The organism is Eubacterium aggregans (assembly GCF_900107815.1).
GTDB lineage: Bacteria > Bacillota > Clostridia > Eubacteriales > Eubacteriaceae > Eubacterium_O > Eubacterium_O aggregans.
The window spans coordinates 1-218,685 of sequence record NZ_FNRK01000001.1 but is presented as its reverse complement, the minus strand read 5'-3'; the positions used below and the strand labels follow the sequence as shown (position 1 = coordinate 218,685).

The window sequence follows — 218,685 nt, the reverse complement described above, 5'->3', positions numbered from 1 at the left end:
TTCCCGAAGTCTACGCCTTAGTTGATTGTTTTCATCGGCCAGGGCGACCGTACCACCTTTTTTCTGGATTAAGGCATCAACTTCGCTTTGATGATGCTTCGCCTTGCTAATCCAGGTATACATTGTATCAAGATTGATGTTGAGGCGTTCAGATGCTGGCCGTGCGCCAATTTCTTGAGATAGCTTGACAGCCTCTGCTCTGAATTCGGGTGTGTATTTTTTTGCCATTTGGGTGTACAGTCCTCTCTGTTTTCTTTATTTTATCATTTCCTTGTCGTTTTGACTGTACTTTTATGATAACACTCCAGAAGCTATTCCTGATCGGTAATCCCTTTACCCGACAAGGCTTCAATATCCTGGGTCTGTCCTTCTCCAAGGGCTTCAGCGACGGCCATTTTTTCATCCTGGGCGCCGATACCCTTTCCAGTCAGTCCGTATTCACCGGCTGCTTCCTGTCTGGCAACCACTTCCCGTTCGACCATTTTTTCTTCCCGGCGTTCGTGACGATCTTCCCGGCGTTCTTCTCTGCTTTCCTTCGAACTCATCTCACATTCTCCTTCGCTATACTTAATTTGCGAAGGGGTGGCTGCAGTCCATCCCTTTGCTTTTATTTGCAGTATATACGCCTTAAGGTCAATTATCCTTAAAGCATCATCCAACTCCAAGGGAGCATTAAGAAAATACTTTTCCCTTGACAACACCGCATATTGTATATATTATATATACACAATATGCAAATGGAGGCAGTCGTGAATATTTTCATCACCAACTCGGGTGGCAAGCCCATCTACGATCAGATTTACACCCAGATTAAGGAAAAAATTATCGCCGGTGAATTAAAAGAGGGTGACGCCCTTCCTTCCATGCGCCTTTTGGCCAAAGAGCTCCGCATCAGCGTCATCACCACCAAGCGGGCCTATGAAGAGCTGGAACGGGATGGATTTATTACCTCCTTTACCGGAAAGGGAAGCTACGTCGCTGGGCAAAATCTTGAATTTATCCGGGAGGAGCAACTCCGAAAAATTGAGAACCACATCCAGGAAATCCTCGATTTATCCCGGGGAATTGGTCTTTCCTTAGACGATTTAATTCAAATGCTTTCGATTATTTATGAGGAGGAATCACAATGAATTATGCCATTGAAATACAGAATCTCAGTAAACACTACCCGAATTTCACCCTGGACAACCTCAGCCTGGCCCTGCCTTCGGGGAGTATTATGGGCTTCATTGGTGAAAATGGGGCGGGGAAGAGTACCACCATCAAGCTGATCCTGGATTTAATCCACCGGGATTCGGGTGAAATTCAAGTGATGGGTCAGGATTTACGGACCTGTGAAGATTTAAAGGAGCACATCGGTGTGGTGATGGATGAAAGCAGCTTTCCGGATAACCTCCGGCCACGAGAGATTAATACCATTATGGCCAATTGCTATAAAACCTGGGATAGTGCCCGCTTTAACGCCTACCTTTCTACCTTTTCCCTGCCTTCTAACCAACCCGTAAAGGAATTTTCCAGGGGGATGGGGATGAAGCTTTCCATTGCCGTTGCCCTGTCCCATGACAGCAAGCTCCTTATTTTGGATGAACCTACCAGCGGCCTGGACCCCATCGTCCGGAATGAACTTTTGGATCTCTTCCTGGATTTTATACAGGATGAATCCCACAGTATTTTCCTGTCCTCCCACATTTTAAGTGACCTGGAGAAAATCTGTGATTATATCGCCTTTATCCATGGGGGAAAGCTGCTTTTTTGCGAACCTAAAGATGTCCTTCTGGACCGGTACCGCCTGGTGAAATGCTCGGAGGATGACCTTCAGGCCATTGATTCAGCCTTTGTGGCTGGAAAACGAAGGAGTGCCTTCGGTACAGAAGCCCTAGTACTTAAAGAGGCAGTCCCAGGGGGACTGGTTACCGATAGGCCCACCATTGAGGATATCATGCTTTATTGTGTCAAGGAGGAGGACTAAGGCGATGAAAGGATTATTATTAAAGGATTTGCTGAATTTAAAACAGCAGCTGCGGACCATGCTCTTTATCCTGGGAATCTGGCTGTTCATCGCCATCGTCAGCCGGGACGGAAGCTTTTTCTCTGGGGTTATGATGATTTTTATCCTCATTTTACCCATGAACACGATGGCCTATGATGAAAAGGCCCATTGGGAGCGCTTTGCCTTGACCATGCCTGTCAGCCGATGGGATATTGTCCTGTCCAAATATCTGCTGTCCCTTATCTGTGCGGTCTGTGGGGCTGTTTTGTCCATCATCGTCTCCTTACTTTTAGGCACCCCTGTCACAGAAGCCCTGTTGACGGTCCTGATCCTTCTGGGCGGTGGGTTTATCATCACAGCGATCATCTATCCGGTGTTGTTTAAACTCGGAGTGGAAAAGGGGCGCCTTTTGATGATGCTGGTCATCTTAATCCCTGTGGGCTTAACCTTTCTCCTAGGGTACCTGGGTGTGCATCTTCCCATGGGTGCCAGCCTGGATGACCTGGTCTATATCCTTCCCGTCGTCATTTTCCTTTTATTCATGGGGTCCATACTCCTGTCCAAAAGGATTCTGAACCAGCGGGAGTTTTAATCACAGATTTAAAAAAACCTCCCATACCAGGGGCCATAGGCCAAGGATAGGGAGGTTTTCTATATTCCGATGAATGGATTGTGGTGTTATTGTGCCGCCTGAACCGTTACATCCACAGCTTTAACCGCATTGCCATGTTTATAGGTAATACTGATGGTATCCCCTGGGTTAAGGGCGTAAAGAATGGATTTCATGCCCAGCATGGAGTTGACATTCTGCCCCTCCAGACTGATGATGATATCCCCCTTGGCCAGTCCTGCTTGTTCTGCACCACTGCCAGATTCCACCGCATTGACATAAATGCCTGAATCAAACTGCTCCGTATTGGAAAAATAAGCCGCCTGTTGGGAATCATAGCCTGAAATCCCAATAACGATGGGTGTGAAGGAGCCATTGGCCACGATTTTAGAAATAATGGGACGCAGAATATTGACGGGAAGAGCAAAGCCCATTCCCTCTGCCTGGTAATTCTTATAGGTATTAATCCCAATGACGTCACCCTTTCCATTGCACAGGGGACCGCCGCTATTTCCAGCATTAATGGTGGCATCGGTTTGGATGAGGTCCTCAGCCACCAGGTTACTGTCCACCATCAGGCTTCGGTTCAGAGCAGAAACAATGCCAGCCGTTACACTGCGTTCATAGTTTAGGCCCATGGGATTGCCAATGGCAATGACCGTTTCCCCAACCTTCACAGCATTGGAATCTCCCAGCGTAACCACCGGAAGATCCGTTTTCTCTATTTTAACCACTGCCAAATCCAGGTTACTGTCAGACCAAATCAGCTTACCGGGATAAGTCCCTCCATCATCCAGAGAAATGGTAATGCTGGTACTGTCTGCCACCACATGCTGGTTGGTGACAATGTAGCCATCAGTGGTGACGATGAATCCTGATCCGACACTTTGACCCTCAGTGGTTCCCATTAGACTCTGCTGGATAACTGCCGCAGTGACCCCAACCACGGACTGGGGAACAACCTGAGCCACGGCTTCCACCTGGGTAGACGCCTCCAAATCATTGACCACCACCTTTTGCCCGGCGATGGTCTCCGTTCTTTTGCCACCAATGGTTCCTGTGGCATAAAGAACCCCTAAGATGATCATCCCAACCACTAAACCACCGATCAGGGCTCCCATTAAGCCAATTTTAAAGCCATCCCCCAATCCCTTTTCTTTCTCAAATCTGTCCATTGTTCATTTGTTCCTCGCATCTTAAAATCGTCAATACCCGTTACCACTCATAAATCTCACTGCGCTGACTGCGGCCGGCAACCTCCAGGGTCAGATCCTTTCCCGGCACTTTTCCGCAGGCCGTTAAGGCCAATTCCGTTGCCTGATAAGCCAAAACCGGATAATTGTTTTCCTGGCTCAAATGGGCCAGAACAATATGGGGTACCCCGCTGTCCACCAGCTCACAAACCGTTTCTCCAGCTACCGCATTGGAAAGATGCCCATAATCTCCCCGAATACGCTGTTTTAGGGGAAAGGGGTAGGGGCCAGTTTCTAACATAGCAGGATCATGGTTGGACTCCAACACCACTAGATGGTGCCCCTTTAGGGATTCTACCATGGCGGCTGTGGTACAGCCGGTATCTGTAGCCACTGCCATGGTCCCATGGCCACCATCTAAGATAAAGCCCACAGATTCTGCGGCATCATGGCTGGTGGGAAAGGCTGTAATCTGTACATCTCCAATGGAAAAGGGCACATCGGTAGCAAAAAGGCAGATGTTGGAATCCTTCATTTTACCTAAATCCCCAGCCATGCCCTGCCAGGTCTGGGCATTGGCATAAACCGGCAGGCCATATCGCCTGGAAAGTACCCCCACACCGTGAATATGATCCCGATGCTCATGGGTGACAAGAATACCTGATAAGGTAGCAGGCAGCTCATCGATTTTCATCATGGCCTGCTCGATTTTTTTCCCGCTTAAGCCAGCATCAATTAAAAGGCGGGTAGCCCCTTGGGCCACAAAAAGGCTATTTCCAGAGCTCCCGCTGTATAAACTGCAAAATTTCATATCGTATCCTTTGGAATCCGTGATTCCTTCAATGGGATGGTTTCTTTAACCATCTTATCGTCTCTTACTTAAATCAATCCATTTATTTTCTTCTGACCCAGAAACTCTAAAGCTCCAGCTGCCTGGGATAGGTAAAATCCTTTTCCATGGGCAGGAAGGTATAGCCCTCGCTTTTAAGCTGATTGATGATGACGGGCAGAGCTTGACGGGTATTTTCCTTAACCTCGGCATGGCACAGCACTACACTGACATCGTGATTATGCACCCCGCCGACGACAGCTGAAACGATTTGGTCCACCGATGGCGGCGTTGGCGCAGCATCTCCCGTGGAGACGTTCCAATCTGCATAATTGTAACCCCGATCCAAAATCCCCTTAATGCAGGTTTTATTGGCATTGAGGGAACCCCCTGGAAAGCGGAAAAGCATACTGGGCTCCGTGGCTGTGAGCTTCTTCTGATAGTCCTCTAAGAGCTTAACATCGGCATAAAATTCTTCCGGGCGCTTATACAGGTCGTAGGAATGGTTATAAGTATGGTTTCCCAAAGTATGCCCCTCCGCTACGATACGCTTGTAGGCAGCTTCAGCCGTGGCACCCTCCCGTCCTCTTGTAAAAAAAGTTCCTTTGATCCCACTGGTTTTCAGAATATCCAATACGGTATTGGTATTTTCACTGGGGCCATCGTCAAAGGTAAAAAACACCACCTTAATCCCCGCCGTATCTCCGGCACGTAATCGGGCTTTAATCGCCTCCTGCTTTTTATCCTCTTCGCTTTGTATTTTTTCTGTTCCATTTTGTGAAACAGAAACCAGATTTTGCTGAAGGGTCTGGGCAGTATCTGCCAATTGCTTGATTTCTTGCTTCGGATTATATGTATTGAAAAAATAGTATGCCACCACCATACTAGCCATGATGATGAGGGCACCAACAATAACGGAGAAAAGCATCCATTGATTTGATTTTTCAGATAATGGGCCTCTTCTCTTCATGTCTATTCCTCCTTATTTTCAACGGTCACCCGGCGGATTTTCCCGCCAAGGGAGCGGATGTTTTCCTCCAAATTTTCATAGCCACGCTCAATGTAATGAATGTCACTGATCTGGGTTTCGCCATTGGCAATGAGGCCAGCCAAAACCATGGCTGCACCTGCCCGAAGGTCTGTCGCCGCAATACGGGTGCCGGAAAGCTCCGAGACACCAGTAATACTGGCCACTCGACCATTCACCGTGATATTCGCCCCCATTTTTCGGAGCTCATCCACATATTTAAACCGGCTTTCAAAAATACTTTCATTAATGATACTGTTTCCCTGGGCAATGGACATCAGCACCGCCATGGGCTGCTGAAGATCCGTTGGAAAACCAGGGTAGGGCAGGGTCTTCACCCGTACCGCCTTTAAGGTATCGCATCCCCGTACCCGGAGACCATCCCCTTCTTCATCCACAGTAGCTCCCATCTCCCGGAGCTTAGCACTGACAGCCTCCATATGCTTGGGAATAACGCCCTTGACCAGAACATCACCCTGGGTGGCAACAGCAGCCATCATATAGGTTCCCGCCGTAATCTGATCTGGAACCGTGGAATAATCACAGCTGTGAAGACTTTCTACCCCTTTAATCCGAATGGTATCGGTCCCAGCGCCCTTAACATCGGCACCCATCAGGTTTAAGAAATTGGCAACATCCACCACATGGGGCTCTTTAGCTACATTTTCAATGACAGTGGTCCCGTCGGCCAAAACGGCAGCCAGCATAATATTGATGGTGGCCCCGACACTGACCACATCCAGGTAAATATTAGCCCCCACTAAACGGTCTGCTGTCATTTTAACCTGGCCATGCTCGATGGTAACCGTGGCACCCAGGGCTTCAAATCCCTTGATATGCTGGTCAATGGGGCGGTCCCCAATATTACATCCCCCGGGCAGAGGGACGATGGCCTTACGATAACGGCCCAGTAAAGCCCCCAGGAGATAATAGGAAGCCCGCATTTTCCCGGTTTCCTCATGGAAGTCCGAGCAATCGTAGGAAATAGGACCACTGGTATCAATACTCAGAGTTCCAGATTTTAATTCAATATCAGCCCCTAATTTTTTAAGGATGGCGATGATTTTATGTACATCCCGAATATCGGGAACATTATCAATGGTGCTTTTGCATCCACAGAGTATGGCAGCAGGGATCAGACCTAACACTGCGTTTTTAGCGCCGGAGATCTTGACCTCTCCCTTCAACGGAAAACCGCCTTCAATTATGAGATTATCCATTAAGATATATCCTTTCACAAACAAAATTCCAAACTAAATTATAACATAAGTTGGATGCTCTGCAATGGAAACCCCCATCATTTACGATTTGACAGCAGAATCGTTACATTTTAAACACAATTATTTAGGGGGTTATTCCTTCTCCGGCTATGCTATAATGGATAATAAAATGGGATGGAATGCTCCATCCGGGCGGAGGAAAGCCATGGAAAACCAATACACCTTTTATCTGGGTGACGATAATCTCGCCACCACCACCATCGACAATATCTTCATCAATGAATACATGCCCCGGGCCAGGGGGGACTACGTGAAGGTCTATCTCTATGGCCTCAAGCAGGCCCGCAGTCAGAGCCATGCCCCCATTGACAATGTCGCCCTAAGCCAGCTTTTCAACATCACCGAGGGGGATGTAATCAGCGCCTGGGATTATTGGAAAAAGCAGGGGATCATCGACCTGACCTACGAAGGGACAAAGGTGGCCCATATCACCTTCTACCACATTCCTTCGGTGCTCCTAAAAGCACAAAACGAAGGCGCACCAAAGGCCGTTTCGGTCTCCCCACCAGCGGATGATGATGGTATGGAGGCCCGCACTGCTGAAATGTTTAACCGCATCCAGCGCATGTACGGCAGCCGGGCTTTACCTAAAAAAGATATGCTGGCCTATAAAAAATGGCTGAGTGAATATGGATTTGAACCCGAGGCCGTGGTCATTCTGGTGGAGTATGCCCTCAACCTCATCAATAGCAAATCAGAAACCTTTACCCCAGCCCAGATTTTAAGTTATATGGAAACCATCGCCGAATCCTGGCGACGCCAAGGCATCCATACCTTCACCGAGGCCGATGCCTATATTGTGGAAAGCCGAAACCGTCAGCGACGACACTATGGGATCTTCAAATACCTTGGCCTCCGCCGGGCTCCCATGGAATCCGAGCGGACCATGATGGACACCTGGAGTGGGGAATGGGGATTTTCCGACGAAATCATCAAGGTGGCCCTAGGCCGTACCAGCAAACCCAACCTAAAATACATCAATGGTATCCTGGAAAAATGGCACCAGGCCGGCATTAAAAGCCTCGCCGATATCGAGGCTCAGGATGCGGCCCATCGCTCTACAAGCTTTAAGGGTGCCCCCAAAGTTGTGGATGAAGAAACGGCCAAAAGGCTGGCTGTTTATGATGAAATGGATGCCGAGGATGCGAATTGGTTCAAGAAAATAGGTGAAAATAGTGGAAAATAAACCCAAGAGCAATAAAGAAATCATCGACGATTTTTTAGCCCGTCATGATCGGGAACGCTTCGCCCTCAAAAAAAAGAAGGCAGATCTCTACGCCCGTATCCCAGCCCTGGCCGATCTTGATGCCGAAATCGATTTGGCTGGCGTGGCTTATACCAAGGCAAAAATCTCAGGAGACCCCCAGGCTAAAGCGATTTTCGACGCCACTGTGGCTGAGCTGGATTGTCAAAAAAAAGCGATTCTAATGGATAACGGCATCCCCGGGGATTACCTCACCCCACACTATCATTGTAAGCAGTGTCAGGATACCGGCTATGTGGATGGCCGGATGTGTAGCTGCCTCCACCGCCTCCTCTCAGAGGCCAGCTTCTCCCGCTACGATTTAAAGCCCCAGGCCCGCCACGAGAATTTTGATACCTTTTCCCTGGCGGTTTACCCGGAGGCCTATACCGACCATTATCGAGGGATTCATCAGGTTTTTAAAGACTACTGTTCGGACTTTAAGGCTGTCTCAGAAAATTATCTGTTCACCGGAAAGCCCGGACTCGGCAAAACCTTCTTATCCAACTGCATTGTCAATGCCCTCATCCAGCAGGATTATGATATTATTTACATCACCGCCGGGCACTTGGTTAAACTGGTCCAGGAAAATATGCACGACCCCACCGTCTCTGTCCAGGAGTTGTACCAGGCTCTTCTGGCCTGTGATCTCATCATTATTGATGATCTCGGTGCCGAATACGCCACAGCCTTTAGTGGGTCTCAGCTCTTTGATATCATCAATACCCGCATTTTAGGAGGGGGACCCATGATTATCTCCACCAATCTGACCCCGAAGCAAATCTTTACTCAGTACGATGAACGTCTGTCCTCCCGAATCCGGGGAAACTTTAAAACCGTCCCTTTTTATGGGGATGATATCCGCCTCATTAAAAAAAGACAGCAAAGTTAAAGAAATCCGTTAAAAACTCCTTGACATCACCTTAAAGAACAGTTAAAATAACCATTGTTCTTTAAGTGCCTAGGGGTATCGCCAAGCGGTAAGGCAATGGACTCTGACTCCATCACGCGCAGGTTCGAATCCTGCTACCCCCGCCATTTTGAATATCATTAAACCCCCTGGCCATGCGGCTTTGGGGGTTTTTTAGTGGGTTGGAATAGGGGTGTTTACCCTTTAATTTACCCTTTACAGATTCGGTAATTGAGCTTTTCCGCTATCAATAATCCGTTTCACGGTACCATGGCAGTAGGCCATTCGCTGGGCTATATCCTCCATGATCAGCCCATCCAGGTAGTAGAGGGACAGCGCTTCCCGGTGGCGTTCATCGGGCACCGCATCATCTGCCATCTTTATAAGAAATTCATAGGTCTACGATCCAGCATGGGGGCCTCCTCAATAATGGTATTTCTCAAATTTTTACGTACGTACGCAAGGGCTATTAAATGTATACATCTTTTTACGTACACTTTTTTTGATTTAAAAAGAAAAAAAGCCCTATGCCCCCGAGAGTCAGAACCGCCAGGGGGAGGGTATACACCCCCGTTCGCTTTGTGCTTCCAATTCGGGAAAAAAAGTCCCCATCAGCGCGGAGCATGACAGGGACCATGAATGCTTAAGACTTAGTTACTATTACTTCATATACTTTTGAGCGAGTTCCTTCTTTTACAGTGATGGTTACAGGATTAGGGCCAGATGCCCAGGTGGCCGCACTTCCACTTGACACAACGGTGCTGCCGTTCTTAATGGTTACTGTTGCACCTTCATATTCTGCATTAGCTGTAATAACATTCGTTGCGTCTGTTGTATCCGCTGTATAATTCGTCACACCTCCATCAAATGTCGGTGTTAAAGCCAGACTCCCAATGGTCAGGGTCTTAAGGCTTAAGTCCGGCTGTTCTTGGTAGTAGATAGCCTTAACCTTGTTATCAAGTACAAAGGCATCATAGCACACCCTACCTTCTACGAGGTCACCGCTAATCCCTGGGGGGTCTGCGTGAATCTTATAATCCCTGAGTTTCAGCGGGGCAACAGTAGCAACTGGGTGGGTGATCATAAAACCGAAATTCTTAGGGAGCTGGCTTTCTGGGACCTTAATTACTTGGCATCCATCTATATTTGCAATAACGCCTTTGTCCCTTTTCTCTTGTGCAATGTCGGTACTCATCATAATATCAGCTGATTTCTTCAAGAGAACATACACTTTGGGTGGTACGATAAGTACACGATTTTTGCTAGGAACCTGAGCATCATCTAAGATAGCGTTCGCTTCGATAATCTCATCGTAAATATTTTCTTTCGTCAACGCTTTAGGAGCCGGCTTATTGCCTGCACCTTCTGCCACAACATTATACAGGTATTTTTCGACCTCTGGAAACACCACGAGCCCTATCTGTCTTGCTAATGCCGTTGCTGCCTGCATGGCCTGCTGTGTTTCGTCTCGATCCAGCTTATCTATGGCAAAGGTAAAAGATCGATCATTTTTCAATGTCATTATTTCCGTTGTCGCATCCAGTCCGTCAATGTGTCCATATCGGCTTGCCCTTGACTCTGCACCGGATCGATCATAATCGCTCATTGGCGAAGTTGTTACTTTATACACTCGCACAGAATGCGCACCGTCCCAACTCATGTCTTGATTCGAAATCAATGTCAAATCACTGTGCTTCACGAAAGTTTCATCTACGCAGTTTGTATACTGATCTGTTAAATCCACAACTCTTGATGGCAAGTTGTTACCAATAACTTCATTACTCATTTTTTGTTTTCCGCTAATAATAGCAGATTCCTTTCTTATCTTGGTTTTTAATATGTGTTTTTCCCAGGGTATACCTGTATTTTGCCTAGTTTTTTGCCTTAGTAGGCATTTTTTACAACCGGGTTTATACCCGTAAAAGGAGAACTCCGAAGGGGGGCGACTATTTGTACCCCCCTAGCGGGAAGTGGACGTTCCCGCGCCAAACAAAAAGCACGGGTCGGGGCTTACACGTCATGTGCGCCCGTTCCCGTGCCGTGTGTCCTTGGCTTCCAGCGCGTCCGCTGGGGTACTTGTTGGTAACATGATATCACATATGTGGGTAATTTGTCAAGCCATATCCCCTATTTATGCGGGTTCGGCGTTTTTTTAGGCCTTAAAATCACTTGATGAAACCGCCTATCAGTGCGCCCTTTTTTAGGTTTATGGTCTGGTAAAACAGGTTCCAGAGCATCCAATATGGGGCGGACCTCCTGGGGGTCACTGAATGAAATTTTGATAATCACGCTCATGCGTTCCTCCTTCGTTGGTTAATCAGGCAGCCCCGACAGAAGTTTACAGCCATCCACCGGAGTGGTAGACCTGCCTATATTCGGGCGGATAACCCGCCGCCCGGGCCGGGGGATAAGGGCATATTGTGCGATAGGGTTGGCAGCGGAAAACTCCGCCACCAGGTGACATGTCAAGCCGTCTTTGCTGGATCAGAAGCAATATTGCGAACCATACTAACCGCAATCCCAATGATTGAGGAATGGCCCATATCAACCCGCCGGTGGTTCATATCCGTGATGGTATAAACATCCCCCAGAAAAGTAATAATACCTAATTCTGCATGCTCCGAACCATCACGGGAGAATATAACAAACCCGCCATTCTTTGCTCTAGCAATGTCAAAGGTAATGCCATAAATACTATCTCCCTTTTTGATTCCATGAAGAATTGCGCTATCGTCCAGAACCAGCATTTCAAAATCTGCAATTTTATGCATGACAAGCCGCCTTCCGTTGTTCCAAAACATCCATGAGTATTTCTATAGCGATACTCGTTCCCGTTTCAAAACCCAGATTAAAGGCTTCTCGCTCCTGTGCTCCTTGGGGAACTGTCACCCGGTGGGCTTCCATGTAATCACCGCAAATTTGCTTTGATCTATCTTCCATTGCTCATTCCTCCTAAAGCATGATCCAGGGAATCACGCAGAACATCATGACGGTAAAACCGCCGGCCAGTAGGGTTAAGAAGTCGCTCATTGGGCGGCCTCTATGGTTTCTTTCATTTCAACCATAATTAATCGATAGGGCAATATCCAGTTTGGATTAGCCTTGTAATCGTCGGTATAATAGCAGTTGTGTAAAATTTCATTGGCCTGGTCAATAGCTGACTGTTTATTATCAGCGTATACCGTAAAGCATGCCTCTGTCACTTCTGAGGTGTTATCATCAATTGCGTAATTAATTTTAAATTTTTTCATTATTCGTTATCCTTTCAATCTTTACTCTAAACACGGGTTGCGACAACTTCAAGCGTATCAGCGATTCGGTCTAACCCGCTATTATAGCTATCTCTTCCCAGTAAATCCTCCAACGTCTCCTTAAGCATCACGGCCTTGGCCACCTCGATGGCTTCTACCCGTGTGATGTCGTAATCCTCCATGATGGCAATAGCCAAATTCATGAAGTAGCTGGCTTCTATTATCCGTTCTTCTTCCATGTTTTATCCTTTCATGATGCGGCTTACTAGAGGGGCTACCGTGTGAAGTGAGAAAACCACTCTACATGAACGCAAACGGCTTAGTTATGCGGTTTATTCATGTAGAGTACCCCACTCTAGGTGAAACTTTCATATAGAGGTTTTTCTTTCATGTAGAGCGGGGTACTCTACATGAAAAACATTAGTATTTATAAGGCTTTAGCTTCATATAGAGTGGTTTTTAACATCCCCTAGGGGCCTAAAATATTTCAGGGCCTCCCCCTCTAGGTGAATAAGCTGGTTTGTGCCTTTTCCTTTTCCGAGGCTTTCGGTTCTGTATGCTATAAGTTTTTCCTTCTTCAATTCTGCCTTTGCCTTTTTTAAAGCGGTGGGGCTGTGCCCTTGGGCTTTTCCCATCCCGTCCAGGTCGTTAACTTCCTTTTCCCCATCCCTCAGATAGTCCAGGATAAAGGCCCGTGCTTCATCCTTTGCCGGGGCAATCTTTTCAGTGTAATTGTTATCCTGGATAAAATCCCGATCCCGCTTATCGGTAAAGCCTTTAAATACTGGTACTCCATCTTCAATAGAGAAAAGCACCGTATTTTGAAGCGGGCCATAATTGTTTTTTTCCTGGGTCATGTACCGAATTCCCTTCTCGTTGGTCTCCCCGGTCATTAGAACCGATCGGCTAATATCCCAGATGTCGGCGCTGTCGGCGATTCGGTTCCTGCCATATGCCCCCGCTCGCTTGTTGGCATGAACCACAACGATTGTGGTTACCCCGTATTTCTCACCCATGGCGATTAGAGGGGCTAAACACTGGCGCATGGCATTCCTGTATCCCATATTCATTTCAGGCGGGATAAAGGCTTGAATCGGGTCAAATATCAGCAGCTCCGGGCGGTGTTCCTCCACAAGGGATTCCAGAAGTGGGGAGTTAAACTTAATATCTTTAAAATGCTCATCGGCTATATCAACCGTGATGATATTTTCCATATTCGCCCCGCATTGCCGAAGCTTCTTTTTTAGCGTATGCTGTACTGAATCCTCAGCCGAAAAGAATAATACCTTTTGGGGCTTTCTGTCGGTTTCTCCACTGGCAAAGAAGGGGGAATAGCCGTTACTCACAGAAGCAGCAATCGAACACCATAAAGACGTTTTACCGCTTCCGCCGTCCCCGGCTAATGTTGTAGCCTGCCCCTTCGGTACATAGCCGTTAATAAACCATTCAGCTTCTTCTTCTGTAACGTCGGTGAGTTTAAGCACTTTCAAGCGATTTTCGTTCAAATTCTCATCTGAATATGGTATACTTTCAGTGAAAAGAGCTTCGATAATGACGTTATAACCAAAGGTTCCGAGATCATTGTGATCCTGGCTGTCCCAGTGTTCGGGGCAGCATTTTGCACCCTTGAAAATTGTATTAATTAACGAAATGTCGCTGTCTCCCATCACCGAAGCGATCCCCCGGCACACCGTGCAAAAGTATTCCCGGGAATCGCTTTTTTTCGTGCCTTTCGGCAACCCGTTGCGGTAAAGCTGTAAAAGCTTCTCATGGCCTCCAGCTTTCGCTTTTTCTATGAATTCCTCCCGATACTTTAAGGGATTAGGCAACATCATTAAAGTGGTATCCCCGGCGATTTCTTCCGCTATTTCTTGATAGCTTTGTTCTTTCATCCATTCCACGCTTACCCTTCCTGCCACTGCTGGGCTTCTCTCATGGCCTCGTCAGAAATCCACTGTTCAAACTCCTTGATCGGAATCACAATCTTTGTCCCCAGTCGAATCTTAGGGAAGTCCTGCCGGTTAGCGATGGTGTACATAGAGGCTTTGGAAATTCCCACCACCATGGCCGCCTCCGGCACTGAATAGGTCAGGCGTTCCGGCTTATCTGGGGTCCGCATCGTCTGAATGGCCTCTACACGTTCCAGGCTGGCCTGTACGGCCCGTTTTTCCTCTTCCAGTACATAACAATCCAATTGCCCTTTAAGGGCCTCTATGGCCTCAATCTTAAAATCCTGGGCCGATTTAATCCGTGGCGTTGCCATTTTCTAATCCTCCTTGATAATTTCCGCCGGATCTATGCCCATGGCTTTGGCAATCTTGCCGACAGTTTCGGGCCTTACGTTATTACAACGAATAGCCGAGCAATAAGTCCCGCTTGGGATATTAGCCTTCTCAATCAATTGGGCAGTAGACAAGCAAGTTCGTGCCTTAGCTAAATCTAATTTTTTCCGATCTAATTTCATAAATTCCTCCTGCAAAACTTGATGGCACATATTTTAATGTGTTTCTATATATTAGCACGTTCATTAATGTGCGTCAAGTGTTTAATCATTCTGCACATTATTTTTTGCGCTTTTTTAACTAAAAGGCTTCTCTATTCTGTCTCTTCGTGCTACAATAAGAATATTAAACAGTTGCTTAAGAAAGGATTAATAATAATGTCATATTTCAGCGAAAAGCTCAAGAGCGAGAGACAGAGTAGAAAATTTTCGCAAGAATATTTAGCGAAAAAATCTGGACTTGGTAGGCGAACCATTCAGGATTACGAAGCCGACAAAATTGCTCCGACGGTTAAATCTTTCGAAAAAATCGTTAAAGGTTTAGGTACTACACCAGCTGATTTTTTAAATTCTATAAATAAATTACCATCTTCTTCGATACTCAAGGAAAAAAACGGATGGGATTCACTTACTGACGATGAAAAGAAAAAAGTATTAGAGTATTATACATCTATCTCTGTTGAGTCTCTTTCTCATGTTCTTAGATTTGATTCATCAAACTCCTTAGCACAAATATTTACAAAAAAAATAGTCGAAAATGGTACTAATTTTATAGGAAATAATCTTCAAAAGTTTAGAAATGAAGCAAACCTAAGCAGAGAGGAATTCTCAAAAAAATGTGGAATCCCAACAGATGAAATTAACAAGTACGAATTGAACAAAAAAGCACCGACATGCGAATTATTGGGAAAAATAGCTAAAGCGTTGAACGTTGATGAAATTGAACTTATTGATGGTGCGATAGATTCATCAAAAGCCAGAACAATTTCTTCCGAAGAAGAATATAACCTTTCAAAACTAAAAACATATTTCTATAGCGCGTCGGATGAAGGTCAAGAAAAAATAGTCACCTACGCTGAGGATCTACTCAAGGTCCCCGAGTACCAACGTGCCCCAGACCAGGAAGAGAAATAAGCCACTTAACGCATTTTTGCGTTGAGTGAAGCAATACGGCCAGATAGGCATTTTAAGCCCTTAACTCCTCTAAGGGTACTTGGATAAGGGTGAGGCTAAAAAGATTCTCAAAACACCTGTACAGACATAGAAAATGACGAAAAAAAGTGATTCTGAGAATGGGTTATGGTAGAGGAATAGTTAACCCGTCAAATCGACGGGGCAGGTTTCCAGAAAATTAAATGGCAGCGGAAAAAACCGCCAACCTCACAGCCGAATTTTCGGCCGCCAAACTACAACCCCGGATAGAGGGGGTGAGTGAAAACCGCACCCCCCTAACCCGTCAAATCAACGGGTCAGGTATCCCTAAACTGGGGATACCCCCTAATGTCCGTTAAACGGACTTTTCAAAAGGGGCAAATCACCGCCATAGAAAAACCCCCGGCAACCTTAAACAGGTCCCAGGGGCTTGATAATTCCTTCATATCGTTGTATAATGTGGGTAGAAAAGAGTGGCCCGCCTTTGGCGGTCTGCCTCTAGTTTACATGATAAAGCTACCCAACCTTATCAGGGGAGAGGGTAGCTTTTTTTAATGCCTTTAATTATCGTCTTTATGAAACGATAGAAGTAATACCACGAAGCCACCAAAGGTAAGCATCAGCATTAAACCTTCGTACACTGTCATAGTATCACCCCCAATCTTAACCCGATTGAGGCAGAAAAGCCCGCTACCCGGCGAACCACTCGTAGAGGTATTATATCAGGTGGTGGGCAAAAAAAAAAGCCCTGGGCATATCCAGGGGAAAGGAAGGCACACCATGCCACGGAAAAAGGAAGGAAGAGCAGCCCAGGGCGCCGGCACCATCAGGCAACGGGCCAATGGATCATGGGAAGCACGGTATACCCTGGGCAGAGACCCCGCCACGGGAAAGCAGATTCAGAAGTCTGTTTATGGCAAATCCCAGGCCGAAGTGCGGCGCAAATTGGCCCAAATTACCGTTGAGATTGACGGGGGAACCTATCAGGACCCTTCACGGCTAAAGGTTGGGGAATGGCTTGATATCTGGCAATCTGATTATTTAGGCGGCGTGAAGGACTCCACTAAACATGAATATGCCCAGGTGCTGCGCTCCCATATCATCCCGGCCCTGGGTGGTGCCCAGTTATCAAAAATCCAGCCCCACCATGTCCAGAAGCTCTATAACCAGCTTTGTGAGAAACTGACCGCCAAAACCGTGAAGAACATCCATGGGGTATTCCACAAGGCCATGGCTCAGGCGGTGACCCTGGGGTACATTAAAAGCAATCCCACGGACCTTTGCACCCTGCCGAAGGTGGAACGCTTCGAGATAAGCCCACTGGATAAAGAGCAAATCCCCGCATTTATTGCGGCCTGCCCCTTGGATCGGTACGGCCAACTCATTAAATTGGTGCTGTTCACGGGCTTTAGGCTGTCGGAGGTCATCGGCTTAACCTGGGATTGTGTGGACTTTGAAAAGGGCACGATTCGGGCTTATAGGCAGTTTCAGCGCTTCGAAGGTGCCTACACCTGGGGCAGTCTGAAAAATGGCAAGCCCCGCATGATTACCGCCTCTAATTATGTGATGGCCATACTAAAAGACGTTCGCACGAACCAGTTAGAGGAACGCCTGGCCGCTGGCAGTGCCTGGCAGAACCCCGATGATTTCATATTTACCCACGCCGATGGGCGCCATTTATCCCACAGTGTGGTAAGGAGACATTTCAAGGACGTGGCCCAGGCTATCGGGATGCCTGCCCTTCGCTTCCATGACCTGCGCCATTCCTTCGCCGTGGTCAGCTTACAGGCGGGGGATGATATCAAGACCGTTCAGGAGAACCTTGGCCACCACAGCGCCGCCTTTACCCTGGACACCTACGCCCATGTGACAGAAGCCATGAAAAAGGAAAGTGCAAAGCGTATGGATGCCTTTATCCAGGATACCCTTTGATTTACCCTTTAGCGTACCCTTTACAGACACGAACAAAGGGTAAAACCAATGTATAATATAAACAAACGTTACCCGGAAATGGCTAAAAATAGCGGTTCTCAAAAATTATAGACTGGCAAAAAATACACCGGTCGGAATTCGAATCCTGCTACCCCCGCCATTTTGAATATTATAACCCCCCTGTCCATTAGGATGTGGGGGTTTTTATTTGTTGATTTTTTATTTCTATAAATTTAAACCGGTTTTAATAAAAAAAGTGTATACTTAAACCATTAGAACAAAGGAGGACGGAATCATGGCAAATTTCGATTTTGGCGATGAATTAAAGAAAGTCATGTTGGCTGGTGTGGGTGCCGCCGCAGAAACCTCAGAAAAAGCAGGGGCACTACTGGATCACCTGGTTAAAAAAGGTGAAATTACCGTGGAGCAGGGAAAGGCCATTAATGAAGAGCTGAAACGCAACATTAAGGATTGCGTCTCCCAAAATGCAGAAGTCCTTAAAACCAAGGTGGTTCCCACTGTAGATGGTGTCATGGAGAATATCAAGGAAATGTCCAAGGATGAAATTCAGGCCCTCAAGGAAAAGCTGGCCGCTTTGGACCCATCATCCGATGACCATGACGGTGACAAGTAGTCTGGAAACGGTGAAGGTGGACAAGCGGACCGAAAAATCTTACAGGCGGAGGCGCCTGCGGGAAATTATGGGAATCCTCCATAGGTACGAGATTGCCAAGGGGGTTACCCCCGTTAAAATCAGACACATCATTGAGGACCTGGGACCCACCTTTGTCAAGCTGGGCCAGGTCCTTTCCATGCGGCAGGATATCCTGCCCCCGGAGTATTGCCACGAGCTGGCCAAGCTTCAGACCAATGTCGCCCCCTTACCCTTTTCCACCATTAAAACCGTCATGGAATCCGAATATGGCCGTAAGATAAAGGATGTTTTTAAAAGCATCGACGAAAAACCCCTGGGCTCTGCCTCCATCGCCCAGGTCCATCAAGGCATTCTCTTAGACGGCACCGAGGTCGTTGTCAAGGTCCAGCGCCCCGGCATTTACGAAACCATGTCCATGGATATCGCCCTTTTATACCGGGCCACCGATCTTTTAAAATTGGCCGGTGCCACCGCCGGGGGCACCATTGACTTCCGCATGATTTTAGATGAAATGTGGGTGACGGCCAAGCAGGAGATGGATTTTCTCATTGAAGCGAAAAATGCCGATACCTTCGCCGCCAATAATAAGGATGTGATCTATGTCGAATGCCCGGTAATCTACCACCACTATACTACCCCAAAGGTCCTCGTAATGAGTTATATCCCCGGTGTCGATATCAATGAGGTGGAAGTCCTTGAAGACCTGGGCTACGATTTAAGGGACATCGCCGCTAAGCTTTGTGAGAATTACATTAAGCAAATTGTGGATGATGGTTTCTTTCAGGCGGATCCCCATCCGGGGAATATCCGTATCGATGGGGGAAAGATTGCCTGGATCGACCTTGGGATGATGGGGACCTTATCCCATCGAGAGATGAAGCTTTATCGGGAAGCCATATCAGCCCTGGCCAGCAAGAATGTGGAGCAGCTGAAAGCCATCATTCTGGCCATTGGAGTCCACCATGGTCATATTAACCATGCCCGTCTATATGCTGACATTGACGACATGGTGACGGAATATGGGGATCTGGATCTGGGGAATATCAATTTAGGGACCATTATGGAAGAAACCCTTCAAATTGCAGGTTACCATCATATTGCCATGCCCAAGGGGATGACCATGCTGGCCCGGGGAGTGATGACCTTTGAAGGGGTTATCGGTCAGCTGGACCCGGACACCAACATTATCCAAATTTTAGCGGCACACTTGGAAAATGAATCCCTGGGCCATATTGATGTTCGAAAAAAGACCCTGGAATTACTCCACAATGCTTACAGTGCCCAATCCAATATTTTAGATATCCCTCGATATACGGTGGATGCTTTAAAAATGGCCCTTCGTGGCCAGGCAAAAGTGAATTTAGAAATTACCGGCTCTGAGGAGCCCTTAAACCGCATCGAGCAGATGATTAATCGAATTGTCACGGCCTTAATTGCGGCAGCTCTCCTCATCGGGTCCAGCTTTATCAGTACCACCGCCATGACTCCCCGGCTTTTGGGCATTCCCGCTTTAGGTGCCCTGGGGTATTTTGTGGCTGTCATCCTGGGGCTTTACCTTGTCTTTGATATCTATCACACAAAATGGAAAAACCACCGCCGCAGGCGGTAGGGTTCAAAAAAAAGACTGCTTTCACAGTCTTTTTTTAATTCCAGCCTTACACGACACTTTCCATCTGCAACAGCTGCTTCTTCAGCTCGATACCTCCGGCGTAACCGGTGAGGCGGCCATTGGACCCGATGACCCGGTGACAGGGAACGATAATGGCCACGGGGTTCCGGTTGTTGGCCATACCCACGGCACGGCTGGCATTGGAATTTCCAATGGCATCCGCTACCTGTTGATAGGTCCAGGTTTCGCCATAGGGAATTTGTCTTAAAACCTGCCACACCTTTTTCTGGAAGGCGGTTCCCCGCAACCGAAGGGGAAGATCAAAGGTTTTTCGACTGCCGCCAAAATACTCCATGAGCTGGTTGAAGGCCCTTTTAATCAGCTCGGTTTCTTGGTTTTCGCCTTTTTTGTCTTTTTCTTCCACATCCCAGTGGACCCGTGCAATGCCAATACCATCATCCTGGATGGTTAAGGTACCCAGTGGGGTCTCATAGGAATAGTGGCTCCATTCATCAAACATGTTTAATCCTACTACTAGCTTTCTATCTCTAAAATTTCTTCAATTATTCTACCACAACCGTGGCAATGATTTCATTGAATTTTGCAACATTTTCTGTCATATCCCCATTAAAGAGACAGGAGCCAGAAACAACAGTGTCTGCCCCAGCTTCCACAACAGCTTCCAGGGTATCAAAATTGACCCCGCCATCGACCTCCAGGCGGATATCCCGGCTGCCAATCATGGCACGGATGTCCCGGAGGCGCTTTGTACTTTCTGGAATATAGGATTGTCCCCCAAAGCCTGGGTACACACTCATCACCAGTACCATGGAAACCGCATCCAGATAGGGAGCAATGGCCGAGGTGGGGGTGTCCGGTGAAAGGACAATACCGGCTTTTTTTCCACATTCTTTAATTAATGCCAGACATTCTGCCGTGTCGTCCTCGGACTCGACATGAACGGTGATGATATCCGCTCCGGCCTTGGCAAATTTAGGGATGTACTTTAACGGCTCTGAAATCATCAGGTGTACATCGAAAGGCAGATCAATACACTTCCGAATACAGGCTACCTGATCGGGTCCAATGGTAATGTTCGGGACAAAATGACCGTCCATTACATCCACGTGGAGCCACTGTGCTCCACTCGCTGCCACTGCCTTCAAATCACGCTCCAGGTTGGCAAAATCTGCACTGAGCATGGATGGTGAAATAATAACATTCATGTAAGTAACCTCCATCTTGAATTATTCGTCCAAAAGGGTCATTTGAGCATCGTCATCGGCTGGGGTTTCTTCATCATCTTCAGGATCTTCCTTATATACCTTTGAAATTGTCGCGATGCGTTCATTTTCCTTCAGCTTCATCAGTCTGACACCCTGGGTGTTCCGACCAACCTTGGAAATACCATCGCCTTCTAACTTAATGACCACACCCTGGTTATTGATCATCATGATCTCACCACCGGCAGACAACACGCAGAAGCCCACCAGCTCCCCAGTTTTATTGGTCACTTTATAGGTCTGTACACCCTTACCACCGCGGTTCTGGGCACGGTATTCATTGCCTTGGGTCAGCTTGCCATAGCCCTTTTCAGAGACACACAGCACGCAGTCCTCATCTGAAACAATATCCATACCAACCACCACGTCGCCAGCGCGCAGATCGATGCCCCGCACCCCAATGGAGGTCCGACCCATGGACCGAGCATCTTCAGACTTAAAGCGGATAGCATAGCCCTTTTGGGTCCCCATGACAATATCCTCTGTATTATGGACAATACGTACATTGATGAGTTCATCATCATCCCGAAGGTTGATGCCGATAATCCCATTTTTCCGGGAAGAATCGTATTCGGACAGGGGGGTTTTCTTGATAATCCCATATCGGGTGGCCATCACTAAGAACTGATCCTCTGTAAATTCCTTAATGGGAATCATGGTCGTAATCTTTTCATCCGGTTCAAGTTGCAGCAAATTGACAATGGCTGTTCCCTTGGCCGTCCGTCCCGCTTCTGGAATTTCGAAGCCCTTTAGGCGCAGCACCTTTCCCTTGTTGGTAAAGAAGAGCAGATAATGATGGGTCGTCGTGGTAAAGAGGTGCTCCACAAAGTCATTATCCCGGGTGGACAGGGCGGTAATCCCTTTGCCCCCCCGTTTCTGGGAGCGGTAGGTATCCGTGGAAATCCGTTTAACATACCCAATATGGGTCATGGTGATAACCACTTCCTCTTCCTCGATGAGGTCTTCCACGTCAAAGTCCTCGACGTCGATATCGAAGGAGGTCCGGCGGGCATCATTGTACTTCCGTTTGATCTCCGTCAGTTCTTCCTTAATGATATTCAGGACCAGCTGTTCATCCGCCAGGATTGCCCGGAGCTCCGCAATGAGCTTCATGAGCTCGGCGTATTCATTTTCGATTTTTTCCCGTTCCAGACCGGTCAGGCGCTGGAGACGCATATCGAGAATGGCCTGGGCCTGGATTTCAGTCAGGGCGAAGCGTTCCACCAACTGGATTTTCGCTTCCTTGCCATCTGCCGCTGCACGGATCAGGGCAATCACCTCATCGATGTGGTCTAAGGCGATGCGCAGGCCTTCTAAAATATGGGCCCGGGCTTCGGCCTTTTTAAGGTCGAACTTCGTCCGTCGTACGATGATTTCCTTTTGATGCTCGATGTAGTGGTAAAGGACCTGCTTTAAGTTTAAAACCTTTGGCTGCCCATCCACCAGGGCCAGCATGATAATCCCAAAGGTATCCTGGAGCTGGGTATGCTTGTACAGCTGGTTTAAAATAATGGTTTCATTGGCATCCTTCTTTAAATCGATGACGATGTTGATGCCTTTTTTCAGGTCCGATTCATCCCGGATGTCTGAGATACCTTCCACCCGTTTATCCTTAACCAGTTCCGCAATTTTTTCAATAAGCTTGGCCTTATTGACCATATAGGGGATTTCCGAAACCACAATCTGCTTCCGGCCCCGCTTATTTTCCATAATTTCGACCTTAGAGCGGATTTTTACCCGTCCCCGACCTGTGCGGTAGGCTTCTTTAATTCCAGCCTTTCCCAGGAGGATACCGGCTGTTGGAAAGTCTGGCCCCTTGATGTGGGTCATCAGCTCTTCAATGGTGATATCTGGATTGTCAATGAAGGCTACGGTGCCGTCGATGACTTCCCCCAGGTTATGGGGTGGGATATTGGTGGCCATCCCAACGGCAATCCCCGAGGACCCATTGACCAACAATTGGGGGAATCGGGCAGGAAGAACCTCTGGCTCTTCTTCGGAACCATCAAAGTTCGGAATAAAGTCCACGGTATCCTTATTGATATCCCGGAGCATCTCCATGGCGATTTTGCCCAAACGGGCTTCGGTATAACGCATGGCTGCCGCGCCATCCCCATCCACAGAGCCAAAGTTCCCCTGGCCCTGGATGGTCATATAACGGGTAGAGAAATCCTGGGCCATCCGGACCATGGCATCATAAACAGAGGAGTCCCCATGGGGATGGTATTTCCCTAAAACTTCCCCGACGATACGGGCAGATTTTCTAAAGGGCTTGTCCGGTGTCATGCCGAGCTCGCTCATGGCGAAGAGGATCCGTCGATGGACCGGCTTCAAGCCATCCCGAACGTCCGGCAATGCCCGTCCGATGATGACGCTCATGGCGTAGTCGATATAACAATTCTTCATTTCGTCCTCAATATTGACGGGACGGATATTGCCCATAGGCATCATTTCATTTTCGTCCATTACTTACCTTTCTCTCTTCTATATGTCTAGGTTCTTAACCTTTTTCGCATTCCGTTCGATAAATTCCTTACGGGGCTGCACCTTATCCCCCATGAGGATGGTAAAGATTTCATCGGCGTAGGCCGCATCCTCCACATTGACCTGGAGCATGGTCCGGGTACTGGGGTCCATGGTGGTTTCCCACAACTGGCTGGCATCCATTTCCCCAAGGCCTTTGTACCGTTGGAGGGTCACCTTGGAACGGTCCTCTTCCTCTGCCAAACGCTTTTCAAGGTCCGCATCGGTATAGGCATATTCCACATGCTTGCCCCGGGTAATCTTAAAGAGGGGCGGCTGGGCGATGTACACATAGCCATGCTCGATCAGGCCGCGCATATAGCGGTAGAAGAAGGTCAAAAGCAGGGTCCGGATATGGGCGCCATCCACATCAGCATCCGTCATAATGATGATTTTATGATACCGGGATTTTGTCACATCGAAATCCTCACCCACGCTGGTCCCAAAGGCGGTAATCATGGATTTCAGAGAATCCGTGGTTAAAATACGGTCCAGACGGGCCTTTTCCACATTGAGGATTTTCCCACGGAGGGGGAGGATGGCCTGGATTTTTGAATCTCGTCCGCTTTTGGCAGAACCGCCAGCGGAGTCCCCTTCTACGATGAAGATTTCAGAGAGGGCAGGGTCCTTTTCCCGGCAGTCCGCTAATTTCCCGGGCAATGATGTGCTGTCTAAAGCACTCTTACGGCGGGTCAGCTCCCGGGCTTTCTTCGCGGCTTCCCGGGCTCGGGATGCGGATAAGGTCTTTTCGATGATGGTTTTGGCAATGGTTGGATTTTCCTCTAAAAAGGCGGAAAGCTCTTCGTTGACAATGGTTTCCACAATCCCCTTAACCTCAGGATTCCCCAGCTTGGTTTTGGTCTGTCCTTCAAATTGGGGATCCAGAAGCTTAATGCTGATAATGGCCGTCAGGCCTTCCCGCACATCTTCACCGGAGAGGTTTTTTTCGTTGGATTTAATATAGTTGTTTTTTTTGGCGTAATTGTTCACCGTCCGGGTGAGGGCGCTTTTAAACCCGTTTAAGTGGGTTCCGCCTTCCGGGGTGAAAATATTATTGGCATAGCTAAAGATATTTTCGGTATAGCCCGTGGTGTATTGAAAGGCGATTTCAAGGCTATAATTATCCATTTCCTTTTCATAATAGGCAATGTCTTCATAAAGGGCATCCTTATTGCGATTCATGTATTCAATATAGGATCGAATCCCACCTTCGTAGCAATAGGTTTCCTTTTGCTCCATCCCCGGACGTTCGTCCTTTAAGGTAATGGAAACCCCTTTATTTAAGAAAGCCAGCTCCCGGAGACGATGCTCGAGGACATCATAATCGTAGATCAGCTCGTCAAAGATTTCCGGGTCCGGTTTAAAATAAACCTTTGTCCCGGTCCGGTTGGTATTCCCAATAACTTCCAGCTCAGAGGTCTTTTTCCCCCGGGCAAAGGACTGGGTGAAAATCTGCTTGTTTTGCTTAATTTCAACCACCAGCTCCATAGACAGGGCGTTAACCACAGAAACCCCAACACCGTGGAGCCCCCCGGATACCTTATACCCTCCGCCGCCAAATTTCCCGCCGGCATGAAGAACAGTCAGGGCCAATTCCACCCCGGTTTTTTTCTTTTTATGGTTCATCCCCGTTGGAATCCCACGGCCATCATCTGTCACGGTGACAGCATTGTCAGAATCCACCACCACGGTAATATTCCGGCAATAGCCTGCCAGGGCCTCATCGATGGAGTTATCCACCACCTCGTATACCAGATGATGGAGTCCCTGTTTACCCGTACTTCCGATGTACATCCCCGGGCGTTTTCGAACTGCCTCCAGGCCTTCTAAGACCTGGATCTGGTCTGCGCCATATTCTTGATTGGTCGTTAAATTATCTGCCATATTTTCCTCCATCTAACACATTGGTTCAACGCTCTGATACGTTAACCAATTTTTGAATTTTTCCATCCAAAACCTGGAATTGATTCAGTTCATTATGATCGTACCGGCGGGCAAAGCTCGCATCGGTACAGGTAATAAAAGCCTGGGTCCGACCCAAAAGGGATAAAATCCGCTCCTGCCGGGTTTCGTCCAGCTCCGATAAAATATCATCCAAAAGGACGATGGGGTAGTCCCCGGTACTTTCTTTATAGATATCAATCTGGGAAAGCTTCAGGGAAATAGCCGCTGTGCGCTGCTGCCCCTGGGAGCCGTATTTACGTGCCTCCATCCCATTAATGTGGATAATCAGATCATCCACATGGGGCCCATAGGTAGTGGAACCCCGATCGATGTCCCCCTGTCGGCTTTCCAGAACACGCTGTCTGAAGATCTGCTCCAGGGAATCCTGCTCCTTTAAATCCGCTAAAATATTATTTTGGTAGTACAGGGATAAAACCTCAGCCCCGGAGCTCATTAAATGATGGAGCTTTCGGGCATTTTTGTTGAGCTGTTTTAAATAATCCACCCGATATCCCATGAGTGCCGTACCATACTCAATCAGCTGGGCATCCCAGGGCTCCAGGGTGGCGGTCAGGCTTGGGGTGTAGCGTATCTCCTTTAACAGGGCATTGCGCTGGTGAAGGACTTTTTTGTACTGCTTGAGCACATGGCCATACCCTGGCATAAAGCCGCTGATTTCCTCGTCCATAAAGCGTCTGCGCTTCTCTGGTCCCGCCTTCACGATCCGCAAATCCTCGGGTTCAAAAAGAATGGTGGACATAATCCGGGAGGCGGCCTCCTGTTTACCCTCTTTTTTACCATTGACCTTCAAAATCTTTTTTTTATGGTCCATGGCCATACTGATGCGATGGTGGATTCCCTGACGCTGTATCTCACCACCAATAAAGAAGGCCTCCTGACCAAAGGATGCCAATTCAGAAAGACTCACCGCCCGGTGGGAGTACCCCCGGGACAAAAAAAAGATTCCCTCCAGCAAGTTCGTCTTGCCCTGGGCATTCGGTCCGACGATAACATTAATATGGTCCGAAAAGGTGAGGGATGTACTTTCATAGTTTCTAAATTGGCCAAGTTTTAAGGATTTAAGGATCATTGTACCCGATCGCCGTTAGAAATAATGTGATATTCACCGGCATCTTCCACGGTCACCACATCTCCAGGGCGGACTTTTTTACCGCGCATGGTGCAGACATCCCCGTTAAAGGTAACGAGTCCATCGGCAATGAGCATCTTGGCATCACTGCCGGATCCCACAATTCCAATGAATTTAAGCAGCTGATCCAGCTTGATGTATTCCGTAGTGATTTCTATTTTTTCCATCTCATAACCCTTTTAATTGTTTTAATAGATATTTCATCTATTTTGCGAAAACTCCTTTAAAATCATGGAATAAATCGTGATTTTAGATATAAATAGTCTCTATCTGGATTATTATACCATAAAAAAGGACTTGCACAAGACAAGTCCTTAAAAGTTTATGTGAAGTTTTCCCTAAAAAGGAAAAATAAAGAGAAAATGATCATTAATCATCAGAGATTCGAACGGGGAGGATCAGATAGGTATAAGCACCATCCTCTTTCGCGGATTGGATGACCGCTGGCCCCACGGAGGTGGTCATATCGATTTTGATTTGATCGTCACCAATCACCCGGAGAGCCTCGATGACAAACTTGGAGTTAAAGGCAATTTTTATATCCTCACCTTTTTTATCGATGGGGATGATTTCATGAACATCACCAATATCGGCACTGGAGGTAACCGCCATTTGATCAATGCCGAATTCCATCTTGATGAGGTTATTTTTACCTTCCCGGGCCAGTAGCGCTGCCCGCTCACAGCTTTCTAAAAGCAGTTTTCGTTCAACCACCACTTCAGTACTCTTTTCATTGGGGATAATATGCTTATAATTAATAAACTCACCCTCAAGTAGGCGTGAAGTAAATTGAGTGTTTTCAATTTCAAAGAAAATCTGTGTCTGGGAGAATCGCACGATGATGTCTCCGTTTTTTCCGGAAAGCAGTTTATCTAATTCGTTCATACTTTTACCTGGAACGATAACAGAGATACCGCCTTCGACACCATTTTCCAGCTCTCCTTTACAAAGGGAGAGGCGATAGCCATCTAAGGCAATAACCGTCAGGGACTTTCCTTCGATTTCCATCTTCAGCCCTGTGAGCACGGGAATATTTTCACTAATGGCAACTGAAAAAAGGCTGCCGTGAATCAACGCCTTGAGTTGTCCGGCATTAATGGTGAAATCATAATCTTCTATAATCTTAGGGAAGGTCGGGAATTCTTCTGTGGACATCCCTCGAATGGTAAAGGAAGACAGGAGGCACTCGACCTTCATTTGGAGGTTATCGGTCCGTTCAAAGAAAACCGTATCCCCGGACAGCTTTCGAATGAGTTCTAATATAAAGCTTGAGGAAAGAATGATTTCCCCTTCACTTTCAATATTGGCCGCAATGGAGGTTTTAACACTGATTTCCATATTGGTAGCGGTGAGAAAGAGACGGTTTTCGTAGGCTTGAAATAAAATGCCCTCCAGCACTGGCATAGTGCTTTTGCTGGCGACTCCCCGGCTGACAATGGCGAGGGCTTGGGTTAATTCATCTTTAGCACAATCAAATTTCATGGGTAACCTCGTTTCGCGTATTTTGCATGGTTATGTATAGTTATACATATTATAAAAATAGTAGTAATAGTAGTAGGGCCTGTTGAAGCTGTGGATAACTGCAAATACCCTGTTTTCATGGGTGAATCGACGTTTTTAAACGGTGGATAACCTGTGGAGAAAGACAAGGGGTTTATGTGGGTAATTAAGAGTTATCCACTGTGGATTATTTCAGTCTCCCTTGATTTCATTCTGAATTCGGATAATCAGGTTTTTAAAGTCTGTGTTACTGTCCATTTCCTCTGAAATCTTCTGGCAGCCGTGAATGATGGTGGAATGATCCCGACCCCCAAATTCTTCTCCGATGCGGGGAAGGGAGAGCTCTGTCATTTCTCGGGTGAGGTACATTGCCACCTGACGGGGAGTGGAAATGGCCTTGGTGCGCTTTTTAGAATCCATCTCCTCCACGGTGATATTGAAGTATTTCGCGGTCGTTTCTTTAATATAAGCGGCATCGATGACGATATTGGCCTTGTCCTTGAATAAATCCTTCAAAGCATCCCGGGCAAAATTGAGGGATATCTTTTGTCCATGGAGCTTGGAATAGGCGACAACCGTCGTTAAAGCCCCCTCAAGTTCCCGGATATTTGAATGGATGTTGTCTGCAATAAAGTTCAGGACATCATCGGGGATATCTTCTGCGTAGGATTCCGCTTTTTTCCTCAGGATGGCAATTCGCGTTTCAAAATTAGGGGTAGAAATATCCGTAATCAAGCCCATTTCGAAGCGACTTCGCAATCTTTCGGCTAGATTTGGAATCTCCCGGGGCGGACGGTCAGAGCTGATGACAATTTGTTTATTTTCCTCGTGGAGGGTATTAAAGGTATGGAAAAATTCTTCCTGGGTTCCCTCCTTCTTGGCTAAGAATTGAATATCATCAATTAAAAGAATATCGACGTTTCGATATTTATTCCGAAAGGTTTCGCTATTCTGATTCTTGATGGAATCAATAAATTCATTGGTGAAGGTTTCACAGGAGACATAGACGACCCGATTGTTGGAGTATTCGCTGATGAAGTTGCCAATGGCCTGCATTAAGTGGGTCTTACCCAAACCGACACCCCCGTAAATAAAGAGGGGATTATACCGTTCAGAGGGGAATTCCGAGACGGCAACGCAGGCGGCATGGGCAAAACGGTTATTTTCACCAATGACAAATTTATCAAAGGTATATTTTGAATTGAGGTTACTGGAGGATTTAATCCTTCGGTTTCCGGATTGATTTGAGGAAGGTTCTTTTGAAGGAGTGGCTTCCATAACAAGCGTTTTCCCCCGGGGGATCTCAGAATCCTCTAAAATAAATTTAACCTGGATATTTTCACCAAGGACGTTTGAAACCGCATTATTGGTTAGGGTCAGGTAGCGGGTATCTAATACTGATTTGCAGAATTTGGCATTGCTCGTCGCGACTTTAACATAAAAATCGTGGCTAATAAATTCCATAGGGATAAGTTCGGTAAACCAGGTGTTAAAGCTAACCTCAGGCATGTCTTCACTAATCATGTCGAGGGCTTTTTGCCAGATGGTATCGATTGAATGCTCCAATAGTTCCTCCAAGTATTCACATTTTTTCAACAAGCCACCCACAGAGACTGTGCATGGATTCAAAGAATTGAGTTTATCCACATCCTGTTTATAAGTTATCAAGATGGCGGAATGTGGAAAAAAGTGCGTTTTATTAACAGTTATCCACAGTTTATTCAGATTCTATCAACAAAAAGTGGAAAATTGTGGACAAAAGTAAGTTATCCACAGAGGTTTTCTGTTATTATATCAGATGATGGCGGCGGCATCAACAAAGGAGTGCGAACCTTTTAAAACTTTTGGCTATTTTCCCTTGACATTCGACTTTACAAACTATATACTTCTAAGGTAAAAGCCAAAAATGCTTAATTTTTAAATAAAATATAGGACAGGGGGTACCGCGAAATGAAGAGAACCTTTCAGCCCAAAGTAAGACAGCGCAAAAAAGAACACGGCTTCAGAAAAAGAATGTCTACTCGATCTGGTCGTCTTATTTTGAAAAAAAGAAGACACAAAGGCAGAGAAAAATTATCTGCATAATAAAAGGGCCGTTTTCCAAACGGTCTTTTTTTCTATGAATCTGTAAGGGAAAGTGCATGTCAATGGGCTTTCTAAATGTATACAATGAAATTGGAGTTCTTTTATGAAGAGTGTATCTTTGCGGAATCAAAAGGACTTTGATGGGGTTTTTAACGAAAAAAATGTCTTTGGAAATCGCCATTTTACCTTGTTTTATAAAAAAAATGGAGAATCCTTCAATCGTATTGGCATCATCGTGAGTAAAAAGATCTCTAAAAAAGCAGTTTGCCGGAATCGGATAAGACGGCAGATTAAAGAATCCTTTCGACAACGTCAGGTTGGTGTGAAAACTGGTTATGATCTCATCATCATCGCGAAGGCACGATGCCTCAATGATGCTTTTTCGGATTTAGATCGGTCTTTAGATCATTTGTTTTATAAGACAAAGCTGAAAAAGTGAGGGCGAAATGATTAAAGGATTTTTTTTATCGATCATCCGGGGATATCAAAAATTTATCTCACCCTGTTTGCCAAATAGCTGTCGGTTTACCCCGACGTGTTCAACTTACTGTTATCAGGCGATTGAAAAGTATGGCGTAATCAAAGGGCTTTATTTAGGCATTCGGCGCATTATCAAATGCCATCCCTTCCATCCGGGAGGATATGATCCGTTGCCGTAAAAAAGAATACTTAATTTAGGAGTGTGTGAATGGATTTTTTATACCAAGCATTCGGTTGGGTGCTCCTTCAGATTTTTAATTTGGTGGGGAACTACGGGATTGCAATTATTCTTTTTACCATTTTGGCAAAATTAATCTTGCTCCCTTTAAACCTGAAGCAGACGCGTTCAATGAAGGAGATGCAGGCCATTCAGCCTGAGCTCCAAAAATTACAGAAGAAATACAAAAATAATCCTGAAAAGCTAAACCAGGAAACCATGAAGCTGTATAAGCTTTATAAGGTTAGCCCCATGGCTGGCTGTTTGCCCCTTTTACTCCAACTTCCCATTATTTATGGATTGTTTGGTGCCCTCAGAAACCCTGATCAATGGGTTTCTGCCGGTGTGGGGGAAGCAGGATTTTTATGGCTGCCAAGCCTGAGTGCTCCAGACCCCTGGTATATTCTACCAATTTTGTGTGTGCTGCTGACCTTCATCACCCAGAAATTTATGATGAGTTTTCAGCAGGGGGGGGATCCCACCATGCAGCAGTCCCAGAAGATGATGCTTTACATCATGCCCTTGTTTATTGGCTTTGCAGCCATTAGCATGCCGGCTGGGGTTGCACTCTACTGGGTGGTTCAGAATATCTTTACCTTCATCCAACAGTTCTTCTCCATGCGTAAACCTGTGGATCTGGTTAGTCCGGAAGAAGCAGAGCGCCGTTTAGAAGAAGCAAAACGTCAGGAAAAGAAGGATAAGAAGAATGTTCGGCAACAACAAAGTGAAATGCGGGAACAGGCCATGATGGCCCAGCAGGGGAAAGCACCTAAAAAAGAGAGCAATGTCACCCGTCCTAAGACGAAGCCAGCCAGTAAAAAGGTGGTGCGTCAGACGATTACCAAGATTCCGGAACGACGGGACGACGAAAAGCGCTAGTTTTTTTAAAAAATGGAGAGGCGTATGAATGATAAAGTAATTGGAAAAGGAAAAACGGTTGAAGAAGCAATTAATAACGCTTTACTCGAACTGGGAAAGACCTTGGATGAAGTAGAAACCAATGTTCTGGAATTTCCGGATAATGGGGTATTCGGTTTATTTGGAAAAAAACAGGCAGTGGTAGAGGTCATTCCAAAGGATGACCCTGAAAAGCGGGCAGTGGATTTTTTAACGGATATGATGTCTGCAATGAAAATTCCCTGCAGCATTACCACCAGCCTAAAAAATGATGTTTTATCCGTGGAGCTGGCGGGAGATAATATGGGCGTGCTTATTGGCCGTCGGGGTCAGACCTTGGATTCCATCCAATATCTGACAAGCCTGGTGGTCAATCGAAAGGGCAGCCAATACGTCCGGGTCGTTATCGATACTGAGAATTACAGAAGTAAGCGGGAACAGACCTTAGAAGCTCTGGCCCGGAAGATGGCCGGGAAAGTGGTTCGTTACAATAAACGAATGTCATTGGAACCCATGAATCCATCGGAACGGCGGATCATCCATGCTGCACTGCAAAACCATTCCGATGTTTATACCTTCAGCGAAGGTGACGAGCCCTATCGTTACGTTGTGATCGACTTGAAGGATCATCAATAAATTTAAAATTTGGGGCTGTCGCATTCTGCGGCAGCCTTTTTATAATTTTGGAAGGATATATAAAATGCATCTATTTGATGATGATATCATTGCTGCCGTAGCAACCCCCATGGGAAGTGGCGGTATTGGGATTGTTCGGGTCAGTGGACCGGGATCAATCCCATTGGTAGAAAATCTCTTTAAGAGTAAAAGTAAAAAGAATTTGGCGGATTTAATCAGCCACTCCATGACCTATGGGGATATCATTGACGATGGGGGAGCACCCATCGATGAGGTTCTGGTAACCGTTATGGCAGGACCCCATACTTATACGACCCAGGATGTGGTGGAAATCAATTGTCATGGCGGGATGGTGGCTACTCGTGCCGTTTTGGATCAGGTATTAAGCCATGGGGCAAGATTAGCAGAACCTGGTGAATTTACTAAAAGAGCATTTTTAGGCGGTCGTATCGACCTTTCCCAGGCCGAGGCTGTTATGGATGTGATTTCAGCAAAAACCCGACGGAGCCTGGAGCTTTCAGTGGGCCAATTATCCGGGGATTTATCCAAAGCTGTGACAGAGATCGATACGACCTTAATCGCCCTATTATCCGATATGGAAGCCAATATTGATTATCCGGAATATGATATTGAAGATGTATCCTATCATCATACTGAAGAGATCTTAAAAGACTGTATTGTAAAACTGAAGCAATTAGTGGAAGCAACCTCTAAGGGGAAAATATATCGAGAGGGTTTACCCACAGCGATTATTGGAGCCCCCAATGTGGGGAAATCATCATTACTTAATTATCTAATTCAAGAGGAGAAGGCCATTGTTACAGATATTCCGGGGACAACCAGGGATATTATTGAGGAGTATATTAATATTGATAATATTCCCTTTAAGATTATTGACACAGCCGGAATTCGGGATACAGAGGATGTGGTGGAACGAATTGGTGTCAACCGTTCCCGGCAAATGATGGAAGAAGCTGAGCTGGTATTGTTTATGCTAGATGTTTCACGTGAAACATCTAGGGATGAACAAATACTTTTGGAAGAAGTAAAGAAAAAGAAGCATATTATTATAGCAAATAAAATAGATTTAGAAAAAAAAGCTTTTCCAGAGGAAATGAATGTCCAAGCCATTTCCATTCGAGAAAATGAAGGTCTGGAGCAATTAAAAAAGAAAATGGTGGAAATCGCTACTGGCGAGAAGAATGCAGAAAATGTCCAGGCAATTATTGTGAATGCCCGGCAAGAGGGGTTATTGAAACAAGCGATGAAGCAGCTCCAAGCTGCCATGGACGCCCTTCAAGGAGGTATACCCATGGAGTTATTAACCATTGACATCAAAGGTGCCTTAGAATCCATCCGCTTTATCACAGGTGAATCCATTGGATCAGACATCATTGATGAAATTTTTTCAAAGTTTTGTTTAGGAAAGTAGGGACAGATGAATTATAAAAGTGGTGACTATGATGTTATTGTTATTGGAGCTGGACACGCGGGATGTGAAGCCGCTTTGGCTTCTGCCCGGTTGGGTTGGTCAACCCTCCTACTGACCATCAATTTAGATTCTGTGGCTATGATGCCCTGCAATCCATCCATTGGTGGAACAGGCAAAGGACATCTGGTACGGGAAATCGATGCCCTTGGGGGAGAAATGGGAAAAAATATTGATGCAACCATGATCCAGTGTCGGATGCTCAATACCGCCAAGGGGCCAGCGGTCCATTCCCTTCGGGCCCAGGCGGATAAAAAGGCCTATCAATTCCGGATGAAGGAAGTGATTGAAAATCAGGAGAACTTAGTTCTGCGCCAGCAAGAAGCAACTGAAATTATGGTGGAAAAGGGAAAGATTACTGCTGTGGTCGTACAGACTGGGGCAACCTATGGGTGTCGTGCCTGTATCATTTCAACGGGGACTTATCTAAAGGGTCGGGTATTTATTGGGGATGTACAATATGACAGTGGTCCCAATGGCTTATTTCCGGCTATGGCTCTCTCCGATAGTCTAACGAAAGAAGGAATCGCCCTCCAGCGCTTTAAAACAGGGACCCCCGCACGGGTGGATGGAAAAACTCTGGATTATTCCAAAATGGAAATACAGGAAGGAGATGAACGCATCGTTCCTTTTTCCTTTGAAACAGAAGCCATTGATATCGAGCAGGTACCCTGTTATTTAACCTATACGAACGCCGAAACCCATGGCATCATCAATGCCAATTTGGAACGATCCCCCTTAGTAACCGGGGATGTGGTGGGTATCGGTCCAAGGTACTGCCCTTCCATTGAAACAAAGGTCATGCGCTTTGCAGATAAGGAGCGGCATCAAATCTTTATGGAACCAGAGGGCCTGCATACCCGGGAAGTCTATGTCCAGGGAATGTCCTCCTGTTTACCGGAGGATGTACAAATTGCCCTTTACCGTACAGTTCCAGGAATGGAAGGGGTGGAGTTCATGCGCTCGGCCTACGCCATTGAGTATGACTGCATCCATCCCACCCGGCTTAAGGGATCTTTGGAATCCAAGGACATTGATGGACTGTTCTTTGCGGGCCAAATCAATGGGACCTCGGGCTATGAAGAAGCCGGGGCTCAGGGCCTGATGGCGGGAATTAATGCCAGCCAATATTTAAAGGAGGAAGAGCCAGTCGTTTTGGATCGTTCGGAAGCCTATATTGGGGTTTTGATTGATGATATTATTAATGAAGATGCCCAGGAACCCTATCGGATGATGACCTCACGGGCAGAATATCGTCTGCTTTTGCGTCAGGATAATGCGGATTTACGGCTGACACCCATTGGTAAGCGAATTGGTTTAATCTCAGATGAACGATACGCCTGTTTTGAAGAAAAGAAAAAGGCAGTGGAAGATGAAAAGGAACGGTTAAAAACAGTCATTGTCAAGCCTAGTGCCGAAAATAATCTTCTGTTAAAGGAAATGGGAACCTCACCACTTTCCTCTGGTATTTCCATTGCCGATTTGATGAAACGTCCGGAAATAACCTATGAACGTACCGCTGCCTTTGACCCTGAACGTCCTGTCCTGGCAAGATCAGTGTGGGAGCAGGTAGAGGTCCAACTAAAATACGATGGCTATATTCGGAAGCAAATCGAACAGGTTGAAAAGTTTAAACGACTGGAAAGTTTAAAACTGCCCCAGGGCATTGTTTATGATCGGATTTCCGGATTGCGAAATGAAGCGAAGGAAAAACTTGAAGCCATTCGTCCAGCATCCCTGGGTCAGGCCAGCCGAATTTCCGGTGTGTCACCGGCGGATATTTCAGTGTTACATGTTTACCTCGAGCAGGAAAGGCGGCGTAAAGTATGAGTGTAGAAGAATTTGTGAAATATTGTAAGGAATATGGCATCATTCTGGATTTAAACCAGGCTGAACAGCTTTTGGCCTTTATGGATGAAGTACGTCTGATGAATGACCAAATTAATTTAACGGCCATTACAGAGGAAATCCCCTTTATTGATAAACATCTTGTGGATTCGTTGCTTTGTGATTTGGACAACCTGCCGGCCGGTGCACAAATTTTAGATGTCGGAACAGGGGGCGGCTTTCCTGGCGTTCCTCTGGCCATTAAATATCCAGAGCTGGACTTTTTCCTTTTAGACAGCACCGCCAAGAAACTCAAAGCAGTCGAGGAAATCACAACCCATTTGGGATTAACCAATGTATATTTTCTAGTTGGGCGAGCAGAAGAATACGCCCAAGAATCTGCCCATCGGGAAAAGTACCAGGGGGTCACCTCCCGGGGAGTTGCCGGGTATCCCTTACTTTTAGAACTTTGCATGCCCTTCCTTAAAAATGGGGGAAGCTTTTATTCCTGGAAAGGAAAAAAATACCAGGAAGAAATAAAGGATTCTCAAAACGCCTTAAAAATCTTAAATGGTGAAATATCAGACATAAAAAAGCATTTATTACTGAAAAGTGATGAGGTTCATGTTATAATTCAATGTAGAAAAAGTGGAACAATCCCTGAAAAATATCCAAGAAATTATGGGACAATAAAAAAAAGACCATTATAAATCACAGATGTTTCACGTGAAACAACCATGGAGACTGGAATGAAAAAAACCTTAAATACAGTTAATGATATAGAAATTGAGAAGATTCTGCCGAATCCGAATCAACCCCGTAAAATCTTTAACGAATCGGCGATTAATGAATTGGCTGAGTCCATCAAGACCTTTGGGGTTATTCAACCCATTTGTGTCCGACGGATTGACAAAGACATCTATGAGCTGGTTTCAGGGGAACGGCGGCTGAGGGCATCTAAAATTGCCGGGATGAGTACAATCCCTGCAGTTGAGGTGACTATTTCAGACCAGGATTCGGCGGTTATCGCCATTGTCGAAAATATTCAACGGGAAGATTTGAATTTTTTTGAAGAGGCGGAAAGCTACCGTCAGCTCATGGCGTTCTATAATTTGACCCAGGAAAAGGTGGCTGAGTTGCTGGGAAAATCCCAATCCTTTGTGGCCAATAAAATCAGGCTCCTTAAGCTTGACCATGAGGTCATCCGGGAGGTGAAGGATAATGGATTGTCCGAACGCCATGCCCGGGCACTGCTCCGTATTCCCGATCCGGAAATTCAGAGAGACGTGATACAAAAAATTGTAAAACGGGGGATGACCGTTAAAAGTACAGAGGATTTAGTTGAAAAAATTCGGGATAATGTACTAACAAATAATTACGATGAACAGATAACCCCAGAGAAAAAAGCTCGGGTTAAATCTTTTATTAATGCCCAAATTTATGTTAACACCATTAAGTCTGCCTTCAAAGTAGTGAAAGACAGTAAAAATAACGCAGAATATAAAGAGAAGATGAAGGATGATTGTATTGAGATTACCATCCGGATTCCAAGATAATGGACAAGAAAGGGTGACGAATGAGTAAAATCATTGCGGTTTTTAATCAAAAGGGAGGGGTTGGAAAAACGACCACCAACATCAACCTAACCACCGCCGTAAGCATGGAAGGAAAACGCGTATTGACGGTGGACATCGATCCCCAGGGAAACACAACCAGTGGCTTTGGCATTGATAAAAATGATCTGGAGGTTTCCGTATACGATGCCCTGGTGGATACCATGGACCCTCGAAAAATTATTTTAACCACAGGTTATGAAAATCTAAATATCCTCCCCTCGAATATTGAGCTGGCAGGCTCTGAAATTGAGTTGGCAGGAATGCGTAAGCGGGAATCCCGACTCAAGGAAAGCCTGGGGAAGATCGATGGGTATTACGACTATGTTTTTATTGATTGTCCACCCTCCTTGGGACTGCTGACCATTAATGCGTTGGTGGCTGCTGATACAGTGCTCATTCCCATTCAATGTGAGTACTATGCCCTGGAAGGGGTTGGCCAGTTGATGAGCACCATTAGTTTGGTGAAACGCGGCCTTAATCCAAGCCTGGAAATCGAAGGGGTACTCATGACCATGTTTGATGGTCGGACCAACCTTTCCGTTCAGGTGATGGATGAAGTTAGGGAATATTTTAAGTCTAAAGTTTATACTACGTATATTCCCCGAAACATTCGCCTGGCCGAGGCCCCTAGCTTTGGGCAGACTATCTTTGAATATGCAGCAAGTTCCAAAGGTTCCCAGGCCTATCAGGATTTTGCCAAGGAATTCATTGAAAGGCAGGTGTAAAATGGCAAAAGCAAAGGGATTAGGGAAGGGTCTGAAAGCCCTGATTAGTGAAGAAATCAATTTTGATGAGGAAGTTGCCAAAGTTGAAGAAAAGGAACCCCTTATCTTTGAATTGGAAATCAATAAAATAAGGCCAAACAGTGACCAGCCCCGAAAGAATTTTGCCCGGATCGCACTGGAAGAGCTGGCGGCATCCATTGCTGAGCATGGGATCCTTCAACCCCTGGTGGTTAAACCGGAGGGGAAGGGGTATACGATTGTTGCTGGTGAACGGCGTTTTCGTGCGGCAAGTATTGCAGGGCTGAAAGTGGTTCCGGTTATCATCCGGGATCTATCAGCCAAGGATGTTATGGAAATTGCCCTCATTGAAAATGTCCAGCGGGAGGATTTAAATGCCATTGAAGAAGCCATGGCCTATGGTAAATTGATGGATGCCTACAATCTAACCCAGGGGGAAATTGGTATTCGCATAGGGAAAAGCCGGGCGACAGTGGCGAATACCATGCGTCTCCTCAATTTACCCAAGGAACTTCAAAACCAGGTCCTTGATGAAAAAATATCTTCGGGCCATGCCAGAGCATTACTCGCCTTAGAGGAGCCTGGGCAAATGATTGCCCTGGGCAAGGAAATCGAAGAAAAGCACTTAAGTGTCAGAGAGGTGGAAAAACGGGTGAAAGCCATCAAAAATCCCCGAAAGGAGAAGGAACTTCCATCTGCGAATCCTTTTTTAGTGGATTTGGAAGACCAACTCACCCATCGTTATGCCACAGCCGTCCATATTAAAGGGACGGATCAAAAGGGAAAGATCGAATTAGAGTATTTTTCAACTGAGGAGCTGAATCGGCTTCTGGAACTCATGAATATCACCGGGAGGGACTATGAAACAAGAAAATTATCGTAATCGACGAAAGATTAATGCCATTAACACGGCTTTAGCCGCAAACTTTTCATATATCGTCATTGTATTGATCTTCAAAGGAATCTTTGATGCCCTGGGGCTTGGTAATGCCGGAAGTTATAATCTGATCTTTGGAGGCATTGAATTTGTGGTAGTCTCAGTATTTTTAATTGCTTTCAATTGGGTGAGCTTTAAGGATGCCAGTTTAGAAAGTAATGGGACCTATGGGCGCTTTCTGCTGTTAGAGATGATTCCCATTGGTATGATGACCCTTGCGACCATTGTTTTAACCTATGTGGGAACCAATGGCTCCTTTAATGCCGATTGGAATGTGGCGACCTTTATTGTTGCGCCGACACTTTTTTGGTATTTGCCCTTTGGCATTATCTTTAATTTTGCATCCATGATTCCACTGGCTGCTTTCATGGCTATTTGCCTGGTTTATATGGTTGGCCTCCAATTTATTGGATTTGCCATTGGCGGAAAGAGCCGGGCCTTTGCCAAGGAACGGGAACAAAAACGATTAGTTCAGGAACGTCAGATTATGCAGCGTCAGAATGAAATGGCCCGTCAGGCAGCCTATAATACCGGAGCAATTTCTACCCAAGCAGTGCGGGAAGGCTTACAGTCCCAGGGCGGGCGTCGTCGGCCCCAGACTCGAGCTATGGCACTGGATCCCCGGGACCCTTTAGGGGATGTGGATCAGCCAGCCATCATCCAAACCGAAGCTTTTTCGTCCATTACGGATGAAATGATTGAAGAAGCCGTCAGAAACCAGAAGATTAAATCGGCTCAGCAGAAATCTGCTGAACGTCGTGCAGCAACCCAGGGTCAGCCGACCGTTTCCCAGCGGAAAAAGAATGTCTCCATCAGCCGACAGCGTAAACAGCAGACCACGGATTTAGCCAAGGAGCTGGAAGATATCCGTCGAAAAATGGAGAAGAAGGACGAACAATAAACCATGCATTTCTATTTGTTTGACTATATCAGTATGGGCATTATGCTCATACTGGCCCTTAACGGGTATCGAAAAGGTGCAATAAGCTCCCTCCTTAATTTAATGGGACTTATTGCTTCTTTTATAATTTCATGGATTGCGGCCCCGGCCGTTTCTGCCTATTTAATGACTATCCCTAAAATCCAGGAGATGATGTTGGGGTGGATTGTGCCACTTTTACAGCGTAGTGGAATGGAAACACTCCAGTCGGTAGGGGCGGGGATGCTTTCAGGGTCCGGCCTAACCAATGAGAGTCTCAACAGCCTGATTCAAAGTGGGAGTATCCAGGTCACCGAGGCCTTAAATCAAACCGCACTGATGTTGGGAGAACGGCTTCTTTCCATTATCGCTTTTTTTGTTTTGCTTCTTTTGCTCAATATCGTTATTGGGGCCATCAAGCACTTCTTCAATAAAGTTAACCGCGTACCCGTCCTTGGGACCCTCAATCGAATCATCGGCTTGGGACTGGGAGGCGCCATTGGTGTTCTGGTTTCTGCGGTGGTGATTTTTATTGCATTGACCTGGGCGACGGTCAGTGGTGATGCCACCCTGATCAGTCAATTGACAGGCGGTGGGGTGACGGCGGCCATTACCCGTCTTTTTTGACCGTAGGAGGTGTTTATGGAATACAATAATATCATCGATTTGTACAATAGTGTTTTGCAGACCATTAAAAGTGTCAATATGACCGAGAAGGCCATTTCCATCGTCATCACCCTCATTCTTCTTCTGATCTCCCTGCGGGTGACGGATGTTATTCTAAAACGATTGTTCGATGAAAAAAAAGAGGGACTGACCAATTCAGAGATTAAGCGCATCATTACCCTTAAAAAAGTATCGCGGACCTTTATTCGCGGTGCTTTTTATATCATTACCATTCTCATCCTCATTTCTTATTTTGTGGATGTGGGAGCCATTCTTGCGGTTGCCGGGGTAGGGACCATTGCCATTGGTCTTGGTGCCCGGGCCCTGGTGGAGGATTTAATGAGTGGCTTTGTCATTGTCTTTGAAAATCAATTTTGTGTGGGGGATTATGTCACCCTGGACAATGATCATTATGGAATTGTAGAATCCATTGGGATTCGGACCACCGCGATCCGGCAATTGGACGGCTCCTTGTTCATCATCCATAACGGACAGATTAACGAGCTGGTGAACTATTCCAAAGGGACCATAAAAGCCATTGTGGATGTGGGGGTTGCCTATGAGGAAAATATTGACAATGTCATGGCTGTCCTTAAGGAAGTGTGTGATGACGTTTATGATGCTGATAACGCCTTATTTATCGGTCGACCAGAGGTATTGGGGGTCACTCGAATGGACCCTTCATCCATGAATATCCGGATCATGGCGGATGAGGATGCGGCGCGGAAGGTCAAGGCGGAAACCGCCTTGCGTAAACGGATCAAGGAAGTCTTTGATGAACGGCAAATCGAAATTCCCTATAATAAATACGTGGTGTATTCTGATGAGCTGGAAAAAGAAAATGCACGGAGGAGGCGCGTCATCAGTGGATAGAATTATCTATGAATTAGGGGATATTGTTGAAATGAAAAAGCAGCATCCCTGTGGCAGTAAGCTGTGGAAAATCATTCGGATGGGAGCCGATATTAAAATAAAATGTCAGGGCTGCGATCATATTGTGATGCTTTCCCGGAGTAAGTTTAACAAGATGGTAAAAAAAGTCATTAAAGAGTGAAGATGTGCTTGCAAAGCGAAGTAATCTTTGATAAACTAACAGAGTTATCCTTGCATATCTTTATGAGGATATGCCAGAGTCCATAAGGAGGTGAAAAGTATGAAAGCATACGAAACAGTATTCGTTCTTCAACCAGGAATGGAAGAGGAAGCCCGGAACACCGTTATTGAAAAGGTGAAGGCCACCATCGAAGGCGCAGGTACCATTACCGAGGTCGACGAATGGGGCATGCGTAAATTGGCTTATGAAATTGAGAAGAAGTATACCGAAGGGTATTATGTCTTAATCAAATTCCAGTCTGAAAAAACCGTGCTCGATGCCCTGAACCATTTATATCGAATTACCGACGCTTTTATCCGCGATATTATCGTCTGTCTCGATAAATAGGGGAAACCGTCATGAACAAGGTAATGCTCGTTGGTCGATTGGCCCGGGATCCGGAACTACGCACCACCGGAACCGGAAAATCAGTTTGCAGCTTTTCCGTGGCTGTGGATCGGAGATTTAAGCAGGAGGGCCAGCCCACTGCCGATTTCTTTACGGTTACCGCATGGGGAAGACAAGCTGAAATCATCAACCAATATCTCGGAAAGGGCCGTCAAATCGCTCTATCCGGTCGGCTGCAGTCCCGCTCTTACGATGCCAAAGACGGCAGTAAGCGGTATGTGACCGAAGTGGTCCTGGAAGAATTTGATTTCATCGGAGGCCGTTCTGAACAAGGCGGCGGTGCCAGTGATGGCGGATACGGCGGAAATGCCGGATTTAGTGGCGGCGGTTATAATAATGCCCCAGCCCAGCCAGCCAGCAATATGCCCCTGGATATGGATGATGATTTCCATCTCCTGGCCGATGATGAAGACGTTCCATTTTAGGTAAAGGAGGAATACAACTATGGCAAAGCCATTTAAAAGAAGAAGAAAAGTTTGCGAATTCTGCGAACGCAAAGAAGATTTTGTCGATTATAAAGACGTGGCAACTTTAAATAAATATATCTCTGAAAGAGGTAAAATCTTACCCCGCAGAGCAACCGGCACCTGTGCAAAGCACCAACGTGCGGTAACTGAAGCCGTTAAACGTGCCCGTAATATCGCATTGTTGCCTTATACTACGAATCAGTAAGAGCGTTGGCGAACAGCCGTGCGCAAAAAAGCAAATAAAATGCCGGTGGAAGAGTAAACTCTCCCATCGGTATTTTATTGCTTTTTTGCATAGGGCACAGCCTGTACTTGAGCGTAGGGCCAAAGGCCCGGAGCGAAGGAGCACGGCGATCAGAGCATCAATACCGCACCTTAAATCCGGTCTCACCATCCACGATTCCAATCCTCTTAACCGAATAATCATCAATGCATATAAACCGCCCGCACTCCGTCTTAATCTCCCGCAGAAACCGGTCCAAGGCCCCCGTGTTTCCTTGAAGCTCCGCATCCACCATGCCACTCTCCAAATTGCGCACCCATCCCGTCAGCCCTAAAGACACGGCTAAATGCTGAGCGGTGTAGCGGAACCCCACACCCTGGACCCGTCCTTCAAAAATAATATAGTAGCGTTTCATGGTACCTCCCTTAAATTGAGTCGCCCCCCAGGACCAAATCCCAATAAAAAATTCAAATTTGCATGGGTTATGATATAATATACTATCAAGTGTAATATAACATAAAAAAGTGAGGAATTCGATTGAAACCTAAGGCATTGACCGAAGGGGCGCTATTATGCGGACTTTCCGTTATCTTGGCATTATTGTGTTACTATGTGCCCTTTATGATTATTTTCTATATTTTTATACCGGCACCCATTGTAGTGCTCTGCCGGCGCCAGGGATTTGGTGTTTCCATCATCTCCAGCGCTGCAGCGACTCTGATTCTGTTCTTTTTGGTGGATGTCCTATCGGCGGCAACCTTTGGGATGTATCTTATTTTAGTGGGGTGCGGATTAGGCTACGCTTATTTTAAGGAAAAAAGCGGCTTTATCAAAATGATGGCGGCTTACCTTTGTGTGCTGATTACCCTGTTGGGGATGCTGGCCATTGCCCAGTTAGTTACGGGACAGAATTTTATTGAAATGTTGAGTACGGAGCTTACCGCGGTGGGGACCCAGGTGATGGATACCTATCGGAGCATTGGGCTGTTATCCGGGGATCAGTTGTCTCAAATGCAAACATTACTAGACCAGATGCTGACATCCATCAAGATGACCATACCCCTAGCCTTTTTAATGATGCCTTTTTTCATTGCATGGGCCAACGTTGTGGTGTGTGATACCCTGCTGAAGCGGTTAAAGGTTCCGGTTACAGCCATGCCCTCCCTTAGTCAATGGCGGGTACCCCGGTCTTTAAAAACCTTCCTTCTCATCATCATTGTGTTTTTGTTAGTTGTTGAGATTGGGGGATTGACTATGATTCCCGAGATTTATACCTATACCCTGATGCAAATTGTGTATTATGTGTACATTCTCATGGGGATAGGATTTCTGTTTTGGCTGGTCAACCGTAAAAGGAAAAAGGAAAGTATGGGGCTAAAGGTTCTCATTGTTGCCATCTGCCTGTTGGTGCCCTTTACAAGTTATATCATCTCCATGCTGGGAGTTGCAGACATTTATATGAATGTCCGTCAATTAATTGAAATGAAGGATGGGATGAAAAAATGAAACATTTCGTTTTTAAAAACGGGGTATTATATGCCCTTGTCATCGTCATGAGTTTGACCTTTATGATGTATAATCAAGCCCTGGGTATTTTGGGGTTTTTGCTATGCCTGGTATCCTTTTTTGTGGATCAAACCCTGGTAAAGGAGGAATCCCGCCGGATTCAACGGGAAATTGCTCTCATTAATCAGGAGGTAGAGGATATTAATCGGGATAAGCTTTATGAGCTTCCGATGCCCATGGCCCTGACCAATACCTACGGGATGATCTTAATGGCCAATAAATGTTTCGAGGATTGCTTTAAAAAAGGGGAGGAACGGATTAAAGGGCGGTATATCCACGATGTTGTGGGGATTAATATTGCAGACCTTAAGGAAGGCAAGCCCTACAACTTTAGTCGGGAAGATCAAAGCTTTGCCGTTATTGACACTCAATTCAAGGAAAAGGCACGGCCCCTGCACCTCCTGCACTTTGTGGATATGGGCTTTAAAAAAGAACTGGAAGGGGCCAAGGGCCCCAATGAAACCACCTTTTGCTATATCCTTATCGATAACTACGATGAAATTATCGAACAGCTTCCGGCCACGGAGCGTTCTGCGGTTCTTAGCCGAATCGCCATTTCACTTACGGATTGGGCCAATCGATTGGATGCCTTTTTGCTGGAGTATGAAAGTGATCATTATGTCATGGTATTTGATCGGGATAAGCTTCCAGCCATGGAGGAGGATCGGTTTAAAATCTTAGATGAAATTCGCGAGATGGACGAGAGTATCCGGGTTACCCTGAGTATGGGGATTGGCGTATCGGAGCAGCATCTTTCCGTGATGGAGCTGGACGCTTTATCCCACGGGGCCTTAGACTTTGCCCTGGCCCGGGGGGGGGACCAATGTGTGGTCCGAAATGATGAAAAACTTTCCTTCTACGGAGGGAAAACCGAAGCGACGGAAAAACGGACCAAGGTGAAGGCCCGGGTGAAGGCTCATGCCCTCCAGGATTTAATCCATAATGCGGCTAATGTACTGATTATGGGCCATCAGACCCCGGATATGGATTGCTTAGGGGCAGCCGTGGGCCTCATGGGAGCCTGCCGAAGTCTTCATAAGGATTGTCGGTTTGTGCTAAAGGAAATGAACTACAGCATCAGTGCTTTACTGGACTATTTAAGTACGGATGAGCAGTTTAGCCATGCCTTTATTACGCCGTCGGAATCCTCGGAGTATATCACCGAGGGGACCTTGCTCATTGTTGTCGATACTCAAAGTACTGGTTATGTAGAGATGCCGGAGTTGATAGAGAGTATGAAAAATATCGTCGTTATCGACCATCATCGCCGCTCGGGTCAGGGGATTGGTGAGACGGTTTTCGATTATATCGAAACCTATGCCTCGTCAACCTGTGAGCTGGTAACGGAGCTATTACAATACTTTGATAATAAGGATAATTTGGGGAAGGTGGAAGCCAATACTCTCCTGGCCGGTATGTGCATGGATACCAAGATGTTTACTGTAAAGACCGGGGTACGGACCTTTGAAGCGGCCGCATACCTAAAGCGTAAGGGGGCGGATACGGTCATTGCCAAAACCCTGCTTCAAAATGATTTAGAAACCTACGCCGCTAAATCCGATGCTGTGCGTCGGGCCCGAATTTACGAGGGAACCATTGCCATATCCGCCTTTGAAGATCATTCAGCCAATGCGAAAATCGTTGCCGCCCAGGCGGCCGATGAGTTGTTAAATATTCGGGGGATTATGGCCTCCTTTATTATTTTAAAAAGTGACGACCAAATCCTCATTAGTGGAAGATCCATGGGAGATGTCAATGTTCAGCTCATTCTGGAAAAGCTGGGGGGCGGCGGCCATTTGGCCATTGCCGGTGCTCAGCTCAAGGATGTGGAAGATTTAAAGGTGGCTGAAGAGATGCTCATTGAGGCCATCGATCAGTATAAAAAAGAAAGGGAATCATAAGATGAAAGTTGTATTAATTGAAAATGTAAAAGGTTTGGGGAATGCTGGAGATATTGTTGAGGTGAAGGATGGCTACGGCCGGAATTTCATTATTAAAAATAAAAAGGGCTTACCCGGAACCAAGGAAAATATTGAGATGGCATTGGAAAAGCAGGCTGAACGTGCTAAGGTCCTGGCAGAGGAAAAACAAGCAGCGGTGGAATTGGCAGCCAAACTGTCCAAGACGACCATTACCATTGCGGAACGGTCTGGGGAGGATGGTCAGCTCTTTGGTTCTGTTACGTCCAAGGATATTGCCCAGGCTTTAAAGGATCAGGAAGGGATCGATATTGATAAACGTAAAATCACCCTGGCTGAACCTATCCGCCATATTGGGAAGATGGATGTCAAGGTAAAGACCTATGCTGGCGTTGAAGGTGAGCTAACGGTAGCGGTTGTCGCTGAATAGGCTGTTGGGTCAGATGACCAGTCATTGACACGCCTGTTATCCCACCGGATTATTCCGGGAGCGGGTGTGTCAATGGAAGCGTTCAATTTAAAAAGGGGAGTACGATGATTAATCCCAATAAACCGCCCCATAACCTTGACGCTGAGGCCTCCGTCCTCGGGGCCATACTAATGGATGAGAGCCGGTTGTCCAAGGCGGAGGAACACCTCCATGGGGAGGATTTTTTTTCCAAAAAAAACCAATTAATTTTTGAGAACATGTTGGCCCTCCGGGAAAACCACATGGCCATTGATGTGGTGACCCTGGCAGAGCGCCTCCAAAATCAGGGGGTGTTCAATGAGATTGGGGGGTACGCTTATCTGTCAGAGCTGGTGGATCGGGTCCCCATGCTCAGCAATTATGAGGGGTACTGTAAAATCGTCCAGGACCAGGCCCTGCTGCGCCGTTTGGTGGATACCACCATGGAGATTTTGGACGGCTGTTACGGGGAGTACGAACGCGTATCCGACGTGGTGGAGCTGGCGGAACAAAAGATCTTTAAGGTCGGCCAGGGCCATGTCAAGGGGGATTTTGAGGATGCCAAGAGCGTCGTCATGGCGACCCTGAACCATATTGAAGAAATCCGAAAAAATAGAGGGAAGCTCACGGGCCTGCCCACGGGCTTTACGGAGCTGGATTATTACACCTCGGGGCTTCAGCCCTCGGACTTGATTTACATTGCGGCCCGTCCCTCCATGGGAAAGACGGCCTTTGCTCTGAATCTGGCCCAGCACGCTGCTCTGAAAGAAAATGCGGTGGTGGCCATTTTTAGCCTGGAAATGTCCAAAACCCAGCTCATGCAGCGTATGATTTGCTCCCAGGGAATGATTGATTTGAGCAAGCTGCGCAGCGGGGATTTATCCGAAGAGGACTGGCAGCTTTTGGGGGATGCCTCCGCCCGCCTGTACGGCACAGAGATTAAAATAGACGATAGTGCCGGCCTGACCCTGGGGGATATCCGTTCCAAGAGCCGGCGCCTCAAGGCCGAGCAGGGACTGGATATGATTCTCATTGACTACCTTCAGCTGATGAGCAGCCGGGGACGGTCTGAAAACCGTCAGAATGAGATTTCAGAAATCTCCCGCGGACTTAAGGCCCTGGCCCGGGAGCTCCATTGCCCCATCGTCTGCCTGTCCCAACTTAGCCGTGCCCCGGACGGTAGACCGGATCACCACCCCATGCTGGCGGACCTTCGTGAATCTGGCTCCATCGAGCAGGATGCGGATGTGGTCATGTTCCTCTATCGGGAGTATTATTACGATAAGGAAAATGCCAATCCCAACATGGCGGAATGTATTGTGGCGAAACAGCGTAATGGCCCCACGGGGAAAATTGATTTGACCTGGCGTCCGGAATTTACGAAATTTATGGATTTTGCGGATGATTCCCGCTATCCTGATCCTGGACCAGGTTTTTAAAACCGAAAGAAGTAAGAGAGAGTATTATGGAATATCATGTCATTATTGTGGGGGCCGGGCCCTCGGGGATTTTTGCAGCCTTGGAGCTTAAAAAGCAGAATCCGGATTTAAAGATCCTCATGTTGGAAAAGGGAAACCCCATTGAAAAACGCATTTGTCCCAAGCGTAAAACGGGCCGTTGTGTCGGCTGTACACCCTGTAATATTACTACAGGTTTTGCCGGGGCCGGGGCCTTTTCCGATGGAAAGCTATCCTTATCCCCGGAGGTAGGGGGAGATCTGCCGGAATACATCGGCACGGACATCACCCAGGACCTCATCCATTATGTGGATGCCACCTATTTAAGCTATGGTGCAGACCAGCGCGTTTACGGGGTGGATGTCCCGGAGAAAATCGGACAGATTCGTAAAAAAGCCATTGAGAATAATCTAAAGCTGGTGGAATGCCCGGTGCGCCATATGGGTACTGAGGTAGGCTACGCCATTTATGGAAAGATCCAGCAGGATCTCATGGACAAGTATAAGGTGGACATCCGCTTTCGAACACCCGTCACCGATTTAATCATCGAGGATGGGGTGGTCACCGGGGTTAAAACCCAATCCGGGGATTTCTACAGCTCCAAGGTACTGATGTGTGTGGGGCGGGAGGGCTCAGCCTGGCTGTCCACCCTTTGTCAGGACCATGGCATCCGCACCACCGTGGGGAAGGTGGACATCGGGGTTCGGGTAGAGACCCGGAACGAAGTCATGGAGGAAATCAACAATTGTTTGTACGAGGGGAAGCTGAAGTACTATACCCCCACCTTTGACGATGCCGTCCGAACCTTCTGTTCCAACCCCGGGGGTGTGGTGGCCGCCGAATACTACGACGATGGCCTGGCCGTGGTCAATGGCCATAGCTACAAGGCAGATGCCCTTAAAACGGATAATACCAATTTTGCCCTGCTGGTTTCCAAGGGCTTTACCCAACCCTTTAATTCACCCATCACCTACGGAAAGCACATCGCCGAGCTGGCCAATATGCTCACCGGCAATAAAATTTTAGTCCAGCGCTACGGTGATTTTGTCCGGGGCCGCCGGACCACCGCAGAGCGTCTGGACCGCAGTAATATCATCCCAACCCTAAAGGATGCGGTTCCCGGGGATCTAGGCCTGGTGCTGCCCTACCGGATTTTAAAGGATATTGATGAGATGATCATCGCCCTGGATAAGGTTTCCCCGGGGCTGGCCAGTGAAGAGACCCTCCTCTATGGGGTGGAGGTGAAGTTCTATTCCAACCGCGTTGAGGTGGATGAGGATTTCCAAACCAACCTGAAAAACCTGTACGTCATGGGGGACGGCGCAGGGATTACCCGAGGGCTAATGCAGGCTTCGGTCAATGGGGTCTACGTGGCCCGGAGAATTACCAATGGATGAGATGGGTACCCTCTATCTTGTGGGGACCCCCATTGGGAATTTAGAGGATATCACCCTCCGGGCCATCCGCATCCTGGGGGAGGTGGACCTTATTGCGGCGGAGGATACCCGCCAGTCCATTAAGCTCCTCAACCATTTGGATATCCACACCAAGATGATGGCCTATCACAAGCACAATGAGCATGAAGCCAGCGCCAAGCTCCGGGCGCTTCTTCGGGAAGGTCAGAATATCGCCCTGATCTCCGATGCGGGGATGCCCGTAATTTCCGATCCGGGCTATCAGCTGGTGGCGGACTGCCGCCAGGAGGATATCCCCGTTACCGTGGTCCCCGGGCCCAATGCCGGGCTCTGCGGGGTGGTGCTTTCAGGTATGGACTGTCGCCACTTCACCTTTATGGGCTTTATCGGGAAGCAGAACAAGGAGCTCCGGGAGGGCATTGCCGCCATTGCGGAGGCCACTTGTCCGGTGGTTCTTTACGAATCCCCCCACCGCCTGGGGAAGTTTCTGACCCAATTGGCGGCGGTTATCCCCGAAAGACGGATGGCTATTTCCCGGGAAATTACCAAGCGCTATGAAGAAACCAAACGGGGCACTGTGGCAGAGCTGCGGGATTGGGCCCTGGAAGCTAGCCCCAAGGGCGAATTCGTCCTGATTATTGATGGTGGCGACGGCAGGGATGCCCCCCAGACCGATGCCCTTTCCGAGGGGAGCTTAGATGCTCATTTAACCCATTATCGGGATCAGGGAATGACCGAAAAAGAAGCCATGAAGCAAGTGGCTGTGGACCGCGGTATTTCCCGGCGGGATGTGTATGCTGCGGTGAAGGTAAAATAAAAAGGGATGAATCATATTAAAACGACCAGAATGCTGAGTGACACGCTAAGCGGAGGACAGCCCATGGTCGTTTTTTTAATATAAAAGAATAAAAGATGTCACAAAGTATCAAAATCTTTGTCTAATTATATAGAAGGTAAAAATTTTTAAGATCAAAGGGAGAAAGATTTAAAATGGATTATGAGAATGAAAAGATGTTAATTGGAAATGCGGCATTGGGTGATAAAAAGGCCTTAGAGACCATTCTCTATGAGGTGCAGGACATGGTCTTTAATTTATCCCTGCGGATGCTAGGGCACATCCCCGATGCCGAGGATGCTGCACAGGAAATTTTGATCAAGGTAATGACACGGATATCCTCCTTTAAGCAGGAGAGTAGTCTGTCCACCTGGGTATTTCGTATTGCGGTAAACCGTTTAAAAAACTATCAAAAGGGATTATTTGCCAATCGTCCCCTCAGCTTTGAGACCTATGGTGAGGATATTGCCTCGGGACGGGAGCGGGATGTGCCGGATATGAGCGGAGGAGTAGACCAGGCCTTGTTAGAACGGGAATTAAAGCTGTCCTGTTCCAATGTTATGCTCCAATGCCTGGACAAAGAAAGCCGAGCTATCTATATTCTGGGGACGATGTTTCGCCTGGATAGTCGCATTGCCGCAGAAATTATGGAAATCACCCCAGAGGCCTACCGAAAGCGGCTTTCCCGTATCCGTCAAAAAATGGGAGACTTTTTAAAGGCGTATTGCGGGCTATCAGGAACGGGAATCTGTTCCTGTAAACGGCGGATTCATTATGCTATTTTAACCCACCGCATCCATCCCGATCATCTTGACTTTGGGGCCATGGAGGTGTGTGCCTACAAGGATATTGTCGCCTACACCGATGCCATGGAGCAGCTGGATGATTTATCCCAAATCTTTGCCGATTTTCCGGCCTATCACGCTTCGGAGCAGGCGACAGCTTGGATTCAAAAGCTGATGGCAGGGAAGGATTTCTCTGTGGTCATGCAGGGATAAGGTGGGGAATAGAAAGAATGGAGATGAAGTTAGTTTTAGATTATCTCAGAGATTTAGCAGCACATAATAATAGGGAGTGGTATCAGGGGACCAGGAAAAGACGTATGGAGGCCTGTCAGGCCTTTGAAGCCTTGATTTCGGAATTGATGGTAGTCCTTCGAAAAACCCATGGGAATATCCCATCCATCGAGCCTAAAAAGCTGACTTTTAAGATGGTGCGGGACATACGCTTTAGTCATGACAAGTTACCCTATAATCCAGTGTTTCGGGCCCATATCGGTCCCATGGGTAAGCAGCCTATCCCCGTTGGCTATTTTCTGATGATCTCTCCGGAGAACCAATCCTTCCTTGGGGGTGGCCTTTTTTCGGATATATTTAAGGATGCTACGGCAATGGTACGGGATGCTATTTCCAGTCAGGGCAGGGAGTGGGAAGAAATCATCATGGCCCCGGATTTTAAAACACATTTCACAGTGATGGGAAAGGCACTGAAACGGGTACCCCTGGGCTACGATAAAGACCACCCCCAAGGGGAGTATTTAAAAAACAAAAGCTGGTATCTGGAATATCCAGTGCCCGATACCCAGATTTTAAAGGGGGATTTTATTGAGATGGCTACGGATATTTTTGTGAAAATGCGGGATTTCAATGACTTTCTCAATCGGGCATTGGAGGGCTTTGAAATGCCGACATGTTAAAAATAAACTTGCATTTTATGCACAATCCGGTATAATAAAACCATATGTAAAAGTGATGATGGGAAGAGTAGGTACGACAGAACCCTAAAGAGAGCCGTGGTTGGTGGAATGCGGCGGTGGATGTCGGGCTGAAGATGGTCCCTGAGCAGTGTGGGTGAGGTACGGCTAAGCCCATGCCGTTGGCGGCGTTAACGCATGAGAGGAAGGGAAGCATTGACTGGCATCCCTTCGAATTAAGGTGGTACCACGAGATCTTCGTCCTTTTGGATTGAAGGTCTCTTCTTTTTCGCGTTAGCTAACAGAAGTACGGATTTTAAGATGGATAGTCCAGTTAAAAGCTTGTTTTTATAAAGGATTATTCAGTTTAAAAGACGCACGGCGCAGCCGTGAACGAGTGCAGCGAAGCGGAACGAGTTACTTCTGTCACAACCAACCAATAAAACAACATTCTTTAATTAATCAATAGGAGGAACGATGAAAGAACAAAAAACATTTTATGTGACCACGCCGATTTACTATCCCAGCGGGGATTTACATATCGGTCATACCTATACCACGGTGGCGGCGGATACCATCACCCGGTTTAAAAAGCAGCTGGGCTACGATGCCTATATGCTCACAGGCACTGATGAGCATGGTCAGAAGATCCAGGATAAGGCCGAAGAAGCTGGCATCACCCCCCAGGCCTATGTGGATGATGTCGTGGGGCGGATTAAGGAGCTGTGGACGCTGATGAACATCGACTACGATCAATTCATTCGTACGACAGACCCTGAGCATGAAAAGACCATCCAAAGGATTTTCAAGCAACTGTACGATCAGGGGGATATTTATAAGGGCAAGTACGAGGGCTGGTATTGTACCCCCTGCGAGTCCTTCTGGACAGAGAGCCAACTGGTGGATGGCAACTGCCCGGACTGTGGCCGTCCGGTTCAGAAGGCCTCTGAGGAAGCCTACTTCTTTAAAATGAGCAAGTATGCGGATCGGCTGTTAGAGTACATTGAAAGCCATCCCGACTTTATCCAGCCGGAATCCCGGAAAAATGAAATGATCAATAATTTCATCAAGCCCGGCCTCCAGGATCTGTGCGTCTCCCGGACCTCCTTCTTCTGGGGAGTACCCGTCACCTTTGACCCGGGCCATGTGGTGTATGTTTGGATTGATGCCCTACCCAACTATATCTCCGCCCTGGGCTATTTAAATGATAAGCCCCAGCTCATGGAAAAATATTGGCCGGCGGATGTCCATTTGGTGGGGAAGGATATTATCCGCTTCCATACCATTTACTGGCCCATCATTCTTATGGCCCTGGATCTGCCCCTGCCGCACCAGGTCTATGGCCACGGCTGGATTCTCCTTAAGGGAGGGAAGATGTCCAAATCCGTGGGGAATGTAGTGGACCCCGTGGAGTTAGCTAAAAAATACGGTGTGGATGCCCTGCGCTACCACGTCCTCCGGGAAATGACCTATGGTTCCGATGGGATTTATAATGAAGACCTCCTGGTAAGCCATATCAATTCCGATTTGGCCAATGATCTGGGGAATTTACTCTCCCGGACCGTGGCCATGACTGTCAAATATTTCGGGGGGACCCTTCCGGAAGAACGGCAGTCCGGGGAATACGACGGGGAGCTCATCGCCCTGGCAGAAGCCACCCCTGGAGAGGTTGAGGCCCTCATGGACAAGCTGGACTTCAGCAAGGCCCTGGAGGCCATCTGGAAGCTGGTTTCCCGGACCAATAAATATATCGATGAAACCCAGCCCTGGGTGCTGTGCAAGGACGAAGCCACCAAGGCCCGCTTGGCCGCAGTGATGTATAACCTTACTGAATCCCTTCGGATTATCACGGTTTTAATCTCTGCCTTCATGCCCGATACCGGTGCCCGGATGGCCGAGGAATTAAAGATACCAGAGTCCGCCTTAACCTGGGAGAGCATCAAGGACTTTGGGGGCTATCCTTCGGGGATGACCGTGGAACGCTGTGAACCCCTCTTCCCACGGATTGAGGTGGAGAAGGCAAAGCCAGCCCCAGAAAAGAAACAGCAGCAAAAGAAGCCGGCTGCCCCAAAAGCCGATGATGCCAATGCCGAAGGCACAGGCCTCATTACCATCGATGATTTTGCAAAGGTGGAAATGCGGGTTGCCGAGGTGCTGGCCTGTGAAAAGCATCCTGATGCGGATAAGCTGCTGGTTTTCCAGTTGGATTTTGGGAATGAAAAACGTCAGATTATTTCGGGAATCGCCAAATACTACGAGCCGGAAGCCCTGGTTGGGAAAAAAGTCATTGCCTGTACGAATTTGAAGCCGGTGATGCTTAGAGGACTGGAATCCAACGGGATGATCCTTTCTGCGGTCAAGGGAAAGAAACTGACGTTATTGACCATCGAAGACCCTGACTTTAAAGTAGGAGCAACGGTCGGTTGATGCGACGGGAACGGCGGCCACGGCCCCGTCATTGGAAAACACGGCCGACAGCCATGACAATTTGGGCAGCCCGCCACAGGCAGCCGGACCTTCGGCAGCCCTTTAATCTGGAGCTGCACACCAGCTGGGCACGGGTGTTTTTGGCCTTTGTCACAGGGGTGACCCTGCTTAGCCTTTTTGGACAGTGGACGACGATTTTTGATATCAATCCGGCATTCCATCCCTTTTGCTATTTTGCCATTGCCATCATCACCGTAGGGTTATTCGTTGAGGTAGACACCCGGGGGACGATGAAGGTACTTTGGAATCTTGGGGTGGTTTGGCTTTGCGGTATTTTTATCTGGATGATGGACCAGGCCCTTTTTAATGGGATTATTACTGCAGGGGTTGGGCAAGATGCCCTGTCCATTGCCATCGCCATCTTCACCATTGCGGTTATTTTTGCAGCTTCCGGGCGTTTGCAGCTATCCATTATTCTTGCCAGTGTCCTCTGGTATCTTTTAGGGGCAGCTAATTTCCTGGTCTATACATTCCGGGGGGACCCGCTATTCTTTGGGGACCTGCTGGCCCTTCGGACAGCTTTAGATGTATCCGATGGCTACCGCATTGAGTTCACTGGAAACTTTGTGGCGGGAACCCTTATGCTAGGGGCTTTGATGGTGCTGGCCCTTTGGACCCAGAGGGATTTGTCCGGCTTGGGGGTCCGAAGAAAAAGAATCCTCCAGGGCTCTGTTTTAACGGCCTGTGTTGTGGCTGTGGCCTGCTTTATGGGGGGGAATACAGAAGCTTATTACTACTCCTGGGATGCCCAGAGCAATGATTATCTCTATAGCTTCGGGGTCAATATTAAAATGCTGAATATCAAAAGGCCCGAGGGATATGACAAGAAGACGGTAGAAAGCATCACCCAGGGTGCCAAGGCCGAAGCGGAAGGAATAAATCAGAGGGCAACCGGGAAAAAGCCCACGGTTATCGCCGTCATGAACGAAAGCTTTAGCGATTTAAAGGCCGTGGCTGATTTTAAAACAGATGTGGATTATATGCCCTTCTATCACAGCTTACAGGAAAATACCATTAAGGGTAATCTCTATGTGGATGTTCTGGGGGGTGGAACCTGTGACAGTGAGTATACCTTCCTCAGCGGCAATACCACGGCCTTTGTGCCCGATAATGCCAGGCCTTATCAGCTATATGTTAAGGAGAACACACCGACGCTGGTCAGTACCCTTAATGACCAGGGTTATACCAGCCATGCCATCCATCCAGGGGCCCCCAACGCCTGGAACCGGGATAGCGTATATCCGGATTTTGGGTTTACCGATTTTTACACAGGGGACGATTTTTATTTAAATGAAAATGAGAGCTTCACCCGAAGCCTGATTAGTGATCAGGCCACCTATGACCAGGTTGTCCGCTTATATGAAAACAGGGGAACCGAAACGCCCTTTATTTTTGATGTGACCATTGCAAACCATGGCGGCTACGAAGTGATGACCGAGGATTTGGAGCCGGTGCATTTGATGAATATGAAGGGCAGTTACCCCATGGCAGAGGTTTACCTTTCCCTGATTAAAAAGGCGGATGCGGAGATCCAGAATCTGGTGACCTACTTTAGTAACCAATCTGAGCCGGTGGTCCTTGTTTTCTTTGGGGATCATCAGCCCACCATCGAGCCGGCGTTTTATGAGGAAATCATGGGAAAACCCATGTCGGAGTGGACCGAAGAAGAGCTTCAGAAACGTTTTGTGACCCCCTTCTTTATCTGGGCGAACTACGATATTCCAGAGGCTGAGGTGGGGGATCTAAGTGTCAATTATTTATCCAGCCTGTTACTGAGGACCGCAGGTTTGAAGGAGACCGCCTACAATGCCTACTCCTTGGATATGGCGAAGACCCTTCCAGTAATCTCTAAAAAAGGTGTGAAGGATACCCAGGGAAATTACTACGCCCTGGGGGATGCGGAAAAACAGCTTGACGCCCTGGGGGATTATCATATGGTAATGTATAACAACCTCTTCGATGCCAAACATCGCTGTCAGGATGTATTCCATCTGGATCAGGGAATGACTGATTTAAGTGAGGAGAAAAAATAATGAAAATAGAAACCCAATGTCTTCATGAAGGTTATTCACCGGGGAATAGTGAACCCCGGGTGATGCCCATTGTACAAAGCACCACCTATGTGTATGATTCCACGGATGATGTAGCCGCTGTCTTTGATGACCCCACCAAGGGCCTGATCTATTCCCGCTTTGCCAATCCCACCACTGATGTGGTGGAGAAAAAGATTGCCGCCCTGGAGGGTGGGGTAGCTGCCATGGCCACCTCTAGCGGTCAGGCCGCCACCCTATGTGCCATCCTGAACCTGTGCTCTGCCGGAGACAGCTTTATTGCCAGCACCTCTATCTACGGGGGAACTTTGAATCTCTTTGCCATCACCCTTAAAAAGTTGGGGATTGAGTGTATCTTTGTGGAAGCCGACGCCGAGGAAGAGACCATCCAGAAGGCCTTTAAGGCCAATACCAAGGCGGTTTTTGGGGAGACCATCGCCAATCCAGCCTTGACGGTGCTGGATATTGAAAAATTTGCCAGGATTGCCCATCAAAATGGGGTTCCGCTCATTATCGACAATACCTTTGCCACCCCGGTTCTTTGCCGGCCCTTTGAGTGGGGGGCGGATATCGTCATTCATTCCACCAGTAAGTATATGGATGGCCATGCCGTACAGGTTGGGGGGATTATCGTCGATGGCGGTTCCTTCGATTATACAAATGGGAAATTCCCGGATTTTACCGAGCCGGATGAAAGCTACCACGGCATCGTCTATACCCGGGATTACCCCGACTGTCCCTATATCATAAAGGCACGGATGCAGCTTATGCGGGACTTTGGCTGCTATCCAGCGGCCCATTCCTCCTTCCTCCTGAATCTGGGGTTAGAAACCCTGGCGGTGCGGATGAAGCAATATTGTGAAAATGCCCTTGGGGTGGCGGCGTTCCTTTCGGCTTCCGATTGGGTAGAAAGTGTGGCTTACCCTGGGCTTTCCGGGGATGCCTATCACGATTTGGCCAAAAAATATCTGCCCCTGGGAACCTCCGGGGTCATCTCCTTCACCATCAAGGGGGGACGGGATACCGCTGTCCGTTTTATGGACAGCCTGTCCTTAGCCTCCAATGAGGTCCATGTGGCGGATATAAGAACCTGTATCCTCCATCCGGCATCCGCTACCCATAGGCAGCTAAATGATGAGCAGCTGGCAGCCGCGGGGATTGATGGCGGCATGATTCGCCTGTCCGTCGGACTGGAAAATGTGGACGACATCATTGCGGACTTGGAAAAGGGATTTACCGCATTATCGTAAATTTACATTCAAGGGATTGAAAACAAATCAAACGAAACAGTACTATTTTTAATTAATTAAAAATAGTACTGTTTTTTTTATGAAATATACGGGCATTTAGGGAAATTTTGACAAAAAGTATTGAATTATGTAAAAGAACGACAAAGAATGAGTTGACTTTTTTCCTGGACATTCTATAATTAAATGTATAAGAAATAGATTTCTAACCTGAAAAGAAGTGAATGAGATGGGAGGCACATATGAAAAAAGTCGTTGATGACGAACGGTTAATGGTAAAAATCTGTGATATGTACTATAACCAGGATATGAATCAGAAGGCCATTTCCCAACAGCTTGGCTTGTCCCGGCCGACGGTCTCCCGAATCATCAGTAATGGGAAGGAACGGGGCATTGTAAAAATCATTATTAAAAATCTTGAAGGAACAGACTACGTGGATTTGGAACGCACGATTGAGAATATCTACGGCCTTCGAGAAGTCATCATTGTCGATGCTAAAAAAGATCCCTTGGACCAGCGGGAGGAAGTTGGCCGTGTGGCGGCCGGCTATCTGGAACGTATTATTAAGGACAACAATGTGGTGGGGATTTCCATGGGAAATACCCTGAACCGGGTGGTGGACCATGTGGAAAATACTGGAGCTAAGAATGTATGCTTCGTCCCCTTAATCGGGGGAATGGGGCATCTCAAGATGGAGCTTCACTCCAATTCCCTGGTGGAGGCCATGGCCCACACCTATAATGGTGAGTTCATTCCCATGCATGCCCCAGCCCGGGTATCCAATCGGATGATTCGGGACGAGCTGATGAAGGAGGGGAGCATCGCCAAGGTAGTTAAGATGTGCGATGCCCTGGATGTGGCCTTAGTGGGGATTGGTTATCCCAACCAAACTTCTGCCATTATGGCAACTGGCTACTATGACCGAGAGGAAATGGAACGGATGAAGGCCCGCCACGTGGCCGGGGATATCTGTATGCAGTTTTATGATGCCTCAGGGAACACGGCGCCCTTTAAGCCGGATAATAATGTGGTTGGAATTGAAATAAAAAAACTCCGGAAGGTTCCCCATTCCATTGGGGTGGCCTGTGGGGTGGATAAGGTTTCCGCTATTAAAGGTGCCATCAACGGGCGCTATATTAATACATTGGTTACAGACGCAGAATGTGCCGCAAAGCTGGCAGAAAATAATTAAGAAAGAAGCGTGAAGAGAATGAATGAGATTTTGAATTTGGCCCTGAATGATATGGCTAAAACTGAATTTGACTGCTCCTGTGGAAGACACCATAATTTTTCCATCCAGGACATTGCCATCGGCAAGGGAGCACTTACCGAGCTACCCCGGGTGGCAGCACCCTTTAAAGAAGGAAAAGTCCTTCTGATTTACGATAACCACACCTACGAAGCCGCTGGTAAACGGGCATTGGCCCTGCTCCAGGAGGCTGGTTTTAAGAATATTAAAGAGCTTCTCTTTGATACTGGAGACGATGTCCTCATCCCCGACGAAAAGACCCTGGGCCGGATTTTAATGGAACAGGATCTGGACTGTGATGTGATGATCGCCGTGGGCAGCGGTGTGCTGAACGATTCAACCAAGTTTGTTTCCTCCCGCACCCATGTGCCCTATATCATCTGCTGCACCGCCCCCTCCATGGATGGGTACGTGGCCGATGGAGCACCCATCATCAAAGCAGGGGTTAAGCTCTCACCCCTGGCCACCCTGGCCTATGGTGTCGTGGGGGATACGGACATTATGAAAGACGCCCCTATGGATCTGATCCACGCCGGCTTTGGCGATGTGGTGGGTAAAATCACCGCCTTAGCCGACTGGGATCTGTCTGTGAAGATCAATGACGAATACCGCTGCGACACCTGCGTGGAGCTGGTTCGCCGCGCCCTGGATAAATGCTTCAGTAAATCCACAGAATTAAAGGAACGTAACGAAGAAGCCATTCTCTACCTCATCGAAGCCTTAACCCTAACCGGTGTGGCCATGGGTCTGGTAAACATCTCCCGTCCTGCCTCCGGTGCAGAGCATATGCTCTCCCACTACTGGGAAATGGACTTCATCGCCCGGGGACTGACCCCCAACCACCATGGCACCCAGGTGGGGGTGGCTACCCCCATCATTGCCGAGTTCTTTGAAGAACTGGCAGATATCCTGCCTGAAGGCACCGGGGAAATGTGCCCCCCCAGAACAGAAATTGAAGAGCTCCTGCGCAGCGCTGGCTGCCCGGTATCACCCGTAGAGCTCAATATTAATCGGGAGCTGTTCTACAATAGCTTAATTAATGGCTACAAGGTTCGTCCACGGTTCTCCATTATGGAATTTGCCAAGAATAATGGCCGCCTGGAAGCCATTGCCCAGAAAATTACAAACCGTATTTACGGGGAAGCCTAGAGGAGGGACCGAGTTTTATGATGTTAGAGAAGAACACAGCACTTAAGGATGTCAAACTTTTTGTACTGGATATGGACGGCACCGTCTATTTAGGGGATAATCTTATTGACGGGGCCCTGGATTTCATCCACAAGGTGGTGGAATCCGGCCGGGATTATATCTTCTTCACCAACAATGCCTCCAAGGTGCCCGCCATCTATGTGGAAAAACTGGCGCGCATGGGCCTGACGGTGGACGAGAGCAAGGTGGTCACCGCCGGGGATGTGTGCGCAGAGTACATCAAGGAATTTTATCCCAATGCACGGGTCTATTTAAATGGGACCCCGCTCCTCACCGACAACTGGCAGACCAAGGGCATCAACCTGGTGGCGGACGACCCCGAGGTGGCCGTCCAGAGCTTCGATACCACGTTGACCTACGATAAGTTAGATAAAATCTGCCGCTATGTGAGAAACGGTGTGCCCTTTATCGCCACCCATATGGATACCAATTGCCCCACCGAGGACGGCTTCATGCCGGACTGCGGTGCCATGTGCAAGCTCATTGAGGAGTCTACCGGTGTGGCTCCCCGGTTCCTGGGCAAGCCCTGGAAGGAAACCGTGGATATGGTCATGGAAATTACTGGCTATGCCCGGGAGGCCATGGCCTTCGTGGGGGACCGCCTCTATACGGATGTGGCCACCGGGGTAAACAATGGCGCCAAGGGATTCCTGGTCCTCACCGGGGAAGCAGATATGCAGACCGTGGCCGAGTCCGATGTGGAACCCACCTGTATTTACGAATCCCTCAAAGAAATGGCGTTGTATCTATAGTTGAAAAAGTGCTGAAACGTAAGGGAGGGACAACCATTATAATACGTGAACGAAGAGATCCCCTGCGGGCAGTGCATTTCAATTTGATGATAATGGAAATGTAAGCCGGGCAACAACCATATCAAACCCGAAGGGTTTGCGCATTGACGAGTGAGGGTTAGGAATTCACACGTCAGCGCCTGGGGTCCGTAGTGAATCTTTATAATGGTTGTCCTGACCGTCCCAAAGGAGAGATGATGAACAAAGGCTTGATTTACCTGGCCGTCTTCGCCCTGGCGATGATGGTCTTCCAGAATATCATGACCTATTTGCAATATAAGGCCTTCCAGAAGAACGGTAAGGCTATGCAGAAAACGGGCCGAATCATCGGTGTGGGTGTCCGCAAGGGAGGCTTTAATCCCGGCGGCGGTGCCATCGTTATTTTGGCCTGGAACCCGGCAACGGACCGGGTGGTAGAGTGTCGGCGTCTAAAAGGTATTGCTTTTTGGAATACCTTTAAAACCGTCACCAATTATGATGGCATGACCCTAGATGACGTGCGTAGACAGGGGATCGAAGAGGATCGTGTTGTGAACAAACGGCTGCGGGAAAAAGAACCCTACAGTCCGAAGCTAGCTGATAAGCACCGTAAAAAAGGTGCACTCATACAGGCTGTCGAGGCCATCGATATGCGTCTGGCCAAAGAATCGTCAGATTCATCTGCTGCGGGGGAGCGGACAACCATCGATGAGGAAGGACGTGCGCGTATCGAGGCTCGGAAGCGTGAGATCAGAAATCGGGAAAAGGCTGAATAAGCTGGACCCAGAACATATTTAAAGGAGAGCGTATATGGAAGCATTAAACACTTTCGGTGAGGCCTTTTACGGGCTTTTCCAAAACGGCGCGACTTATTTTATCAGTTTGTACGTGCTGAACCTGCTGCCCTGGATTATTATTATGATCGCATTTATGCATATTTTATTCAAACTCATCGGTCTGGATCGGATCGAGCGGTTTTGTAACCTTTTGGGTAAAAATGCCATCACCCGCTGGATCTTAATGCCAGTGGTGTGTATGATGTTTTCCGGAAATCCCATGACTTACCCCTATGCCCGTTTTCTTCCCCAGAACCAGCGGGTGGCATTCTTTGATGCCGGGATTTCCTTCTGTCATCCGGTAACCGGTCTGTTCCCCCATTCCAATCCCGGTGAAGTTTTCGTTTGGTTAGGCATCGCCAGTGGGGTGTTCTATTACACCACCACGATGGGCATTGGCGGCATTGAAGTCCTCGGCGGACTGGCTGTCCAGTACTTCCTGTTGGGGGTTGTCATGTGCCTGCTGCGCAGTGTGGTCACCCAGGTGATTTACAATGCCAAATATAAGAAAAAATACGGCCATGCCCAGGGCACCGAGAAAGCGGAGGCATAGACATGTACAAAGCAGTTAAAATCGAAAAAGGCAATGGCGGTTGGGGCGGACCATTAGTGATCGAACCCACCGAAACCAAGAATAAAGTGGTCTCCATTACCGGTGGGGGTATTGCTCCGGTAGCCCGTAAAATCGCAGAACTTACGGGTGCAGAAGCCGTTGATGGTTTTTCCAATGGCGTCGCTGACGAAGAAATGGCCTGTGTGGTCATTAACTGTGGCGGGACCCTGCGTTGTGGCGTCTATCCGAAAAAAGGTGTCATGACCGTTAATCTGACCCCTGTTGGCCAGTCTGGCCCTTTAGCTCAGTTCATTAAAGAAGATATTTATGTCTCAGGGGTTACCCCCGATGGGATTACCATGGCTGATGGCTCCGAAGCGCCAATAGTGGCAACCGAAACTGTTGTTGAAGAAGAAAAACCAGAAGAAGCCGCACCGGCAGCGGATGCCCCCAAGGAAAACTGGGTAGCCCGGGGCGGGAAGGCTTTGGCGGGCTTTGCGACCACCTGTGTCCAGGGTGCCAAGGAAGCCGTGGATATCTCCATTAAGGACATCATCCCCTTTATGGCCTTCTACTCCCTGGTACTGGGACTCATTAACTTTACCGGACTGGGTGGCCTGATGGGCACCTACGTTTACCCCTATTTAGGGACACTGCCGGGCTTATTGGTTCTGGCCATCATCTGCGGCTTGCCCATTCTATCACCCCTGGTGGGATCTGGCGCCCTCATCGGACAGCTGCTGTCCGTCATTATTGGATATGGTATTATGACCGGAACCTTCCCGGTAATCCTGGCACTGCCTGCTTTCTTTGCAGTGGATGTTCAGGTTGGATGTGATTTTATTCCCGTGGGTCTTTCCATGGGGGATGCGGCCAACGATACCGTGGATATCGGCGTTCCTTCTGTTCTGCTGTCCCGGATCATTACTGGCCCAATAATGGTCATATTGGCATTTTGTGTTGCAACTATGCTATAATTGACATAGAATGATAGGAGAGTTCAAATGGGATATAAAGCAACGATAACGGAAATTGGTCCGATGGTACAAGATTTCATCGGCGAAAACATGATCATCATCTTCGATAACAATGCGCCGGATGCCTTAAGGGATATGGCTGTTCTTCATTCCATCGAGGAATGGGAGCGGGATATCACCATCGGGGATGAGCTCGTTGTTTGTGAGAAAAGGTATAAAGTGACAGCTATAGGAAATGAAGCCAACGAAACCCTAAAAACCATGGGACATTGCACCTTGATGTTTAATGGTGCCGATACCGCCCAGTTGCCAGGTCATATTGAGCTTTCCGGCGATGGGTTGCCAGACTTATCCGTCGGTATGTCCATTGAAATCATTTATTCTTAACAAGAGAGGTCAATTTTATGTACGCAAAGGAAACCATCATCATTAATAAGACCGGTCTGCACGCGCGGCCGGCATCGGAATTCACCAAGCAAGCCACAGGATTCCAGTCCGACATCACCATCGTCAACCTGGATTCCGGTAAGGAGGGCAATGCCAAATCCATCATCGCCGTGATGGCCATGGCATTATCCAAGGACACCAAGATTCAAATTCGCGCAGAGGGGGAAGATGAAGAAGCAGCGGTAGAAGCCCTGATTACCCTCATTGATGGTGGGTTTGGCGAAGTGTAATAAAAAAAGAACGAATGTAGAAAACCCCGGATCAGGACGATTCGGGGTTTTCTACATTAATTTGCGGCGTTAATCTTCACTTTTATGGTTACTCATCAGTACAATCCCTGCACTTGTTACACCGATACCAAGAAGTAAAACCGCTTCTGTTGTTTGGATTGCATTCAGGATAGACAGAGTGATAACTGCCACACCCATTGCAATAGGCATTGCTTTAAGGATTGTGCCGATGATTTCTTTAATTGACTTATTTGATGTGGTGTTAATTTTATTTTTCAAAAGTATTCTCCTCTATGAATTTAAAAAGCTAAATATAGAACCATTTTTTCTGTCCAAATAGCGAAAGACCTGCTTATATGCTTCGTCGAAAAGGTCATAATGCTTACACCTTCTGTTTTGCCCGCGGCACCGGCGTACCATCCGGCACGATCAGCGTCAGTCTTTGGCAGGGATAGCCGAGGGCCTCGGTCAGCTCGCCCTCGGCAAAACCGAGGTGCTTGTACAGCGCCCGGGCCGCCGTGCCCTGGGGATCGCCCTCCCGATAGGTGGTGACGGAAAGTGCTGTCCCCACAGGAAACTGCGCCGCCGCTGTTTCCACCAACCTCGCCGCCAAACCGTGACGACAATCGTCCGGTGATACGGCGAGAAAATCAATTTCCTGCCGCTCCTTGGAGAAAAGGAGGGCCGCGACAACGGTGTTGCCATCCCGGTACACCCAGGCCTCATTACCCTGGATATAGGCGGCCAGCTGTGCTTTGTATTCTCCTTCATTCAGACCGGGGAAATGCTCTTTGACCCTGGAGACAAGGACCATCCAGCTGGGGATATCCTCGGCTGTTGCCGGGTAGGGAATACGCAGTTCCTGATCGTCGGTGGGCATCCCCATCAGCAGGCTGACGCCCCTTTTTATTTCTGTTCGATCCTTCAGATAGGTGGTGCTGTCCTCGTGGAGAATGGCACTGCCCACACCGTGGGTCAGGTACAGCGCGGCAACTTCCGGTGCAAGGGCAGGCGCTATTCTGTAATAGTCGCTTTGAATGTCCACCACCTGCCGCAGATATGGCTCGATGATGGTCAGCGTGTGTTCCCGTATGGCCCAGCGTACGGTCCGGTGCAGATTGCCGGCGTATTGGGCTCGAAATCTGGTGGTTTCCCGCTCCATATACTCAAAAAAGTCCTGCATAACCCGGCAGGGATTGCGCCTTCCATGGGCAACAATCGCTGAAAAGTCAGCGTCATAACGGGCAAAAAACAAATCCAACACCGCATCAAAAACCTTGTCTTTGTTTTTAAAGTAGTAGTAAAATAGTCCGACCTCGCCACCCGCCTGATTCATAATGGAACGTACCGAGGTGCCGTCATAGCCATTTTCCAAAAATAACTGAAGTGCTGCCCCCACAATTTCATCCCGTTTTCCGCCATCACCGACCGTTTTTCTTGACATTATTCACCCTCCACATTGTATTGAATATCGTTCAATTTATTTTAGTATAGTCCTCGTTTTTTTACTTGTCAATCCTTATTTGAATATTGCTCAATTCGTTGAATTTACAGTGTAAATCGGGTTTTTTATAAAAATTCTTGACAATTGTTCAAAAAAGGCGTAAACTCATAAACAAGTTAAGCAGTGATTTAACGTATTAAAGTACAAACGGAAATAACAAACCGTTGAAGCGGAGATAACGGGGATGATGCTCCCACAGAGAACCCAGGGTGCTGAGAGCTGGGTGGAAAACAAATCGTCAAATGGACCGCTGAGGGCACAGTGAAAGGCATAGGCTAAGTATTCTGTGACGTGGGGGCATACGTCAGTTGCCGGGGGTATGTTGGTACCCTGCAAAGCGCACGGCTTTTTTGTCGTGAACCAAGGTGGCACCGCGGAAATTTTTCGTCCTTGGCAGATTATTTTAATCTGTCGAGGACGTTTTTATTTTTTGGAACCATCACTTAGGAGGACACACCATGCAAATCATCCATACACTCACCCCACAGAAAATCACCCAGCTTTTAGAGGCGGGGTATAAAACCTACCCCCTGGCGGTGGAAATGCTGTCGGACAGCCACACCCCCATTACGGTGCTGCGGATTCTAAAGGGGACATCCCGCCATTGCTACCTGCTGGAATCCGTGGCCGGAAGTGAGCGCTGGGGGCGATACACCTTTCTAGGCTACGACCCTAAGCTGGAGATCACCTGTCGGGATGGGGCGATGAAGGTGGGGGAGGAATCCTTTGAAACCCAGGACCCCGCCGGGGCCATCCGTCAGGTTTTAGCGGATTACAAAAGCCCAAGGGTTCCGGGGCTGCCCACCTTTACCGGGGGCCTTGTGGGATACTTTTCCTACGATTACCTCCACTACGCTGAGCCCACCCTGGATTTCAGCAGCCAGGCGGGAGAGGGCTTTCGGGATGTGGACCTCATGCTTTTTGACAAGGTCATCGCCTTCGACCATTTTAAGCAAAAGATCATCCTTATGGCCAATGCGGCCTTAAAGGATGGGGAAGCGGGTTGTCAGAAGGCTGAGACGGAGCTTGCGGCCATGCGGGAACTGATTCTGGGGGGAACCCCTTGTACGGCGGACCCGGGGCAGATGACCACCCCCATCACCCCCCTTTTTGATGAAGGGGAGTATTGCCGGATGGTGGCGACGGCCAAGGACCACATCCGGGAGGGGGATATCTTTCAGGTGGTGCTGTCCAACCGGCTCTCCGCCGGGTACACCGGAAGCCTGCTCAACACCTACCGGGTCCTGCGGACCACCAACCCTTCCCCCTATATGTTTTACTTCTCCTCCGAGGATATTGAGGTGGCCGGGGCATCCCCGGAAACCCTGGTGAAGCTGGAGGATGGTGTGCTCCACACCTTTCCCCTGGCGGGAACCAGACCCCGGGGAAAGGATGAAGCCGAGGATATCCAGCTGGAGAGGGCGCTTTTAAAGGACGAAAAGGAGCTGGCGGAGCACGATATGCTAGTGGACCTGGGACGTAACGACCTGGGCCGGGTAAGCCGCTTTGGCAGTGTGGCTGTGGAGACCTACCGCCAGGTGGAGCATTTTTCCCATGTGATGCACATCGGCTCCACGGTCCGGGGGGAGCTGGCCCCGGGAAAGGATGCCCTGGATGCGGTGGCGGCGGTGCTGCCGGCGGGGACCCTTTCCGGTGCCCCCAAGCTCCGGGCCGCCCAGATCATCGGGGAGCTGGAGGGCAACCGCCGGGGAATTTACGGCGGGGCCATTGGCTATATTGATTTTACAGGGAACATGGACACCTGCATTGCCATCCGCATCGCCTACAAAAAGGACGGGGTGGTCTATATCCGAAGCGGTGCCGGCATCGTGGCGGATTCAGTTCCCCAAAGGGAATATCAGGAATGTATTCAGAAGGCGGCAGCAGTGGTGGATGCCCTGAAGGCCGCCCAGGAGGTGGAATGATGATTTTACTCATCGACAACTACGACAGCTTTTCCTACAATCTGTACCAGCTGATGGGTACCATCAATCCGGACATTCAGGTGGTTCGCAACGATGCCCTGGGGGTGGAGGATATCCGGGCTCTGGCCCCGGAGGCCATTGTGTTATCCCCTGGTCCGGGGCGGCCCGAGGATGCGGGCATCTGTGTGGCAGTGGTGAAGGAATTGGGGGCGGAGATCCCCATTTTGGGAGTATGCCTGGGGCATCAGGCCATCTGCCAGGCCCTTGGCGGGTCCATCGGCTATGCTAAAACCCTGGTCCACGGCAAGGCCCATGCCATCCAGATGGCACCGGAGCATCCCCTGTTTAAGGGCTGTGGTGAAACCACCACCGTGGGGCGCTACCACTCCCTGGCCCTTTTGGAGGACACCCTGCCCGAAAGCCTAGGGGTCATTGCCAGGAGTGCCGACGGGGAGGTCATGGCTGTGGCCCACAGTACATACCCCATCATCGGCCTGCAATTCCATCCCGAATCCATCCTCACCCCCCAGGGACCGAGGATGGTCGCTAATTTTTTAAAGAACCGGACACCCTCAGTGAGATAAGAAAGGACATCATATCATGATTAAAGAAGCCATCGAAAAAATCGTCAATAAAGAGGATTTAAGCTATCAGGAAGCCTACATTGTTATGAATGAAATTATGGCAGGGGAGACCTCCCAGACCCAAAACGCCGCCTTCCTGGCGGCTCTGACCACCGAGAGTACCAAGGCGGAGACCATTGATGAAATTGCCGGCTGTGCCGCAGCCATGCGGGACCACGCCACCAAGGTGGAGCACAATTTGTCTGTTATGGATATTGTGGGAACCGGGGGAGACGGCGCCAAAAGCTTTAATATCTCCACCACTGCGGCCTTTGTGCTGGCGGCTGGGGGCATTAAGGTGGCTAAGCACGGCAACCGGGCGGCTTCCTCCAAATCCGGCACCGCCGATTGCCTGGAGGCCCTGGGGATTAACATCGTCCAGGAGCCAGAGCGCTGTGCCGAGCTTTTAAAGGAGGTGGGGCTGTGCTTCCTCTTCGCCCAGAAATACCATACCTCCATGAAATACGTGGGGCCTATCCGCAGGGAGCTGGGAATTCGCACGGTATTTAACATCCTGGGGCCCCTGACCAACCCCGCCGCCCCCACCATGCAGCTGCTGGGCGTGTACGATGAATCCCTAGTGGAGCCATTGGCCAAGGTCATGGCCAGCCTGGGGGTCAGACGGGGTCTGGTGGCCTACGGTCAGGATAAGCTGGATGAAATCTCCCTGTCCGCACCCACCACCCTCTGTGAGGTGAAGGAGGGCTACTACAAAAGCTTCACCATCACCCCCGAGGAATTTGGATTCACCCGGTGTGCTAAATCCGATTTAGTGGGGGGAACCCCGGAAGAAAATGCGGCCATTACCCGGGAAATTCTCTCGGGAGGGGCTGGACCTAAGCGCAGTACCGTGCTGATGAACGCTGGAGCCGGGCTGTACATCGGGGAGAAGGCAGAATCCATTGCAGCGGGCATTCGCCTGGCTGAAAGCCTGATCGACAGCGGTGCCGCCCTGGCCAAGCTGGAAGAGCTGAAGGGGGCGGTGGCTTAAATGGCAGATATCCTCCATACCATTGCCGACCATGCCCGCACCCGGGTGGAGCAGGCCAAGGCCAGTGTCCCCACCACGGTGCTGGCTGCTGAGGTCCAGGCCCTGCCCCCCTTAGAGGGTTTTCCCTTTGAGGCGGCTCTCTCCAGGGAGGACATGGCCTTTATCTGTGAGTGTAAGCAGGCCTCCCCCTCCAAGGGACTCATCGCCCCGGACTTTCCCTATCTGGATATTGCCCGGGACTATGAGGCCGCCGGGGCCTCGGCCATTTCTGTCCTCACTGAGCCCCAGTGGTTTTTAGGGAAGGACAGCTACCTGTCGGAGATTTCCCGGTTGGTGACCATCCCCACTCTCCGCAAGGATTTCGTCATTGACGACTATATGATCTGTGAGGCTCGGCTTCTGGGAGCATCGGCGGTGCTGCTCATTGTGGCGCTGCTGGATGGGGACACCCTCACCCGGTATATTAACCTCTGCGATAAGCTGGGGCTCTCTGCCCTGGTGGAGGCCCACGATGCCGAAGAAATTAAGATTGCCCTGGCCGCTGGTGCCCGGATTATCGGGGTGAACAATCGGAACCTCAAGGATTTTACGGTAGACTTCGACAATAGCCGCCGTCTGAGGGACCGAGTACCGGGGGATGTCCGCTTTGTGGCGGAATCCGGCATTCGCAGTGCCGGGGACATTCAGGTGCTTCGGGAGGCTGGGGTGGATGCCGTTCTCATTGGCGAAACCCTGATGCGGGCAGGGGATAAAAAAGCGGCTCTGGATGCCTTAAAGGGAGATGTCCCATGTCTGTAAAAATCAAGCTCTGCGGCATGATGCGCCCTGAGGATATCCAGACGGCTAACGCCCTCATGCCCGATTACGTGGGATTTATCTTTGCCCCGGGAAGCCGCCGGGCAGTAAGCCATGGGATGGCCAAAGCCCTGTCTGCTGCCCTGGACCTCGGCATCACACCGGTGGGGGTCTTTGTGGATGCTCCGCTGAAGGAAATGGTATCCCTGGTGAACAAAGGAATTATCCGGGCCATCCAGCTCCATGGGAAGGAGGACGAGGCCACCATCTGCGCTTTGAAGGAAGTTGTTTCGGTCCCCATTATCAAGGCCTTTTCCATGACAAAGCCCGGGGACGGAGCCCGGGCCCGGGCCTCCAGTGCGGATTTGGTCTTATTGGACAACGGCCCCGGGGGCACCGGTGCGGTATTTGACTGGGCCCTCATCCAGGAGATGGACAGACCTTATCTCCTGGCTGGAGGACTCACCCCGGACAACGTGGGGATGGCCATCCAGGGCCACGCTCCCTGGGGGGTGGATGCCAGCTCCGGCATTGAGACCCAGGGGAAGAAAGACCCAGAGAAAATGCAGCACTTTGTGGCTGCGGTTCGGAAAACCAATAAAAAGGAGAAACCATGACTGAAAAAAAAGGACGCTTCGGCATCCATGGCGGCCAATACATTCCAGAAACCCTGATGAATGCCGTCATTGAGCTGGAAGCCGCCTACAACCACTATAAGGATGATCCGGCCTTCAATGCCGAGCTCACCGACCTGTTAAATAACTACGCTGGGCGCCCCAGCCGCCTGTACTACGCCGAAAAAATGACCCGGGATCTGGGCGGGGCCAAGATTTACTTAAAACGGGAGGACTTAAACCACACCGGCTCCCATAAAATCAACAATGTATTGGGTCAGGCCCTTTTGGCCAAGAAAATGGGCAAGACCCGACTCATCGCCGAAACCGGGGCAGGCCAGCACGGGGTAGCCGCCGCAACCGCCGCCGCCCTTATGGATATGGAGTGCGTGGTGTATATGGGGGAGGAGGATACCATTCGTCAGGCCCTTAATGTGTACCGCATGCGTCTGCTGGGGGCCACGGTCATCCCCGTCACCGCCGGCACCGCCACCTTAAAGGATGCGGTTTCTGAAGCCATGCGGGAATGGACCAGCCGTATTGAGGATACCCACTACCTCCTGGGATCCGTCATGGGGCCCCATCCCTTTCCCACCATGGTCCGGGATTTCCAGGCCGTCATTTCCCGGGAAGCCCGGGCCCAGATTTTAGAGGCCGAGGGACGATTGCCCGATGCCGTACTGGCCTGTGTGGGGGGCGGGAGCAATGCCATTGGCTCCTTCTACCATTTCATCCCCGATGAGGGGGTTGCCCTCATTGGCTGTGAGGCCGCCGGCCGGGGTATTGGCACCTTTGAAACCGCCGCCACCATGAATGTGGGTCGGGTGGGGATCTTCCACGGGATGAAATCCTACTTCTGCCAGGATGAATACGGGCAGATCGCCCCGGTGTATTCCATCTCTGCGGGGCTGGATTACCCCGGGGTGGGGCCGGAGCATGCCCACCTCCACGATCTGGGCCGGGGGCAGTACGTCCCCGTCACCGACGATGCGGCCGTAGAGGCCTTTGAATACCTCTCCCGCACCGAGGGCATCATCCCCGCCATTGAATCCGCCCATGCCGTGGCCTACGCCCGGGAGCTGGCCCCCACCATGGGGAAGGATCAGATCATCATCATCACCCTTTCGGGCCGGGGGGATAAGGATTGCGCCGCTGTTGCCCGTTACAGAGGGGAGGACCTCATCGATGAGTAAGATAGCTGACGCCTTTAAAAACCATAAAGCCTTTATTCCCTTTATTACCTGCGGAGACCCGGACTTAGAAACCACGGAAAAAATTGTCCGGGCCGCTGTGGATAATGGTGCTGATTTAGTGGAGCTGGGGATTCCCTTCTCCGACCCCACCGCCGAGGGTCCGGTGATCCAGGGAGCCAATATAAGAGCTTTGGCCGCCGGTACCACCACCGACAAGATCTTTGACATGGTCCGCCGGCTGCGGGTGGACATCACCATTCCCATGGTCTTTATGACTTACGCCAACGTGGTCTTTTCCTACGGGGCAGAGCGCTTTATCAAAACCTGTGCGGACATCGGCATGGACGGCCTTATCCTTCCGGATTTACCCTTTGAGGAGAAGGGCGAATTCGAACCCCTGTGTATGGCCCATGGCTTGGATCTTATTTCCCTCATCGCCCCCACCTCTGAGGACCGCATCGCCACCATTGCCCGGGAGGCCAAGGGCTTTATCTACATCGTCTCCTCCCTGGGGGTCACCGGGGTGCGCTCGGCCATCACCACGGACATCGGCGCCATGGTGGACCTCATCCGGGCCAATACCGATACCCCCTGTGCCGTGGGCTTCGGCATCTCCACCCCGGACCAGGCCCGGGCCATGGCCGATCGCTCCGACGGGGCTATCATTGGCTCTGCTATTATTAAAATTATGGCGGAGTATGGTAAGGAAGCCCCACAGAAGGTGGGGGAATACGTTGCTGGGATTCGGGCTGGGATGGATTGTCATTAAAGGACTTGTATTCTCTTTGTTTAAAATGTATACTAAAATAGAAAATAAGTTTACGTAAAGAAGGAACCCTCATGCAAAAAATCGAAACCCGAACCTTGACCCGCATCGCCATTATTACCGCTTTACTCTGTATTATTGGACCCCTGTCCCTGCCTATTCCCATCAGCCCGGTACCCATTTCCCTTACGCAGCTGGGCGTTTATGCCGCGGTGTATACGTTAGGGAAGAAACAGGGTACCCTGGCCGTATTTCTCTATCTCATCATTGGGACCATCGGTGTACCGGTTTTTTCTGGATTTGCCGGGGGCATCGGCAAGCTGGCAGGCCCCACCGGGGGCTATCTGTTGGGCTTTGCCATGATGGCCTGGGTCCTTGGCACCTTTGTGGAGCGCTGGCCGGAGAGCCGGTGGTTCCAGGCTTTGGGGATGCTTTTGGGCAATCTGCTGGTCTATGTCGTTGGGACGGTCTGGCTGATGGTCCAGGCCCATCTTGGTCTGGGCGCTGCCCTGATGGCCGGGGTTATTCCTTACATCGCCTTCGATATTATTAAGGCCGCCATCGCCCTGGGTGCTGGGCCGACGCTGATGAAGAAGGTCGGGAATCAGTAAGACAAGATCCATTAATTGTGATATAATGCGGGAAATCCCGCGTTTTTTTATATTAGGAGGACCCCATGACCTTACAGCAACTCAAATACGCCATTGCCGTGGCTGATAGCGGCTCCATGAACCAGGCGGCCGCCAGGCTTTTTATCACCCAGCCCAGTTTATCCGCCACCATTAAAGAATTAGAGGAAGAAATTGGCGTGTTGCTGTTTCTTCGTTCCAACCGGGGAATTACGGTTACCGCCGAGGGGGAGGAGTTTTTAGGCTATGCCCGCCAGGTGGTGGATCAATACAGCCTATTGACGGAGAAATACACCCTGGGTCAGCGGAAGGAGAAGTTCAGCGTCTCCATGCAGCACTATTCCTTTGCGGTGAAGGCCTTTGTGGAGCTAGTTAAGAGGGTAGGGATGGAGGCCTATGAATTTGCCATCCACGAAACCAAGACCTTCGAGGTGATCCAGAATGTCAAGCATTTTCGAAGTGAGCTGGGGGTGCTCTACCTCAGCGATTTTAACGAAGCGGTGATGATGAAGATCCTCCGGGAAAATGGCCTGTCCTTTACACCGCTCTTTACCTGTGGGACCTATGTGTACCTTTGGCGGGAGCATCCTCTGGCGTCCCAGTCGGTTATTACCATGGCGGAGCTGGAGCCCTATCCTTGTCTGGTTTTTGAACAAGGTCAGCAGAATTCCTTTTATTTGGCCGAGGAAATGAAAAGCACCACGGACCATGCCCGGACCATCAAGGCCGACGATCGGGCGACCATGCTCAACCTGATGGTTGGGCTTAACGGCTACACCCTGTGCTCGGGTTTCGTCAGTGAGGAGCTCAATGGAGACACCTGTATCGCCGTACCCCTGGCCGAAAGTGAGGAAATGCGCATCGGCATTATCAGCCATCCCGGGGCACCCATCAGCCGTTTGGGGAAGCTTTTCATCGAGGAGCTTCAACAATATGCAGCTACCTGGCTATAGGCCAAACCTATAGCCAGTCATGGATTTCATGTATTAACACTTTTCGTATTATTACAGGTATAATAAGACTTACAAAATATATATTGAATGAAAGGGAAGCATCATGAAATCACTTAAAAAAATCATTGTACTCGGTTTGGTAGCCGGTTTAGTCGCTACCGTTTTGGCAGGCTGTGGCGGAGGCAGCACCGGTTCGGATGATAAAACCATCACCGTGGGGGCGTCACCCACACCCCATGCCGAAATTCTAAAGGTGGCGGAACCCGTACTCAAGGAGGCAGGCTACACCCTGGTTATTAAAGAATTTACGGATTATGTTCAGCCCAACCAGGCCCTGTCCAATAAGGAGCTGGATGCCAACTACTTCCAGCATCAGCCCTATCTGACGGACTATAACGAAAAGAATGGCACCGACCTGGTGTCTGCAGGCTCTATCCACTACGAACCCCTGGGGATTTATGCCGGTAAAACCAAGGCCATTGCCGATTTGGCAGATGGTGCCACTATTGCCGTTCCCAACGATACCACCAATGAAGCTCGGGCATTACTCCTTCTGGAAGCCCAGGGACTCATTAAGATTAAGGAAGGGGCTGGACTGGCCGCTACACCGAAGGATATTGTGGAAAATACCAAAAACCTGAAAATCCAGGAGCTGGAAGCCGCTCAGCTGGCCCGATCCCTTGGGGATGTCGACCTGGCCGTCATCAATGGGAATTACGCCCTGGATGCCGATCTTAAGGTAACCGATGCCCTGGCCAAGGAAGAAAAGAATTCTGAAGCCGCCCAGACCTACGCCAACATCGTGGCCGTTCGTAAGGGTGAGGAAAGTAGTGCTAAGACCAAGGCCCTCATCGAAGCCCTGAAAAGCGATGCGGTGAAGGATTATATCACCCAGAATTACAGCGGTGCGGTGGTTAGCATCGATTAGAAAAAGTTTTTATAAAAACAACCGGATGAGCGGTGCTCTCCGGTTGTTTTCTTTCAAAGATGATTTTTTTAATATTCGCTGGTCATTGAAATGGTGTGGCCATCACTCACCACCGTTACAGCCCCCAGAACATCTGTACGGTAGAGATCGTAGGTCTCTCCCCGGGCGAGCATGCGGTCTCCCGGCAGGCCGTAGTCATTATCCTTTCCCACGGAAATGAGAATGGTCGTAAGCTCTGGGCCGCAGGCAGACAGCCAGGCATCGGTGGTGGAGGTGTTGGAGCCATGGTGGGCGGCTTTGAGGACATCGCAGTGGATATCAGCACCGGATTCCAGGATTTCCCGTTCCTCCAGGGCTTCCATATCCCCGGTGAAGAGGAAGGCCTTTTCCCCGTGGGTCATGCGGAGGACAATGGAAGAGTTATTGATATCACTGTATTTGTCCTGGGCAGGCCCCAGGCAGGTGAGCTGGGCATCTCCCAGGGTGAAGGTCTCACCGACGGCGGGGTGCTTGGTGGGGATGTTTTTGGCCTGGAGGGCCTTTAGGGTATTGGTATACACCTTGGAGGTGGCAGCTTGGGGGCTGATGAGGACCTCCTTGATGGGGAAGGCCTCGATAACGGCCTGGGCCCCGCCGATATGGTCGGCGTGGGCGTGGGTGAGGACTAAATAATCCAGCTGGGTGACCCCCAGGGCCTTAAGATCCGTGATGAGCTGGGCCTTGGTAGCGGTATCCCCGGTATCAATGAGCATGGTGCTGCCATCACCGGTTTGGATGCAGATGGCATCGCCCTGGCCCACATCCAGTACCGTTACCCGGACCTCACCGGTGGCCGGTGGAGCAGAAGGTGTTCCCCCATCGAAAAGAGAGCAGCCCCAAAGGGGAAAGCATAGGGTTAGCAAAAGGCCGATTAGGAGTAAAAAGGTTCTGGAGTGGCTGTTTCTACCGGCCATGGGTCACGCTTTCCAGTAAGGCCTGGGCTTCGGCTAAGGCCTGGGCAGTTTTTTCAGGGTTCACGGTAAAGGTCTGGCCATCGGTGGTCAGCACATCCCCTTCCGCAGCTTCTGGGGGGAGTTGGCTTCTCGGAATGAGGAGCTGTTTGCCTCCGGTTTCAAAATCCAGGAGAGTGGCGGTTTCGCCTTCAAAACGGTCTATGGTATAATCGGTCAAATGAATGGCCCCCTTTCGAATGATGTGTGACTATTATAACGGAAAGGGGACGGTTGGGATAGCTTTTTTTAGAATGTGTGGAAACTGTGGACAATTTCTGTGGATAATGTGGATAAAATTAAAAAAACTAAGGAAAATTCTTGGTTATTCCGTTGTTTTGCCTGTGTATAAGTCAAAGATTTTTTGTTTTTTGTGGATAAAGGGGACTCAGGGTATCCGAGACGGAATACTTTATGATATCCTAAGGATTAAAGGAGGTCGGTTAAATGAAAAATACAAAACGGATGGCCCTGGAGGCCGCCTTTCCCCATACCCTGCCAATTATGGCTGGTTTTTTATTTCTGGGTATGGCTTATGGCATTTATGCCCACTCCCTGGGGTTCTCCTTTGTCTATCCCATGGTGATGGCCCTGACCATCTTTGCAGGGTCCATGGAATTTGTGGCCATGGATTTGCTTTTGGGGGCCTTTAATCCATTGGGGGCCTTTTTACTGGCCCTGATGGTCAATGCGAGACATTTATTTTACGGTATCGCCATGCTGGATAAATATCGGAATACGGGGAAGAAGGAGGGATATCTGATCTTTGGGATGTGCGATGAATCCTTCTCCATTAATTGTACGGCGGCCATTCCAGAGGGGGTGGATGCCGGGTGGTTTATGTTCTTCGTCACCCTCCTCAACCAAATCTATTGGGTGTTGGGGGCCACCCTGGGAGGCCTGATGGGGAACATCATTCCCTTTAATACCCAGGGCCTGGATTTTGTGATGACGGCCTTGTTTATTGTGCTTTTCCTGGAGCAGTGGTTTAAGGAGAAGAATCACGCCAGTGCCCTCATTGGCATTGTGGTGTCGGTGGCTGCCCTCATTCTGTTAGGGGGAAGCGCCTTTATCATCCCGGCCATGATTGTCATTTTAGCTTTGCTCATCCTCCTTCGGAGTCGGCTGGATCAGGAGGTGGTGAAGTGACGATTACAGAGCAGATGATTACTGTGGCTATGGTGGTTCTGGGGACCTTACTCACTCGGTTTCTGCCCTTTATCCTTTTTCCCGCAGGGAAGAAAACCCCGAAGTGTATTGAGTATTTAGGGCGGGTGCTCCCCGGAGCGGCCCTGGGGCTGCTGGTGGTTTATAGCTACAAGGGGGTTGCCTTTATGGATGTTTCCCAGGGATTGCCGGTGATTATCGCCTCTGGGGTGGTGGTGCTCCTGCATTTGTGGAAGCGTCAGATGCTCTTATCCATTGCGGCGGGCACCGTGGTGTACATGGTGCTGGTCCAGCTGGTTTTTTAAAGGGCCCGTTTAGACCATTATGGTAAGATAGAAAAAAATTCCCGGAGAATATGCCGGGCGAATAGGAGAATTAAAGCGATAACATGCTGAAAACAATTGGACCAGAGGATTTTGATGCCGTATATGCCATTATGGAGGAGGCCTTTCCCGTCTCAGAGCGGCGGCCTTACCACGGCCAGCGAAAACTCCTTGAGGAGGAGGCCTACACCCTTTATGGCTATGAGAAGGGCGGGGAGCTGGCGGCCTTTATGGCCTTGTGGGAGCTGGAGCCCTTCATCTTTACCGAGCATTTTGCCGTTTCCCCGGCTTTCCGGAACCAGGGCATGGGGGAAACCATCCTGGGGGAAACGTTCAAGGTTTTGCACAAGCCCTTGATTTTAGAGGTGGAGGAGCCAGAAGTATCCGAAATGGCCAGACGGCGCGTCGGGTTTTATGAGCGCAACGGCTTCCACCTCACCGAGGTGGCCTATGACCAGCCGGTCTTAACCCCCGGCGGAGAGATTGTCCCCCTCCGGGTAATGAGCTGGCCAGAGCCCCTGTCCGTAGCGGATTTTCAGGCCGCCCGAAAGGAATTTTTCCAGAGGGTTTACGGACAGAAAAAATAAGGTGAAGGGTAAGCTGTTCGACGCTCCTCTACAAATTACTTTGGCTGCGGTTGCTGGATTTTCGGAGGTAATTGCCGATATTGGTGACGCACATGAGGGTGAGGACCAGGAAAAAGCCGGGGATCAGGATGATCCACCAGGAATTGGTCAGCAGTGCCTTTTCAGATAAAGAGAGCATACTCCCCCAGGAAATAATCTCCAGGGGAAGGCCCAGACCCATAAAGCTAAGGGTGGATTCCGCCACGATGGCGCTTCGGATATTCATCACCACCATAAACATAATGGAAGAAATGAAATTAGGGGTGAGGTGATGCCAGAGGATATGGAAAAACCCGCCCCCCATGCAGCGGGACGCCAGGACATACTCACTATTTCGGATTTGCTGAACCTCGGTGCGGACCACCTTGGCGATGCTGGTCCAACTGGTCAGTCCAATGACGATGGAGATGGTCAACACATTGGCCTGACCGAGGATGGCCAGGATCAGGATGGTCAGGAGCAGTCCGGGAATACTGAGGATAATATCCGTCAGGCGCATGAGCAGGGTATCCAGCCATGGAGGGGCACAGCCGCTGACAGCCCCAAAGACAATGGCGATGGCCGTGGAAATAGCCGTGGAAAAAAAGCCGATAAAGAGGGATATCCGACCGCCGTACCAAATCATGGAGAAAATATCCCGGCCCATGGTATCCGTTCCAAAAAGATAGGTGCCATTGGGGGCCTGGTTATAATCCATGAGATTCATATAGGTGGGGTCCTTGGTCATAATAAGCTGGCAGAACAGACATCCCAGCACAATAAGGCCCAACAGAACCATGGAGAGGATGGGCTTCCCCTGATACCACTTCGGCCGGAGGACCGGTGCGGCGGGCAGCTCCTGGATACCGACGATTTTAAAGGGATCATTCATGATTTTGCACCTCCGATTTTTCAGTCTGGACGGTGGCCTTGATCCGAGGATCGATATGCTCGTTAACGGTCTGGGCAATGAGGTTGCACAGAATCACAATGACCCCGGAGAAGAGGCAGAGGAGCATGAGCAGGTTGTAGTCCTTATACCGGGCGCTTTCGTAGGAGAGCAGGCCAATGCCCGGATAAGAAAACACCGTTTCCACAATAAAAGTCCCCATGAGCACATGGGGAACCGCAATGGCCATAATGCTCAAATAGGCGGGGAGAACCCCCTGGAGGCAGTGCCGAAAGAGGATTTGCCCCTTGCTCAGGCCCTTGGACTTAGCCAGAAGCACATAATCCGCCCGGACCTCCTCGAGGATTTTATTGCGAATCATATAGGCGTAGTACCAGAGATGCCCCATCACCACCACGGTCATGGGGAGGATGAGGTGGGCCAGGCGATCGCCTATATCCCCCTGGTGGCCGATGGTATAGGCCCCGCTGCTGGGGAGGAGCCGGAGCTCCACAGAACAGATGAGGATCAGGACCAGGGCAAACCAGAATTCAGGAATACAGCTGGTGATGGTGCCGATCTTGCAAATGAGGCGGTCCACCAGGCCGTCCTCCTTCCAGGCGCAGAGCATCCCCAGGAGTAAGGCAAGGATAAAAATGAGGATAAAGCCGATCCCCCCCAGAATCAGGGTATTGGTCAGCCGGCCCGCCATCACCTGGACCACATCCTGCTTATACTTGTAGGAAATGCCAAAATCCCCCTGGGCGGCGGATTCCAGCCACCGAAGGTACTGGACGTGGATGGGGGCGGTCAGGCCCAGCTTCTCCTCGGCCCACTGGTGCTCTGCCGGGGTCATTTTCTCCACCCGATCCCCGTAGTAGGAAACCAGGGGGTCCCCGGGAGCCAGCCGGGCAATATAAAATACCATAACCGAGAGGACAAAGATACTCAGCAGGAAGACGAGAACCTTTTTTCCATAGTAAATGACGGCATTGCGCTTGGGCATCCCTTGGCCCCCCTTTCTGTTAAAATATAGTGATCCGGTCCGACGGCTTCCATCACCCCCTGGGAGTAAAAACCCGGGGGAGAGAAAACCCCTATCTGCCGGGCCCGCTCCCGGATGGGGTCGGGCTTAGGAATGGCGGAAAGCAGGGCCTGGGTGTAGGGGTGCATGGGGTTGTTAAACAGCACCGCCGTGGGCGCAATCTCCACCAGCTTCCCTGAGACCATCACACCCACTCGGTCGCAGAGGTATTCCACCATGGCCAAATCGTGGGCGATGAACAAAAAGGTAAAGCCGTGCTCCTCCTGGAGATGTTTAAAAAGATTGACGATTTGGGCCTGAATGGAAACATCCAGTGAGGCGATGGGCTCGTCGGCAACCAGCAGCTCCGGGTTCATGGAGAGGGCCCGGGCAATGGCCACCCGTTGGCGCTGGCCCCCGGAAAGCTCCGAGGGGTAAAGGTCCAGGGTCCCCCCATCCAGGCCCACGGCCCGGAGCTGGAATTCGGCCTCAGCTCGAGCAGAGCCCCGGGGAAAGGGGATGTGATTAATCTTCATGGGCTCGGTGAGAATATCCGCCACCCGCATCCGTTGGTTGAGGCTGGAGTTAGAATCCTGAAAAATAAGCTGTCGCTTAGTATTCAGGATTTTTTTGTGCTGCCGAAGGGCTTTGGGATCGCCAAGGTCGATACCCTTGAAACAGATTTGCCCCGGGGCGGGGCGATAGAGATTCATAATACACCGGGCAACCGTAGATTTACCGGAACCAGATTCCCCCACCAATCCAAAAATTTCCCCCCGGGGAATGGTGAAGGAAAGGTTATCCACCGCCGGAATAACCTGTTTTTTAGTCAGGGGGAAGGTATGGGTGAGGCCGTTGATTTCTAAAATGGATTCAGTGGTCATGGGGTGCACCTCCAATGGGGGGCGTAATCTTGGGTGCCCGGGGGTCTAAAAGCCAGGTGGCCGCGTAGTGGGTATCGGTTATTTTAAAAAGGGGCGGTTCCTCCACATAATCGATGGCCAGAGCGTATTCGTTCCGGGGGGCGAAGGCATCCCCTGGAGGCGGGTTGATTAGGGATGGAGGCATACCGGGGATGGTGTAAAGTCGGTCGTCTCCCCGGCACAGGGCCGGAAGGGAGCGCATCAGCCCCCAGGTATAGGGGTGTCGGGGATTGGAGTACACCTCTTCCGCCCGTCCGATTTCAACAATCTTTCCGGCGTACATCACCGCCACCCGATTGGCCACCCGGGCCACAACCCCTAAATCGTGGGAGACCAGGATAGTGGCGGTGCCCAGCCGGGTCTGTATATCTAAAAGCAGATCTAAAATCTGGGCCTGGATGGTGACATCCAGGGCTGTGGTGGGCTCGTCCGCCAGTAGGATTTCCGGATTTCCGGCCAGGGCGATGGCCATGACACTGCGCTGGCGCATCCCCCCGGAAAAATTGTAGGGGTAGAGGGCCATACGCTCCCGGGGACGGTCAATGCCCACCAGCGTCATCAGGGCGATGATCTGATGCTCCAGGGCCTCCCGGGTCAAGTTAGGTGAATGGATAAGAATGGCCTCAGCAATCTGTTTTCCAATGGTCATGGTGGGGTTCAGGGCCGTCATGGGGTCCTGGAAGACCATGGCCAGCTGATCTCCCCGGAGCTTCTGCATCTCCCGTTCCCTTAGGTGGGTCATGTCCTGGCCCTTTAGGCGGATACTGCCGGATTTTACGGCAGCAGTATCCGGCAGCAGCCCCATGAGGGTTTTGCACATCACGCTTTTGCCGCAGCCGGATTCCCCCACCACCGCCAGAATCTCACCCGGGGCGAGGTCGAAGTTGATGCCCCGGAGGGCCTGGACCTCACCCTGGGGGGTGTGAAAGCTGACCGACAGGTTATGGACCTGTAATAATGGCGGCATGGATTTATTCCGCCAGGGTCCAGTCGGCAATGTTCCAGAAAATGCCGACGCCATGGTGCCCCATGACCGTGTCCGGAGAAATGCCCTGGACGGTATTGTTGGCCACGTAATTGGCATCGATGTAGCAGATAAAGGTATAGGCCGGATCACTGGCCAGGGCCGTCTGGAAGGCATCGTAGGCGGCCTTACGGGCCATGGGGTCGTCGGATTGGCGGGCCTCAACCAGATACTGGTCTACCAGGGGGTTGGAATAGCTGGAGTAATTGGCCCCCTTATCCGTCCCAAAGATTTTGTAGGTATGGTCATCGGCATCGAAGGGACTGCCCCAGCCGATAAGATAGGCCATCTGTCCGTCCCAGTCCACCTTCTCAGGAATGTCCACTGTCACATCAATCCCGATTTCCTTGAGCTGCTGGGCAGCGGCCTGGGCGATATCCACCCGGACCTGATCCCCGGCACCAACGCTGATGACAAAGCCCAGCTTTTCATTGTTCCGGTAATAAAACCCGTCATCCCCCTTCTTGCAGCCAGCCGCCTCAAGGAGGGCCTTGGCCTTTTCCGGGCTGTAGTCGTAATGCTCCACGCTGGGGTTATTGTAGATATTGCGCTGGAGGGGGCCGTAGGCCGTCATGCCCTGGCCTAGGAGCACGGCATCGATAATAGCCTGGCGATCAATCCCGTAGTTAATGGCCGGGATGATATCCTTGTTCTTCTGCCAATAGGAATTGGCAAAATTGTACATAATCCCCCGATAATCCGCGGTTTTAAGATCGTAAACGGTAAAGCCCTCCTTGCCCTGGAAGGCTTTTGCATCCTTGGGAGTCAGCAGGGCTAAATCCAGCTCCCCGGATTCCATCTGGATGGCCTTGGCATTATCATCATCGACAATCTTGAAGATCACCTTGCCGATGTGGGGGGTCCCCTTGAAATAATCTGTGTTTTTCACCAGGGTGATGGCTTGGCCCTCGGTCCAGTTTTCAATTTTATAGGGACCAGTTCCCACGGGATTTCTAAAGAAATCCGACTCCTGCATATCCTGGCCCTCTAAAAGATGCTTGGGTAAAATGGCCATGGTCATATAATCTAAAAAGGCCACATTGGGGGCATCCAACTGGAAGGTAATGGTGTTTTGATCCACCACCGTGATTTTTTGCACATCCTCATAGTTCGGGGCATTTTCTGAAGCATTTTCAGGGTCCATGATGGCTTCGATGGTAAATTTAACATCCTCGGCGGTAAAGGGTTCACCATCCTGCCATTTCACCCCTTCCTCCAGGTGGAAGGTGTAGGTATTGGAGGCCGTGTCGAATTCCCAGCTTTTAGCCAAGCTGGGGACCACCTTATTTTCACCGTTGTGGGCGGTGAGACCATTAAAAATTAATGCATTAATTTCCCCGTGCTCGTCCATGGCCGGATTAATCCGGGTATAGTCCCTACTGCCATAGACCAGGGTATCCGGCTCGGTATTGAGGTTTGTGCTTTTGCCGCAGGCCCCAAAGCCCAGGACCATGGCGAGCACCAACAGGATTGCTAAAATTCGTTTCATAAATTCCTCCTCTGTTACATATTTAACGTTCATTTGAAGTATAACAGAGGATAGGACGTTTACAAGCCCCGGGCGGGGTGATTTTTTTAGGATGGCTAACTTTATTGGAGGTGGGACGGGGCGTGAAGGGTGAAATGGTTGCGGCGGACCGTAATGAGCCCTTCCTTACTCATACGGGACAGCTCCGCCGACAGGGCACTGCGGTCCACCGCTAAATAGTCCGCCAGCCCCTGGCGATTGTAGGGGATGGTGAAGGTGGGGCTGCCAACATGGGTGGCCTGGGCCGAGAGGTAGGACAGCACCTTCAGACGGATGGTCCGTTTGGAGGAATGCTCAATCTTCCGGGTGAGCCCCAGGGTTTTTCGGGAGAGAACAGCAATGAGGTTCCGGCTTAAAAAGGGCTGCCAGGTACAATGTCTGGTATCGTCCAACAGGCAGTCCACCCTCAGGAATAAAATGAGGGAATCCTCCACCGCTGTGGCGGTCACATCCATGGGCTCGTCGGGGAGGCAGGCGTAGACCTCACCCACAATCTGTCCCGGGCCGGACTGCCCCAGGAGAATCCGGTTACCCCAGTAATCCTCCTTGGAGAGCTCCACCCCGCCGGAGAGGACAAAGCCCAGCTCCACCGAGGGGACCCCCACCTCAAAGAGACGGCTGCCCTTGGGGCAGGCCTTCACCCGGGCACCCAGGCAGGAAAGGGCCTGGGATAAACGGTCCGGGGGAATACTGCGAAATAAAGGGGAGTGGGTTAATAATTCAAATTGATCAGAGGTGAGAGTGGTCATGGAAAGGCCTCCTGGTTTTAGAATGTGGGATCTAAGCCATGTGGGATAGGGGAACGATGGGAAGGGGTGGATTTTGGGCCGCCGCTAAGGGCCGCTCCAGCCAGCACACATCCTCCCAGCGGCCGTGCTTGTAGCCACAGCCCGAAAAACGGCCGGCCATTGTGTAGCCAAAGGCTTCATGGAAGGCGATGCTCCCGGTGTTGCTCCCGGTGATGCAGGCGTAGGCCCGGGTAAAATTCTGGGTGGTCAGAAGCCCGAGGAGTTCGTGGTATAGTGCCCGGCCAATGCCTTGGCCACAGGCGTTTTGACTCAGATAGATGGTGGTTTCCACCGCCCAATCGTAGGCCGGCCGGCCTCGAAGGGCCGCCCCGTAGGCATAACCCACAGGCTGTCCATCCACCTCGGCCACCAGATAGGGGTAGGTCTCTAAGGTGTGGCAAATCCGCTCCCTGAAGACAGCTAGATCCGGAACCTCGGTTTCAAAGGAGGCCGAGGACGCAGTGATATAGGGGCGGTATATGTTGAGAAGGGCTTCGGCATCCCCGGGGGCTGCCATTCGTAAATTTAATGGATTATTCATCTTAAGACTCCTGTAATGTTGTAAAAACAACCGATTGATGCCCTTAAGTTTAGTATAATACAATCATAAAATCAAGTACGAAGAGGAGGACTTAATATGATCCGAAGAATTATACACATCGATGAAGAAAAATGCAATGGCTGTGGGGCCTGTGCCGATGCCTGCCACGAAGGAGCCATCGGCATGGTCGACGGCGTCGCCAAGCTGCTGCGGGATGACTATTGTGACGGGCTGGGGGATTGCCTGCCCACCTGTCCTACCGGTGCCATTACCTTTGTGGAGCGGGAAGCCGATGCCTACGATGAAGCCGCTGTCCAGGCCAATATGGAGGCCAAGAAGGAAAAACCTAAAGCCCCCTTCAACGTCCAGGGAGAAGCGCTGCCCTGTGGCTGCCCCGGCAGCCAGTCCCGGGCCATTCACCGGGAAAATGCCCCAGCTGAACCGACTGCTCCAGTCGCCCCGGTCGCGGTAGGTCCGGCCCCTGCGGAGTTAGGGAACTGGCCGGTTCAGATTAAGCTGGCCCCCGTCAATGCCCCCTACTTTGACGGTGCCAAACTCCTGGTGGCTGCGGATTGTACCGCCTATGCCTACGGCAATTTCCACCGGGATTTCATTAAAGACAAGGTGACCCTCATCGGCTGTCCTAAGCTGGATATGGTGGACTATGCTGAAAAGCTCACCGCCATCATCGCCCAAAATGATATCAAAAGCTTGACCGTAGTGCGGATGGAAGTCCCCTGCTGCGGTGGGATTGAGAATGCGGTGAAGCAGGCGCTCATGGATAGTGGGAAGATGATCCCCTGGCAGGTGGTGGTTGTGGGGACAGATGGGCGGATTGTGGAAGGGTAGAGGAAAGCGGTTCGTCCGCTGGCTTTACGTTAACAGAAGATTCCTATCGCCAAATAACTTCTTGTGAAAAGCCTTAGTGATAGGGCTTTTTTCTATTTCAGCTTCTTTTTATCGTTTAAAAAAAGTGGTATAATAAAAGCGACTTTCAATAAAATAGGGGGGAGTATGAAGTGAAAAAGCAAGGAACGTTGCACAAGCAAATTGTTTTTCCGCAATATTATTTCGTTTTTCAAAATAAAACCTATGAAAGAGAACGACATGGCGGTTATCTTTGGGCACCTCAGGCAACAGCAGAGGGAAGAACAAATGCGGCATGGACACGGATGACCCATGTTCGAAAAGGTGATGTTATTTTTCATAGCGTTAAACAATCTATCGTAGCGTTGAGTATTGCGGTATCGGACTGTTATCCAGCAATACAGCCAGAAGCCATTCAGCGAGAAAAATTATGGGAAGATCAAGGTTGGCGCGTGGATACTCAGTATATTGTTGTGCAGAATCCAGTCCGAACAAAGCCTTTAGGAGAACAGTGTTATAAACTTCAGCCTTTAAAATATGGACCCTTTAACCGTTTGGGGAGGGGGAATACTGGCTATCTTTTTCAGGGAAACCGTGAATTAGCCCAATTTCTCTTTTCAGAGGTGTTAAAAATAAATCCGGATTTATGTCATTATAGTGATGTCTTAGGCTTTGATACGAAAGAATAAGCTTCAAGGAATTAGTTAGTATATCAATTAGAAAAGAGGTAAAGCTCATGTCAACCTGCGATAACACCCGTCCCTGCCCCTGCACCGCCAATTGTAAGCGTCACGGCAAATGCTGTGACTGTGTCGCCCACCATCGGGACAAGGGACAGCTGCCCGGATGCTTCTTCAGCACAGAGGGGGAAGCCCTCCATGACCGGAACCTTTCGGTATTTTTGAAGGACCGGGGAATAACCGAATAAAGCTTGCGGCAGAAAAAGAAAAAGAAAAAAGGTGAGAGAATGCGATTAGTCACACGTTCAGATTTTGATGGCTTGGCCTGTGGTGCCCTTTTAAAGGAAGCGGGCATCATCGACCATTAGAAGTTTGCCCATCCCAAGGATTTACAGGATGGCTTGGTACCCGTTGATGCAGACGATTGTCTGGCCAACGTACCCTATGTTCCAGGGGGTGGCCTGTGGTTCGACCATCATTCCAGCGAGTACGAGCGCCTGGAGCTGGCGGGAAAATACAAGGGGGAAAGCCGAATCGCACCTTCCTGTGCCCGGATCATTTACGACTATTATGGTGGAGAGGAACGCTTCCCTCAGTTTACGGAAATGATGGCGGCGGTGGATAAAGTGGATTCCGCCAACCTGACCATTGATGAAATCCAGAACCCCACGGAATGGATTTTAATTGGTTATCTGATGGACCCCCGGACCGGACTGGGACGTTGGCGGGATTTTACCATCTCCAATTACCAGCTCATGGAAAAGCTCATCGATGCCTGCCGGACCATGAGCACCGAGGAAATCCTGGCCCTGCCCGATGTGATTGAACGCATTGCGCTGTACCGGGAGCAGACGGAAAAATTTGTGGCCATGGTCAAGGACCATAACCGGACTGAGGGGAAGGTAATCATCTCCAATCTCCGGGGAGTGGACCCCATTTACTCTGGGAACCGCTTTATGATTTACAGCATGTACCCGGAGCAGAATATCTCAGCCTGGATTGCCAGTGGCCGTGGCGGGCAGGGCTGCAGTGCAGCTGTGGGCTACAGTGTTTTAAAGGACACCGCTACCCTCAACGTGGGGAGCCTGATGTTAAAATATCAAGGGGGTGGCCACGGGCGGGTGGGCACCTGCCAATTTTCGGATGAAACCATGGACGCGGGCCTGCCGGCGATGCTGGACGAGCTGTGTGCCTTGGCCAACGCTTAAGGGATTCCGGATAATCAGGCATTCAAAAAGCACCCATTATGGGGTGCTTTTTGTCATGATGGGGGTTTACGATTCGACCACCATCACCGGGGTTTCCCCTGCGATGGCGGTGCCGTCTTCCTCAATGCGCACCGCTTTCCCATTGGGTTCGGCGACGACGCAGATGACGACGTCGGAGTGGCCGGCCTTGGCGATGGCTTCGGAGCTGAATCGGATGAGGGGGGTACCGGTGGTGACGGTATCGCCCACGGAGACGAGCTCTTCAAAGCCTTCGCCCTGCATGTTGACGGTATCGACGCCGATGTGGACGAGGAGGTCGATGCCGCAGGCCAGGCTGAGGCCGCAGGCGTGGCCGCTGCCTTCCATCAGGACGGTCACCGTACCCTCCGCCGGCGCAAGAACCACCTCGTCGGTGGGCGCGATGGCGAAGCCATCCCCTAATATCTTCTGGGAGAAGACTTCGTCCGGTACTTCGCTCAAGGGGAGGATCCGGCCGCTCACCATGGCGTAGACGATTGGATCAACCGCTTTCTTTTTCCTGTTAAATAATCCCATAATACTCTCCTATCCCAAACTGTATTGATTGCATTGATTCGATTATACTAAAAGATGACTGGAAATGATGAAGAAGACAAATATTTATCCTTGTCTTTAAAGGATGGCGGCTTTTGCCCAAAAATGATATAATGCCTTCAAATCGAATGGGGAGAAAAGCATGAACATTTCAGACATTGCACGGCTGGCGGGAGTATCGCCGGCCACTGTATCCCGCTACCTTAACAACGGCTATGTGAGTGCAGAAAAAAAAGCGATTATTAAAAAGGTCATCGACGAAACGGGCTATTCGCCCCTGGCGTCGGCTCAGAGCCTTAGGCAGCGGCGAAACCGGGTTATCGGGGTTATCGTGCCGAAGCTCAGCTCAGAATCCATCAGTCGGGTGGTGGAGGGCATCAGCCTGGGGCTTTCCGACAGCGGCTACCATCTCTTTTTGGGAAACACCGGAAATGATGTGGCATCGGAGCTGGATTACCTGGCCTTATTCCAGAATAATTTTGTGGATGGGGTCATCTTCATCGCCACGGAGATTACGCCTAGACACCGACGTTTATTCAATCAATACACCAAGCCCCTGGTGGTGGTGGGCCAGTTGGCCGAGGGGATGCCCAGCGTCTACCACGATGATGAGGGGGCGGCCTATGCGGTGGTGGATCATATGATCGCCCAGGGCTCAAGGCGGATTGCCTTCCTGGGGGTCAAGTCCGGTGATGCGGCTGCCGGTCTGGGCCGCCACGAGGGATACCGAAGAGCCCTGCTGGACCACGGCCTGGAGCCGGAGCCTACCCTGTATCAGGAGGTGGAATTTTCCATTGCCGATGGGTATCGGGGGGCGCTGCGCCTCCTCGACGGGGGGCAATCCTTTGACGGCCTTTTCTGTGCCACGGATAATATCGCCATCGGCGCCATGAATTGCCTGCATTACAGCAAGCTGTCTGTCCCCGGGGATGTCCGGGTCGCTGGGGTGGGGGATTCCATGGTGTCCAAGGCCCTGCTGCCCGCCCTGACGTCTGTGCATCTGTACTATCAGACCAGTGGTCAGGAGGCGGCGCAAATGGTCATGGGCCATTTGGAACGGGGACAATCCGTCAATAAGCAGCTGCGATTAGGCTTTGAATTGTGTGAAAGAGAAAGCACAATGTGATATTAATTTCACATAAAATTACAGAAGAGCACCGGATGGATGGTGCTTTTTATTTGGATTTTTTTGAATTTATATATTGACAATACCGGGGATAGGGGAGTATAATGCAATCAAATAAGAAATCAGTTCCATATTTCGTTTCATAAAGAGGAACTGATGGAAAAAGCCGAGAATGGTATGGAACTAATTTCATAGGAGGGTAAGATGGATTATCAAAAGGTTGCGACGGAGCTTTTAAAGGGTGTGGGCGGTCAGGAGAATGTGGCTTCTGCGGCGCATTGTGCGACGCGTCTCCGGCTGGTCCTGGTGGATGATGCCAAATTGGACCGGGAGGGCATTGAGAATACCGATGGGGTGAAGGGCGTCTTCGTGGCCCAGGGTCAGGTGCAAATCATCCTGGGTACGGGTGTGGTCAATAAGGTGTACGATGCCTTTACCGCCAGCGGCGGCCTTGAGGAGGCCAGCAAGGCGGAGGTCAAGGAAGCGGCGGCTCAAAAGATCAGTCCCTTTAAGCGGCTGATCAAAACCGTTGGGGATATCTTCGTTCCCATCATCCCGGCCATTGTGGCCAGCGGTCTGCTCATGGGTCTTCTGGAGGGGCTGGCAGCGGCATTCCCCATGCTGGCGGATAACGGCACCTACCAGCTCATCCATTTGTTCTCCAATGCGGCCTTCGTCTTTCTCCCCATTCTCATCGCCATCAGTGCGGCGAAGACCTTTGGGGGCAATACCTTCTTAGGCGCCGTCATCGGGATGATCATGATTCACCCGGATCTGCTGAATGCCTGGTCTGTGGGCTCCATGGCTCCCTCGGAAATCGCTAACGTACCGGTTTGGTTTGGTCTGTACCATATCAACCTGGTGGGCTATCAGGGCCATGTCATCCCTGTGATTATCGCCGTGTGGCTGATGTCCTTCATTGAAAGACGCCTGCACAAGATGGTTCCGGAAATGATCGATCTCTTTGTCACGCCTCTGGTGACGGTGCTGGTCACTGGTTATCTGACCATGACGGTCATCGGACCGGTCTTCTCCACGTTGGAAAGCTACGCCCTCAACGGGGTACAGATGCTCATCGCCATTCCCTTCGGCATTGGTGCCTTCCTGATGGGCGGCCTGTACGCTCCTACGGTGGTGACTGGGATTCACCACATGTACAATGTCATCGAGGCGGGGATGCTGTCCGCTGGCGGGGTGAACACCTGGATGCCCATCGCATCGGCCGCCAACGTGGCCCAGGGGGCAGCTGCCCTGGCCTTTGGTTTGAAGACGAAGAATGCCAAGTTGAAGGAGCTGGCCCTGCCCGCATCCCTGTCTGCCTTCCTGGGGATTACGGAACCGGCCATCTTCGGGGTCAATCTCCGATTCATGAAACCCTTCATCGCCGGATGTATTGGTGGGGCCTGCGGGGCCATGGTTTCATCCATCCTTCATGTGGGGGCCACCGCCTACGGCATCACGGGCCTCTTCGGATTTCTCATCACCACCCAGAGTGCCTTCGGTTATCTGCTGACCATCGTGGTGGCCGCCGTCATTGCCTTCGCCGTAACCTGGTTCCTCAAGATTGATGAAAGCCTGTGAGGCGATAATGATTAACCAACAGGATTTATTGGCCAAGGCATTGTCCGCAGAAAAGCGGGGGATGCCTTGGCTTTCCCGGCCGATGCACGTCCATCTGCTTCCTCCGGTGGGCTGGATGAACGATCCCAATGGCCTCTGCCAATGGAAGGGGGAGGTGCACCTTTTCTTCCAATACAATCCCTTGGATACGGCGCCGGGTGCCACCAATTACTGGGGACATTACACCACCCGGGATTACATCCACTACGACTACCACATCCCGGCGCTCTGCGGCGATACCCCCTGGGATCAGAATGGGGTGTATTCTGGATCAGCCTGGGCGGACGGGGATCGGATGACCCTGTACTACACCGGGAATGTCAAGGCCGCTGGGGATCACGACTATATCCATACCGGGCGGGAGCACAATACCCTGATGGCGCAAAGCGCCGACGGCATCCACTTTTCCAACAAGCGCCTGCTTCTGAGCAATGCCGATTACCCCAAGGATTTGACCCTGCATGTGCGGGACCCCAAGGTGGTGGCAAGCGATGGCAAGCGCCAGATGCTCTTAGGTGCCCGGAGTAATAGGGATGTGGGGGAGGTATTGGTGTACGAGGAGGATGGACCCGAAAAATGGCGGTTAACAAATCGCCTGTCCACGGCGACGCCTCTGGGCTACATGTGGGAATGCCCGGATTATTTTGAACTGGGGGGGAAGGGATTCTTATCCATCTCACCCCAGGGTGTGCCGGCCCGCGGCGATTGCTGCCAGAATATTTATCAAAGTGGGGTCCTGGAAATGGCCGGGACGCTGGCTGAGGGACAGCCCATAGATGATTTTGTGGAGTATGATCGGGGCTTCGACTTTTACGCCCCCCAGACCTTTGCGGATGAGAAGGGCCGTCGGATTCTGGTGGCTTGGATGGGTCTGCCGGATGCCCCCTACACAACCCCCACGGTTTCCGAGGGTTGGATCCATGCCCTGACCCTGCCCCGGGAGCTGTCGGTTCAGGATGGGCGGTTGTGCCAGAGGCCCCTTCCAGAGCTGAAAGCCCTGCGTCAGGGGCATTGCGAGGTTGGGGTCATCCGGGAGGGTGTCACCCTTCCGCTGCCCCGATGCTTTGAAGCGATCTTCCACAACGATGATCCAGCGGCACCCTTTCGCCTCACGCTCTTCGACGGGTGCGCGCTGACCTACGAGGGGGGGATGCTGTCCCTGTCCTTTGAACCAAAATGCGGCCAGGGCCGGACCCTGCGTCGGGTGCGCCTGGATCAGGTCCGCCGACTGCATTTCTTTGTGGATGAGACCGCCCTGGAAATCTTTGTGGATGGGGGGCATACGGTCCTCACCTCGCGGTTTTTCCCTGAGGCCGGGGCAGACACCCTAAAAATCTACAGTGGTGCTGCCCGTTTTGAGTATTGGCCGCTTTCATCCTTTCAGTATGAGGATTGCAGCGGGAAGGAGTTTGAACATGTATGATATCAGCGCCATCGGCGAAGTATTGATCGACTTTACCCCCATGGAAACCGAGGCGGGAATGGGTCCAAGCTTTTCGGCTAATCCTGGAGGTGCCCCGGCCAACGTATTGGTCCAGGGGGCTCGGCTGGGGAGTAAGACTGCCTTCCTGGGAAAGGTGGGACAGGATGCCTTTGGCCATTTTCTGAAGCAGAATCTGGAGGACAACGGCGTGGACTGCCAGGGACTGGTGATGACCGAGACGGCACCCACCACCCTGGCCTTCGTCCATCTGGATGATCGGGGGGACCGATCCTTCAGCTTCTATCGCCGACAATGTGCGGATACCCTTCTGACCAAGGGCGAAATCGCCATGTCCGTCATCAAAAATAGCCGGGTATTCCATTTTGGATCGGTCTCCCTGACCGACGAACCCACCCGGTCCACGACGCTGACGGCGGTGGCCCTCGCCCGGTACAGTGGTGCCATGATCAGTTACGATCCCAACTATCGGCCCCTGCTCTGGGCCAATGAGCAGCAGGCGGTGAAGGCGATGCGAGACGGTCTTGCCTATGCGGATATCCTCAAGGTATCCGAGGAGGAGGCCCGATTGCTGACAGGGGAAGCGGATTTGGAGCGGGCAGCAGCGGCCCTCTATGAAGCCGGTCCCACCCTGGTGTGCGTCACTCTGGGACATCAAGGGGCTTATTTCTTCAATGGGTCCGCCAAGGGGTACGTTCCGGCGTTTTCTCTGGCTGCGGTAGACACCACCGGCGCTGGCGATGCCTTCTTTGGAGCCCTCCTGCATCAGCTCAGCCCTATGTGCGTGGAGGACCTCCCCTACCTCAAGGAAAAGGAACTGATGGCATTCTTTCGCCGGGCCAATGCCGCCGGTGGTTTGACTACAACGGGGTATGGGGCCATCCCATCGATGCCCGGTCCGGAGGCCATTGAGGCATTGTGTCGCAAAAAAACAACATCTTGTCCCCGATAAATGCTATAATCCAAAGGGGTGAAAGCCTGGAGAAATCATTTGTTAGAGCGCCGTCACTGGCGCTTTTTTTCGCATCAGCGAAAAAAATGAGACGTGTATCAACAAGGAGGAACCAAGGATGAATAGCACATTTCGAAACGCTGTGCGGGCGGATGTCCCGCTGATTTTAACCTTCATCAAGGAGCTGGCGGCCTATGAGAAAATGACCGACGAGGTAGTGGCCACGGAGGCGCTGCTGGAGGAATGGCTCTTCGAGCAAAAGAAGGCCGAGGTCATCTTCGCCTTAGAGGGCGATTGTGAGGTGGGCTTCGCCCTCTTCTTCCACAATTTCTCCACCTTCCTGGGCCGGGCGGGCCTGTATCTGGAGGATCTCTACGTCAGGCCGGAGTACCAGGGCCGGGGATACGGCAAGGCTATTTTATCGCGCCTGGCGCAGATTGCCGTGGAGCGGAAATGCGGCCGCCTGGAGTGGTGGTGCCTGGACTGGAACCAGAGCAGCATCGATTTTTATCGGGGGATGGGGGCGGAGCCCATGTCGGACTGGACGGTCTACCGCATCGCCGGGGAGACACTAACGCAGCTGGGTGCCCCCACGGCGGAGGAATAATGGTCACCGCCAGGGACCACCTGTATTTTTTTCATTTTATCGACAGGAATCTTGTGATATAATACTAGCAAAGCAAAGATTGGATACAGAATACATAATGGTTCAAGGGGCCCGCTGGCGACCTGAAAAGGGACGAGCGTGGCCGTCGATGGACGTGCATATTGACGAAACAGGAGGAAGACGATGGTTAAATTATACGACGGCGGTGTCTATCTAGTGAAGGGCACCGAGATTTTTGAGGATGCCCAGGGGGTGAAGGCCGCCACCGGCCAGGCGGTGAATGCCGCCGATGCCAGCAAGGGCACCATGGCCTATAGCATTTTAGAAGCCCATAATACCTCGGGGAACATGGACGCACTGAAGGTGAAATTCGACGCCATGGCCTCCCACGATATTACCTTCGTGGGGATCGTCCAGACGGCTAAGGCCTCGGGGATGGAAAAATTCCCCATTCCCTACGTGCTCACCAACTGCCACAACTCTCTGTGCGCCGTGGGGGGGACCATCAATGAGGACGACCACGTCTTCGGTCTCTCCGCTGCCAAGAAATACGGCGGGATTTATGTTCCCCCCCATCAAGCCGTGATTCATCAGTATATGCGGGAAACCATGGCCGGCTGCGGCAAGATGATTCTAGGCTCCGACAGCCACACCCGCTACGGTGCCCTGGGCACCATGGCCATTGGCGAAGGGGGCGGGGAGCTGGTTAAGCAGCTCCTGTGCGATACCTATGATATTAATTACCCTGGGGTAGTGGCGGTGTATCTGGATGGCGCACCCCAGCCCGGGGTGGGACCCCAGGATATTGCCCTGGCCATCATCGGGGCGGTCTTTAAAAACGGCTATGTGAAGAATAAGGTCATGGAATTCGTGGGGCCGGGGATTGCATCCATGGAGACAGACTACCGTAACGGTGTGGATGTTATGACCACGGAAACCACCTGCCTCACCTCCATCTGGCAGACGGATGAGGATACCCGAGCCTTCCTGGCACAGCACGGCCGGGCAGACGCCTACAAGAAGCTGAAGCCTGAAGAGGTGGCCTACTATGACGGCATGGTCTACGTGGACTTAAGCACGGTTAAGCCCATGATCGCCCTGCCCTTCCACCCCAGCAATACCTACGAAATCGACGTGCTCAACGCCAACCTGGCCGATATCCTCCATAAGGTGGAAACCGAGGCCCTGGAATTTACGAAAGGGACGGATGTGCAGTTCTCCCTGACCGATAAAATTGTGGATGGGAAGCTGACTGTCCAGCAGGGGATTATTGCGGGGTGTGCCGGGGGGACCTATTCCAATATTATGGAAGCCGCCCACATCCTAAAGAACGCTGGTATCGGCAACGACGAATTTACCCTGGCGGTTTACCCCTCCTCCCAGCCCGTTTTCCTGGATCTGGTGAAGAAGGGGGCCATTGCCGACCTGATGGCGGCAGGGGCTACCATTAAAACCGCCTTCTGCGGGCCTTGCTTTGGGGCAGGGGATACCCCGGCCAACAATGCCCTGTCCATCCGCCACACCACCCGTAACTTCCCCAACCGGGAAGGTTCTAAGCCTGGGGTGGGTCAGCTTTCCGCTGTGGCACTCATGGATGCCCGGTCCATTGCCGCCTCTGCGGCAAACGGTGGGGTACTGACTTCTGCCACGGCCTACGCGGACGATTATGTGGCACCGGAATACCATTATGACGATGCGCCTTATAAGGTCCGGGTGTACCAGGGCTTTGAAAAGGCGGAAACCAAAGATAACCTGGTGTACGGCCCCAATATTAAGGATTGGCCGGAAATGAGTCCATTGGCGGACAACATCCTGTTGAAGGTATGTTCCAAAATCATGGATGAGGTTACCACCACCGATGAGCTGATCCCCTCTGGGGAAACCTCCTCCTACCGTTCCAATCCTTTGGGACTGGCAGAATTCACCCTCTCCCGGCGGGACCCGGAATACGTGGGCCGGAGCAAGGTAGTGGATGCCATTGAAAAGGCTCGGGTGGCCGGAGAAAATCCGGTGGACACGGCCCAGGAGCTGGCACCCATTTATGCCCAGATTGCAGAAATCAGCCCGGAAGCCCCGGCCCAGGAGATTGAGATTGGCAGCATGATCTACTGCGTCAAGCCTGGGGATGGTTCTGCCCGGGAACAGGCCGCCAGTTGCCAGCGGGTCATTGGGGGCCTGGCCAACATCGCCAAGGAATACGCCACTAAGCGTTATCGCTCCAATGTAATGAACTGGGGGATGCTGCCCTTCCAAATGGCAGCGGAGCCGGACTTCGAGGTGGGGGATTATATCTACATCCCCGGGGTCAGAGCGGCGCTGGATGGAGATATGAAAGAAATAAAGGCCTATGTGCTGGGGGATATCGTTAGAGCGATCACCCTTTACATCGCCCCCATGACCGAGGATGAAAAGAAAATCGTCAAGGCCGGCTGCCTGATTAATTACAACCGAAACCGGTAGATTGGGGTCATCACTCCTAGATTAACCGAAGTATAAAACAAAAAATAAGGCGTTCTATTAAAAGCTTGCTTTTATATGGAATGCCTTATTTTTGATTTCCACCGCATAACAGAATCTGTTGTATTAAGAAGAATACCCCCCTAAAAGGAAGGAATGTGCAAAAAAGGCACAAAATTGCGTAGAATTTGTAAGGGCATTTATATTTTTTGATGCGATGATCCCACGGATTATATTATACTAATACATAAGGGAAAGCCACCCTAGGTGCTTACCGTGGATGAATGAAGTGTAAAGAGGTGAGGATGATGCGAATAGCTGTCTGCGACGATAATATAGAGGATTTAAAATGGATGTGCCAGACGGTAAGGACGGCCCAGGAGTCTCTAAAAATTCGGCCGGCCGGGCTCAGTGTTTTTGAAGGGGGTGGGGCCTTGATGGAAAAGCTTCAGGAGGGACAGACCTTTGATTTGTATTTCCTGGATTTACTCATGCCGGATATCCATGGCATTGACCTGGGGCAGCAGATTCGCCTGGGGGATGAAAGGGCGGATATCGCCTATACCACCAGCTCCCCGGAATTCGCCTTGGATGCCTACAGTGTCCATGCCCTGGACTATTTAATCAAGCCCGTGGAGCAGGAAAAGGTAGTCTATGTCCTTAAACGGGTGGCTAAACGCCTTGCCCAGGACGAAAAGAAGTTTTGTCTCCATATCCGGGGGGATAAGCTGGAGGTCCCCATGAACCAAATCTGTTATGCAGAAAACGTGTCCCGCTGTGTGAATCTCGTTCTGGCGGGCGGCAACCGGCTGGTGGGGGTTACCAATCGGAGCAGCTTTGAAACCTCGGTAGCCAGTCTGTTGGAAGCCCCGGGCTTTGTACAATGCCATAAATCCTTTGTGGTGAATCTGCTCTATGTCAATGATTTTATGGGGGACAGCTTGTTTTTAGACAATGGGCAGCGGATTCCCGTGAGCCGCAGCCAGGTGACCCCTGTGCGACGGGTCTGGCTTGCCTATGCCGCCGCCCGGGGAATGGGTGATGGATGATGATGACCCTTATGGAACCAAAATTTTGGCAGTATCTTTTTTCCCTACTGGTTATGCTGGCCTTTACCATTTACTTTTCAGAGCGCCGCTACAGCCTTAGTAAAACCTGTGCCATTGCGGGGATTTGTTTTGTCCTCATTGGTGTGGGGAATTGGATCATGCTTTTTGGTGGGGTGAGTGAAGGGACCATGATCCTCATTACCATCCTGACCATTCTGGTAACCCAGGGAACGGTCCTTTGGATTAATCAATATCGGGATTTTAGAGGGCTCTTCACAGGGATTACCGGGGCCGCCTATGTTTTGGTGGGAAGTGTCTGCTGGTCTTTAATCCATATCTTCACTGGAAATGACCGATTGGCACTATTCGTTCAGGCCGGGGCATATGTCGTTCTTTTCTTTACCCTTGGGAAGTTCCTGCGCCAGCATTATTTTGAAGAATTGCGGCACCGAAAAACGGGATGGGGGAGCCTGTGTCTGGTACCGGCATTATTCTATGCGGCGGTCTACACCATGGTGGTTTGGGCGACCAATATCTACACCGTTCCCACCAATGGCCTGGGAACCCTGATGGTCCTGCTCATTCTTTTTATTGACTACGCCTTGATTTTTCAGATCCTGAGTCAAAACCGAAAGGAGCTGTCTTTACTTCGGGCCAATGACTACCTCCAAAGTTACACCAAACATTTGGAGCGGGAAAGTGGGAATATCCGAAAGGGGGAAGAGGCAACCGCCATTCTACGCCATGATATGCGTCATCGGGTACGGATTATTGACAGTTACCTCAAAATGGGCCAGGTAGAGCAGGCCCGGGATGTTCTAAGGGCAGTGGAAGAAAGTCTGGATGCTGTTCGGGTAGAGCGCTACTGTGAGAACAGTGCCATTAACGGGGTTGTCAGTTATTTGGCCGTCATGGCCGCTGAATCTAACATCACCCTGACCACGGCCCTGGACATTCCGGAGGATTTGGCTGTACCAGAATTCGAACTGGCCACGGTTATTTCCAATCTCTTAGAGAATGCCGTAGAGGGAGCTGCCCAGGTGATGGGGGACCGCTGGGTCAGAATCACGGCCAATCGTTTTAAAGGGCGATTGGTTTTTGAAATTCGAAATACCTGTAGCAGTCAAATGAGTACCGATGGCGCCGCGCTGCCGCCGACTTCCAAGGGTGATGGCCACGGCTTGGGTCTCCAAAGCGTCTTGGCCTTTACGAAACGGTACGATGCCGCCTTTGACTACACCGTGGAATCCGGGGTATTCATCGTGCGGTTGATGGTGTGAACGATGCAAAAATGGTAAAAATCTGCGATAAATTCGGACTTGTGATTTGGGTGTGCGATCGGTATACTTAAACCTAAGTAAGAAAGAGAATGTCGGAATGCTACATAGCCTAAAGTCGCATGGGGTAGCCCCATGTGCCAACAAAAAAACAGAACAGTTCGCTGATTCTGTTTTTTTGTTGGCGAAAGAAAGGGATTGCCGGAACTAAGCCTTTGACATATAATCAGGAACCAGAGCGGTGCGTCGGTAATCGAGGAGTAAAGAGGTCGTAATAATCAGGGTGGCCAAGAATTCTGAAATTGGGATGCTGTAGCTTAGGGCGTACATTCCAAAGAGTGTGGGTATGAGGGTAACGCATAATCCCGGAAGAATAATACCCTGGAGGAGGCTTAGCAGGAGGGCTTTCCCCGGACGAAGGATGCATTGATAGTAATAAATCACATAAATATTGTAGAAGGTAAAAATAAAGGCCAGGGATAACTGCCTGAAAATAACTGGAATCATGGCATCCATCTCAGGATGGGTGCTTTGGATAAATAAATTAGTAACCTCCTTGGGGAAAAAGCAGAGAGTGGCAGCGACGATACCGCAGATCACAAAGCAGATAGCAATGGTTCGACGGTTTAAAGCGGATACCCGGGTCCTTAGCCCCGCACCGTAGTTTTTAGCCAACAAGGGGGTGGTGGCGCGGCCAATGGCGAAGGCGTAGGAACGCATTACCGTTAAAATATTCCAGATAAAGCTGGAAATGGGAATGGCGTAGTAATAGGCCTCGGGGAGGGTGCCCTTGGCCTTGGAGACGATAATGAGCAAGGCGACAAGGGTCCCAAAGGAGCAATAGCTGATGAAGGTGGGGGCCCCTGTTTTTATAATATTCCACAGCTTGTGCCCAAAATGGGTCATATCCACAAGGTGGATGGTGCAACGGGAGGAAAAAAAGTGGAGCATCAGAATAATGAGGCCGATGATTTGGGAGAGGGTGGTGGAAAGGCCAATACCCACGATGCCCAATTCCAGAACAAAGGTGAAAAAATAGTCTCCAAAGATATTAAAGACCGAGGCAACGACTGTGGCCAAGACAACCCAGTAGGGGGAATTGTCATATCGTACGAAACAGGCGGTCGTAATAAAAAGAATATAGACCGGAAAGCCTAGCCGCATATAAAAGGTATAAAGGCGAATGAGCTGAAGAATGGCAAGGTCCCCACCACTTAAAAAGGATAAAATGGAGTCTTGAAAGAAATTAAAGCTAAACCACAGAGTGACCGAGAGAATCACCGCTGCAATCATGGTGACCATGAAGTATTGGTTGGCCTCATTGTCATCTCCTCGGCCAGCGGCTACCGCCGTTAAAATAGAGCCGCCAATACCAAAGAGGTAGCCAAAGCCGTTGATAATCATCCAAAGTGGGATTGTCCGGCTGAGGATGATCCCTGCAATGGAACCTTCAATTATAGAAATAAAAATAATATCGATAAAGCTGTAAAGCGAAATCATCAGGGCGCCAATTAATGAAGCAGTGATAAACTTAAAGAGTAATGACTTAGGCTTTTCATTTAAAAGAGGCATCGCATCCACCCGATTTCCTTAGAATTTAAGAAGAACTTACTGAATTGAAGCTATTATAGCACCTTCAAATGGATTTAATCTTTAAGAAAAAGAAGAATTTCAAAGGAGAGGTATAGATTTTTAATCGATTGAGATATTTTTTTGATAAAATTTGATAAAATAGGAAAATAAAGAGAAGGGAGTGCAGTATGGAGGTGAGAGAGGACCAAGGGCATCATCAGCAAATTCGGGCGTTCCTGATTATTATTCTGGGTTTAGTGATCGCCACCGCTTTGGGATTTTGGTTGCGGAGCATGGGTATTTCTGAAACAAATATGGTGGTTGTTTACATTTTGTCTGTAATCCTCATCTCCCGATTGACTCCGGGGTATCTCTGGGGCATTATTGCTGCCGTTTTGGCAACCGCCGCTTTTAACTATTTTTTTACCAGTCCCTTCCATTCCTTTTCGGTGGATGACCCCACCTACTGGATTACCTTTTTTATTATGACGGCAACAGCAATTATCATATCGGCCATGAATGTCCGGCTTCAGGAGAGTATCCAGGTGGAAGCGGAGGCGAAGCGCGAGCATTATCGGAATCAGCTGCTGCGATCCATCTCCCATGATCTGCGTACCCCTCTGACGGGGATTAAAGGAACCTCAGAAATGATTTTGCAAATGACCGAAAGGACAGATCCCCGTTATGCCATGGCAGAGGGAATCCATCAGGACGCCAACTGGCTCCAGGAGATGGTGGAAAATGTACTGAGCCTGACCCGGCTCCAGGATGACGGCGCTACCTTGATCCGAACCCCGGAGGTGGCGGAGGAAATCATTGGAAGTGCCGTGGTTTTGGCGGCAGCCCGGGCACCGGACCACATTATCCAGACGGAAATGCCCGAAGAGATTCTTTTTGTGCCCATGGATGCCCGGCTGATGGAGCAGGTGCTTTTAAACCTTTTGGGCAATGCCGTCTACAAATACTGTTTTAGTCATTGAAGACAACATTGTTAATCGCAAGGTCCTTTATAAAATATTAGAAGATGAATACAACGTGCTCGAGGCCCAGAATGGGGAAGAGGGTTTGGCCATGTTACAGGCGAATCCCCAGACCGCAGCCGTTATCTTAGACCTTGTCATGCCAGTCATGGATGGCTTTGCCTTCATGTCCAAAATCAAAGAGATCCCGGAATTTAAAGATACTCCGATTATCGTATCCACTGGGAGCAATAATCAAGAGGATGAAAAGCATGCACTCAGCTTAGGGGCATGGGATTTTGTGTTTAAGCCCTACATTCCAGAGATTTTAAAGTTTCGTTTGCGCCACGTTATTGAGCGGAGCCAAATGGCCGCTTTTGAGCGTTTGAAGTATCTGGCGGAATACGATACGCTGACGGATATCTACAATAAATCAAAATTTTCCACAGCGACCCGGGAGCTTTTGGAGGCCAACCCGGAGTATCCCTTTGCCTTTATTCGTTTCGATATCGACCGGTTCCAGCTGTTCAATGCTTTTTATGGGGATGAGGCAGGGGATGCATTCCTCAAATATCTGGCTGAACAGCTTAAAAAGCTGATGAAAGATTATCCTTTAGGCGTCTATGGGCGGATGGAGGCTGATATTTTTGCCGTTTGTGTGGCTTATACAGCAAAAGATGGGCTAGAGCAGATGATCGGTCGGTTTGTTGAGTTCTTCGGGGCTTATCAAAGTGACTTTAATATCATTCCCTCCTTTGGGATTTATTATTTGGACGACTATACTTTACCTGTTGGGATTATGCTGGACCGGGCCACTTTGGCCGCTCGGACCTGTAAAGGCAATTATATGAACCACATTGCCGTCTACTAACCTGCCATGAGTCATGAGTTGGAGTTGGAGCAGGAAATGGTCAATGAGATGCTGTCAGCCCTTGAGGGCGGGCAATTTTGTGTTTATTTCCAACCAAAATACAATCTGATGACGGGAAACTTAAGTGGAGCAGAAGCCCTGGTACGTTGGAATCATCCCCAAAAGGGAATGATTTCTCCCGGGGATTTTATTCCGGTCTTCGAGGCCAACGGTTTTATTGCCCGGCTAGATTATTATGTTTGGGAAAAAACCTGTGGATTCCTGGCCAAATGGCTTAGCGAGGGGTGTCAGCCTGTTCCTGTCTCAGTGAATGTTTCCCAGGTTAATTTCTACAATCCGAATCTGGTGGAAAACCTCTGTAAGCTGGTGGATACGTACCATATACCAGCGGGTTTTTTACAGCTAGAACTAACGGAATCCGCTTATATGGAAAACCCTCAGATCATGCAGGACGTAATCCATCGCCTTCGGGCGAAAGGGTTTCCCATTCATATGGATGATTTTGGGTCTGGATATTCCTCCCTGAATATGTTGAAAAACATTGAGATCGATATTCTGAAAATTGACTTGGGGTTTTTAAGGGATGCCGATCATTCCGGTCGGGCAGAAAACATCATTGCTTCGATTGTCCGCATGGCCAAATGGCTGGGAATACCCACTGTTGCCGAAGGGGTAGAGGATGGGCATCAGGCCGAATTCTTGCGAAGCATTGGCTGTGAATATGCACAGGGTTACCATTATGGTCGCCCCATGCCTGTTGTTGATTATGAAGCGCTCTTGGCAAAGGAAGATAATGCAGTAGTTTCCGTGGATGCTCCAGTTTTTGAAGCAGATGCGTTGTGGGCATCCAACCCGCAAATGGAGATTTTATTTTTTAATGCCATCCAGGCCTCCTGTATTTGTGAGTTTGATAATGGTCATATTGATATTCTCCGGGTGAACAAAGCCTTTGATCAGCTTTTTGAAGCGGACCATGCGATGAGTCGGCGCAATCCCCTTAAGCTGGTTTCGTCGGGACATCAGGCGGCAGTCATGACATCATTTGAGACGGCCATTCATACCCAGGATTATGGTGAATGTGAATTTTGCTTAAAAACAGAAGATCACCCCCCGCGATGGGTGGACTTCAAACTAAAGTACATCAGCTCCCTGGGAAATAAACATATCCTGATGGGGACATTGGCCGATATTACAGGTCAAAAGAAAATTGAAGCCGAGCTGAAGAAATACAAAAAATCAGCGGAGAGTGGGGGAAATCAGACCCATCAGGTTTTAATTGTCGATGATGAAGAATCCAGCCGGATAATCTTGCGGACGCTGATTGATCCATATTTTACCGTTTTTGAAGCATCCAACGGAAAAGAGGCCCTAGAGGTCCTATCCGAAAAGCAGAATACCATCGACTTGATCCTGCTGGATATTATGATGCCCCAAATGGATGGCTTAGCGTTCATGGAATATCGGAGCACGCATGAAGTACTGATGGATATTCCTGTGATTATGATTACGGCAGATGATTCTGTGGAGCAACAAATTCATACCATAGCCATCGGGGCCAACGATTGTATCACTAAGCCCTTCATTCCCGAGGTAGCATTGCGCCGGGTACTCAATGTGATGGAAGCCAAGCAGCGCATCCAGGAAATCGCCCGGGTTTATGAAAACACTGCGGTCCAAGCCCAGCTGGATCCCTTTACCCGGCTATATAACCGTCAGGCCATTGTAGAAAAAATCAGCCATGTCCTCACTGAGGGGGGAGCGTCTCTTAAAACCCTCGTCATGCTTGAACTGGAAAACTTCAAAGAGATTAACGATGGGCTGGGGCATCATTATGGCGACCAGGCGATCCTTAAGCTTTCGGAGGCCCTCAAACGCTTTTTCAGGAAGGTTGATTTCATCGGACGCTATGGTGGTGAGGAATTTTGTATCTTTTTAGAGGATATGCCCTCGGAAGACTTTATCCTCAAAAAATGTCAGGATTTGTGTCATACCATAGCCCGTATTTTTTTGGGTGAATCCGGGGTCCATTTGGTCTGTTCCCTTGGGATTGCCATTAGCCAGGGGCAGAGGGAATCCTTTGAGGATCTTTATCAAAAAGCAGAAGCGGCACTGGCTAATTCCAAATATCAGGGAGAAAACATTGCCACCCTTTACGGCGAATACCTTATGGTGAATGCTCCAGAGCCAATTTTTAACCGGGAATGGCTCATTGATGTGCTGGATAATGCAGTATCCATCTTTAGTGAAGAGACGGACGAGGTTCTCTATATGAGCCGTGCGGCCATGGCTTTATTTGAGACGGCTGATTATCATGGGAAAAAATGTTATGAAGTGATCCAAAAACGCCAGTCGCCTTGTCCCTTTTGTATTCGGGATAAACTTTCAGAGAATGACTTTTACCGTTGGACCTGTGAGCATCCGATTCTCAAACGGCCATTTTTGTTGAAGGATAAACGGATTAACTATTATGGCCAAAAAGCCCGTATTCAGATGGTGTTCGATCTAACCGATTTTGTTTCGGATTCACCAATCTCTAGGGAGGTAAACACTCAGTATGAATAAAAAGAAAACAGGGGGGAAGCGGTTCTCCCATGAATCAGCGGCAACCAAAAACTTTGACGCCAACCAGATCCAGCTACAAAATATTATTAATGCCATTCCCGGGGGAGTGGCAATCTATCGGGTGACGGATATTTTCGAGACGGTTTACTTCTCGGATGGGGTTCCGGCGCTTACGGGCTATACGGTAGAAGAGTATCGTGAGCGTATTAAGGGGGATGCCGCAGTGATGACCCACCCAGAGGATACGGCCAGGGTAGTCAAAGAGCTTAATCGGGCATTAGAGGATGGTACCGTAGCGGATTTTGATTTTCGGAAGACCCATCGGGATGGCAGTATTGTATGGGTACATCTTCAGGGATGTCGCATTGGAGAAGAGGACGGCGCACCCCTTCTCCAATGCGTCTTCCACAATATTACAAGGCAAAAGGCCATTGAACAAAAGCTTCGGGAAAAGGAAGCGATCTACGATATTGCCATGGATAATACGGATGTCAATATTTGGCGATACGATATTTATTCGGATTGTCTCACCCAATTTCCCCAGTCCGTCAAGGCCCATGCCGGTTTTCCCCAAAAGATTGAAAACTTTATCCAGACCGTTTTAGATTCAGGGTTTGTCAAACCGGAGAGTCGCCAGGATTTCAGGCAGTTGTATGAGCGTGTCAGTCAAGGGGAAGATAACGTTAGCGAAGATATCTGGTTTGCAACAGAGGATGGCAAGGGATGGTGGTGTGAGCGGATTCGTCACAGCATTATTCGGGATGATACCGGAAGACCCCTCTATGCCATTGGTGTTGGGCGGAATATCACCCAGGAAATGAAGGCCCTGGTAGAAAAGCAGCAGATGGAGCTGGCGATTTCCTCCACCAGTATTTCCATGTGGACCTATGATATTCAAACAGGGGTTTACCAATCCAACAATCAGGGTGAATCCAACAATCAGGGTGCAGAGAACATCGGCTTTTTTGCTTCCTCACCCGGTGGATACACCCGAATTATAGAACTGGGGTATGTTGCACCAGAAAGTGAATTGGATTTTATCAAGCTCCATCACTCTTTAGAACAGGGACAACCTTCAGCCACCGCCATCATCCGCTACAACACCTTAAAAACACCCGTGGAATGGCAGCGGATCACGTATTCGACGATCTTTTCCAATGCAGGTGAACCGGTTATCGGTGTCGCTGTGGGGGAAGATATTACAGAATTTATGAATGCGAAGAAGCGCTTTTCCGATGAGCTTCATTTCCAAGAACAGGATATCACCGGCAATGTTTTGGTGAAAGTGCGGAGTAATCTTACCCAGGACCGGGTTGAGCGTTATATGGCTCGGGATACTGTGGGGATATCCCACGATGGGATGACCTACACTGTTGGCGTTCAGGCTTTAGCAGCCACTGGGTATACTCAAAAAGAACAGGATCACATCCGATATATGCTTAATGCCCAGCGGGTAATGAAGGCCTTTGAAAAGGGTGATACCAGCTACTCTCTGGATTACCAGAGGAAAAGCCATGATGGGCGGGTGATCTGGGTCAATACCATGGTACGGACCTTCCAGGACCCTGAAAGCGGCGATATCAAATCATTTATGTACACCTATGATATTGATCAGGAGCGAACAACCCAGTTATTGATCAATCGTTTGATCGATATCGATTTTGAGTTTTTAGGGATCATCGATACCGCTCAGGAAACCCTGTACTGTATGCGGCATAACATGGTTGGCCATCGCTATGGTACTGGTATTTTGGTGGATTATGAAGAAGCAACGGGAAACACCATCGACAAGTATATCGTTTCGGATCAGCGGGAAATGATCCGAGAAGCCTTTGCGCTCTCCACCATTAAACAACGCTTGGAAAAAGATGATGCTTATTCCTGTACCTTTAGCGTGGAAATAGAGGGAGAAGAATATCGGAAACGGTGGAAGTATACTTACTTAGATGAAAGTCGGACCCGTATTGTCATGATTCGTTCCGATGTCACCGAGCTGTTTTTCCAACAAGAGCGCCAGCAAGGGATTCTTCGGGAAGCTTTAAAGCAGGCGGAGCAGGCCAGTGTGGCTAAAACCGAGTTTTTATCCCGAATGAGTCACGAAATTCGGACCCCGATGAACGCCATTATCGGGATGTCTGCCTTGGCAGCTCAAAATGTGGAGGATCGCAAGCAGGTGACAGACTACCTCTCAAAGGTCGGCATTTCCGCCCGGTTCCTCCTGTCCCTGATTAATGATATTTTAGATATGTCCCGTATTGAAAGTGGCAAGATTACCATCAAAGAGGAGGAAATCCCCTTTGAAGAATTTATTGCGGACATTAATGCCATTGGTTATGAGTTGGCCAGCGGCAAAGAGGTGGACTACGACTGTATGATCACCAGCTTTGTGGAACAGAGTTATCTCGGCGATGCCATGAAGCTCCAGCAGATTATCATCAACCTGATTTCTAATGCGGTGAAATTCACACCAGCCGGGGGCAAGGTGCAATTTATAGTCCATCAAAGCGGGGTGAACGATGGCAAAGCCCATTTGCGCTTTACCGTGAACGATACGGGCATTGGCATCAGCGAATCCTTTATGCCCAGGATTTTTGATCCCTTTGAGCAGCAGCATAGCGGCTCCACCAGTCCCTATGGCGGGACAGGGCTAGGGTTGGCGATTTGCAAAAATCTGGTAGAACTGATGGGTGGAACAATCGCCGTTAACAGCATCGAAGGGGTAGGGACTGAATTTACGGTTGACATTACCCTGGGAATCAATGCCGATAAAAAGCATCTCTACCAACTGAAAAGCCAAATTAATTGGAACAGCCTCTCTATCCTCATCGTGGATGATGAGGTGGGAATCTGCCGTCAGACCCAAAGGATTTTCCAGGAAATGGGGGCGGTGGCAGAGTGGGTGGAAAGTGGCCAGAAAGCCCTGGATAAAGTTGAAAAACGCCAATTGCGACAACAGTCCTACGATGTGATCCTCATTGATTGGAAAATGCCGGAAATGGATGGGATTGAAACCACCAGACGGATTCGGCAACTGGTTGGCCCGGATGTCACCATCATCATTATGACGGCCTATGACTGGGCCAGCATTGAGACCGAAGCGAAGATGGCCGGGGTCAATTTTCTCATGACCAAACCTCTCTTTAAGGCCTCCCTTTGCTCCACCTTTGAAAAAATCTACAATCAAAAGGAAAGGGAAATTGAGGCCATCAAACCGAGGAGCTATGACTTTAAAGGCAAGCGTGTTTTGTTGGTCGAAGACCATATCCTCAATGTGGAGGTTGCCCGGCGTTTGTTGGAAGTCAAAGGAATTACGGTAGAGGTAGCAGAAAACGGGCTGCGGGCCATTGAGATGTTTACTCTGGCACCGGTGGGCTATTACGATATGATCCTGATGGATATCCGCATGCCGGTGATGGATGGCCTTACGGCGACAAAGACCATCCGCCAGCTGCAAAAAGAAACGGCCAAGACCATCCCCATAGTGGCTATGAGTGCTAACGCTTTTGAGGAGGACATGGAAAAATCCAGGTATGCCGGGATGAATTACCACTTAGCGAAACCCATTGCCCCTCAGATGCTCTATGACACCTTGGAAAGAATCTGGTCCGAGGCCAAGAAATAGAACATCATTGGTTAAAAAAGGCCACCAAGGCATCCCGGAGGAAGGTAGCCCCTCCGGGGACGATGGCATCGTAATAAGCGGCAAAGCGTTCGTCAGTGACATAGCCCTGGGCCAGGGCAATATGGGCTGCGGGGGTGTACATCCCCGGAGTCCAATAGCATTTTAACCACTGGCTGTGAAGACCGCATAATTTCCGGGCTTCCTCCCCGGTGGTATTCCCTGTAGCTGCGGCACATTTGAGGGCCTGGGCAACATCCTTTTCCAGGGCCTGGGCCCTCTGCCATGTTTTCTCACTCATACCCTGGATTCGGGCATTCACCCCATCCACCGTGGCATCGCCGTAACGGCTGCGGATTTCTGCGCCGTAGCGGTCTTCATTTTTTGCGATAATTTCGGCTTTAAAGCCTTCAAATTTTTCAGTATCCTTCATGATTAAATCTCCTTTTAAGGCATCCAGGGTCCGTGTCGCCGTGGCGATGAGGGTCTCGATGCGTTTTTGACGTGCCTTTAAAGCTTCCAGCTGCTCCGAAAGAGCGGATTCCCGGGCGTAGTCCGGTGCCGTCAGAATGGATCGAATCCGGTTTAAGGGAAATTCCAATTCCCGGTAAAAGAGGATCTGCTGGAGGGTATCCACCTGATCCGGCCCATAAATGCGGTAACCGTTACTCCGGATGGCAGCGGGCTTTAGAAGTCCGATTGCATCATAATACCGCAGGGTCCGGGTGGTCACACCGGACAGTGCGGCCATTTCTGAAGTGGTGTATTCCATGGATTGCACCTTCTTTCATGTTGAATCGCTATGTCATGATTTATCATAAAGGATGACGCCGCGTCAAGGTCAAGGGGAAAATAAAAATAAATGAAATAGAGTCCGTCCTTTAAGAGTCTTGACAATTTTAAGAGATAGCAGTATACTGGTTATAGCTAGTCATACTCACATAAGATGGCTAAGATTAAAGCATTGATTTTTTATGGATTTATAGGACAAAGGAGAGAAATCAGATGGCATATGTTAATTTAGAAAGAATATTAAAAGAGGCCCGTCAGGGTGGTTATGCCGTCGGGGCATTTAATATCGTTGGTGACCTTACGGCCCGAGCTGCCATCCAGGCGGCAGAAGCATTGGGTCAGAATATTATTCTTCAAACTTCGGTAAAGACGGTGAAATCCTTTGGAATCACTGAAATGATGGCCTTTTTACGCCCCCTGGCTGAACATGCCGCCGTGGATGTGGCCATTCACTTAGACCATTCCACGGATGTGGCCTTTACCAAAGCCTGTATCGATGCGGGCTGGTCCTCGGTGATGTACGATGGTTCTAAGCTTCCCCTGGGTCAGAATATTGCAAATACCCGGGATATTGTGGAATATGCCCATGCCAAGGGGGTAACCGTTGAGGGTGAGCTGGGTGCCATTGTCGGGGTAGAGGACGATATTTTTGTAGAGGAGGGGGCAGGGGCCCATGCCAAGCCCACGGATTGCCGCACTTTTTTAGATGCTACAGGGGTGGATGCCTTTGCTCCGGCCGTAGGGACGGCCCATGGGGTGTATCAAGGAGAAATCGATATTGATTACGATTTGTTCCAGGAAATTAATGGCTTTTCACCCTGCCCTCTGGTCCTCCATGGGGGAACCGGGCTGACGGATGAAATGTTTTACCGCCTCATTGATCTGGGGGCGGCCAAGGTCAATATTTCCACGGCCATTAAAATTGCCTATTGCCAGGGAATGAAGGATTATATGGCGGAGAACCCCACCCAGAACGATCCCCTGAAGCTGGATGCCTATGTGGCAGACCGGGTGCGCCAAGTGGTCACAGAGCACATCCGCTTCTTTAGCCTCATAGACCGCAATGTAGCACCCTTTGAGGTGGATCTCCATTGCCATTCCACCCGCTCTGACGGTGGCGATACCCCCAAGGAACTCATTTGCAATGCGGTGGAGCGTGGCGTGAAGGTATTGGCCATCACCGATCACGATGTGCTGCCCCCTGAAAAAATCGAGGTCAGTGGGGTGATGGTCGATCCTGTGGCCTATGCTGCCAAAAAAGGCCTTACCTTTATTCCGGGCATTGAATTTTCCTGTGAAACTCAGGTGGAGGATGTCCATATCGTGGTCCTGGGGTGTGATTTTAAGGATCCCCGGCTATTGGAGATGAATCGCAAGATTGTGAAAAGCAAAATTGATTCCTACAAACGTCTGACGGAGCTTCTCACCGAAAAGGGCTTCCCCGTGGATTGGGAAGAGGTGCTGAATTACGATGACATCCCCAGAAAGCCCGAGGATGTCCAGAAAAAACTCATCTTCAACCTGATGGCGGAGAAGGGTTATACCAAGACTTGGAGCGAGGCCAAGCTTTTGTGTCGGAATAATCCGGAATTCTCGGTCAAACGGGAAAAGCCCGATGCCGCAGAAATTATCCGATTGGCACATGAAACCGGGGGAATCGCCATTTTGGCCCATCCCTACCTCATTGATGAGTGGGTGGTAACCAAGGATGCAGAAATGGAGCGGGCCGTATTCATCGAATCCCTCATTGATGCGGGGTTAGACGGCATCGAAGGGGCCTATACCTACGATAAAACCACCTATAGTGGACCCATGACCAAGGATGAAATCATCACCAAAGTTACGTCGGATTACACCGGTCGGGTTGCTATTATTTCCGGTGGCTCAGACTACCATGCGGACTATAAAAAAACCGATAAAAACCTGCGGGATATTGGGGAGTGCGGCATTACCTTAGAATATTTCAATGCGAACCCCCTGCTGTCTGCTTTAAGGAGAAGCTGATGATTGCCAATTGTGAACCGCGTTCGTACAGCCATCTTATCTTCGATTTGGATGGGACCTTGGTGGATACCTGTCCGGATATTGTGGCGACGGTACAACACCTCATCACGGAGTATGGTTTCGAAAAAAGAACGGATGCCTTTATCCGCAGCTGCATTGGTGGTGGCGCCCGTAATGTACTGCTGAAATGCCTGGGAGAGCATGAGGCTGACCGCATTGATGGGGAAATCCTGCCAAAATTTGTGGCGTACTACACTGTCAATTGTGCGGTGCATTCCAAGCTGTATCCCGGCGTCCGGGAAGTGCTGGATCAGTACAAAGCGGCAGGCAAAAAACTGTCCGTGGCGACCTTTAAAATACGAAGTGCCACCCTGGGTATCTTTGAAGTCTTTGGGCTCATGGATTATTTTGACATCATCGTCACTGCCGATGATGTGGTGAATCCTAAGCCAGCCCCGGACTGTGTCAATGCCATCGTCGATTTTTATGGATGCCCCCGGGGGGAGGCGATCCTGATTGGGGATACCCGGACGGATTACCTCACTGGGACCAATGCGGGGATTGCCGTGTGTGGGGTGACCTATGGCTATAACACCCCAGAGCAGGTCCGGGCCCTGGATCCGTCTTATGTGATTGATACGCTGGCGGAATTACCGTCAGTTGTGTTGTAAATATTTAATCAAAGAGGAGCGTTTATTATGGTAGATTTATCAAAATTGGACAAATGGCAACTGGGGAAATGCTTTGACCATTCGGTACTGCCCAAGAATACCACGGAGGAGGATATTCGAAAGGGTTGTCGGGAGGCAGTGGCCTATAATTGTGCAGCCTTTTACTCAGCATCACCCTATTGGACACCGGTCGTGGTAGAGGAGCTTGCCGGGAGTGATGTCCATGTGGCCTGTGGACTGGACTTTCCCTTTGGTGTGTCCTCAGCCCGAATGAAGGGATTGGAAACCGAAGAGGCGGTAAAGGCAGGATGTACCGCCTTGGATATTGTGATGAATATCGGGGCTCTGAAGGATAAAAATTATAAAGAGGTGAAGGCTGGACTCGATGCCTTTGTCACGGCAGCCCAGGGCAATATTACTAAATGCATCATGGATGTCAATTTCTTAACGGATGAGGAAATCGCCACGGCCTGTAAGCTCATTGCAGAAGCCGGAATCGATTATGCCAAAACCTCCACCGGACAATTTGAAGGACCCAGTATGGATCAATTTTTGATTATGAAGGAAACCTTAAAGGATACGGATATTAAGCTGAAGGTTGCTGGGGTTAAATTCCCTCGACCCCAGAATGCTTATGCCTTTTTGATGGCAGGTGCAGACCTCATCGGGACCCGTGCTGCCATTGCCATTATCGATGCCCTGGACCAGATGCGTGAGATTGGAATCGTGCCAGCGTATCAAGGTTGAGTTTGAATTTTATTGGGGCCTGGCTTTCCAAATGGATGGGTTTGTGTTAGGATATTAACAAAATAACAAACGTCAGGAAAAGTTTGGAAACTGATGGAGGAGCTGTTATGGAAAAGATAAGAAGAGAAAATCCCAAACCATTATATGTCCAATTAGAGGAGCTGATCCGCAATAAAATAGAAGAAGGAGAATGGAAGGCCCAGACCGCTATTCCTTCTGAAAGCGAGTTGAACCGCATGTTTGGTGTCAGTCGGATGACGATTCGATCAGCCTGCTCTCAGCTGGTGCAGGAGGGTCTGCTTTACCGGGTACCTGGAAAGGGAACCTTCGTGTCCGATGCCAAGATTGAGACGGAATCTTTAGCATACATGGGTTTTCGGGAGCAGCTTGAGCGCATGGGTTACGAAATTTCAACCCAGGTATTGGGAATTCAAACGGTGGAGGCCCGGGGGAAAATCAGCCGTCGGCTGGCTTGCCCGGAAGGGGCCCCCATTGTCGAGATTCGTCGCTTACGCTTTGTGAAGGGTGAACCCATTAGTCTGCATTACTCCTATATTCCCGAAGCCCTGTGTGCGGGCATCCGAGAGGATTTACTCGAAAAGGAACAGCTTTGTGTGCTTTTAGAGCACCAGCGGGGTCTCAAGCCCACCCGGGTGGTGGAAACCCTCGAATCCGCTACAGCAACGGAAAAGGAAAGTCCCATCTTTGGTGTTAACCCAGGGTACTCCCTGCTGATTTTAGAGGATGTTCTGTATGACCAGTTGGATCATCCCTACGAATATTCAAAAGTTGTCTTCCGCGGGGATAAAATCAAGCTGCGGTATGAGTATAAAAACAACTGAAAACCGATTTACAAAATAAAACATCGCATATCGATCGTCTCGATTTTCGGTGTTTTATTTTTTTGCCCAAAAACCTTTTTTAAGATGAAAACAATTTACTTGACATACTAGTCATATCTAGTTATAATACAGACATAATACCGGTTATGACCAGTATATGCCTGCCGCTGGGGTAGGTAAGGGAAGATCAAAAAAGGAGGGTAATATGATTGATTTCACAAAGATGACGAAATGGGACATGGGAAAGTGTTTTGACTATGCGATCCTGCCAAAGGATACCACAGAAGAAACCATCCGGAAGGAATGTAAGGTGGCCATTCAGTACAACTGCAAGGCCTTTTGCTTTTCCTCATCCTATTGGACGAAGGTAGTGGCAGAAGAACTGAAGGGAACGGATTTACTGGTGGGGGCCGGTATCGGATTTCCCTTTGGACAGCAAAGCAGTGCCGTGAAGGCCTTTGAAACCGAAGAAGCGGTTCGGATGGGGGCGACGGTTCTGGATAATTGCATGAATGTGGGAGCACTGAAGGATAAGAAGTACGACGAAATTCTTCAGGAGTTCAAGGATTATAAAAAAGCCGCTGGGCCGGCCATGACCAAAATGATCATTGAAGCCGAAATGCTGACGGATGAAGAAATCGCCACGGCCTGCAAGCTCATTGCAGAAGCGGAAATTGATTGGGCGAAATCTTCCTCGGGGCAGTACAACGGGATGTCCTTAGAGCAGGTACGGGTTATGGTTGAAACCCTGAAGGATTCGGACACCAAGGTCAAGGTATCCGGGGTTAAATTCCCGCGGCCTCAAAATGCTTATGCTTTCTTGTTAGCCGGGGCAGAGCTCATCGGTTCCCGGTCAGCACCGGAAATCATCGAGGCACTGGATACCATGCGTGCCATTAAGATGCTTCCGGAATATGAAGGCTGAGGATAATAAAAATCTTAGGGGGTAAGAGAAAATGGTGGATTTGTCAAAAATGACGAAACGGGATATGGGAAAGCTCTTCGATTATTCGGTGCTGCCGAAAAACACCACAGAAGAACAGATCCGGCAGGGCTGTCGGGATGCCATTAAGTATAATGCCAAGGCATTCTGCTTTTCCTCATCCTATTGGACACCGGTGGTGGTTGAAGAACTCCAGGGAACGGATTTGCTGGTGGGGGCCGGCATTGGATTTCCCTTTGGACAGCAAACCAGTGCTGTAAAAGCCTTTGAAACCGAAGAAGCCGTTCGTCTGGGCGCAACGGTTTTGGATAATTGCATGAACGTGGGGGCGCTCAAGGACAAGAAGTACGATGAAGTCCTGCAAGAATTCAAGGACTATAAAAAAGCTGCGGGGCCAGTGATGACAAAGATGATCATCGAAACCTGTATGCTGACCAAGGAAGAAATCGCCACGGCCTGTAAGCTGGTGGCAGAAGCCGGAATTGATTGGGCAAAAACATCTACCGGCCAATACGCCGGACCATCTGTGTCCGATGTCATGCTCATGGTGGACACACTAAAAGGGACAAAGACGAAGGTCAAGGTGGCGGGGGTTAAGGCGCCACGGCCACAAAATGCCTTTGCTTTCTTCGCTGCGGGGGCCGAGCTTATTGGGACCCAGGGGGCAGCGGAAATATTAGATGCGGTGGACGATATGCGCAGATGCGGATTGTGTCCGGAGTATGTGGGGGAATAAGTATAAAATTAATACAAGGAGAGAGTCATGGGTAAATATTTAGTAGGTATGGACGCCGGGACGACGGGCTGTAAGGTGTGTGTGTTTGACTTGGAAGGGAATCTGATGGGGAGCAACTATCGGGAATATCCCTGTTATTATCCCAAGGAAGGTTGGGTTGAACAGATTCCGGAGGATATGACCCCGGCGCTGTATGAAACCTGTAAGGCCGCCATTGAAAAATCAGGGGTAGACCCTACGGACATTCTGGCCATCGGGTTATCCTCCCAGGGTTCCGTCATTGGGCTGTTGGATGAAGAGGGCAAATTGATTCGCCCCTTTGTAGGATGGCAGGATCTGCGGGGTGGTGCCAAGGAAATTGGATGGATTCAGGAGCATATTGCCAGAAATGAACATTATGAAATTACCGGGGACCCCCTGGGGATGTGTTTCAGTATTGCCAAACTGGTTTGGCTTAAAGAAAATGAACCGGAAAACTGGGAGAAAACAGCCCTATTCTCAACCCATCAGGATTATTTCCTGAAAGAATTAGGGGCAGACGGTTATTATACGGATTTCTCCTCGGCCAGCCGTGAGGGGATGATGGACATCAATAGTAAGGAATGGTCCAAGAAGCACCATGATATGTTGGGCATTCCCCTGAGCAAACGTGCGGAAATTATTGCTGAACCAGGCAAGGTGGTGGGGCATATCCCTGCAGATATTGCGGAACTGACCGGTTTGGCAGAAGGAACACCCATTTGCATTGGTGCCCATGACCAAAACTGTAATACCTTTGGATCTGGGGCTGTGGATGACGGAACCGCCGTCATGGTTATGGGAACCTTTGGCTCCTGCTTTATTGCTTCGGACGAATCCATTCGCGATCCTAAAGGTCGTTTAGTGGTTAAGGGGAACCATGGTGTGGGCAACTTCACGATAGAAGCTTTTTCGAATACCTCAGCTTCCAGCTATCGCTGGTATCGGGATACCTTTGCAGATTTAGAAAAAATTGCCGGGGAAGTCTCCGGCGTGGATCCCTACGATATCATCAATGAACAAATTGCCGGTGTACCCATCGGGGCCAATGGCATTACCTTCTTGCCCTACCTTCAAGGGGTTTCCGGAGCGAAGCTGAACGATCAGGCCCGGGCGACCTTCATTGGAATGAGCCTGGGAACGACCAAGGCCGACATGGCCCGTGCCGTCATGGAAGGCATTTGCTATGAAATGTACGATATTATTAACGCAGAGTTAGAAGCTGGCATCCGTATCAATGGCATTCGCCTTACGGGTGGTGCGGCCAAATCTCCATTGTGGAGCCAAATGCTGGCAGATATCTGCAAGCAGCCCATTCACCTCTTAGCCGCTAGTGAAAGTGGTTGCTTGGGTGCTGCCCTTTATGCTGGTATCGGTGTGGGAGAATACAAGGATGCCCACGAAGCCGCGGACCGTGCGGTCAAGATTACCCAAACCTATTATCCTAACCCTGATAATTATGAAGCCTATGATAAGGCCTATCGACGCTTCAATGATGTATACGATGCATTGAATGGAAAGATTTTTTAATGATGGAGGAATGGAAAGTCAAAGGAGTGGATATTTATAAAAAGCACGCCTTTGACTGCCGCTGTGGACGGCACCATACCATGCCAGTGGGAAAGGTGGTTATCGGGCCCGATGTGGCCCGAACCCTTCCGACACAGTTAGAAGCCTTGGGAATGACAGGCAAGGGCATGCTGGTAACGGATGCCGTTGTTTATCAGGTGCTGGGAGAAGCACTGTTAGCCCAGTGGCAAGAAGAAGATCTCGCAGTTTCCGTTTATACTCTGCCCGAGGGCAGCCGCTCAGATGAAAGGGCCCTTGGAAATATCCTTTGCCATTTGTCCGAGGATACAGGGTTTCTGATTTCTCTGGGCGGTGGTATGGTGACAGATACCGTGCGGTACCTGGCTTCACGGATGGGCCTGCCCTGTGTGGCCATTCCATCGGCCATGACCATGGATGGGTTCTTTACCAATATGTCCGTCATCATCATCGATGATCTTCAAAAGACCCACTATCTGGATTATCCGACCCTTATTTTAGCGGATACCGCCATTATTGCCAGTGCACCGCCGCGAATGAATGCGGCTGGAATTGGTGAAGTGGTCTCGAAAATCAGCGCCGCCATCGATTGGTATTCTGGGAAGATGGTGAAAGACCTCTACTATTGTGAGGCGGTTGAAGCCATGATGGCATCCTGTATTGAGAAGGGCGCTTCACAGGAAACGGCAGAGGGCATTGCAGTGGGGAATCCGGTGGCGGTGGGGCGCTTGACGGATGCCCTGTACCGCAGTGCTGTGGCCATGGCCTGGTATGGTTCCTCTCCTTGTGGTTCTGGGGCGGAGCACCAATTAAACCACTACTGGGTCATGTGCCAGGAAAATCGCGGGATACCCCAATCCATGCACGGTCAGATGGTTGGCGTCGGCGCAGTGGTTAATTTGAAACTATGGCAGTATATTTTGGCTCTGGATGAGGGAACCTTTGATATCCAGAAAGCCCTTGATTCTATGTGGGGGGAAAGAAAATGGCAGGAGGGGATTCGTAGGGTTTATGGTACCGGTGCAGAAGAAATTTTCGATGTTCAGCGGGATAATCATTCCTTCGACCCCGTTGTCAGACAGCAGGAAATTCACCGAATTTTGGAAGCCCTGCCAGCCCTTCGGGAAAAGGCAGCTGCCCTGCCCAATGCCGATACCATTGCTCGGTGGCTGGCAATTGCCGGTGCCCCCAGAACACCCAAAGAATTAGGAATTACCGAAGAAGAATTGATGGATAGCTTATATTATGCCAAAGAATCCCGTGCTGGGCGGTATAATGCCCTTTGGATCATTGAGGCTTTGGGGCTGCTGCCCGAAGTGTCAGCACGGCTTTGCCGGGAAATGGGCTATAGAGAGTGAGGGAATTATAATGGTTGATTTATCCATAATGGATGAAAAAAGCTTGGGGAAGCTGTTTGATTATGCCATCCTTCCCAAGGATACTACCCAACAGAAGGTGCTGGATGGAGCAGCGGAGGCCAAGAAATGGAATTGTGCCGCCATGTACGTTTCCAGCCCCTACTGGATGCCGGTGTTGGTGGATGCCCTGGCGGACTCCGATGTACTGCCGGCCTGCGGCATTAATTTTGCCTGGGGCAGCAGCACGCCGGCGGTGAAGGAAATGGAAGCTCTGGAAGCGGTGCGCTTCGGTGCTAAATCCATTGATATGTGTTTGAACCTTGGGGCCCTGAAAGATGGGGATCTGAATGTGGTTCGGGATGAACTAAAGCGCTTCAAGGGTGCGGCAGGAGATGCAGTCCTCACTAAGGGGATTCTGGATATGGCTTTTTTGACGGATGATGAAATCAAAAGAGCCTGTGATTTATTAATTGAATGCCAAATCGATTATATGAAGACCGCCACGGGTCAATTTGAAGGGCCAAGCATGGAACAATTTTTGGTAGCAAAGAAAGCGTGTGAAGGCTCTGATGTAAAGCTTAAAGTTTCCGGGGTTAAATTCCCCCGGCCACAAAATGCCTACGCCTTTATTATGGCAGGTGCCGACTTGATCGGTACAAGGGCAGCCCCCGAAATCATTTCGGCACTGTCCACCATGCGTGAGATCGGCATCGTACCGAAATACGCCGAATAATTCATGTGTTAAAACCCCTTTGCATGCGGAGTGGCGAATCCGTTACTCCCATGCATTTTTTTTAACTAAAGTAGTACTAACTGGTCATGATGACGGGGGAGTGCAAGAATATTGACAGAAGATTGGAGAGAGAAGATGAAGATTAATTGGACGTTAAAGGATTTAAATTTACCGGTCGTCAGCGGAGAAGAAGCCCTGGTTGCACGCGTTCAGGATTTGCCGCTGACAGCAGCAGAATTTGATCACCTGAATGGTCGGGCTGATCGCATTGGCGTGACCCCGGAATTTAAAAAGGTCATTGAAACCTACCAGGTTCCGGAGTGGGAAACCCCGGCAGGCTTCAAGGCGGCGTTAGGTTTTGTGGGGCGGGTACTGCGAGTGGATCTGGTCCGGGACATCAGTTATGATAAAAATAGTGTAAAGCGTCCCACCAATGTGCTTTTTTCGGCAGATAGTGCCAATCCCTATGAAGTTGCCCCCATTGCCGACTATATTGCCAATTTAACCTGTAATCCGGGAATTATTTATGACCTCTTTATCAATAATCCCAAGGCCAATGTGGGTGGGCAGTTTAAAACCCGGGATGAAGTCATGGCGGAAATCGGACGCATTCTGGGGCCTGGTGCAGACATCAGTGTGGAACTCAACGATCCCTTTGGTAAAAGTGACGCTGAAATTTTAGAGGAAGCCGCTAAGTTTAAAGAAATGCTCGGTGAACACCGGGTGGTCATTAAGGTGCCCCATACTGGCCCGGTCAATGCAAATAACGTGGGGAGCTTACTCACTGGGGATAAACGTCTGGCCACCGCCCATAACGCCCCTTCTACGGCCGATGCCTTCCGGGGACACCACCTGGCCCTGATGCTCCACGAGCACGGCTATCGGGTGAACTTTACCCTGATGTTCGAGCCCTGGCAGACTGCCCTGGCCCTCCAGGCCCGGCCTTACTTCATCAATAGCTTCATCCGCCATCGCTTGCTGCAATCCACGACGATGGAAGAATACCTGGGCCTGTACCGGGATACCAAGGATGTCAAATATCTGGAACAGCTCAGAAGTTTTATGATCGATAAAGATTATTTCTGTGCGGGAGATTTGGATATTGACCTGAATCTGGTTCGGAAGGAAGCGGAAAACATGCTGAAACACCGCGCCTTTGATTGTGCTGAAGGCCGGGATGGCTTAGACGGTGTCCGACAGAATTTAAGACTCCTGCGCCAGAGTAATTTACCGGATACCCGGCTTATTATTTGCAGTATGGAAGGGCCGGATAATTACCCGGATATCGATCGGCTGTTATCTTCGGATGAATATGGCGATATGGCCGGGCGGGTGGTTATCACGGCAGAACCCAATTATCTGGCACGATTCACCAGTGCCAATCAGGTGGTGTCCTACCAGCGTCGTTTTATGAATGCCGCCAACGGGATGTCCTAGGGGGATGACTAAAGGGATGATGTGAGGAAACAATTAGGGGAGAATGGTATGAACGAACGGATTTTAAAACTCAAGCTGACCGCGGAGCAGTGCCGCCTGAACGTGCTGCGCATGCTCCGGGCCAGCGGCCACGGCCATGTGGGTGGGGCACTGTCGGCAATCGATATGGTGACGGCCTTATACTTCGATACGATGGCTGTGGACCCCAAAAGGCCGGGCTGGCTGGATCGGGATCGCTTCCTGCTGTCGGCGGGGCATAAATGTCTGGCTCAGTACGCTGTCCTGGCGGAGAAGGGTTATTTTGATAAGACGGTGCTGGATACCTACGGCAGCCTCCATGCCAAGATACCGGGACATCCGGATATGCATAAGCTGCCCGGAATCGAGGCCAATACCGGCGCGTTGGGCCATGGCTTATCCATCGCCTGCGGCATGGCTGCCGCAGCCAAGCTCCAGGGGCGCAGCTATCGGACCGTCGTTATTATGGGAGATGGTGAGTTGCCCGAGGGCTCCAATTGGGAAGCAGCTGCAGCGGCGCCCAAATTTGGACTGGATAACCTGGTCTTATTGCTGGACGACAATGGCCTGCAAATCAGCGGCCCGGTGAATACCATTATGGATATGGAACCCATTGCGGATAAATTTTCGGCCTTTGGATGGCACGTGCTGACCATGGACGGAAACGATATGGAACAGATTGTGGATACCCTGGATTTGGTGGCTGAAGGAACGGGGAAACCCACTGTTATCATTGCAAAGACCACCAAAGCCAAGGGCTTAAACGAAGGCGAGGGGGATGTGGCTTACCACTTCTGGGCACCGACATCCGAAGCCCTGGATCAGGCGGAGGCCGATACCAAGCGCTTAATTGCAGCCATCGAAAGAGAACTGGAGGCTGTATCATGAAAATTGGAGAAACCTACGATCCCCGGAAAGAATTTGGGAAAGCCGTCACAGAAATTGCCATGGAGAATGATGCCGTCGTTCTGCTTTCTGCGGATAGTGGCAAAAGCTCGGGCTTCGGCACTTTTATGGAGGCCTGCCCCCAGCGTTACTTTGAGTGTGGCATCATGGAGCAGTACGCCATCGGAATGGCATCGGGGATGGCCACCGCGGGGAATATTCCGGTATTCTGTGCCATCGCCCCCTTTGTCACCTGCCGACCCTACGAGATGTTTCGCAATGACCTGGGGTATATGCGCCAGAATGTCAAGGTAGTGGGACGTAACAGCGGCATTACTTATTCGGATCTGGGGGCGACCCATCAGAGTCTGGAGGACTTCGCCATCATCCGGATGATTCCCGGTGTGGTGGTGCTGGCACCCCAGGACCCAGCGGAGATTCGAGCTGCGGTGAAAGCCATGATTGACTACGAGGGTCCGGTGTACATGCGCATCGGCAACCCCAAGATTCCCGTGCTCTTTGAGGAAAAGCCGTTTACCATCGGAAAGGGGCAGCAGCTCAACGCGGGGACAGACATCACCCTCATCTCCACGGGCAGCATGACCGGTCCTGCCTTGGAAGCTGTCAAACAGTTGGAGGCCCAGGGCATTTCAGTGGATCATCTGGGGATGCCCACGGTTTGTCCTTTGGATACTGAGCTGGTCCGGGCATCAGCGGCTAAAACCCATAAGGTATACACCGTGGAAGAGCATTATGTGGACGGCGGACTGGGGACCTTGGTTACCGAATGTCTGAGCGATATGGCGGATACCACCGTCCACCGCATGGGTATTCCCAAAGGCTATGCCACTTCCGGGGAGTACCAGGAGATTCTGTCTTACTATGGGTTGGATGCTGAGGGGATCACCCGACGAATTTTAGAGGCTTGAGGGCTTCCTCAACCCCTTATCCAACGATTCAATAAACATCTTGGCGGCACTGCATTGCAGTGCCGCTTTTTCGTCGGTGGGACCGGTGAAATTTGTTTCTTTTGCTTTACCGGAGTAGGGTTTTGTGATAATGTAAACTTATCACTTATTACCACAAATAATGGAAAATGGGAGGTTAATATGAGAATTGCAACAGATATCGGCGGCACCTTCACGGATTTGGTAGTCCTGGATGGTGAACGTGGCATTTCCTTTGAGAAAAGCCACACGACACCACCTCGGTTTGAAAAGGGCGTTATTAATGTCATCAAGAAAAGCGGGATTTCCACAGCGGAAATTGAGCTGTTCTTCCACGGCACTACGACGGTTATCAATGCTCTGACGGAGCGGAAGGGTGCCAAGACCGGACTGATTACCACCAAGGGCTTTCGGGATGTTCTGGAAATCGCCCGGTGCAATCGCCCGGATTTGTTCAATCTCGTATTTGCTAAACCCCGGCCCTTCATCCCGCGCCACCTGCGGTGTGAGGTGGAGGAACGGATGTCCTATCGGGGGGAGGTCATCACGCCCCTGTTGGAGCAGGATATCGATGAAGCCGTGGCCTATCTGAGGGAACAGGGGGTCGAATCCATCGCGGTGTGTATGCTCCACGCCTATGCTAATGATGCCCACGAGCAGCGCACGGTGGCCCGCATCCATGAGCTGTGGCCGGAGGTGTTCGTCACGGCATCCCGGGATGTCACCCTGGAATGGCGGGAGTACGAGCGCACCTCCACCATCGCCCTCAACGCCTACGTCATGCCCACAGCATCCTCCTATGTGGACCGCCTGGAGGGAGAGCTGAAGGCCTTGGGGGTGGATTGCCCCAAGTACATCATGAAGAGCAACGGGGGGACCACCACCTTTGAGCAGAGCAAGATTAGTCCCATCAACATGGTGGAATCCGGCCCGGTGGCCGGGGTGTTCGGCGCCGCTGTGGTGGGGGAAGCCATCGGCGAGCCCAATATCATCGCCTTCGATATCGGGGGGACCACGGCCAAATGTTCCCTTATCGATAAAGGCCAGCTCAAGGTCAGCACCGAGTATCGCATCGAGCGCACCGAAAGCTATGCCGGGTATCCCGTCATGGCCCCGGTGGTAGATATCGTGGAAATTGGCAATGGCGGGGGTTCCATTGCCTGGATCGACGATGCCGGGTCCCTGAAGGTGGGTCCCCAATCCGCTGGTGCCATGCCTGGCCCCGTGGCCTATGGCAACGGCAGCAGTGACCCCACCACCACGGATGCCTGCCTCCTCACCGGTCGGCTGTCTCCGGACAATTTCGACAATGGGGTGGATATGGCGGCGGTGGAAAAGGCCATTCAGGACAAGGTGGGGACGCCCCTGGGCATGACGGCTCTGGAAGCCGCCATGAGCATCATCCGGGTGGCAGACTCCAATATGCTCAACGCCCTGAAGCTGATCTCCGTACGCCGGGGCTACGATCCCCGGGATTTCGCCATGGTGGCCTTCGGCGGCGGCGGTCCCATGCACAGCGCCTATCTGGCCAAGGAGCTCGGCGTGCGCCGGGTCATCATCCCGCCGGCCGCCTCGGTGTTCTCCGCCTGGGGGATGCTCATGGCGGATCAGCGCAACGATTATATCCAGACGAAGATCAGTCGGATGAACGACACGTCGGCGGACACCCTGAACAGCTGGTGGCAGCCCCTCATCGAGGAGGCTGAAGCCGGACTCATGGCCCAGGGCGTCGCCCGGGAAAACATCCTGCTGAAGTTCGTGGCCGATATGCGTTACCTCGGACAGGAACACACCGTCAGTGTGGATGCCCCGCCGGTGCCTTGGAGTGAGGCGGATAAGGAAGCCCTGGTGGCGCAATTCCACGAAACCCACGAGCACTTCTATACCTTTAAGCTGGAGGGCACACCCACAGAAATCGTCAATCTCCATCTGGTGGCCTATGGCCGTCAGGAAAAACTGGAGCTGCCCCGGATACCCGAGCAGCAGGGAGAGGTGGCCCAGGCCCAGAAATCGGAACGGGATATTTACTTCGAGGACGGGGGCTTCATCAAGGGCGCCATCTACGATCGCTTCGCCCTGGGGGCTGGTGCTCAAATTCCAGGACCGGCGGTGGTAGAGGAACCCACGGCTTCCACTGTGGTGGGACCGGACCAACAGGTGACGGTGGACGTGTACGGCAATTTGATTATTGAAATGAAGGAGGACAAAAATGACTAAGCCGGTGGACAGCATTACCCTGGATATTGTGAAGGACTCACTGATCGCCATCAGTAATGAGGTGTTCTACGCCTTTGCCCGGACCTCCATGAGTCCCATCATCTACGAAACCCTGGACTATGCCAGCGGGATTACCGATGCCGACGGGCAGCTGCTCACCCAGGGCAACGGGGCCTGCGGTTTCATCGGCCTCATTGCCCCCATGATCGGGGAGGTCATCGCCGTCCACGGCAAGGACAGCATGAAGCCCGGGGATGTGTACATCATCAACGATCCCTACATGGGCGGGGGGACCCACCTGTCGGACATCGGCATGGTCATGCCCATCTTCTACGGCGAGGAGCTCATCGGATTCGTGGGGAATAAGGCCCACTGGACGGACGTGGGGGGCATGTCTCCCGGCTCCTTCACCACAGACTCCACAGAGGTCTTCCAGGAAGGGCTGTGCTTCAGTGCCCTCAAGCTGGTGGACGGCGGCGAGCTGTCGCCCATCCTCCATCAGATCATCCGCAGCAATACCCGGTTCCCGGATGTGGCCACCGGCGATATGTGGGGACAGATCGCCTCCCTGCGGACGGGCTACAAGCGGGTGGGCGAGCTCTGCGATAAATACGGGGTGGAAACCGTGAAAAGCTCCATGGCCCGCCTCCTGGATCAGGGCGAGGTCCTGGCCCGGAAGCGTCTCAAGGAAATGCCCAAGGGAACCTGGGAGATGGAGGAATTCATGGATGATGACGGCCATGGGAATCCCGTGCGCCTGAAGGTGAAGATCACCATTACCGAGGATGAATTCCTGGTGGATTTTACGGGCAGCTCACCCCAGGTGGCCAGCCCGGTGAACACGGGCTACAGCTCCCTGTGCTGCGGGGTGAAGGTGGCCTACATGTCCATCATCAATCCCTCCATGGAGGTCAATGATGGGGTCTTCCGTCCCATGCGGGTTATCGCAGAAGCGGAGAGTGTGACTCATTGTACCCGCCCGGCACCGACCTCCTGCTACTACGAATGTATGATTTACGCCACTGATGTGGTGTGGAAGGCTCTGGCTCCCATTTTTCCAGAATATCTGGGTGCCGGCCATATGCTGTCGGTGTGTGCGGTGGTCATGGGAGGACTCCATCAGGACACCGGCGAATCCTTCCTGATCATCGAGCCCACCGGTGGTGGCTGGGGCGCATCCCAGGGGAAGGACGGGGAAGTTGGCCAATTCTGTGTGGGGGATGGCGAGACTTACAATGTCCCAGTGGAAATGGCAGAGACCCGCTATGGCATCCAAGTGGATGAATACAGCCTCCATACCGATGGTGCGGGTGCCGGGGAATTCCGGGGTGGCAGCGGTGCGGTGCGGACCTACCGGGCTATGAATGACGGCGAATCCTTTACCGCTTCCTTTGGGCGGAACCGCTACCCGGCCTGGGGCTCTAATGGCGGGGCAGACGGCAGCATTAATTATTTCGTCTTCATCGATGCCGATGGTACGGAGCATCCGCCCCAAGCCATGGCCGCTCGCCGGGTGATGAATAAGAACGACATCGTTCAGATGGTAACCTGCACCGGCGGTGGCTACGGCGATCCCATGAAGCGAGACCCCAAACGGGTGGCCGAGGATGTCCGGGGCGGCTACATCACCCTGGCCCAGGCCCAGACGGATTATGGCGTCGTCGTCGATCCCCAGAGCTTTGAGGTCACGGCTCTTTGCCGCTAAGCTCACTGGGGGGGAGCGGATTGTGTTGATGAAAAAGGAGAAATTATGAAGGTCATGACACCGGAAAATATGACGACCCTCCTCCGGGAGGACGGGGTCGCCATGACGGCTCTGTTTTCAGAAAGCAGCGCCACCATGGGCCATGCAGTCTTTCCGCCGGGGACAGTGGTTCCCTTTGCCGCCCACGATGCCGACGAGTATTCCTACATCCTGTCGGGAGAGGTCAAGTGCAAAACCGAGGATGGCGTGGTAACCACCATGACTGCCGGCTGCAGCGGCTTCATCCCCGCCGGAGAGTCCCATTCCAGCTACAACGATTCAGACGCCGATTGCGTTTTGGTTTGGATGCTGGTGGGGACCTCAAAGGCATAAAGAAAGGGTGCAGCATCCCCAGACGCATGAGATGCTGCACCCTGTTTCTCTCTAAATCTAAGCAATGGCGTTTGCTTCGGCTGGAACCCCATCAGAATAAAGGGTTTCTGGCGCAATATCCACCGAGCCGTCACACCATGTCGCTGTCCCATAATCGATGTAGACCTGGGAGAAAACCTCCGGGTTCTGCAAGGGGATGAAGGCAGGGAAGGATAGCAAAGGGGTGCAGTCGAAAATCTTTGCTTCACCGGTACTAAAACGAATCCACAGCCGATAGTCGCTGAGGGGACGAATGCCGCAAACGGAAGGGCTGGTTGGGGCTTCGCCGGCATAGACAATATCATCGATGATGTACATGATCGGGTACCTCCTTATTGAAGTGGTGCGATTTTTCCAAAGGGAATATTACGAAGAGCGTTGTTCCATGCAAGATACAGTTCCTCTTCGTGAATGGCCGCCCAGGCATTGACTAATTTAAACTGTTTGACGGGAAGACTACCAGCAAGAAGCTCACCGTCAATACCGATAGAGGCTTCATATTCACCATAGTATACATGAAAATGAGGCTTGTGGTGTTGTCCGCTATCAGAATATAGCATTTTAATGACAATATTGTAAAAACGACATAGCTCTGGCATGGTGTGCGCTCCTTATCCTTGGTTTAATAGCATTATAACAGGCTTATCCTAAAGTTTAAACATAAAATTTATATTGATCTAGGGTTGCAGCCGTCAAAAAAAGACAGGCGCCTCATACTTGACACCCCCCATCCACAAATGCTATAATTTACAAACAATCTAAAAAACGGCAAGCAAAAAAGACAAAGAAGTCGACGATTTCTTTGTCTTTTTTTGCGTTGAGTTCAAAGGAGGATACACCATGCGATTAAACCCAAAGGAACAGGAAAAGCTCATGCTGCACCTGGCGGGGAGTCTGGCCAAGGAGCGGATGGGCCGGGGCCTGAAGTTAAATTATGTGGAGGCGGTGGCGTATTTAAGCGCCGAGCTCCTGGAGCTGGCCCGGGACGGCAAGACCGTGACGCAGCTTATGGGGCTGGGCACAAAGCTGCTCACCCGGGCGGATGTCATGGAAGGCGTACCGGAGATGGTGGAGGAGGTCCAGGTTGAGGCCACCTTCCCCGACGGGACCAAGCTGGTCACCGTGCACAACCCCATTGTATAAGGAGGCACTATGTTAATCGGACAAATCATCGCCAAGGATCGGGAGATTATTTTAAACGCAAACAAGGAGACCGTCACCCTCATGGTGGCCAACACCGGGGACCGACCGGTGCAGGTGGGTTCCCACTATCATTTCTTCGAGGTGAACCGCTGTCTGGCCTTTGACCGGGGGGCGGCCTACGGCTTCCACCTGGACATCCCCTCGGGGACCTCGGTGCGCTTTGAGCCTGGGGAGGAACGGGAGGTCAAACTCACGGCCTTCGGCGGCACCCGCCGCATCTTCGGCTTCAACGATCTGACCTGCGCCCAGGCCAACGCCGCCACGGCACCCGCGGCACTGGAAGCGGCAGCCCTCAAGGGCTTTACGACAAAATAGGAGGACAGCATATGAGCACGAAAATATCCGGCGAAACCTACGCCATGATGTACGGCCCCACCACGGGGGATAAGGTCCGCCTGGCGGACACCAGCCTCGTCATCGAGGTGGAGAAGGACTACACCCACTACGGGGATGAGGTCAAATTCGGCGGGGGCAAGACCATCCGGGACGGCATGGGCCAATCGGTCACCACCCGCAGCAGCGACGGGGACTTGGACCTGGTCATCACCAACGCTCTGATCCTGGATGTGACGGGAATCGTCAAGGCGGACATCGGCATCAAGGACGGCAAGATCGCCGGCATCGGCAAGGCGGGGAACCCCAGCACCATGGACGGGGTCACCCCGGGGATGGTCATCGGGGCCTCCACCGAAGCCCTGGCCGGGGAGGGGATGATCGTCACCGCCGGGGGCATCGATACCCACATCCACTTCATCTGTCCCCAGCAGATTGACTGCGCCCTCTTCTCCGGGGTCACCACCATGATCGGCGGGGGCACCGGACCGGCAGACGGCACCAACGCCACCACCTGCTCCCCGGGGCCCTGGAACATCGAGATGATGCTGCGGGCCGCCGAGGAGTATCCCATGAATCTGGGATTCCTGGGCAAGGGCAATTGCTCCGCAGAAGCACCCCTGGTTGAACAGGTGGTAGCCGGGGCCATGGGACTGAAGATCCACGAGGACTGGGGGAGCACCCCGGCGGTCATCGACCATTGCCTGAATGTGGCGGATGACTATGATGTCCAGGTGGCCATCCACACCGACACCCTCAACGAAGGGGGCTGCGTGGAGGATACCCTGGATGCCATCGCCGGGCGGACTATCCACACCTATCACACCGAGGGGGCCGGCGGCGGCCATGCCCCGGACATCATCCGGGCGGCGGCCACCCAGAATGTCCTGCCCTCCTCCACCAACCCCACCATGCCCTTCACGGTGAATACCCTGGACGAGCATCTGGATATGCTCATGGTCTGCCACCATCTGGACAAGAAAATCCCCGAGGACGTGGCCTTCGCCGATTCCCGGATTCGTCCGGAAACCATCGCTGCCGAGGATGTCCTCCACGACATGGGGGTCTTTTCCATGATGAGCTCTGACTCCCAGGCCATGGGCCGCATCGGTGAGGTCATCACGAGAACCTGGCAGACCGCCAGCAAGATGAAGGATGAACGGGGTCCCCTCCCCGAGGATGCGGGTAAGGATAACGATAATTTCCGGGCCAAGCGCTACATCGCCAAGTACACCATCAACCCTGCCATCACCCACGGCATCGCCGACTATGTGGGCAGCGTAGAGGTGGGCAAGTTCGCCGACCTGGTGCTGTGGAACCCCGCCTTCTTCGGTGTGAAGCCGGACATGGTCATCAAGGGCGGGATGATTACCGCCGCCAAGATGGGGGATGCCAATGCCTCTATCCCCACCACCCAGCCGGTGCTCTACCAGCATATGTTTGGAGCCCATGGCCGCGCGGTGGAAGCCACCTGTCTGACTTTCGTCTCCCAGGCGGCTATGGATGCCGATGTGAAGGGGGCCTACGGCCTGCAGAAAACCGTGGTGCCGGTGCGGAACTGCCGCAATATCGGCAAGGCGGATATGCGCTACAACGACGCCACTCCGGCCATCACCGTGGATCCGGAAACCTACGAGGTTTGCGCCGACGGCGAGTCCATCACCTCCAAGCCCGCCGAGGCCCTGCCCCTGACCCAGCTGTATAGCCTGTTTTAGAAAGTCGAGGAAGCTATGCTAGGCGTCTGTTTACTCTTCGTGGGCATCGTGCTCATCAACAATGGCATCTGCAATCTGACGGGTGTCGACGGCAAGTCCGCCGCGGTCATGAATTTCCTCACCGGCGGCCTGTCCCTGTTCATCAACTTCGTCAATCTGATCCAGGGCAATTACTACGCCGCGGGGACGGGTCTGCTCTTCTGCTTCACCTATCTCTACGTGGGCATCAACAATGTCTTTGAGCTCAGTACCAAGCCCTTTGCCTGGTTTTCCACCTTCGTGGCCATCAACGCCCTGATCTTCGGAACTCTGGAGGGCTTCGTGGGGATCCCCGCCTGGGGCATTACCCCGGATATTCGCTGGGCCGTCATCTGGTATCTCTGGGCCATCCTCTGGGGTACCGCCTTCGTCGAGGATATCTGCGGCAAATCCCTGGGGCGCTTCACGCCCAAGCTCCAGGTGGTGGAAGGGGTGGCCACGGCCTGGGTGCCGGGGGTGCTCATGCTCTTAGGGATGTGGTAGGCCTGCGGCCCCAATGGATTTATAATTGTGAAGGAGAGAACTATGCTGTGTGAAAAAATCCTCGGCCAGATGGAGGACGCCGCCTACGCCGGAAAAACGGTGGACACGGTGGCCATCCACTGGGACGAGGCCTTTAAGAAGATTCATCGCAAGGTCAGCGCCGCCGGAGTGGAGGTGGGGATCCGTCTGGACGACCACATCCTCCACCGGGGGCTGCGCTCCGGCGATGTGCTCTACGCCGACGAGGCGGGCATCCTCGTGGTGGACATCCCACCGGCGGAGGCCATCGTCTTCTCCGTGGTGCCCAATCATCCGGAGATGCTGGCCAAGGCCTGCTACGAGGTGGGCAACCGCCACGCCACCCTGTTTTATGGAGAATCCCCGGACACCTTCATCACCCCCTATACCGCCCCCATGATGAAGCTGCTCTCCAGCCTCCACAGCCTCACCGTGGAGATCACCCAGATGCGCTTCAATTTTGACAAGCGCCTGTCGGAGTCCATCAATGGCCACTCCCACTGATTTCCTCCTCCTCCAGATTAACGATGCCCTCTTTCCCATCGGGGGATACTCCCACTCCTGGGGGTTAGAAACCTACATACAGGAGGGCATCGTCGCCGATGTCCAGGGGGCGGGGGACTACATCCGCTCCCGGCTGCGCCACAGTCTGCTCTACACCGAGCTGCTGGCGGTGCGTCTGGCCTACGAGGCGGCAGCCCGGGGTGACGGGGAGGCCTTGTCCGCACTGGATGACATCCTGGAGGCCAGCGTCCTCCCCAGGGAATCCCGGGAGGCCATGGGCAAGCTGGGGTCCCGATTCATTAAGACCCTGGACAGCGCCTCACTGCCCGCGCTGGCCCCGGTTTGGGGCGGCTACAGAAGCGCCCCGGGGGTCCATCACCACGCCGTGGCCTACGGCGTCCTCTGCGCCGCCGCCGGCATTGGGAAGGCCCCGGGGCTTTCCCATTTTTTGTACGCCCAGGCCTCGGCCATGGTGACCACCTGTGTGAAAACCATCCCCCTGAGCCAGACCCTGGGCCAGGCCCTGCTGGCGGAGCTGCACCCTCTGCTCACGGAGCTGGTGGTGGCGGTGGAGGAGCTGCCGGAGTCCATGCTCTGCGTCGGCTGCCCGGGCTTCGATATCCGGGGGATGGCCCACGAGGTGCTGTATTCCCGGCTGTATATGTCCTGATTGTATAGGGATGGAAGGAGAAAACATGTCATTTGTGAAAATCGGGGTGGCCGGGCCGGTGGGCTCGGGGAAAACCGCCCTCATCGAAAATTTAGTGGGCCATATGGCTGCGGATTACAGCATCGGGGTGATTACTAACGATATCTACACCCAGGAGGATGCCGAGTTTCTGTGCAAAAGCGGGGTGCTCCCCCGGGAGCGCATCCTCGGTGTGGAGACCGGGGGCTGTCCCCACACCGCCATCCGGGAGGATGCCTCCATGAATCTGGAGGCCGTGGACGAGCTGCGGACCGCCTTCCCGGATTTGGAGCTGATGTTCATCGAAAGCGGTGGGGATAACCTCTCCGCCACCTTCAGCCCCGAGCTGGTGGACGCCACCATCTTTGTCATCGACGTGGCCGAGGGGGATAAAATCCCCCGCAAGGGCGGCCCCGGCATCACCCGGTCCGATCTGCTGGTCATCAATAAAATTGACCTGGCTCCCCATGTGGGGGCGGACCTCTTTGTCATGGAGCGGGACTCCAAAAAGATGCGGGGGGATCGCCCCTTCCTCTTCACCAATATCCGAGGGGAGGAGGGCACTCAGGCCGTCCTGGACTGGATTAAAGCCGCGGTCCTGCTGGAGGGGGTGGCACCGTGAGGGGCAACGCCTTCGGAAAGCCATCGACCCTGAGGCTAGCCGCAGCCTGCCGGGAGCGGTGGACCCACATCGCCGACCTGGATTTCACCGCGCCCTTTAAGGTGATGCAGCCCTTCTATCCGCCATCGGGGGCCATGGAGGTCATGCTCCTCACCGCCTCCGCCGGGCTCATGGAGGGGGACCGCCAGGAGATTGAACTGGCCGTTGGCCCCGAGGCCGCCATGGTTTTCAAATCCCAGGCCTACGAAAAAATCCACCGGATGCCCGGGGGCGGCCAGGCCACCCGCCGGACCCACATCACCCTGGAATCCCATGGATTTTTGGATTACAGCCCTCAGCCCGTCATTCCCTTTGCCCAGTCCGCCTTTGAGAATACCCTCACGGTGGACCTGGCCCCGGCGTCCCGCTTCATCCTCCGGGAGGTCATCGCCTGTGGCCGGGCCGCCAGGGGAGAGGCCTTTGACTACCGCTACTTCCACAGCCATACCCAGGTGCGCCGGGAAGGGCATCTCATCTATCGGGACAATATCCGCTTCGATCCCGAGGCCTTTGATCTGGCTGGCATCGGGCTCTACGAGGGCTACACCCACATGGGCGCCCTCACCCTCTTCGGCATCCCCGTGGATAAAGCCGCCCTCTCTGCCTTTCGCAACCAGATCGAAGCCGCCGATGAAATCATCGGCGGCGCCACCCGCCTGGCCAGCGGCGATGTCGCCATCCGCCTGCTGGGGCGGCGGGCCCAAGGGTTGGAGGTAGTGATGGGGGAAATGGTGGGTGCGGTGGATGTCTAAGGATAGGTTTCTTTTTATCTGTGAGTTGTGATGTTCTTTAAAAATGTAGAACAATTAATTAAATCGCTTTATGGACTGTTATGCTTATAGCAAACAGTCCATTTTTTGTAGATAAATTTTTAGAGCAAGGTTTTTATGCGAATGTAGCAATAAATATAAACTGGTTCGATTAAGTGATACAGCGCTGAATGATGATATAATTGCAGTAGCAATAATTAAAATTACTTTACAATTTAAAATTTTTAATATATTTTACTTGACTAAATTACGATATTTAGTAAAATATAATTAAGGAGGTGATTTCTATCAAGAAAAATATTGTTAAACGTACAATCGTACAAGGTATCCAGAATGGTCTTCAAGAAATTAAAGAAGCTCGACTAGAGAATATAAAAAAAGGTATTCCTACATCAAATGGACTAAGTCTTTACAATTGGAACTTTTTTAATTTAGGGCTCAAAAATATTTTGGAAGTCAATAATATTCCTTTTTTTATTGCGCATAAGAATTCGTGGAAATTTTTCTTAGTCTACGATGAGGAAACCAAGGATCTCTATGCTATTATGCGTGCAGAGAGATTAGAAAACATCATTAAAAGCAAGGGCGATTGTTCTGAACATTATATTAATGCGCTAGCTACACTTAATAATTGTTCCGCTTCTGAACCCATTGAGCAACAATTATCGATGCTTTATTCAGATAATGACAATAAATTAATTGAAAGAAAATTACTTCAACAGAGGAATCTGCTTTGCTCAGATATCAATCTCGAAGATACTTCAAACTTTTATGTTGTTTCTATCACTGAACAAATGGGAATACTAACCAATGTATCAGCGATACAGATTAAACAAGGCTTTAATATAATCAATCAAGAAAGCTGGAATGAATTTATTGGTACTGAGTATGAAGAAGAAAACAAATATAATATTACGAATCCAGAAATTTCGACCTTTGCACCTAAAGTAACTTTGAAAGCCAAAAAAAGGAAATCCGAAAAGAAGAGTATCGTTTGATTTAGAAAAGAGTTATGCAATGGATAATTTAGAAAATGCGTTTAATTTTGGGCGCTTAAAACTTGCCAGAGAATATTGTGGTCTTACGATAAAAGAAGTCGCTGAGATGAGTGGTGTGACAAAACAGGCGATTTCACAATTTGAAAATGGAAAGGCAGAGCCAAAGGTAGAAACGTTAAAAAAAATTACGGACTGTCTAGGTTTTCCCCGACAATATTTTTATGATGCGCCAAAGACGAATGCAATCTTAGGAGATACATATTTTCGTTCTCTTCAAAAAACGACGATGCGACAAAAAAATAGCCAAATTGCCCATCTGATTTTATTAGCCCAAATCTATACATTTTTAAAAGAATATATAGAATTCAAATCATTTATACCATTGAAATATAATCATGTGAACATTGATATTGAAGAACTTGCTAAGTTAGTTAGAAAAACATGGGAACTTGGCAATGGCCCCATTTTAAATATAATTGATGTAATGGAACGCAATGGAATTGTGATGGCATCCGTATTTGCAAACTGCGATGAAATTGATGCCTATAGTCAAGTCCAAACTATTGGAGATAATCTTGTGCCAATTGTTATCCTTGGTTCTGATAAAGAGAGTTTTTACCGGAGAAATTTCAATGCAGCACATGAATTAGGGCACATCTTAATGGATGACGATTATACAGTTGAAGAAATGACGAGTACGGAATACCGCGAAATGGAAAAAAAAATGAATGCATTTGCGGGTGCTCTTCTAATTCCAAAAGAAATGTATCGAAATGATCTTAAGGGGAATCAAATAACAAATATATCTTTGTATTTAGAATTGAAAAAGAAGTATCATGTCTCTGCTTCTGCACTTATTGTACGTGCCCATCAAATTGGAGCGATAACTCATGGACAATATCAATACCTGATGAAACAAATGTCAGAAAAGGGATATCGAAAAAAAGAACCTTTAGATAGTGAAACACCTTTAACTGAACCACAATATTTGAAGAAAGCGATTGAATTCTTAATAAATGAGGAATATTTTACGTCTGAAGAATTAATAGATGAGCTTTCATTATTTGGAGTTTCACTAAATAGAGATAAAATAGAAGAACTATTGAACTTAGAAAAAAGTTTTCTCAGAAGTGAAAATCTATATGCATTTCCACAAATAAAACTAAACAAAAGTCTTAAAGGTCAATGTATCTCTGACGAGAAAGAAGAATAGGAAAGATTACCAGTGGTCGTATTAGGATATATTTCCGAAGAAATAATCAATACCCTTAGATTAGACTTATCCCCGGGAGCACCCATTTATATTGGAGAGAGTAATATTCGACATATGAAAAAAAGTCACCCAGAGGATTATAAACGGTACAGACATCTACTCAAGGAAATACTGAATGATCCAGATTATGTTGGGATTAATCCATCTGATCAATCCATAGAATTTGTGAAAGAGATTCAGATGGAGGATGAATTTATTAAAGTGGCTGTGCGTGTATCCCGAAATGGAAAACATTATGCCCGTACGCTATATAAGTTAAACACTCGGAGAACCCTTAATTTCATACGGGACGGCAAACTCCTGAAAATTGACAGAAAGCACTAAATAATGTACAATATAAATACAAAGGGAACCAGAGGACGGAACGGGCAGCCGTCGCCCCTCACAAGAGGTTAGGAGATGTGGGAAGTGTCACCCCACCTGATTCCCAATGAGACCACCATGACGGTGGTCTTTTTTTGTACCCGTGGCGAGCTGCCTATGGATGTAAAAATCTCACCGGAGCAGGATACAGTCTGGCTGAATCGGCAGCAGAAGGCAGAATTGTTTGACAGAGATTCAAAACAATTGGTAAACATATTAACAATGCAATTTCAGAAGAATTGCAGGATCAAGTGGTAGTCACAAAATTTGCGACTACCACTCAACACGGGGCAAGGGATAGCGAAGGCCGTGGATATGCCTGAAAAGGGCCAATTATAAAATCCTCTTTAAAGCCTCTAAATCCTCCGCTGTGGTGGACCAGCTTGTGGCAAAACGCACCACAGTATGGTTGTCATCCAGCTTTTCCCAAAAGGAAAAGGACACGTCCTGTTTAAGCCTTTTCATCTGGGCGTTTTCCAAAATGATAAATTGCTGATTGGTAAAGGACTCCAGGTAAAAGGAATAACCCCGTTCCGTGAAAATAGCCTTTAGCTCCTCTGCTAATCCAATGGCGTGGCGGCTGATTTCAAAATACAAATCATGGGTAAAAAGGGTATCGAACTGAATACCGAGGAGTCGTCCCTTAGCCAGCAGGGCACCCCGCTTTTTCACCGCCGTCATAAAATGCCTTGGCTGATTCCCTTTGGTAAAGACAACGGCCTCACCACATAAAGCCCCTACCTTGGTTCCCCCGATGTAAAACACATCACAAATTCGGGCAATATCTGCCAGGGTCATGTCTGAAGCGGCGCTCATAAGCCCATACCCTAAACGGGCACCATCAAGGAAAAGGGGGATTTTATAATCCTGGCAAACCCCGGCGATGGCCTCTAGCTCCGCCTTGGAGTAAAGGGTACCATATTCCGTAGGGTGGGAGACGTAAACCATCCCCGGGAAAACCATATGCTCATAATTTTCATCTGCAAAATAGTCACTGAGGTAATCTTTCAATACCGCGGCACTAATCTTGCCTCCGGCCTGGGACAGTTCTAAAACCTTGTGGCCAGAATACTCAATGGCACCGGCTTCATGGGTGCTGATATGCCCGCTTTTTGCAGCTAACACCCCCTCATAATCCTGAAGCATGGTAGAAATAACAATGGCGTTGGTTTGCGTCCCTCCGGTTAAAAATTCTACCTCTGCCTCTGGACATCCACAGGCGGCTTTTATTTTTTCCTTCGCTGCGCTGCAGTAGGCATCGGTTCCATAGCCCGGCAGGCACTCCAAATTCGTTTCAGACAATTGCTTGATGATTTGGGGATGTGCCCCGGCAATATAATCACTTTGAAAATCAATCATTTTGTCACTCCTTTGTTTCTGGTTTCAATGAACCATTCTATCTTACAAAGATTCCAGCTTTTAGGCAAAAAACACTGTACAGCGGTATGGGGAAGAGGTCATTTTCGTCGCCGAAGTTTCGTCCGGAGATCCGAATGCCGCAGGGAGACCCGTAGCGTTTCATAAAGACCTTCAGGCTGCCAGCCCCAATGATATAATATTTGGGTGCCTTTAATGAGTCTGCCGCCCAGAGATATTAAGAACCTCCATGGCGCAGCATTAGGGCCTTGGGGATTTTGGGATACAGGATGGTTTCCATGGGGAGGACTCTTTGGTTTTACTGTATTAATTATAGTATAGATCGGGCGTTAGGAGAATACAATTGCTTTTAGTAGTGATTTAAAAATACAGTGCTTTCCGATCGAAAATACAGTATAATGGACACAAATTGAAGAAGGCAGGTTGATTATGGAGAGAAATCCTGTATATCTTTCAGAGAAGAAAAAGCTGCAATTTTTAGAAGAATATGAGGATCCATTGGGATGCTTGGCTGCAATATTAGAGAGTTCTTTTGATGGGATTTTTATAACCGATGGTGAGGCGAATACCATTTGGTGCAACCATTCCTATGAGGTGGTCTCCGGCCTTAAAATGGAGGAGGTAGTGGGCGAAAACATGAGCGAGTTAGTGGAGCAGGGGGCCATCAGTCGTTCTGGAACCCTCATGGCCATTGGCTCCCAGACCTCCGTTACTATCGATCAGCATTTTCGCACTGGGAAGCAGGCCATTGTGACCAGTACACCTATTTTTGATGAGAATAAAAAAATAATCATGGTGGTCACCAATGTTCGGGATGTTTCAGAAATTTATCAATTGAAGGAAAAGCTGGTTCAGAATGAAGAATTGACCAAGAGATATCAGGCAGAAATCGAATTGATTCGAAGTCAATTGGAGGGGGATCATGATTTCATCGCTGAAGATGATGTAACCTTGGAAATTTTGAGAATGGCTCAGAGAGTGGCTCAAATGGATACGGTAGTTATCCTCTTTGGGGAGACCGGGGTGGGGAAGGAGCGCTTCGCCAACTATATCCATCATAATAGCCAGAGAAAAACCAATGCGTTCATTAAAGTCAATTGCGGCGCCATTGCCGAAAGCCTGGTGGAAAGTGAGCTTTTCGGTTACGAGCCGGGCTCCTTTACCGGGGCTCAGGCCAAGGGAAAGCGCGGCTTGTTCGAAGTGGCGGATCAAGGAACAATCTTTTTGGATGAGGTAGGGGATCTGCCCCTTACGGCTCAGGTCAAGCTATTAAGGGTACTTCAGGAAGGCGAGGTCACCCGTATCGGCGCAAGTCAGGCCATCCCGGTGGATGTTCGAATCTTAGCTGCGACCAATCGGGATTTGCAGCAGCTGGTTGATGAAGGAAAGTTCCGCGCAGACCTTCTATATCGTCTGAATGTTTTTCCGATTACCCTACCGCCTCTTCGGGAACGGCCACGGGATATCCCAGCATTGACCCAAAATATGTTAAGCCACTTGAATCGAAAGTATAATCAGAATAAAAAGATGACACAGCTGGCCATGGCCAGCTTGATAGAATATGAGTGGCCAGGCAATGTTCGAGAGCTGCGCAATGTCATCGAACGGGCCTTCATTCTTAGTGACGGTGAAAACATTGATGCCGTGGCGGTGGGTCTGCAAAAAAATACTGAGAATATGACGGATGCTAGTGGACAATTGAATCTTAAAGGCCTTTTGGAGGAAATTGAAGCGAAATATATCCGACAGGCCTATGTGGAGCATGGCGGTGTGCGGAAGGCGGCTCGAAGCCTCGGCATGGATCCGGCCACATATATTCGAAAGCGAAAAAAATACACCCAGGACAAAATGGTTCAAAAATAAAACAATGATTCAAAAACAAAACAGCCCCAAGGGGCCTTCTGATGGGAAAGTGATGAGAAGGCCCTTGGGGTTGTTTTGTTTTTAAAACAACTGGCTTTTTTATAAAAAGAATAAAGGGAGGTTGAACGAACGGTAGATTGCGGATTTGTGAATTTTTTTGAAGAAAAACAAAAAGTGGCACGCGACTTGCTTTAATACAGGGCAAGGGAAACACCCAAATCAAGAGGAGGAATTATTATGGAAAAAGCGAAGAAGCTGTATATTCTGAACACCGGTTATCTTGAAACAGATAAAAACAATGTGGTGAATGGCGCAACTGTCGGAACGAGAAGTAATCCCATTGTTCAAAATGAGTGGATTCAGTTACCGGTTATGGCATTTCTGATCGAGACGGATGATGGCTACATTCTTTACGACACGGGCAGCAACCCGGCAGCAATGGATGGCTACTGGCCCATCAATCTCCAGGAAGTCTATCCCTTATATCAGAAAAAGGATGAGACCCTGGATGCGCAATTAGCATTATGCGGGGTGAAACCCGAGGATGTTAAAACCGTTGTGGTTTCCCACCTGCATCTGGATCACGCTGGCGGATTGTATCTGTTTGAACATGCGGATGTTTATGTCCCGGATGCGGATTATAAGAATGCTCTGTTCATGGTACATCAAAACCCCGATCCCACCAAGCACGGCGGATATGTCAAGGGAGATATGGATGTTTCGCTGAAACAGGTCCACTTGGTTAAGGAAGATTTTGAAATCGCCCCTGGGGTTGAGGTCATTAATCTGCCTGGACATACACCGGGATTATTGGGACTCGTGGTCCACTTAGAGGGTCAGACAATCATCCTGCCCCAGGACTGTGTCTACACTGAAGAAATCTTCGGACCACCGGCTAAGGCTTCCGGCCTTCTGTATGATTCTATTGCATATTTTGAATCCATCGAAAAGGTGCGGAAAATCCAGAAGCAATATGACGCAAAGGTCATCTATGCCCATGACAGTGAATTTTTCAAAACCCTGGAACTGGCACCTAATTGCTACGAATAGAATAGAAAACTAAAAAATTAAGAAGAAAAAGAAAGAGGAGAAAACAAAATGGCTTTAATGACAGGTGAACAATATATCGAAAGCATCCGCAAGATTCCTATGGAAATTTATATGTTTGGTAAGAAGGTGGAGAACCCGGTGGATGATCCCATTCTCCGCCCCTCACTGAACTCGGTCCGTATGACCTACGATTTGGCTCAGATGCCGGAATATCAGGATCTGATGACCGTCATCAGCCCGGAAACCGGGGAACGGATCAACCGCTTCACCCACATCCATCGTTCTACCGATGATTTGATGAAAAAGGTGAAGATGCAGCGTCTCTGCGGACAGAAGACCGCTTCCTGCTTCCAGCGCTGCGTGGGGATGGATGCCTTCAATGCAGAATACTCCACCACTTTTGAATGTGATAAGAAATACGGTACGAACTACCACGAAAACTTCAAAAAGTTCTTGGATTATTCCCAGAAGAATGACCTTACTGTAGATGGCGCCATGACAGACCCCAAGGGAGACCGTTCCAAGGCACCCCATCAGCAGGATGATCCGGATATGTACCTGCGGGTTGTGGAACGCCGGGAAGACGGTGTCGTCGTTCGAGGTGCTAAAGCCCATCAGACTGGGATTATCAACAGCCACGAAGTCATTGTGATGCCGACCATTGCTATGGGTCCGGATGATAAGGACTATGCGATTTCCTTCGCCATCCCCATGGACACCAAGGGCCTGTTCATGATCATCGGCCGTCAGAGCTGTGACACCCGTAAGATGGAAAACACCACCATGGATGTGGGGAATTCTGAATTCGGTGGAGTGGAAGCCCTCACCATCTTCGACGACGTCTTCGTGCCCAATGACCGCATCTTCTTAAATGGAGAAACCGAGTTCGCCGGCATGCTGGTAGAACGCTTCGCAGGCTACCATCGCCAGAGCTATGGTGGGTGTAAGGTGGGCGTGGGCGACGTGCTCATTGGGGCTGCTGCAGTAGCCGCAGATTACAATGGCGCTGCCCGGGCATCCCACGTGAAGGATAAGCTCATCGAAATGACCCATCTGAATGAAACCCTGTATGCCTGCGGGATTGCCTGCTCGGCAGAGGGGACTCCCACCGAAAGCGGTAACTACATCATCGACCTGCTCTTAGCCAATGTGTGTAAACAGAATGTGACCCGCTTCCCCTACGAAATCGTCCGATTAGCGGAGGACATCGCCGGTGGTATTATGGTTACCGCCCCGTCAGAAGCAGATTTCAGGGATTCCAAAATCGGGCCCATCGTCGATAAATACTTAAAGGGTGTCAGCGAAGTCACCACAGAAAACCGTCTGCGTATCCTGCGTCTGGTCGAAAACCTGGCCCTTGGAACCGCGGCTGTCGGCTATCGGACAGAGTCCATGCACGGCGCAGGCTCACCCCAGGCACAGCGAATCATGATTGCCCGTCAGGGGAATTTAGCTCATAAAAAGGTTCTGGCAAAGGCCATCGCCCATATTGAAGAATAATTAGCCCAGTGAGGAGGCGCCATAGTGGAAAGCAGAATACAAGCAGTGATTACAGAATACATAAAGCCCCTTTTAGGAAGCCACGGTGGCGCTATGGAGGTGGTGAACCTCGAAGATGGGGTTCTCCGCTTCCGACTCACAGGCCAATGTGCGGGCTGTCCCGCAGCGGATTTGACCAGTGAAAATTTGATTAAAACAGAACTCATGGAACGTGTGCCGGAGTTGAAGGATGTGGTTCTGATTCAATCCATCAGCTCAGGATTACTGGATGAGGCCAGGCGCATCCTGGAACAGCGCCATGGAGGCTAAGCTGGTGGTGGGCATCCGCTACTGTGGTGGGTGTAATCCTCGGTATGACCGGGTGGCGCTAGTCCAGCGCCTTCGGAAAAAGCTTCCACAGGTAACCTTCGTCCCAGCAGAGGAGGGGCGGTCCTACGACGCCCTCCTCCTGTGCCAGGGCTGTCCAGCCCAATGCGCACCGGTGGATGGCCTGGTGGTACCACCCTCCAAATGGATCACCCTAAGTGGCGATGGGGATTATCGTGATGCCCTTACCCGTCTCTCCACAGGAATGAAAGCACAAAATAGTCAAGGACTGACCCATCAGCAGATTTTAGATATTCTGCCCCATCGGAATCCACTGTGTCTGATTGACACCGTGGAGGTGTTGGCCCCGGGGGAGAGCATACAGGCAACCTGGACACCCAGAAGAGAAATGACTGTTTTTCAGGGACATTTTCCAGAGCATAAGATTTTGCCAGGGGTCTATCTGGTGGAAGCCATGGCCCAGGCTGCAGATATCATTATCCTGAAGGACCAGAGTGATAAGAAAAAGCTTCCATTATTAATGGAAATCAGGAAGGCTCAGATTCGGCAGGCGGTTCATCCGGGAGATTGTTTGAACATTCATGCCGACTTATTAGCAGCGCGATTGGAATATCAACTGTATGTTTGCCGTGGTCAGGTTTTTCGTAACCGGGAGTTGGTGGCGGAAACGGAGATGACCCTGTCCCTGCAATAAAAATGAAATGAAAAGAAAAAGAGGTAGTTTAATGGATTGGAAAACATATTATGATGAGCATTTGGCAACGGCGCAAGAAGCCGTCGATGTCATTAAATCCGGGGATCGTGTAGTTCTTGCCCATGCCTGTGGTGAGCCCTGCCATATTGTAGAGGCCATGGTGGATAATGCCGAGGCCTACCAGGATGTGGAAATCGTCCACATGGTAGCCATGGGTAAGGGACGATACTGCCAGCCAGAGTATGCTGGTGTCTTTCGACACAATGCGCTCTTCGTCGGGGGGAGTACCCGGGCGGCAGTAGCAGAAGGACGGGCAGATTTTATTCCCAGCTTCTTCTTTGAAATTCCCCGGTTGTTTGAAACGACCTTGCCGGTGGATGTGGCCATGGTCATGGTCTCACCTCCGAATGAAAAGGGGATGTGTTCTCTGGGCGTTTCGGTGGACTACACCTATCAGGCTGTGCTGCAGGCGAAGAAGGTCATCGCCCAGGTTAATCCACAAATGCCCCACACCGGCGCCCATAGCCTGGTTTCCGTCAAGGAGTTTGACTGCATTGTGGAGTATGAAGAGCCCATTATAGAGCTGGCCCCACCGACCATCGGAGAGGTGGAAAAGGCCATTGGAGAAAACTGCGCCTCGTTGATTGATGATGGCGCTACCCTCCAGCTTGGAATTGGTGCTATTCCAGATGCCGTTCTGCTGTTCCTCAAGGACAAGAAGGATCTGGGGATTCACTCTGAGATGATTTCTGACGGTGTAGTGGAGCTGGTGGAAGCCGGAGTCATCACCAATGCTAGAAAGAACTTCCATCCGGGCAAATTCGTCATCACATTTTTGATGGGAACCCGCAGATTGTACGATTTTGTGGATCATAACCCCAATGTGGAGCTGCGTCCTGTGGACTATGTCAACAATCCCTTTATCATTGCACAAAATGATAATCTGGTTTCCATTAACTCCTGTGTCCAGGTAGACCTGATGGGACAGGTTGCTTCTGAAAGCATTGGCCCTAAGCAGATTTCTGGTGTGGGCGGACAGGTTGATTTTGTCCGAGGCGCTTCGGCCAGCAAGGGTGGGATTTCCATTATGGCCATGCCCTCAACGGTTAAAGGGAAATTCTCTAAAATCGTCCCCCTGTTGGATGAAGGTGCAGCCATTACCACCTCTCGAAATGATGTGGATTATGTGGTGACAGAGTACGGCATTGCCCCCCTTAAAGGTCGTACCCTAAAAGAACGGGCGGCCAATCTGATTAAAATCGCCCATCCGGATTTCCGAGACGACTTGGTGGAAGAGTTCGAACGCCGCTTTAAGTGTGCCTTCGCATAGGGAGAGCTGATGTGAAGCTTGAAAAAATCGATTTTTCCGTGGCTATCCTAGCGGCCCTGGCATGTGTATTTATCACAATCCAGGTTCCTGTTTGGGCCATCTTTGTGGGATGGGCCTGGTATTTCGCCCTAGGTGCGACACCAAATCTCATTAAAACGAGTATCCTGCCCATGCTCTTGGGAGCAGTCTTAGCTGTTCTTGCTTTTTTACTCATCGATTGGTTTGGTGGGCTAATGCCTTCACTGGCAGCTTTGGCTTTAGCAGTCTTCATCACTGTATTCCTATTGATGCTGGGATTAAAGATTCCGGCCTGTGGTGTGTCCCTCGTGGCATTCAATGCCTACTCCTGCATCTTCGTGGGCTATGGGGCCGGTGCCTTCATGGCCATCCCAGGGATACCGCCTCTGCTCAATGCGGTCCTTTGGATTAGTGGTGCCAACGTCATTGGGTTGATCTTTGGATATTTAAGTGTAAAGGTGACGACCATCGGATTAGGAATAAAAGAATAGTCGTGTCGAAATGAACTGGGGGGTCTGCTTGATGTGGATCCCCTGTTTTCAATTGTAGTAGAAAGAAGGATAAAATGACAAATATCGAAAAATACGATCAGCTTTTTATAAAAATTCTCAGGGTAGCCCCGGAGGAACTGGCAAACCTTCGCTATCGGAGACATAAATCCTGGGATTCCATTGGCCATATGGATTTAATGAATGCCATGGAAGAAACCTTTGGGGTGAATATGGGAACCCTGGATGTGCTGGATTTTTCCTCCTACCAAAAGGGGAAGGAAATCCTGGCCAAGTACGACGTCACCATTTAGTGCGATGCTGACCATTTCCGTCCATTGCGATCCTTTGACTGAGAGCAATGGCTACCTCTTGCAGTGTCGAGATGAGGCGCTGATTATTGATCCCAACGACGCAGTGGGCCTCGGGGGGATGCTGGGAAGTACCGCGCTGACGACCATTATTCTGACCCATGAGCACTGTGACCACATTGCCGGGTTATCGGAGCTGAGAAGTCGTTGGCCCCAGGCTTCGGTGATTGCGTCGCAGGCATGCAGTCAGGCACTGGGCAATGCAGGACTTAATATGTCGCGAATGATGTCTGTGTACCTGGCCTTCCAGGGAAAGGGGGATATTGATTATCCCGGCTTTGTCTGTGAGGGGGCGAGCCGGACCTTTGAGGAAAGACTAAGACTAGAATGGCAGGGACATTTGCTCGAATGCGTTGGATTGCCCGGACATACCGGTGGCAGTACGGCCATCCTCCTGGATGGCGAACGCCTTTTTTCTGGGGACTACCTCATCCCCGGGGGAGAAACCATTACCCGGCTGCCCGGTGGAAGCCCAGAACGCTATACCGAAAAAACACTGCCGTGGCTAAAGGGGTTGAATCCGGGACTTCACGTGTTCCCTGGGCATGGTGAGCCCTATGTTTTGAGAAAGGAAGTTCTCGATGCGCTATGATGATTTACTAAAACAATCACCTTACACCCTGGAAAGGGAAGACAAAAAACAGCTACTGGAATCGCTTATGAATCCCCTGACTCGCTATCATCGGGAGCATTGCCAGGAGTATGGGCGCATCGTTACGGCATTGGGATATCGGGGCGAGCCCTTGCCCTTAGAGGCTATTCCCTTTATTCCGGTGGCCTTGTTCAAAACAATGACCTTGAAAAGCAGGGAAGACGGACTTAACCCGATGGTGTCATCGGGTACCACCAGCCAGCAATGTTCCACCGTTTTTTTAGATGAGCAGAATGCAGGCTGGCAACAACAGACACTCATTAATATTGTGGCTGATTTTATTGGGAATCGGCGGATCCCCATGCTGATCCTGGACTCTCCAGGCGTACTGCGAAAACGGGCGGCCTTCTCTGCCCGAGGAGCAGGAATCCTTGGTTTTTCTATTTTCGGCTCACCAGTGTGCTATGCCCTCAATGAGGATATGACCCTGAATGAAGCAGCTGTTATGGAATTCGCCAGTCATTACCGTGAAGGGCCTGTTTTATTATTTGGATTTACCGCTCTGGTGTGGGAATACGTCTATAAGGTGCTGAGACGGCAAAAGCTGAATCTGGATTTTAAGCAGGGCTATCTCATCCACGGTGGAGGGTGGAAAAAACTGGCAGACCAGCAGGTTTCCAGTGTGATTTATCGCAGGGAGCTGGAAAGGGTTTTTGGAGCTGTTACAATCATCAATTATTATGGCATGATTGAGCAAACCGGGAGCATCTATATGGCGTGTCCTGAGGGCCATCTTCATGCCAGCATCTATTCGGAAATATATATCCGCCGGCCCGTGGATTTTTCCCTCTGCGAGAAGGGGGAGGAGGGACTGATCCAGGTGCTCTCACCCATGGCGGTAGCTTATCCAGGTCACTCCGTGTTAACCGAGGATCTCGGTGTGCTGTTGGGAGAGGACGACTGCCCCTGTGGTCGGAAGGGCAAGTATTTTAAGGTTCTAGGACGTCTGCCAAAGGCTGAGGTTCGGGGGTGTAGTGATACCTATGAATTCTAATGAAATAACCTATTTAGTGGGAGAAGGCCAACGCCCATCCCAGTGTTATACGGTCTGTGAACCGGTGGTTTGCCAGTTCTTGGAAACCCTTGGACAGGCGCTAAAAAAAGAACCCACCATCGAAAATAAAACCGCTGCTTCAGTCTTTGCCTTTTGGTGTCGCCCAGGCAATCTGATGGCACTAGGGAAAGGATACGGTCAGTATGCCATGGGTCGAGGGCATATCTTTCATATCGCACCAGCCAATATGCCGCTCTTCTTCCTCTATACACTGGCGGTGGGCCTTCTTTCTGGAAATAGCAATGTGATTCGTATCTCTGAGCGTCGGTATGCCGATGATCTGGCAGCCTGTCGTGTCCTTAAAAGAGTGCTACGGATGGACTGTTATCAGAGCCTGGCCCAGCGCGTTTGCATTTTAACCTATCCAAGGGATGCGGCGGGGTGGACCGGGATGCTCAGCCAGGAATGCAATGGACGCATGGTCTGGGGTGGGGATCAAAGCATCACTACCATCCGGAGGATCCCTCTGCCGCCCTATGCGGTGGAATGCTATTTTCCACATCGGGTATCCCTATCCATTCTGGATGAGCAAGTGGTGGGACACCTTGGAAAGGGGGATCTCGATGATTTGGCCAGGCGTTTTTGCAATGACACCTATGCCATGAATCAATTGGCCTGCTCCAGCCCACGTCTGGTGCTCTGGCATGGGAATCAAAGCCCACAGACTAGAGAGGCCTTTTGGAAAGCGGTGGCCCGGCAGGCCATGGACTACGATGCAGGACAGGATGGTCATATCATGGCCCGCTATACGGGGGCCTGTCGGTTTGCCGCTACCCACCATTGGGTCCAGAAAATACGTTCAGATACTCCCGGTGTGTGTCGCCTGGAGTTGCCGGAGGCACTCTTGGATTGGGATCAGGGGGACCTGGGTTTTGGGACTTTTTTAGAAGCGCCCCTGCCGTATTTAGAGTTATTGCACCAATGGGACACCCCACGACTACAGACCATTACGGCCTTTGGGGTGGACGTTTCAGAAATCGGTAATGCCATTCGAAAAACAGGTATGCTGGGCGGTACCCGGATTATTCCGGTGGGTGCTGCATTGGATTTTAACGTGGTTTGGGATGGAGTGGATTTAATAAAAGCCCTATCCCGCACCTGGGGGAAGGAGTAACCAGATGACACTATTTAAGCATGATCCCATCTTCAACCATCGGGTGTTGGCCATCATGGATGAAGGACGGGAAATTGATTATCAGGATATTGACGGTTATGTCCAGAAATTAAAGGGAGTGGTACAGCCGCGAACCCTGTGCTTCATCCTATGTGAGAATAAAGCAGACGTGTTGCTGTTTTATCTCGCGGCACTTCGTATGGATGCTGTACCGCTACTGCTAAATGACAATATTTCATCAGAGGCATTGCGTGAACTCATAAATCTCTACCGGCCGGCATTTTTGTTGTCGGGCCTGGACCACGAAGAGATCAACCAAATGGCCTTGTGCCTAGGACGCATTGAATTCATTACCACCGAAACGGTGCTATATCGCATTGATTGGCCTGAACAACCCCCGCTTCATCCGGACTTGGCTTTACTTTTGACCACATCGGGGAGTACAGGGTCCTCAAAGGTGGTTCGCCTCAGTAAGTGCAATCTTCAGTCCAATGCAGAAGCCATTGCCCAATATTTGGAATTAGAGGAAGATGATCGTCCGGTGACGACCTTGCCCATGTCCTATACCTATGGCCTGTCGGTCATCCACAGCCATCTATTGGTTGGGGCGACGCTGTTGCTTACGACTAAAAGCGTGACAGAACGGGGATTTTGGGAGTTTTGTCAGGAGAACAAGGGGACATCTCTGGCAGGAGTACCCTATACCTACGAGATGATGGATCGATTGAAAATTGATTTGGAGCAGTATCCCTATATCAGGACTTTGACTCAAGCTGGGGGGCATTTATCCGAAGCGCTTCAGGAACGGTATGCCCAGTGGTCGAGTCAGGACCGTCGACGATTCGTCATCATGTACGGGCAAACAGAGGCAACCGCCCGGATGGCGTATCTGCCGCCAGAGGCCATCCAGAGGAAATTGGGGAGTATCGGGATTCCCATACCGGGGGGCGCTTTTGAACTGGTGGATACCGATGGAAGCAGGATTGAGGGGGATTGTCAAAGAGGCGAGCTGGTCTACACCGGCCCCAATGTGGCCATGGGCTATGCCGAGTGCGCCCAGGATCTCGTCAAGGGTGATGAATGGCAAGGCCGATTGTGCACCGGGGATTTGGCCAAACGGGACTCCGAGGGCTACTACTATATCGTTGGTCGGAAAAGCCGATTCGTTAAGTTATATGGCTATCGGGTGAGTTTGGATGAGATTGAGAATAATCTGACGGCTCATTTTCCGGGATATTCCTTTGCCTGCATTGGTCATGATGCGCAAAAAGATCTGGTTATCTTTACAACGGATAGAGCCCCCAAAACAGAGACTGCTGTGACGAATGCATTGGTTGAATTAACACGGCTCCCCTCGAGTGTGTTTAAGGTGTATGCGGTAGAGGCGATTCCGATGAATGCATCTGGAAAAAAGGATTATGTGCGCTTAGAAAAGCGATATCATGGGAAGGATTAGGAATGAGATAGTGGAGAATCAAGTTAAAGAAGCACTTCAATATTATGCAAAGGGGTATACCTGTGCTCAGGCTGTGATGTGTGCCTATGCGGATGAAATGGACATCGACAAGACCATTTTCTACAAAATGGCAGAGGGCTTTGGCGGAGGCTGCGGTGGGATGCAGGAAATCTGTGGTGCCGTATCGGCAGCCTTTGCAATCATCAGCTTCCATTACAGTGATGGAAATCTGGATGACGGAAAAAGCATGAGAAAAACCTATGCGAAAATCAGAGAGGCAGCAGGGCTGTTTAAAGAAGAATTTGGGTCCATCGTATGCAAAGAGGTACTGGATGGGAATAAACCCCAGGCATTTAAATGTGGGAAGAAGGTTCGCGTTGCGGCTGAGATTGTGGATCGGATTATCACGAATAATCAGTTAAATTAGAGATAAAAAAGGCAATTATAACGTCCCTCTAAGGTCGATATAGTTGCCTTTAATTGAGATAAGCGTTATCGAATAAAATTCGTACGCAGAGGTACCTCGTATTCTGGCGCACTGATGCCAAGCGCAGCTCCAGCTTCAATGCACTGCATCAGCCATGCCATGTTTGAGCAAAGCGTACGAATCGTTTGGATACCCTCCTCATCGGTTAAGACCTCGTCTGGGGTAAGGCCATGGACCTGGTTCCAATATTGGGACCCAACGGTAAACATATTCGAAATACCGAAGTATTTGTTAATCTGATCGAAGGCGGAGGCGGCCCCATCTCGACGGCAATTGACGATGGCCGCAGCCGGTTTACCATAAAAGATTCTTGGATTAGAGTAAAACAAGCGATCCATAAAACTGGTTAGACTCCCCGAAGCGCCAGCATAGTGGACGGGAGAAGCAAAGATAAAGGCATCGGCATTCGCCGCTTTTGCGGAGAATTGGTTGACGTTATCCGTGATAATACAGGTATGATTTTTTTTACAGGCTTTGCAATCGAGGCAGCCCGATATTGGAGATTTACCAACCCAAAATTCTTCGGTTTTGATGCCCTGGGAGGCAAAGCAACGAGCCGCCTGTTCCAAAATAGTGTGGATGCAGCCCCTTTGATGGGGGCTGCCGTTAATCAATTGAACTTTCATCGAATTATATCTGGAAGATGATTTTAATGGCATTCAACTGATGGGAATCCAGTGATTTGAAAACCTCGGGAGCGTCGGACAGTGGCAGCTGATGTGAAATCAGCGAACGGACATCCAAACGTTTTTGCTCGAGGTATTCGAGTGTGGCATGCCATTCCTTGCCGGGAAAGGGCGCGGAATAAGAATTCCAAGCACCAGTGATGGTAATCTCATTTCGGACAATGTGTTCAAATATTTCTGGAGGAATAACGACATCCTTATGCGCGGTTCCCAGATAAAGAATCCGTCCGTGCTTTTTAGTACAGGAAATGGCCTGGACCTGTGTAATATTTGAACCTGCATTTTCAATGGTGACATCGACACCTTCACCACCAGAGAGTTGTTTGACAGAAGGGATGACCGATACAGAGCTTGCCTCAATGGTATCCGTTGCCCCTAGATTTTGGGCAAGTGCCAAGCGTTCCGTATCCAAATCGACGGCAATAATCTGCGTGGCCCCCATGATTCGGGCAAATTGGATAGCAAAGAGGCCAATGGGACCACAGCCCAAAATACAAACAGAATCGCCAGGATTGATTTTAATACGCTTCATCCCGTGGAGGGTGACTGCTGCTGGCTCAACTGCAGCACCCTCTTCAAAGGAAATGTTGTCCGGCAATGGGATGATGTTTTGAACCGGTGCTTTGACATATTCGGCAAATCCACCATCTGTTCGGGAACCGAGGTAATTGTAATTTTCGCATTGGCCGTAATTGCCACTCTGGCAATGGGCGCACTGAAAGCAAGGAAGAATGGGGACGACAAGGACCCGATCTCCAATGGAAAAACCATCAACGTCACGACCAAGCTGGTCAATCGTACCGCAGAACTCATGTCCTGGAATCGTGGGGAAATGATAGGTGCCGGAATGCATCACTCGGCCCAAATCCGAACCGCAGATACCTGCGGCTTTCACTCGGACCAGCACGTCATTTTCATCAATCTGTGGGATGGGGACACGCTCGTAGCGTAAATCAGCAGGTGCGTGTAATACTGCGGCCTGCATCGTAGTGTTCGTAATCATCAGTACGCTCCCTTAAAATGTGAAAACAGTTTTCATACCCTTGCCGGATACAGCGTGAGCAAAGGCTTCATTGGCTGATTCGATGGGGAAGCGTGCGGTGACGAGATCACCAATGTTAATTTTCCCAGAAGCTGCGATGGATAAGGATTCATTAAAATCATCCAGGCTGGAACCGGTGGTACCGAGAACGGTCAATTCCTTATAGTGAATGAGATTGGTATTGAGGGTGACCATTTCCTTTCCAGAGGGCATACCACCGAAAAAATTAACCCGGCCGAGGGGAGCCGCCACTTCAAGGGCTAAGGTCTGTAAAGAAGGAACGGAACAGGCTGTGATGACGATATCGGCACCAATACCAGAAGTTTGTTTCAAAACAAAATCTTTAAGATCATGTTTCCCGGAGTTAATGGTGAGATCTGCTCCGTAGTTTTTGATTTCTGAGAGACGCTCGTCAGAAATATCAGCGACAATGATTTTGGTGGCACCGGCTAATTTGTTAATCATGACATGACAGGCACCGATGGGACCAGCACCAATAATTAGAACAGTATCCCCTGGCTTGGTTTGTAACGTGCGATAGGAATGATAGGTGCAGGATAACGGCTCGGTGACCGCAGCTTCCTCAAAGGACATGCTATCAGGAATAGGAATGACATTTCCCTGGCGGATGGCTTCGGCGGGAACACGCATGTATTCCTGGAAGCCGCCATCGTAGCTGATTCCAAAGGCTTCGTAGTCTGGACACATGTTGTTAAGCCCCTTCAAACACATTGGGCATGTTCTACAGCCAACGTTTGGCGGCAGTGAAACACGCATGCCCAGGGGATAGCCGGATACCGCTTCACCACATTTTGCTACAATTCCAGCCACCTCATGTCCGAGTACACGCTTGGATCCTTCGGGGATTTTAAAATGCCCTCCCTTATAAATCCGCAAATCCGTACCACAGATGGCACTGGCCTTAATTTGAATTAACAGTTCGTCTGGTGCAATGTCCGGTACAGGAACTTCCTCAACCCGAATATCTCCGATTCCATAAAAATAAGCAGCTTTCATAAGCACAACCTCCGAATTTTATTCTATGTTTTCATTATAGAATAAAATTTTATTTTGTCAATGGCTTATTTTATGATTTCAGGAGTTATCGGGTTTCTTTTACAGATTGGTATGTTTTATCAAGATTCTCCAACACCTTGTCAAAATTATAGGAAGCATAAATACCATATAGAATGTCAATGACCATGATTTGGGCTGTTTTAGCAGCGGTGGATTCCCAATTGATGGCATTTGTGAGGGGATGGCTATGATCTGCCGTGAAAATAGAAACATCAGATTCTGCAATGATGGGAGAATTAGAATCTGAAGTGATACAGATGGTCTTTCCTCCCTGGGCTTTAGTGTATTTGAGAGTTTGAACGATAGAACGTGTTTTCCCGGAATGGGTGATACCAATGACAAGGGTATTGGCCGTTGTACAGCAGCCCATCATAAGCTGCATGGTATTATCCTTTGGGAAGAAGCATTTTTTCCCTGCGCGGGTAAAGCGCATCACACCTTCTTCGCAGGCAACTGCTGAAGAACCGGTCCCCACAAATAGGATGAGGTCTGCTTCTTCAATGAGACCAACAGCCTCGCGGAGAACACTGTAATTTAGCTGATCCTTGGTAGTCGTCATTACCTGCATATTACGGAAATGAATTTTATCAATAATTGTCTTAATGGATTCATTCATCTGGATATCTTCATAAACGTAGGAAGGCGGTGTATCAGTGAGGTTAGTCTCCTCAGGTGCGTTCATTTCCATAACGGCCTGGGCCAGGGCAAGCTTCAGCGCCTGGTAATTCTTATAGCCCGATTCCTTAACGAATCGGGTAACGGTGGACTCAGCAACACCACAGACGGTGGCCATTTTTTTTATGGTCATGGATTGGCTTTCGTCTAGATGATTTAAAATATAGTCGGCAATCTTGCGAAGGGCAGGGTTATAGTAGGCTAATTTGGATTGAATATCTTCAATGGCATTTCGGTTAGTAGGCATTTTTTCTCCATATATGTAGTAGAATAAAATTTTATTCTATTATTATATGATGAATTCAAGGGGATGTAAAGCCCGATAAACTAAGGCAAAGAATATAAAATAAAAATTTATTCTATATTTACATTGACACGAATAAAATTTTATTTTATACTATGGTCATAAAAACATTTAAAGCGCGTTTTAAAAATGAAAGGGTTAAATATGGGAACAAGTAAAAAACTTCAAAATAAGATTGCATTAATCACTGGAGGCGCCTCAGGCATTGGGGAGGCCATTGCAAAAATCTATGCATCTGAAGGATGTCATATGTTGCTGGTAGATCTTAATGGGGAACGTCTTGAAACTGTTGTAGAGGAAGTCAGAGCCTTTGGTGTGGAGTGTGAAGGTATAACGGCGGATGTTTCGGATGAAGAATCTGTCATTAGCTTTTTTAAAGCTGCGATGGATAAATGGGGGCGCATTGACTTAGTAGTTAATAGTGCTGGCCGGGATTCACTTGCACCCCCGATTTCTCAGGTCACGATGGAAGAATGGAATAAAACCATTGGTCCAAATCTGACGGGTGTATTCCTGTGTTGTCGCGAGGCGTTCAGAGTGATGGAAAATCAGGAAACTGGAGGACGGATTATGAATATCGGTTCTTCCTCAACGAAAGTAGCTTCTTGCCCGGGCCACAGCCCTTATCGCGCCTCTAAACATGGTATGCTGGGATTGAGCAAGAATATCCTTTTGGAAGGCATGAATAAGAATATCGGTGTTACGGTTATTAATCCCTCCCATGTTAAGACACCCATGACTGAGGTTATTGACAGTGGGGAATATGATGGTGGCTTAACGGCTTATGTTGAAGGATGGCTGGATGAAAAGGAAATGAAGGAAGGAATCCATGCTAGCTGCATCGATGTTTCTAATGTTGCAGAAATTGCATTGTTTGTAGCAACGAGAACACCAGATGTCACGATTCCCACGATTTCCTTCTATCCGACGCATAAGATTCCACGCTACGGTATGGAAGTTTAGAAATAATATTGAAGAGAGGTATTATTATGGAAAAAAAGTATATTTTAGCCTTTGATGCCGGAACCACGGGGTGTCGTTCCATCGTATTTGATAAAAAAGGTGAGATGGTTTCGATGGCTTATCAGGAATTCAAACAGATTTATCCTAATCCGGGTTGGGTAGAGCATAATCCGGTTGAAATCTGGAATGCCCAATACAGTACCGCTCAAAAAGCAATCTTTGATGCTGGGATTAAGCCGGAAGAAGTGGCAGGAATCGGGATTACAAATCAACGGGAAACCGCTGTAATTTGGGAGAAATCCACAGGAAAGCCGATTATGAACGCTCTGGTTTGGCAGGATTGCCGGACCGCCGATTTCTGCGATGAGCTCAAAGAACGGGGCTTGTCTGAATATGTGAACCAAACAACGGGGCTGCTCATTGACTCTTACTTTTCAGGAACAAAGGTCAAATGGATGCTGGATCATGTGGAGGGTGCTAGAGAAAAAGCCGAAAAGGACGAATTGCTATTTGGAACCATCGATACATGGCTCATCTGGAACTTAACCGGAGGTAGCACCCATGTCATTGACTATTCCAATGCATCACGGACGCTGCTTTTCAATATCAATGACGTCAAATGGGATGAGCGGATGCTCAGTGAGCTGGATATCCCGAAATCCATCCTTCCAGATCCCAGACCTTCCAGCGAGGTGTATGGTATGACGGATCCCACAATATTCTTTGGATCAAGCATCCCTGTGGCCGCTGCCATTGGTGATCAGCAGGGCGCACTTTTTGGTCAGGCCTGTTTTAATGAAGGTATGGTGAAAGCGACCTATGGAACTGGTGGATCCCTTATGATGAACACGGGATTCGAACCCATCAAATCCAAGAATGGTTTGTTGACTACCATTGCCTGGGGACTTGATGGTAAGGTGGAATATGCAATTGAAGGCCTGCTCTATGTTGTTGGGGCTTCAGTCCAGTGGTTGCGGGATGAGCTGCGCTTTATCTCCGAAGCAGATGAAACAGAATTCTTTGCAAAAAAAGTTAAGGATACAAATGGGGTATATGTTGTCCCTGCCTTTGTGGGGCTCTCAGCGCCTTATTGGGATCAGCACGCCCGGGGTGCCATCCTTGGGCTGACCCGAGGGACGAACCGAAAGCATATCATAAGAGCTGTGCTGGAATCCATGGGGTATCAAATCCGTGATGTGATCGAATGCATGGAGACTGATTCTGGCATTAAGAATACCGAATTAAAGGTGGATGGCGGGGCCTGCAAAAATAACTTTGTGATGCAGTTCCAGTCAGACCTGTTAGGTGTTCCCGTTGTGCGACCAAAATTTGTGGAATCCACTGCCCGTGGGGCCGCATTCCTTGCAGGCTTAGCCACTGGTTTCTGGAAGAGTAAGGATGAGCTTCTGGGGGCATTTGAGTTAGATCAGAAGTTTGAACCGGAAATTAGCCGGGAAGAAAGCAACCAACTCTATAAGGGCTGGCAGGAAGCTGTGGATTGCGTATTAACCAATAAAACAAAATAATGGGAGTTCAAATAATTATGGAAAAATTAACAGTTGAAGCGTTAGCAAATTACTTTGATCACACATGTTTAGCAGCAGATGCTAAGGTGAGTGATTTTGAAAAACTCTGCCAGGAAAGCAAGGACTATGGCTTTAAAATGGTGGCTATTAACTCCGCTCCTGTGGCCCTTTGTAAAAGCTTATTAGAGGATTCAGCCGTCCATGTTGGGGCAGCAATCAGCTTCCCCCTCGGCCAAACTGTCCTGGAAACAAAGTGCTTTGAAACTGAGAAAGCCATTGAAGAGGGTGCAGATGAGATTGATTATGTGATTAATCTGGTTGAGCTGAAAAAAGGCAATTGGGACTATCTGGAAAAGGAAATGGAAGCAATCGTTGGGATCTGTCGTAAAAACGATGTTCTGTCAAAGGTTATCTTTGAAAATTGTTTATTGACAGCAGAAGAAATTGTCAAGATGGCTGAGATTGCAAAGAAGGTCAAACCCGACTTTATTAAGACATCGACAGGATTTTCAACCGGTGGCGCAACGGTAGAAGATGTTCAACTAATGAAATCTGTTGTTGGTGATACGGTAAAGGTCAAAGCCGCAGGTGGTATTCGGGATTTAGAAACCTGTCTTGCCATGATTGAAGCGGGTGCGGAACGAATTGGTAGCTCCAGCAGCGTTAAAATTGTTGAAGAGTATAAAAAACAGAATAACTAACCGGGGGAGAAAAACGTGGAAAGTACGGGTAATAAAAAATTCTTTGACCATATGTTAGAAGGTCTGAATGCAATGATTCCCTTTGTGGTAGCCGGTGGGATTCTCATGGCTATTGGGTTTGCTGTTTCTGGTGCGGATGCTATGTCTGCACCAGAAGATGGACTGGGAACTTTAGGACAGGTCATTTATGGCATCGGTAGTGGACATACCATGTCGTTGATGTTTCTAATCGTCGGTGGCTTTATCGCGACGTCCATTGCGGATAATCGGGCGCTTCTTGCGGGTATGGTTGGCGGCAGTATTGCTGCGAGTAACGGCTCCACCTTTTTGGGTGCGGTCATTGGTGGTTTTCTGGCGGGCTACTGTGTTAAGCTGATGGTGAAGTACATTAAGCTTCCAGAGGCACTCAATGGTGTTTATGAAATTTTAATCATTCCCGTAGGGTCGACCTTAGCCGTTGGTCTGATTTGTACATATGTCGTGGGAATGCCGGTGGCTTTCCTGATGGACAGCCTGACGGGGCTTTTAAATAGCATGCAGGGCGGTAGCTTGATTCTACTGTGTGCCGTGCTGGGCGCAATGATGGCGGTTGACCTGTGTGGACCTATCCTGCGCGTTGCCTATTTCTTCGGTGTTGCAGCTGTCGTGGCCCAGCCGGGCGTTCCGCAGGTGGTTATGGGGGCCGTTATTGCAGCGGGGATGATTCCCCCTCTAGCAATGGCATTGGCTTCGACGATTCAAAAAAAGAAGTTTACAGAGCAGGAGATTGAAGCCGGGAAGGCCGCCTGGATTTTAGGGGCATCCCTAATTTGTGAAGGCTACATTCCTTTTGCCATTAATGACCCAAAACGTGTAATACCTGCCTGTGCTATCGGTTCTGCGGTAGCAGGTGTGATTATTGCTTTGTTCAAAACAGGGACTACTGTGGTCCATGGCGGGATTTTCATCTTGCCTATCCCGGGTGCTGTTGAAAATCCCCTTGGATTCATTGTGGCGATTCTTGCAGGGACAATTACTGCTGCAGCAATAACCCTTATCTTAAAGAAACCGGTGGTAACCGCGGAAAGTCAGCCACAATCTGAAGAAGATTTAAATGTGTAAAGGTGAAATAAAACTATTGGTTTGTGATTTGGATGGAACGCTATTAAATTCCTCACATCAAATTTCAAATAATACCATGATGAAGCTGGAAAAAGTTCAAGAAATAGGTATTCCGATTGCCATTGCGACTGGGAGACCATTGTCTGAATGCCTGTTGTACATCGACGAAATCCAAGCATACCCCTATATTATTAGTATGAATGGGGCCATGACCATTAACTTAAGTAGTGGGGAAATAGTACATCAGGATTTTATCTCTCAAAAGGATGTACAATCTGTTCTTGAAGTATTGGAAGAACTTTCAGTATTTTATGAAATGTATACTCCTTATGGTTTGATGACAATTCCTCCTGTCAAAAGTCGGATAAAGAGTAGCGGCTTACATCCTTCCTATATTGAATCGTTTGGGAATCAAATCCTGTATTTACAAAACATTCAAATGTATTCACATCGCGTGCATAAATTCTTTGTGGCAACGACAGATGAAACTATTAAGCCACGTATTGAAGAAGCACTGATAAATAAGGATGTGCTTGTTGTATCATCATTAGGTGCTTTTGTGGAAATTATTCCTAAAACATGCGACAAGACTGTGGGCGTGGCAGCTGTTTGTAAGGATATGGGTATTTCCCTTGCTGAAGTAATGGCTATTGGTGATAGTCAAAATGATATGACACTCTTAAAACGTGCAGGTATCGGTATTGCTATGGAAAATGCTCCGAGTACAGTAAAAAAGAACGCAGATTATATTACAACATCAAATGACAAAGATGGTGTAGCGAAAGCATTACTTGATTTGCTGAAACTCTAGAACTCACTTAAATCTGCCGAAGAAATAATGGCTGTATATTAATGTTTGTATAACAGCATAGAATGGCGATTTTGAGAAATCAAAGTCGTCATTTTACCGTTACACCTTAAAACTCAAAGTGAATTAGCAAAACAGAAATATACAACACTGCAAAAAAGGAAGGAAGCTTGTTTCGAGAAGCAAAGGATAAAGAAAACATTTGCCGACGTTGCCAAAAAGACTCCACCGTGGGATAATAAGGGCAATGTAAATCGAATGGAGACGCGCAAAAATGAAACAACAAATAAAGGCTATTTATCACAAGCATCAGGAGCCCATCGATAAGGCGAGAAAAATCGCCTTCCGGATGATCCTCTTGACGATGTCAGCTGTTCTTACCGCAGTGAATACCAAAACCTTCATCAGTGCGGGGAACTTATTTCCCGGAGGGGTTGGTGGGATTACCCTCTTGATCCAACGGATTGCGGCCACTTATTTTAATACAGCCATTGGCTACACCCCCATTAATATTTTACTCAATGCTATCCCGGTGTATATTGGCTTTCGATATCTCGGTAAGAAGTTTACGGCTTATTCCTGCTATACCATTGTGCTGGCGGCTGTGATTACGGATATGATTCCCTCCTATGTCATCACCTACGATGTGCTGCTCATCAGTATTTTTGGCGGGGTCATCGGTGGCTTTGCCTCGGTCCTGTGCCTCTGGGTGGACGCGACGGCCGGCGGAATGGATTTTATCTCCATTTTCCTGTCCCTGCGCAAGGGCATGGATGCCTGGAACCTTATTCTGGGCTTCAATGTGGTCATCCTAATGCTGGCAGGGGTTCTCTTTGGATGGGATCAGGCACTCTATTCCATGATCTTCCAATATGCCTTTACCCAGGTGATCACGACCCTGTACCATAAGTACCAGCAGCAGACCCTTTTTATACTAACGGAAAAACCCCAGGAGGTTTGCCAGGCCATTTATGAGATTAGCCGCCATGGGGCGACCATTTTAAATGGCGTGGGTTCTTATGAATTGGTGGAGCGCAATATGGTGTACTCCATCGTCTCCAGGGGAGAGGTTAAGCAGATTATGAATGAAATGCGAAGGATTGATCCCAACGCCTTTGTGAATTCTATTCGGACCCAGGAAATCCAAGGGTATTTTTATCAAAAGCCAACGGAATAAAAAAGAGCTGTATAGGCGCATATCCAGAATCTGTCCGTTTTTACGGGCGTTTTGCCGCAGGGTTCCCTCATAGGTGAACCCGTTTTTTTCGAGGATTCGAATAGAGCGGCCGGAGGACCTTGTCAGCGGCTGAGACCGTAGCCAATGGCCATTCCCAGAAATCCGAGAGTAAGGCCAGCGGAAAGGGTAAGGACGGCGTAGAGACCAGCGTGATAAGGGTGCCCATCGCCATGAATTCGGAGAATCTCATGGTTAAAGGTCGAAAAGGTGGTAAAGCCACCCATCATACCGGTGCCGAGAAATAAGAGCTTGGCATCCCCGGCACCAAAACCGGATAAGAATCCCAGGCAAAAGGTTCCAAGGCTGTTAATTAAAAAGGTGGCCAGGGGAAAACGGCCACCGTTATGGGCGGAGAGGAGACGGGTGATGCTGTAGCGCAGGATAGCACCAAAGCCACCCCCCAGACCCACGAAAAAAAGTGCCAGGCCATTATAATCACCCATCGATCCGAACCCGGCCTTTCGTTAAACGCTGCCCAATGGCCATACCGAGGGCAATCCCCAATAGACCACTGAGCATTCCGCTGGCAGCATAGGTAAAGGCTGAGAGGAAATGACCGCTTTGTAAAAAGCCCAGGGCTTCATTACAAAAGGTGGAGAAGGTGGTAAAGGCACCAATAAACCCAACCCCCAGGGCTGTTTTGAGTTTCTGAGTGCCTTGGGTATGCTCTGGCATACATTGGTAGATGAGCTCGAGTAAAATACAGCCTAAAAAATTGATGGCCAGCGTGGGCCAGGGCATCATTGGTTTCAGGAACAGGCCCAGGGCATACCGACTGGCAGCACCGGCAATTCCCATCAAAAAAATCCATAAAACTTGCAAAAAATTCGCCTCCCATTCTAAGACAATACAAAAAGGGCTGATGCCTCCACTTATCGTAGAAGCCATCAGCCCTTGGCGGTTTCGACAGATGTCGTGGGAGATCTTCATTCCCATTTAAAAGCCTAACAAATTTAAAAAAGTCTGTCAAATTTTCTGGCATTTTCATTAAGAAAAATGCCGTTAAATCCATTTCAATCGGAATTATAGGGTAAAAAGTAAAGACAGCCTTAATAAATGGGGTAAAACAGTGTATAATAGGGACATCAATAAAAGATATTAAGGAAGTACAGTAGAAACGAGGGTGGATATGTCAAATATTTTTTTACAAGGACCCCATAACCGTTTTACCTGGGATAAGCTTGGGGACATCAAAGACGGACGGAAAAATCTGGGGGAATCCATGCCGGTTTTGGTCTATCGCCTGCTGGAATACAGTATGAATCATGTCCTCACGGATAAGCTGGGGGTAGAAGGGGCGAATGACGTTTTTCGAGATGCGGGTCATTTAGCCGGTACAGAATTTGCAAAGAATATGTTACCCCTGGATGCACCCCTTGGAACGTTTCTGGCAGAACTCCAGCGGATTCTTCAAGAACTTAAAATCGGAATCCTTCGAATGGAGGAAATGGATGAAGAGAGTGGTATCTTCACCCTGACCGTTGCAGAGGATTTGGATTGCAGTGGCCTACCACCAACGGATGAGGTCGTCTGTAATTATGATGAGGGGTTTATCGCAGGGATTATGACGGTTTACACTGGAAGGACCTATAAAGTACAGGAGATTGACTGTTGGGCCAGCGGGGCCCGGGTATGCCGCTTCCAGGGGCGAGTAATGGACAAGGGAATGGGATCGTAATGGCCAAACAGCCAGAAAAAGCATTATTTGAATATTTAAGGGATATCCTGTATCGGACGGATTATGCCTGTCTGGATATGGCTGAGATACCAGAGGCCTTCAAACCTTTAGCCCAGGGGCTTCATTGGCTCCACCAATGTGTGAAGGAACAAAAAGCCTTTGGAGAGGATCTGGCTCAGGGCGATTTAGATGCCACACCACCGGGAGTAGAAAACACCCTGGCTGCTCCACTTAAGGCGGTCCAAGGCAGTCTAAAGCATATTGCATGGCAAGCCAGACAGCTTCCCAAGGGCGATTATGGTCAGCATATCGATTATATGGGAGAGTTTGCTGATATTTTAAATACGATGGTTGATCAATTGGCCGCGCAGCACCAGGCTCTACTGGATGAAAAGCATCTGGTGGAAGAGCAAAACAAAATTTTGGGCCAATATTATAGTCTGTTTCTTTCCCTTACGGAGAGTACGGATGAAGCCATTATTGTGCTGGATGAGAAGACAGGAGAACCCCAGTACCTTAATCCAGCGGCGTTGGTTTTTGAAGAAAACTATGGGGATCGTCTGGATGTTATCCGATATCAGCTGGGGCAGGTATCGGAAGAGAATTTAACCCAGGGCGAACCCTGGATTTTAGAAATAGAGGCAGATGGTCAGAAGTCAGCCCTTTATTTGCGCGTTGTTTCCCATAGCTTAGGTTGGAATGGCCGGGATACCATTGTCCATGTCATTCGGGATAAGACCGATGAGCGGCAAAAGGAAGCTGTTTTGAGCGATATGGTTTATCGAGATGCATTAACCGGTTTGTACAACCGTCGTTATGGGATGGAAAAGGTAGAGGAATGGATTGCTGAAGGGTATCATTTTACCATTTCCTTTATCGACATTGATGATTTAAAAACCTGTAATGATGCCTTCGGACATGATAAAGGGGATGAGTATATCTGCCTTGTTGCGACTACCCTGAAAGGGTGTAGCGATCATGAAGTGATTTGCCGAATGGGTGGGGATGAATTCCTTTTATTGACCATGGGGGGGCAACAAGAGCAAATTGATGGATGGCTTGAAAAACAGCGGCAATGGATATTATCCCAACAGATGACAGGAGTCCGGGGGGTTCGCCCTTGCTTTAGCTATGGGACCAGTGTGGTCAGCCCGGGATGGAGCCATGATGCTGATTATTATTTGGGGAAAGCCGATCACCGGATGTACGAGTATAAACGGGTGAATAAAATCCGATAGCTTATCTTGATAATTATAACCCACAAGGCTATAATGATTAAATATGCTATAAATAAGGATGGTGTCATATGGAAACATCGAAACGTGTACAGGGCATGGGAGAGCCAGCCCTGCTTAAATATTATCCCCTGGTCGATGCAGTCAAGGAAAAGGGGAAAGCCGTGTATTATCTGAATATCGGGCAGCCAGATATCGAGACTCCGCCGGATTTCATGCGCAAGGTCAATGAGATCAAGGAGCAGGTACTGGCTTATGCTGCGCCGGAGGGGGAAGCGGCCCTGCGCACTGAGGCTTGTAAATATTACGATCGGTACAATCTGCACTATTCTCCAGAGGAAATGCTCATTACCAATGGGGGGAGTGAGGCCCTGCTTTTTACCTTTCTGACGATCTGTAACCCTGGGGATCAGATTATCACTCCGGAGCCGCTTTACAGTATTTACAAGGAAATGGCCTCGGCCACCAGTGTGGAGCTGGTGGGAATTAAGACCTACACCGAGGACGGCTTCAGCCTGCCGGATCGGGAGGCGATTGAAGCCCTGGTGACGGATCGGACCAAGGCCATCCTCATCACCAATCCCGGGAATCCCACGGGGAAGGTTTACACCAAGGAAGAGATTGAAATCCTCCGGGATGTGGCGGCAGAAAATGATTTGTATATTGTGTCGGATGAGGTGTATCGGGAATTCGTCTACGATGGCATGGCCTATGTCAGTCCTGGGCATTATTCTCAAATCAGTCAGAACTGTATCATTGTGGATAGCATTTCCAAGCGCTTTTCGGCCTGTGGGGCCCGGATTGGCTTTATCCTGTCAAAGAATAAAAAATTGATGCATGAAATTCGAAAGCTCTGTCAGATGCGTCTGGCGGTATCTTCGGTGGATCAGGCCGGTGCAGCGGAGCTGTTCAAGCTGGGTATCGACTTTTTTGACAAGGTTCTGGCAGAATATACCCATCGGCGGGATATTGTGGCAGAATGCCTGGCACAGATGGACGGTGTGGTGGGCAAAGTACCAACGGGCGCTTTTTATTACATGGTTAAGCTGCCAGTAAAGGATGCCTGCGATTTTATTGAATGGTTAATTACAGATTTTGATTACCAGGGCGAAACCGTGCTGCTGTCCCCAGCCAATGATTTCTATATCCATCCCGGGGATGGGGTGGACGAGGTGCGTCTGGCCTATGTGTTGGGCGAAAAGGATTTGCGCAAGGCGATGAAGGCTTTGGAAGAAGGCCTGATCGCCTACAAAGCGGCTTATCCCCAGCGCTGTAAATAGAAGGAGACTGGAATGAAGATCAAAAAATTAAAAAAAGGGGACAATGTCCTGGGTTATTTATTCATTAAAAACCAACTGGTGAAAACCGCTGCCAATGGGAGCCGTTATTTTAATATGACCCTTTCCGATGCGGACTTCGATACCATTGAAGCCAAGATGTGGAATGTTCAGGAGGCCGATGAGGAAGAATTTACCGGTGGCCAACTGATTAAAATCAAAGGGGTGGTCCAGGAGTATAATGGTCGTCTCCAGCTTATTGTGAACCGGATTCGTCAGGCCAATGCCGGGGATGATGTGGCGCTGGATGATTACGTCCAGACGGCACCGGTGAAGGTGGCTGAGATGATGGCCGATGTGTACGCCACCATTGATGGCTTTGAGAATGGGGATTTAGCCACCATTACCCGGACCATCCTCTCAGATAAGGAGGATAAGCTGACCTATGTACCGGCGGCTAAATCCTTTCACCATGCCATTAAGGGCGGACTGTTGTATCATACCTGGTCTATGCTGCAAATCGGAAAATCCCTCACCCCCCTGTATCCCTTTTTAAACAGCGATCTGCTGTATGCGGGCATCCTCCTCCACGATATCGGAAAGATTACGGAAATGGTGTCCGATGCCAACGGCAGTGTGTCCGATTATTCCCCAGAGGGGAAGCTCCTGGGGCATATTGTGACGGAAATTGTGGAAATTGAGGAATATGGCAAGCGTCTGGATACGGATGCCGAGGTACTCCTTCTCCTCAAGCATATGATTTTATCCCATCACTACGAAGCGGAGTACGGCTCTCCGGTGCGCCCTATGTTCCCTGAGGCGGAGCTTCTGCACCATATCGATATTATCGATGCCCGGATGAACACCATGGAGAAGATTGAAAAGGGCCTTACGCCAGGTAGCTTTTCTGAAAAGGTATGGGGCTTGGATAATATCCAAATGTATCGGCCTTCGATTAAATAACTTAAAGGGGGGTACAATCGTTAAGCCTTCCTTAAAGGTCGTCGGTTATCATAGGACCATGAAATTAGAAATTTATGAAAAGCCGGCCGTGGAGGTCGGTTCGGAGGATATCCGAATACAAAGTATATTAGTCGGTTTGGAAAACTCGGGATTGACCACAGAGCGGTATGATTTGTTTGCCAATCCAGACGAGTTTGAAAGCAATGTGACCCTAAAGGCGCTGATGGATCAGGAGGGCCTTGACGCATTGCCGGCATTTTTTGTGGATGATGGACTGCTCCATTGGGGGAATTATCCAGAAAATGGAGCTTTTTTAAAGTGGTTTGATCGAGGCTGTGGTGGTGGTTGCTGTCATTCTGAAAAAAATGGCTGCTGTAAAAAATGTGGAGGCGGTAAAGATGTATAGGCAAAAAAATTGGATAAAAAAGGGGAGCGTCGTTATTATAGCGACGCTATTATTCAGCACGATTGTGTCGGGTTGTACGACAAATACAAACGGTACCGTGAGTGAGGCAAAGTATATTAGCTTTATCGTCGGAAAATTCACCAGTATGTCTGCCGCCGCCAAAGGCATGGATGATCAGGTGAAAAACTTTTCTGAAAGCAGTCTTTCAGATTCCAAGTGGGTCGAAACCACCAAGGGGTATATTGGAACCCTCACGGCGGATTGCGATGAAATTATAAACTTCCAGAAGGCTCCGGAAAGTTTTGCGGATGTTCATAGCCAACTGGTTACCCTTGCAACCCAGGGGAAGGAAGCCTTGACCGAATATTCTGAGGGGATTGACACCAAGGATTTTGATACTCTGCGCAGTGCCAACAGCAAAATTGCCCAGCTGGCCGATAGCATGGGCGGTTATGTTCAGACATTAAATGCTAAGCTTGGGGAACTCCAATAAGAAAAAATGAAAGAGCTGTCTCTTAATGAGCGGGCTCTTTTTTTCGTTAAATCCATAATTATTCGTGTCTGCCAATTGTATTTTAGAGTCACCTCATATATAATAAATAGGGTTTTAATGGGAAAATGGTGTGCCTAGAAAGGATGTGTTGGTGTGGAAAAAGATATGACAAAAGGAAGTCCAGCCCGGATTTTAATTTTTTTCACCCTTCCCATGCTCATTGGCAACCTTTTCCAGCAGTTTTATAATATTGTCGACACGATTGTCGTTGGAAATTTCGTTGGGGCAGGGGCTCTGGCATCGGTGGGGGCATCGACAACGCTGGTGTTCCTGCTCCTTTGCTTTGCCATTGGGGTGTCCATGGGCTGCTCGGTGCTGGTGTCTCAGTACTACGGGGCTGGTGAGACTCAGAAAATGCGCCAGGCTGTTTTTGTCAGTATGGTTTTTATCCTTGTTGTAGGGACACTCCTCTCTGTCTTTGGGGTTATCGGTGCGGATTGGCTTTTATCCATTACCAACGTCCCTGTTGAAATTCTGGCCGATGCCAAGACCTATTTCGTGGTATATTGCTTCGGTGGACTCTTCGTCTTTATTTACAATGCTCTGGCTGCCATGTGCCGGGCGATTGGGGATTCAAAAACACCCCTATATTTTCTGATTGCAACGTCACTTCTCAATATCGCTGGGGATTTACTCTTTGTCCTTCAATTTGGTATGGGAGTGGCCGGCGTTGCCTGGGCGACAATGATTTCCCAGGGAATATCTGCTCTGGCTTGCGGCATTTACGTGTTCTGTCGGGTCCCTGCCCTTAAAATTACGCGGTCGGATTGTGTGTTTTCCTGGAGGATGCTTTGGGATTTAGTGGTCTATGCCGTTCCCTCTACGATCCAGCAGAGTATTGTTTCCTTTTCACTGGTAGCGGTCCAGGGCTTGGTGAATACCTTTGGGATGACCACTATTGCTGGCTATACGGCCGCTTGTAAAATTGATCAATTTGCGATCCAACCCCTGCTTTCCCTGAATCTGGCAACGACTTCCTTCACGGCTCAAAATGTCGGGGCTCAGAAGTACGATCGGGTGGAAAAGGGGTTTCGGACTTCGGTCCTGTTGGTCGTCGCTATCTGTGTGGTGATTTCTGGAGCCATTTGGCTTTGGGGGGCGGATCTCATTGGCCTTTTTGTGGACAGTGTGGAATCTGCGGGGGTCATTGATGCCGGGGTGTCCTACATCCGGGTGGTTTCGGTGTGCTATATTATTATGGGAATGATGTTTACGGCCGCCAGTGTGCTTCGGGGAGCCGGGGATATGGGGTATTTCCTTGTGGGTTCCTTATTGAACTTTTCGGCACGCATCATTGCGGCCTATTCTCTGGCATCGGCACTGGGTTTTTCGGCCATTGCCTATTCCATCCCCATTGGCTGGATTCTGGGGCTGACCTTCAACTTCCTTCGCTATAAAAGCGGGGGATGGAAGGATAAGGCCCTTGTCCAGAAGGCTTAAGGCGTACATTGTAAAGCATAGGAGGTAAAACATGCTTGAAGTATATAAAATGAAGAAGGATCTGCTGAACGAAGGAAGTGTGGAGGAGATGATGACCATCATCCTCAGAAAAAAAGGGGTAACTGAACCCCTGGAGTTTGGTTACAATACCTATGGAAAACCCTATTTGGATGCCTTTCCAGAGTTCCATTTCAATGGCTCCCACTCTGGGGAGTATATTGTCTGTGCCCTATGCAGCGGTGCTATTGGTATCGATATCCAGGAAATCCTTATGGATAAGGATGTCATGGCCTTGGCCAATCGCTTTATGAGTACTTGCGAATCTCGGGAGCTGGCCTTATTGGATGCAGAATACCGTCATGCTGCTTTTTACCGTCTGTGGGCACAAAATGAGGCCTATATGAAATATACGGGCTTGGGGATGGCACTACCCATGAGTTCCTTTACGGTGAAGGTCGATCGGGGACACTACAATATCATCCAGCAGGATGCTGTGGTGGAGAATATTACGCTCCTGCCTGTTCGCATTGAAAAAGGCTATGAAGGCTGGCTCTGTGGGGAATTTGAGGAACAATCGGTTTCGGTCATCACTTTGACAGCAGAGGATTTACAGCCATGAGTGGTCGGAAGCTTTGGGATCTGTTCATCACCTTTTTAAAAATTGGGGCCTTTACCTTTGGTGGCGGCTACGCCATGATCCCGATGGTTCAAAATGAGATCGTGGATAAGAAGGGCTATATCACCGAAGAAGAATTTATGGATATGATTGCCATTGCAGAGGCGACTCCGGGGGTGATTGCTGTGAATACAGCCACTTTCGTGGGATATCGTGTGGGAGGATTTTTAGGAGGGCTGCTGGCGACCTTTGGTGTCGTGCTGCCCTCCTTTGTGATTATTTCCATTATTGCTCAGTTTTATGAGGCCTTCCGACAGAACCAGTGGGTATCTTATGCTTTTTTAGGCATTCGGGCCGGGGTGATTGTCCTGATTTTCGGGGCTCTGGTGCGGATGGCAAAAAATGTAGACCGCACCCCCTTTATTGCCATTCTGGTGGTGGGGGCCTTTGGGATCGCGGCCTTTACGGGCATCAATGTGGTTTTTATTATTTTAGCAGGGGCCACAGCAGGGGTTCTGCGGCAGCTCTTTTTGCTTAAGAAAGGGGGAGGGGACGCATGAATATATTCCTGGATTTATTTTTAACCTATTTTAAAATCGGCCTCTTCACCATTGGCGGGGGCTATGCCATGATTCCCTTAATCCAGCAGGAGGTGGTGGTCAACCACGGCTGGCTGACCATGTCCGAGCTCACGGATTTTATTGCGGTGGCGGAATCGACCCCAGGGCCCTTCGCCATCAACACGGCTACCTTTGTGGGGATTAAAATTGCGGGGCTTCCCGGGGCGGCCTTAACCACCTTTGGGGTGGTGCTGCCCTCCCTGGTTATTATCCTGATCATTGCCAAGTGCTTCCACCATTTTAAGGATAATGTGTGGGTTCAAGCCTGTCTTTATGGCATGACGGCGGTGGTCATCGGCCTCATTGCGGCGGCCATTTACTCCCTGTGTGTGGAGATCTTTGCCATGGAGGGGGGGGACCTTGCCCTGGATATTAAATCCCTGGTGATCTGCGCCCTGTGCTGTGTGGCTTATTTCAAGGTAAAGGTGGGACCTATTCCCCTAATCTTTATTGCAGCGGCAGCGGGATTAGTAGCCTATGGGTTGCTCCCCATGCTGGGCCTGTGAGATGGCCCAGGCAATACTGCCATCCCAACAGCGCCGGGTGATGACCCCGGCAGGGGAGGTGGCGTATACTCTCACCCGGAAGTCCGTTAAAAATATCAATCTGCGCATCCACCCGGACGGCCAGGTGGCGGTATCGGCCGGGCCTCGGGTATCCCTGGTTCAGATCGATGGTTTTGTAGCATCCAAAGGGGCCTGGATTGTGGAAAAGCTGAGCTGGAGGACGCCTGGGTCTGAAGGGGAGACGGTGCCTCCCGATGCAGCGGTCTGCCGTCCGGTGTTTGAAGCCTTGATCGCCCGGTATTATCCCTTCTTCAAGGCCCAGGGTGTGGCCTATCCGACCCTGCGGATTAAAACCATGAAATCCCGGTGGGGGTCTTGTATTCCAGGCAAGGGTGTGATTACGTTAAATACCCGTCTTCTCATAAAGCCCATGGCGGCGGTGGAATATGTGGTGGTTCATGAGCTGGCCCATTTCCTTGTTCAGAACCACCAGGCGGATTTTTACGCCGTAGTGGCCCAGGTATTGCCGGATTACAAGGCTCGGCGGGAACTTCTAAAATAGATTGATTCTTATCTGTAGTTTATAAAAAAGTGGCAGAAATGGACGAGAATCCTTGTGTATACTATTGTTAGCTATTATGAACTTTAATGCAAAGCTGATACACGAGGGAGGAAATATGTACTTATTTGACGAAATGAAACGACAACTGGCCATGAAGGTGGGAAAAACCTCTGTGGTTTCTGTTGCGGCAGCCGGGGATATGGATGTCCTGGAAGCCATTAAGATTATGAATGATGATGGCTTCGGAACAGCCATTTTGGTAGGGGATCAGAAAAAAATCGAGGAATGTGCTGCAGCGACGGGCTGTGACCTTTCTAAAAATAAGGTGGTGGATGTCCCGGATGACCACGATGCCGCAGCTGTTGCGGTGGCCTTGGTGAAGGAAGGGGCGGCTGATATCATCATGAAGGGGATGCTCCATACCAAGGTCTACCTCAAGGCCATCCTGAATCGGGATTACGGTCTGCGTACCGGCAATCTTCTCAATGCTGTGACTGCCGTGGAAATGCCCCGGTATAACCGCATGGTACTGGCCACGGACTGCGCCATGGTGGTAGAGCCCAGCTTAGAGGATAAAATCCAGATGATCGGCAATGTCACCACCCTGGCCCACGCCCTGGATTGCCCCATGCCCAAGGTATCCTGCCTGAGTGCCGTGGAAACCGTGGGCAGCAATATGCCCGACGGTTATGATGCCGCCATCCTCAGCAAGATGAACGAGCGGGGACAGATTACCGGCTGTATCATTGATGGCCCCCTGTCCATGGACCTGTCCATTTCCAAACGCTCGGTGGAACATAAGGGGATCGAAAGCCCCGTGGCGGGCCAGGCGGATATCCTCCTCATGCCCAACCTTCAGGCGGGTAATATTTTCTGGAAATCCATGACCTATTTGGCCGATGCCCAAAGCGGTGCCGTGGTTATGGGTGCTGCCCGTCCGGCAGTGATTACCAGCCGTGCGGATTCTGCCCAGGCCAAGGCTAATAGTATTGCTATGGCACTGCTCTTGGCGGATCATCTTAAAAAATAATCGTGCATTGATCAAATCCTCCATGGGAAAAGGCGGCTGCTTTTCTCCTGTGGAGGATTTTTTTGCTGTAGCTTTGTCTGGGAGGGTGAGAGCGCAAGGGAGGTCGAGTGATTTTTTCCAAAAGGGGTTAGAATAATACCATAGGAGGTGAGGACATGGATGAACAGACTGAAGCGGTACAGCGGATGCAGGATTATATCGGGGTGCATGTGACAGAGGAAATCACCCTCTCGGATTTAGCCCGGGTCTCCTGCTTTTCCCCCTTTTACGCCCACCGGCTCTTTCGGACCTACACGGGGTTCACCCCAGCGGAGTATATAAGGAAGCTCCGACTGGCCCAATCCGCCCTGCGGCTGAAGGCGGCGGGCAGTCGGGTCACTGATGTGGCCTTCGATTTAGGCTTTGGCAGTGCCGATGGCTACACCCGGGCCTTTCATCGGGAGTTCGGCTGTAACCCCGGGACCTACGCCCGCTCACCCATTCCCATCACCCTCTTTGTTCCCTATGGTGTAAAATTTCGAGCATTGCGAAAGGAAAAAATTGATATGGAAAAGGTACAAAGCGTTTTTGTGCAGGTCATGGAAAAGCCGGAACGGCAGGTCATTATCAAACGGGGGGGAGTCTGCTGCTGATTATTTTGCGTATTGTGAAGAGGTGGGCTGCGAGGTCTGGGGGACCCTGCTGAGTATGGATGCCCTGGAGGGAGAGCCGGTGTGCCTGTGGCTGCCGGAGGGGTACAAGACCCCAGGAACCTCCACATACGTCCAGGGCGTGGAGGTATCGGTGGATTACAGCGGCCCCATTCCCGAGGGCTTTGATACCATCACCCTGCCCGCCGAGGAATATTTGGTCTTCCAGGGGGAGCCTTTCCCCGAGGAGGAATACTGTGAGGCCATCGTCGCCGTTCAAAAGGCCATGGATCGCTACGATCCCAGCCTCATCGGCTACGCCTGGGATGATACCCAGCCCCGGATTCAGTTAGAGCCCCGGGGAGAGCGGGGGTATATTGAGATGCGGGCGGTGAAAACGGTAGAGTAATGGGTTCAACATGAAAAGGCAGGTGTCCGACCGTCGGGTTGGGGGCTTGCCTTTATTTTTGGATAAATAGGGGATTGGTGGTATAATAAACCTTATAATTTTGGAGCTTCAACCGGCGATCATCGGCATTGTAACGGCTTAGAGGCCTGGGGATCAATTGAGGAGGTGTCCATGGAACTCGGAATGACCATTCCACTGCAAAAATTCATAAAGGCTTCGGCACCTCCCTACGGCATCGAGGACAATGTACTTTTTTGTTGGGAGGTCCACGTTGTTGAGGCGTTGGAGTCCCAACGTCTTTTTATTGTCAATGCTCAAAATCGATTTACCGTGGTGCTGGGGAATATGGCACCCGGAGAGTGGCAGAATCTAACCGCGGTGGTGTCCTCTGGCATTGAGACGGCCTTGAGGGATATTGGCGCAGGGGATAGGGCTGTCTCCAATTATTTTAATCAGGCGGGACCCGCGCTGTGGACGAAGACCCATGGTCGAAGTCCGGTGGCTGGCTTAAACCATATGGTGAAACATTATTTGTGGCGGCCGCTGTCATTGGTAACGGAGAAACAGTTCCAACGGGAGCAGAGCCGTTGGTTGAACAGGATGCCCTTTAAATATTTTGATTATCGCTGTACAGAAGAGCTGATGCGGGAGGCGTTACAAGCATTCGTTTAAATGGATAAACGGGTCACCGCAGCCGTAGCCAGTAGTGCGCCTGTTTTTATGACTAATGGAGGTCAAAAAATGCTTGTATTCATCCTCATACTCATGTTGTCCCTATCCGCACTCTTCTTTTTCCTCGGCTACCGCCTGTGGGTCAAGGGGCAGATTACCATTATCCACGATTATCACTACACCAGGGTGAAGGAATCGGATAAAAAGTCCTACACCAAGGGGATGGGGTTGGCCCTATGGATCATGGGGCTTGGCATAGGGGCAGGGGGGATTTTTTCGGTTTGCGACCGCCTCAGTGTCGGCTGGATTCCGCTGATTGTGGGAATCATCGGGGGTCTGGCTGTGATGGTTTATGCCCAGTTGAAGTACAACCACGGCATTTTTTAAACAGAAAGGGGTTATCATGGCAACAACACTAGAATACATTCAGTACGTCTGTGATCAGATTGAAGGTGTGGGGAATATCCGGTATCGTAAGATGTTTGGGGAATACATGGTCTACGTAGAGGATCGGCCGGTGCTGCTGGTATGCGATAATACGGTGTATGTGAAGATGCTCCCCGAGGTTGAAGGAGTATTGGCCGGGGCAGAGACCGGGAAACCCTACGAGGGTGCCAAGGTCCATTACATCCTGGATATTGAGGATGTGCCCCTGTGCCAGTCGGTTATTGGGATATTAAAGACGGTTATCCCGGTGCCAAAACCCCGGAAGCCGAAAAAATAAAATCACCTTAAAAAAGTTAACCCTCCTTGACAGAATGTCCAGGAGGGTTTATTATTACAAGCACAGACACCCCCGGGGGGTGTCGGAATGAATGGGAGCAGAAAGAGGGAAAATCAATGAAAGCAGATGAAAAGAAGGTGCTTCGGCTCCTTAAAACAGCCCGGGGCCAGATTGATGGGATTATTAAAATGGTGGAGGAGGATCGATACTGTATGGATATTTCCCACCAGTTGATGGCCTCCCAATCGGTTTTACGCCGGGCCAATAAGGAGGTGCTGGCCGCCCATCTGAAATCCTGTGTCAAGAATGCCCAGACGGACGAGGAGATGGAGGAGAAGGTGGACGAGCTGGTGGCCACGTTGGATAAAATTATGAAGTAGGGACAGGAGAGCTGTTCGCGTCAAGTCGACACTGACTGTATTCATATGACGGACGTCTGTGGGACTAGGTTTTGGACAGTATCGTCGTGGAATTTTTTGAGAATTGAGGTAACAACATTGGAAAAAGAACGGTTTGATATCACAGGGATGACCTGTTCCTCCTGTTCCTCCCGGGTGGAGAAGGCAGTGGGTGATTTGGAAGGGGTGGAGACGGCGGCGGTGAATCTGCTGACCAATTCTATGGTGGTGGATTACAACCCCGATGCGGTGGACACCCAGGAGATTGTTTCCGCGGTGGAAAAGGCGGGATATGGGGCTGCTCCGGTGGTGGCGAATGCGCCGGGAAGTGGCAGCAAGGTCACCCAGGCAGCCCCCACCAATGTGGCGGAGATGGCCATTAAAGAAATGAAGCATCGGATTATCGTGTCCTTTGCCTTCCTTATTCCGCTGATGTATGTTTCTATGGGAAGTATGGTGGGTCTACCACTGCCAGGATTTTTAACGGGAATGGAGAATTCGGTATCCTTTGCCTTTACCCAGTTCCTCCTCACCCTGCCGGTGGTGGTGGTCAATCGGAAGTATTACAGCACCGGGTTTAAGACCCTCTTCCATCGATCCCCCAATATGGATAGTCTCATTGCCGTGGGCTCCGGGGCGGCCCTGGTGTACGGGGTATTCGCCCTGTACCGCATGAGCTGGGCCCTGGGGGCCGGAGAGATGGCCATTGTCCATCAATACCATATGGATTTGTACTTCGAATCCGCGGCCATGATCTTAGCCCTCATTACCCTGGGTAAGTATCTGGAGGCCCGAGCCAAGGGCAAGACCAGTGAGGCCATTTCCAAGCTCATCGATTTATCCCCAAAAACGGCCATGGTTATCCGGGATGGGGTAGAGGTGGAGGTTCCTGCGGACAGCGTCCGGGTGGATGAAATCTGTGTGGTACGCCCCGGGGCCAGCATTCCAGTGGATGGGGTGGTGGTCGAGGGCCAAAGCGCTGTGGATGAAGCCGCCATCACTGGGGAAAGCATTCCGGTGGAAAAAGCAGAGGGTGATGCGGTTATTGCCGCCACCATTAATACTTCTGGCTTTTTAAAGGTACGGGCCACTAAGGTCGGTGAGGATACCGCTTTTTCGGAAATCATCCGGTTGGTCCAGGAGGCCAGTGCCAGCAAGGCACCCATCGCCCACCTGGCGGACCAGATCGCTGGGATTTTCGTTCCGGTGGTCATGGCCATTGCCCTGGGGGCCACCATCGTCTGGCTGGTGAGCGGCTCCACCTTTGAATTTGCCCTGTCCATTGGTATCGCGGTGCTGGTCATCTCCTGCCCTTGTGCCCTGGGACTGGCCACACCGGTGGCCATTATGGTGGGCACGGGCAAGGGTGCGGAAAACGGTATCCTCATTAAGAGTGGGGACGCCCTGGAAACGGCCTGTAAGGTGGACACCGTGGTTCTGGATAAAACCGGGACCATCACCACGGGTAAGCCGGTGGTTACCGATGTGTGGCTGGCGGGGTCATCCCTGACAGAACCCGAATTCCTGGCCCTGGCCGGAGCATTGGAGGCACCCAGTGGCCATCCCTTGGCAGATGCCGTGGTAGATTATGTGGAAGAAAAGCAGCTGAGCCTGCCGGCGGTGACGGACTTTAAAGCACTGCTGGGTATGGGGGTAGAGGGCCAGATTGATGGCCGAATGGTCTACGGCGGAAACCTCCGGCTGCTCAAGGATTCAGCATTATCCACAGATTCATCCACAGACTTATCCACAATTGTGGATAATGTGGATAAGTTATCCGAATCTGGAAAGACCCCCCTGATCTTCTTTGATGATACCCAGGTATTGGGGATCATTGCGGTGGCAGATGCCATTAAGGCGGATAGTGTGGAAGCGGTGGCAGAAATGCAGGCCTTGGGCTTGTCCGTGGTGATGCTCACTGGGGACAACGCAAAAACCGCCGAGGCCATCCGGGCCCAGGTCGGCATTGGCCGGGTAGTGGCTGGGGTGTTGCCGGCGGATAAGGAGCGGGAGATTACCCGTCTGAAGGCCGAGGGGCATAAGGTAGCCATGGTGGGGGACGGCATCAATGATGCACCAGCCCTGGCCGCGGCAGATGTGGGTATGGCCATTGGTGCCGGAACGGACGTGGCCATTGAAAGTGCCGATATCGTGCTGATGCACAGTGGCCTTACCGATGTGTCCGCCGCCATTCGCCTGAGTCGGTCGGTCATTAAGAATATCAAGGAAAACCTCTTCTGGGCCTTTTTCTACAATGTGATTGGCATTCCCATTGCTGCCGGGGTATTGTACCCTGCCCTGGGAATGCGGTTAAGCCCCATGCTGGGGGCCCTGGCTATGAGCTTATCCAGCGTTTGTGTGGTGCTCAACGCCCTGCGATTGAAGCGGCTCAAGCTTAAGAAGACAAGTGCGGCACCGGTCCTAAAAGATCAGGATGCCCCAGCAGCCAAGGCTGTTCTGCAATCTGAAAATAATGAAAGTACCTTAAAGGAGGAACTTAAAATGATGACTTTAAAAATTGATGGTATGAACTGTATGCACTGCGTGGGCAGTGTGAAAGCTGCCCTGGAAGCTATTCCTGGTGTTCAGGCTATTGTGGATTTGGATAAGGGTACTGCCATGGTCCAGGCTCCGGCGGATGTCTCTTTGGACCGTCTGAAGAAGGCGGTGGCGGAGGCTGGCTTTACGGTGACGGCCATAGCCTAGATGAAGGATTGGGGGTGGCGTGAACCGATTGGTTGCAATTCATACCTCAAAATAGACGAATTATCCCAAAAACCGCCTCAGCTGGCGGTTTTTTTGTATCATAAAGCAATCACTTTATAAGAAACGAAGGTTGGGATATGTCAGGATTGGGTTTGATTGTATTATTTGTGGTGTCCGTCATCACCATGGTTAGTGTGTATGGGTACTATCTGGTGCTGTGTTAAAGAGGATGACGTCTGCATCCTTTATAATGAGTGGGTATCTGGATTGAAGTAAAATATTTTGATGTGTACTTTGGGGAGAGTAGAGATTTGGTTTTTATTCGTGTGTTTGGAGTGTCATTAAAATCTAGTAATAGGATTTTTTTAGCATATCGATGAAGTCATTTGTCGTGAGGCCGTAGGAGACGACTTCTACCTTCTTGTGATTCCAGAGCATTTCGGCATGGGCGAAGGATTCAAAGGCATTGACTAAACCCTTGTGGTCCAGTCTTTTCGCCACAGCGATAACGTCCTGAATTACGATTATATCCATTAGTATTTCCTCCCAAAATTTTTTAATATTTTTTGATCATTGCTGTGATTACTAAAGATTTTTCCGCATCCTGGCATCGTAAATATTTAAGAACCGCTGGGTCTGATTCATTGGGATAAATCCCCAGGTGTGAACATTCCAGGAAGCTGTGATCGGGTAACCCATCCAGGCCAAATCGTAAAGGCGGTAATCTTCATTGACCCAATCCAGGTCGAAGACAGCGCAAACATGGTCATCCTTATGGTTGATACATTTCTTCAGATTGTCCTTGAGCTTGGCAAGTTCTGCTTCGATATAATCGATGGTGTCCATAAGGAAAAGGATCTCCCGAGCAGCAATCTTTACAAACTCAATCTCTCCGGGCTGCCCCTGGCCGGCGATAGACCTGCAAAGGGTGGGACCGAATTTGAATGTTAAGGGAATCAAAAAAATGTATCGGGCTATGGATTTATTTTGTATAATGGGGGTAAAGAAGCCAGAGATGTGAGAGGGGGGAAGGAATGAATATCGAAACCTTATACCGCAGGCATTTTGAAGTACTGAACAGGACGGATCACGAGATTTACCGCTATGTCCGGGAGCACCGCAAGGCGTGCCAGGGAATGAATATTGTCGATTTGGCGGACTGCTGTCATGTTTCGCGAACTACCATTTCACGATTTGCGAAAAAACTGGGTTTCCAGGGATTTGCCGAGATGAAGGCCATCCTCAGACAGGAGGGTGTGCAGTCCCAAAAGCCCACGGCGGATATCCGCCAGGTGGTGAATATCTACAATGAGGTCATCCAGGGGATTTATACCCGGGATTGCCGGGATGTTTTCAAGCTGATTGATGATGCGGACCAGTTGTATATTTACAGCAACGGCACAGCCCAAAGCACCATTGCCCGGGAAATTAAACGGATTTTTTTAAATGCGGAAATTCTGTTTTTCGAGATTCGCGGAAAGACGGAAACCCAGCGCCTTTTGGAGTCCATTACTCCCGGGGATGTCGTTTTTGTGGTTTCCCATACCGGGGAATCCCAGGAGACTCTGGATTTTGCACGGCAGCTAAAATTGAGGCGTGTTTCAATGGTGTCCCTCACGGCGGTGGAGGAGGAGAATGAGCTTGCCCATTTAAGCACCATCAATTTGCACATCACCAACCTTCGTGTGGAGAAGTCCATACTTAACACGGGGTATGTTTCCGTATCACCATTCTTTTTACTGGTTGAGATGTTATTTCTAAAGTACATTGATTACCGGGAGGCCCTTGATGAATCTTGACACACAGGTAAAGCTGCATTTCCATGAGCTTACCCCCAATGATTACGATATCTGGCAATACATCTGCGACCATCGGGAGGAATGCCGGAACGGAACGATTTCGCAATTAGCTACGGCGTGCCACGTTTCCTCTGCGGCGATTACCCGTTTCACCAAAAAGGTGGGGCTGAGTGGGTTCAGTGAGCTGAAGGTAGCCCTGAAATGGCAGGAGGACAGCCGGCCGGTTCTGGAGGAAAATCTCATCGAACGCTGCTTCCAGGATTATGAGCTGACCATGGATTATTTAAAGGGGCGGGATTATACCGATGTTTTTGCGCTGATTGATCAGAGCAAACGGATTTTCGCCTTTGGAACAGGGGAGGTCCAGCGCCATGCGGCCAAGGAATTGAAACGACTGTTCCTCAATGTTTATCGTCAGGTTTATACTATTGAAGGTGAAAATGAGTTTTCGGCAGCCATCAAGTGCGCAGGGGAAGGTGATCTTTTCATAGTTTTCTCCCTTTCAGGGAACAATGTCCTTACCAATGAAAAGGTCCGGAGGTTAAGAGAACGGGGGACTAAGATCCTGAGTGTCACCTCCTATGAGGACAATGCCCTTAAAAAAATCAGCGAAGCCAATATCTGCTACTACAATCATTGTGTTTTACGGGGACGGACCCCGGGGACGGACTGCCACCTCAGCGCCCAGTTTTTTCTGATTAGCGAGATTGTTTACCTAAAATACCTGGAACACTTAAATCCGCGTTAACCCAGGTGGGCTGGATTCTTATCTGTGCCTTGACGGATTGCCAACACCTTGTCTATGCATTGACCGCCCCGGGCGGTTTTTTTATGTGAAAATTCACATCCTCTGAAAATATTACCTAAAGACGCTGCCCCTTCCCGTATCATCCCAAAAACCTTGTCAGTGGGTGTCAATCCCTGATATCATAGCATCAATCGATACGTATCAAATAACGGAATAAAGAAGGAGAAATTTGCCATGATGCAAAAAATTCAAAAGTTCGGTGGAGCCATGTTTACTCCGGTGCTCCTCTTCGCTTTTGCGGGGATTATCATTGGGATAGGGACCCTCTTCACCACCGAGGTGGTTTTTGGTCCGCTGGCAGCACCGGATACCGCGTGGTTTAAATGCTGGAATGTCTTGCTGGAAGGGGGATGGACGGTATTCCGCCAGTTACCGTTGCTCTTCGCGGTCTCCCTGCCCATCGGACTGGCGAAGAAACAGAACGCCCGATGCTGTATGGAGGCTTTGGTCTTGTACCTCACATTCAATTATTTTATGGCGGCAATTCTGTCAGGCTGGGGCACCTTACTGGGCATCGATTATACAGCAGAAGTAGGGGGAACCAGCGGCCTGACCATGATTGCCAATATCAAAACCCTGGATATGGGGATGATTGGGGCCTTGATGATCTCCGGTCTGGTTATTTATCTGCACAATCGCTTTTTCGATACCGAGCTCCCGGAATGGCTGGGGGTTTTCAGCGGGTCAACCTTCGTCTTTATGCTGGGTTTCTTCGTGATGATCCCCGTTGCCATCCTTTCTGTTTTTATCTGGCCGAAAATCCAGATGGGTATGTTCCTTTTCCAGGGATTCGTCCTCAACGCCGGGGTCATCGGTGTGGGCATCTTTGTTTTTCTGGAACGCATCCTCATTCCCTTTGGCCTTCATCACCTGTTGTACTCCCCATTCTACTACGATAACATTGTGGTTCAGGGCGGTATTTATGCCTATTGGGCACAGCAGCTGCCAACCATCGCCGCCTCTACCACGAATCTGCGGGAGCTGGCACCTTACGCCGCCTATACGGCCACCGGTTGGTCTAAAATATTCGGCTGTCCCGGGATCGCCCTGGCCTTCTATTTTACTGCAAAACCGGATAAGAAAAAGCAGCTCCTGGCCCTCCTCATTCCCATCACCCTCACGGCAGTGCTTTGTGGGGTAACCGAACCCATCGAATTTACCTTCCTGTTTATTGCACCGGCCCTCTTTGCCGTCCACGCCCTGCTTTCATCTATCCTGGCAATGACCATGTACCTTCTGGGCATCGTAGGGATTTACTCTGGTGGAGCCATTGAAATGGCATCCCTCAACTGGATTCCCTTGGCGCCTACCCATGGGATGCAGTATTTGATTATGCTTGCTGTGGGACTGTGTTTCACCGCTATCTGGTTCTTCGTATTCCGGTTCCTGATCCTCAAGTTCGACTTCAAAACCCCCGGTCGGGAAGATGAGGTGGAGGATGTTAAATTCTACTCGAAGCAGGAGTACCGGGACACAAAACAAGGTGGCGAAGAAAAGGGGATAACATCCCCCCAAAGTGAACGCAGCCAGTTGGCAATCCGTGTACTGGAAGCTCTGGGTGGCAAGGATAATATTGTGGATGTTACCAATTGTGTCACCCGGCTTCGGGTGAATGTCGTGGATGAAAGTCTGGTGGCAACGGATGCGGTTTTCAAATCATTGGGAACCCATGGCGCCGCCTGTAACGGAAAATCCATTCAGGTTATCATTGGTCTTTCTGTACCTAAATTACGGGATGAATTTGAAAAATTACTTTAACCAAAGGAGAAATAAAATGCCTAAACAAAACTATGCTATTACAGTTGCAGGAGGTGGGAGTACCTTTACCCCTGGAATCGCCCTGATGCTTTTGGAAGAAATGGATCGTTTCCCTATAAGAAAAATTACATTTTATGATAATGATGCTGACCGCCAGGAGATTGTGGCCAAGGCCTGTGAAATCTATTTTAAAGAAAATGCACCAGAGGTGGAATTTGGTTATACCACCGACCCAGCGGTCGCTTTTACCGATATCGATTTTGTGCTAGCCCATATCCGTGTGGGGAAATACGCAATGCGGGAACTGGATGAAAAAATCCCGTTGAAATATGGTGTATTGGGCCAGGAAACCTGCGGTCCCGGCGGGATTGCCTATGGGATGCGTTCCATCGGTGGGGTTCTGGAAATCCTGGACTATATGGAGACATATTCCCCGGATGCCTGGATGCTCAACTACTCCAATCCCGCTGCGATTGTAGCTGAAGCCACCCGTCGTCTGCGTCCGGATTCTAAAATTCTGAACATTTGTGATATGCCCATCGATCTGGAGGAAAAAATGGCCCATATGGTCGGTTTGAAATCCAGAAAAGAAATGCAGGTGGGCTACTACGGTCTCAACCATTTTGGCTGGTGGCATAAGATTTACGATAGTCAGGGTAATGACCTCATGCCTGAGATTAAAGAACACATGGCAAAAAACGGCTTCGCAGATGCCATTTCCGACACCAATCAGCATGTGGATGAGAGCTGGAAGCACACCTTCCAGAAAGCCCGGGACGTTTACGCAGTGGATCCGGAAACCATCCCCAATACCTACCTTAAATACTATCTCTTCCCGGATTATGTGGTTCGGGAGTCCAACCCGGAATACACCCGTGCCAACGAGGTCATGGAAGGTCGGGAGAAAATGGTGTTTGGCGCATGTAAGGAGGTTATCGAAAAGGGAACAGCGGCGGACTGTGGTTTCGAAGCAGATGCCCACGCCACCTATATCGTAGATCTTGCCCGGGCCATTGCAGAGAATACCATGGAACGCTTTTTACTTATTGTGCCCAACGAAGGCGCCCTGGAAAACTTTGATTCCACTGCTATGGTGGAGATTCCTTGCATTGTAGGGTCTCGGGGGTATGAAAAGATTTGCCAGGGAGCCATTCCCCAATTCCAAAAAGGACTGATGGAACAGCAGGTCTCAGTGGAAAAATTAACGGTGGAAGCCTGGATCGAAGGAAGCTACCAAAAATTATGGCAGGCCCTGACCTTATCCCGGACCATTCCCAGCGCCAGTATCGCTAAAAATATTCTGGATGATCTCATTCAGGCGAATAAGGATTACTGGCCAGTGCTTTCCTGAGAATGCCGGACGATGGATTAATTCTGCTGGGTTGCTTATAACGAATTCGGCAGATTCTGCTTCCCGTACATTGATGATAGAGCCGCAACGTAATAAGGAAATTGTTGAATGATAGGAATTGCAGATCAGGGAGGTTGTAAGATAATGGATTTAGCAATTGGAATTGATATTGGAGGAACGAACACGCGGGTAGCATTGGTCAATCATCAATACGAGCTGGTGAAGCGAATCCAATTTCCAACGAATAGGGATAATCCTGGGGCGTGCCTGCAGCAGATTAATGAAAGCATCCGCTCGATGACGTGTTCGGATATTGTCGGTATCGGCATGTCCTGTCCAGGACCACTGGATTTAGAGAAGGGACGGATTATTTTTACGCCGAACCTGAGTGCGTCGTGGCATGGGTTTCCTTTGGTAGGGACACTGGAGGCATCAACCGGCTTTCAGGTGAATCTTGAAAATGATGCGAATTTGGCTGCATTGGCAGAGGCAGTCGCCGGTGCGGGAAAAACCAACCAGTATGTCCATTATTTGACGATATCGACGGGGATTGGCTCAGGATTCATCGTCAATAAAAAGATATTCCATGGTGCCCATGGCTTTGCAGGTGAGGTTGCTAATGCCTGCATGTGGGAAAAAGGCCCGGATGGCGAGCATGTTTGCCAGGGGAGTATCGAGGCCATTGCCAGCGGCACGGCGATTACAAGACGGGCTGGTCTCATGGGTCTGGCGGTCGGACATGCTGGTGATGTCGCCCGATTAGCACTGGAGGGAGACCTGCAGGCCAAAGGATTAATCGAAGATGCAAAGGATTATTTGGCAAATTTCATCGGATGTATTTGTGCCATTGAGGACCCGGATACTGTCATTCTTGGAGGGAGCGTCGCCCTTAAACTACCTGGATTTATTGAAGAGATTCAAAAACGGGTCATTGCGAAGGCGCTGCCCTGCATGAAGTGTCATATCAATATACAGTCGGCGGTTCTAGGGGAAGATAGCGGATTGATTGGGGCGGCGATTCTGGCCAATCAAAAAAGTAAAATGTGGCATGGCCACAAAACGGAAGAAGACTGAAGCAGCTTCAGAATATTCGATTGAAGGAGAAAGAATGATGGATGTCAAATTGCATCGGGTTTATAATACAGTTAAAGCAGTGTTGATTATCATGCCCTTTGTCACCCTGCTGTATCTCTATATCGGGACCCCGACGGCTGGCCTGGATTTTACCAGCCTGTTACAGGGGAATCCGTTGCTGGCCCTTACCTTTTTAATTGCCATGATCCAACCCTTTATCGTTCTCATGCTGGGCGCCGCGGAAAAGGATGAAATTGCGGGGCTGGGAGAAGGTGCGCTGGTGATAATCACCCTGCTGCTCATCGCAGAATGCATGATGCGCCATCTCTTAGGAATAGTGGGTTTGATCGTGCTTTTTTATCTCACCTTCCGGAAAGTCACCCTGTCCGGCGCCGGATTTAAGGCGCTCCTTCGCAACAAACAGATTTGGGGGCAGGCTTTAGGCGGGTTGGTAATCCTTCTTCTGGCAGCCCTGTGTCTCTTCATTGCCCTTCGTATTGGATAGTGGAATCAAAAAGAAAGGAAACGCTATGGCCTTTAACTGGTTTAGAAAAGATAAGAAAGCTCACCTGACGCTCCTTGCCCCGATTTCTGGAAAATGCTTCCCCTTGGAGGATGTCCCCGATAAGGTATTCTCCCAAAAGATTCTGGGAGATGGTGTTGCCATCCAACCCGTACCCGGCGAAGGGCAGATACTATCCCCAGTGGATGGTAAAATCATCCTTGTCGCTGAAACTGGTCACGCCGTGGGCATCCAGGCAGCCAACGGACGGGAGTTCCTCATCCATTATGGATTGGATACGGTCGAGCTGAATGGGCGTGGCTTTACAGCTTTAGTAGAAAGTGGCGCACAGGTATCGGCGGGAGATCCCTTGCTCAGTGTCGATCTTGCAGTAATGGCGGAAGCTGGGATCAACCCCATAACAATGTTTCTGATCGTCAATGATGGACCTGAGATACCAACCTTCCATTATGGTGCCTTGGTTAAAAAAGGTGAAGACCCGGTCATTAGTATGGAAGCCAAATAATTCACGATAACCCATTATCGCAGGATTTCACCCCAACAATTGACCTTGAACTAAAATGAAGAAGCTGCTATTCCTTCGATTTATGGAAGGATAGCAGCCTTTATTTTTTGGACGATGGTTATTTGGGCGATAGGGGGGATTTATTTGTGCTGCCGTCCCCGCCGCACTGCCTTCACCACCTCGTACCAGATGACGCTAAGCACACCTAAGCCCAGGGAGAAGAAGAACTGCCCGGGGGTGAGGGCTGCCAGCTTGAGGAGCTGGTTCAAGGGGCTGTAGAGGATGAGGAGCAGGATGGCTACAGTGCCCAGTCCCACGGCCCACATGACCTTATCCTTAACCAGCCGCCCCATGGCGGTGAGAATGCTGTCATGGTCGGAGCAATTCACAAAGACTAAGAGCAGGTTGGCGACAATGATAATGGTTAAAGCCATGGCCCGGCCCATGGGGGCGTTTGCTGGATTTCCAGCCAGCACGGCGAAATAGGTACCGAAGGAGGCGGCGAAGATGCACAGCCCCTGGATGATGCTTTTGGTGAGGGTGCGCCGGTCCAGGAGCGGTTCTTCTGGATTTCGGGGCGGCCGTTCCATAATATCCTGCTCTGCGGGTTCCCGTTCCAGGACAATGGAGCAGGTGGGGTCAATGACCAGCTCCAGCAGCACCACGTGCAGGGGCAGGAGGAGCAGGGCGCCGGGGGATATGCCCAGCAGGGGCCCAAGCAGTGCCGAGAAAGCGATGGGGATGTGGATGGTGAACACATAGCCCACCGCCCGGCGGATATTATCGAAGATGCGCCGGCCGTCCTTAACCGTATCCACAATGGTGGAAAAATCGTCATCCATGAGGATGAGGTCTGCGGCCTCCCGGGAGACCTCGCTGCCCCGTCCTCCCATGGCGATGCCGATATCCGCGTATTTTAAGGCCGGGGCATCGTTGACCCCGTCTCCGGTCATGGCCACGATTTGACCGTTTTCCTTAAAGGCCCGGACGATGCGCATCTTGTGCTCGGGGATGACCCGGGAGAAGATGTTGGTCGTCTTGATGGCCTCCCGGAGGGCATCGTCATCCATGGCTTCCAGCATATCCCCGGTGATGATATTGTCGGCATTGGGCATGCCGATGGCCGAGGCGATGGCCGAGGCGGTGATGCCGTTATCCCCGGTGATCATGACTACGCGGATACCGGCGGCGTTGCACCGGGCGATGTCGGCTGCCACTGTGGGCCGCGGGGGATCGGAGAGGCCGATGAGCCCCAGGAAGGTGAGGCGGTTATCGGACAGTTCTGTCGGGACGGCATCGGCGGAGGTATAATCGGCCTGGGCCACGGCGATGACCCGGAGCCCCTGGCGGGAGAAGGCATCCAGCTGGGCCTCCACCTGGATGCGGGCATCTTCAGATAAATGGCAGAGGGGCAGCAGGCGTTCCGGCGAGCCCTTGGCGGCCAGGAGGATGCCCTCGGGGCGCTGCCAGACGTGGCCCATCATCTTGGTTTCATTGGTGAAGGGGTATTCGGTCACAAGGGTGCCGTCAAAGAGCTCTGCCGGGGTGAGACCGTGTTCGTCGCAATAGCGGAGCATGGCCTTTTCCATGGGGTCGTAGGCGTCGGTTTCACAACCCATGCCCATGGTACGGATGAGCTTTTGTGCATCGCCGTCCTGGGCCCAGGCTTCGGTGACGGTCATGCGGTTCTGGGTGATGGTCCCGGTTTTATCCACGCAGAGCACGGACACGGCCCCCAGGGTTTCCACGGAGGGGAGGCGGCGCACCAGGGCGTTGTTCTTGGCCAGGCGCCAGGCTCCCATGGAGAGAAATACCGTCAGGATAACTGGGAATTCCTCGGGGATCATGGCCATGGCCAGGGTGATACCGGAGAGGATGGACTCGATGATGCGGGAGTGCAGGGGCAGCTCGGCGAGGTTGATAAAGTTGAGGATGCCCACCAGGGCAAAGAGGACCCCGGCGATGCCGGCGCAGAGACGCACCAGCCGTCCGGTTTGTTTTTGCAGGGGAGTGTCCGACTGGGGAGCACTGGCAACCCCCGCCCCGATTTTACCGTACTCGGTGCGGCTGCCGGTTTGTTCCACCTGGATGGTGGCGGTGCCCTGGGTGACCAGGGTGCCTCCGTAGCAATAATCCCGGCGCCAGTAATCCTGGGAGGTTGGAGCATCACCCTGGGGGACCTTCCAAACGCCTAGGAATTCCCCGGTGAGGGAGGATTCATCCACGCAGAAATCATTGCATTTTAAGATGATGCCATCGGCAGGGATTTTAATCCCCTCGGCCAGGAGCATGATGTCCCCGGGAACTAAATCGCTGCTGGGGATGGACTGCTCTACGCCGTTCCGGATAACGGGGATATGGGGGGCGGATAAATCCCGTAGGGCAGTGAGGGTCTTATCGGTTTTCCATTCCTGGATGACATCGATGGTGATGATGCCCACCACAAAGATGAGCATGATGGCACCGTCCCGGGGCTCTCCCAGGATGAAGTAGATGACAGCCGCCAGGATAAGCAGCAGGAACATGGGCTCGGCGATGATGTGCAGGACTTTGAGCAAAAAATTTTCCTTCTTTTCCGGGACGAGCTCATTCTTGCCCCATTTGGCTAGTCGGGTCGTTGCCTCGGCCGTGGTCAGGCCCTCAAGATGTTGTAAATCGTTCATTGTTTTACCTCCGATTTTTCCCTTGGCACCGGTGCTCAAAAATTAAAAGAGGCACCTGTAGAACATTACTGTCCCACAGGTGCCCATAAGTCACACGCTGCTGCCACCGTAGCGGCCCGGCCCCATGACCCGGTAAACGGGGTCATCGCCTGCTCAGTTTGTACTGTTTATGCGATTTGCAGTGCAAAGAGTTTAGACTAGTATAAGGCCTGGGCCCGCTGTTGTCAAGGCGCCTAATAAAAAAATAAGGAAAAATAAGGAATCCAAGGGGCCGATGTTTAAAGACCGCTAAAAAGTTTTATAACGGCACTGAAGAAAATTTGGCTTTGATTGGGGGCATTTTCCTTAATATAGGTTTGTGCAGTGCCCGGGGAATCCGTCACGATGGCGTCGACGCCAAGCTCTACTATTTTGTCAATTTGGTCCTCATCATCCACGGTCCACACCCATAGCTGCTTATCGGCATTATGGACTCGGGTAAGGAGGTCTTCGGTGGCAAAGGTGGCCTCGACGCTGTAGATATCCACCGGGAGGAGCTCTAAATTTCCCAGGGCAATAAAGGTATTGAGGCAGGTCTTAATTTGGGGGTCCATTTCCTCCACAGCCTTCAGGGTGTCATAATCCAGGGAGGCAAAGAAACCCTTGTTGTAAAAGTTATGTTTTTGGAAGACGGCGACAGCGTGCTTCACAAAATCCACATCGTGAGCGGTGGGCTTGAGCTCGATATTCATTTTGATCCGTCCATCACAGAGATCAATGGCTTCGTCCAAGGTCATCAGTCGCTCATTGGAAAATTCGGGACTGAAGTGGCTGCCGATATCCAGATCCTTTAAGTCCGCGTAATTGGTTTCCCAGATGTTGATATCCACTCCGGTCAGCCGGGAAAGGTTGCTGTCATGGGAGATTACTAAGACGCCGTCGGCGGTTTGACACACATCAATTTCCACATAATCCGCCCCTTCCGCGATGGCCTTTTCCAAGGCGGCCCGGGTATTTTCCGGGGTTTCGGTGGAATTCCCCCGATGTCCGGCAATCAGTGGGCCTGAAAAGAGGGTATTGAGGGTATCGCCGTTAAAGGTACCCAGAACAGCCAGGTACTTGCCTCCAAAGGCCACAAGGAGGACGAGGACACAGAGGATGATCTTCCGGGGCCGGGTCCAGAAGCCAAGGGGCCGCTCGGGAACGATGGGTTCGGTGGGCAGGGTATTTGGGGGTGACCACTGATAGAAGGACGCTGTTAGGACGGCTAAAATAAGAGGCGTTTCAATGACGGCTACCGCGGTCAGACCCAGGGTCCCAATAAGGGCCAGGAAGGCAAGTAAAATGGTATTGCCGGTGGAGAGGGCAATATGGGGATCAATCAAGGCACCCAGAGCACCTGAAATTCCCAGGACAATGGCGAAAAAAATCAAAAAGGCCAGAACGGTGAAAAAGACTATAAGGATCAGGATGATTCGGATGGCAATACATCGCCAAAGGGTTTGAATAAGGTGCTTGTGGATGAAGCGATGGCTTTTTAGGGCGCTTTTAATGAAGGAATCGCCTTTTAGAGTAAAGAAGTGGAAGGCATAGAGGATACGCAGGGCCAGAAGAAAGAGCAGAAGGGTGAGGGCTACAAAGGCGAGGGTCAGTACAGGGGCCTCATAAATATAAGACATGATGAACCCTGGAATGGTAATGCCGTGGAAATAATTGGAGCTTAAACCAAAATCCACAAAGGGCAAAATCAGCAGAAGGAAGAGGATGGCAATCCAGTTTTTCGGCTCAAAGATTTGAGCAGCCCGGCGGATACCCGTGGCAATGAGGGGAAAAAGCTGAACCCTGCGGCCATTGTGGCTTTCATACAGACAAAGAATGACGGTGGTGAATTCCAGAAGGATGAAAAAAGCATTTAAAAAAAGCAGCAATAAAGCGGCAGCAATCACCAGAGGATTGGAAGCAACCGTCGTCAGATTGGAGCCTTGGAGATAGTTCAGATTGGCATAGAGTAAGGCTTTGTTTAGGATAAGGCCATTCAAGGGTTTGAGGCCGAAGGATCCAACTGTGTAATAGAGCATTTCAAAAAGAAGTAGAGGCCAAAAATTGAGGGCGTAGCGCCGGAGCTCTCCCCGAAGGAATTTGGGTGCGGGTTGTGTGGACATCATAAGCCTCCTTTAGTAGGGGTGGTTTTCTAATAGTATACCGAAAATTTAGGATTTAAGCAATAACCGCCCATTGGGGCCAATAAAAATGTCGGGGCGGCAGATGCCGCTCCGACGAGGAGAGAGGGTATGAAATAATGGCTAGTTGATGGATTCAATCTGGCCATCGGTACTGACAGTGACGGTAAAGGTTTGGGTTTGGGCGGTCTCGCCACCTTCCCAATCACGCTTTTCTGTCATGGTGATGGTAGTGGTTCCCGGGGCGATGCCAAGGAAGGTATAAGTGTGGGTCCCGCCGCTGCCGGTGGTCTTGCCCGCCGTGTCCTCCGGGGCGTAAATGTCATTGGAAAACGCAAGAATCTCTGGATTCCCGATGACGTAGGACCAGGTGTAGCCGGTGCTGGGGTTTTCCTTTAGGGTAATCAGGACGGTTTTACCTTCCGCCACAGCGCCAACCGAAGTCTCGGTGGTGGTATTCCCCGTAGCGCACCCACTAAGGACAGCCATGAGGAGAATGGTGGCTCCCAGGAGGAAGCTGATCTTTTTCACAATGGTACCTCCTTTATCCGATGGGGTCAGTTTACACCCCTTTGCTTAAAAAAGGGTTATAATTTTCAGCCCCTTTGGCGTGGATTCAAAACTGTGGTATAATAAAGTACAATAACAATCTCGACAAGAATAAAAATTCGGAGGAATATAAATGGAAGAGAAACGATTCGCGTTGCTCATCGATGGGGATAATATCTCAGCTAAATACATCGCTGGCATCCTAAACGAAATGACGAATTATGGGGTCATTACCTACAAACGCATCTATGGGGATTGGACAGCCACCACCTCGGGGAAGTGGAAGGAGGAGCTGCTTTCCAACTCCATCACCCCCATTCAGCAGTTTTGCAACGTCAGTGGAAAGAACGCCACGGACTCAGCCCTGATTATCGATGCCATGGATATTCTCTACGGCGGGAGCGTGGACGGATTTGCCATCGTCTCCAGTGACTCAGACTTCACCCGACTGGCCAGCCGCCTTCGGGAGTCTGGGATGATGGTGGTGGGCATGGGGGAGGAAAAGACCCCCTACGCCTTTCGCAACGCCTGCACTAAGTTTACCAGCCTTGAGAATGTTTTGGATACCTACGAAGCCGATGTGGAATCTGAGGATGAAGGCGGGGATACCGCGGCCAGTACGGATAACGGTCAACGCCAGAAGAAGAGTCAGCGGACCTCTAAAAAGGCCATTGAAAACACCATTGCCAACATCATCACCGAGAACGAAAACAAGGGGAAGAATACAGGGCTTGGTGAGGTGGGCAGCCGCTTAAACAATAAGTATCCCGATTTTGATGTGCGAAATTACGGCTACAGCCTGCTTTCTAAATTTCTGGAGGAATCCAACCGCTTTGTCCTTCAGCAGACCAGCCGCAGCATCCATGTGGCCTTAAAGGGCAACCAGGATACCAGCAGTGAGGTGGTGGAATTTGTCCGGTCCAAGGTGGCCCAGAGTGGCCGGGATGGCATTGAGCTTGGCTATCTGGGGAATCTGGTCCACGATGCCTTCCCGCGCTTTAGCTTTAAGGATAAAGGTTACTCCAAGTTTTCCAAATTTGTCCAAAGCATCTCCGGGATCTCCATTGTCGACCGAGGATACCAGGGGAACCGGGCCATTCGGAAGTAGATATAAAAAACCAGAATCATCGGATCCTGGTTTTTTAATACCCATTACATGTCGATATCGGGGTACAGGGGGTACTTGTCCGCCAAGGTCTTGACCAAGGCCCGGGCACCCTCTAAATCCTTCTGAATAAGGGCCAGCTCAAAAATATCGGCGATGACGGCCATATCAGCTTCCACCAAGCCCCGGGAGGTGACGGCGGGAGTTCCTACCCGGACGCCGCTGGCGATGGTGGGCTTTTGCTTATCGAAGGGGATGGCGTTTTTATTGGCGGTGATATTGACACTGCCTAAAATATCGTCGGCATCCCGGCCGGTCATCCCCACAGCACTGACATCCACCAACATCAGGTGGTTATCCGTTCCCCCGGAGACGATGCGAAAGCCCTTGGCAGTGAGGGCTTCGGCCAGAACCCTGGCATTGGCAACAATTTGGGTTTGATAGGCCTTGAAATCATCGGACAGGGCTTCCTTAAAGCACACGGCTTTGGCCGCGATAATGTGCATCAGTGGTCCCCCCTGGGTGCCTGGGAAGACAGCCTTATCGATTTTAGCGGCGTACTCGGCCTTACACAAGATCAGGCCGCCCCGGGGACCACGCAGGGTCTTGTGGGTGGTGGTGGTGACAAAATCCGCATAGGGTACTGGGGACTCATGGAGTCCAGCGGCCACTAGCCCGGCAATGTGGGCCATATCCACCATCATCAGGGCACCGCCATCCCGGCAGAGTTCTGCAATGCGTTTGAAGTCGATGGACCGGGGATAGGCGGAGGCCCCCACGACCACCAGCTTCGGCCGATATTCCTGGATATAGTCCCCAATCTGGGCATAATCGATGGTTTCGGACTCCGGATCGACACCATAGGAGATGAAGTTGAAGTATTTTCCTGAAAGGTTGACCTTGCTGCCATGGGTGAGATGACCGCCGTGATCAAGGCTCATACCGAGGACCGTATCCCCGGGGTTTAACATGGCGAAATAGACTGCCGTATTGGCCTGGGCACCGGAGTGGGGCTGGACATTGGCGTGGTCGGCTCCGAAGAGGGTTTTAGCCCGGGCGATGGCGATGCGTTCCACATCATCCACATGGCAGCAGCCGCCGTAATAGCGGGCACCGGGAAGCCCCTCGGCATACTTGTTGGTCAGATGGCTGCCCATGGCTTCCATCACCGCTTCGGAAACAAAGTTCTCAGAAGCAATCAGCTCTAAATGGCTCTGTTGGCGATGAAGCTCATCGGCCATCAAGGCATAGATTTCGGGATCAGTGGCTTGGACGTGTTGGTATTTCATAATTCCTCCTGTTAATTGACAAATACAATTGTGTTTCATTCTAACACAAAATTAAGGATTTGCATAGTTTAATGCATCAATTAAGTAAATTCTATCCGTTTTCAATTTTCAAGAGAATTTCAGCATTACAGCTATTTTCAGGTTTCCTTAGGGGTGTATAAAATTCTTGCAATCGATGGGCTGTGATGATAATATATTATTATTAAAGAACGATAAATAAATATCAAACTCTGAGATTTGAGGAACGTGTAAAAGCGAGTGAGAGGTGTTATCAATGGTTAGAGAACGGAAAAAACGACCAAAGAAAATGGCAGTCGTCCACTGCGGCGGCGGAAGCAGTTTGAAGGAGGGGGTAGTCCTGGCTTCTGGTATGGCCTGTGAGGCGCTTTTAGAGGCGTACCCTGAAGGACTGAGAGCCTGTAGCTACGGCTGCCTGGGCGGCGGAAGCTGCGTGTCAGCCTGTAAGGTAGGTGCCCTGGGAATGACGGATGCTGGGGTGGCAGCGGTGGATCCTGAGTCCTGTGTGGGCTGCGGATTATGTGTGAAGGCGTGTCCGAAGCAGCTCATCGAGCTTGTCCCGGCAGAAAACACCATCGCGATCCACTGTGCCAGTGAAGCGGCAGGGGCTCAGACCCGTAAGGACTGTACTACGGGCTGTATTGCCTGTGGCATCTGCGAGAAGAATTGTCCGGCAGGGGCCATCACCGTGGTGAATCACTGCGCCGTTATTGACGAGGAACACTGCATCGCCTGTGGGATGTGTGCGGTGAAGTGCCCCCGGGGGGCCATCGTCGATGGCAATGGCATTTTGACCGTGTTAGCGGAAATCAGATAAGGGGGAAGGACAATGGCCGAATATCGTTTTATTGTTAATGGTGTTGAACGGGCAACCAGTGAGGATAAGCCTTTACTGCGTTATCTCCGGGATGACCTGGATCTGTTTTCTGTTAAGGATGGCTGTAGCGAAGGGGCCTGCGGGACCTGTACCATCATTGTGGATGGTGTAGCGGTGAAATCCTGTGTGCTCACCACGAAACGAGCCCAGGGGAAGAATATCCTGACTACTGAAGGTTTAAGCGAGGTAGAAAAAGAAGCCTTTGTGTACGCCTTTGGGGCCAAGGGATCCGTGCAGTGTGGCTTCTGCATCCCGGGAATGGTCATGGCGGGGAAAGCGCTCTTAGACCAGAATCTTAACCCCACGGAGGAGGATATTAAAATTGCCCTCAAGGGCAATATCTGCCGGTGTACCGGCTATAAGAAGATTATCGAGGGTATCCAGATGGTGGCTGAAATCCTAAGGGGTGAGGTCGCCGTGGAATCTGAGCTTGAGGCCGGGGAGGACTACGGTGTCGGGAAACGGGCATTCCGCATCGATGTGCGTAAGAAGGTGCTCGGTTACGGGGAGTACCCCGACGATATCCGCATGGACGACATGGTCCATGTTTCCGCTGTCCGTTCCCAATATCCCAGAGCCCGGGTGGTGGCTATCCATGCCGAAAAGGCCCTGGCTTTGCCGGGGGTCCTGGGGGTTCTCACAGCAGAGGATGTCCCCAATAACAAGGTTGGCCACATCCAGCAGGACTGGGATGTCATGATTGCCCAGGGGGACATCACCCGCTGTGTAGGAGACGCCATCTGCCTGGTGGTAGCGGAATCCGAAGCCATCCTTGAAAAGGCTAAAAAGCTGGTTAAAATTGACTATGAGGTTCTGGAGCCAGTCCGGAATATCGCTGAGGCAGCGGCGGCAGATGCCCCGAAGATCCATGAGGGGGGGAATCTCTGCCAATCCCGGCATGTTACCCGGGGGGATGCCAAAACCGCCCTGGCCAACTCGGCACATACCATTACCCGTCGGTTTACAACCCCCTTTACCGAACATGCCTTCTTGGAACCGGAATGCGCTGTGGCTTTCCCCTATAAGGATGGGGTGAAGATTTACACTACAGACCAGGGGGCCTATGATACCCGGAAAGAGGTAGCCATTATGTTTGGCTGGGACCCTGAACGCATCGTCGTGGAGAACAAGCTCATTGGTGGGGGGTTTGGAGGCAAGGAGGACGTTTCCGTCCAGCATATTGCCGCACTGGCCGCCCATCACTTTGGCCGGCCAGTGAAGGCGAAGTTTAGTCGCCAGGAATCCCTGTGCTTCCATCCCAAGCGCCATGCCATGGATGGGACCTTTACCCTGGGCTGTGATGAAGACGGAATCTTTACGGGTTTAGACTGTGAGATCAATTTCGATACCGGGGCCTATGCATCCCTGTGTGGGCCGGTTCTGGAACGGGCTTGTACCCACTCTGTGGGACCCTATTGTTATCAAAACACGGATATCCGAGGCTACGGATACTATACCAATAATCCCCCAGCTGGGGCATTCCGGGGCTTTGGGGTGTGCCAGAGTGAATTTGCCCTGGAATCAATCATCAATCTTCTGGCCGAGGAAGTGGGAATCTCCCCCTGGGAAATCCGCTATCGCAACGCCATTGAGCCGGGGAAGGTTCTGCCCAATGGTCAGATTGCCGATTGCTCTACGGCTTTGAAGGAAACCTTGGAGGCGGTTAAGGAAGTCTATGAACGCCATCCTGGCCGGGCAGGAATTGCCTGTGCCATGAAAAATGCGGGGGTAGGGGTCGGCCTGCCAGATAAAGGCCGAGCCAAGCTTCTGGTCCGGGACGGCATTGTGGAAATTTACGCTGCCGCCTCGGATATAGGTCAGGGTTGTGCCACCGTATTCATCCAGATGCTGTCAGAAACCACAGGTCTGCCCCTGAGCAAGATTCGGAATATGGGAAGTAATACCGATACGACTCCGGATTCCGGTACGACTTCGGGGTCCCGCCAGACCCTTCTCACTGGAGAAGCAGTCCGGGGTGCTGCCCTTGATTTAGATGTGGCCCTAAAAGCGGTGGATGGGGATTTAAGCCAGCTGGAGGGGGAAGCGTTCTTCTACGAATACTTTGAGCCCACGGATAAGCTGGGGGCGGATGTGCCCTATCCCAAGAGCCATATCGCCTATGGCTATGCTACCCATGTGGTGATTCTGGATGATGAAGGAAAGGTGAGCGAGGTATACGCCGCCCACGATTCCGGGAAGGTGGTCAACCCGACCTCCATCCAGGGTCAGATTGAAGGTGGTGTCCTGATGGGTCTGGGCTATGCCCTGACTGAGGATTTCCCTTTGAAGGACTGTGTGCCCCAGGCGAAATACGGGACCTTGGGACTGATGCGTGCCAATCAGATCCCTGAGATCCACGCCATTTATGTGGAAAAGGACGAGCTGCTCCCGGTGGCCTACGGGGCCAAGGGTATTGGCGAAATTGCCACCATCCCCACAGCACCAGCAGCCCAGGGCGCCTACTACGCCATGGACCATATCCTTCGGCCAGACCTGCCCATGGTAGATACCTATTATTCGAAGAAGCGATAAGTCGGTACGGCCATATAAAGTCAGAATCTACGGATTCTGGCTTTTTTAAATGGGCAGGCGCTGGACCTGCCGTGAAAGGCAGGAAAAGACCGTAAAGTACCAATCAACTTAAAGAAATGGGGGTTCAAAAGATGGTATAATTGAAAAAAATCGAGGAGGATCAATTCATGTCAGATCAAAATTTACAGAATGCACAAAAGGCGCTCTTAGAAATAGAATACGAAAATTACGGTACCATTGGCGATCTATTTAGAGGGAAAGGTTCCTGGGAAATATTTTATTGTGAAGAAGCCAGCGAGGATGGTTATGTCGCCATTGAAGCTGATGATTATATTGCGGAATTTAATGGGGATATTTCCGGTCAGGCAGTTTGCGTCCAGTTTATGCTGAGTGCGGATGAAGAAACCTACGGCCTGCTCTATGCCGATTTAGATGGGGAACCCCTGGATGGGGACGAAGCGACTGAATTACTGGCTAAATTGGCTGGTGGTAGAAGTGGTGGACGACGTGCCGGTGGTGAACGGAAAAGCAGCAGCCGTTCCCGCAGTGGCGGTGGAAGCGGAAAGAGCAGCAGCCGCAGTGGCGGTTCCGGTAGTTCTGGCAGTAGACGTGCCAGCAGCGGTGGACGGAAGAGCAGCGCCCGCAGTGGCGGAGGTGGCGGAAAATCCAAAGCTGAAACAGCCGCCCTGGAAGCCTGGTGCGAAGAAAACGGCTACGAATACAGCGAAGAGTATTGGGTAGAGTTTGAAGAAAGCGAAGAATACGAAGCATACTGTGAAGCCTTCGACGAAGAATTCGGCGATGACGACGAGTATGATGACGACGACTACGATGGTGAAGACTACGACGACGATGATGATGACGATGAAGACGAAGATTACGACGATGACGATGACGAAGATTACGACGATGAAGACTATGACGACGATGGTGACGACGAAGATTACGATGACGATGAAGACTATGACGACGATGACGACGATGGTGACGACTATGACGACGGTGGCGATGATTATGACGACGGCGGGGATGATTACGAGGAAGAGTAGTTAAGTTAATCGGCTAAAACTTGGAAAGAAACATGTATATATGGGCAACAAAACAGCACCAAACTCCGGTATAGTTTAGATGGATCAAATCAAAATTGAGTGTGTGAAGAAAAGTCTGTAAATACAGATCTTCTATGATAAGTGGTGGGCTGGTAAGCTAAGAATTAGCTTCCAGCCCTTGTTTTATATATACTTCAAGTATTGCTGCATGTCAAGAGAAGGCGAGGATTTCCCGCCTTTTTTCAAGACAGTATTTCTTATTCCGGAAGCCGATCCGGATACATGATGCTTAGTTCGCCATAGACCTGTCCCCAGTTTCGGATAGTCATGGTCCATTTCTTTGTTGCCTCAAAGGTTGAAAGATATAATGCTTTCAGCAGTGCTGTATCGCTCGGGAATACGCTTCTCTGGCGGTTCAGCTTGCGATAGGTAGCATTGAGGCTTTCTATTGCATTGGTGGTATAAATGACCTTCCTAACCTGTGAGGAAAACTTGAAAATAGGGGAAATAGCATCCCAGTTATCGTGCCAGCGTTTCATGGAGTTTGGATACTTAGGCGTCCATTTTTCCGTAACCCGTTTCAATGCCTCCTGTGCTTTCTTTTCATCCGGGGCATGATAAATAGTCTTTAAATCAGTGGCAAATGCTTTGCGGTCTTTATCCGGTACATATTTCAGAGTATTTCTTACCTGGTGAACAATGCAGCGTTGGTACTCTGTCTTTGGAAATGCTGCCGCAATGGCTTCCTTGATTCCACTGAGCCCGTCAGCACAGATAATGAGGATATCTTTCACTCCACGATTTTTCAGCTCGTTCAGTACGGAAAGCCAGTATTTAGAACTCTCATTGTCACCAACATTGATGGTCAGAACTTCTTTTTTACCTTCGGTATTGATCCCAAGAATGACATATGCAGCCAGCTTCCGTATTACACCATTATCACGAACCGAATAATGGATAGCATCAATGTAGAGAATTGGATAAACCTCATCCAGTGGACGGTTCTGCCAGTCTTCAATCTGTGGCAGAATCTTATCCGTAACATCTGAAATAAAACCTTCGGATGCCTCGAATCCGTAGATATCCTCCATAGTCTCCGATATCTGGCGTGTGGTCATTCCTTTTGCATACATGGATATGATTTTCTGATCAATGTCAGAAATGTCCTTTTGACGTTTCTTTACAATCTGAGGTTCAAAAGTGGATTTTCGATCCTGTGGAACATCAATGTCCATACTTCCATAGCTACTATTAACTCGTTTAGACTTGTAACCGTTACGATAGTCATCGCTGTCAGAACGTTCGGATTTCTCATATCCAAGATGGTCATCCATTTCTGCTTCCATCATTTCCTTGATGGTTCCGCCGAGCAGATCTTTGAGGGCATTCTGGATGTCTTCTGCAGTCTCAATATCATACTCTTCAAGGAGCTGATGAATGATGTTGCGCTTACCCTCTGTCATTTGTACTTTGTGTACTGGTTTCTTTTCTCTTCTTGCCATAATAAAAGGCCTCCTATGATTTTATTTTATCATAGAAGACCTTATATATCGCTATTTACAGAAAAACTTTCACAGACTCTCAAAATTATACACGGAGAGGTGCTAACCTTAATAATCAGTACCCCGCCTTTTTAACATACCACAAAAGATAAAAATACAATCCGTCTAAAACAAAACAGATAATTCCAGTAGTAATAATGAATATATTATTTTCAATCACACCGATTAAGGTTGGTGCCAACGTTCCGACCCATTTACATAAGGCGATTAGCTTCGTCTGTCCTTTGGAACCACTTCTTCGATTAAGCATATATAAATATGCAACACTCATTACAATATTCTGTAAATATGCAGAATAAATCTCTGCCTGGGCATCTCCGAATTCATAAATAAAGAGTATCTGGATTGTGATACATATGGCAAACGCAAGAATTCCAAAGGGAATCTGCAACTTCCTCTCTAATTCTGTTCTGCAATCATTCTTACAATACAAGAAATAAGTGATTACGATCACAATATCCAGCAAAGAATGGATTTGCGAATTTATAAAACATACAAAGCATTATCAGATACTATGTTGACCTTGCTGGAAACATATGATTTCGAAGACATATCTGTCAATAAGCTATGTGAGCAAGCCTGCGTTGGTCGAGGAACATTTTACAAGCATTTTGCAGATAAGTATGAATTTCTTTCCTTTATCGTAAGGGAGCAATATCAGACTTATCTTGATAAAATACCCTCTTCCATCCAAAGTAATGAACCTGCAGAATACTATCAGGGATTATTTCAGATTTGCATGGATTTCTGTGAACAGTCACCCCTGTTGATTTCTTCGTGGCGTCAGAGTAAAAATATAGACACCCTAACGAAAGTTGTTTCTAAAATTGTTGTGCCTGATATATCAAAAAGAATAGAACAGGATCAAAAGAAGGGGTATGTCCTACCCTTTGATTCCCACCTTACGGCGCAACTGATATGTAGTATCATGATGCAAACAGTGACATGGTGGTTTACCAACCGTGATAAAATATCACGGAAGGAAGTACTCCGCCAATTTCATAATGTCCTTTCTCGTTTGATATCAACAAAAATGGATGCTTCATTTTTCTGATTTGACAGAAAGGCTGGATGCTGTTAAAAAAGGTTTATAGTAATTTGTGATGATATCCAGGATATAAATGCAGCTCAAACCCTTCAAAGTCTTAGAGGTGTCGTTATAATTTTTATTGGAAAAACTGAGTACAGTATGAATAAAAGGATAAAGCCCCATTGTGGAGAAACGATCCACAATGGGGCTTTAATTCTAAGGGGTTTATCGTATTAGAGATACTTTCGCATTTCATCCAGGGAGTCAAAAATACAGGTTGGGACAACATCGGAGGTGCGGACTGTTTGGAGGTCAGATTCACCCGTTAGTACGAGGAAGCCCTTAGCTCCATTATTGACACCTGTGGCGACATCCGTATAGATGCGGTCACCGACAAAGGCAATGGCATCCCGTTTATAACCGGTGAGTTCTAAAACCATCTCCATGGTCTCTTCCCATGGTTTTCCCAGAAATCGGGGTGCAATGCCGGTGGATTCTGTAATAAGGGCACACATGGCGCCACAGTCTGGCATGAAGCCATCCTCGGTTGGGCAATTGGTGTCCATATGGGTCGCGATAAAGGGCACACCCTCTCGAACAAAACGGCAAATTTTATCGAGCTTGTCATAGGTCAGGGTCGTATCAAAGCTTTGGATAGCGACATCAGGTTGGTCCTCGACGAGGCGAATCCCATGATTGCGGAAGCTTTGTTCCAGAAGCGGTGTTCCATTGAGATAGACCCGGGCCTGGGGGTAATAGGTTTGGATGTAGGCGATGGTGACATCTCCGGCGGTCATGATTTTGTCTTCAGTTACTACAAGCCCCATTTTCTTTAATTTTTCAACATAATATTCTGGGATACGGGAGGCGTTATTGGTAAAAAAGATATAATCCCGGCCACTTTTCTGAACATCGTGGATAAAATCAAGGGAGCCGGGGATCAGATGGTCGCCTAAATAGACGGTGCCATCCATATCGAGGACAAAAAGACCCACATCCTCCAATATCTTCTCACTTATCGCTGGTTTGTTCATTTTCCCTCCTTATAGGCCTGCCAGGGATTTATAGGCATCCTTGAGACCGGGGTACATTTCACGGTAGACATCGTAAATTTTGCGGTATTGCTCGCTGTGCTTCGCATCGGGGGTGTATTGTTCATCCCGTAGGGTGATGATCTGATCACAGGCATGAACGACAGAGGGGTAGAGGCCCGTGCCAACACTGGCTAGAATGGCCGCACCCAGTGCAGCGCTGTTTTCTGAAGCGATATCCGGGAGGCATACCGGAATTTCAAAAATATCAGAAAGCATTTGCCGCCACAACGGGCTTTTAGAGCCACCCCCGCACATCCGCATCAGGGCTGGCTTTACTCCGATTTCATCGTAGATGGAGATGGATTCCTTGAGCCCAAAGCTCACTCCCTCCATGACGGCCCGGGTCATATCCTTTCGGGTGTGGATATTTGACAGCCCAATAAAGGCACCTCGGCAATCCAAATCCAGATGTGGTGTACATTCGCCCATTAGATAGGGCAGGTAAATCAGGCGATTGGCACCAACGGGGGATTGTGCTGCATCGGTATTGATGTCCAGATATTCTTCGTCGGTGGGATAAAAATTATTCCGGTACCACTTCAGGGACAAGCCAGCGGAATTGACGAGGCCCATCATATGCCAGGCTCCAGGGACGGCAGTACAGAAGGTATAGACTCGCCCTTTAGGGTCGATGGCGGGCTTATCAGAATAGGCAAAGACGACGCCCGAGGTTCCGATGGTGGTCATGGCTCGTCCAGGTGCGACGACCCCGGTTCCCACTGAGGCAGCGGCATTGTCCCCGGCGCCTCCGACGACGACGGTTTTTTCGCAAAGACCGAGGCATTTGGCCACATCGGGCCGCAGTGTGCCAGTGACTTCGTAGGATTCATAGACCTTACCCAGCATATCCTCCTTGATTTCCAGGGCATCGAGGATATAGCCAGACCAGCATCGGTTGGGAACATCCATCAGCTGCATGGCGGAAGCATCCGAAACCTCGGTGGCGAATTCACCGGTTAAGCGATAGCGAAGGTAGTCCTTGGGTAGTAGGATGTGGCGGCATTTAGCATAAATGTCCGGTTCATTTTGCTTGACCCAATAGATTTTAGCTGCTGTGAGACCAGCCCGGGGTGGATTACAGGTGATGGACAGCATCTTTTCTTCCCCAACCCGTCGGGCTACCTCGGCACAGGCCGCTTCAGTTCGCTGATCATTCCACAGGATTGCTTTGCGTAGAGGGTCACCCCGTTCATCCAGAAGGACTGCTCCCATCATCTGGCCAGAAATACCGATTCCCAGGATTTCCTCCCTGGGGATACCAGACTGTTCAACAACCTGGGAAACCGTCTTGACCATGGCCTGATACCAATCCTCAGGATCTTGCTCGGACCAGCCGTTTTGCAGCTGGTACAGTGGATACTCCTGGGTTGCTTCTGTGATTTCCACACCGTGTTCATTGAATAGGACGGCCTTGATGCCACCTGTTCCCAAATCTAAACCGAGTAAATAATTCACTGTATTACCCCCAAAATAATTATTTAGAATTTTAGTGCCGTTGCGTAGCGTTTCAAATAGCCTGTATCACTGAGCAGTTCAAGGAGTGTGTAGCGGGTTTTCAAATCAGTGGCATACAGGACCCCGCTTCGGATGGAATCCCACCCGTATAGGGCGATGAATTCATCAAGGTGGAAGCCAGCCGCCTCCAGTTTTTCCACCATGAATTCAACCCCCGGTGTTTGACCCAGAATGTCTTGGATGGCTTCCCAATTTTCACGGATCAGGGCTGAGCGGTCTGTGGTGTAGGTTTTGGCATCGTCCTGGAGAGTGATGATGTCCTCGGCCATTTCCCCAAATACATCTTGGAGTCCAGCCTCCCATTCCCTTCGATTAAAATCCGTGGCGAAGGTCCCCGGGTCCTCCTGGAGCAGCTGTTTTCTCAGAATCTCGGCAATGACAGCGGCATAGCCGACATCAATGCCATGGGGAAAATAAGGCTTGTTCTTCATAATACTGGTCAATTCAAAAAAATGAGAAATCAGATGTTCCGATCCAGAAGCCGGGCGGGAGCTGCCCTGATAAGCTAAAGAAATTCCGACAATGGCTAAGCTTTCCATTAATCTGCCGATAGCATCGGGGTCCCGTTCCATGATTTTGGGGATATTGTCCACACAGGCTTCCAGCTCCTCCTCCACCATCTGGTAAATCAGATCACACATGGGATCGGTGGAGAGAATATGGGCAAGCTTCCAGTCGCTGAGGGCAGAGTATTTTCCAAGGATATCCCCAATGCCCGAACGAATCATCTCCATAGGGGCTGCGGTCAGAATATCAATATCCCCGACAATCCAACGGGGGGCTTTTCGGGTACAGGTCACCTTGAAGCCGCCGAGCATCATGACGGCCCCACTGGAGGCGAAACCATCCATAGATGGTGCGGTGGCGACGATCATGCTGGGAATCCCGTGGGTGAAGGCAATGTACTTGCTGAGGTCGTTGATGACTCCGGAACCGACACCAATGATAGCCTGGGTACCCTCCGTATAAACCGCTTCCACGGCGGCGATGGCTTTTTCATCGGGAACGAGCACGGTTTTCTGGTTAAAGAATGCCTCATCTACGGTGAAGCCCTGGTCCTTTAAAACCTGAATGACGGCCTGGCCACAAAGGGGGCGGGTATTGCCATCGGAGATGACCAGGAGGTGGTGGAATCCAGCGAGGATCGTCCCCAGCTCCTTCAGGACTCCCCGCTCAATCCGAAGTAGCGTCGTATCACATTGGTGGACCCTGCCGCAATGGCACTGAAAGGATCCCTTGGCAAGCTGTGCTTGCACATTCATTGGTAATCACCTTCCTTTTCTCTGGATTTATTATGTTAACCTTATCACGTGGTGCGAGTGGGCTACATATCGAAAGATTATTCATTAGGGGTATTGAAAAAAATTTCTATATTGCGTTTGAAAAAGGGAATGATAATAATGGTATAAGGATAAGTCTATAAAGATGAAGGGGCGGGTCCAATGAAATCCGAGGTATACAGTCAGTCCACGTGCTTAATGAATGAGGTGGTCTATCGCTATTACGTTAAAAGAGAAACACTCATCGTGATCTCTTCGCATCTTCAAATTTCACAATCTACGGTTTCGCGCCTGCTTAAGCGTGCAGAGTCGGAGAAAATTGTGACCTTTAATATTCACCCCCGGTATATGGCCTGTATCGAACGGGAGGAAGGACTGAAAAAAGAATACGGTCTGAGGGACGTTCAAATTTTACCTATTCTTGAGGCTGATGTCGATTCCAGTTCATTGAAAAAACGGGTGGCCTTGGAGGGAGCACGTTATCTGCAACGGATCATAACGGATAATGATATCATTGGGTTGACCTGGGGTGAAACGATGTACCATCTCATCCAATATTTAAATCCCTGTCGCAGAAAGGGAGCGAAGATCGTGACCCTCCATGGCAGTATTGTGAATAGCAGTGATATGTTGGATGTGGATACCCTGGTCAAGCGTGCGGCTATGGCCTTTGGTGGGAAGAAGGTTTCTTTATGTCGGAAAGGCCTCCTTACCCAGGAGGAGATGGCGCATCTTCGGCAGAGCCAACACTTTCAAAATATCCAGAAAATTTATGGGCAAATCGATATTGCGGTAACCAGCGTTGGGGCTATTTGGCCAAAGACAACAAGCCTCCTTGGAACCTTAAAGCATTTGTCGCCTGGGGAGCTTCAGGAGCTTACCCAAAATCGGGCAGTCTGCGATATCGTCATGCGCTATATCGATGGAGAAGGCAGGGAGTGTGATACCAGCATGCGGGAACGGACCTATTCCATTGGGCTTTCAGACTACCGTCGGATTCCAACTAAAATATTGGTGGCTTCCGGCACAGAGAAGGCTGAGGCGGTTCGGGCACTGAGTAAAGGGCAGCTTTTCGATGTGTTAATCACAGATGAGTTATTAGCATCAGCCCTTTGAGCCTTTGGAAACAGACCAATAAAAAAGGACTTTCATCCCCAGGGATGGCAGTCCTTTTTGTATTCTACAGATGTTAAAGCGCAAAGCTTCCAGTAACATCCCCACCATTAATCACATAGTAGGCCATGCCTTCATTGGCATTGACATACACGGTCATATCGGCAGCTTCATTCACCTTGCGACCCATTTCCTTGGTCCAGATTTCCTTTACCCGGGTGATTAAATCCGCGGATTTGAATTCCTTACCATCAAATTGGACCACAACTTCGGTTACGGTTTTCTTCTTGGTGCTGGTTTTTTTAGAGGTCGGGGTTGTGGTGGCTTTGGTCGTCGCGGAAGCGGCTTTAGAGGCTGCAGGTGCTTTAGTAGCTGGTGCCACGTCCTTTTTTTTGGGTGCTGCGGTTGAGGCTGTTACTGTGGGATTCTTTGCCATTGCACCAGCCGCTGCACTCTTTTTATTTCTTATTTGTGCCATTTGAAAAACCTCCTAAATATTTTCATTACTGAAAATTTACCACAAATGTAAAGAAATGTAAAGAAATGACAAATATTTATCTATTTTCAGTTCAGGAATTCCTGAATATCCTGGATCATAATCGATGATTGGGTCCAGTGGAGGGAATGGTGTCCGGTGAGGGGGATACATTGGCCCCGGGTCAGACCGGCCAGCTTTTCAGCGTAAAAGGTAAGATTGGTTTTACCATCTACCGGAGCGGCGGAGGATTCCCGGGCAAAGATCAGTGTGGGGATTTCCGGACGGAAGGATTGGTTCTGGGTGGCCGCCATGTTTTCGGCGATGGCGTTATTCTCTGCTACGACGGTGGCATTATACCCCTTCCAGGCGGAGAGGGTTTTCTGCAGGTCCAGGTTTTCCTTAGCATAGGCACCTTCAGAATTATTGGAGATAAAGGTCCCGGGGCTGAGTAGGGTAATGAGCCGGGAGATTCCAAGGGGGGCCATCAGACCGGCAATCGCCGGAGCATGGGGGGCAGATTCGCCAAAATATTTAAGCTCACCCGGCAGGGTGGGATCGATGCCGATGAAGGCAGAGACCTCTTCAGGGTAGGCGTTCATCCAGGCAGTGGCATAAACACCGGCCATGGAGTGGGGAACGAGGACATAGGGGCCTGGAATGCCCGCGGCGGTAAGGGCGCCCCGGTATTCAGAAACGATGGCGGATACGGTGCGCGGCTGGTCGGTTCCATCGGAAAAGCCATAGCCCAGGGGTTCAACCACAACGACCCGATCACTTTGGGAAAGTCCTTCGATGAGGGGCGCAAAATCCTCTGCCGGAGCGGTTGTCCCCAGGCCGCTCATAAGGACCAGCGTCCGAGTACCCTTCGGGTTGGTATCGGTTAGGTGCATCTGTTGCCCTGAGACGGTGACCATCTTCCCAGGCGGCGTGGTGTGCTGCCGCTCCCAGGCCGAAAGCCCCTGGTGGATGAGACACCACAGGAGCATCAGGGCGATGGGGATGAGAATCAGGGTGGCGATAATGGTGAGGCACTTGCCTTTTCGCGTTCGGGTCATTTGGAAATACTCCCAGGGCTGACAATCCGATAATAGGCCCGGGCCGTCAGGGCATACACCCCGGCATAAAGCAGGGCAAAGACCGCAATAACCCCCAGGGTACACTGGACAAACAAGGCGGTATCCGTCAGGCTGAAAAGCTTAAGCAGCTTGGTAATCACCGGGAAGGCAAAGGCAATATGGACACAGGCCATGGCCAGGGGGAGAAAGAACACCGTCAGCACCTGGCTGCGAATGGCCCGGCGCACCTCGGCGTGGCTCATCCCGACGTTTTGCATGATGGTAAACCGCCCTTTATCGTCATAGCCCTCGGAAATCTGCTTGTAGTAGATAATGAGGACCGTGGCCATGATGAACACTGTCCCCAGAAGCAGTCCCAGGAAGAACATCCCGCCATAGGCGTAGTAGAAGGTTCGGTATTGGTCCTGGCGGCAGCGCACATCGAAGCTGCCAGACTCCCTGGGGATACTCAATTGATCACTGGATACAATGGGGGCACCGCCATGGATGGCGGCATCGGCCACCAGGGCACCCGGGGCGTTCAAGGCGGCGTTACAGGCAATCTTCTGGGCATCGGTCCCCGTTAAATCGAAGGTAATATCGTAATTGAGGGGACTGGCACCCGTCCCGTAGGCAGTTTGCTGTTTTTCATAAATGTCCGCCATATGGGCCCGGTCCGAGACCACCAGGCACAGGCATTCCAGACCGAAGGTGGTATCGTACTCCGCCTCCTTCAAGGGAAAGTCCCGAAGATGTTTCACCACCTTATACTCGGTGCCAAAGAGGGTCAGGGTGTCCCCGGGGTCAAAGAGATTGCCATAGGCCAGGACCTCATTGCCGGTAATGGAGATGGCCTCGCCGGTGAGGGCAGCATAATCCGCCGCCGTCATCACCTGGGTCATGCACACATCGGCGGTGGTGACGTACCAGGTATTCCCCGGGTGATAATCGAAGGTATCCCCCTGGCGGACGGTACCCATGGTGAACTCACTGCAGTCGTGATAATCCTTAATCTGAAGCCCCTGTTCAGAGACGATGGCCTCAATATTGTCAGATACCGTTTGGGGATCTTCGTAGAAGGTGTCCCCATAATGGCGGATGTACAGATCCTGGGGAAAGAGGTACATCATGATGTTATCCACCCCCAGATAGAGGGAGACCGTGGTGGACAGCACCACCAGGACCATGGTGGAGAGGATGCAGATGTTCGCCAGGCCGATGGCGTTCTGCTTCATCCGGTAAATCATCCCGGAAACCGAAATAAAATGGCTGGTTTGGTAATAGTAGCGCTTGTTCTTGCGCAGCTGCTTCAGGATAAAGATGCTCCCGGCGGTAAAGAGGCAGTAGGTGCCGATGATGACCAGGATGACAGCGACCAGAAAGAGGTAGAGGGCATCCAGGGGTTTGTCCACGGTGAGGGAGATGGCGTAGCCAGCCCCCAGGCACAGAAAGCCGGCAATGGCCAGGACCGCCTTGGTCTTGGGCTCCCGTTCTCCGGTCTTTCCTCCCCGGAGCAGCTCCACGGGGTTGGCCAGGCGGATCTGGAACAGATTATAGAAAAGGCCCAGGGTAAAGATGCCGAAAAAGAGCAGGGTGGTCAGGGCCAGGGCCACCGGGGAGATCTGAAAGCCCAGCTGGATATCGTAGTGAATGATCTTTAAAAGGAGCAGGAAGATAAGCTTATTGAAGAGAAGGCCAAGCACCAGTCCCACCACAATGGAAAATCCCCCGGTGATGAGAGTTTCCAGGGCCAGCACCCCGGCAATATGCTTTTTCTCCATTCCAAGGATATTGAAGAGTCCGAATTCCTTCTTCCGCCGTTTAATAAGAAAGCTATTGGTGTAGAAGAGGAAGACCACCGCAAAGATGGCGATGACCCAATTCCCAAAGCCTAAGATCATCATCATGGAGGTACCGCCGCTCATATTCTTCAGGGTATCATTTTGGGAGAGGGAGACGATGGTATAAAACATCATGATGGTCATGACACAGGTCAGCAGGTAGGGCAGGTATTCCTGGCGATGCTTTTTAATATTGGTGGCCGCCAGCTTGAGAAAGAAGGGGAACCCCTTATTATGCTTCTTCATGGGTGCGGCCTCCCCTGGAAATCATGGTGAGGGTATCGGAGATGGTGGAGAACATATCCGATAGGCTCCGGTTTCCCCGGTACAGCTGGTGGAAAACCTCCCCATCCCGGATAAAGAGGACACGGCTGGCGTGGCTGGCCGCCTTAAGGGAGTGGGTGACCATCAGCACCGTTTGGCCGCAGGCGTTGATCTCATCGAAAAGGGCCAGAAGCTCATCGGCAGATCTTGAATCCAGGGCACCAGTGGGCTCATCCGCCAGGATAATCTGGGGATGGGTGATCAGAGCCCGGGCCACAGCAGCCCGCTGCTGCTGTCCCCCGGAAACCTCGTAGGGGAATTTTCCAAGGAGATTGTCAATGCGCAGCTGCCCGGCGATGGGGGCCAGGCGGCCTTCCATTTCGGCTATATCCCGTCCGGCCAGGACCAGGGGGAGGAGGATGTTGTCCTTTAAGCTAAAGGTATCCAGGAGGTTGAAATCCTGGAAGACAAAGCCCAGGTTATCCCGACGAAAGGCGGAGATGGCCCCGTCAGAAATGGTAGTGAGGTCCTTAGTCCCCAGGAGGACTTCCCCAGAGGTGGGTTTGTCCAGGGCTGCTAAAATATTGAGTAGGGTGGTCTTGCCGGAGCCGGATTCCCCCATGATGGCCAGATATTCCCCGGGCTCCACCGCAAAAGTGACATCCCGGAGGGCTTGGACCGAAGCCCCGCCAAAGCGGGTAGTGTATATTTTTTTAACATGATTGACAGTGAGTAATGACATTTTGATTCCTCCAATGTTATGATAGTCCTATTATAAGACGGGAGGTATCCTCCTGCCATGGCATTAGCTTACCATAAGGTGACAAAAGTGTCATGTTGGCATAAAAAAACCCCGGCTGTTAACCGAGGTTGCGACAATATACTTACTTTCGATCGGCCATATGGGCATAATCCCGGGGAGCCATGACACTCCGGTAGGCCGGGCGCATAATCTTATCCACATTGACCAGTTCCTCAATGCGGTGGGCACTCCACCCCACGATACGGGCGATGGCGAAGATGGGAGTGTAGAGCTCCAGGGGAATGTCCAGCATACTATACACAAAGCCGGAATAGAAGTCCACATTGGCGGAGACCCCTTTGTAAATCTTGCGGCCGCCGGAGATGACCTCGGGGGCCAGGCGTTCCACCATGGAGTACAGCGAAAAATCCTCATCCCGTCCCTTGGAATGGGCCAGCTTCTCAACGAAGCTCTTAAACACCTGGGCCCGGGGATCGGATAGGGAGTACACGGCATGGCCCATGCCGTAAATGAGGCCCTTGCGGTCGAAGGCTTCTTTGTTCAGACAGCCCTCCAGATAGTGGCGTACGGCCTCTTCATCCGTGGGGTCCGATACTGTCTGACGGAGGTCTTGCATCATTTCCACCACCTTGATATTGGCTCCGCCGTGCTTGGGCCCCTTGAGGGAGGACAGGGCTGCCGCGATGACGGAGTAGGTGTCGGAGCCGGAGGAGGTCACCACCCGGGTGGTGAAGGTGGAGTTATTCCCGCCACCGTGTTCCATGTGCAGCACCAGGGCGATGTCCAGCACCCGGGCTTCTAAGTCTGTGTACTCCTTGTTCGGGCGTAGCATCAAGAGGATATTTTCCGCTGTGGAGAGATTCGGATCCGGACGATGGATATAGAGACTGTCATCACAGATATAATGGTTGTAGGCGTGGTAGCCATACACAGACAGCATAGGGAAGACGCTGATAAGCTTTAAGCATTGGGACAACACGTTGGATAGGGAGGGATTCCTGATATCATCATCGTAGGAGGCCAGGGTCAATACGCTCCGGGTGAGGGAATTCATTAAATCCTTACTGGGGGCTTTCATGATGACATCCCGGGTAAAATTGGTGGGGAGGCGGCGGCTTTCCACCAAAATCTGGTTAAAGCGCTTTAACTTTTCCCGGCTGGGCAGCTCGCCAAAGAGGAGTAGGTATGCCACCTCTTCAAAGCCGTAACGCTTGCCCTCAAAGCCCTTGACCAGGTCGATGACATTGTACCCCCGGTACCAGAGTTTGCCGTCACAGGGAATCTTTTGCCCGTCCTTCAGGGTAAAGGCATCGATCCGGGAAACATTGGTCAGCCCTGAAAGGACCCCGTTGCCGTTTTTGTCCCGAAGGCCCCGCTTGACACCGTATTCCTCAAAAAATGCCGGCGGAATATTATCCACAGTTTGACAGATTGTGGCGTATTCCTGGGTAAATTCCTTTAAATCTTTCTTTGTTGACATGATGGTACCTCCAAATGTGTCGAATGAAAAGGGAAGCCTTGGTAGTGCCTTAATGGGGGGCGGCTTCCCCGGATGCTGAGGCATCCCGTAGGTTGTGGACGATTTTAGTGAGAACCTGGCTGACCGCCTCCCGCTCTTCAGGGGTAATTCCCTTAAAAAGCGTGGCCCTCAGGGTAGATCGGAGGGTTTCAAAATCCTTGAGGATTAGCTCCGCCATGGGGGTGGTGTGCAGGTGAAGATAACGTCTGTCTTCAGGATCGGTTTGAATTTCAATATAGCCGAGTTTTTTCAGATGATCCACGGACTTAGAAATGTGGGCCTTGGAAAAATGACGCCGCTCCATAATGTCCCGGGCCGTATCGGCCAGACCGGCGTGGGCGATGCAGTAGAGGATGTCCAGCTCTACCTTTCGCAAACCGGAACGTTCCATTAGGGGGCCGTAAAGCTGCTCCGCCAGCCGTTTGAAGGGCTGGCCACTCATTAATACTTCAAAATCATTGGTCATGGTTTATCCTTAAGTAGTTTACTAGTGAACTGTTTGGAGTATTTTATCGCTTTAGTGGGGAGATGTCAAGGTGGGGATTGGCGGGGTTAAGGTTTGGTTAATATAAGAGAATGGCTCGTTAAGACATGGAAATGTTACGATTGTGTTGGGTCGTTTACAATAATGGGTGATGGGAGTATAATGGGGATGAGGTAAGAAAAAAAGCAGATGTGGTCTGCTTTCTTCTGAATATAATTCTATATTTCAATCCTACTCACATATTAAATGTGGACTTCTTGATTTTAACATTTCTAACGGATAGAGCAAGCAGGAAATCACTGATTATAAATCTATGAATTGACAAAAATGGAATGTGGTTGTATAATACACTCAATAAATAAAAATAGCTGATAATTAAAAAACGATAAGGAAAAAAGATGGAAGAAAAAAAGAAATTTATTGCGCACAAGCGTGAAACAAAAGAGGGCTTTTTTGAAATCCAAACCGTCAAAGAACATTTGGAGGGAACCGCCAAGTACGCAAAAGCCTTTGCGGAAAAATTTGGGGCAGGGGCATTTGGGAAGTGCTGCGGTGATTACCACGATCTTGGAAAATATAGCGAAGAATTCCAGAAGCGGATCCAGGAGGATGGGCCAAAGGTTGACCATGCTACGGCTGGAGCAAAAGAAATCCATAGCTTTCCCATTCAAATGGCCATTGCAGGACATCATAGCGGCCTGATGGATCGCGGGACAAAAGCGAATGGACCCAATGAAAAAACCTTGTGCGGCAGGCTAAAACGGACCATCCCGGATTACAGCGGGTATCAGTCAGAAATAAGGATTGAGCAGCCACAGGAGAAACCGTCCTTTCGAAACACACCAGGGCACCTGGCTTATTCCGGGGCATTCTTCACCCGGATGCTGTACTCCAGTTTGGTAGATGCAGATTTTTTAGACACCGAGGATTTTATGTCCGGTGGCGGAGTTGTCCGTCAGGGATTTGATGAATGGGAGACACTATACAGGCGTTTGGAAGATAAAACCCAGCATTTTTTAAAAAGTAAGCCTTCCGGTATTATTAATGAAAAACGAAACGACATTTTACAGCAGTGCCTTGATCTGGGAAAAAGCCAGGGCCGGGGTGCCTATACATTGACCGTACCCACTGGTGGGGGAAAAACCATTGCATCCTTGGCCTTTGCCATGGAACAATTAAAAGCCAATGGGATGGACCGCATTATCTATGTTATTCCCTATACCAGCATCATTGATCAAACCGTCGAGGCCTTTGAAGAAATTTTAGGATCGAAAAATGTCCTGGCCCATCACAGTAATGTGGCCTATGATGACGAAGCAGAAATTGCCGGAGGGGATATTGCCCGAAAAAAACTGGCAACAGAAAATTGGGATGCTCCCGTTATCGTGACAACCAATGTTCAGTTTTTTGAATCACTCCACGGCCACCGTTCTTCATCCTGTCGAAAGCTCCATAATATTGCCAATAGCATCATTATTTTTGATGAAGCCCAGATGCTGCCCCATCGTTTTCTATTGCCGTGCTTGCAGTCCATCGGAGAGTTGGTTCGAAATTACAGGTGTACGGCGGTGCTGTGCACAGCAACCCAACCTTTTTTAGGACCCTACTTTCCAGAAGACATCCCGTTGCAGGAAATTTGTAGAGATACTGAAGCGCTATACGAAATCTTTCGCCGGGTACGTTATGAGAGGTTGGGGATGGTGACCCAGGAGGTGCTGACTGAAAGGATTAATAACGAGAAGCAGGTACTCTGCATCGTCAATACGAGGCAGCAGGCCTACGACGTCTTTAGGGCGTTGAAGGGAAGAGGAAATTTTCATTTATCCACATGGATGATGCCTAAACATCGAAAACGGGTATTGAAAAAAATACGAAAACGCTTGAAGGCGGGATTGCCCTGTCGCGTCGTATCCACCAGTTTGGTGGAGGCTGGGGTCGATTTGGATTTTCCCACAGTGTACCGTGCCATGGCAGGCCTGGATTCCATCATTCAGGCAGGTGGTCGGTGCAATCGCGAAGGAAAACGGCCTTTGTCGGAAAGTATTGTTTGGATTTTTGATTTGGAAGGTAAACCCAAAAAATTGAAGGATTATCTTGCGGCGACATCTGCCGTATTGCCAAAGCATGAAGAGGTGGATTCTCCAGAATGTATCGCCCATTATTTTGAAACGTTGTATCATTTAAAGGATTCCGGTCTGGACGCTAAATCAATTATAGAGAAAATGGAAGCTTTGGCCTTTGAAACCGTCAGTAAGGATTTTGAATTGATTGATGAAGAGAGTTATTCTGTTTTTATCCCTATCAATAAAAAGGCGAAGGTGCTTCTTGCCCAATTTAGAGGAGCAGGTCCAAGTCGAGGTCTTCTTCGGAAAATGAATGCCTATATGGTCAGCTTGCCAAAATACCAATATGACTTATTAGATGACTATCGTCGGATTGAGAATTTGGATGGAGCGGTCTCGGTTTTAATTAATTTGGAGGATTATACCAAAGAAGCTGGAATTAAGATACCAAAGAATGATTTGGGGGAGGTGCTGTATTTTGCCTAAATTGAAAAGGGTGGCGGACACAAGGGGTCGCCACAACTTTTCAAATCAGAAATTTAAATAGTTTCAATCCACAAGAGAACTGCTTACAAGTGAAATTCCCTTGACGTAGATAGTTTAACAGAAAATAGGGAGTGATAAAAGAAGTCTAAAAATAAAGGTTAACTTAAGATAGGAAATATAATATAATCATAAATTTAAATAGAAAGGAGTGGTTCTTTGTTTGGTGTGAAAGTAGAAGTATGGGGAGATTATGCCCTCTTTAGCAGACCAGAATTAAAGGTAGAACGCTGTACCTATGAGGTGATGACGCCATCAGCAGCCAGGGGAATCATGGATTCAATTTATTGGCATCCAGGGCTGTCCTGGAAGATTGACCGGATTTACGTGTTAAATCCTATCCAGTATATGAACATTCGGCGTAATGAGGTGAATAAAAAGATGTCCGCCAGCAATGTGCTGACGGCGATGCGTGGAGGGGATAAGGATTTACAGATTATCACCTCAGCTGAAATTGCCCAACGGGCAGCTCTTGTGCTTCGAGACGTTCATTATGTGATTGAAGCTCATTTTGAGATGACGGATCAAGCCAATGGGACGGATAATCATGGTAAGTTTTCGGATATCATCCGGAGACGATTGGAAAAGGGAAGTTGTTACTCCCAGCCCTATTTAGGGTGTCGGGAGTTTACTGCCTATTTTCAGCCTTGGCCCAAGGAGCACAAAATTGTGACGGCTTATGCCAATGAAACCTTGGACTTGGGGTATATGCTTTACGATATGGATTATTCAGATCCAGAGGATATTAAACCTATATTTTTTCACGGCGTGTTACAAAATGGGGTTCTGGATTTAACCAGTTTAGAGGTGCAGCCATGATTCTTCAGGCGCTTGTCGAGTACTATGAAAAGCTGGGAGAAAAAATGTCAATGCCCCTTCCAGGCTATAGTGACGCCGGGATTTCCTATAGCCTTAATATTAATGAAGCAGGGGAACTACTTGGTGTTTTGCCCGAAAAGGTAGAGGTGCAGCGGGGAAAGAAGGTCGTAGAAGTACCCAAGAAAATGCGGGTTCCAGAACAAGCTAAGCGTTCAGGACAGACCCCACCGTCCTATTATCTTTCCGACAATGGAACTTTTATTTTGGGGGTGCCAAAAAAGTCTAAGAAGAAGGATGATATCGGCAGAGAACAAGAACAAATCAAATTAAACCAAAAAGCCCTTTCTTATTTTGAACGATGTAAGGTCTGCCATTTAGAGAAGTTATCCGGGATTCAATCGATTCCGGCAGTGGCGGTTCGGAACTTCTTTGAGAGATGGGATCCTAAGACTTCTTCCAGCAATCCACACCTTATTCCAATCCTGGGTGAATTACCTGCGGCTAATTTGGTTTTTCGCATTGATGGGGGAATATATGCCCAGGATGATTCAGATATTGATGCAGCCTGGCGGACATCGCGAGGAGAGGAAGTGGATGAAGAGCAGATTGTACAACGATGTTTGGTAACTGGGGAGAATGAACCCATTGCACGTATCCATCCGAATATTAAAGGGGTGAGAGGCGCCCAGAGTATGGGAGCAACCCTGGTGGGCTTTAATGCAGAGGCCTTTGAATCCTATGGCAAAACCCAAAGCTACAATGCTCCAGTGGGAGAGTACGCCGCCTTTGCTTACACAACGGGTTTGAATTATTTAATCAGCAACCCCAAAACCCATATGATTATAGGGGATACCACCGTTGTCTATTGGTCAGAAACGGCTGAGGAGCAATATGCGGATATCTTTTCAGATTGTATGGAGATGCAGGAGGATGATGGGAAACAACTGGATGATATGATGAAGATGTTGCTGAAAGGCAAGCTGCCGGATTTGGAGGGGATTAATTTTAATTCCCGTTTCTTCATTCTGGGCGTATCCCCCAATGCAGCCCGGCTTTCGGTCCGGTTTTTCATGCAAAATACTTTTGGTTTCTTTCTCAAAAATATTGCTGAGCACCATGATCGCTTATCCATTGTGACACCTTCCTTTGTGCAGAATTCCAGAATGTCGACCTGGCGCCTATTGAATGAGACAGTCAATAGGAACAGTCGGGATAAGATGCCCTCACCCCAACTGGCCGGAACGTTGGCAAGAGCAATATTGATGAATACCCAGTATCCCATGGCGCTGTACAATGCGGTTGAAATAAGGGTGAAGGCAGAGCAAGGAGATCAAAAAATATCCTGGGGAAGAGCCGCTATTATTAAAGCCTTCTTCCTCAAACGGTATGAAACGATTGAAAATGAAATAAAGGAGTGTTTGACTGTGAGCTTGAATGAAGAGACCAATAATAAAGCCTATGTTTTGGGACGTCTTTTCTCTGTGTTAGAGGATATTCAAGAAAAGGCTAATCCTGGAATTAATGCGACAATACGGGATCGTTATTTTAATTCAGCATGTGCAACCCCAGCGGTGGTGTTTCCGACCTTAGTGAAACTGTCGACTAACCATTTGAAAAAAATTGGCGGAAAAAGCCGGGGGGCAGAAATCAACTTTAACAAAGCTATTCAGGCCTTAATTAACAAATTAAGCTATGATGGGGTGGCTTATCCAACGCGTTTAAATTTAGAAGAACAGGGTGCATTTCAATTGGGTTATTATCATCAAACCCAAAAACGTTATGAAAAACAAAAAAAAGAGGAGAAGAGCAATGGCTGAAGCAATTAAAAACCGTTATGATTTCGTTGTATTATTTGATGTGGAAAATGGGAACCCCAATGGTGATCCTGATGCGGGCAATATGCCACGTATTGATCCGGAAACGGGTTTAGGCATTGTTACGGATGTTTGTCTGAAGAGAAAAATACGGAATTATGTTGAAATGGTCAAGGAAGGGCAGGATGGTTTTAATATTTATATTAAAGAAAATGTCCCGTTGAATCGAAGTGATCGCAGCGCATTTGCGTATCTAGGCATTGATGAAGCCAACGTAAAGGAAGCAAAGCGAAAAGATCCAGACATCGATGTGAAGATTCGGGATTTCATGTGCCGAAATTTTTATGATATTAGAACCTTTGGCGCGGTCATGACAACCTTTGTTAAAAGTGCCTTAAATTGCGGACAAGTACGGGGCCCGGTCCAACTTGGATTTGCCCGGAGTATTGACCCCATCGGCCAGCAGGAGGTCACCATTACCCGTGTGGCCATCACGACGGAAGAGGATGCCGAAAAGAAGGGAACTGAAATGGGGAGAAAAACCATTGTTCCCTACGGCCTTTATCGTGTCGAGGGATTTGTTTCCGCAAATTTAGCGCGTAAAGCAACAGGATTCTCTGATGAAGATTTAGATTTGTTGTGGCAGGCAATTATCAACATGTTTGAGAATGATCATTCAGCCGCCCGGGGAAAAATGGCAGTACGGGAACTCATCGTCTTTAAGCATAGTACTGAGTTTGGAGAGCATCCCTCCCATAAGCTATTCGATACGATAACAGTAAAACGAAATATTGCAGAAAATGAAGTACCGCGAAAATATGAAGATTACACGGTGGACATCGATGAGACTGCGATTCCTGAAAGCATTGCTGTTATGCGAATGGTTTAAATGGAAAAAGGAATATAAGAATGGTACGAACCGATTTATCCGATATATTGTATGATGATTTGAAAAAATTGGGAGGATGTGCAAATATCGTAGATGTCTGTAAATATATGTGGAAGCATCATGAAAAAGAACTACGTGATTCTGGCAATCTGTTCTATACCTGGCAATATGATATACGCTGGGCAGCAACTGAACTGAGAAAAACAAAGAAAATGAAAGATACGAAAGATAGTCCGCGTGGTATTTGGGAATTAAAATGAAAGTTTATAAATCCCTTAGGTATAAAAACCTGATAATACACCCGTAAGAGTAAAAGAAAAGAGGTGATGCATCATGTCCTATGCAGAGTCTGATTTCCTGATGCTATCGGGTATTCAGCACTATGCTTTTTGCCGGCGGCAATGGGCCCTCATCCACGTGGAAGAACAATGGGCAGAGAACCAGCGGACGGTGGAGGGGGATTTGCTCCATCAAAAGGCCCACAGCATCCTGGCACCAGAGAAACGTCCGGGGGTGATCATCACCCGGAGCATGGCCGTCCATTCCCGGGAAATGGGGGTGAGCGGGATCTGTGATATTGTGGAATTCCATAAGGATGAGGAAGGCATCCCCCTGTACCGTCACCGTGGATTATTCCAGGTCTATCCCGTGGAATACAAACGGGGCAAGCCCAAGGAGGATCATTGCGATGCCCTTCAGGTGACTGCCCAGGCCCTGTGCTTAGAGGAAATGCTGTGTTGCACCATCACCTCCGGGGCCATCTACTATGGGGAAATCCGTCATCGGGAAAAGGTCCCCATCACCGAAGCATTGCGAGAGGAAACCAAGGGGATGTTTTTGGATATGCACCAGATGTTTAAGAGGCAGTATACACCAAAGGCCAAACGCACCAAAGCCTGCAATGCCTGTTCCCTGAAAGACATCTGCCTGCCGCGGCTGGAAAAGGTGACACCGGCCAGCGTCTACATGAAGCGCCATTTGGATGAAGATTAGGAGGCTGGGATGAAAAAGCTGCTCAATACCTTATACATCGCATCACCTGAAAAATATTTAGCCCTGGACGGTGAGACCATCGTCATCCGGGAGGAGGATGCCCCAGATCAGCATGTCCCCCTCCATAATCTGGAGGGAATCGTCAGCCTGGGATATCGCGGGGTTAGTCCGGCCTTAATGGGAGCCTGTGCCGAGCGTCATGTGGATCTCTGCTTTTTGAGCCATAATGGGCGATTTTTGGCCCGGGTGGTGGGCGGTACCTATGGGAATGTCCTCCTGCGAAAACGGCAATATGCGGTTTCCGAGGATGAGGGGGAAAGCCTGAAAGTAGCCCGGGGATTCATCATCGGCAAGGTCTATAATGGGCGCTGGGTACTGGAACGGGCCGTGCGGGATCATGGACTACGGGTGGATAGTGGGGCCCTAAAGGCAGCATCCGCCACCATGAGGCAATCCCTGCCCCTGCTTGCAGGAAGCGATGGTTTGGAGACCCTCCGAGGCTATGAGGGACAACTGGCCAACCGTTATTTCTCCGTGTTTGATGAACGCATCCTCCAGCAAAAGGACGCCTTCGCATTTAAAAGGCGAAACCGACGTCCACCCCTTGATAATGTCAATGCACTCCTTTCCTTTGTGTACACCCTGTTGACCCAAATGGCAGCAGGTGCCCTGGAGGCCGTTGGTTTAGATCCCTACGTTGGATTCCTCCATCAGGATCGCCCCGGGCGGGTATCCCTGGCCCTTGACCTCATCGAAGAGCTTCGGCCCGTGATGGCGGATCGCTTTGTCCTTTCCCTCATTAATAAGTGCATGGTGGAAGCATCCGGTTTTAAACAGAAGGAAAGCGGTGCGGTGGTGATGAATGATGAGACCCGAAGCCGGGTGATTAGCGAGTGGCAGAAGCGGAAGCAGGAGGTTATCACCCATCCTTATTTGCAGGAGAAAATTCAGTGGGGGATGGTGCCTTATGTCCAGGCCCTGCTCCTTGCCCGATACCTCCGGGGTGATTTGGATGATTACCCGGCCTTTTTCTGGAAGTAGGTGGCAGGATGATGGTTTTAATTACTTATGATGTCAACACGCAGACCGCAGAAGGACGAAAGCGCCTGCGCAAGGTTGCCAAGGCCTGCGTGAATTATGGCATCCGGGTCCAGAATTCCGTGTTTGAGTGTGTGCTGGATGGCGCCCAACTCTGCTCCCTGAAAGCGATTCTGGAAGAAATTATCGACGATGAGCTGGACAGTGTCCGCTTTTATCACCTGGGGAATAATTATCAAAAAAGGGTGGAAGAAATGGGGAAAAATAATGCCATCCACGTGGAGGAGGTTCTTCTCCTATAGGTGCGATTGGGATGTGCCCATAAAATCCCAGGGGGATTCGCACCGATTTTTTGGATTTTTGATGATGTTTTATGTGGATTTAGAGAGTGCCTTTGGGGATTCTCAAGTGTATTTGATGAAAAAGTATCATTTATTGACGAGATTGTATCTATATACTCTTTTTTT

Annotated in this window: 226 protein-coding genes, 2 riboswitches and 2 other annotated features; of the genes, 160 read left to right on the top strand and 66 right to left on the bottom strand. The window is 49.8% G+C overall.

Annotated features, from left to right (window positions below; all coding sequences use genetic code 11):
• Nucleotides 1–228: transposase (locus BLW33_RS01120; protein ID WP_143032570.1), on the bottom strand; the 228-nt coding region annotated here is incomplete at its 3' end.
• An 83-nt stretch (nucleotides 229–311) separates the two neighbouring features.
• Nucleotides 312–545, bottom strand: coding sequence for a hypothetical protein (locus BLW33_RS01115; protein WP_090304283.1), 234 nt, complete (start codon nucleotides 543–545; stop codon nucleotides 312–314).
• Between the two features lie 204 nt (nucleotides 546–749).
• Here BLW33_RS01115 and BLW33_RS01110 point away from each other — a divergent pair, with 204 nt between their 5' ends.
• Genes BLW33_RS01110 through BLW33_RS01100 form a run of 3 tightly spaced genes read left to right on the top strand, consistent with a single transcriptional unit; the run spans nucleotide 750 to nucleotide 2,582 of the window.
• On the top strand, nucleotides 750–1,130 hold the full coding sequence (locus BLW33_RS01110; RefSeq protein WP_090304281.1) for a GntR family transcriptional regulator: 381 nt from the start codon (nucleotides 750–752) through the stop codon (nucleotides 1,128–1,130).
• Nucleotides 1,127–1,969: an ABC transporter ATP-binding protein gene (locus tag BLW33_RS01105; protein WP_090304279.1), complete on the top strand. Its 843-nt coding sequence runs from the start codon at nucleotides 1,127–1,129 to the stop codon at nucleotides 1,967–1,969. The genes BLW33_RS01110 and BLW33_RS01105 overlap by 4 nt, the downstream gene beginning before the upstream one ends.
• Before the next feature lie 4 nt (nucleotides 1,970–1,973).
• Nucleotides 1,974–2,582, top strand: coding sequence for an ABC-2 transporter permease (locus BLW33_RS01100; RefSeq protein ID WP_090304278.1), 609 nt, complete (start codon nucleotides 1,974–1,976; stop codon nucleotides 2,580–2,582).
• 86 nt (nucleotides 2,583–2,668) lie between these two features.
• Here BLW33_RS01100 and BLW33_RS01095 read toward each other — a convergent pair whose 3' ends face one another.
• The 4 genes from BLW33_RS01095 to BLW33_RS01080 form a co-directional block, all read right to left on the bottom strand.
• Nucleotides 2,669–3,775: a S1C family serine protease gene (locus tag BLW33_RS01095; RefSeq protein ID WP_090304276.1), complete on the bottom strand. Its 1,107-nt coding sequence runs from the start codon at nucleotides 3,773–3,775 to the stop codon at nucleotides 2,669–2,671.
• A 40-nt stretch (nucleotides 3,776–3,815) separates the two neighbouring features.
• A complete protein-coding gene (locus BLW33_RS01090) occupies nucleotides 3,816–4,604 on the bottom strand; it encodes an MBL fold metallo-hydrolase (protein ID WP_090304274.1) in 789 nt (262 codons plus the stop codon).
• A gap of 106 nt (nucleotides 4,605–4,710) precedes the next feature.
• Nucleotides 4,711–5,592, bottom strand: coding sequence for a polysaccharide deacetylase family protein (locus BLW33_RS01085; protein WP_090304273.1), 882 nt, complete (start codon nucleotides 5,590–5,592; stop codon nucleotides 4,711–4,713).
• A 2-nt stretch (nucleotides 5,593–5,594) separates the two neighbouring features.
• Nucleotides 5,595–6,869, bottom strand: coding sequence for a UDP-N-acetylglucosamine 1-carboxyvinyltransferase (locus BLW33_RS01080; RefSeq protein WP_090304271.1), 1,275 nt, complete (start codon nucleotides 6,867–6,869; stop codon nucleotides 5,595–5,597).
• 205 nt (nucleotides 6,870–7,074) lie between these two features.
• Between BLW33_RS01080 and BLW33_RS01075 the strand changes: the two genes are divergently transcribed.
• Nucleotides 7,075–8,115 carry a DnaD domain-containing protein gene (locus BLW33_RS01075; RefSeq protein WP_176966569.1) on the top strand — a complete coding sequence of 347 codons (1,041 nt, stop codon included), beginning with the start codon at nucleotides 7,075–7,077 and terminating at the stop codon, nucleotides 8,113–8,115.
• On the top strand, nucleotides 8,105–9,064 hold the full coding sequence (locus BLW33_RS01070) for an ATP-binding protein (protein WP_176966568.1): 960 nt from the start codon (nucleotides 8,105–8,107) through the stop codon (nucleotides 9,062–9,064). The genes BLW33_RS01075 and BLW33_RS01070 overlap by 11 nt, the downstream gene beginning before the upstream one ends.
• 234 nt (nucleotides 9,065–9,298) lie before the next feature.
• On the opposite strand, the gene BLW33_RS13965 is transcribed toward BLW33_RS01070, so the two are convergent.
• The 10 genes from BLW33_RS13965 to BLW33_RS01030 all read right to left on the bottom strand — a co-directional run bounded on the left by BLW33_RS13965 (nucleotide 9,299) and on the right by BLW33_RS01030 (nucleotide 14,797).
• Nucleotides 9,299–9,460, bottom strand: a complete 162-nt coding sequence (locus BLW33_RS13965) for a sigma factor-like helix-turn-helix DNA-binding protein (RefSeq protein ID WP_143032569.1) — start codon at nucleotides 9,458–9,460, stop codon at nucleotides 9,299–9,301.
• A gap of 265 nt (nucleotides 9,461–9,725) precedes the next feature.
• Nucleotides 9,726–10,868, bottom strand: a complete 1,143-nt coding sequence (locus BLW33_RS14045; protein WP_176966567.1) for a cadherin-like beta sandwich domain-containing protein — start codon at nucleotides 10,866–10,868, stop codon at nucleotides 9,726–9,728.
• Between the two features lie 341 nt (nucleotides 10,869–11,209).
• Entirely contained in the window at nucleotides 11,210–11,377 is a 168-nt protein-coding gene (locus tag BLW33_RS14040; protein WP_176966566.1) for a hypothetical protein, read from the bottom strand.
• Nucleotides 11,378–11,547: 170 nt separating this feature from the next.
• Nucleotides 11,548–11,853 (bottom strand): hypothetical protein, encoded by a 306-nt coding sequence (locus tag BLW33_RS01055; RefSeq protein WP_090304267.1) that lies wholly within the window; start codon nucleotides 11,851–11,853, stop codon nucleotides 11,548–11,550.
• Entirely contained in the window at nucleotides 11,846–12,022 is a 177-nt protein-coding gene (locus BLW33_RS14035; RefSeq protein WP_176966565.1) for a hypothetical protein, read from the bottom strand. Before BLW33_RS14035 ends, BLW33_RS01055 begins: the two co-directional genes overlap by 8 nt.
• Nucleotides 12,023–12,108: 86 nt before the next feature.
• Entirely contained in the window at nucleotides 12,109–12,333 is a 225-nt protein-coding gene (locus BLW33_RS01050; protein ID WP_090304265.1) for a hypothetical protein, read from the bottom strand.
• Between the two features lie 26 nt (nucleotides 12,334–12,359).
• Nucleotides 12,360–12,572, bottom strand: coding sequence for a hypothetical protein (locus BLW33_RS01045; protein ID WP_090304264.1), 213 nt, complete (start codon nucleotides 12,570–12,572; stop codon nucleotides 12,360–12,362).
• A 204-nt stretch (nucleotides 12,573–12,776) separates the two neighbouring features.
• The gene (locus BLW33_RS01040) at nucleotides 12,777–14,225 is read right to left on the bottom strand and encodes an AAA family ATPase (protein ID WP_242911554.1); all 1,449 of its coding nucleotides are present in this window, start codon (nucleotides 14,223–14,225) and stop codon (nucleotides 12,777–12,779) included.
• 11 nt (nucleotides 14,226–14,236) lie between these two features.
• On the bottom strand, nucleotides 14,237–14,596 hold the full coding sequence (locus tag BLW33_RS01035; protein WP_090304260.1) for a helix-turn-helix domain-containing protein: 360 nt from the start codon (nucleotides 14,594–14,596) through the stop codon (nucleotides 14,237–14,239).
• Between the two features lie 3 nt (nucleotides 14,597–14,599).
• A complete protein-coding gene (locus BLW33_RS01030; protein WP_090304258.1) occupies nucleotides 14,600–14,797 on the bottom strand; it encodes a hypothetical protein in 198 nt (65 codons plus the stop codon).
• A 171-nt stretch (nucleotides 14,798–14,968) separates the two neighbouring features.
• Here BLW33_RS01030 and BLW33_RS01025 point away from each other — a divergent pair, with 171 nt between their 5' ends.
• The gene (locus tag BLW33_RS01025) at nucleotides 14,969–15,748 is read left to right on the top strand and encodes a helix-turn-helix domain-containing protein (protein ID WP_207647790.1); all 780 of its coding nucleotides are present in this window, start codon (nucleotides 14,969–14,971) and stop codon (nucleotides 15,746–15,748) included.
• Between the two features lie 578 nt (nucleotides 15,749–16,326).
• On the opposite strand, the gene BLW33_RS14555 is transcribed toward BLW33_RS01025, so the two are convergent.
• A complete protein-coding gene (locus BLW33_RS14555) occupies nucleotides 16,327–16,413 on the bottom strand; it encodes a putative holin-like toxin (protein WP_423230227.1) in 87 nt (28 codons plus the stop codon).
• A gap of 133 nt (nucleotides 16,414–16,546) precedes the next feature.
• Between BLW33_RS14555 and BLW33_RS01015 the strand changes: the two genes are divergently transcribed.
• The 3 genes from BLW33_RS01015 (at nucleotide 16,547) to BLW33_RS01005 (ending at nucleotide 19,962) form a co-directional block, all read left to right on the top strand.
• Nucleotides 16,547–17,698 (top strand): tyrosine-type recombinase/integrase, encoded by a 1,152-nt coding sequence (locus BLW33_RS01015; RefSeq protein WP_090304253.1) that lies wholly within the window; start codon nucleotides 16,547–16,549, stop codon nucleotides 17,696–17,698.
• A gap of 295 nt (nucleotides 17,699–17,993) precedes the next feature.
• Entirely contained in the window at nucleotides 17,994–18,332 is a 339-nt protein-coding gene (locus tag BLW33_RS01010) for a phasin family protein (RefSeq protein WP_090304251.1), read from the top strand.
• Nucleotides 18,316–19,962, top strand: a complete 1,647-nt coding sequence (locus tag BLW33_RS01005) for an ABC1 kinase family protein (protein ID WP_090304292.1) — start codon at nucleotides 18,316–18,318, stop codon at nucleotides 19,960–19,962. The genes BLW33_RS01010 and BLW33_RS01005 overlap by 17 nt, the downstream gene beginning before the upstream one ends.
• 46 nt (nucleotides 19,963–20,008) lie before the next feature.
• Here BLW33_RS01005 and BLW33_RS01000 read toward each other — a convergent pair whose 3' ends face one another.
• The 8 genes from BLW33_RS01000 to dnaA form a co-directional block, all read right to left on the bottom strand.
• Nucleotides 20,009–20,482, bottom strand: a complete 474-nt coding sequence (locus BLW33_RS01000) for a methylated-DNA--[protein]-cysteine S-methyltransferase (protein WP_090304249.1) — start codon at nucleotides 20,480–20,482, stop codon at nucleotides 20,009–20,011.
• Between the two features lie 43 nt (nucleotides 20,483–20,525).
• Nucleotides 20,526–21,188: a ribulose-phosphate 3-epimerase gene (gene rpe, locus BLW33_RS00995; RefSeq protein ID WP_090304247.1), complete on the bottom strand. Its 663-nt coding sequence runs from the start codon at nucleotides 21,186–21,188 to the stop codon at nucleotides 20,526–20,528.
• A gap of 21 nt (nucleotides 21,189–21,209) precedes the next feature.
• Complete coding sequence (gene gyrA / locus BLW33_RS00990) at nucleotides 21,210–23,696, bottom strand: DNA gyrase subunit A (protein ID WP_176966570.1); 2,487 nt, start codon at nucleotides 23,694–23,696, stop codon at nucleotides 21,210–21,212.
• 33 nt (nucleotides 23,697–23,729) lie between these two features.
• On the bottom strand, nucleotides 23,730–25,652 hold the full coding sequence (gyrB, locus tag BLW33_RS00985) for a DNA topoisomerase (ATP-hydrolyzing) subunit B (RefSeq protein WP_090304243.1): 1,923 nt from the start codon (nucleotides 25,650–25,652) through the stop codon (nucleotides 23,730–23,732).
• A 25-nt stretch (nucleotides 25,653–25,677) separates the two neighbouring features.
• On the bottom strand, nucleotides 25,678–26,802 hold the full coding sequence (recF, locus tag BLW33_RS00980; protein ID WP_090304241.1) for a DNA replication/repair protein RecF: 1,125 nt from the start codon (nucleotides 26,800–26,802) through the stop codon (nucleotides 25,678–25,680).
• Nucleotides 26,799–27,029 (bottom strand): RNA-binding S4 domain-containing protein, encoded by a 231-nt coding sequence (locus tag BLW33_RS00975; RefSeq protein ID WP_090304239.1) that lies wholly within the window; start codon nucleotides 27,027–27,029, stop codon nucleotides 26,799–26,801. The genes recF and BLW33_RS00975 overlap by 4 nt, the downstream gene beginning before the upstream one ends.
• Before the next feature lie 202 nt (nucleotides 27,030–27,231).
• Entirely contained in the window at nucleotides 27,232–28,344 is a 1,113-nt protein-coding gene (dnaN, locus tag BLW33_RS00970) for a DNA polymerase III subunit beta (protein ID WP_090304238.1), read from the bottom strand.
• A 210-nt stretch (nucleotides 28,345–28,554) separates the two neighbouring features.
• The gene (gene dnaA / locus BLW33_RS00965; protein ID WP_090304237.1) at nucleotides 28,555–29,928 is read right to left on the bottom strand and encodes a chromosomal replication initiator protein DnaA; all 1,374 of its coding nucleotides are present in this window, start codon (nucleotides 29,926–29,928) and stop codon (nucleotides 28,555–28,557) included.
• A 384-nt stretch (nucleotides 29,929–30,312) separates the two neighbouring features.
• On the opposite strand from dnaA, the gene rpmH reads away from it, so the two are divergent.
• The 18 genes from rpmH to rpsR all read left to right on the top strand — a co-directional run bounded on the left by rpmH (nucleotide 30,313) and on the right by rpsR (nucleotide 43,047).
• Nucleotides 30,313–30,447, top strand: coding sequence for a 50S ribosomal protein L34 (rpmH, locus tag BLW33_RS00960; RefSeq protein ID WP_090304235.1), 135 nt, complete (start codon nucleotides 30,313–30,315; stop codon nucleotides 30,445–30,447).
• A 103-nt stretch (nucleotides 30,448–30,550) separates the two neighbouring features.
• On the top strand, nucleotides 30,551–30,886 hold the full coding sequence (gene rnpA / locus BLW33_RS00955; protein WP_090304233.1) for a ribonuclease P protein component: 336 nt from the start codon (nucleotides 30,551–30,553) through the stop codon (nucleotides 30,884–30,886).
• Between the two features lie 7 nt (nucleotides 30,887–30,893).
• Nucleotides 30,894–31,106 carry a membrane protein insertion efficiency factor YidD gene (gene yidD / locus BLW33_RS00950; protein WP_090304232.1) on the top strand — a complete coding sequence of 71 codons (213 nt, stop codon included), beginning with the start codon at nucleotides 30,894–30,896 and terminating at the stop codon, nucleotides 31,104–31,106.
• A 29-nt stretch (nucleotides 31,107–31,135) separates the two neighbouring features.
• Nucleotides 31,136–32,023: a YidC/Oxa1 family membrane protein insertase gene (locus BLW33_RS00945; RefSeq protein ID WP_090304230.1), complete on the top strand. Its 888-nt coding sequence runs from the start codon at nucleotides 31,136–31,138 to the stop codon at nucleotides 32,021–32,023.
• A gap of 24 nt (nucleotides 32,024–32,047) precedes the next feature.
• A complete protein-coding gene (gene jag, locus BLW33_RS00940; protein ID WP_090304228.1) occupies nucleotides 32,048–32,677 on the top strand; it encodes an RNA-binding cell elongation regulator Jag/EloR in 630 nt (209 codons plus the stop codon).
• Between the two features lie 64 nt (nucleotides 32,678–32,741).
• The gene (gene mnmE, locus BLW33_RS00935; protein ID WP_090304227.1) at nucleotides 32,742–34,109 is read left to right on the top strand and encodes a tRNA uridine-5-carboxymethylaminomethyl(34) synthesis GTPase MnmE; all 1,368 of its coding nucleotides are present in this window, start codon (nucleotides 32,742–32,744) and stop codon (nucleotides 34,107–34,109) included.
• Nucleotides 34,110–34,115: 6 nt separating this feature from the next.
• Nucleotides 34,116–35,996 carry a tRNA uridine-5-carboxymethylaminomethyl(34) synthesis enzyme MnmG gene (gene mnmG, locus BLW33_RS00930; protein WP_090304225.1) on the top strand — a complete coding sequence of 627 codons (1,881 nt, stop codon included), beginning with the start codon at nucleotides 34,116–34,118 and terminating at the stop codon, nucleotides 35,994–35,996.
• Nucleotides 35,993–36,703: a 16S rRNA (guanine(527)-N(7))-methyltransferase RsmG gene (rsmG, locus tag BLW33_RS00925; RefSeq protein WP_090304224.1), complete on the top strand. Its 711-nt coding sequence runs from the start codon at nucleotides 35,993–35,995 to the stop codon at nucleotides 36,701–36,703. Before mnmG ends, rsmG begins: the two co-directional genes overlap by 4 nt.
• A gap of 39 nt (nucleotides 36,704–36,742) precedes the next feature.
• Complete coding sequence (locus BLW33_RS00920) at nucleotides 36,743–37,549, top strand: ParB/RepB/Spo0J family partition protein (protein ID WP_090304223.1); 807 nt, start codon at nucleotides 36,743–36,745, stop codon at nucleotides 37,547–37,549.
• Nucleotides 37,550–37,569: 20 nt separating this feature from the next.
• On the top strand, nucleotides 37,570–38,334 hold the full coding sequence (locus BLW33_RS00915) for a ParA family protein (protein WP_090304221.1): 765 nt from the start codon (nucleotides 37,570–37,572) through the stop codon (nucleotides 38,332–38,334).
• 1 nt (nucleotide 38,335) lies between these two features.
• A complete protein-coding gene (locus tag BLW33_RS00910; RefSeq protein WP_090304220.1) occupies nucleotides 38,336–39,235 on the top strand; it encodes a ParB/RepB/Spo0J family partition protein in 900 nt (299 codons plus the stop codon).
• Nucleotides 39,213–40,190, top strand: a complete 978-nt coding sequence (locus BLW33_RS00905; protein ID WP_090304218.1) for a hypothetical protein — start codon at nucleotides 39,213–39,215, stop codon at nucleotides 40,188–40,190. Before BLW33_RS00910 ends, BLW33_RS00905 begins: the two co-directional genes overlap by 23 nt.
• A gap of 3 nt (nucleotides 40,191–40,193) precedes the next feature.
• Nucleotides 40,194–40,835 (top strand): CvpA family protein, encoded by a 642-nt coding sequence (locus BLW33_RS00900; protein ID WP_090304217.1) that lies wholly within the window; start codon nucleotides 40,194–40,196, stop codon nucleotides 40,833–40,835.
• A 15-nt stretch (nucleotides 40,836–40,850) separates the two neighbouring features.
• Entirely contained in the window at nucleotides 40,851–41,747 is an 897-nt protein-coding gene (locus BLW33_RS00895; protein ID WP_090304215.1) for a mechanosensitive ion channel family protein, read from the top strand.
• Nucleotides 41,740–41,928, top strand: coding sequence for a DUF951 domain-containing protein (locus BLW33_RS00890; RefSeq protein ID WP_090304214.1), 189 nt, complete (start codon nucleotides 41,740–41,742; stop codon nucleotides 41,926–41,928). Before BLW33_RS00895 ends, BLW33_RS00890 begins: the two co-directional genes overlap by 8 nt.
• A 99-nt stretch (nucleotides 41,929–42,027) precedes the next feature.
• Nucleotides 42,028–42,315 (top strand): 30S ribosomal protein S6, encoded by a 288-nt coding sequence (rpsF, locus tag BLW33_RS00885; RefSeq protein ID WP_090304212.1) that lies wholly within the window; start codon nucleotides 42,028–42,030, stop codon nucleotides 42,313–42,315.
• Nucleotides 42,316–42,326: 11 nt separating this feature from the next.
• Nucleotides 42,327–42,800: a single-stranded DNA-binding protein gene (locus BLW33_RS00880; RefSeq protein WP_090304210.1), complete on the top strand. Its 474-nt coding sequence runs from the start codon at nucleotides 42,327–42,329 to the stop codon at nucleotides 42,798–42,800.
• Between the two features lie 19 nt (nucleotides 42,801–42,819).
• Entirely contained in the window at nucleotides 42,820–43,047 is a 228-nt protein-coding gene (gene rpsR / locus BLW33_RS00875) for a 30S ribosomal protein S18 (RefSeq protein WP_090244789.1), read from the top strand.
• A gap of 157 nt (nucleotides 43,048–43,204) precedes the next feature.
• Here the strand turns inward: rpsR and BLW33_RS00870 are convergent, their stop codons facing one another.
• Nucleotides 43,205–43,480 carry an acylphosphatase gene (locus BLW33_RS00870; RefSeq protein ID WP_090304209.1) on the bottom strand — a complete coding sequence of 92 codons (276 nt, stop codon included), beginning with the start codon at nucleotides 43,478–43,480 and terminating at the stop codon, nucleotides 43,205–43,207.
• 122 nt (nucleotides 43,481–43,602) lie between these two features.
• Between BLW33_RS00870 and BLW33_RS00865 the strand changes: the two genes are divergently transcribed.
• From BLW33_RS00865 to BLW33_RS00775, 19 genes are all read left to right on the top strand, one after another.
• Entirely contained in the window at nucleotides 43,603–44,571 is a 969-nt protein-coding gene (locus BLW33_RS00865) for a YybS family protein (RefSeq protein WP_090304207.1), read from the top strand.
• The gene (locus BLW33_RS00860) at nucleotides 44,568–46,532 is read left to right on the top strand and encodes a DHH family phosphoesterase (protein ID WP_090304206.1); all 1,965 of its coding nucleotides are present in this window, start codon (nucleotides 44,568–44,570) and stop codon (nucleotides 46,530–46,532) included. Before BLW33_RS00865 ends, BLW33_RS00860 begins: the two co-directional genes overlap by 4 nt.
• Before the next feature lies 1 nt (nucleotide 46,533).
• A complete protein-coding gene (gene rplI, locus BLW33_RS00855) occupies nucleotides 46,534–46,980 on the top strand; it encodes a 50S ribosomal protein L9 (RefSeq protein WP_090304204.1) in 447 nt (148 codons plus the stop codon).
• A 104-nt stretch (nucleotides 46,981–47,084) separates the two neighbouring features.
• Nucleotides 47,085–48,437, top strand: coding sequence for a replicative DNA helicase (gene dnaB, locus BLW33_RS00850; protein ID WP_090244775.1), 1,353 nt, complete (start codon nucleotides 47,085–47,087; stop codon nucleotides 48,435–48,437).
• A gap of 26 nt (nucleotides 48,438–48,463) precedes the next feature.
• The gene (locus tag BLW33_RS00845; RefSeq protein ID WP_090304203.1) at nucleotides 48,464–49,852 is read left to right on the top strand and encodes an NAD(P)/FAD-dependent oxidoreductase; all 1,389 of its coding nucleotides are present in this window, start codon (nucleotides 48,464–48,466) and stop codon (nucleotides 49,850–49,852) included.
• Nucleotides 49,845–50,687, top strand: a complete 843-nt coding sequence (rsmI, locus tag BLW33_RS00840) for a 16S rRNA (cytidine(1402)-2'-O)-methyltransferase (RefSeq protein ID WP_207647789.1) — start codon at nucleotides 49,845–49,847, stop codon at nucleotides 50,685–50,687. Before BLW33_RS00845 ends, rsmI begins: the two co-directional genes overlap by 8 nt.
• Before the next feature lie 173 nt (nucleotides 50,688–50,860).
• Entirely contained in the window at nucleotides 50,861–51,703 is an 843-nt protein-coding gene (locus BLW33_RS00835; protein ID WP_090304201.1) for an RNA polymerase sigma factor, read from the top strand.
• 17 nt (nucleotides 51,704–51,720) lie between these two features.
• Complete coding sequence (locus BLW33_RS00830; RefSeq protein ID WP_090304200.1) at nucleotides 51,721–52,401, top strand: DUF2461 domain-containing protein; 681 nt, start codon at nucleotides 51,721–51,723, stop codon at nucleotides 52,399–52,401.
• A 46-nt stretch (nucleotides 52,402–52,447) separates the two neighbouring features.
• Nucleotides 52,448–52,667, top strand: a binding site (T-box leader).
• 208 nt (nucleotides 52,668–52,875) lie between these two features.
• Nucleotides 52,876–54,825 (top strand): methionine--tRNA ligase, encoded by a 1,950-nt coding sequence (gene metG, locus BLW33_RS00825; RefSeq protein ID WP_090304198.1) that lies wholly within the window; start codon nucleotides 52,876–52,878, stop codon nucleotides 54,823–54,825.
• Nucleotides 54,825–56,918 (top strand): sulfatase-like hydrolase/transferase, encoded by a 2,094-nt coding sequence (locus tag BLW33_RS00820; RefSeq protein WP_090304196.1) that lies wholly within the window; start codon nucleotides 54,825–54,827, stop codon nucleotides 56,916–56,918. The genes metG and BLW33_RS00820 overlap by 1 nt, the downstream gene beginning before the upstream one ends.
• Nucleotides 56,918–58,186 (top strand): O-acetylhomoserine aminocarboxypropyltransferase/cysteine synthase family protein, encoded by a 1,269-nt coding sequence (locus BLW33_RS00815; RefSeq protein ID WP_090304195.1) that lies wholly within the window; start codon nucleotides 56,918–56,920, stop codon nucleotides 58,184–58,186. Before BLW33_RS00820 ends, BLW33_RS00815 begins: the two co-directional genes overlap by 1 nt.
• A gap of 239 nt (nucleotides 58,187–58,425) precedes the next feature.
• Complete coding sequence (locus BLW33_RS00810) at nucleotides 58,426–59,376, top strand: sugar-binding transcriptional regulator (protein WP_090304193.1); 951 nt, start codon at nucleotides 58,426–58,428, stop codon at nucleotides 59,374–59,376.
• 18 nt (nucleotides 59,377–59,394) lie between these two features.
• Nucleotides 59,395–60,582 (top strand): sn-glycerol-1-phosphate dehydrogenase, encoded by a 1,188-nt coding sequence (locus BLW33_RS00805; protein ID WP_090304192.1) that lies wholly within the window; start codon nucleotides 59,395–59,397, stop codon nucleotides 60,580–60,582.
• A 17-nt stretch (nucleotides 60,583–60,599) separates the two neighbouring features.
• Nucleotides 60,600–61,394 (top strand): HAD-IIA family hydrolase, encoded by a 795-nt coding sequence (locus tag BLW33_RS00800; RefSeq protein ID WP_341456137.1) that lies wholly within the window; start codon nucleotides 60,600–60,602, stop codon nucleotides 61,392–61,394.
• Between the two features lie 233 nt (nucleotides 61,395–61,627).
• Nucleotides 61,628–62,188, top strand: a complete 561-nt coding sequence (locus BLW33_RS00795; protein WP_090304190.1) for a transcriptional regulator GutM — start codon at nucleotides 61,628–61,630, stop codon at nucleotides 62,186–62,188.
• A 34-nt stretch (nucleotides 62,189–62,222) separates the two neighbouring features.
• Entirely contained in the window at nucleotides 62,223–62,801 is a 579-nt protein-coding gene (srlA, locus tag BLW33_RS00790; RefSeq protein ID WP_090304189.1) for a PTS glucitol/sorbitol transporter subunit IIC, read from the top strand.
• Nucleotides 62,802–62,803: 2 nt separating this feature from the next.
• Nucleotides 62,804–63,778 carry a PTS glucitol/sorbitol transporter subunit IIB gene (locus tag BLW33_RS00785; RefSeq protein ID WP_090304187.1) on the top strand — a complete coding sequence of 325 codons (975 nt, stop codon included), beginning with the start codon at nucleotides 62,804–62,806 and terminating at the stop codon, nucleotides 63,776–63,778.
• A 27-nt stretch (nucleotides 63,779–63,805) separates the two neighbouring features.
• Nucleotides 63,806–64,165, top strand: a complete 360-nt coding sequence (locus BLW33_RS00780) for a PTS glucitol/sorbitol transporter subunit IIA (RefSeq protein WP_090304185.1) — start codon at nucleotides 63,806–63,808, stop codon at nucleotides 64,163–64,165.
• 17 nt (nucleotides 64,166–64,182) lie between these two features.
• Complete coding sequence (locus tag BLW33_RS00775; RefSeq protein WP_090304184.1) at nucleotides 64,183–64,455, top strand: HPr family phosphocarrier protein; 273 nt, start codon at nucleotides 64,183–64,185, stop codon at nucleotides 64,453–64,455.
• A gap of 69 nt (nucleotides 64,456–64,524) precedes the next feature.
• Here BLW33_RS00775 and BLW33_RS00770 read toward each other — a convergent pair whose 3' ends face one another.
• On the bottom strand, nucleotides 64,525–64,734 hold the full coding sequence (locus BLW33_RS00770) for a hypothetical protein (RefSeq protein WP_090304182.1): 210 nt from the start codon (nucleotides 64,732–64,734) through the stop codon (nucleotides 64,525–64,527).
• Nucleotides 64,735–64,837: 103 nt separating this feature from the next.
• Nucleotides 64,838–65,899, bottom strand: a complete 1,062-nt coding sequence (locus BLW33_RS00765; RefSeq protein ID WP_090304181.1) for a GNAT family N-acetyltransferase — start codon at nucleotides 65,897–65,899, stop codon at nucleotides 64,838–64,840.
• A gap of 215 nt (nucleotides 65,900–66,114) precedes the next feature.
• Nucleotides 66,115–66,354, top strand: a binding site (T-box leader).
• A gap of 63 nt (nucleotides 66,355–66,417) precedes the next feature.
• Between BLW33_RS00765 and BLW33_RS00760 the strand changes: the two genes are divergently transcribed.
• The 10 genes from BLW33_RS00760 (at nucleotide 66,418) to BLW33_RS00715 (ending at nucleotide 75,376) form a co-directional block, all read left to right on the top strand.
• Nucleotides 66,418–67,884 (top strand): anthranilate synthase component I family protein, encoded by a 1,467-nt coding sequence (locus BLW33_RS00760; RefSeq protein WP_090304179.1) that lies wholly within the window; start codon nucleotides 66,418–66,420, stop codon nucleotides 67,882–67,884.
• Nucleotides 67,884–68,468, top strand: coding sequence for an anthranilate synthase component II (locus BLW33_RS00755; protein ID WP_090304177.1), 585 nt, complete (start codon nucleotides 67,884–67,886; stop codon nucleotides 68,466–68,468). Before BLW33_RS00760 ends, BLW33_RS00755 begins: the two co-directional genes overlap by 1 nt.
• 16 nt (nucleotides 68,469–68,484) lie before the next feature.
• Nucleotides 68,485–69,498, top strand: coding sequence for an anthranilate phosphoribosyltransferase (trpD, locus tag BLW33_RS00750; RefSeq protein ID WP_090304175.1), 1,014 nt, complete (start codon nucleotides 68,485–68,487; stop codon nucleotides 69,496–69,498).
• Nucleotides 69,499–70,296, top strand: coding sequence for an indole-3-glycerol phosphate synthase TrpC (gene trpC, locus BLW33_RS00745; protein ID WP_090304174.1), 798 nt, complete (start codon nucleotides 69,499–69,501; stop codon nucleotides 70,294–70,296).
• Nucleotides 70,287–70,910, top strand: coding sequence for a phosphoribosylanthranilate isomerase (locus tag BLW33_RS00740; protein ID WP_090304172.1), 624 nt, complete (start codon nucleotides 70,287–70,289; stop codon nucleotides 70,908–70,910). Before trpC ends, BLW33_RS00740 begins: the two co-directional genes overlap by 10 nt.
• The gene (gene trpB, locus BLW33_RS00735) at nucleotides 70,907–72,100 is read left to right on the top strand and encodes a tryptophan synthase subunit beta (RefSeq protein WP_090304170.1); all 1,194 of its coding nucleotides are present in this window, start codon (nucleotides 70,907–70,909) and stop codon (nucleotides 72,098–72,100) included. The genes BLW33_RS00740 and trpB overlap by 4 nt, the downstream gene beginning before the upstream one ends.
• Nucleotides 72,093–72,869: a tryptophan synthase subunit alpha gene (gene trpA / locus BLW33_RS00730; RefSeq protein WP_090304168.1), complete on the top strand. Its 777-nt coding sequence runs from the start codon at nucleotides 72,093–72,095 to the stop codon at nucleotides 72,867–72,869. The genes trpB and trpA overlap by 8 nt, the downstream gene beginning before the upstream one ends.
• Nucleotides 72,870–72,940: 71 nt before the next feature.
• Nucleotides 72,941–73,477: a biotin transporter BioY gene (locus BLW33_RS00725; protein WP_090304166.1), complete on the top strand. Its 537-nt coding sequence runs from the start codon at nucleotides 72,941–72,943 to the stop codon at nucleotides 73,475–73,477.
• 65 nt (nucleotides 73,478–73,542) lie between these two features.
• Nucleotides 73,543–74,448 carry a LysR family transcriptional regulator gene (locus BLW33_RS00720; protein ID WP_090304164.1) on the top strand — a complete coding sequence of 302 codons (906 nt, stop codon included), beginning with the start codon at nucleotides 73,543–73,545 and terminating at the stop codon, nucleotides 74,446–74,448.
• A gap of 103 nt (nucleotides 74,449–74,551) precedes the next feature.
• Nucleotides 74,552–75,376, top strand: a complete 825-nt coding sequence (locus BLW33_RS00715) for a MetQ/NlpA family ABC transporter substrate-binding protein (RefSeq protein ID WP_090304163.1) — start codon at nucleotides 74,552–74,554, stop codon at nucleotides 75,374–75,376.
• A 68-nt stretch (nucleotides 75,377–75,444) separates the two neighbouring features.
• Here the strand turns inward: BLW33_RS00715 and BLW33_RS00710 are convergent, their stop codons facing one another.
• The gene (locus BLW33_RS00710; RefSeq protein ID WP_090304161.1) at nucleotides 75,445–76,329 is read right to left on the bottom strand and encodes a ComEC/Rec2 family competence protein; all 885 of its coding nucleotides are present in this window, start codon (nucleotides 76,327–76,329) and stop codon (nucleotides 75,445–75,447) included.
• Entirely contained in the window at nucleotides 76,319–76,546 is a 228-nt protein-coding gene (locus BLW33_RS00705) for a DUF3006 domain-containing protein (protein WP_242911543.1), read from the bottom strand. Before BLW33_RS00705 ends, BLW33_RS00710 begins: the two co-directional genes overlap by 11 nt.
• 266 nt (nucleotides 76,547–76,812) lie before the next feature.
• Between BLW33_RS00705 and BLW33_RS00700 the strand changes: the two genes are divergently transcribed.
• The 3 genes from BLW33_RS00700 to BLW33_RS00690 all read left to right on the top strand — a co-directional run bounded on the left by BLW33_RS00700 (nucleotide 76,813) and on the right by BLW33_RS00690 (nucleotide 78,442).
• Nucleotides 76,813–77,514 carry an AzlC family ABC transporter permease gene (locus BLW33_RS00700; protein ID WP_090304158.1) on the top strand — a complete coding sequence of 234 codons (702 nt, stop codon included), beginning with the start codon at nucleotides 76,813–76,815 and terminating at the stop codon, nucleotides 77,512–77,514.
• Nucleotides 77,511–77,837, top strand: a complete 327-nt coding sequence (locus BLW33_RS00695) for a branched-chain amino acid transporter permease (RefSeq protein ID WP_276982694.1) — start codon at nucleotides 77,511–77,513, stop codon at nucleotides 77,835–77,837. The genes BLW33_RS00700 and BLW33_RS00695 overlap by 4 nt, the downstream gene beginning before the upstream one ends.
• 83 nt (nucleotides 77,838–77,920) lie before the next feature.
• Nucleotides 77,921–78,442: a GNAT family N-acetyltransferase gene (locus tag BLW33_RS00690; RefSeq protein ID WP_090304157.1), complete on the top strand. Its 522-nt coding sequence runs from the start codon at nucleotides 77,921–77,923 to the stop codon at nucleotides 78,440–78,442.
• Nucleotides 78,443–78,470: 28 nt separating this feature from the next.
• On the opposite strand, the gene BLW33_RS00685 is transcribed toward BLW33_RS00690, so the two are convergent.
• The 7 genes from BLW33_RS00685 to BLW33_RS00655 form a co-directional block, all read right to left on the bottom strand.
• Nucleotides 78,471–79,352, bottom strand: coding sequence for an ABC transporter permease (locus BLW33_RS00685; RefSeq protein ID WP_090304155.1), 882 nt, complete (start codon nucleotides 79,350–79,352; stop codon nucleotides 78,471–78,473).
• A complete protein-coding gene (locus tag BLW33_RS00680; RefSeq protein WP_090304154.1) occupies nucleotides 79,345–80,355 on the bottom strand; it encodes an ABC transporter permease in 1,011 nt (336 codons plus the stop codon). The genes BLW33_RS00685 and BLW33_RS00680 overlap by 8 nt, the downstream gene beginning before the upstream one ends.
• A complete protein-coding gene (locus BLW33_RS00675; protein WP_090304152.1) occupies nucleotides 80,298–81,257 on the bottom strand; it encodes an ATP-binding cassette domain-containing protein in 960 nt (319 codons plus the stop codon). Before BLW33_RS00675 ends, BLW33_RS00680 begins: the two co-directional genes overlap by 58 nt.
• Nucleotides 81,247–82,263 carry an ABC transporter ATP-binding protein gene (locus BLW33_RS00670; protein ID WP_090304151.1) on the bottom strand — a complete coding sequence of 339 codons (1,017 nt, stop codon included), beginning with the start codon at nucleotides 82,261–82,263 and terminating at the stop codon, nucleotides 81,247–81,249. Before BLW33_RS00670 ends, BLW33_RS00675 begins: the two co-directional genes overlap by 11 nt.
• A gap of 4 nt (nucleotides 82,264–82,267) precedes the next feature.
• On the bottom strand, nucleotides 82,268–83,809 hold the full coding sequence (locus BLW33_RS00665) for an ABC transporter substrate-binding protein (RefSeq protein ID WP_090304149.1): 1,542 nt from the start codon (nucleotides 83,807–83,809) through the stop codon (nucleotides 82,268–82,270).
• 101 nt (nucleotides 83,810–83,910) lie between these two features.
• Nucleotides 83,911–84,597 (bottom strand): Crp/Fnr family transcriptional regulator, encoded by a 687-nt coding sequence (locus BLW33_RS00660; protein WP_090304147.1) that lies wholly within the window; start codon nucleotides 84,595–84,597, stop codon nucleotides 83,911–83,913.
• 31 nt (nucleotides 84,598–84,628) lie between these two features.
• Nucleotides 84,629–85,177 carry a GNAT family N-acetyltransferase gene (locus BLW33_RS00655; RefSeq protein ID WP_090304146.1) on the bottom strand — a complete coding sequence of 183 codons (549 nt, stop codon included), beginning with the start codon at nucleotides 85,175–85,177 and terminating at the stop codon, nucleotides 84,629–84,631.
• A 96-nt stretch (nucleotides 85,178–85,273) separates the two neighbouring features.
• On the opposite strand from BLW33_RS00655, the gene BLW33_RS00650 reads away from it, so the two are divergent.
• From BLW33_RS00650 to BLW33_RS00635, 4 genes are all read left to right on the top strand, one after another.
• Nucleotides 85,274–86,026: an ATP-binding protein gene (locus BLW33_RS00650; RefSeq protein WP_090304144.1), complete on the top strand. Its 753-nt coding sequence runs from the start codon at nucleotides 85,274–85,276 to the stop codon at nucleotides 86,024–86,026.
• Nucleotides 86,027–86,196: 170 nt separating this feature from the next.
• Nucleotides 86,197–86,733: a hypothetical protein gene (locus BLW33_RS00645; RefSeq protein ID WP_090304142.1), complete on the top strand. Its 537-nt coding sequence runs from the start codon at nucleotides 86,197–86,199 to the stop codon at nucleotides 86,731–86,733.
• Between the two features lie 47 nt (nucleotides 86,734–86,780).
• Nucleotides 86,781–86,972: a hypothetical protein gene (locus tag BLW33_RS00640; RefSeq protein ID WP_090304141.1), complete on the top strand. Its 192-nt coding sequence runs from the start codon at nucleotides 86,781–86,783 to the stop codon at nucleotides 86,970–86,972.
• A gap of 153 nt (nucleotides 86,973–87,125) precedes the next feature.
• The gene (locus BLW33_RS00635; protein ID WP_423230226.1) at nucleotides 87,126–87,932 is read left to right on the top strand and encodes an exopolyphosphatase; all 807 of its coding nucleotides are present in this window, start codon (nucleotides 87,126–87,128) and stop codon (nucleotides 87,930–87,932) included.
• Between the two features lie 66 nt (nucleotides 87,933–87,998).
• Here the strand turns inward: BLW33_RS00635 and BLW33_RS00630 are convergent, their stop codons facing one another.
• The gene (locus BLW33_RS00630) at nucleotides 87,999–88,487 is read right to left on the bottom strand and encodes a PTS sugar transporter subunit IIA (protein ID WP_090304139.1); all 489 of its coding nucleotides are present in this window, start codon (nucleotides 88,485–88,487) and stop codon (nucleotides 87,999–88,001) included.
• Nucleotides 88,488–88,647: 160 nt separating this feature from the next.
• Here BLW33_RS00630 and BLW33_RS00625 point away from each other — a divergent pair, with 160 nt between their 5' ends.
• The 8 genes from BLW33_RS00625 to BLW33_RS00590 all read left to right on the top strand — a co-directional run bounded on the left by BLW33_RS00625 (nucleotide 88,648) and on the right by BLW33_RS00590 (nucleotide 99,037).
• Nucleotides 88,648–89,631, top strand: a complete 984-nt coding sequence (locus tag BLW33_RS00625; protein WP_090304138.1) for a LacI family DNA-binding transcriptional regulator — start codon at nucleotides 88,648–88,650, stop codon at nucleotides 89,629–89,631.
• A gap of 204 nt (nucleotides 89,632–89,835) precedes the next feature.
• Entirely contained in the window at nucleotides 89,836–91,212 is a 1,377-nt protein-coding gene (locus BLW33_RS00620) for a sucrose-specific PTS transporter subunit IIBC (RefSeq protein WP_090304136.1), read from the top strand.
• 7 nt (nucleotides 91,213–91,219) lie between these two features.
• A complete protein-coding gene (locus tag BLW33_RS00615) occupies nucleotides 91,220–92,674 on the top strand; it encodes a glycoside hydrolase family 32 protein (RefSeq protein WP_176966562.1) in 1,455 nt (484 codons plus the stop codon).
• The gene (locus BLW33_RS00610) at nucleotides 92,667–93,644 is read left to right on the top strand and encodes a carbohydrate kinase family protein (protein ID WP_090304133.1); all 978 of its coding nucleotides are present in this window, start codon (nucleotides 92,667–92,669) and stop codon (nucleotides 93,642–93,644) included. Before BLW33_RS00615 ends, BLW33_RS00610 begins: the two co-directional genes overlap by 8 nt.
• Nucleotides 93,645–93,762: 118 nt before the next feature.
• Nucleotides 93,763–94,251: a GNAT family N-acetyltransferase gene (locus tag BLW33_RS00605; RefSeq protein WP_090304131.1), complete on the top strand. Its 489-nt coding sequence runs from the start codon at nucleotides 93,763–93,765 to the stop codon at nucleotides 94,249–94,251.
• Between the two features lie 183 nt (nucleotides 94,252–94,434).
• Complete coding sequence (locus BLW33_RS00600) at nucleotides 94,435–96,711, top strand: hydratase (RefSeq protein WP_090304129.1); 2,277 nt, start codon at nucleotides 94,435–94,437, stop codon at nucleotides 96,709–96,711.
• A 302-nt stretch (nucleotides 96,712–97,013) separates the two neighbouring features.
• Nucleotides 97,014–97,757, top strand: coding sequence for a LytR/AlgR family response regulator transcription factor (locus tag BLW33_RS00595; protein ID WP_176966561.1), 744 nt, complete (start codon nucleotides 97,014–97,016; stop codon nucleotides 97,755–97,757).
• 11 nt (nucleotides 97,758–97,768) lie between these two features.
• Nucleotides 97,769–99,037, top strand: a complete 1,269-nt coding sequence (locus tag BLW33_RS00590; protein ID WP_176966560.1) for a sensor histidine kinase — start codon at nucleotides 97,769–97,771, stop codon at nucleotides 99,035–99,037.
• A 204-nt stretch (nucleotides 99,038–99,241) separates the two neighbouring features.
• On the opposite strand, the gene BLW33_RS00585 is transcribed toward BLW33_RS00590, so the two are convergent.
• On the bottom strand, nucleotides 99,242–100,606 hold the full coding sequence (locus BLW33_RS00585) for an MATE family efflux transporter (protein WP_090304124.1): 1,365 nt from the start codon (nucleotides 100,604–100,606) through the stop codon (nucleotides 99,242–99,244).
• A gap of 188 nt (nucleotides 100,607–100,794) precedes the next feature.
• Here BLW33_RS00585 and BLW33_RS00580 point away from each other — a divergent pair, with 188 nt between their 5' ends.
• From BLW33_RS00580 to BLW33_RS00565, 4 genes are read left to right on the top strand one after another with little or no spacing between them, the layout of a single operon-like run.
• The gene (locus tag BLW33_RS00580) at nucleotides 100,795–101,586 is read left to right on the top strand and encodes a sensor histidine kinase (RefSeq protein ID WP_090304122.1); all 792 of its coding nucleotides are present in this window, start codon (nucleotides 100,795–100,797) and stop codon (nucleotides 101,584–101,586) included.
• The gene (locus tag BLW33_RS00575; protein WP_090304120.1) at nucleotides 101,555–102,436 is read left to right on the top strand and encodes a GGDEF domain-containing response regulator; all 882 of its coding nucleotides are present in this window, start codon (nucleotides 101,555–101,557) and stop codon (nucleotides 102,434–102,436) included. Before BLW33_RS00580 ends, BLW33_RS00575 begins: the two co-directional genes overlap by 32 nt.
• 6 nt (nucleotides 102,437–102,442) lie before the next feature.
• Nucleotides 102,443–104,998: an EAL domain-containing protein gene (locus tag BLW33_RS00570; protein WP_090304118.1), complete on the top strand. Its 2,556-nt coding sequence runs from the start codon at nucleotides 102,443–102,445 to the stop codon at nucleotides 104,996–104,998.
• Nucleotides 104,991–108,620, top strand: coding sequence for a response regulator (locus BLW33_RS00565; RefSeq protein WP_090304116.1), 3,630 nt, complete (start codon nucleotides 104,991–104,993; stop codon nucleotides 108,618–108,620). Before BLW33_RS00570 ends, BLW33_RS00565 begins: the two co-directional genes overlap by 8 nt.
• A 4-nt stretch (nucleotides 108,621–108,624) precedes the next feature.
• Here the strand turns inward: BLW33_RS00565 and BLW33_RS00560 are convergent, their stop codons facing one another.
• Nucleotides 108,625–109,389, bottom strand: a complete 765-nt coding sequence (locus tag BLW33_RS00560) for a MerR family transcriptional regulator (RefSeq protein WP_090304114.1) — start codon at nucleotides 109,387–109,389, stop codon at nucleotides 108,625–108,627.
• Between the two features lie 233 nt (nucleotides 109,390–109,622).
• Between BLW33_RS00560 and BLW33_RS00555 the strand changes: the two genes are divergently transcribed.
• From BLW33_RS00555 to BLW33_RS00485, 15 genes are all read left to right on the top strand, one after another.
• Nucleotides 109,623–111,413 (top strand): ketose-bisphosphate aldolase, encoded by a 1,791-nt coding sequence (locus BLW33_RS00555; RefSeq protein ID WP_090304112.1) that lies wholly within the window; start codon nucleotides 109,623–109,625, stop codon nucleotides 111,411–111,413.
• The gene (locus BLW33_RS00550; RefSeq protein WP_090304110.1) at nucleotides 111,413–112,084 is read left to right on the top strand and encodes an HAD family hydrolase; all 672 of its coding nucleotides are present in this window, start codon (nucleotides 111,413–111,415) and stop codon (nucleotides 112,082–112,084) included. Before BLW33_RS00555 ends, BLW33_RS00550 begins: the two co-directional genes overlap by 1 nt.
• A 27-nt stretch (nucleotides 112,085–112,111) precedes the next feature.
• On the top strand, nucleotides 112,112–112,831 hold the full coding sequence (gene deoC / locus BLW33_RS00545; RefSeq protein WP_090246219.1) for a deoxyribose-phosphate aldolase: 720 nt from the start codon (nucleotides 112,112–112,114) through the stop codon (nucleotides 112,829–112,831).
• A 107-nt stretch (nucleotides 112,832–112,938) separates the two neighbouring features.
• Nucleotides 112,939–113,673 carry a GntR family transcriptional regulator gene (locus BLW33_RS00540; RefSeq protein WP_090304108.1) on the top strand — a complete coding sequence of 245 codons (735 nt, stop codon included), beginning with the start codon at nucleotides 112,939–112,941 and terminating at the stop codon, nucleotides 113,671–113,673.
• Nucleotides 113,674–113,878: 205 nt separating this feature from the next.
• On the top strand, nucleotides 113,879–114,598 hold the full coding sequence (gene deoC, locus BLW33_RS00535; RefSeq protein ID WP_090304106.1) for a deoxyribose-phosphate aldolase: 720 nt from the start codon (nucleotides 113,879–113,881) through the stop codon (nucleotides 114,596–114,598).
• Nucleotides 114,599–114,629: 31 nt separating this feature from the next.
• Nucleotides 114,630–115,352 (top strand): deoxyribose-phosphate aldolase, encoded by a 723-nt coding sequence (gene deoC / locus BLW33_RS00530; protein ID WP_090304104.1) that lies wholly within the window; start codon nucleotides 114,630–114,632, stop codon nucleotides 115,350–115,352.
• A 27-nt stretch (nucleotides 115,353–115,379) separates the two neighbouring features.
• Nucleotides 115,380–116,900: a xylulokinase gene (locus tag BLW33_RS00525; RefSeq protein WP_090304103.1), complete on the top strand. Its 1,521-nt coding sequence runs from the start codon at nucleotides 115,380–115,382 to the stop codon at nucleotides 116,898–116,900.
• Nucleotides 116,901–116,926: 26 nt separating this feature from the next.
• A complete protein-coding gene (locus BLW33_RS00520; RefSeq protein WP_176966559.1) occupies nucleotides 116,927–118,276 on the top strand; it encodes an iron-containing alcohol dehydrogenase in 1,350 nt (449 codons plus the stop codon).
• A gap of 28 nt (nucleotides 118,277–118,304) precedes the next feature.
• Nucleotides 118,305–119,009: a deoxyribose-phosphate aldolase gene (gene deoC / locus BLW33_RS00515; RefSeq protein ID WP_242911541.1), complete on the top strand. Its 705-nt coding sequence runs from the start codon at nucleotides 118,305–118,307 to the stop codon at nucleotides 119,007–119,009.
• 135 nt (nucleotides 119,010–119,144) lie between these two features.
• On the top strand, nucleotides 119,145–120,446 hold the full coding sequence (locus BLW33_RS00510) for a transaldolase family protein (protein ID WP_090304097.1): 1,302 nt from the start codon (nucleotides 119,145–119,147) through the stop codon (nucleotides 120,444–120,446).
• 48 nt (nucleotides 120,447–120,494) lie between these two features.
• Nucleotides 120,495–121,352 (top strand): transketolase, encoded by an 858-nt coding sequence (locus BLW33_RS00505; RefSeq protein WP_090304095.1) that lies wholly within the window; start codon nucleotides 120,495–120,497, stop codon nucleotides 121,350–121,352.
• Entirely contained in the window at nucleotides 121,349–122,278 is a 930-nt protein-coding gene (locus BLW33_RS00500) for a transketolase family protein (protein ID WP_090304094.1), read from the top strand. The genes BLW33_RS00505 and BLW33_RS00500 overlap by 4 nt, the downstream gene beginning before the upstream one ends.
• A gap of 180 nt (nucleotides 122,279–122,458) precedes the next feature.
• Entirely contained in the window at nucleotides 122,459–124,513 is a 2,055-nt protein-coding gene (locus tag BLW33_RS00495) for a hydantoinase/oxoprolinase family protein (RefSeq protein WP_090304092.1), read from the top strand.
• On the top strand, nucleotides 124,506–126,218 hold the full coding sequence (locus tag BLW33_RS00490; protein WP_090304090.1) for a hydantoinase B/oxoprolinase family protein: 1,713 nt from the start codon (nucleotides 124,506–124,508) through the stop codon (nucleotides 126,216–126,218). Before BLW33_RS00495 ends, BLW33_RS00490 begins: the two co-directional genes overlap by 8 nt.
• A gap of 45 nt (nucleotides 126,219–126,263) precedes the next feature.
• Nucleotides 126,264–126,590 carry a cupin domain-containing protein gene (locus BLW33_RS00485; RefSeq protein ID WP_090304088.1) on the top strand — a complete coding sequence of 109 codons (327 nt, stop codon included), beginning with the start codon at nucleotides 126,264–126,266 and terminating at the stop codon, nucleotides 126,588–126,590.
• Nucleotides 126,591–126,647: 57 nt separating this feature from the next.
• Here the strand turns inward: BLW33_RS00485 and BLW33_RS00480 are convergent, their stop codons facing one another.
• On the bottom strand, nucleotides 126,648–126,947 hold the full coding sequence (locus BLW33_RS00480; protein WP_090304086.1) for a DUF2442 domain-containing protein: 300 nt from the start codon (nucleotides 126,945–126,947) through the stop codon (nucleotides 126,648–126,650).
• Nucleotides 126,948–126,961: 14 nt separating this feature from the next.
• Entirely contained in the window at nucleotides 126,962–127,228 is a 267-nt protein-coding gene (locus tag BLW33_RS00475) for a DUF4160 domain-containing protein (RefSeq protein WP_090304085.1), read from the bottom strand.
• 241 nt (nucleotides 127,229–127,469) lie between these two features.
• On the opposite strand from BLW33_RS00475, the gene ureA reads away from it, so the two are divergent.
• From ureA to BLW33_RS14550, 11 genes are all read left to right on the top strand, one after another.
• Nucleotides 127,470–127,772: an urease subunit gamma gene (ureA, locus tag BLW33_RS00470; RefSeq protein WP_090304083.1), complete on the top strand. Its 303-nt coding sequence runs from the start codon at nucleotides 127,470–127,472 to the stop codon at nucleotides 127,770–127,772.
• Nucleotides 127,773–127,781: 9 nt separating this feature from the next.
• Nucleotides 127,782–128,147, top strand: a complete 366-nt coding sequence (locus BLW33_RS00465; RefSeq protein WP_090304082.1) for an urease subunit beta — start codon at nucleotides 127,782–127,784, stop codon at nucleotides 128,145–128,147.
• An 11-nt stretch (nucleotides 128,148–128,158) separates the two neighbouring features.
• Nucleotides 128,159–129,880 carry an urease subunit beta gene (gene ureB, locus BLW33_RS00460; protein ID WP_090304080.1) on the top strand — a complete coding sequence of 574 codons (1,722 nt, stop codon included), beginning with the start codon at nucleotides 128,159–128,161 and terminating at the stop codon, nucleotides 129,878–129,880.
• A 15-nt stretch (nucleotides 129,881–129,895) separates the two neighbouring features.
• Nucleotides 129,896–130,402, top strand: a complete 507-nt coding sequence (locus tag BLW33_RS00455) for an AmiS/UreI family transporter (RefSeq protein WP_090304079.1) — start codon at nucleotides 129,896–129,898, stop codon at nucleotides 130,400–130,402.
• Between the two features lie 42 nt (nucleotides 130,403–130,444).
• Entirely contained in the window at nucleotides 130,445–130,924 is a 480-nt protein-coding gene (locus BLW33_RS00450) for an urease accessory protein UreE (protein ID WP_090304078.1), read from the top strand.
• Nucleotides 130,908–131,594, top strand: coding sequence for an urease accessory protein UreF (locus tag BLW33_RS00445; RefSeq protein ID WP_090304076.1), 687 nt, complete (start codon nucleotides 130,908–130,910; stop codon nucleotides 131,592–131,594). The genes BLW33_RS00450 and BLW33_RS00445 overlap by 17 nt, the downstream gene beginning before the upstream one ends.
• A 25-nt stretch (nucleotides 131,595–131,619) precedes the next feature.
• Nucleotides 131,620–132,234, top strand: coding sequence for an urease accessory protein UreG (gene ureG, locus BLW33_RS00440; RefSeq protein WP_090304075.1), 615 nt, complete (start codon nucleotides 131,620–131,622; stop codon nucleotides 132,232–132,234).
• Nucleotides 132,231–133,025: an urease accessory protein UreD gene (locus BLW33_RS00435; protein WP_090304073.1), complete on the top strand. Its 795-nt coding sequence runs from the start codon at nucleotides 132,231–132,233 to the stop codon at nucleotides 133,023–133,025. The genes ureG and BLW33_RS00435 overlap by 4 nt, the downstream gene beginning before the upstream one ends.
• Nucleotides 133,026–133,321: 296 nt before the next feature.
• The gene (locus BLW33_RS00430) at nucleotides 133,322–134,041 is read left to right on the top strand and encodes a DUF5986 family protein (RefSeq protein WP_090304072.1); all 720 of its coding nucleotides are present in this window, start codon (nucleotides 133,322–133,324) and stop codon (nucleotides 134,039–134,041) included.
• A 19-nt stretch (nucleotides 134,042–134,060) separates the two neighbouring features.
• A complete protein-coding gene (locus BLW33_RS00425) occupies nucleotides 134,061–135,254 on the top strand; it encodes a helix-turn-helix domain-containing protein (protein WP_090304070.1) in 1,194 nt (397 codons plus the stop codon).
• 12 nt (nucleotides 135,255–135,266) lie between these two features.
• Nucleotides 135,267–135,638 carry a PBECR3 domain-containing polyvalent protein gene (locus BLW33_RS14550; protein WP_090304069.1) on the top strand — a complete coding sequence of 124 codons (372 nt, stop codon included), beginning with the start codon at nucleotides 135,267–135,269 and terminating at the stop codon, nucleotides 135,636–135,638.
• 372 nt (nucleotides 135,639–136,010) lie between these two features.
• Here BLW33_RS14550 and BLW33_RS00410 read toward each other — a convergent pair whose 3' ends face one another.
• Nucleotides 136,011–137,036 (bottom strand): threonine aldolase family protein, encoded by a 1,026-nt coding sequence (locus tag BLW33_RS00410; protein ID WP_090304065.1) that lies wholly within the window; start codon nucleotides 137,034–137,036, stop codon nucleotides 136,011–136,013.
• 447 nt (nucleotides 137,037–137,483) lie between these two features.
• On the opposite strand from BLW33_RS00410, the gene BLW33_RS00405 reads away from it, so the two are divergent.
• From BLW33_RS00405 to BLW33_RS00345, 13 genes are all read left to right on the top strand, one after another.
• A complete protein-coding gene (locus BLW33_RS00405; protein WP_090304063.1) occupies nucleotides 137,484–138,917 on the top strand; it encodes a sigma-54 interaction domain-containing protein in 1,434 nt (477 codons plus the stop codon).
• 237 nt (nucleotides 138,918–139,154) lie between these two features.
• Complete coding sequence (locus BLW33_RS00400; protein WP_090304062.1) at nucleotides 139,155–139,967, top strand: N-acyl homoserine lactonase family protein; 813 nt, start codon at nucleotides 139,155–139,157, stop codon at nucleotides 139,965–139,967.
• A gap of 48 nt (nucleotides 139,968–140,015) precedes the next feature.
• Nucleotides 140,016–141,467: a 4-hydroxyphenylacetate 3-hydroxylase family protein gene (locus tag BLW33_RS00395; RefSeq protein WP_090304060.1), complete on the top strand. Its 1,452-nt coding sequence runs from the start codon at nucleotides 140,016–140,018 to the stop codon at nucleotides 141,465–141,467.
• A 24-nt stretch (nucleotides 141,468–141,491) separates the two neighbouring features.
• Nucleotides 141,492–141,776, top strand: a complete 285-nt coding sequence (locus tag BLW33_RS00390) for a NifU family protein (RefSeq protein WP_090304059.1) — start codon at nucleotides 141,492–141,494, stop codon at nucleotides 141,774–141,776.
• Entirely contained in the window at nucleotides 141,736–142,488 is a 753-nt protein-coding gene (locus BLW33_RS00385; RefSeq protein ID WP_090304058.1) for a 3-hydroxyacyl-ACP dehydratase FabZ family protein, read from the top strand. Before BLW33_RS00390 ends, BLW33_RS00385 begins: the two co-directional genes overlap by 41 nt.
• Before the next feature lie 31 nt (nucleotides 142,489–142,519).
• On the top strand, nucleotides 142,520–143,818 hold the full coding sequence (locus tag BLW33_RS00380; protein ID WP_090304056.1) for an acetyl-CoA hydrolase/transferase family protein: 1,299 nt from the start codon (nucleotides 142,520–142,522) through the stop codon (nucleotides 143,816–143,818).
• An 11-nt stretch (nucleotides 143,819–143,829) separates the two neighbouring features.
• Nucleotides 143,830–144,327, top strand: coding sequence for a DUF1097 domain-containing protein (locus tag BLW33_RS00375; protein WP_090304055.1), 498 nt, complete (start codon nucleotides 143,830–143,832; stop codon nucleotides 144,325–144,327).
• Nucleotides 144,328–144,401: 74 nt separating this feature from the next.
• Entirely contained in the window at nucleotides 144,402–144,638 is a 237-nt protein-coding gene (locus tag BLW33_RS00370; RefSeq protein WP_090304053.1) for an acyl carrier protein, read from the top strand.
• Nucleotides 144,639–144,642: 4 nt separating this feature from the next.
• Nucleotides 144,643–145,287: an MBL fold metallo-hydrolase gene (locus BLW33_RS00365; protein ID WP_090304051.1), complete on the top strand. Its 645-nt coding sequence runs from the start codon at nucleotides 144,643–144,645 to the stop codon at nucleotides 145,285–145,287.
• A complete protein-coding gene (locus BLW33_RS00360; RefSeq protein ID WP_090304049.1) occupies nucleotides 145,277–146,341 on the top strand; it encodes a LuxE/PaaK family acyltransferase in 1,065 nt (354 codons plus the stop codon). The genes BLW33_RS00365 and BLW33_RS00360 overlap by 11 nt, the downstream gene beginning before the upstream one ends.
• On the top strand, nucleotides 146,331–147,515 hold the full coding sequence (locus BLW33_RS00355; protein WP_090304048.1) for an acyl-CoA reductase: 1,185 nt from the start codon (nucleotides 146,331–146,333) through the stop codon (nucleotides 147,513–147,515). Before BLW33_RS00360 ends, BLW33_RS00355 begins: the two co-directional genes overlap by 11 nt.
• A 4-nt stretch (nucleotides 147,516–147,519) precedes the next feature.
• Complete coding sequence (locus tag BLW33_RS00350) at nucleotides 147,520–148,971, top strand: AMP-binding protein (protein WP_090304046.1); 1,452 nt, start codon at nucleotides 147,520–147,522, stop codon at nucleotides 148,969–148,971.
• Nucleotides 148,972–148,981: 10 nt separating this feature from the next.
• The gene (locus BLW33_RS00345; RefSeq protein WP_090304045.1) at nucleotides 148,982–149,398 is read left to right on the top strand and encodes a C-GCAxxG-C-C family protein; all 417 of its coding nucleotides are present in this window, start codon (nucleotides 148,982–148,984) and stop codon (nucleotides 149,396–149,398) included.
• A gap of 65 nt (nucleotides 149,399–149,463) precedes the next feature.
• Here BLW33_RS00345 and BLW33_RS00340 read toward each other — a convergent pair whose 3' ends face one another.
• The 4 genes from BLW33_RS00340 to BLW33_RS00325 all read right to left on the bottom strand — a co-directional run bounded on the left by BLW33_RS00340 (nucleotide 149,464) and on the right by BLW33_RS00325 (nucleotide 153,185).
• Complete coding sequence (locus tag BLW33_RS00340) at nucleotides 149,464–150,084, bottom strand: flavodoxin family protein (RefSeq protein ID WP_090304043.1); 621 nt, start codon at nucleotides 150,082–150,084, stop codon at nucleotides 149,464–149,466.
• 4 nt (nucleotides 150,085–150,088) lie between these two features.
• A complete protein-coding gene (locus BLW33_RS00335; RefSeq protein WP_090304041.1) occupies nucleotides 150,089–151,147 on the bottom strand; it encodes a galactitol-1-phosphate 5-dehydrogenase in 1,059 nt (352 codons plus the stop codon).
• 12 nt (nucleotides 151,148–151,159) lie between these two features.
• Nucleotides 151,160–152,203 (bottom strand): zinc-dependent dehydrogenase, encoded by a 1,044-nt coding sequence (locus tag BLW33_RS00330; protein WP_090304040.1) that lies wholly within the window; start codon nucleotides 152,201–152,203, stop codon nucleotides 151,160–151,162.
• An 85-nt stretch (nucleotides 152,204–152,288) separates the two neighbouring features.
• Nucleotides 152,289–153,185 carry a MurR/RpiR family transcriptional regulator gene (locus BLW33_RS00325; RefSeq protein ID WP_090304038.1) on the bottom strand — a complete coding sequence of 299 codons (897 nt, stop codon included), beginning with the start codon at nucleotides 153,183–153,185 and terminating at the stop codon, nucleotides 152,289–152,291.
• A gap of 186 nt (nucleotides 153,186–153,371) precedes the next feature.
• Here BLW33_RS00325 and BLW33_RS00320 point away from each other — a divergent pair, with 186 nt between their 5' ends.
• The 6 genes from BLW33_RS00320 to BLW33_RS00295 all read left to right on the top strand — a co-directional run bounded on the left by BLW33_RS00320 (nucleotide 153,372) and on the right by BLW33_RS00295 (nucleotide 159,518).
• Complete coding sequence (locus BLW33_RS00320; protein WP_090304037.1) at nucleotides 153,372–154,205, top strand: SDR family oxidoreductase; 834 nt, start codon at nucleotides 153,372–153,374, stop codon at nucleotides 154,203–154,205.
• A gap of 26 nt (nucleotides 154,206–154,231) precedes the next feature.
• Nucleotides 154,232–155,731 (top strand): glycerol kinase GlpK, encoded by a 1,500-nt coding sequence (gene glpK, locus BLW33_RS00315; RefSeq protein WP_090304035.1) that lies wholly within the window; start codon nucleotides 154,232–154,234, stop codon nucleotides 155,729–155,731.
• Nucleotides 155,732–155,748: 17 nt separating this feature from the next.
• The gene (gene deoC / locus BLW33_RS00310) at nucleotides 155,749–156,432 is read left to right on the top strand and encodes a deoxyribose-phosphate aldolase (RefSeq protein ID WP_176966558.1); all 684 of its coding nucleotides are present in this window, start codon (nucleotides 155,749–155,751) and stop codon (nucleotides 156,430–156,432) included.
• Nucleotides 156,433–156,447: 15 nt separating this feature from the next.
• Complete coding sequence (locus BLW33_RS00305) at nucleotides 156,448–157,533, top strand: PTS fructose transporter subunit IIC (protein WP_090304032.1); 1,086 nt, start codon at nucleotides 156,448–156,450, stop codon at nucleotides 157,531–157,533.
• Entirely contained in the window at nucleotides 157,526–158,344 is an 819-nt protein-coding gene (locus BLW33_RS00300) for a Cof-type HAD-IIB family hydrolase (RefSeq protein ID WP_090304031.1), read from the top strand. The genes BLW33_RS00305 and BLW33_RS00300 overlap by 8 nt, the downstream gene beginning before the upstream one ends.
• Before the next feature lie 271 nt (nucleotides 158,345–158,615).
• Entirely contained in the window at nucleotides 158,616–159,518 is a 903-nt protein-coding gene (locus tag BLW33_RS00295) for a YitT family protein (RefSeq protein WP_090304029.1), read from the top strand.
• Between the two features lie 122 nt (nucleotides 159,519–159,640).
• Here BLW33_RS00295 and BLW33_RS00290 read toward each other — a convergent pair whose 3' ends face one another.
• The gene (locus BLW33_RS00290) at nucleotides 159,641–160,021 is read right to left on the bottom strand and encodes a fluoride efflux transporter FluC (RefSeq protein WP_090304027.1); all 381 of its coding nucleotides are present in this window, start codon (nucleotides 160,019–160,021) and stop codon (nucleotides 159,641–159,643) included.
• Nucleotides 160,014–160,400, bottom strand: a complete 387-nt coding sequence (locus BLW33_RS00285) for a fluoride efflux transporter FluC (protein WP_176966557.1) — start codon at nucleotides 160,398–160,400, stop codon at nucleotides 160,014–160,016. The genes BLW33_RS00290 and BLW33_RS00285 overlap by 8 nt, the downstream gene beginning before the upstream one ends.
• 49 nt (nucleotides 160,401–160,449) lie before the next feature.
• Nucleotides 160,450–160,521, bottom strand: a riboswitch (Fluoride riboswitch).
• Between the two features lie 186 nt (nucleotides 160,522–160,707).
• Here BLW33_RS00285 and BLW33_RS00280 point away from each other — a divergent pair.
• The 19 genes from BLW33_RS00280 (at nucleotide 160,708) to BLW33_RS00195 (ending at nucleotide 176,002) form a co-directional block, all read left to right on the top strand.
• The gene (locus BLW33_RS00280; protein ID WP_090304024.1) at nucleotides 160,708–161,256 is read left to right on the top strand and encodes a V4R domain-containing protein; all 549 of its coding nucleotides are present in this window, start codon (nucleotides 160,708–160,710) and stop codon (nucleotides 161,254–161,256) included.
• On the top strand, nucleotides 161,256–162,494 hold the full coding sequence (locus BLW33_RS00275) for a sensor domain-containing diguanylate cyclase (RefSeq protein ID WP_176966556.1): 1,239 nt from the start codon (nucleotides 161,256–161,258) through the stop codon (nucleotides 162,492–162,494). Before BLW33_RS00280 ends, BLW33_RS00275 begins: the two co-directional genes overlap by 1 nt.
• A gap of 68 nt (nucleotides 162,495–162,562) precedes the next feature.
• Nucleotides 162,563–163,771, top strand: coding sequence for a pyridoxal phosphate-dependent aminotransferase (locus BLW33_RS00270; RefSeq protein ID WP_090304021.1), 1,209 nt, complete (start codon nucleotides 162,563–162,565; stop codon nucleotides 163,769–163,771).
• Between the two features lie 12 nt (nucleotides 163,772–163,783).
• On the top strand, nucleotides 163,784–164,731 hold the full coding sequence (locus BLW33_RS00265; protein ID WP_090304019.1) for a 3'-5' exoribonuclease YhaM family protein: 948 nt from the start codon (nucleotides 163,784–163,786) through the stop codon (nucleotides 164,729–164,731).
• Between the two features lie 58 nt (nucleotides 164,732–164,789).
• Nucleotides 164,790–165,137 carry an arsenic metallochaperone ArsD family protein gene (locus BLW33_RS00260; RefSeq protein WP_090304018.1) on the top strand — a complete coding sequence of 116 codons (348 nt, stop codon included), beginning with the start codon at nucleotides 164,790–164,792 and terminating at the stop codon, nucleotides 165,135–165,137.
• A complete protein-coding gene (locus BLW33_RS00255) occupies nucleotides 165,130–165,630 on the top strand; it encodes a hypothetical protein (RefSeq protein WP_090304016.1) in 501 nt (166 codons plus the stop codon). Before BLW33_RS00260 ends, BLW33_RS00255 begins: the two co-directional genes overlap by 8 nt.
• A gap of 153 nt (nucleotides 165,631–165,783) precedes the next feature.
• Nucleotides 165,784–167,130, top strand: a complete 1,347-nt coding sequence (locus BLW33_RS00250; protein ID WP_090304015.1) for an MATE family efflux transporter — start codon at nucleotides 165,784–165,786, stop codon at nucleotides 167,128–167,130.
• A 31-nt stretch (nucleotides 167,131–167,161) separates the two neighbouring features.
• Entirely contained in the window at nucleotides 167,162–167,749 is a 588-nt protein-coding gene (locus BLW33_RS00245; protein ID WP_090304013.1) for a 4'-phosphopantetheinyl transferase family protein, read from the top strand.
• Entirely contained in the window at nucleotides 167,746–168,306 is a 561-nt protein-coding gene (locus BLW33_RS00240; RefSeq protein ID WP_090304011.1) for a chromate transporter, read from the top strand. Before BLW33_RS00245 ends, BLW33_RS00240 begins: the two co-directional genes overlap by 4 nt.
• Nucleotides 168,303–168,872: a chromate transporter gene (locus BLW33_RS00235; RefSeq protein WP_090304010.1), complete on the top strand. Its 570-nt coding sequence runs from the start codon at nucleotides 168,303–168,305 to the stop codon at nucleotides 168,870–168,872. Before BLW33_RS00240 ends, BLW33_RS00235 begins: the two co-directional genes overlap by 4 nt.
• A 1-nt stretch (nucleotide 168,873) precedes the next feature.
• Nucleotides 168,874–169,434, top strand: coding sequence for a M48 family metallopeptidase (locus tag BLW33_RS00230; RefSeq protein ID WP_176966555.1), 561 nt, complete (start codon nucleotides 168,874–168,876; stop codon nucleotides 169,432–169,434).
• Between the two features lie 133 nt (nucleotides 169,435–169,567).
• Nucleotides 169,568–170,464 (top strand): bifunctional enoyl-CoA hydratase/phosphate acetyltransferase, encoded by an 897-nt coding sequence (locus BLW33_RS00225; protein WP_242911538.1) that lies wholly within the window; start codon nucleotides 169,568–169,570, stop codon nucleotides 170,462–170,464.
• 155 nt (nucleotides 170,465–170,619) lie between these two features.
• Nucleotides 170,620–171,096 (top strand): helix-turn-helix transcriptional regulator, encoded by a 477-nt coding sequence (locus BLW33_RS14545; protein WP_423230225.1) that lies wholly within the window; start codon nucleotides 170,620–170,622, stop codon nucleotides 171,094–171,096.
• Nucleotides 171,097–171,118: 22 nt separating this feature from the next.
• Nucleotides 171,119–171,502: a hypothetical protein gene (locus BLW33_RS14540; RefSeq protein WP_423230224.1), complete on the top strand. Its 384-nt coding sequence runs from the start codon at nucleotides 171,119–171,121 to the stop codon at nucleotides 171,500–171,502.
• Between the two features lie 171 nt (nucleotides 171,503–171,673).
• Complete coding sequence (locus BLW33_RS00215; protein WP_090304005.1) at nucleotides 171,674–172,174, top strand: DUF6933 domain-containing protein; 501 nt, start codon at nucleotides 171,674–171,676, stop codon at nucleotides 172,172–172,174.
• The gene (locus tag BLW33_RS00210; protein ID WP_090304004.1) at nucleotides 172,175–172,561 is read left to right on the top strand and encodes a DUF3784 domain-containing protein; all 387 of its coding nucleotides are present in this window, start codon (nucleotides 172,175–172,177) and stop codon (nucleotides 172,559–172,561) included.
• A gap of 16 nt (nucleotides 172,562–172,577) precedes the next feature.
• Entirely contained in the window at nucleotides 172,578–172,898 is a 321-nt protein-coding gene (locus BLW33_RS00205) for a TfoX/Sxy family protein (protein ID WP_090304002.1), read from the top strand.
• A gap of 116 nt (nucleotides 172,899–173,014) precedes the next feature.
• The gene (locus BLW33_RS00200) at nucleotides 173,015–173,278 is read left to right on the top strand and encodes a metal-sensing transcriptional repressor (protein ID WP_090304000.1); all 264 of its coding nucleotides are present in this window, start codon (nucleotides 173,015–173,017) and stop codon (nucleotides 173,276–173,278) included.
• A 117-nt stretch (nucleotides 173,279–173,395) separates the two neighbouring features.
• The gene (locus BLW33_RS00195; RefSeq protein WP_278286182.1) at nucleotides 173,396–176,002 is read left to right on the top strand and encodes a heavy metal translocating P-type ATPase; all 2,607 of its coding nucleotides are present in this window, start codon (nucleotides 173,396–173,398) and stop codon (nucleotides 176,000–176,002) included.
• Nucleotides 176,003–176,350: 348 nt separating this feature from the next.
• On the opposite strand, the gene BLW33_RS00190 is transcribed toward BLW33_RS00195, so the two are convergent.
• Nucleotides 176,351–176,536 (bottom strand): hypothetical protein, encoded by a 186-nt coding sequence (locus tag BLW33_RS00190; RefSeq protein WP_090303997.1) that lies wholly within the window; start codon nucleotides 176,534–176,536, stop codon nucleotides 176,351–176,353.
• Nucleotides 176,537–176,587: 51 nt separating this feature from the next.
• Nucleotides 176,588–176,962 carry a protein kinase family protein gene (locus BLW33_RS00185; protein ID WP_143032565.1) on the bottom strand — a complete coding sequence of 125 codons (375 nt, stop codon included), beginning with the start codon at nucleotides 176,960–176,962 and terminating at the stop codon, nucleotides 176,588–176,590.
• A gap of 74 nt (nucleotides 176,963–177,036) precedes the next feature.
• Here BLW33_RS00185 and BLW33_RS00180 point away from each other — a divergent pair, with 74 nt between their 5' ends.
• The 7 genes from BLW33_RS00180 (at nucleotide 177,037) to BLW33_RS00150 (ending at nucleotide 183,820) form a co-directional block, all read left to right on the top strand.
• On the top strand, nucleotides 177,037–177,801 hold the full coding sequence (locus tag BLW33_RS00180; protein ID WP_090303994.1) for a MurR/RpiR family transcriptional regulator: 765 nt from the start codon (nucleotides 177,037–177,039) through the stop codon (nucleotides 177,799–177,801).
• Nucleotides 177,791–178,549 carry a MurR/RpiR family transcriptional regulator gene (locus BLW33_RS00175; RefSeq protein WP_090303992.1) on the top strand — a complete coding sequence of 253 codons (759 nt, stop codon included), beginning with the start codon at nucleotides 177,791–177,793 and terminating at the stop codon, nucleotides 178,547–178,549. The genes BLW33_RS00180 and BLW33_RS00175 overlap by 11 nt, the downstream gene beginning before the upstream one ends.
• 234 nt (nucleotides 178,550–178,783) lie before the next feature.
• Nucleotides 178,784–180,367, top strand: a complete 1,584-nt coding sequence (locus BLW33_RS00170; RefSeq protein ID WP_090303990.1) for an alpha-glucoside-specific PTS transporter subunit IIBC — start codon at nucleotides 178,784–178,786, stop codon at nucleotides 180,365–180,367.
• A 16-nt stretch (nucleotides 180,368–180,383) separates the two neighbouring features.
• Entirely contained in the window at nucleotides 180,384–181,718 is a 1,335-nt protein-coding gene (locus BLW33_RS00165; RefSeq protein ID WP_090303989.1) for a 6-phospho-alpha-glucosidase, read from the top strand.
• Between the two features lie 144 nt (nucleotides 181,719–181,862).
• Complete coding sequence (locus BLW33_RS00160; protein ID WP_090303987.1) at nucleotides 181,863–182,792, top strand: ROK family protein; 930 nt, start codon at nucleotides 181,863–181,865, stop codon at nucleotides 182,790–182,792.
• Nucleotides 182,793–182,826: 34 nt separating this feature from the next.
• Nucleotides 182,827–183,297: a hypothetical protein gene (locus tag BLW33_RS00155; RefSeq protein ID WP_090303986.1), complete on the top strand. Its 471-nt coding sequence runs from the start codon at nucleotides 182,827–182,829 to the stop codon at nucleotides 183,295–183,297.
• Between the two features lie 25 nt (nucleotides 183,298–183,322).
• Nucleotides 183,323–183,820 carry a PTS sugar transporter subunit IIA gene (locus tag BLW33_RS00150; RefSeq protein ID WP_090303983.1) on the top strand — a complete coding sequence of 166 codons (498 nt, stop codon included), beginning with the start codon at nucleotides 183,323–183,325 and terminating at the stop codon, nucleotides 183,818–183,820.
• 140 nt (nucleotides 183,821–183,960) lie between these two features.
• On the opposite strand, the gene BLW33_RS00145 is transcribed toward BLW33_RS00150, so the two are convergent.
• From BLW33_RS00145 to BLW33_RS00135, 3 genes are all read right to left on the bottom strand, one after another.
• Nucleotides 183,961–186,483, bottom strand: a complete 2,523-nt coding sequence (locus tag BLW33_RS00145) for a cation-translocating P-type ATPase (RefSeq protein ID WP_090303982.1) — start codon at nucleotides 186,481–186,483, stop codon at nucleotides 183,961–183,963.
• Nucleotides 186,484–186,549: 66 nt separating this feature from the next.
• Nucleotides 186,550–186,650, bottom strand: a riboswitch (NiCo riboswitch).
• A gap of 111 nt (nucleotides 186,651–186,761) precedes the next feature.
• Nucleotides 186,762–188,627 (bottom strand): glycerophosphodiester phosphodiesterase family protein, encoded by a 1,866-nt coding sequence (locus BLW33_RS00140; protein ID WP_090303980.1) that lies wholly within the window; start codon nucleotides 188,625–188,627, stop codon nucleotides 186,762–186,764.
• Between the two features lie 138 nt (nucleotides 188,628–188,765).
• Nucleotides 188,766–189,173, bottom strand: a complete 408-nt coding sequence (locus BLW33_RS00135; RefSeq protein ID WP_090303978.1) for a protease inhibitor I42 family protein — start codon at nucleotides 189,171–189,173, stop codon at nucleotides 188,766–188,768.
• 151 nt (nucleotides 189,174–189,324) lie between these two features.
• Between BLW33_RS00135 and BLW33_RS00130 the strand changes: the two genes are divergently transcribed.
• Nucleotides 189,325–190,299, top strand: coding sequence for an NYN domain-containing protein (locus BLW33_RS00130; RefSeq protein ID WP_090303977.1), 975 nt, complete (start codon nucleotides 189,325–189,327; stop codon nucleotides 190,297–190,299).
• A 44-nt stretch (nucleotides 190,300–190,343) separates the two neighbouring features.
• On the opposite strand, the gene BLW33_RS00125 is transcribed toward BLW33_RS00130, so the two are convergent.
• Entirely contained in the window at nucleotides 190,344–191,585 is a 1,242-nt protein-coding gene (locus BLW33_RS00125) for a serine hydroxymethyltransferase (protein WP_090303975.1), read from the bottom strand.
• Between the two features lie 274 nt (nucleotides 191,586–191,859).
• Between BLW33_RS00125 and BLW33_RS00120 the strand changes: the two genes are divergently transcribed.
• The 3 genes from BLW33_RS00120 to BLW33_RS14030 all read left to right on the top strand — a co-directional run bounded on the left by BLW33_RS00120 (nucleotide 191,860) and on the right by BLW33_RS14030 (nucleotide 196,061).
• A complete protein-coding gene (locus BLW33_RS00120) occupies nucleotides 191,860–192,420 on the top strand; it encodes a 4Fe-4S binding protein (RefSeq protein WP_090303973.1) in 561 nt (186 codons plus the stop codon).
• A gap of 12 nt (nucleotides 192,421–192,432) precedes the next feature.
• Complete coding sequence (gene xdh / locus BLW33_RS00115) at nucleotides 192,433–195,012, top strand: selenium-dependent xanthine dehydrogenase (protein WP_090303971.1); 2,580 nt, start codon at nucleotides 192,433–192,435, stop codon at nucleotides 195,010–195,012.
• Between the two features lie 167 nt (nucleotides 195,013–195,179).
• Nucleotides 195,180–196,061, top strand: coding sequence for a hypothetical protein (locus BLW33_RS14030; RefSeq protein ID WP_176966551.1), 882 nt, complete (start codon nucleotides 195,180–195,182; stop codon nucleotides 196,059–196,061).
• Nucleotides 196,062–196,318: 257 nt separating this feature from the next.
• Here the strand turns inward: BLW33_RS14030 and BLW33_RS00105 are convergent, their stop codons facing one another.
• Together BLW33_RS00105 and BLW33_RS14605 are read right to left on the bottom strand one after the other, a co-directional pair.
• Nucleotides 196,319–197,563 carry an IS256 family transposase gene (locus tag BLW33_RS00105; RefSeq protein ID WP_090303970.1) on the bottom strand — a complete coding sequence of 415 codons (1,245 nt, stop codon included), beginning with the start codon at nucleotides 197,561–197,563 and terminating at the stop codon, nucleotides 196,319–196,321.
• 115 nt (nucleotides 197,564–197,678) lie between these two features.
• Nucleotides 197,679–198,077: a transmembrane-type terpene cyclase gene (locus BLW33_RS14605; RefSeq protein ID WP_479723642.1), complete on the bottom strand. Its 399-nt coding sequence runs from the start codon at nucleotides 198,075–198,077 to the stop codon at nucleotides 197,679–197,681.
• 15 nt (nucleotides 198,078–198,092) lie between these two features.
• Between BLW33_RS14605 and BLW33_RS00095 the strand changes: the two genes are divergently transcribed.
• Nucleotides 198,093–198,677: a TetR/AcrR family transcriptional regulator gene (locus BLW33_RS00095; protein WP_090303967.1), complete on the top strand. Its 585-nt coding sequence runs from the start codon at nucleotides 198,093–198,095 to the stop codon at nucleotides 198,675–198,677.
• 209 nt (nucleotides 198,678–198,886) lie between these two features.
• Here BLW33_RS00095 and BLW33_RS00090 read toward each other — a convergent pair whose 3' ends face one another.
• From BLW33_RS00090 to BLW33_RS00080, 3 genes are read right to left on the bottom strand one after another with little or no spacing between them, the layout of a single operon-like run.
• Complete coding sequence (locus BLW33_RS00090; RefSeq protein ID WP_090303965.1) at nucleotides 198,887–199,687, bottom strand: HAD-IIA family hydrolase; 801 nt, start codon at nucleotides 199,685–199,687, stop codon at nucleotides 198,887–198,889.
• A gap of 9 nt (nucleotides 199,688–199,696) precedes the next feature.
• Nucleotides 199,697–201,202: a xylulokinase gene (gene xylB / locus BLW33_RS00085; RefSeq protein ID WP_090303963.1), complete on the bottom strand. Its 1,506-nt coding sequence runs from the start codon at nucleotides 201,200–201,202 to the stop codon at nucleotides 199,697–199,699.
• A 23-nt stretch (nucleotides 201,203–201,225) separates the two neighbouring features.
• Entirely contained in the window at nucleotides 201,226–202,524 is a 1,299-nt protein-coding gene (locus tag BLW33_RS00080) for a sn-glycerol-1-phosphate dehydrogenase (RefSeq protein ID WP_090303962.1), read from the bottom strand.
• A 339-nt stretch (nucleotides 202,525–202,863) separates the two neighbouring features.
• On the opposite strand from BLW33_RS00080, the gene BLW33_RS00075 reads away from it, so the two are divergent.
• The gene (locus BLW33_RS00075) at nucleotides 202,864–203,658 is read left to right on the top strand and encodes a sugar-binding transcriptional regulator (protein ID WP_176966550.1); all 795 of its coding nucleotides are present in this window, start codon (nucleotides 202,864–202,866) and stop codon (nucleotides 203,656–203,658) included.
• A gap of 73 nt (nucleotides 203,659–203,731) precedes the next feature.
• Here BLW33_RS00075 and BLW33_RS00070 read toward each other — a convergent pair whose 3' ends face one another.
• From BLW33_RS00070 to BLW33_RS00045, 6 genes are all read right to left on the bottom strand, one after another.
• The gene (locus BLW33_RS00070; protein WP_090303959.1) at nucleotides 203,732–204,133 is read right to left on the bottom strand and encodes a DUF6465 family protein; all 402 of its coding nucleotides are present in this window, start codon (nucleotides 204,131–204,133) and stop codon (nucleotides 203,732–203,734) included.
• An 86-nt stretch (nucleotides 204,134–204,219) separates the two neighbouring features.
• A complete protein-coding gene (locus tag BLW33_RS00065; protein WP_090303958.1) occupies nucleotides 204,220–205,188 on the bottom strand; it encodes an alpha/beta fold hydrolase in 969 nt (322 codons plus the stop codon).
• Complete coding sequence (locus BLW33_RS00060) at nucleotides 205,185–207,275, bottom strand: ABC transporter permease (protein ID WP_090303957.1); 2,091 nt, start codon at nucleotides 207,273–207,275, stop codon at nucleotides 205,185–205,187. The genes BLW33_RS00065 and BLW33_RS00060 overlap by 4 nt, the downstream gene beginning before the upstream one ends.
• The gene (locus tag BLW33_RS00055; RefSeq protein ID WP_090303956.1) at nucleotides 207,262–208,035 is read right to left on the bottom strand and encodes an ABC transporter ATP-binding protein; all 774 of its coding nucleotides are present in this window, start codon (nucleotides 208,033–208,035) and stop codon (nucleotides 207,262–207,264) included. The genes BLW33_RS00060 and BLW33_RS00055 overlap by 14 nt, the downstream gene beginning before the upstream one ends.
• A gap of 142 nt (nucleotides 208,036–208,177) precedes the next feature.
• The gene (locus tag BLW33_RS00050) at nucleotides 208,178–209,536 is read right to left on the bottom strand and encodes a citrate/2-methylcitrate synthase (protein ID WP_090303955.1); all 1,359 of its coding nucleotides are present in this window, start codon (nucleotides 209,534–209,536) and stop codon (nucleotides 208,178–208,180) included.
• Between the two features lie 49 nt (nucleotides 209,537–209,585).
• Complete coding sequence (locus tag BLW33_RS00045; RefSeq protein WP_090303954.1) at nucleotides 209,586–210,041, bottom strand: MarR family winged helix-turn-helix transcriptional regulator; 456 nt, start codon at nucleotides 210,039–210,041, stop codon at nucleotides 209,586–209,588.
• Nucleotides 210,042–210,457: 416 nt separating this feature from the next.
• Here BLW33_RS00045 and BLW33_RS00040 point away from each other — a divergent pair, with 416 nt between their 5' ends.
• The 8 genes from BLW33_RS00040 to cas2 all read left to right on the top strand — a co-directional run bounded on the left by BLW33_RS00040 (nucleotide 210,458) and on the right by cas2 (nucleotide 218,520).
• Entirely contained in the window at nucleotides 210,458–212,608 is a 2,151-nt protein-coding gene (locus BLW33_RS00040; protein WP_090303953.1) for a CRISPR-associated helicase/endonuclease Cas3, read from the top strand.
• Between the two features lie 216 nt (nucleotides 212,609–212,824).
• Nucleotides 212,825–213,484, top strand: coding sequence for a type I-C CRISPR-associated protein Cas5c (cas5c, locus tag BLW33_RS00035; RefSeq protein ID WP_090303952.1), 660 nt, complete (start codon nucleotides 212,825–212,827; stop codon nucleotides 213,482–213,484).
• Nucleotides 213,481–215,301, top strand: a complete 1,821-nt coding sequence (gene cas8c / locus BLW33_RS00030) for a type I-C CRISPR-associated protein Cas8c/Csd1 (RefSeq protein WP_090303951.1) — start codon at nucleotides 213,481–213,483, stop codon at nucleotides 215,299–215,301. The genes cas5c and cas8c overlap by 4 nt, the downstream gene beginning before the upstream one ends.
• On the top strand, nucleotides 215,294–216,187 hold the full coding sequence (gene cas7c / locus BLW33_RS00025; protein ID WP_090303949.1) for a type I-C CRISPR-associated protein Cas7/Csd2: 894 nt from the start codon (nucleotides 215,294–215,296) through the stop codon (nucleotides 216,185–216,187). Before cas8c ends, cas7c begins: the two co-directional genes overlap by 8 nt.
• A 20-nt stretch (nucleotides 216,188–216,207) precedes the next feature.
• Nucleotides 216,208–216,447: a hypothetical protein gene (locus tag BLW33_RS00020; protein ID WP_090303947.1), complete on the top strand. Its 240-nt coding sequence runs from the start codon at nucleotides 216,208–216,210 to the stop codon at nucleotides 216,445–216,447.
• 73 nt (nucleotides 216,448–216,520) lie between these two features.
• Nucleotides 216,521–217,180 carry a CRISPR-associated protein Cas4 gene (gene cas4, locus BLW33_RS00015; protein WP_090303945.1) on the top strand — a complete coding sequence of 220 codons (660 nt, stop codon included), beginning with the start codon at nucleotides 216,521–216,523 and terminating at the stop codon, nucleotides 217,178–217,180.
• Between the two features lie 9 nt (nucleotides 217,181–217,189).
• Nucleotides 217,190–218,221, top strand: a complete 1,032-nt coding sequence (gene cas1c, locus BLW33_RS00010) for a type I-C CRISPR-associated endonuclease Cas1c (protein ID WP_090303943.1) — start codon at nucleotides 217,190–217,192, stop codon at nucleotides 218,219–218,221.
• A gap of 8 nt (nucleotides 218,222–218,229) precedes the next feature.
• Complete coding sequence (gene cas2 / locus BLW33_RS00005; RefSeq protein WP_090303941.1) at nucleotides 218,230–218,520, top strand: CRISPR-associated endonuclease Cas2; 291 nt, start codon at nucleotides 218,230–218,232, stop codon at nucleotides 218,518–218,520.
• Nucleotides 218,521–218,685: the final 165 nt, after the last annotated feature.

Excerpts from the sequence above, each read along its gene's own strand:
- cas1c (WP_090303943.1), top strand. The coding sequence starts at position 217,190 with ATGAAAAAGCTGCTCAATACCTTATACATCGCATCACCTGAAAAATAT.
- BLW33_RS01010 (WP_090304251.1), top strand. The coding sequence starts at position 17,994 with ATGGCAAATTTCGATTTTGGCGATGAATTAAAGAAAGTCATGTTGGCT.
- BLW33_RS00300 (WP_090304031.1), top strand. The coding sequence starts at position 157,526 with ATGTGTAAAGGTGAAATAAAACTATTGGTTTGTGATTTGGATGGAACG.
- BLW33_RS00660 (WP_090304147.1), bottom strand. The coding sequence starts at position 84,597 with ATGACCACTCTCACCTCTGATCAATTTGAATTATTAACCCACTCCCCT.
- BLW33_RS00550 (WP_090304110.1), top strand. The coding sequence starts at position 111,413 with ATGATTGCCAATTGTGAACCGCGTTCGTACAGCCATCTTATCTTCGAT.
- metG (WP_090304198.1), top strand. The coding sequence starts at position 52,876 with ATGAAAGAACAAAAAACATTTTATGTGACCACGCCGATTTACTATCCC.
- BLW33_RS00050 (WP_090303955.1), bottom strand. The coding sequence starts at position 209,536 with ATGTCAACAAAGAAAGATTTAAAGGAATTTACCCAGGAATACGCCACA.
- BLW33_RS00455 (WP_090304079.1), top strand. The coding sequence starts at position 129,896 with ATGCTAGGCGTCTGTTTACTCTTCGTGGGCATCGTGCTCATCAACAAT.
- BLW33_RS00870 (WP_090304209.1), bottom strand. The coding sequence starts at position 43,480 with ATGAAACGCTACTATATTATTTTTGAAGGACGGGTCCAGGGTGTGGGG.
- BLW33_RS00975 (WP_090304239.1), bottom strand. The coding sequence starts at position 27,029 with ATGGAAAAAATAGAAATCACTACGGAATACATCAAGCTGGATCAGCTG.
- BLW33_RS00235 (WP_090304010.1), top strand. The coding sequence starts at position 168,303 with ATGAATATATTCCTGGATTTATTTTTAACCTATTTTAAAATCGGCCTC.
- BLW33_RS00465 (WP_090304082.1), top strand. The coding sequence starts at position 127,782 with ATGTTAATCGGACAAATCATCGCCAAGGATCGGGAGATTATTTTAAAC.
- BLW33_RS00720 (WP_090304164.1), top strand. The coding sequence starts at position 73,543 with ATGACCTTACAGCAACTCAAATACGCCATTGCCGTGGCTGATAGCGGC.
- BLW33_RS00880 (WP_090304210.1), top strand. The coding sequence starts at position 42,327 with ATGAACAAGGTAATGCTCGTTGGTCGATTGGCCCGGGATCCGGAACTA.
- BLW33_RS00040 (WP_090303953.1), top strand. The coding sequence starts at position 210,458 with ATGGAAGAAAAAAAGAAATTTATTGCGCACAAGCGTGAAACAAAAGAG.
- cas2 (WP_090303941.1), top strand. The coding sequence starts at position 218,230 with ATGATGGTTTTAATTACTTATGATGTCAACACGCAGACCGCAGAAGGA.
- BLW33_RS00350 (WP_090304046.1), top strand. The coding sequence starts at position 147,520 with ATGACACTATTTAAGCATGATCCCATCTTCAACCATCGGGTGTTGGCC.
- BLW33_RS00775 (WP_090304184.1), top strand. The coding sequence starts at position 64,183 with ATGTACGCAAAGGAAACCATCATCATTAATAAGACCGGTCTGCACGCG.
- BLW33_RS01085 (WP_090304273.1), bottom strand. The coding sequence starts at position 5,592 with ATGAAGAGAAGAGGCCCATTATCTGAAAAATCAAATCAATGGATGCTT.
- BLW33_RS00715 (WP_090304163.1), top strand. The coding sequence starts at position 74,552 with ATGAAATCACTTAAAAAAATCATTGTACTCGGTTTGGTAGCCGGTTTA.
- BLW33_RS00160 (WP_090303987.1), top strand. The coding sequence starts at position 181,863 with ATGGATTTAGCAATTGGAATTGATATTGGAGGAACGAACACGCGGGTA.
- BLW33_RS00125 (WP_090303975.1), bottom strand. The coding sequence starts at position 191,585 with ATGAAATACCAACACGTCCAAGCCACTGATCCCGAAATCTATGCCTTG.
- trpD (WP_090304175.1), top strand. The coding sequence starts at position 68,485 with ATGATTAAAGAAGCCATCGAAAAAATCGTCAATAAAGAGGATTTAAGC.
- BLW33_RS01115 (WP_090304283.1), bottom strand. The coding sequence starts at position 545 with ATGAGTTCGAAGGAAAGCAGAGAAGAACGCCGGGAAGATCGTCACGAA.
- BLW33_RS14030 (WP_176966551.1), top strand. The coding sequence starts at position 195,180 with ATGTCAGATCAAAATTTACAGAATGCACAAAAGGCGCTCTTAGAAATA.
- BLW33_RS00205 (WP_090304002.1), top strand. The coding sequence starts at position 172,578 with ATGGCAACAACACTAGAATACATTCAGTACGTCTGTGATCAGATTGAA.
- deoC (WP_242911541.1), top strand. The coding sequence starts at position 118,305 with ATGGATGAAAAAAGCTTGGGGAAGCTGTTTGATTATGCCATCCTTCCC.
- deoC (WP_090246219.1), top strand. The coding sequence starts at position 112,112 with ATGGTAGATTTATCAAAATTGGACAAATGGCAACTGGGGAAATGCTTT.
- BLW33_RS00210 (WP_090304004.1), top strand. The coding sequence starts at position 172,175 with ATGGATAAACGGGTCACCGCAGCCGTAGCCAGTAGTGCGCCTGTTTTT.
- BLW33_RS00410 (WP_090304065.1), bottom strand. The coding sequence starts at position 137,036 with ATGATTGATTTTCAAAGTGATTATATTGCCGGGGCACATCCCCAAATC.
- BLW33_RS01030 (WP_090304258.1), bottom strand. The coding sequence starts at position 14,797 with ATGAAATTAGATCGGAAAAAATTAGATTTAGCTAAGGCACGAACTTGC.
- deoC (WP_090304104.1), top strand. The coding sequence starts at position 114,630 with ATGGTGGATTTGTCAAAAATGACGAAACGGGATATGGGAAAGCTCTTC.
- BLW33_RS01105 (WP_090304279.1), top strand. The coding sequence starts at position 1,127 with ATGAATTATGCCATTGAAATACAGAATCTCAGTAAACACTACCCGAAT.
- BLW33_RS00760 (WP_090304179.1), top strand. The coding sequence starts at position 66,418 with ATGCAAATCATCCATACACTCACCCCACAGAAAATCACCCAGCTTTTA.
- BLW33_RS00600 (WP_090304129.1), top strand. The coding sequence starts at position 94,435 with ATGGTTAAATTATACGACGGCGGTGTCTATCTAGTGAAGGGCACCGAG.
- BLW33_RS00200 (WP_090304000.1), top strand. The coding sequence starts at position 173,015 with ATGAAAGCAGATGAAAAGAAGGTGCTTCGGCTCCTTAAAACAGCCCGG.
- BLW33_RS00175 (WP_090303992.1), top strand. The coding sequence starts at position 177,791 with ATGAATCTTGACACACAGGTAAAGCTGCATTTCCATGAGCTTACCCCC.
- BLW33_RS00045 (WP_090303954.1), bottom strand. The coding sequence starts at position 210,041 with ATGACCAATGATTTTGAAGTATTAATGAGTGGCCAGCCCTTCAAACGG.
- BLW33_RS00325 (WP_090304038.1), bottom strand. The coding sequence starts at position 153,185 with ATGCCTACTAACCGAAATGCCATTGAAGATATTCAATCCAAATTAGCC.
- BLW33_RS00265 (WP_090304019.1), top strand. The coding sequence starts at position 163,784 with ATGAAGATCAAAAAATTAAAAAAAGGGGACAATGTCCTGGGTTATTTA.
- BLW33_RS00575 (WP_090304120.1), top strand. The coding sequence starts at position 101,555 with ATGCCGTCTACAAATACTGTTTTAGTCATTGAAGACAACATTGTTAAT.
- BLW33_RS00835 (WP_090304201.1), top strand. The coding sequence starts at position 50,861 with ATGGATTATGAGAATGAAAAGATGTTAATTGGAAATGCGGCATTGGGT.
- BLW33_RS00860 (WP_090304206.1), top strand. The coding sequence starts at position 44,568 with ATGAAACATTTCGTTTTTAAAAACGGGGTATTATATGCCCTTGTCATC.
- BLW33_RS00320 (WP_090304037.1), top strand. The coding sequence starts at position 153,372 with ATGAAAGGGTTAAATATGGGAACAAGTAAAAAACTTCAAAATAAGATT.
- BLW33_RS00815 (WP_090304195.1), top strand. The coding sequence starts at position 56,918 with ATGAAAATAGAAACCCAATGTCTTCATGAAGGTTATTCACCGGGGAAT.
- BLW33_RS00230 (WP_176966555.1), top strand. The coding sequence starts at position 168,874 with ATGGCCCAGGCAATACTGCCATCCCAACAGCGCCGGGTGATGACCCCG.
- BLW33_RS00755 (WP_090304177.1), top strand. The coding sequence starts at position 67,884 with ATGATTTTACTCATCGACAACTACGACAGCTTTTCCTACAATCTGTAC.
- BLW33_RS01075 (WP_176966569.1), top strand. The coding sequence starts at position 7,075 with ATGGAAAACCAATACACCTTTTATCTGGGTGACGATAATCTCGCCACC.
- BLW33_RS00330 (WP_090304040.1), bottom strand. The coding sequence starts at position 152,203 with ATGAAAGCTGCTTATTTTTATGGAATCGGAGATATTCGGGTTGAGGAA.
- BLW33_RS00335 (WP_090304041.1), bottom strand. The coding sequence starts at position 151,147 with ATGATTACGAACACTACGATGCAGGCCGCAGTATTACACGCACCTGCT.
- BLW33_RS00150 (WP_090303983.1), top strand. The coding sequence starts at position 183,323 with ATGGCCTTTAACTGGTTTAGAAAAGATAAGAAAGCTCACCTGACGCTC.
- BLW33_RS14035 (WP_176966565.1), bottom strand. The coding sequence starts at position 12,022 with ATGGAAGATAGATCAAAGCAAATTTGCGGTGATTACATGGAAGCCCAC.
- BLW33_RS00580 (WP_090304122.1), top strand. The coding sequence starts at position 100,795 with ATGGAGGTGAGAGAGGACCAAGGGCATCATCAGCAAATTCGGGCGTTC.
- ureB (WP_090304080.1), top strand. The coding sequence starts at position 128,159 with ATGAGCACGAAAATATCCGGCGAAACCTACGCCATGATGTACGGCCCC.
- BLW33_RS00340 (WP_090304043.1), bottom strand. The coding sequence starts at position 150,084 with ATGAAAGTTCAATTGATTAACGGCAGCCCCCATCAAAGGGGCTGCATC.
- BLW33_RS00805 (WP_090304192.1), top strand. The coding sequence starts at position 59,395 with ATGAATGAGATTTTGAATTTGGCCCTGAATGATATGGCTAAAACTGAA.
- BLW33_RS00225 (WP_242911538.1), top strand. The coding sequence starts at position 169,568 with ATGAAACGACAACTGGCCATGAAGGTGGGAAAAACCTCTGTGGTTTCT.
- BLW33_RS01090 (WP_090304274.1), bottom strand. The coding sequence starts at position 4,604 with ATGAAATTTTGCAGTTTATACAGCGGGAGCTCTGGAAATAGCCTTTTT.
- BLW33_RS01045 (WP_090304264.1), bottom strand. The coding sequence starts at position 12,572 with ATGGAAGAAGAACGGATAATAGAAGCCAGCTACTTCATGAATTTGGCT.
- BLW33_RS01095 (WP_090304276.1), bottom strand. The coding sequence starts at position 3,775 with ATGGACAGATTTGAGAAAGAAAAGGGATTGGGGGATGGCTTTAAAATT.
- BLW33_RS00785 (WP_090304187.1), top strand. The coding sequence starts at position 62,804 with ATGTACAAAGCAGTTAAAATCGAAAAAGGCAATGGCGGTTGGGGCGGA.
- BLW33_RS00395 (WP_090304060.1), top strand. The coding sequence starts at position 140,016 with ATGGCTTTAATGACAGGTGAACAATATATCGAAAGCATCCGCAAGATT.
- BLW33_RS00540 (WP_090304108.1), top strand. The coding sequence starts at position 112,939 with ATGGAAAAGATAAGAAGAGAAAATCCCAAACCATTATATGTCCAATTA.
- BLW33_RS00560 (WP_090304114.1), bottom strand. The coding sequence starts at position 109,389 with ATGGAATACACCACTTCAGAAATGGCCGCACTGTCCGGTGTGACCACC.
- rpsR (WP_090244789.1), top strand. The coding sequence starts at position 42,820 with ATGGCAAAGCCATTTAAAAGAAGAAGAAAAGTTTGCGAATTCTGCGAA.
- BLW33_RS01015 (WP_090304253.1), top strand. The coding sequence starts at position 16,547 with ATGCCACGGAAAAAGGAAGGAAGAGCAGCCCAGGGCGCCGGCACCATC.
- gyrB (WP_090304243.1), bottom strand. The coding sequence starts at position 25,652 with ATGGCAGATAATTTAACGACCAATCAAGAATATGGCGCAGACCAGATC.
- BLW33_RS01050 (WP_090304265.1), bottom strand. The coding sequence starts at position 12,333 with ATGAAAAAATTTAAAATTAATTACGCAATTGATGATAACACCTCAGAA.
- ureG (WP_090304075.1), top strand. The coding sequence starts at position 131,620 with ATGTCATTTGTGAAAATCGGGGTGGCCGGGCCGGTGGGCTCGGGGAAA.
- xdh (WP_090303971.1), top strand. The coding sequence starts at position 192,433 with ATGGCCGAATATCGTTTTATTGTTAATGGTGTTGAACGGGCAACCAGT.
- BLW33_RS00385 (WP_090304058.1), top strand. The coding sequence starts at position 141,736 with ATGAGGCCAGGCGCATCCTGGAACAGCGCCATGGAGGCTAAGCTGGTG.
- BLW33_RS00630 (WP_090304139.1), bottom strand. The coding sequence starts at position 88,487 with ATGGGATTATTTAACAGGAAAAAGAAAGCGGTTGATCCAATCGTCTAC.
- BLW33_RS00370 (WP_090304053.1), top strand. The coding sequence starts at position 144,402 with ATGACAAATATCGAAAAATACGATCAGCTTTTTATAAAAATTCTCAGG.
- BLW33_RS00495 (WP_090304092.1), top strand. The coding sequence starts at position 122,459 with ATGAGAATTGCAACAGATATCGGCGGCACCTTCACGGATTTGGTAGTC.
- BLW33_RS00360 (WP_090304049.1), top strand. The coding sequence starts at position 145,277 with ATGCGCTATGATGATTTACTAAAACAATCACCTTACACCCTGGAAAGG.
- BLW33_RS00190 (WP_090303997.1), bottom strand. The coding sequence starts at position 176,536 with ATGGATATAATCGTAATTCAGGACGTTATCGCTGTGGCGAAAAGACTG.
- cas4 (WP_090303945.1), top strand. The coding sequence starts at position 216,521 with ATGTCCTATGCAGAGTCTGATTTCCTGATGCTATCGGGTATTCAGCAC.
- BLW33_RS01035 (WP_090304260.1), bottom strand. The coding sequence starts at position 14,596 with ATGGCAACGCCACGGATTAAATCGGCCCAGGATTTTAAGATTGAGGCC.
- mnmE (WP_090304227.1), top strand. The coding sequence starts at position 32,742 with ATGCATCTATTTGATGATGATATCATTGCTGCCGTAGCAACCCCCATG.
- BLW33_RS01100 (WP_090304278.1), top strand. The coding sequence starts at position 1,974 with ATGAAAGGATTATTATTAAAGGATTTGCTGAATTTAAAACAGCAGCTG.
- BLW33_RS00255 (WP_090304016.1), top strand. The coding sequence starts at position 165,130 with ATGTATAGGCAAAAAAATTGGATAAAAAAGGGGAGCGTCGTTATTATA.
- BLW33_RS00145 (WP_090303982.1), bottom strand. The coding sequence starts at position 186,483 with ATGAACGATTTACAACATCTTGAGGGCCTGACCACGGCCGAGGCAACG.
- BLW33_RS00585 (WP_090304124.1), bottom strand. The coding sequence starts at position 100,606 with ATGCCTCTTTTAAATGAAAAGCCTAAGTCATTACTCTTTAAGTTTATC.
- BLW33_RS00905 (WP_090304218.1), top strand. The coding sequence starts at position 39,213 with ATGAAACAAGAAAATTATCGTAATCGACGAAAGATTAATGCCATTAAC.
- BLW33_RS00625 (WP_090304138.1), top strand. The coding sequence starts at position 88,648 with ATGAACATTTCAGACATTGCACGGCTGGCGGGAGTATCGCCGGCCACT.
- dnaN (WP_090304238.1), bottom strand. The coding sequence starts at position 28,344 with ATGAAATTTGATTGTGCTAAAGATGAATTAACCCAAGCCCTCGCCATT.
- BLW33_RS00740 (WP_090304172.1), top strand. The coding sequence starts at position 70,287 with ATGTCTGTAAAAATCAAGCTCTGCGGCATGATGCGCCCTGAGGATATC.
- BLW33_RS00105 (WP_090303970.1), bottom strand. The coding sequence starts at position 197,563 with ATGGCAAGAAGAGAAAAGAAACCAGTACACAAAGTACAAATGACAGAG.
- BLW33_RS00290 (WP_090304027.1), bottom strand. The coding sequence starts at position 160,021 with ATGGGTGATTATAATGGCCTGGCACTTTTTTTCGTGGGTCTGGGGGGT.
- BLW33_RS00615 (WP_176966562.1), top strand. The coding sequence starts at position 91,220 with ATGATTAACCAACAGGATTTATTGGCCAAGGCATTGTCCGCAGAAAAG.
- deoC (WP_090304106.1), top strand. The coding sequence starts at position 113,879 with ATGATTGATTTCACAAAGATGACGAAATGGGACATGGGAAAGTGTTTT.
- BLW33_RS00245 (WP_090304013.1), top strand. The coding sequence starts at position 167,162 with ATGCTTGAAGTATATAAAATGAAGAAGGATCTGCTGAACGAAGGAAGT.
- cas8c (WP_090303951.1), top strand. The coding sequence starts at position 213,481 with ATGATTCTTCAGGCGCTTGTCGAGTACTATGAAAAGCTGGGAGAAAAA.
- deoC (WP_176966558.1), top strand. The coding sequence starts at position 155,749 with ATGGAAAAATTAACAGTTGAAGCGTTAGCAAATTACTTTGATCACACA.
- BLW33_RS00595 (WP_176966561.1), top strand. The coding sequence starts at position 97,014 with ATGATGCGAATAGCTGTCTGCGACGATAATATAGAGGATTTAAAATGG.
- BLW33_RS00020 (WP_090303947.1), top strand. The coding sequence starts at position 216,208 with ATGGTACGAACCGATTTATCCGATATATTGTATGATGATTTGAAAAAA.
- BLW33_RS00095 (WP_090303967.1), top strand. The coding sequence starts at position 198,093 with ATGGATTTGCGAATTTATAAAACATACAAAGCATTATCAGATACTATG.
- BLW33_RS00450 (WP_090304078.1), top strand. The coding sequence starts at position 130,445 with ATGCTGTGTGAAAAAATCCTCGGCCAGATGGAGGACGCCGCCTACGCC.
- BLW33_RS00405 (WP_090304063.1), top strand. The coding sequence starts at position 137,484 with ATGGAGAGAAATCCTGTATATCTTTCAGAGAAGAAAAAGCTGCAATTT.
- BLW33_RS00895 (WP_090304215.1), top strand. The coding sequence starts at position 40,851 with ATGGAATACAATAATATCATCGATTTGTACAATAGTGTTTTGCAGACC.
- BLW33_RS00525 (WP_090304103.1), top strand. The coding sequence starts at position 115,380 with ATGGGTAAATATTTAGTAGGTATGGACGCCGGGACGACGGGCTGTAAG.
- glpK (WP_090304035.1), top strand. The coding sequence starts at position 154,232 with ATGGAAAAAAAGTATATTTTAGCCTTTGATGCCGGAACCACGGGGTGT.
- srlA (WP_090304189.1), top strand. The coding sequence starts at position 62,223 with ATGGAAGCATTAAACACTTTCGGTGAGGCCTTTTACGGGCTTTTCCAA.
- BLW33_RS00820 (WP_090304196.1), top strand. The coding sequence starts at position 54,825 with ATGCGACGGGAACGGCGGCCACGGCCCCGTCATTGGAAAACACGGCCG.
- BLW33_RS00510 (WP_090304097.1), top strand. The coding sequence starts at position 119,145 with ATGAAGATTAATTGGACGTTAAAGGATTTAAATTTACCGGTCGTCAGC.
- gyrA (WP_176966570.1), bottom strand. The coding sequence starts at position 23,696 with ATGATGCCTATGGGCAATATCCGTCCCGTCAATATTGAGGACGAAATG.
- BLW33_RS00090 (WP_090303965.1), bottom strand. The coding sequence starts at position 199,687 with ATGAACAAACCAGCGATAAGTGAGAAGATATTGGAGGATGTGGGTCTT.
- BLW33_RS01040 (WP_242911554.1), bottom strand. The coding sequence starts at position 14,225 with ATGAAAGAACAAAGCTATCAAGAAATAGCGGAAGAAATCGCCGGGGAT.
- BLW33_RS00425 (WP_090304070.1), top strand. The coding sequence starts at position 134,061 with ATGGATAATTTAGAAAATGCGTTTAATTTTGGGCGCTTAAAACTTGCC.
- BLW33_RS14555 (WP_423230227.1), bottom strand. The coding sequence starts at position 16,413 with ATGACAGTGTACGAAGGTTTAATGCTGATGCTTACCTTTGGTGGCTTC.
- BLW33_RS00505 (WP_090304095.1), top strand. The coding sequence starts at position 120,495 with ATGAACGAACGGATTTTAAAACTCAAGCTGACCGCGGAGCAGTGCCGC.
- BLW33_RS00670 (WP_090304151.1), bottom strand. The coding sequence starts at position 82,263 with ATGCCGCCATTATTACAGGTCCATAACCTGTCGGTCAGCTTTCACACC.
- BLW33_RS14045 (WP_176966567.1), bottom strand. The coding sequence starts at position 10,868 with ATGAGTAATGAAGTTATTGGTAACAACTTGCCATCAAGAGTTGTGGAT.
- rplI (WP_090304204.1), top strand. The coding sequence starts at position 46,534 with ATGAAAGTTGTATTAATTGAAAATGTAAAAGGTTTGGGGAATGCTGGA.
- BLW33_RS00910 (WP_090304220.1), top strand. The coding sequence starts at position 38,336 with ATGGCAAAAGCAAAGGGATTAGGGAAGGGTCTGAAAGCCCTGATTAGT.
- BLW33_RS00800 (WP_341456137.1), top strand. The coding sequence starts at position 60,600 with ATGATGTTAGAGAAGAACACAGCACTTAAGGATGTCAAACTTTTTGTA.
- mnmG (WP_090304225.1), top strand. The coding sequence starts at position 34,116 with ATGAATTATAAAAGTGGTGACTATGATGTTATTGTTATTGGAGCTGGA.
- rpe (WP_090304247.1), bottom strand. The coding sequence starts at position 21,188 with ATGAATGTTATTATTTCACCATCCATGCTCAGTGCAGATTTTGCCAAC.
- BLW33_RS14040 (WP_176966566.1), bottom strand. The coding sequence starts at position 11,377 with ATGAGCGTGATTATCAAAATTTCATTCAGTGACCCCCAGGAGGTCCGC.
- BLW33_RS00170 (WP_090303990.1), top strand. The coding sequence starts at position 178,784 with ATGATGCAAAAAATTCAAAAGTTCGGTGGAGCCATGTTTACTCCGGTG.
- BLW33_RS00650 (WP_090304144.1), top strand. The coding sequence starts at position 85,274 with ATGATCCGAAGAATTATACACATCGATGAAGAAAAATGCAATGGCTGT.
- BLW33_RS00900 (WP_090304217.1), top strand. The coding sequence starts at position 40,194 with ATGCATTTCTATTTGTTTGACTATATCAGTATGGGCATTATGCTCATA.
- BLW33_RS00480 (WP_090304086.1), bottom strand. The coding sequence starts at position 126,947 with ATGTACATCATCGATGATATTGTCTATGCCGGCGAAGCCCCAACCAGC.
- trpA (WP_090304168.1), top strand. The coding sequence starts at position 72,093 with ATGAGTAAGATAGCTGACGCCTTTAAAAACCATAAAGCCTTTATTCCC.
- BLW33_RS00280 (WP_090304024.1), top strand. The coding sequence starts at position 160,708 with ATGTCAAATATTTTTTTACAAGGACCCCATAACCGTTTTACCTGGGAT.
- BLW33_RS00810 (WP_090304193.1), top strand. The coding sequence starts at position 58,426 with ATGAAAAAAGTCGTTGATGACGAACGGTTAATGGTAAAAATCTGTGAT.
- BLW33_RS00180 (WP_090303994.1), top strand. The coding sequence starts at position 177,037 with ATGAATATCGAAACCTTATACCGCAGGCATTTTGAAGTACTGAACAGG.
- BLW33_RS00400 (WP_090304062.1), top strand. The coding sequence starts at position 139,155 with ATGGAAAAAGCGAAGAAGCTGTATATTCTGAACACCGGTTATCTTGAA.
- BLW33_RS01055 (WP_090304267.1), bottom strand. The coding sequence starts at position 11,853 with ATGCATAAAATTGCAGATTTTGAAATGCTGGTTCTGGACGATAGCGCA.
- dnaB (WP_090244775.1), top strand. The coding sequence starts at position 47,085 with ATGATTAATCCCAATAAACCGCCCCATAACCTTGACGCTGAGGCCTCC.
- recF (WP_090304241.1), bottom strand. The coding sequence starts at position 26,802 with ATGATCCTTAAATCCTTAAAACTTGGCCAATTTAGAAACTATGAAAGT.
- BLW33_RS00260 (WP_090304018.1), top strand. The coding sequence starts at position 164,790 with ATGAAATTAGAAATTTATGAAAAGCCGGCCGTGGAGGTCGGTTCGGAG.
- BLW33_RS00080 (WP_090303962.1), bottom strand. The coding sequence starts at position 202,524 with ATGAATGTGCAAGCACAGCTTGCCAAGGGATCCTTTCAGTGCCATTGC.
- BLW33_RS00725 (WP_090304166.1), top strand. The coding sequence starts at position 72,941 with ATGCAAAAAATCGAAACCCGAACCTTGACCCGCATCGCCATTATTACC.
- BLW33_RS00165 (WP_090303989.1), top strand. The coding sequence starts at position 180,384 with ATGCCTAAACAAAACTATGCTATTACAGTTGCAGGAGGTGGGAGTACC.
- BLW33_RS01005 (WP_090304292.1), top strand. The coding sequence starts at position 18,316 with ATGACGGTGACAAGTAGTCTGGAAACGGTGAAGGTGGACAAGCGGACC.
- BLW33_RS00565 (WP_090304116.1), top strand. The coding sequence starts at position 104,991 with ATGAATAAAAAGAAAACAGGGGGGAAGCGGTTCTCCCATGAATCAGCG.
- rsmI (WP_207647789.1), top strand. The coding sequence starts at position 49,845 with ATGGATGAGATGGGTACCCTCTATCTTGTGGGGACCCCCATTGGGAAT.
- BLW33_RS00485 (WP_090304088.1), top strand. The coding sequence starts at position 126,264 with ATGAAGGTCATGACACCGGAAAATATGACGACCCTCCTCCGGGAGGAC.
- BLW33_RS00700 (WP_090304158.1), top strand. The coding sequence starts at position 76,813 with ATGAAAAATACAAAACGGATGGCCCTGGAGGCCGCCTTTCCCCATACC.
- BLW33_RS00365 (WP_090304051.1), top strand. The coding sequence starts at position 144,643 with ATGCTGACCATTTCCGTCCATTGCGATCCTTTGACTGAGAGCAATGGC.
- BLW33_RS13965 (WP_143032569.1), bottom strand. The coding sequence starts at position 9,460 with ATGGCAGATGATGCGGTGCCCGATGAACGCCACCGGGAAGCGCTGTCC.
- BLW33_RS00830 (WP_090304200.1), top strand. The coding sequence starts at position 51,721 with ATGGAGATGAAGTTAGTTTTAGATTATCTCAGAGATTTAGCAGCACAT.
- BLW33_RS00490 (WP_090304090.1), top strand. The coding sequence starts at position 124,506 with ATGACTAAGCCGGTGGACAGCATTACCCTGGATATTGTGAAGGACTCA.
- BLW33_RS00605 (WP_090304131.1), top strand. The coding sequence starts at position 93,763 with ATGAATAGCACATTTCGAAACGCTGTGCGGGCGGATGTCCCGCTGATT.
- BLW33_RS00570 (WP_090304118.1), top strand. The coding sequence starts at position 102,443 with ATGAGTCATGAGTTGGAGTTGGAGCAGGAAATGGTCAATGAGATGCTG.
- BLW33_RS00155 (WP_090303986.1), top strand. The coding sequence starts at position 182,827 with ATGATGGATGTCAAATTGCATCGGGTTTATAATACAGTTAAAGCAGTG.
- BLW33_RS00355 (WP_090304048.1), top strand. The coding sequence starts at position 146,331 with ATGAATTCTAATGAAATAACCTATTTAGTGGGAGAAGGCCAACGCCCA.
- BLW33_RS00445 (WP_090304076.1), top strand. The coding sequence starts at position 130,908 with ATGGCCACTCCCACTGATTTCCTCCTCCTCCAGATTAACGATGCCCTC.
- trpC (WP_090304174.1), top strand. The coding sequence starts at position 69,499 with ATGGCAGATATCCTCCATACCATTGCCGACCATGCCCGCACCCGGGTG.
- jag (WP_090304228.1), top strand. The coding sequence starts at position 32,048 with ATGAATGATAAAGTAATTGGAAAAGGAAAAACGGTTGAAGAAGCAATT.
- BLW33_RS00475 (WP_090304085.1), bottom strand. The coding sequence starts at position 127,228 with ATGCCAGAGCTATGTCGTTTTTACAATATTGTCATTAAAATGCTATAT.
- BLW33_RS00945 (WP_090304230.1), top strand. The coding sequence starts at position 31,136 with ATGGATTTTTTATACCAAGCATTCGGTTGGGTGCTCCTTCAGATTTTT.
- BLW33_RS00380 (WP_090304056.1), top strand. The coding sequence starts at position 142,520 with ATGGATTGGAAAACATATTATGATGAGCATTTGGCAACGGCGCAAGAA.
- BLW33_RS00240 (WP_090304011.1), top strand. The coding sequence starts at position 167,746 with ATGAGTGGTCGGAAGCTTTGGGATCTGTTCATCACCTTTTTAAAAATT.
- rpsF (WP_090304212.1), top strand. The coding sequence starts at position 42,028 with ATGAAAGCATACGAAACAGTATTCGTTCTTCAACCAGGAATGGAAGAG.
- BLW33_RS01000 (WP_090304249.1), bottom strand. The coding sequence starts at position 20,482 with ATGTTTGATGAATGGAGCCACTATTCCTATGAGACCCCACTGGGTACC.
- BLW33_RS00920 (WP_090304223.1), top strand. The coding sequence starts at position 36,743 with ATGAAAAAAACCTTAAATACAGTTAATGATATAGAAATTGAGAAGATT.
- yidD (WP_090304232.1), top strand. The coding sequence starts at position 30,894 with ATGATTAAAGGATTTTTTTTATCGATCATCCGGGGATATCAAAAATTT.
- trpB (WP_090304170.1), top strand. The coding sequence starts at position 70,907 with ATGACTGAAAAAAAAGGACGCTTCGGCATCCATGGCGGCCAATACATT.
- BLW33_RS01080 (WP_090304271.1), bottom strand. The coding sequence starts at position 6,869 with ATGGATAATCTCATAATTGAAGGCGGTTTTCCGTTGAAGGGAGAGGTC.
- rnpA (WP_090304233.1), top strand. The coding sequence starts at position 30,551 with ATGAAGAGTGTATCTTTGCGGAATCAAAAGGACTTTGATGGGGTTTTT.
- BLW33_RS00270 (WP_090304021.1), top strand. The coding sequence starts at position 162,563 with ATGGAAACATCGAAACGTGTACAGGGCATGGGAGAGCCAGCCCTGCTT.
- BLW33_RS00710 (WP_090304161.1), bottom strand. The coding sequence starts at position 76,329 with ATGGCCGGTAGAAACAGCCACTCCAGAACCTTTTTACTCCTAATCGGC.
- BLW33_RS00915 (WP_090304221.1), top strand. The coding sequence starts at position 37,570 with ATGAGTAAAATCATTGCGGTTTTTAATCAAAAGGGAGGGGTTGGAAAA.
- BLW33_RS00275 (WP_176966556.1), top strand. The coding sequence starts at position 161,256 with ATGGCCAAACAGCCAGAAAAAGCATTATTTGAATATTTAAGGGATATC.
- rpmH (WP_090304235.1), top strand. The coding sequence starts at position 30,313 with ATGAAGAGAACCTTTCAGCCCAAAGTAAGACAGCGCAAAAAAGAACAC.
- BLW33_RS00765 (WP_090304181.1), bottom strand. The coding sequence starts at position 65,899 with ATGTCAAGAAAAACGGTCGGTGATGGCGGAAAACGGGATGAAATTGTG.
- BLW33_RS00665 (WP_090304149.1), bottom strand. The coding sequence starts at position 83,809 with ATGAAACGAATTTTAGCAATCCTGTTGGTGCTCGCCATGGTCCTGGGC.
- BLW33_RS00655 (WP_090304146.1), bottom strand. The coding sequence starts at position 85,177 with ATGAATAATCCATTAAATTTACGAATGGCAGCCCCCGGGGATGCCGAA.
- BLW33_RS00610 (WP_090304133.1), top strand. The coding sequence starts at position 92,667 with ATGTATGATATCAGCGCCATCGGCGAAGTATTGATCGACTTTACCCCC.
- BLW33_RS00215 (WP_090304005.1), top strand. The coding sequence starts at position 171,674 with ATGGAACTCGGAATGACCATTCCACTGCAAAAATTCATAAAGGCTTCG.
- BLW33_RS00130 (WP_090303977.1), top strand. The coding sequence starts at position 189,325 with ATGGAAGAGAAACGATTCGCGTTGCTCATCGATGGGGATAATATCTCA.
- BLW33_RS14545 (WP_423230225.1), top strand. The coding sequence starts at position 170,620 with ATGGATGAACAGACTGAAGCGGTACAGCGGATGCAGGATTATATCGGG.
- BLW33_RS00675 (WP_090304152.1), bottom strand. The coding sequence starts at position 81,257 with ATGACCACTGAATCCATTTTAGAAATCAACGGCCTCACCCATACCTTC.
- BLW33_RS00060 (WP_090303957.1), bottom strand. The coding sequence starts at position 207,275 with ATGAAGAAGCATAATAAGGGGTTCCCCTTCTTTCTCAAGCTGGCGGCC.
- BLW33_RS00065 (WP_090303958.1), bottom strand. The coding sequence starts at position 205,188 with ATGACCCGAACGCGAAAAGGCAAGTGCCTCACCATTATCGCCACCCTG.
- BLW33_RS00070 (WP_090303959.1), bottom strand. The coding sequence starts at position 204,133 with ATGGCACAAATAAGAAATAAAAAGAGTGCAGCGGCTGGTGCAATGGCA.
- cas7c (WP_090303949.1), top strand. The coding sequence starts at position 215,294 with ATGGCTGAAGCAATTAAAAACCGTTATGATTTCGTTGTATTATTTGAT.
- BLW33_RS00640 (WP_090304141.1), top strand. The coding sequence starts at position 86,781 with ATGTCAACCTGCGATAACACCCGTCCCTGCCCCTGCACCGCCAATTGT.
- rsmG (WP_090304224.1), top strand. The coding sequence starts at position 35,993 with ATGAGTGTAGAAGAATTTGTGAAATATTGTAAGGAATATGGCATCATT.
- BLW33_RS00685 (WP_090304155.1), bottom strand. The coding sequence starts at position 79,352 with ATGAATGATCCCTTTAAAATCGTCGGTATCCAGGAGCTGCCCGCCGCA.
- BLW33_RS00780 (WP_090304185.1), top strand. The coding sequence starts at position 63,806 with ATGGGATATAAAGCAACGATAACGGAAATTGGTCCGATGGTACAAGAT.
- ureA (WP_090304083.1), top strand. The coding sequence starts at position 127,470 with ATGCGATTAAACCCAAAGGAACAGGAAAAGCTCATGCTGCACCTGGCG.
- BLW33_RS00620 (WP_090304136.1), top strand. The coding sequence starts at position 89,836 with ATGGATTATCAAAAGGTTGCGACGGAGCTTTTAAAGGGTGTGGGCGGT.
- BLW33_RS00690 (WP_090304157.1), top strand. The coding sequence starts at position 77,921 with ATGCTGAAAACAATTGGACCAGAGGATTTTGATGCCGTATATGCCATT.
- BLW33_RS00055 (WP_090303956.1), bottom strand. The coding sequence starts at position 208,035 with ATGTCATTACTCACTGTCAATCATGTTAAAAAAATATACACTACCCGC.
- BLW33_RS00555 (WP_090304112.1), top strand. The coding sequence starts at position 109,623 with ATGGCATATGTTAATTTAGAAAGAATATTAAAAGAGGCCCGTCAGGGT.
- BLW33_RS00120 (WP_090303973.1), top strand. The coding sequence starts at position 191,860 with ATGGTTAGAGAACGGAAAAAACGACCAAAGAAAATGGCAGTCGTCCAC.
- BLW33_RS00500 (WP_090304094.1), top strand. The coding sequence starts at position 121,349 with ATGAAAATTGGAGAAACCTACGATCCCCGGAAAGAATTTGGGAAAGCC.
- BLW33_RS00680 (WP_090304154.1), bottom strand. The coding sequence starts at position 80,355 with ATGCCCAAGCGCAATGCCGTCATTTACTATGGAAAAAAGGTTCTCGTC.
- BLW33_RS00140 (WP_090303980.1), bottom strand. The coding sequence starts at position 188,627 with ATGATGTCCACACAACCCGCACCCAAATTCCTTCGGGGAGAGCTCCGG.
- BLW33_RS00590 (WP_176966560.1), top strand. The coding sequence starts at position 97,769 with ATGGAACCAAAATTTTGGCAGTATCTTTTTTCCCTACTGGTTATGCTG.
- BLW33_RS00295 (WP_090304029.1), top strand. The coding sequence starts at position 158,616 with ATGAAACAACAAATAAAGGCTATTTATCACAAGCATCAGGAGCCCATC.
- BLW33_RS00845 (WP_090304203.1), top strand. The coding sequence starts at position 48,464 with ATGGAATATCATGTCATTATTGTGGGGGCCGGGCCCTCGGGGATTTTT.
- BLW33_RS00795 (WP_090304190.1), top strand. The coding sequence starts at position 61,628 with ATGATGAACAAAGGCTTGATTTACCTGGCCGTCTTCGCCCTGGCGATG.